Origin of the sequence: Ruminococcus flavefaciens ND2009 (assembly GCF_000621785.1) — a bacterium.
Taxonomy (GTDB): Bacteria; Bacillota; Clostridia; order Oscillospirales; family Ruminococcaceae; genus Ruminococcus; species Ruminococcus flavefaciens_C.
In genome coordinates, this window is sequence record NZ_JHXI01000007.1 from 57,672 (window position 1) to 288,357 (window position 230,686).

General features: G+C 47.4%; 214 protein-coding genes and 2 other annotated features (2 of these 216 only partly in view). Of the genes, 117 read left to right on the forward strand and 97 right to left on the reverse strand.

Annotated features, from left to right (window positions below; translation table 11 throughout):
* The 73 genes from T488_RS19475 to T488_RS0100635 all read left to right on the forward strand — a co-directional run.
* A protein-coding gene (locus T488_RS19475; protein ID WP_028519063.1) for a hypothetical protein crosses the window boundary here: on the forward strand, positions 1-388 show its 3' portion. The gene continues 116 nt to the left of window position 1, outside the view; the window shows 388 of its 504 coding nt (coding positions 117-504); its start codon lies beyond the left edge, outside the window; the stop codon is at positions 386-388.
* A 9-nt stretch (positions 389-397) separates the two neighbouring features.
* Complete coding sequence (locus tag T488_RS19115; RefSeq protein WP_082320379.1) at positions 398-949, forward strand: DUF4314 domain-containing protein; 552 nt, start codon at positions 398-400, stop codon at positions 947-949.
* Positions 950-1,002: 53 nt separating this feature from the next.
* The gene (locus T488_RS0100270) at positions 1,003-1,248 is read left to right on the forward strand and encodes a hypothetical protein (RefSeq protein WP_028519064.1); all 246 of its coding nucleotides are present in this window, start codon (positions 1,003-1,005) and stop codon (positions 1,246-1,248) included.
* Between the two features lie 207 nt (positions 1,249-1,455).
* Complete coding sequence (gene dcm, locus T488_RS0100275) at positions 1,456-2,733, forward strand: DNA (cytosine-5-)-methyltransferase (RefSeq protein ID WP_028519065.1); 1,278 nt, start codon at positions 1,456-1,458, stop codon at positions 2,731-2,733.
* Positions 2,726-3,505, forward strand: a complete 780-nt coding sequence (locus T488_RS0100280; protein WP_028519066.1) for a phage antirepressor KilAC domain-containing protein — start codon at positions 2,726-2,728, stop codon at positions 3,503-3,505. The genes dcm and T488_RS0100280 overlap by 8 nt, the downstream gene beginning before the upstream one ends.
* Entirely contained in the window at positions 3,498-4,613 is a 1,116-nt protein-coding gene (locus T488_RS18450) for an LPD28 domain-containing protein (protein WP_051536051.1), read from the forward strand. Before T488_RS0100280 ends, T488_RS18450 begins: the two co-directional genes overlap by 8 nt.
* Before the next feature lies 1 nt (position 4,614).
* The gene (locus T488_RS20275) at positions 4,615-5,610 is read left to right on the forward strand and encodes a pentapeptide repeat-containing protein (RefSeq protein WP_082320381.1); all 996 of its coding nucleotides are present in this window, start codon (positions 4,615-4,617) and stop codon (positions 5,608-5,610) included.
* 18 nt (positions 5,611-5,628) lie between these two features.
* A complete protein-coding gene (locus T488_RS0100295; RefSeq protein ID WP_037296617.1) occupies positions 5,629-6,672 on the forward strand; it encodes a DNA adenine methylase in 1,044 nt (347 codons plus the stop codon).
* A complete protein-coding gene (locus T488_RS0100300) occupies positions 6,669-6,935 on the forward strand; it encodes a hypothetical protein (RefSeq protein ID WP_028519069.1) in 267 nt (88 codons plus the stop codon). Before T488_RS0100295 ends, T488_RS0100300 begins: the two co-directional genes overlap by 4 nt.
* A gap of 1 nt (position 6,936) precedes the next feature.
* Positions 6,937-8,319 carry a DUF3849 domain-containing protein gene (locus tag T488_RS18455; protein ID WP_051536054.1) on the forward strand — a complete coding sequence of 461 codons (1,383 nt, stop codon included), beginning with the start codon at positions 6,937-6,939 and terminating at the stop codon, positions 8,317-8,319.
* A gap of 19 nt (positions 8,320-8,338) precedes the next feature.
* The gene (locus T488_RS16530; protein WP_051536058.1) at positions 8,339-8,704 is read left to right on the forward strand and encodes a SpoVG family protein; all 366 of its coding nucleotides are present in this window, start codon (positions 8,339-8,341) and stop codon (positions 8,702-8,704) included.
* A gap of 112 nt (positions 8,705-8,816) precedes the next feature.
* The gene (locus T488_RS0100315) at positions 8,817-9,794 is read left to right on the forward strand and encodes a hypothetical protein (RefSeq protein WP_028519070.1); all 978 of its coding nucleotides are present in this window, start codon (positions 8,817-8,819) and stop codon (positions 9,792-9,794) included.
* Positions 9,795-9,854: 60 nt separating this feature from the next.
* Entirely contained in the window at positions 9,855-14,243 is a 4,389-nt protein-coding gene (locus tag T488_RS18460; RefSeq protein ID WP_051536060.1) for a SpaA isopeptide-forming pilin-related protein, read from the forward strand.
* A complete protein-coding gene (gene srtB / locus T488_RS18465; protein ID WP_051536062.1) occupies positions 14,240-15,082 on the forward strand; it encodes a class B sortase in 843 nt (280 codons plus the stop codon). The genes T488_RS18460 and srtB overlap by 4 nt, the downstream gene beginning before the upstream one ends.
* A gap of 6 nt (positions 15,083-15,088) precedes the next feature.
* Positions 15,089-15,421 (forward strand): DUF3852 domain-containing protein, encoded by a 333-nt coding sequence (locus tag T488_RS0100330; protein WP_028519071.1) that lies wholly within the window; start codon positions 15,089-15,091, stop codon positions 15,419-15,421.
* A 24-nt stretch (positions 15,422-15,445) separates the two neighbouring features.
* Positions 15,446-15,874: a hypothetical protein gene (locus tag T488_RS16545; protein WP_051536064.1), complete on the forward strand. Its 429-nt coding sequence runs from the start codon at positions 15,446-15,448 to the stop codon at positions 15,872-15,874.
* Positions 15,875-15,887: 13 nt separating this feature from the next.
* The gene (locus T488_RS0100340; RefSeq protein ID WP_028519072.1) at positions 15,888-16,625 is read left to right on the forward strand and encodes a hypothetical protein; all 738 of its coding nucleotides are present in this window, start codon (positions 15,888-15,890) and stop codon (positions 16,623-16,625) included.
* Positions 16,625-16,888 (forward strand): anaerobic ribonucleoside-triphosphate reductase, encoded by a 264-nt coding sequence (nrdD, locus tag T488_RS0100345; protein ID WP_037296620.1) that lies wholly within the window; start codon positions 16,625-16,627, stop codon positions 16,886-16,888. Before T488_RS0100340 ends, nrdD begins: the two co-directional genes overlap by 1 nt.
* An 18-nt stretch (positions 16,889-16,906) precedes the next feature.
* A complete protein-coding gene (locus T488_RS0100350) occupies positions 16,907-18,313 on the forward strand; it encodes a DUF3991 and toprim domain-containing protein (protein WP_028519074.1) in 1,407 nt (468 codons plus the stop codon).
* A gap of 113 nt (positions 18,314-18,426) precedes the next feature.
* Positions 18,427-20,181 carry a type IV secretory system conjugative DNA transfer family protein gene (locus tag T488_RS16550; RefSeq protein ID WP_037296699.1) on the forward strand — a complete coding sequence of 585 codons (1,755 nt, stop codon included), beginning with the start codon at positions 18,427-18,429 and terminating at the stop codon, positions 20,179-20,181.
* Positions 20,182-20,185: 4 nt separating this feature from the next.
* Complete coding sequence (locus T488_RS0100360) at positions 20,186-20,470, forward strand: helix-turn-helix domain-containing protein (RefSeq protein WP_028519075.1); 285 nt, start codon at positions 20,186-20,188, stop codon at positions 20,468-20,470.
* Entirely contained in the window at positions 20,463-21,401 is a 939-nt protein-coding gene (locus T488_RS0100365) for a conjugal transfer protein TrbL family protein (RefSeq protein WP_051536068.1), read from the forward strand. Before T488_RS0100360 ends, T488_RS0100365 begins: the two co-directional genes overlap by 8 nt.
* Positions 21,402-21,413: 12 nt before the next feature.
* Positions 21,414-21,680, forward strand: a complete 267-nt coding sequence (locus T488_RS0100370; RefSeq protein WP_028519077.1) for a hypothetical protein — start codon at positions 21,414-21,416, stop codon at positions 21,678-21,680.
* Complete coding sequence (locus T488_RS16555; RefSeq protein ID WP_051536071.1) at positions 21,680-22,267, forward strand: hypothetical protein; 588 nt, start codon at positions 21,680-21,682, stop codon at positions 22,265-22,267. The genes T488_RS0100370 and T488_RS16555 overlap by 1 nt, the downstream gene beginning before the upstream one ends.
* Positions 22,251-24,077: a VirB4 family type IV secretion system protein gene (locus T488_RS0100380; protein WP_028519078.1), complete on the forward strand. Its 1,827-nt coding sequence runs from the start codon at positions 22,251-22,253 to the stop codon at positions 24,075-24,077. Before T488_RS16555 ends, T488_RS0100380 begins: the two co-directional genes overlap by 17 nt.
* 74 nt (positions 24,078-24,151) lie before the next feature.
* Positions 24,152-25,387 (forward strand): HipA domain-containing protein, encoded by a 1,236-nt coding sequence (locus tag T488_RS0100385; protein WP_028519079.1) that lies wholly within the window; start codon positions 24,152-24,154, stop codon positions 25,385-25,387.
* Positions 25,388-25,442: 55 nt separating this feature from the next.
* The gene (locus T488_RS0100390) at positions 25,443-25,796 is read left to right on the forward strand and encodes a hypothetical protein (protein ID WP_028519080.1); all 354 of its coding nucleotides are present in this window, start codon (positions 25,443-25,445) and stop codon (positions 25,794-25,796) included.
* Positions 25,797-25,807: 11 nt separating this feature from the next.
* Positions 25,808-26,794, forward strand: coding sequence for a hypothetical protein (locus T488_RS0100395; protein WP_028519081.1), 987 nt, complete (start codon positions 25,808-25,810; stop codon positions 26,792-26,794).
* A 5-nt stretch (positions 26,795-26,799) separates the two neighbouring features.
* Entirely contained in the window at positions 26,800-27,252 is a 453-nt protein-coding gene (locus T488_RS0100400; RefSeq protein ID WP_028519082.1) for a hypothetical protein, read from the forward strand.
* The gene (locus T488_RS0100405) at positions 27,253-28,449 is read left to right on the forward strand and encodes a hypothetical protein (protein WP_155267125.1); all 1,197 of its coding nucleotides are present in this window, start codon (positions 27,253-27,255) and stop codon (positions 28,447-28,449) included.
* Positions 28,446-28,673, forward strand: coding sequence for a DUF6103 family protein (locus tag T488_RS16560; RefSeq protein WP_037296628.1), 228 nt, complete (start codon positions 28,446-28,448; stop codon positions 28,671-28,673). Before T488_RS0100405 ends, T488_RS16560 begins: the two co-directional genes overlap by 4 nt.
* Before the next feature lie 383 nt (positions 28,674-29,056).
* A complete protein-coding gene (locus T488_RS0100415) occupies positions 29,057-29,422 on the forward strand; it encodes a hypothetical protein (RefSeq protein ID WP_051536135.1) in 366 nt (121 codons plus the stop codon).
* Positions 29,423-29,485: 63 nt separating this feature from the next.
* The gene (mobP3, locus tag T488_RS0100420; protein WP_242838282.1) at positions 29,486-31,597 is read left to right on the forward strand and encodes a MobP3 family relaxase; all 2,112 of its coding nucleotides are present in this window, start codon (positions 29,486-29,488) and stop codon (positions 31,595-31,597) included.
* 121 nt (positions 31,598-31,718) lie between these two features.
* Complete coding sequence (locus tag T488_RS0100425) at positions 31,719-32,546, forward strand: hypothetical protein (protein WP_028519086.1); 828 nt, start codon at positions 31,719-31,721, stop codon at positions 32,544-32,546.
* A 534-nt stretch (positions 32,547-33,080) separates the two neighbouring features.
* Positions 33,081-33,614: a hypothetical protein gene (locus T488_RS0100430; RefSeq protein ID WP_155267127.1), complete on the forward strand. Its 534-nt coding sequence runs from the start codon at positions 33,081-33,083 to the stop codon at positions 33,612-33,614.
* An 87-nt stretch (positions 33,615-33,701) separates the two neighbouring features.
* Entirely contained in the window at positions 33,702-36,818 is a 3,117-nt protein-coding gene (locus T488_RS19125; RefSeq protein ID WP_082320383.1) for an NEAT domain-containing protein, read from the forward strand.
* A gap of 338 nt (positions 36,819-37,156) precedes the next feature.
* On the forward strand, positions 37,157-38,719 hold the full coding sequence (locus tag T488_RS0100450; protein WP_028519089.1) for a hypothetical protein: 1,563 nt from the start codon (positions 37,157-37,159) through the stop codon (positions 38,717-38,719).
* A gap of 117 nt (positions 38,720-38,836) precedes the next feature.
* Entirely contained in the window at positions 38,837-39,310 is a 474-nt protein-coding gene (locus T488_RS0100455) for a hypothetical protein (RefSeq protein WP_028519090.1), read from the forward strand.
* 9 nt (positions 39,311-39,319) lie between these two features.
* A complete protein-coding gene (locus tag T488_RS0100460; RefSeq protein WP_028519091.1) occupies positions 39,320-40,063 on the forward strand; it encodes a hypothetical protein in 744 nt (247 codons plus the stop codon).
* Positions 40,064-40,184: 121 nt separating this feature from the next.
* Positions 40,185-40,442: a PqqD family protein gene (locus T488_RS0100470; RefSeq protein ID WP_028519092.1), complete on the forward strand. Its 258-nt coding sequence runs from the start codon at positions 40,185-40,187 to the stop codon at positions 40,440-40,442.
* A gap of 4 nt (positions 40,443-40,446) precedes the next feature.
* Positions 40,447-40,872: a S26 family signal peptidase gene (locus T488_RS16565; protein ID WP_196243245.1), complete on the forward strand. Its 426-nt coding sequence runs from the start codon at positions 40,447-40,449 to the stop codon at positions 40,870-40,872.
* Positions 40,862-42,538 carry an ABC transporter ATP-binding protein gene (locus T488_RS16570; RefSeq protein ID WP_051536079.1) on the forward strand — a complete coding sequence of 559 codons (1,677 nt, stop codon included), beginning with the start codon at positions 40,862-40,864 and terminating at the stop codon, positions 42,536-42,538. Before T488_RS16565 ends, T488_RS16570 begins: the two co-directional genes overlap by 11 nt.
* Positions 42,539-42,567: 29 nt before the next feature.
* The gene (locus tag T488_RS0100485; RefSeq protein WP_196243246.1) at positions 42,568-43,665 is read left to right on the forward strand and encodes a nucleotidyltransferase domain-containing protein; all 1,098 of its coding nucleotides are present in this window, start codon (positions 42,568-42,570) and stop codon (positions 43,663-43,665) included.
* A gap of 12 nt (positions 43,666-43,677) precedes the next feature.
* On the forward strand, positions 43,678-45,450 hold the full coding sequence (locus T488_RS18470) for an NEAT domain-containing protein (protein WP_028519094.1): 1,773 nt from the start codon (positions 43,678-43,680) through the stop codon (positions 45,448-45,450).
* Positions 45,450-46,394: a heme-binding Shp domain-containing protein gene (locus T488_RS18475; RefSeq protein WP_051536082.1), complete on the forward strand. Its 945-nt coding sequence runs from the start codon at positions 45,450-45,452 to the stop codon at positions 46,392-46,394. Before T488_RS18470 ends, T488_RS18475 begins: the two co-directional genes overlap by 1 nt.
* On the forward strand, positions 46,391-47,284 hold the full coding sequence (gene isdE / locus T488_RS0100500; protein ID WP_028519095.1) for a heme ABC transporter substrate-binding protein IsdE: 894 nt from the start codon (positions 46,391-46,393) through the stop codon (positions 47,282-47,284). The genes T488_RS18475 and isdE overlap by 4 nt, the downstream gene beginning before the upstream one ends.
* Positions 47,285-47,334: 50 nt before the next feature.
* A complete protein-coding gene (locus T488_RS0100505) occupies positions 47,335-48,276 on the forward strand; it encodes a FecCD family ABC transporter permease (protein ID WP_051536139.1) in 942 nt (313 codons plus the stop codon).
* Complete coding sequence (locus T488_RS0100510; protein WP_028519097.1) at positions 48,269-49,048, forward strand: ABC transporter ATP-binding protein; 780 nt, start codon at positions 48,269-48,271, stop codon at positions 49,046-49,048. Before T488_RS0100505 ends, T488_RS0100510 begins: the two co-directional genes overlap by 8 nt.
* 16 nt (positions 49,049-49,064) lie before the next feature.
* Positions 49,065-49,481 carry a metal-dependent transcriptional regulator gene (locus T488_RS16585; RefSeq protein ID WP_051536084.1) on the forward strand — a complete coding sequence of 139 codons (417 nt, stop codon included), beginning with the start codon at positions 49,065-49,067 and terminating at the stop codon, positions 49,479-49,481.
* Positions 49,482-49,660: 179 nt separating this feature from the next.
* On the forward strand, positions 49,661-51,403 hold the full coding sequence (locus T488_RS0100520) for an ABC transporter ATP-binding protein/permease (protein ID WP_028519098.1): 1,743 nt from the start codon (positions 49,661-49,663) through the stop codon (positions 51,401-51,403).
* The gene (locus T488_RS0100525) at positions 51,400-53,058 is read left to right on the forward strand and encodes an amino acid ABC transporter ATP-binding/permease protein (RefSeq protein ID WP_028519099.1); all 1,659 of its coding nucleotides are present in this window, start codon (positions 51,400-51,402) and stop codon (positions 53,056-53,058) included. Before T488_RS0100520 ends, T488_RS0100525 begins: the two co-directional genes overlap by 4 nt.
* The gene (locus tag T488_RS0100530; RefSeq protein WP_037296634.1) at positions 53,058-53,399 is read left to right on the forward strand and encodes a nitrous oxide-stimulated promoter family protein; all 342 of its coding nucleotides are present in this window, start codon (positions 53,058-53,060) and stop codon (positions 53,397-53,399) included. The genes T488_RS0100525 and T488_RS0100530 overlap by 1 nt, the downstream gene beginning before the upstream one ends.
* Entirely contained in the window at positions 53,389-53,787 is a 399-nt protein-coding gene (locus T488_RS0100535; protein WP_028519101.1) for a YbaN family protein, read from the forward strand. The genes T488_RS0100530 and T488_RS0100535 overlap by 11 nt, the downstream gene beginning before the upstream one ends.
* Before the next feature lie 130 nt (positions 53,788-53,917).
* Positions 53,918-54,562 carry an L-2-amino-thiazoline-4-carboxylic acid hydrolase gene (locus tag T488_RS0100540; protein WP_051536085.1) on the forward strand — a complete coding sequence of 215 codons (645 nt, stop codon included), beginning with the start codon at positions 53,918-53,920 and terminating at the stop codon, positions 54,560-54,562.
* A 23-nt stretch (positions 54,563-54,585) separates the two neighbouring features.
* Positions 54,586-55,215, forward strand: a complete 630-nt coding sequence (locus tag T488_RS0100545; protein WP_028519103.1) for a GNAT family N-acetyltransferase — start codon at positions 54,586-54,588, stop codon at positions 55,213-55,215.
* Between the two features lies 1 nt (position 55,216).
* Positions 55,217-55,717 carry a hypothetical protein gene (locus T488_RS0100550; protein ID WP_028519104.1) on the forward strand — a complete coding sequence of 167 codons (501 nt, stop codon included), beginning with the start codon at positions 55,217-55,219 and terminating at the stop codon, positions 55,715-55,717.
* 66 nt (positions 55,718-55,783) lie between these two features.
* A complete protein-coding gene (locus T488_RS0100555) occupies positions 55,784-56,239 on the forward strand; it encodes a hypothetical protein (RefSeq protein ID WP_242838272.1) in 456 nt (151 codons plus the stop codon).
* A 31-nt stretch (positions 56,240-56,270) separates the two neighbouring features.
* Positions 56,271-57,227, forward strand: coding sequence for a ketopantoate reductase family protein (locus T488_RS0100560; protein ID WP_037296636.1), 957 nt, complete (start codon positions 56,271-56,273; stop codon positions 57,225-57,227).
* A 134-nt stretch (positions 57,228-57,361) separates the two neighbouring features.
* Positions 57,362-58,075 (forward strand): DUF6796 family protein, encoded by a 714-nt coding sequence (locus T488_RS0100565; protein WP_028519107.1) that lies wholly within the window; start codon positions 57,362-57,364, stop codon positions 58,073-58,075.
* On the forward strand, positions 58,072-58,686 hold the full coding sequence (locus T488_RS0100570) for a hypothetical protein (RefSeq protein WP_155267129.1): 615 nt from the start codon (positions 58,072-58,074) through the stop codon (positions 58,684-58,686). The genes T488_RS0100565 and T488_RS0100570 overlap by 4 nt, the downstream gene beginning before the upstream one ends.
* Positions 58,687-58,697: 11 nt before the next feature.
* Positions 58,698-59,687 carry an alpha/beta hydrolase gene (locus T488_RS0100575; RefSeq protein WP_028519109.1) on the forward strand — a complete coding sequence of 330 codons (990 nt, stop codon included), beginning with the start codon at positions 58,698-58,700 and terminating at the stop codon, positions 59,685-59,687.
* On the forward strand, positions 59,684-60,280 hold the full coding sequence (locus tag T488_RS0100580; RefSeq protein ID WP_028519110.1) for a class I SAM-dependent methyltransferase: 597 nt from the start codon (positions 59,684-59,686) through the stop codon (positions 60,278-60,280). The genes T488_RS0100575 and T488_RS0100580 overlap by 4 nt, the downstream gene beginning before the upstream one ends.
* A 13-nt stretch (positions 60,281-60,293) precedes the next feature.
* Positions 60,294-61,079, forward strand: a complete 786-nt coding sequence (locus tag T488_RS0100585) for a class I SAM-dependent methyltransferase (protein WP_028519111.1) — start codon at positions 60,294-60,296, stop codon at positions 61,077-61,079.
* Positions 61,080-61,088: 9 nt separating this feature from the next.
* Complete coding sequence (locus T488_RS0100590) at positions 61,089-61,595, forward strand: hypothetical protein (protein WP_242838273.1); 507 nt, start codon at positions 61,089-61,091, stop codon at positions 61,593-61,595.
* A gap of 6 nt (positions 61,596-61,601) precedes the next feature.
* On the forward strand, positions 61,602-62,090 hold the full coding sequence (locus T488_RS0100595; protein WP_082320384.1) for a methyltransferase family protein: 489 nt from the start codon (positions 61,602-61,604) through the stop codon (positions 62,088-62,090).
* 3 nt (positions 62,091-62,093) lie between these two features.
* Positions 62,094-62,708, forward strand: a complete 615-nt coding sequence (locus T488_RS0100600; RefSeq protein ID WP_028519114.1) for a DUF6796 family protein — start codon at positions 62,094-62,096, stop codon at positions 62,706-62,708.
* Between the two features lie 14 nt (positions 62,709-62,722).
* Positions 62,723-63,364, forward strand: a complete 642-nt coding sequence (locus tag T488_RS0100605; RefSeq protein WP_028519115.1) for a DUF6796 family protein — start codon at positions 62,723-62,725, stop codon at positions 63,362-63,364.
* 16 nt (positions 63,365-63,380) lie between these two features.
* On the forward strand, positions 63,381-64,028 hold the full coding sequence (locus tag T488_RS0100610; RefSeq protein WP_028519116.1) for a class I SAM-dependent methyltransferase: 648 nt from the start codon (positions 63,381-63,383) through the stop codon (positions 64,026-64,028).
* Positions 64,029-64,045: 17 nt separating this feature from the next.
* Positions 64,046-64,546, forward strand: coding sequence for a hypothetical protein (locus T488_RS0100615; protein WP_028519117.1), 501 nt, complete (start codon positions 64,046-64,048; stop codon positions 64,544-64,546).
* Positions 64,547-64,570: 24 nt separating this feature from the next.
* Entirely contained in the window at positions 64,571-65,221 is a 651-nt protein-coding gene (locus T488_RS0100620) for a DUF6796 family protein (RefSeq protein WP_028519118.1), read from the forward strand.
* Between the two features lie 16 nt (positions 65,222-65,237).
* On the forward strand, positions 65,238-66,413 hold the full coding sequence (locus tag T488_RS0100625; protein WP_028519119.1) for an alpha/beta hydrolase: 1,176 nt from the start codon (positions 65,238-65,240) through the stop codon (positions 66,411-66,413).
* Positions 66,414-66,434: 21 nt separating this feature from the next.
* A complete protein-coding gene (locus T488_RS0100630) occupies positions 66,435-67,058 on the forward strand; it encodes a class I SAM-dependent DNA methyltransferase (RefSeq protein ID WP_028519120.1) in 624 nt (207 codons plus the stop codon).
* Between the two features lie 63 nt (positions 67,059-67,121).
* Positions 67,122-68,090, forward strand: coding sequence for a helix-turn-helix transcriptional regulator (locus T488_RS0100635; RefSeq protein WP_028519121.1), 969 nt, complete (start codon positions 67,122-67,124; stop codon positions 68,088-68,090).
* 62 nt (positions 68,091-68,152) lie between these two features.
* Here T488_RS0100635 and T488_RS0100640 read toward each other — a convergent pair whose 3' ends face one another.
* From T488_RS0100640 to T488_RS0100650, 3 genes are read right to left on the reverse strand one after another with little or no spacing between them, the layout of a single operon-like run.
* Complete coding sequence (locus T488_RS0100640; protein ID WP_028519122.1) at positions 68,153-69,886, reverse strand: ABC transporter ATP-binding protein; 1,734 nt, start codon at positions 69,884-69,886, stop codon at positions 68,153-68,155.
* Positions 69,886-71,649: an ABC transporter ATP-binding protein gene (locus T488_RS0100645; RefSeq protein WP_028519123.1), complete on the reverse strand. Its 1,764-nt coding sequence runs from the start codon at positions 71,647-71,649 to the stop codon at positions 69,886-69,888. The genes T488_RS0100640 and T488_RS0100645 overlap by 1 nt, the downstream gene beginning before the upstream one ends.
* A gap of 57 nt (positions 71,650-71,706) precedes the next feature.
* On the reverse strand, positions 71,707-72,324 hold the full coding sequence (locus T488_RS0100650) for a TetR/AcrR family transcriptional regulator (RefSeq protein WP_028519124.1): 618 nt from the start codon (positions 72,322-72,324) through the stop codon (positions 71,707-71,709).
* 266 nt (positions 72,325-72,590) lie between these two features.
* Here T488_RS0100650 and T488_RS0100655 point away from each other — a divergent pair, with 266 nt between their 5' ends.
* From T488_RS0100655 to T488_RS19130, 6 genes are all read left to right on the forward strand, one after another.
* Complete coding sequence (locus tag T488_RS0100655; protein ID WP_028519125.1) at positions 72,591-72,809, forward strand: hypothetical protein; 219 nt, start codon at positions 72,591-72,593, stop codon at positions 72,807-72,809.
* 538 nt (positions 72,810-73,347) lie between these two features.
* Complete coding sequence (locus T488_RS0100660) at positions 73,348-73,770, forward strand: sigma factor-like helix-turn-helix DNA-binding protein (protein ID WP_028519126.1); 423 nt, start codon at positions 73,348-73,350, stop codon at positions 73,768-73,770.
* A 503-nt stretch (positions 73,771-74,273) separates the two neighbouring features.
* A complete protein-coding gene (locus T488_RS0100665) occupies positions 74,274-74,633 on the forward strand; it encodes a type II toxin-antitoxin system PemK/MazF family toxin (protein WP_028519127.1) in 360 nt (119 codons plus the stop codon).
* 2 nt (positions 74,634-74,635) lie between these two features.
* Positions 74,636-76,537: an ATP-dependent DNA helicase gene (locus T488_RS0100670; RefSeq protein WP_028519128.1), complete on the forward strand. Its 1,902-nt coding sequence runs from the start codon at positions 74,636-74,638 to the stop codon at positions 76,535-76,537.
* Complete coding sequence (locus tag T488_RS0100675; RefSeq protein ID WP_028519129.1) at positions 76,530-76,709, forward strand: hypothetical protein; 180 nt, start codon at positions 76,530-76,532, stop codon at positions 76,707-76,709. The genes T488_RS0100670 and T488_RS0100675 overlap by 8 nt, the downstream gene beginning before the upstream one ends.
* The gene (locus T488_RS19130; protein WP_082320385.1) at positions 76,706-76,816 is read left to right on the forward strand and encodes a DUF3789 domain-containing protein; all 111 of its coding nucleotides are present in this window, start codon (positions 76,706-76,708) and stop codon (positions 76,814-76,816) included. Before T488_RS0100675 ends, T488_RS19130 begins: the two co-directional genes overlap by 4 nt.
* Positions 76,817-76,850: 34 nt before the next feature.
* On the opposite strand, the gene T488_RS0100685 is transcribed toward T488_RS19130, so the two are convergent.
* Positions 76,851-78,149, reverse strand: coding sequence for an RNA-binding domain-containing protein (locus tag T488_RS0100685; RefSeq protein ID WP_028519130.1), 1,299 nt, complete (start codon positions 78,147-78,149; stop codon positions 76,851-76,853).
* A gap of 275 nt (positions 78,150-78,424) precedes the next feature.
* On the opposite strand from T488_RS0100685, the gene T488_RS0100690 reads away from it, so the two are divergent.
* Together T488_RS0100690 and T488_RS19135 are read left to right on the forward strand one after the other, a co-directional pair.
* Entirely contained in the window at positions 78,425-78,604 is a 180-nt protein-coding gene (locus T488_RS0100690; protein WP_028519131.1) for a hypothetical protein, read from the forward strand.
* A complete protein-coding gene (locus T488_RS19135) occupies positions 78,601-78,711 on the forward strand; it encodes a DUF3789 domain-containing protein (RefSeq protein WP_082320386.1) in 111 nt (36 codons plus the stop codon). The genes T488_RS0100690 and T488_RS19135 overlap by 4 nt, the downstream gene beginning before the upstream one ends.
* 59 nt (positions 78,712-78,770) lie before the next feature.
* On the opposite strand, the gene T488_RS16590 is transcribed toward T488_RS19135, so the two are convergent.
* From T488_RS16590 to T488_RS0100715, 4 genes are all read right to left on the reverse strand, one after another.
* Positions 78,771-79,322: a hypothetical protein gene (locus T488_RS16590; RefSeq protein WP_051536087.1), complete on the reverse strand. Its 552-nt coding sequence runs from the start codon at positions 79,320-79,322 to the stop codon at positions 78,771-78,773.
* Positions 79,323-79,347: 25 nt separating this feature from the next.
* Positions 79,348-79,536 (reverse strand): hypothetical protein, encoded by a 189-nt coding sequence (locus T488_RS0100705; protein ID WP_028519132.1) that lies wholly within the window; start codon positions 79,534-79,536, stop codon positions 79,348-79,350.
* Positions 79,537-79,614: 78 nt separating this feature from the next.
* Positions 79,615-79,788, reverse strand: a complete 174-nt coding sequence (locus tag T488_RS19480; RefSeq protein ID WP_155267131.1) for a hypothetical protein — start codon at positions 79,786-79,788, stop codon at positions 79,615-79,617.
* A 94-nt stretch (positions 79,789-79,882) separates the two neighbouring features.
* A complete protein-coding gene (locus T488_RS0100715; RefSeq protein ID WP_037296644.1) occupies positions 79,883-80,182 on the reverse strand; it encodes a nucleotidyltransferase family protein in 300 nt (99 codons plus the stop codon).
* Between the two features lie 174 nt (positions 80,183-80,356).
* On the opposite strand from T488_RS0100715, the gene T488_RS0100720 reads away from it, so the two are divergent.
* The 5 genes from T488_RS0100720 to T488_RS0100740 all read left to right on the forward strand — a co-directional run bounded on the left by T488_RS0100720 (position 80,357) and on the right by T488_RS0100740 (position 85,184).
* A complete protein-coding gene (locus T488_RS0100720) occupies positions 80,357-81,898 on the forward strand; it encodes a recombinase family protein (RefSeq protein WP_028519134.1) in 1,542 nt (513 codons plus the stop codon).
* A 60-nt stretch (positions 81,899-81,958) separates the two neighbouring features.
* Positions 81,959-82,264, forward strand: a complete 306-nt coding sequence (locus tag T488_RS0100725) for a type II toxin-antitoxin system RelB/DinJ family antitoxin (RefSeq protein WP_028519135.1) — start codon at positions 81,959-81,961, stop codon at positions 82,262-82,264.
* A gap of 3 nt (positions 82,265-82,267) precedes the next feature.
* Positions 82,268-82,600 carry a type II toxin-antitoxin system RelE/ParE family toxin gene (locus T488_RS0100730; protein WP_028519136.1) on the forward strand — a complete coding sequence of 111 codons (333 nt, stop codon included), beginning with the start codon at positions 82,268-82,270 and terminating at the stop codon, positions 82,598-82,600.
* Positions 82,601-82,708: 108 nt separating this feature from the next.
* On the forward strand, positions 82,709-83,605 hold the full coding sequence (locus T488_RS18480; RefSeq protein ID WP_051536088.1) for a recombinase family protein: 897 nt from the start codon (positions 82,709-82,711) through the stop codon (positions 83,603-83,605).
* On the forward strand, positions 83,577-85,184 hold the full coding sequence (locus T488_RS0100740) for a recombinase family protein (protein ID WP_028519137.1): 1,608 nt from the start codon (positions 83,577-83,579) through the stop codon (positions 85,182-85,184). Before T488_RS18480 ends, T488_RS0100740 begins: the two co-directional genes overlap by 29 nt.
* 430 nt (positions 85,185-85,614) lie before the next feature.
* On the opposite strand, the gene T488_RS16600 is transcribed toward T488_RS0100740, so the two are convergent.
* The 3 genes from T488_RS16600 to T488_RS20315 are packed head-to-tail and all read right to left on the reverse strand — an operon-like array spanning position 85,615 to position 88,336.
* Positions 85,615-86,526 (reverse strand): tyrosine-type recombinase/integrase, encoded by a 912-nt coding sequence (locus T488_RS16600; protein ID WP_051536090.1) that lies wholly within the window; start codon positions 86,524-86,526, stop codon positions 85,615-85,617.
* 60 nt (positions 86,527-86,586) lie between these two features.
* Entirely contained in the window at positions 86,587-88,128 is a 1,542-nt protein-coding gene (locus tag T488_RS0100750; protein WP_028519138.1) for a DUF438 domain-containing protein, read from the reverse strand.
* Positions 88,129-88,165: 37 nt separating this feature from the next.
* Positions 88,166-88,336, reverse strand: a complete 171-nt coding sequence (locus T488_RS20315; protein ID WP_082320387.1) for a hypothetical protein — start codon at positions 88,334-88,336, stop codon at positions 88,166-88,168.
* 20 nt (positions 88,337-88,356) lie between these two features.
* Here T488_RS20315 and T488_RS0100760 point away from each other — a divergent pair, with 20 nt between their 5' ends.
* From T488_RS0100760 to T488_RS19145, 3 genes are all read left to right on the forward strand, one after another.
* Positions 88,357-90,576: a metallophosphoesterase gene (locus T488_RS0100760; RefSeq protein WP_028519139.1), complete on the forward strand. Its 2,220-nt coding sequence runs from the start codon at positions 88,357-88,359 to the stop codon at positions 90,574-90,576.
* Between the two features lie 263 nt (positions 90,577-90,839).
* The gene (locus tag T488_RS0100765) at positions 90,840-91,283 is read left to right on the forward strand and encodes an Hsp20/alpha crystallin family protein (RefSeq protein WP_002851770.1); all 444 of its coding nucleotides are present in this window, start codon (positions 90,840-90,842) and stop codon (positions 91,281-91,283) included.
* Positions 91,284-91,397: 114 nt separating this feature from the next.
* Entirely contained in the window at positions 91,398-91,631 is a 234-nt protein-coding gene (locus T488_RS19145; RefSeq protein WP_196243247.1) for a hypothetical protein, read from the forward strand.
* Between the two features lie 76 nt (positions 91,632-91,707).
* Here the strand turns inward: T488_RS19145 and T488_RS0100770 are convergent, their stop codons facing one another.
* From T488_RS0100770 to T488_RS0100835, 13 genes are all read right to left on the reverse strand, one after another.
* Entirely contained in the window at positions 91,708-92,136 is a 429-nt protein-coding gene (locus tag T488_RS0100770) for a S24/S26 family peptidase (RefSeq protein WP_028519140.1), read from the reverse strand.
* Positions 92,129-92,389 carry a PqqD family protein gene (locus tag T488_RS0100775; protein ID WP_028519141.1) on the reverse strand — a complete coding sequence of 87 codons (261 nt, stop codon included), beginning with the start codon at positions 92,387-92,389 and terminating at the stop codon, positions 92,129-92,131. The genes T488_RS0100770 and T488_RS0100775 overlap by 8 nt, the downstream gene beginning before the upstream one ends.
* A 5-nt stretch (positions 92,390-92,394) precedes the next feature.
* Positions 92,395-93,126 (reverse strand): hypothetical protein, encoded by a 732-nt coding sequence (locus T488_RS0100780; protein ID WP_028519142.1) that lies wholly within the window; start codon positions 93,124-93,126, stop codon positions 92,395-92,397.
* Positions 93,110-94,471: a radical SAM protein gene (locus T488_RS0100785; RefSeq protein ID WP_028519143.1), complete on the reverse strand. Its 1,362-nt coding sequence runs from the start codon at positions 94,469-94,471 to the stop codon at positions 93,110-93,112. The genes T488_RS0100780 and T488_RS0100785 overlap by 17 nt, the downstream gene beginning before the upstream one ends.
* Before the next feature lie 328 nt (positions 94,472-94,799).
* Positions 94,800-95,174, reverse strand: a complete 375-nt coding sequence (locus tag T488_RS0100795) for a hypothetical protein (protein WP_028519144.1) — start codon at positions 95,172-95,174, stop codon at positions 94,800-94,802.
* Positions 95,175-95,184: 10 nt separating this feature from the next.
* Complete coding sequence (locus T488_RS18485; protein ID WP_051536091.1) at positions 95,185-99,498, reverse strand: leucine-rich repeat protein; 4,314 nt, start codon at positions 99,496-99,498, stop codon at positions 95,185-95,187.
* 12 nt (positions 99,499-99,510) lie between these two features.
* Positions 99,511-100,074, reverse strand: a complete 564-nt coding sequence (locus T488_RS0100805; protein ID WP_028519145.1) for a DUF6935 domain-containing protein — start codon at positions 100,072-100,074, stop codon at positions 99,511-99,513.
* A 321-nt stretch (positions 100,075-100,395) separates the two neighbouring features.
* Entirely contained in the window at positions 100,396-103,959 is a 3,564-nt protein-coding gene (locus T488_RS0100810) for a BspA family leucine-rich repeat surface protein (protein ID WP_028519146.1), read from the reverse strand.
* Between the two features lie 78 nt (positions 103,960-104,037).
* The gene (locus tag T488_RS0100815; protein ID WP_082320389.1) at positions 104,038-108,465 is read right to left on the reverse strand and encodes a BspA family leucine-rich repeat surface protein; all 4,428 of its coding nucleotides are present in this window, start codon (positions 108,463-108,465) and stop codon (positions 104,038-104,040) included.
* A gap of 195 nt (positions 108,466-108,660) precedes the next feature.
* Positions 108,661-111,438 carry a BspA family leucine-rich repeat surface protein gene (locus T488_RS19150; RefSeq protein ID WP_082320390.1) on the reverse strand — a complete coding sequence of 926 codons (2,778 nt, stop codon included), beginning with the start codon at positions 111,436-111,438 and terminating at the stop codon, positions 108,661-108,663.
* A gap of 194 nt (positions 111,439-111,632) precedes the next feature.
* Entirely contained in the window at positions 111,633-112,262 is a 630-nt protein-coding gene (locus tag T488_RS0100825; RefSeq protein WP_028519149.1) for a response regulator transcription factor, read from the reverse strand.
* Entirely contained in the window at positions 112,252-113,478 is a 1,227-nt protein-coding gene (locus tag T488_RS0100830; RefSeq protein WP_028519150.1) for a hypothetical protein, read from the reverse strand. The genes T488_RS0100825 and T488_RS0100830 overlap by 11 nt, the downstream gene beginning before the upstream one ends.
* Positions 113,471-114,691 carry a hypothetical protein gene (locus tag T488_RS0100835; RefSeq protein ID WP_155267132.1) on the reverse strand — a complete coding sequence of 407 codons (1,221 nt, stop codon included), beginning with the start codon at positions 114,689-114,691 and terminating at the stop codon, positions 113,471-113,473. The genes T488_RS0100830 and T488_RS0100835 overlap by 8 nt, the downstream gene beginning before the upstream one ends.
* Positions 114,692-114,929: 238 nt before the next feature.
* Here T488_RS0100835 and T488_RS20220 point away from each other — a divergent pair, with 238 nt between their 5' ends.
* Positions 114,930-115,052: a hypothetical protein gene (locus T488_RS20220; protein ID WP_278245051.1), complete on the forward strand. Its 123-nt coding sequence runs from the start codon at positions 114,930-114,932 to the stop codon at positions 115,050-115,052.
* 6 nt (positions 115,053-115,058) lie between these two features.
* On the opposite strand, the gene T488_RS16615 is transcribed toward T488_RS20220, so the two are convergent.
* From T488_RS16615 to T488_RS0100855, 3 genes are all read right to left on the reverse strand, one after another.
* Positions 115,059-116,390 (reverse strand): type II toxin-antitoxin system HipA family toxin, encoded by a 1,332-nt coding sequence (locus tag T488_RS16615; RefSeq protein ID WP_051536096.1) that lies wholly within the window; start codon positions 116,388-116,390, stop codon positions 115,059-115,061.
* Entirely contained in the window at positions 116,387-116,725 is a 339-nt protein-coding gene (locus T488_RS16620) for a helix-turn-helix domain-containing protein (RefSeq protein ID WP_051536098.1), read from the reverse strand. Before T488_RS16620 ends, T488_RS16615 begins: the two co-directional genes overlap by 4 nt.
* Before the next feature lie 303 nt (positions 116,726-117,028).
* Positions 117,029-117,394 (reverse strand): helix-turn-helix domain-containing protein, encoded by a 366-nt coding sequence (locus tag T488_RS0100855; protein WP_051536101.1) that lies wholly within the window; start codon positions 117,392-117,394, stop codon positions 117,029-117,031.
* Positions 117,395-117,542: 148 nt separating this feature from the next.
* Between T488_RS0100855 and T488_RS0100860 the strand changes: the two genes are divergently transcribed.
* Both T488_RS0100860 and T488_RS0100865 read left to right on the forward strand, forming a co-directional pair.
* Positions 117,543-118,007, forward strand: a complete 465-nt coding sequence (locus T488_RS0100860) for an 8-oxo-dGTP diphosphatase (RefSeq protein WP_028519153.1) — start codon at positions 117,543-117,545, stop codon at positions 118,005-118,007.
* A 45-nt stretch (positions 118,008-118,052) separates the two neighbouring features.
* Positions 118,053-118,550, forward strand: a complete 498-nt coding sequence (locus tag T488_RS0100865) for a leucine-rich repeat domain-containing protein (RefSeq protein ID WP_028519154.1) — start codon at positions 118,053-118,055, stop codon at positions 118,548-118,550.
* 321 nt (positions 118,551-118,871) lie between these two features.
* Here the strand turns inward: T488_RS0100865 and T488_RS16625 are convergent, their stop codons facing one another.
* The 22 genes from T488_RS16625 to T488_RS0100975 form a co-directional block, all read right to left on the reverse strand.
* A complete protein-coding gene (locus T488_RS16625; RefSeq protein WP_051536104.1) occupies positions 118,872-119,315 on the reverse strand; it encodes a radical SAM protein in 444 nt (147 codons plus the stop codon).
* A gap of 28 nt (positions 119,316-119,343) precedes the next feature.
* The gene (locus T488_RS20035; protein ID WP_242838275.1) at positions 119,344-119,844 is read right to left on the reverse strand and encodes a hypothetical protein; all 501 of its coding nucleotides are present in this window, start codon (positions 119,842-119,844) and stop codon (positions 119,344-119,346) included.
* 18 nt (positions 119,845-119,862) lie between these two features.
* The gene (locus T488_RS0100880; RefSeq protein WP_028519155.1) at positions 119,863-120,735 is read right to left on the reverse strand and encodes a LysR family transcriptional regulator; all 873 of its coding nucleotides are present in this window, start codon (positions 120,733-120,735) and stop codon (positions 119,863-119,865) included.
* A gap of 13 nt (positions 120,736-120,748) precedes the next feature.
* On the reverse strand, positions 120,749-121,297 hold the full coding sequence (locus tag T488_RS0100885; RefSeq protein ID WP_037296647.1) for an acyltransferase: 549 nt from the start codon (positions 121,295-121,297) through the stop codon (positions 120,749-120,751).
* 9 nt (positions 121,298-121,306) lie between these two features.
* Complete coding sequence (locus tag T488_RS0100890; RefSeq protein WP_051536108.1) at positions 121,307-121,675, reverse strand: nuclear transport factor 2 family protein; 369 nt, start codon at positions 121,673-121,675, stop codon at positions 121,307-121,309.
* Positions 121,672-121,998 (reverse strand): flavodoxin, encoded by a 327-nt coding sequence (locus T488_RS16635; protein ID WP_347496273.1) that lies wholly within the window; start codon positions 121,996-121,998, stop codon positions 121,672-121,674. The genes T488_RS0100890 and T488_RS16635 overlap by 4 nt, the downstream gene beginning before the upstream one ends.
* A complete protein-coding gene (locus tag T488_RS20280; protein ID WP_347496271.1) occupies positions 121,959-122,174 on the reverse strand; it encodes a hypothetical protein in 216 nt (71 codons plus the stop codon). Before T488_RS20280 ends, T488_RS16635 begins: the two co-directional genes overlap by 40 nt.
* A gap of 490 nt (positions 122,175-122,664) precedes the next feature.
* The gene (locus T488_RS0100905; protein ID WP_028519159.1) at positions 122,665-123,804 is read right to left on the reverse strand and encodes a glycerate kinase family protein; all 1,140 of its coding nucleotides are present in this window, start codon (positions 123,802-123,804) and stop codon (positions 122,665-122,667) included.
* On the reverse strand, positions 123,801-124,286 hold the full coding sequence (locus T488_RS0100910) for a GNAT family N-acetyltransferase (RefSeq protein WP_028519160.1): 486 nt from the start codon (positions 124,284-124,286) through the stop codon (positions 123,801-123,803). Before T488_RS0100910 ends, T488_RS0100905 begins: the two co-directional genes overlap by 4 nt.
* Positions 124,287-124,398: 112 nt before the next feature.
* Positions 124,399-125,736 carry an aspartate kinase gene (locus T488_RS0100915; RefSeq protein ID WP_028519161.1) on the reverse strand — a complete coding sequence of 446 codons (1,338 nt, stop codon included), beginning with the start codon at positions 125,734-125,736 and terminating at the stop codon, positions 124,399-124,401.
* Between the two features lie 148 nt (positions 125,737-125,884).
* A complete protein-coding gene (locus T488_RS0100920) occupies positions 125,885-126,493 on the reverse strand; it encodes a phosphoribosylanthranilate isomerase (protein ID WP_028519162.1) in 609 nt (202 codons plus the stop codon).
* Positions 126,486-127,271: an indole-3-glycerol phosphate synthase TrpC gene (gene trpC / locus T488_RS0100925; protein WP_028519163.1), complete on the reverse strand. Its 786-nt coding sequence runs from the start codon at positions 127,269-127,271 to the stop codon at positions 126,486-126,488. Before trpC ends, T488_RS0100920 begins: the two co-directional genes overlap by 8 nt.
* 8 nt (positions 127,272-127,279) lie before the next feature.
* A complete protein-coding gene (trpD, locus tag T488_RS0100930) occupies positions 127,280-128,299 on the reverse strand; it encodes an anthranilate phosphoribosyltransferase (RefSeq protein ID WP_028519164.1) in 1,020 nt (339 codons plus the stop codon).
* Between the two features lie 258 nt (positions 128,300-128,557).
* Positions 128,558-129,334: a tryptophan synthase subunit alpha gene (gene trpA / locus T488_RS0100935; protein ID WP_028519165.1), complete on the reverse strand. Its 777-nt coding sequence runs from the start codon at positions 129,332-129,334 to the stop codon at positions 128,558-128,560.
* Positions 129,327-130,517, reverse strand: coding sequence for a tryptophan synthase subunit beta (gene trpB / locus T488_RS0100940; RefSeq protein WP_028519166.1), 1,191 nt, complete (start codon positions 130,515-130,517; stop codon positions 129,327-129,329). Before trpB ends, trpA begins: the two co-directional genes overlap by 8 nt.
* A gap of 21 nt (positions 130,518-130,538) precedes the next feature.
* Complete coding sequence (locus T488_RS0100945) at positions 130,539-131,321, reverse strand: class I SAM-dependent methyltransferase (RefSeq protein WP_051536141.1); 783 nt, start codon at positions 131,319-131,321, stop codon at positions 130,539-130,541.
* A gap of 37 nt (positions 131,322-131,358) precedes the next feature.
* Positions 131,359-131,925, reverse strand: a complete 567-nt coding sequence (locus tag T488_RS0100950; RefSeq protein ID WP_028519168.1) for an anthranilate synthase component II — start codon at positions 131,923-131,925, stop codon at positions 131,359-131,361.
* The gene (gene trpE, locus T488_RS0100955; protein ID WP_028519169.1) at positions 131,922-133,388 is read right to left on the reverse strand and encodes an anthranilate synthase component I; all 1,467 of its coding nucleotides are present in this window, start codon (positions 133,386-133,388) and stop codon (positions 131,922-131,924) included. The genes T488_RS0100950 and trpE overlap by 4 nt, the downstream gene beginning before the upstream one ends.
* A 62-nt stretch (positions 133,389-133,450) precedes the next feature.
* Positions 133,451-133,708 (reverse strand) — a binding site (T-box leader).
* 67 nt (positions 133,709-133,775) lie between these two features.
* Positions 133,776-134,636: a hypothetical protein gene (locus T488_RS0100960; protein WP_028519170.1), complete on the reverse strand. Its 861-nt coding sequence runs from the start codon at positions 134,634-134,636 to the stop codon at positions 133,776-133,778.
* A 95-nt stretch (positions 134,637-134,731) separates the two neighbouring features.
* Positions 134,732-135,145 carry a peptide deformylase gene (locus T488_RS0100965; protein WP_028519171.1) on the reverse strand — a complete coding sequence of 138 codons (414 nt, stop codon included), beginning with the start codon at positions 135,143-135,145 and terminating at the stop codon, positions 134,732-134,734.
* Between the two features lie 133 nt (positions 135,146-135,278).
* A complete protein-coding gene (locus T488_RS0100970; RefSeq protein WP_028519172.1) occupies positions 135,279-135,998 on the reverse strand; it encodes an AlkZ-related protein in 720 nt (239 codons plus the stop codon).
* A gap of 12 nt (positions 135,999-136,010) precedes the next feature.
* Positions 136,011-136,820, reverse strand: coding sequence for an amidohydrolase family protein (locus T488_RS0100975; protein ID WP_028519173.1), 810 nt, complete (start codon positions 136,818-136,820; stop codon positions 136,011-136,013).
* 185 nt (positions 136,821-137,005) lie between these two features.
* Here T488_RS0100975 and T488_RS0100980 point away from each other — a divergent pair, with 185 nt between their 5' ends.
* Together T488_RS0100980 and T488_RS0100985 are read left to right on the forward strand one after the other, a co-directional pair.
* Positions 137,006-137,248: a hypothetical protein gene (locus tag T488_RS0100980; RefSeq protein WP_028519174.1), complete on the forward strand. Its 243-nt coding sequence runs from the start codon at positions 137,006-137,008 to the stop codon at positions 137,246-137,248.
* 2 nt (positions 137,249-137,250) lie between these two features.
* Entirely contained in the window at positions 137,251-138,330 is a 1,080-nt protein-coding gene (locus T488_RS0100985) for a hypothetical protein (RefSeq protein ID WP_028519175.1), read from the forward strand.
* A gap of 71 nt (positions 138,331-138,401) precedes the next feature.
* Here the strand turns inward: T488_RS0100985 and T488_RS0100990 are convergent, their stop codons facing one another.
* The 16 genes from T488_RS0100990 to T488_RS0101065 form a co-directional block, all read right to left on the reverse strand.
* Complete coding sequence (locus T488_RS0100990; protein WP_028519176.1) at positions 138,402-139,202, reverse strand: N-acetyltransferase; 801 nt, start codon at positions 139,200-139,202, stop codon at positions 138,402-138,404.
* Positions 139,199-140,203 carry a M42 family metallopeptidase gene (locus tag T488_RS0100995; RefSeq protein WP_028519177.1) on the reverse strand — a complete coding sequence of 335 codons (1,005 nt, stop codon included), beginning with the start codon at positions 140,201-140,203 and terminating at the stop codon, positions 139,199-139,201. The genes T488_RS0100990 and T488_RS0100995 overlap by 4 nt, the downstream gene beginning before the upstream one ends.
* Before the next feature lie 2 nt (positions 140,204-140,205).
* On the reverse strand, positions 140,206-141,216 hold the full coding sequence (locus T488_RS0101000; protein ID WP_028519178.1) for a M42 family metallopeptidase: 1,011 nt from the start codon (positions 141,214-141,216) through the stop codon (positions 140,206-140,208).
* 192 nt (positions 141,217-141,408) lie between these two features.
* Positions 141,409-142,482: a radical SAM/SPASM domain-containing protein gene (locus T488_RS0101005; RefSeq protein ID WP_028519179.1), complete on the reverse strand. Its 1,074-nt coding sequence runs from the start codon at positions 142,480-142,482 to the stop codon at positions 141,409-141,411.
* A gap of 1 nt (position 142,483) precedes the next feature.
* Positions 142,484-143,341 (reverse strand): dockerin type I repeat-containing protein, encoded by an 858-nt coding sequence (locus T488_RS0101010; protein WP_028519180.1) that lies wholly within the window; start codon positions 143,339-143,341, stop codon positions 142,484-142,486.
* Positions 143,342-143,526: 185 nt separating this feature from the next.
* Positions 143,527-143,811 (reverse strand): hypothetical protein, encoded by a 285-nt coding sequence (locus T488_RS0101015; protein WP_028519181.1) that lies wholly within the window; start codon positions 143,809-143,811, stop codon positions 143,527-143,529.
* 19 nt (positions 143,812-143,830) lie between these two features.
* The gene (locus T488_RS0101020) at positions 143,831-144,109 is read right to left on the reverse strand and encodes a hypothetical protein (protein ID WP_028519182.1); all 279 of its coding nucleotides are present in this window, start codon (positions 144,107-144,109) and stop codon (positions 143,831-143,833) included.
* Positions 144,110-144,582: 473 nt separating this feature from the next.
* Positions 144,583-145,740, reverse strand: a complete 1,158-nt coding sequence (locus T488_RS0101025) for an FtsW/RodA/SpoVE family cell cycle protein (RefSeq protein WP_028519183.1) — start codon at positions 145,738-145,740, stop codon at positions 144,583-144,585.
* A gap of 118 nt (positions 145,741-145,858) precedes the next feature.
* Positions 145,859-147,385, reverse strand: coding sequence for a YifB family Mg chelatase-like AAA ATPase (locus T488_RS0101030; protein ID WP_028519184.1), 1,527 nt, complete (start codon positions 147,383-147,385; stop codon positions 145,859-145,861).
* A 13-nt stretch (positions 147,386-147,398) separates the two neighbouring features.
* Complete coding sequence (locus T488_RS0101035) at positions 147,399-148,199, reverse strand: hypothetical protein (protein ID WP_028519185.1); 801 nt, start codon at positions 148,197-148,199, stop codon at positions 147,399-147,401.
* A gap of 131 nt (positions 148,200-148,330) precedes the next feature.
* Positions 148,331-148,933 (reverse strand): S1 RNA-binding domain-containing protein, encoded by a 603-nt coding sequence (locus tag T488_RS20040; RefSeq protein WP_028519186.1) that lies wholly within the window; start codon positions 148,931-148,933, stop codon positions 148,331-148,333.
* 45 nt (positions 148,934-148,978) lie between these two features.
* Positions 148,979-149,281: a hypothetical protein gene (locus tag T488_RS0101045; protein WP_028519187.1), complete on the reverse strand. Its 303-nt coding sequence runs from the start codon at positions 149,279-149,281 to the stop codon at positions 148,979-148,981.
* Positions 149,271-149,804, reverse strand: coding sequence for a spore cortex biosynthesis protein YabQ (yabQ, locus tag T488_RS0101050; protein ID WP_028519188.1), 534 nt, complete (start codon positions 149,802-149,804; stop codon positions 149,271-149,273). Before yabQ ends, T488_RS0101045 begins: the two co-directional genes overlap by 11 nt.
* Entirely contained in the window at positions 149,801-150,079 is a 279-nt protein-coding gene (gene yabP / locus T488_RS0101055) for a sporulation protein YabP (RefSeq protein WP_037296650.1), read from the reverse strand. Before yabP ends, yabQ begins: the two co-directional genes overlap by 4 nt.
* 62 nt (positions 150,080-150,141) lie before the next feature.
* Positions 150,142-151,299, reverse strand: a complete 1,158-nt coding sequence (locus T488_RS0101060; RefSeq protein ID WP_028519190.1) for a hypothetical protein — start codon at positions 151,297-151,299, stop codon at positions 150,142-150,144.
* A gap of 17 nt (positions 151,300-151,316) precedes the next feature.
* Positions 151,317-152,411, reverse strand: a complete 1,095-nt coding sequence (locus tag T488_RS0101065) for a DUF3810 domain-containing protein (protein WP_028519191.1) — start codon at positions 152,409-152,411, stop codon at positions 151,317-151,319.
* Between the two features lie 151 nt (positions 152,412-152,562).
* On the opposite strand from T488_RS0101065, the gene T488_RS0101070 reads away from it, so the two are divergent.
* The 7 genes from T488_RS0101070 (at position 152,563) to T488_RS0101100 (ending at position 164,274) form a co-directional block, all read left to right on the forward strand.
* The gene (locus T488_RS0101070; RefSeq protein WP_155267133.1) at positions 152,563-152,820 is read left to right on the forward strand and encodes a putative Se/S carrier-like protein; all 258 of its coding nucleotides are present in this window, start codon (positions 152,563-152,565) and stop codon (positions 152,818-152,820) included.
* Entirely contained in the window at positions 152,807-153,943 is a 1,137-nt protein-coding gene (locus tag T488_RS0101075; protein WP_028519193.1) for an aminotransferase class V-fold PLP-dependent enzyme, read from the forward strand. Before T488_RS0101070 ends, T488_RS0101075 begins: the two co-directional genes overlap by 14 nt.
* A 145-nt stretch (positions 153,944-154,088) precedes the next feature.
* The gene (cdaA, locus tag T488_RS0101080) at positions 154,089-154,976 is read left to right on the forward strand and encodes a diadenylate cyclase CdaA (RefSeq protein ID WP_028519194.1); all 888 of its coding nucleotides are present in this window, start codon (positions 154,089-154,091) and stop codon (positions 154,974-154,976) included.
* On the forward strand, positions 154,973-156,319 hold the full coding sequence (locus tag T488_RS0101085; RefSeq protein ID WP_028519195.1) for a CdaR family protein: 1,347 nt from the start codon (positions 154,973-154,975) through the stop codon (positions 156,317-156,319). Before cdaA ends, T488_RS0101085 begins: the two co-directional genes overlap by 4 nt.
* Before the next feature lie 225 nt (positions 156,320-156,544).
* Positions 156,545-158,548 (forward strand): DUF5620 domain-containing protein, encoded by a 2,004-nt coding sequence (locus T488_RS0101090; protein ID WP_028519196.1) that lies wholly within the window; start codon positions 156,545-156,547, stop codon positions 158,546-158,548.
* A gap of 294 nt (positions 158,549-158,842) precedes the next feature.
* The gene (locus T488_RS18490) at positions 158,843-161,038 is read left to right on the forward strand and encodes a D-alanyl-D-alanine carboxypeptidase family protein (protein WP_051536112.1); all 2,196 of its coding nucleotides are present in this window, start codon (positions 158,843-158,845) and stop codon (positions 161,036-161,038) included.
* 827 nt (positions 161,039-161,865) lie between these two features.
* Positions 161,866-164,274: an ABC transporter substrate-binding protein gene (locus T488_RS0101100; RefSeq protein ID WP_028519197.1), complete on the forward strand. Its 2,409-nt coding sequence runs from the start codon at positions 161,866-161,868 to the stop codon at positions 164,272-164,274.
* A 131-nt stretch (positions 164,275-164,405) separates the two neighbouring features.
* On the opposite strand, the gene T488_RS0101105 is transcribed toward T488_RS0101100, so the two are convergent.
* The 9 genes from T488_RS0101105 to pyrR form a co-directional block, all read right to left on the reverse strand.
* Positions 164,406-166,649, reverse strand: coding sequence for a cellulase family glycosylhydrolase (locus T488_RS0101105; protein ID WP_028519198.1), 2,244 nt, complete (start codon positions 166,647-166,649; stop codon positions 164,406-164,408).
* A gap of 67 nt (positions 166,650-166,716) precedes the next feature.
* Positions 166,717-168,513, reverse strand: a complete 1,797-nt coding sequence (locus tag T488_RS0101110) for a cellulase family glycosylhydrolase (RefSeq protein ID WP_028519199.1) — start codon at positions 168,511-168,513, stop codon at positions 166,717-166,719.
* Positions 168,514-168,686: 173 nt separating this feature from the next.
* Positions 168,687-170,906 carry a dockerin type I repeat-containing protein gene (locus T488_RS0101115; RefSeq protein ID WP_028519200.1) on the reverse strand — a complete coding sequence of 740 codons (2,220 nt, stop codon included), beginning with the start codon at positions 170,904-170,906 and terminating at the stop codon, positions 168,687-168,689.
* 116 nt (positions 170,907-171,022) lie between these two features.
* Positions 171,023-172,984, reverse strand: coding sequence for an excinuclease ABC subunit UvrB (gene uvrB, locus T488_RS0101120; protein WP_028519201.1), 1,962 nt, complete (start codon positions 172,982-172,984; stop codon positions 171,023-171,025).
* Positions 172,985-173,220: 236 nt separating this feature from the next.
* Positions 173,221-176,412 carry a carbamoyl-phosphate synthase large subunit gene (gene carB / locus T488_RS0101125; protein WP_028519202.1) on the reverse strand — a complete coding sequence of 1,064 codons (3,192 nt, stop codon included), beginning with the start codon at positions 176,410-176,412 and terminating at the stop codon, positions 173,221-173,223.
* 123 nt (positions 176,413-176,535) lie between these two features.
* Positions 176,536-177,636, reverse strand: a complete 1,101-nt coding sequence (locus tag T488_RS0101130; protein WP_028519203.1) for a carbamoyl phosphate synthase small subunit — start codon at positions 177,634-177,636, stop codon at positions 176,536-176,538.
* A gap of 199 nt (positions 177,637-177,835) precedes the next feature.
* Positions 177,836-178,762 carry an orotidine-5'-phosphate decarboxylase gene (gene pyrF, locus T488_RS0101135; protein WP_028519204.1) on the reverse strand — a complete coding sequence of 309 codons (927 nt, stop codon included), beginning with the start codon at positions 178,760-178,762 and terminating at the stop codon, positions 177,836-177,838.
* 22 nt (positions 178,763-178,784) lie between these two features.
* Positions 178,785-180,059 (reverse strand): dihydroorotase, encoded by a 1,275-nt coding sequence (locus tag T488_RS0101140; protein WP_028519205.1) that lies wholly within the window; start codon positions 180,057-180,059, stop codon positions 178,785-178,787.
* 33 nt (positions 180,060-180,092) lie between these two features.
* On the reverse strand, positions 180,093-180,614 hold the full coding sequence (pyrR, locus tag T488_RS0101145; protein WP_028519206.1) for a bifunctional pyr operon transcriptional regulator/uracil phosphoribosyltransferase PyrR: 522 nt from the start codon (positions 180,612-180,614) through the stop codon (positions 180,093-180,095).
* A 405-nt stretch (positions 180,615-181,019) separates the two neighbouring features.
* Between pyrR and T488_RS19485 the strand changes: the two genes are divergently transcribed.
* From T488_RS19485 to T488_RS0101170, 5 genes are all read left to right on the forward strand, one after another.
* On the forward strand, positions 181,020-181,235 hold the full coding sequence (locus T488_RS19485; protein ID WP_155267135.1) for a DUF6897 domain-containing protein: 216 nt from the start codon (positions 181,020-181,022) through the stop codon (positions 181,233-181,235).
* A gap of 16 nt (positions 181,236-181,251) precedes the next feature.
* Positions 181,252-181,917 (forward strand): tRNA (guanosine(46)-N7)-methyltransferase TrmB, encoded by a 666-nt coding sequence (trmB, locus tag T488_RS0101155; protein WP_028519207.1) that lies wholly within the window; start codon positions 181,252-181,254, stop codon positions 181,915-181,917.
* Positions 181,917-182,126: a hypothetical protein gene (locus T488_RS0101160; RefSeq protein ID WP_028519208.1), complete on the forward strand. Its 210-nt coding sequence runs from the start codon at positions 181,917-181,919 to the stop codon at positions 182,124-182,126. Before trmB ends, T488_RS0101160 begins: the two co-directional genes overlap by 1 nt.
* A 267-nt stretch (positions 182,127-182,393) precedes the next feature.
* Positions 182,394-183,383, forward strand: coding sequence for a diaminopimelate dehydrogenase (locus T488_RS0101165; protein ID WP_028519209.1), 990 nt, complete (start codon positions 182,394-182,396; stop codon positions 183,381-183,383).
* A 185-nt stretch (positions 183,384-183,568) separates the two neighbouring features.
* Entirely contained in the window at positions 183,569-184,711 is a 1,143-nt protein-coding gene (locus tag T488_RS0101170) for a leucine-rich repeat domain-containing protein (protein ID WP_028519210.1), read from the forward strand.
* Between the two features lie 118 nt (positions 184,712-184,829).
* Here T488_RS0101170 and T488_RS0101175 read toward each other — a convergent pair whose 3' ends face one another.
* Positions 184,830-185,564, reverse strand: a complete 735-nt coding sequence (locus T488_RS0101175; protein ID WP_028519211.1) for a polysaccharide deacetylase family protein — start codon at positions 185,562-185,564, stop codon at positions 184,830-184,832.
* A gap of 130 nt (positions 185,565-185,694) precedes the next feature.
* Here T488_RS0101175 and T488_RS0101180 point away from each other — a divergent pair, with 130 nt between their 5' ends.
* Both T488_RS0101180 and T488_RS0101185 read left to right on the forward strand, forming a co-directional pair.
* Positions 185,695-185,967, forward strand: coding sequence for a hypothetical protein (locus T488_RS0101180; protein WP_028519212.1), 273 nt, complete (start codon positions 185,695-185,697; stop codon positions 185,965-185,967).
* The gene (locus T488_RS0101185) at positions 185,954-186,472 is read left to right on the forward strand and encodes a hypothetical protein (protein ID WP_028519213.1); all 519 of its coding nucleotides are present in this window, start codon (positions 185,954-185,956) and stop codon (positions 186,470-186,472) included. Before T488_RS0101180 ends, T488_RS0101185 begins: the two co-directional genes overlap by 14 nt.
* A 430-nt stretch (positions 186,473-186,902) precedes the next feature.
* On the opposite strand, the gene T488_RS0101190 is transcribed toward T488_RS0101185, so the two are convergent.
* From T488_RS0101190 to T488_RS0101205, 4 genes are read right to left on the reverse strand one after another with little or no spacing between them, the layout of a single operon-like run.
* A complete protein-coding gene (locus tag T488_RS0101190) occupies positions 186,903-187,253 on the reverse strand; it encodes a hypothetical protein (RefSeq protein ID WP_028519214.1) in 351 nt (116 codons plus the stop codon).
* 24 nt (positions 187,254-187,277) lie between these two features.
* Positions 187,278-187,856: a cyclase family protein gene (locus tag T488_RS0101195; RefSeq protein WP_028519215.1), complete on the reverse strand. Its 579-nt coding sequence runs from the start codon at positions 187,854-187,856 to the stop codon at positions 187,278-187,280.
* Positions 187,853-189,034: an iron-containing alcohol dehydrogenase gene (locus T488_RS0101200; protein ID WP_028519216.1), complete on the reverse strand. Its 1,182-nt coding sequence runs from the start codon at positions 189,032-189,034 to the stop codon at positions 187,853-187,855. The genes T488_RS0101195 and T488_RS0101200 overlap by 4 nt, the downstream gene beginning before the upstream one ends.
* Before the next feature lie 24 nt (positions 189,035-189,058).
* Positions 189,059-190,072, reverse strand: a complete 1,014-nt coding sequence (locus T488_RS0101205; protein ID WP_028519217.1) for an SDR family oxidoreductase — start codon at positions 190,070-190,072, stop codon at positions 189,059-189,061.
* 245 nt (positions 190,073-190,317) lie between these two features.
* On the opposite strand from T488_RS0101205, the gene T488_RS0101210 reads away from it, so the two are divergent.
* Both T488_RS0101210 and T488_RS0101215 read left to right on the forward strand, forming a co-directional pair.
* A complete protein-coding gene (locus T488_RS0101210) occupies positions 190,318-190,878 on the forward strand; it encodes an RNA polymerase sigma factor (protein ID WP_028519218.1) in 561 nt (186 codons plus the stop codon).
* 12 nt (positions 190,879-190,890) lie between these two features.
* Positions 190,891-192,099 carry a hypothetical protein gene (locus T488_RS0101215; RefSeq protein WP_028519219.1) on the forward strand — a complete coding sequence of 403 codons (1,209 nt, stop codon included), beginning with the start codon at positions 190,891-190,893 and terminating at the stop codon, positions 192,097-192,099.
* A 44-nt stretch (positions 192,100-192,143) separates the two neighbouring features.
* Here the strand turns inward: T488_RS0101215 and T488_RS0101220 are convergent, their stop codons facing one another.
* The 6 genes from T488_RS0101220 to T488_RS0101245 form a co-directional block, all read right to left on the reverse strand.
* A complete protein-coding gene (locus T488_RS0101220; protein WP_028519220.1) occupies positions 192,144-193,715 on the reverse strand; it encodes an SEL1-like repeat protein in 1,572 nt (523 codons plus the stop codon).
* Positions 193,716-193,733: 18 nt separating this feature from the next.
* Positions 193,734-194,762, reverse strand: coding sequence for a hypothetical protein (locus T488_RS0101225; protein WP_028519221.1), 1,029 nt, complete (start codon positions 194,760-194,762; stop codon positions 193,734-193,736).
* Between the two features lie 47 nt (positions 194,763-194,809).
* Positions 194,810-195,625: a hypothetical protein gene (locus T488_RS0101230; protein WP_028519222.1), complete on the reverse strand. Its 816-nt coding sequence runs from the start codon at positions 195,623-195,625 to the stop codon at positions 194,810-194,812.
* Between the two features lie 194 nt (positions 195,626-195,819).
* Positions 195,820-196,449 (reverse strand): hypothetical protein, encoded by a 630-nt coding sequence (locus T488_RS0101235; protein ID WP_028519223.1) that lies wholly within the window; start codon positions 196,447-196,449, stop codon positions 195,820-195,822.
* A gap of 51 nt (positions 196,450-196,500) precedes the next feature.
* On the reverse strand, positions 196,501-198,213 hold the full coding sequence (locus T488_RS0101240) for an NAD(P)H-hydrate dehydratase (protein WP_028519224.1): 1,713 nt from the start codon (positions 198,211-198,213) through the stop codon (positions 196,501-196,503).
* 56 nt (positions 198,214-198,269) lie between these two features.
* A complete protein-coding gene (locus tag T488_RS0101245) occupies positions 198,270-198,791 on the reverse strand; it encodes a hypothetical protein (RefSeq protein ID WP_028519225.1) in 522 nt (173 codons plus the stop codon).
* A gap of 553 nt (positions 198,792-199,344) precedes the next feature.
* On the opposite strand from T488_RS0101245, the gene pheS reads away from it, so the two are divergent.
* Genes pheS through pheT form a run of 3 tightly spaced genes read left to right on the forward strand, consistent with a single transcriptional unit; the run spans position 199,345 to position 203,386 of the window.
* Complete coding sequence (pheS, locus tag T488_RS0101250; protein WP_028519226.1) at positions 199,345-200,373, forward strand: phenylalanine--tRNA ligase subunit alpha; 1,029 nt, start codon at positions 199,345-199,347, stop codon at positions 200,371-200,373.
* A 1-nt stretch (position 200,374) separates the two neighbouring features.
* Positions 200,375-200,887 (forward strand): hypothetical protein, encoded by a 513-nt coding sequence (locus tag T488_RS0101255; protein WP_028519227.1) that lies wholly within the window; start codon positions 200,375-200,377, stop codon positions 200,885-200,887.
* A 42-nt stretch (positions 200,888-200,929) separates the two neighbouring features.
* Complete coding sequence (pheT, locus tag T488_RS0101260) at positions 200,930-203,386, forward strand: phenylalanine--tRNA ligase subunit beta (RefSeq protein WP_028519228.1); 2,457 nt, start codon at positions 200,930-200,932, stop codon at positions 203,384-203,386.
* A gap of 252 nt (positions 203,387-203,638) precedes the next feature.
* On the opposite strand, the gene asnA is transcribed toward pheT, so the two are convergent.
* Positions 203,639-204,649, reverse strand: coding sequence for an aspartate--ammonia ligase (gene asnA, locus T488_RS0101265; RefSeq protein ID WP_028519229.1), 1,011 nt, complete (start codon positions 204,647-204,649; stop codon positions 203,639-203,641).
* 139 nt (positions 204,650-204,788) lie between these two features.
* On the reverse strand, positions 204,789-206,159 hold the full coding sequence (gene asnS, locus T488_RS0101270; RefSeq protein ID WP_028519230.1) for an asparagine--tRNA ligase: 1,371 nt from the start codon (positions 206,157-206,159) through the stop codon (positions 204,789-204,791).
* Between the two features lie 69 nt (positions 206,160-206,228).
* Positions 206,229-206,633, reverse strand: a binding site (T-box leader).
* A 235-nt stretch (positions 206,634-206,868) separates the two neighbouring features.
* On the opposite strand from asnS, the gene T488_RS16650 reads away from it, so the two are divergent.
* Positions 206,869-208,338, forward strand: a complete 1,470-nt coding sequence (locus T488_RS16650; RefSeq protein ID WP_242838276.1) for a carbohydrate-binding domain-containing protein — start codon at positions 206,869-206,871, stop codon at positions 208,336-208,338.
* A gap of 76 nt (positions 208,339-208,414) precedes the next feature.
* On the opposite strand, the gene T488_RS18495 is transcribed toward T488_RS16650, so the two are convergent.
* The 7 genes from T488_RS18495 to T488_RS0101330 form a co-directional block, all read right to left on the reverse strand.
* On the reverse strand, positions 208,415-210,658 hold the full coding sequence (locus tag T488_RS18495; protein WP_051536114.1) for a leucine-rich repeat domain-containing protein: 2,244 nt from the start codon (positions 210,656-210,658) through the stop codon (positions 208,415-208,417).
* Positions 210,659-210,910: 252 nt separating this feature from the next.
* The gene (locus T488_RS0101300) at positions 210,911-214,204 is read right to left on the reverse strand and encodes an AAA family ATPase (protein ID WP_028519231.1); all 3,294 of its coding nucleotides are present in this window, start codon (positions 214,202-214,204) and stop codon (positions 210,911-210,913) included.
* Complete coding sequence (locus T488_RS0101305) at positions 214,201-215,337, reverse strand: exonuclease SbcCD subunit D (RefSeq protein WP_028519232.1); 1,137 nt, start codon at positions 215,335-215,337, stop codon at positions 214,201-214,203. Before T488_RS0101305 ends, T488_RS0101300 begins: the two co-directional genes overlap by 4 nt.
* Positions 215,338-215,807: 470 nt before the next feature.
* Positions 215,808-216,659, reverse strand: coding sequence for a hypothetical protein (locus T488_RS0101315; protein ID WP_028519233.1), 852 nt, complete (start codon positions 216,657-216,659; stop codon positions 215,808-215,810).
* Between the two features lie 10 nt (positions 216,660-216,669).
* Positions 216,670-217,722, reverse strand: coding sequence for a DUF4367 domain-containing protein (locus T488_RS0101320; protein ID WP_037296656.1), 1,053 nt, complete (start codon positions 217,720-217,722; stop codon positions 216,670-216,672).
* A 34-nt stretch (positions 217,723-217,756) separates the two neighbouring features.
* On the reverse strand, positions 217,757-218,242 hold the full coding sequence (locus T488_RS0101325) for an RNA polymerase sigma factor (RefSeq protein ID WP_196243248.1): 486 nt from the start codon (positions 218,240-218,242) through the stop codon (positions 217,757-217,759).
* 194 nt (positions 218,243-218,436) lie between these two features.
* On the reverse strand, positions 218,437-220,110 hold the full coding sequence (locus tag T488_RS0101330) for a dockerin type I domain-containing protein (protein WP_028519236.1): 1,674 nt from the start codon (positions 220,108-220,110) through the stop codon (positions 218,437-218,439).
* Positions 220,111-220,501: 391 nt separating this feature from the next.
* On the opposite strand from T488_RS0101330, the gene T488_RS16665 reads away from it, so the two are divergent.
* Together T488_RS16665 and T488_RS0101340 are read left to right on the forward strand one after the other, a co-directional pair.
* Positions 220,502-222,064 (forward strand): flotillin family protein, encoded by a 1,563-nt coding sequence (locus tag T488_RS16665; RefSeq protein WP_082320397.1) that lies wholly within the window; start codon positions 220,502-220,504, stop codon positions 222,062-222,064.
* A 300-nt stretch (positions 222,065-222,364) separates the two neighbouring features.
* A complete protein-coding gene (locus tag T488_RS0101340) occupies positions 222,365-223,225 on the forward strand; it encodes an AraC family transcriptional regulator (protein ID WP_028519237.1) in 861 nt (286 codons plus the stop codon).
* A gap of 67 nt (positions 223,226-223,292) precedes the next feature.
* On the opposite strand, the gene T488_RS0101345 is transcribed toward T488_RS0101340, so the two are convergent.
* The 3 genes from T488_RS0101345 to T488_RS0101355 form a co-directional block, all read right to left on the reverse strand.
* Positions 223,293-224,786, reverse strand: coding sequence for a hypothetical protein (locus tag T488_RS0101345; protein ID WP_028519238.1), 1,494 nt, complete (start codon positions 224,784-224,786; stop codon positions 223,293-223,295).
* A 1-nt stretch (position 224,787) separates the two neighbouring features.
* Positions 224,788-225,261, reverse strand: coding sequence for an RNA polymerase sigma factor (locus T488_RS0101350; protein WP_028519239.1), 474 nt, complete (start codon positions 225,259-225,261; stop codon positions 224,788-224,790).
* A 206-nt stretch (positions 225,262-225,467) separates the two neighbouring features.
* A complete protein-coding gene (locus T488_RS0101355; RefSeq protein WP_028519240.1) occupies positions 225,468-229,526 on the reverse strand; it encodes an endo-1,4-beta-xylanase in 4,059 nt (1,352 codons plus the stop codon).
* 575 nt (positions 229,527-230,101) lie between these two features.
* On the opposite strand from T488_RS0101355, the gene T488_RS0101360 reads away from it, so the two are divergent.
* On the forward strand, positions 230,102-230,686 hold the 5' end (the start) of the coding sequence (locus T488_RS0101360; protein WP_028519241.1) for a diguanylate cyclase. Its footprint extends 1,326 nt past the window's final position; the window shows 585 of its 1,911 coding nt (coding positions 1-585); the start codon lies at positions 230,102-230,104; the stop codon falls past the right edge of the window.

Below are 230,686 nucleotides of genomic sequence, written 5' to 3' on the forward strand. Positions count from 1 at the left end.
ACTTGATGACGAGCTCCACCCGAAGACAACTATCAAGGAGGAAAAATATATGGGAAATATGCGTACAATGGCGTTTCAGGTGCCGGAGGACTTGTTCCAGCAGATAAAGGATTATCTGGACAGGCATCACATGACACAGAAGCAGTTCGTACTCGGTCTTATCCAGGATGAGCTCGACCGTGACTATGAGGAACAGCAGGCAATGGCTGAAAAACAGCAGTCAGAGGATGAGCCTGACGAAGACGAGGATGAAGCCCTCGATGAGGACGAAGGCGAGGACCTGTCTGAGGAAGACGAAGAATCGGAGGATGAGGACGAAGATGAAGACCTCGACGAATCTGAAGATCCGGAAGAATCTGAGGACGAGGGAATGTCTATGGATATGTGAGGTGTTCAGGTGAAAGGATTTCCGTCAAGAGAACAGGTTGAGCGACTGAGACAGCAGTACCCGAAAGGAACGAAGATATGCTGTGACTATATGTCTGATGATCCACGACCTATCCCTCCCGGAACTATTGGAGAAGTTGTTGGAGTGGATGACGCCGGACAGGTCATGACGAGATGGAGCAACGGCAGTTCTCTTTCCGTTATCCCCGGCGTTGACAGTTTTCATGTGGTTCAGCCTGCTGTATCAGAAGCTAAAAAAGAACTGACAGAGAAACACAGCAGTCGATACGGTGACGTTTATGTCTCCACCTGTTACGATAATTCTATCCCAAGAGTTGATGATAATGGCAACGAGATGCTCTGCGAAGGATACTACTGTCAGGTGTTCAGTGACAGCGACTGCACGAATGAAATCGATAGTTTCTGTCTTGCAGAAGGTGTTGAGATCACAGACCTGTCGGATGAAGCTGTTGCGGCTGGTATCAAGAGCTACCTTGGCTTGAATAATGAGGATATAGCTCAGGATGAGGACGAATCTCAGGGAATGTCGATTGACTTATGACCGCAGGTATGGTATAATAGAGCTCGCAGTAAAAACAGAAAGAGGAAAATCAAATGGAAAAAGAACAGAATACTGTTGAGCTCACAAGAGCGATGTATAAGGAAATCAAGGCTATGAACCGAGACCAGATGCAGCAGGTGCTGACTAACATCTATAATCAAGGAGCCAAGAGCGTCGAGCATGGTGCTATCGAGTTCGAGAGCCTTCGTGAAGAGATCGGCAAGATCAACGGTATCGGCGAAAAACGTCTCGATGAGATAATGGCTGTAATAGAGAGTTTCATCTCTCCTGCCGAGTAATACAACCGAATACTATTATAAATATAATTAAAGGCCACTGGTGGTGAGTCCGTAACAGGACAACTACCAGTGGCCTTTTTTCGTTACATACAGCTGTCTGCAAAAATGCAGGCGGCTGTAATTTTTTGATGAAAGGTGTGAGTCTATTGAACTACGAAAGCTACCAGAGAAAAGGAATCGAAAGAAAGAGGAAGGTGAAGAAGAATTGTGATACGATATTTAGATATGTTCGCAGGTATCGGCGGTTTCCGCTCAGGCCTTGAACGAGTCGGCGGCTTTGAGTGTGTCGGTTACTGCGAGATAGACAAATTCGCAAAACAGGCGTATGAAGCGCTTTACGACACATCAAAGGAGGTTTACTACGATGACGCAACAAAAATCGTCCCGGAAGACTTGCCGGATATCGACCTTATTTGCGGAGGATTTCCTTGTCAGAGCTTTTCAATCGCAGGAAAACGGAGAGGCTTTGAAGACGCCCGAGGAACCATGTTCTTTGAAATTGCTCGGATCGCTGCCGTTAAAAGACCTCGCTATCTGCTGCTTGAAAACGTACCCGGACTGCTATCACATGACGAAGGCAGGACATTTGCGACCATCCTCTCTGCGCTGGATGAACTGGGGTACGATGTCGCATGGCAGGTGCTTAACAGCGCGAATTTTGGAGTCGCTCAAGCCAGAAAAAGAGTGTTCATTATCGGATTTCTTAGAACCAAGTGTGCCGGAAGAATACTGTCTTTCACAGAAGCAAATCCAAAAACTCTTATCCAGCGCATACCCGGAAAAGAAGGATGCAGAGTCTACTCTCCCGAAGGACTGAGCATAACGCTGACCGGAACTGCAGGCGGTTTCGGCGGTAAGTCTGGGCTGTATGAGATACTTGGTCTTCCGATAAAGTCCCTTACAAAGTCAGGTTATCAGATAGCCGTTCCCGGAGATAGTATCGACCTGGCATATGCGGACATGAACAGCCGCAGAGGACGTGTCGGACATGACATAGCCCATACGGTAACTCCGTCGGCAACACAGGGCTTCTATTCAGTAAAATGTATCGATATGAATCCCGAGCCTCAGATCACCGACCTTGCAAGGTGTATAACTGCAAGACAGGATAACGGCATCGGACATCATAAAGGCGAAAAATCAGCGGCTCTCTTCATGGACAAGCCGATACCTGTGCTCACTCCTGCCAAAGAGAAGGTACGGCAGCAAGGAAGACGTTTCAAAAATCCGGACGAGCCGATGTTCACTATAACCGTAACCGACAGGAACGGCGTTATGTATAACGGACTAATCAGAAAGCTGATGCCCCTTGAATGCTGGCGATTGCAGGGATTTACAGATGAGCAGTTCAATAAGGTCAAAGCGACAGGAATGTCAAATGCACAGCTATACAAGCAAGCCGGAAACGCTGTGACAGTAAACGTCATAGAAGCTCTGGCGAAATTCATAAAGGAAATTGATATGGAGGAATATGAGAATGAATGAAATGATGATTTTTAACAATCCCGAGTTCGGCTCGGTAAGAACAGTATGCATCGACGGCGAGCCTTGGCTTGTTGGAAAGGATGTAGCTGTAATACTTGGTTACAGTAATGACAGAGATGCACTTCAAGCGCACGTAGATGCCGAAGATAAGCGAATAATTCAAAAGTCGGATTTTCCGACTTTTAAAATTTCCAACAGAGGAATGACTGTTATCAACGAATCAGGCCTATATAGCCTTGTCCTTTCAAGCAAACTCCCCACAGCCAAGAAGTTCAAGCGTTGGGTAACAGCAGAGATACTCCCGACAATCAGAAAGACCGGCGGCTATGTTGCAAATGAGGATGTGTTCGTTGAGACATATCTCCCCTTTGCAGATGAACCTATAAAGCAGCTCTTCAGGATACAGTGCAGAGTCATCAATCAGCTCAATGAGCGTATCCGTAAGGACGAGCCGAAGGTGAAGTTCGCAGACCATGTTGGTGACAGCACTAATGTCATCGATGTTAATCGCATGGCTAAGCTCTGTGCTGATCACGGTATCCGCATCGGACGCAACAGGCTGTTTGCATGGATGAGGTCACATGGAATCCTCATGGGAGGAAACATTCCGTACCAGGAGTACATTGAAAACGGATACTTCCGTGTAAAGGAGTCTGTATACGAGACCAATGGTCAGAAAAGAACGTATCAGCAGACCTTTGTTACAGGCAAGGGTCAGCAGTACATCCTTTCAAGGCTGATGAGAGAGTATGGAGGTGTTATAAATGCCTAATCATGTAACAAGTGTAATCACCCTGTCAGGTGATGAGAGCCGTATAAAAGCTATGCTTGAACAGATCAAGAACGATGAGGTTGGCATAGGATCGGTGGATTTTAATAAGATACTGCCTATGCCCGAATCTCTGCATATGACAAGCGGATCCATCGAGGACAGTGCAATTGCGGTATACATTTCCGCTATAAATCCCATAAACGAAGAATTTGAAGGTGTCAAGAAGAAAGATGCCGCCGAATTCCGTAAAATGCTCAAGAAGCTGCCTGTCTTATCGCAGAAGATAGATATTCTCATGCCTGAGAACGAAGCAATAAACTTAGCTGAGAACAAGTATCGTGAGAGCGTTAAGTATCTTGTAGATAAAGGCGAGAAATACGTCTCCAACCTCATACAGTACGGAGCCTCAACGTGGTACGATTGGGCTGTCGGTAATTGGGGAACAAAATGGAATGCTTATGGCTACGACAACGGAGTCGAAATGGAAGACGGTAAGCTGAAATTCCTTACTGCATGGGCAGCTCCTCACCCCATAATGCAGAAGCTGTCAGAAATGTATCCAGATATAAAGTTCGAGCATGAATGGGCTGACGAGGATATCGGCAATAACTGCGGACGCTACGTCTATTACGACGGCAAACGCATAGAAGAATACTTCCCCGAGAGCCAGAAGGACTGCCTTGAATTTGCGGCAAAAGTAATGGATGCGAGCCTCGAGGAAGACTATTCTCTTTACCTTAATGCCACTGAAACTGAATATATCAACATCGAGTATGATGATGAGTATGAACTCATCGAGGTAGCTGGACATACGGCTCTCTTTACAAATGACCGCATAACCGATGCAAATATCCCGAAGGGAATGTACTGCTATCATCTGCGCCATAACGATGACGGAGAATTCTTTGCTATTGAAAAAAATGTTTCAGTAAATCATGCAGGTTCTATCGTTACGAAGGAACCCATTGATCTCAAGAATAAGGGATATATTGTGCTTGACGAGGACAGTAGTCCTAACTTCCTCGGTGAAACTATGTCCCTGTATATGTTCAGGGATTATGATCCCGGGCAGACCGAGGAACTGAGCATGGGAATGCAGGAGGTGTGATATGGACGAGAAAAGAAAAGTAACGCAGGAAGAGCTCGATAACATCTGCATACTGCATAATAAGTTCATCGAGGACGAGGACGGCGGTATACATGCCGTCTTCGAGAACTGCTCTTTTGAGAGATTATCATTTAAGGGGAAACAGTTCAACAGTGCTGCGTTCAGAAACTGCGAATTCAAGCTCTGTGATATGACAGATACAGGTATGTGCTTCGCCGAGCTTAATAATGTGAAGTTCAGCGGCTGTGACTGTAATATGTTCACAGCAGAGGAAGCAGCATTCAGGAATGTTGCATTCGACAAGTGCGACCTTAAATCTGCTGTTTTTACCCATAGTTCGCTGAGAAATATCGCATTCGATAAATGTGAGACTGACGGCATGAGTATGCAGAACTGCTATGAGCTCCCCGAAGCAGAGGTCATAAGGGTATCTCTGGAAGACCTGCGGAAGATGAAAGACAAGGAAGGAATTATCCTTCAGGGCTGCGGCGGAGATCTTCAGGAATGGGCTGACGGTATTAACTCAGCACTTATCGATACAGATATCCTGAGATCACCGTTCGACAGGCTCTATGTTTTTGAGAACGAAGGTCATACAAATATCATGTTCCCATTTGATGATGTTGAGCTTGACATCGGTAAGCTGGCAACGTGGCGTTTGCAGACTCATGAGCAGTTCGGCGGCACATGGCTCTCAGACTATGTCCCCAACAGGCTTGGCGGTTTTATTGAGGAACAGCCTGCACAGGAGCAGAAAAAGCCCGACTGTCCGCTTATCGGCGAAGATTCAAACATTTTTAACCTCATGGGAATAGCTTCAAAAACTCTCAAGAGGAACGGCATGGCTGACCAGGCAAAGGAAATGTGTGAACGCATCACATCATCGGGCGACTACAATAAGGCTCTCTGCATTATCGGAGAATATGTCAATATTACGTCAGTTGATGACGATATGGAAGAAAACGAGGACGAAGAAATGGAGGTAACTATGAACTGACCTCCGGAAAGGAGTATAATGCGAGGCATTTTGACCACAGGGTGCGAACCTCCGATACCGTGGATCGGCGGTAAAACGATTCTTCTTCCCGTAATTAAGCGGATAATACCTGAGAGAAAAAACAAATTTCTCGATGTTTTCGGCGGCGGAGGCTCGGTTTCGCTTTCAGGGAGGTACGCACCTTTACAGATATACAATGACTACAATCCGCACCTTGCAAACTTTATGAGGATCCTCAAATCACGATCCGAGGAACTCATAGACAAGCTGACAGGTGCATATAACTCAGACGGTACGCTCAATGAAAACTTTGAGCGTACCTTTTTTATAAATTCAAGAGACAGCTTCAACGCTTGCAGCAATGTTTTCCACAAGGGCGATACATGGGAAAAGCTGTTCGACGCTAACCTCAAAATACAGCTAAAAGCCGCAAGTCTTGCTGAAAAAGAACACGCATGGTCAATAGTATTGGATGCTTGGAGGTTGTATAAGGAACGTGAGAACGATCCCGAGCTTATAGACGCTGTACTTTTCTTCTACCTTATGAAATGCAGCTATTCCGCAACAGGAACAAGCTGGGCTTGTAAGGCAGTCAACCGAGAAAGTATGGTCAGACTTATCAATGAGGCAAGTCGAATGATGCAGGGAATAACTGTAGAAAACAAGGACTGCATTGAACTCATAAAGCTCCATGATGATCCAAGCACTTTCGTTTATTGCGATCCGCCGTACTACATGGCAGAAGCGTTATATAACGGAGTACCGCTCTTCGGAGATGCAAAGCATATAGAGCTCCATGATACATTGTTGGAATGTAAGAGTGATGTTTTGCTTTCGTATAACGAGTGTCCGTTTATTGACGAGCTGTACAGTGAGAGCAAATGGTACAAGATGAGGCTTTCACGTCCGCACAGCATGGTACTGCACAGAGGCAGCGGAGCTGTCTATAACGAGTTTCTCATAGCAAACTATGATATCTATAAACTTTACAACGGTGACGGACAGCTCACATTTTTAGAGCTGTTTGATGACCTTAATGAAGAAGGGAGAATAATCTTATGATAAGAGTAATATCAACACAGGCTATAATGGCTAACGGAAAAACAACGTATACAGGACTCTTCACAAGTGAAGGTATTCCTGCGGAAGTTGAGCTCGTCTGCGTAAACGGAAACGCCTGCTTATCGATAACTATACCCGAAGATGACGAAGAAGAATACGTGGGCAGACCGCTTACAGAGGACGAGATCGAGGCAATATGCAGGAACTACGGAAACTGCGATGATTGTCCGCTCTATAATTACTGCGATGAGGAGATGATGTGATATGGTGCCAATATATAAGTATTCGGCAGAAACTGCAAGATATGAAAATGAGCTTACGGACTACCGTGAGAGCAAGAGGTGCAACATCAAGTGCAAGGAGGCTATCGAGGAAGCGATAAGAACACATTTCGATGGAATGCATCTTGATACAAGCTGTGTGCAGGATATCTTTGACGAGTTCGGATATGACCGCACAATGTGTGTACTTGCGGCAACAGTTAAGAATAAGAGCTTCGACGGCAGGTTCTCGAGCATCAACAAGGGCTGGGCTCGCACAATTATCCCGTCACATCTTGATAAATACGAGTTCGATGAGTATGCGGTACAGTCACATCCGGCTGTACTTAACGGCTTTATCGACAGTGTAAGAGCTGAATATGAGGCTCTGGGACTTCTGTCTTCTGAGGAATGCCTCAAGGAAAGCTACAAAGAGGACTATACCAATAAGCTCCTTATTCTCCGTCCAGAGATACTCAACGATCAGTCCAGAAAGCCTGCATTCCAGTATTTCTATGCTGAGAACGGCTTCGGCTGTGATCCGAACAGTATAGGCAGAAAGGTATTCGGTACCTTCATTGCCGACGGAGAGAAGTCTCACTTCTCCAGAGGTGACTTCATTGGTATTGCAGACAAGGAAAAACTTCCTGAATGGGCATCAAAGCGCCTTGAAGCAATATCCGCTCCTAAAATGAAGATCCGTATCTATCAGATCAATGCCGAAAAGGATATGAAGGATCTTGAATTCAGGGACTTCGACTTTGCAATGAGCAAAGGTGGCATAGATCCGGGCATTTATCAGCAGGTCTACGGAGGCATTGCCTATGCTCATGATCTTGGAGAGCTATATATGCAGTGTAATACCGGTAACTCACCACTCGGTTTCTATGGCCATACAATGTCTGTCAGCGATGTTATCGAGATTTGTGAAGGTAAAGACAGTGGCTTCTACTATGTTGACAGCTTTGGATTCAAGAGACTTGATGACTTCGATGTATCTCAGACAGATCATGAAGACCTCATGAAGGTGGTCATTCTTGAAAATGACAGAGAGCCATACAAGGCTGAGATACGCAAGGATATCCATGCAATGCAGAGCATAGTCGGCGGTCTTATTGAGCCTGTATACTTCGAGGAAAACGGAGATGCACTTTGTTTCTGCAATGAAGAATTCCTGCTCAACGACTCTGCCCCAAACAGAGTTATAGGCAATACCCTTATTCACGGTACTTGCTTTATCTGCGGCGACGGTTACAATGACGAAGGAGAGCGTGACTCCTGCACTCTGACCGACGAGCAGGTAGATAAGTATATACAGATGTTTCCACAGTCGGTGGTAGAGATATCGCCCGAGGAAGACATCGGAATGACAATGATAAGCTTTTAATGCTGAAAGGAGAAGAATTATGAAAGTAAACGCAAAGATCACTAAGATCATTGACAAGCCTGATTCATCTATCAAGGCATTCGCCAGCGTAACGCTGGACGGTTACTTTGCTGTACACGGCGTTAAGGTGTGTGAAGGCGAAAAGGGACTCTTCGTCTCTATGCCTTCTACATCTTACACCAACAGCAGCGGCGAGACAAAGTATCGTGATACTTTTCACCCCATTACCAAGGGATCACGTGAGGCTCTGACTCAGGCTGTACTCGACAAGTACGACGAGGCACTTTCTCAGACTCAGGACGAAGGTATCGAGATACAGGATCTGCCCGAAGATGAAGACGAAGGTGAGGAACTTGACGAGCCTGAACCCGAAATGTCTATGTGAACATTGTCGGAAATCGGTCGGTGCGTATAGGTGAAAAAGTAGAAAAATCAACTTAGGTATGGATTTTTGAAATGTGGTGTGGTATAGTGGAAGCTGAAAGAAGGTGGAAACTGTGAAAAAGATCATCTCTATCATGCTCATATCCGCTATACTCACAGGCTGTGGTCGTATTTCGGAAGATAAGCCGTATGTCGCAGAGGAAACCACGACGGTTAGTCAGAATTCGGAAGACACAGCGGTAACAACAGCCTCAGATGCGACTATAATGACTACTTCGGCAGTAACAGTTACGAATGAGACCGCAATGAAGAATAGCTCACAGTCGGTAACTGATAAGACTGCCGCAGAGACAACCACAGCAGCCGCAAATACAGATATTCAGCCTAACAAGGGAAACAAACAATCCCAAAGCTCACAGGATAATAGTGCTTCAGAGGTTAAGAAGTCCGAAAGCAAAACTACAACAGCAGTTCAGACTTCGCCTCAGAAAGTAACGACAGCTCCTGTGGTTAAAGAGAATAAGACTACGACAACTACACGCACATCTCCTCCGGTGGTCACTACTGCTGTGCCAGTAGTGACTCAGCCGCCCAAGCAGACCGAACCGCCTGCACCAAAACAGCAGGTGCTTGACTATGACAGGCTCAATGACCAGATGCAGACCTTCATCGACGGCTATGACATAGATTATGACTGGCTGTACGAAAAGGGAAAAAATCTGAGCCATGACGGTACCGACTACGGCAAAGCTGTAGCGATATGTAATGAAGCCGAGAGCATGGGCGGTGTGAACTGCATAAATTATGCTATAAACGCATACTTCATGGCACAAGGTGCAGGACTGGAATGCTATATAGCCAGATCATCAAAATACGATTGGTATGGTCATGTAGCCAATATAATCAAACTTGACGGTAAATGGTACTATATGGAGCCTATGGGCGACATTGTGGGATCACCGAACACATTTGCAGAAGGAGGTATAGCTGACGATGGTTCAGTAATAACCTATCCTGACGGTCTGGATATAGTCACAGATATCTATGACAACAGGATAAATGTAACGATTGCAAACGAATGGTATCAATAAAAAACGCAGGGAGCTGATAACATCAGCTCCCATTTCTATTTATGAAAGGAAAATGAATATATGACAAAGAATAATACAAGAAACCATAAGGGTTTCATGAAGAAGCTGAGTGCAGGGCTTATGGCAAGTCTCTGCGCTCTTTCTGTTATCGGAAGCTCGGTAACAAATATCGGCATTACTGCAAGTGCAGCTATGACAACTGAGAATACAGCTTTCCCCTCTGCTGATGCGGTCATCGCTCAGGCAGCAACACTTCTCGGCTCCCCCTACGGCTGGGGATTCAAAGGATATACAGGTGTATATTATCAGGACAGCTATTCTCCGCTTTCCCTTGACTATGTCAGACAGCAGGGCGTTGACTGCTCAGGTCTTCTGTACTACACACTGACACATCTGGGCTACAGCACAAGCGGATTTTCATGGAACAATCCTGTTCCTGTGGATACTCCGCACTGGCTGTCAGTGAATGATAACTGCACGATTACCTATAACGGCGTTACTTCCAAAATCGATGTAGAAAAGGCAAACATCCCCTACACAGAGCGTCCCTATTGGGAGTGTGCAGACGGTTCAACTATCACTCCCGGTTCTATGGTCATTGCCGATAATCTCAACGGCGAGGACCACTCCTGGATCTACATGGGCGAATTCAATAACCGTAACGAGGTCATCAGCTACCTCAAATCCATCGGCGTAAATGAGAGCTACATCAACAGCAATACAGTTGGTGACGGCAGCGGTGACGGCGGTACTCACTGGCGTATTGAGTCAAACGGCTCCAACGGCTGTGTTATTAATAACCGCACTGACGGTAAGAAAGCCACTGCAATGAATATGTATGCCTTCCGTGTTACTCAGAACGAGGTGGAATTCTCGGTGACAAAGCTGGATAAGGATACTCAGATGGTTATTGGCAAGAGTCCTGTTGACAACTCCTCCGCAGTGTACGGAGTATACAAGGATAAGGAGTGTAAGACAAAGGTCGGTGAGATCACTATCGGCGATAAAGGAAAAGGAACTATCAAGCTTCCAAACGGAACCTATTATGCTAAAGAGATAAAGGCTCCGACTGGATATGACATTGATGCTACCGTATACACACTTGCATCGGGAAAGTCAGTCACAGTAAATGAAACACGTACTTCTGGTAAGATCGTTGTCAACAAGACTGCCGAAGACGGTATTGTCGGTGACAGAGAGTTTAAGGTTACAGGATCAAATGGCAAGACCGTAACTAAGAAAACAAATGGCAATGGTGTTGCTGAGTTTTCTGGACTTGATGTATATGATCTTACAAACGGAAAGCCTGTAACTTACAACGTATCTGAGATCAATGTAGACAACCGCTATGAGACTCCAAAGGCTCAGGACATTACCCTCACAAGCGGCAATGCTGATCTGACAGTAGCTGTTGATTTTGAAAATACGCTGAAAAAGGGCAATATCAAGATCAATAAGCAGTCCGAGGACAATCAGAACGGCGACAGGACATTCACTATCACAGGCGGCGGTGAGACTTATACTCTGACAACAGCCAATGACGGTACGGCTATCCTTGCAAGTATTCCCGTTTATGACAGCAGCAACCAGCCCATCACCTATACCATCAGCGAGAAGGATGTTCCCGTGAGATATGTAGTTCCTGCTGACCAGACCGTTACCCTTACAGCAGATGCTACAGTGGATGTTAAGTTCGAGAATAAGCTGAAAAAGTTCACAGCAGAGATTACAAAGAAGGACAGCGAGAACATCTCTGCACAGGGCGATGCTACTCTTGCAGGTGCAACTTACGGGCTTTATCATGACGGTAACCGTGTAGCAACTTACACCACCGATGAGAACGGACACTTCGTTACAGATGAGTTCGTATGCGGAAACTATACTCTTCAGGAGCTTACTCCGTCACAGGGATATCAGCTCAATGACGAGATCTACAAGGTAGGTGCCGAGCCTCAGAACTACAAGGTAGAAGTAAATCCTATCGCCCTTGATGTTACAGAGGACGTAGTAAAGGGCAAGGTATCTATCATCAAGCACAGCGATGACGGTACAACAGGAATCGAGACTCCCGAGGACGGTGCTGAGTTTGAGGTTTACCTCAAGAATGCAGGCAGCTATGAGGACGCAAAGGAAACTGAGCGTGACTATCTCATTACAGACGAAAACGGCTTTGCAGAGACAAAGGAACTCCCTTACGGAACATACACTGTTCACCAGACTACAGGCTGGAAGAACACAGAATTCGTTGAGGACTTCGACGTTATCGTCGACGAAAACGGTAAGACCTATCCATATATAATCAACGACGCTGTTATCACAGCAAATATCCGCATCGTGAAGAAGGATGCTGAGAGCGGCAAGGTTATCCCTGTATCAGGTATCGGCTTCAAGGTGTGGAGCGTTGACAATGAGAAGTACATTTCTCAGACAGTCAACTATCCTGTTGAAGAAACTATCGACACATTCTATACAAACGAAACAGGCACCCTTATGCTCCCCGGTGAGCTTGCATACGGTAATTATGAGCTTCACGAAGTAAAGGCTCCCACAGGATACTTCCTCAACGAAGAACCTGTACCTTTCACAGTTGACGGAACAGAAAAGACTGTTGAGGTCGAGAAGTTCGATACTGCTCAGAAAGGCAGGATCTCAGTAAGCAAGCGTGGCGAGATCTTCAAGACAGTACAGGCTATCGGTCCTGCTATCCATACAAATGAAGACGGCGAAATAGAAACAGCAGGCTTTACAACCTATACACCCGTTTTTGAGGAAAGTGGGCTTGGCGGAGCTGAGTTCGAAGTTATCGCAGCCGAGGACATTTACACAGCAGACGGAACACTCAGAGCATCTGCCGGTGAGGTAGTTGCTGACATTATCACAGACAAGGACGGAAATGCTTTAACTGAGCCTCTCTACCTCGGCAAGTATGTTGTCAAGGAGAAAACTGCTCCCTATGGCTATGTACTCAATAAAGAGGCAAAGGAAGTTGAGCTCACCTACGCAGGACAGGAGGTTTCTATCACAGACGCTGTTAATAACACATTCAACAACGATTATCAGAGAGTAAAGATCAGCCTTGCCAAGTTCATGGAACATGACGAGCTCTTCGATATCGGCGAAAACGATGAGTACAAGAATGTAATATTCGGACTCTATGCAGCAGAGGATATCACTGCAGCTGATGGAACAGTTATCCCCAAGGACGGCTTTATCGCACAGGTATCGCTTGACGAAGACATGACAGCCGACTTTACAGAAAAGCTTCCTTTCTCACGCTACTATGTTCAGGAGATAGCAACCGATGAGCACTATATGCTTAATGGTGAGAAGTATCTTGTGAACTTCCAGTACATGGGACAGGAAATGACAACAGTTGACATCGACTGCGGTACATTCATCAATGACATTAAGCGTGGAGCAGTAAGCGGTAAGAAGGTCAACGAAAATGGTGATCCCCTCGAAAACGCTCTCTTCGGTCTGTTCAGTGCAGACGAAACTGAGTTCACAGCTGAGAACGCATACTTTACAGACGAGTCCGACGAGGACGGAAACTTCGGTTTCACAGATATTCCTTTCGGTGAGTATATCGTCAAGGAGATCGCAGCACCTACCGGATATATCCTTTCAGACGAGCAGTATCCTGTTGTTATCGCTGAGAACGGCGATGTTGTGGAGATAACTGCGGAAAATATGGCGATCACAGTCTCTATCAGCAAGGAAGACCTCTACGGAAACGAACTGACAGGCGCATCTATGCAGCTCATCGACGAAAACGGTGATATCGTAGACGAATGGACATCTGACGGCGAGAATCACATCATCACAAACATTCCTGCAGGCGGTTATACACTCAAGGAAGTTGCAGCTCCTGACGGATATGTTATTGCAACTGATATCAGCTTCACAATCGACGAGTACGGAAACGTTACTGTTGACGGCGTTGAGGCTAATGCTTTTGATGATGACGGAAATCCCATTGTTACAATGATCGATGATGCAACACTTGTAAAGATCAGCAAGCAGGATATGACAACAGATACAGAGCTTGCAGGTGCGACACTTCAGGTCATCGACAAGGACGGCAACGTTATCGAGGAATGGGTATCTGGCACAGAGCCTCACTATATCGAGGCAAAACTCATCGCAGGCGAAACTTACACTCTCCGTGAGATCACAGCTCCTGACGGCTATAATACCGCTGAGGACATCGAGTTTACTGTCAATGCAGACGGAAGCGTCACTGAGGTGACTATGAAGGACGAAGCTATTATTGTAACAACACCTAATGTTGCCACAGGCGATACAGGCAAGAGTCCTCTCGGATATATCATGGTGATTGCAGGTCTCGTACTGCTCACAGTATCCATATTTGCAAGAAAGAAAAAGGAAGAGCCTGCTGACGATTACGCAGAGCTCTGTCCTGACTTTATTGAAGGAGAAAATGAATGAAAAAGAAGACTATACTTCGCATACTGGCGGCTGCTTCGGCAGTCGCCCTCCTTTTAGGAGGCGCATATCTGCTCACAAAGGATGACTTCCGTCAGAAACTTAAAGAAACGGAAATAAAGCCATATATGCCTACTCCGACAGTTTTGTCAGCACTTGACGAAGCATCCGAAACTGAGACAACAACCACAACTACTACAAGCATTACAGTCGAAACTGCTGAGCACACTACGGAAGCTGCGATAACAACAACATCTCCCGAGTTATCAGCAGAGGTCAGACAGAGCCTTATTGACTCAGCACAGTCGCTGAATTCAGCATACCCCGATGCACTCGGCTGGCTGTATATCCCTGATACGGTCATCAGCTATCCCGTAATGCAGAGCCGTGATAACGACTATTACCTTAGTCATGCGTATGACGGAACATACCTGAAAGCAGGCTCGGTATTCCTTGATTATCGTTGTGAGGGCAGATTTCAGAACCCGATAAACATCATTTATGCCCACAACATGAAGAACGGCTCCATGTTCGCACAGGTGACAAACTTCAAGAATGACAGCTATTTCGAAAGCCACAAGTACGGCTGGCTTGCTACTCCTGAGACAGTATACAGGATCGACTTTTTCTCCTGTGCTGTTGCAGACTGGCATGACAGCCTGTATGAGGGAGATACTCCCGTGGCTGAGTGGGTGCCGCATATCTGCGATAAATCGGTAGTCGGCAGAGAGATAACCTATTCAGATGATGACAGGTTCGTTTCATTATCGACCTGTTCATATGAATTCCAGAACGCACGAACTATCCTTACGGGAAAGCTCGTAGAGACAAAGGAGGTTTAAACTTATATGAGAAAACTGAAAACCAAGCTCATATGTGCTGTAACAGCATTTATGGCAATGCTGAACTTTACGGCAATGAATGCCTATGCCGCAGGAGATGTGGCGTCGGCAGTAGAGAGTACATGGACATCGGCGAAAGACCAGATACAGACTGTGGTAAATAACGTCGTTTTCCCCGTGATCGACGTAATACTCGGTGTACTGCTCTTCGTCAAGATCGCTACAGCGTATTTGGAGTATAGAAAACATGGTACGCTTGAATGGACTCCGATAGCTATAATCTTCGGCGGTCTGCTCTTTTCCCTTACAGCTCCGCTGTATGTATGGACGATACTCTGATTGAAAGGAATAAAGGTGATATATATGAATTTCTTTACAGAAGAGCTCAAGAAGATAACTGACAGGAGCGAATATATTCAGAATCCAAAGTTTGTCGGACAGTCCTGCGTTTTCAGGCTGTCCGATGATGTTACGGGTAAGTTGGGATTCGTTACACAGGGTTATGCCGATAACTATACTGCCCTTAAACTTACTCTGCTCAACAAGAGAGAGGGACCTATCGATGTTCAGGTAATGAATATAACTGATGTCATAGGCTTGAAAACGGTGCGCGGCGAGTCTTGTTCTCCGCATATCTGGAGGTACGGAAATGACATTGAATGGTATGGTTATCATCCCAACAGTAATGACTATTCTGCTTTGTCGGAAACTGTCGACGATTACCTGTCTTGTTTCGCAGAACAGGAGCTCACAGAGTCAGAAGACGAAGAACTGAACATTTCACTCAATTAATGGAGGTACGAAAATGAAGAATAACATAAGAGCGGCAATAGCCGCCATTTTAATTGCCGCAGCTTTAACAGGCTGCGGTACGATAAAACCGCCTGCTATAGATAACACGGTAACAACAGTCCCCGCAACCACTGAGACTACTACCGCAGAACCGACAACGGTATCTGCTACAACAGAGGCTCCCACCGAGCCTCCGATGACTGAGGAAGAAAGAAGACAGCTCGAGCAGAGTACCTTTATAGCTGAATTCCTCGGCTCTCAGATAAAGTTCGAGGATACCGCAGGCATTACCGATGAAGTAATCAAAAAGTCCGACTTCGAGTGTGAAAGTGCCAAGAACGGCACTGAGAAGATCACTGTCAAGGGCAAGAACGGCGGCGGAACTATTGAGGTATCAAGAATCGACATATCCGCAAGCAGTCTTAAGAATGATATTGAAAACGTCCTTGGAAGATACGGCGATTACAGTTACGATCAGATAAAAGGCGGTATGAAGGGAGTCAACAATGAAGACTTCACAACCAATTATCGTATGATAACCAGTGTTGTGAGTAAGGGCAAGTATCAGCGATATGGAGCTATCCAGAAGACGGACGGAATGTCTACACAGTTCGGATATGCTGAGGTTTACGCTGTACTCAGGGATAACAAGCTGACCGTAATATCTGGACAGCTCTTGTCAACGGACATGACCGAAAGACAAAACTTCTCGGAACTCATAAAGCAGCTTGCAGAGAAGGTGGAGTACTGATGATAGTAACTGTAAACGGCGGTGATATGTCACAGGCTGAAATCGACGAGTATGTCCGCAGAATACGGAAGAAACATCCCGACCGTATCATAAACGAACTGACACTTACGATAAACGGCAAATATGTGGATATTCAGTATAACTACGATACCGTTCCCTTTGAACGCATCCGCAGGATAACCGGCTACCTCGTGGGAACGCTTGACCGTTTCAATGATGCAAAGAAAGCCGAGGAAAGCCAGCGGATAAAGCATGAAATTTAGCAATATGGAGGTGAACATATGCCATATATACCATTCACGGATGAACAGAAGGTCATGGCAAACTCCGTGGATCTCGAATATTTTCTGCGAAGTCGTGGAGAAACACTTGAAAAGGTAGGGCGTGAGTACAAGCTCATATATACCGACGGCAGCGGCAGACACGACAGTATAACTATGTCCGGCAGTACATGGTTCGATCACAAGAACCAGACCGGCGGCGGTGCTATCAAGTTTATGCAGTATTTCTACGGTATGAGCTTTTCAGACGCTGTACAGAATCTGCTGGGATATACAGTCTCTCCCCTTGCAAGAAGTGTCCCTGAGACAGCACCGGAACCTAAAAAGGAATTCAATCTTCCGCCTAAGAACAAGACCATGAACAGAGTATACGCATATCTTATCAAACAGCGATATATCGCTCCCGAGGTGGTATCATTCTTCGCAAAGGAAGGAAAGATATATGAGGACTCGGAGCATCATAACGCTGTATTCGTGGGATACGACGAGAGCGGAGTCCCGAAACAGGCTCATAAACGCTCTACAAACAGCTATGGAAAGACCTTCCGTATTACCGTCGAGGGCTCTGATACCGATTACAGCTTTGCACACTACGGTACATCAGGCAGGCTCTATGTGTTTGAAGCACCGATAGATATGCTTTCATATATCACACTCCACCCTGAAAACTGGCAGGAACATTCATATATAGCCATGAACGGCGTATATGAGTCTGCTGTGCTGAAAGCATTGGAGCTGAATGATAACATAAAGCATATCATTATCTGCACGGATAATGACGAGGGCGGTATCGATGCATACGACAGGCTCAATGACTTGCTTCAGGAGCGAGGATATACCAATGTTACAAGGATATATCCTACCAACAAGGACTTCAACGAGGATCTGAAAGCACGAAACGGACAGCCTGCTTTGATTGCAGTGCCGCATGAGAGAAAGGGTGTTTATCATAACAACGTCAACGCCATCAATTACTACCCATGCCGTCCCGATAAGCTGACATCACAGCTCAGGGCAGCATTCAAGAATGGACAATACAGATATCTTGCCGAGTATGCATTAGCAGGCTCGGCTTTTTTCATGCGTGTAAAGAACGAATCCAAGGCTCATTCTGCCCTTAAAGCAAAGCTGAGAAAAGAGTACAGAGCATACAAGGATAAGGCAAGGATCGATGTTAAATGCAGAGATCTGAGCAATAAGCTGAAAGAGGTATTGTCAGATCTGAAGCAGCCTGCAAGGACCTATGAACAGTCCATAGCAACAGCCAAACGGCTCTATGAGCTTGCAGACTGCGCGGTAAAGGTGCAGACTCAGGAAGAACTCGACAATCAGCCAAGTGAAGAAATATCTGAAAATGAAGACCAGGACGAGGAAGCGGAGCTATCTCCTCTTCCTTCATTGTCATAGGGGGCGCGTCATTATGTCATAGGCATATATTAAGTATACAAGTAACTAATTATTAACATAGCAAAAGAGGAAGTGAGATATTGGATGATAAGAAAATATATCTGTTAGCATTAATGGCGGCGTGTCTGATAATTTTTGCAATAGTTGTGAGTATTCTTGACAGCCGCGGAATAAACAGTATTAAATCAAAGGCGGTCGGTGACGGACAGCATGGAACAGCAAGGTGGGCGACCAAGCCGGAGATAAGGCAGACTTTTGTCTCTCTGCCATTCGAGCCTGAACTGTGGAGGCAAGGAAAAGACCTGCCGAAAGTTCAGGGAACGGTCATAGGATGTCACGGAAAGCTGAATACAACAGCTCTTGTTGATACAGGAGATGTTCATAGCCTTATGATCGGTGCAGCCGGAGTCGGTAAAACGGCATACTTCCTATATCCGAATATCGAGTTCTGCCTTGCATCAGGAATGTCGTTCCTGTCAACGGATACGAAGGGAGACATAGCTCGAAACTATGGAAATATAGCCAAGAACTGCTATGGGTACAATGTATCAGTGCTTGATCTCAGAAATCCTACTCGAAGCGATGAAGATAATATCCTGCACCTTGTGAACAAGTATATGGATATCTATCTTTCTGACAGGATCAACCTTTCAGCTAAGGCAAAAGCCGAGAAATATGCAAAGATCACAGCGAAGACGATAATCAATATCGGCGGCGGTGACAGCTCAAACTACGGACAAAACGCATTCTTCTATGATGCGGCGGAGGGACTGTTATCATCGATAATACTGCTTCTAGCTGAGTTCGGTGAGAAGAATGAGAGGCATATAGTGTCGGTATTCAAGCTGATACAGGACCTCATAGCTAAGCCGCCTCCGAAGAATGCTAAGGATAAGCCTCCGATGTACTTCACAAAGCTGATGGAACTCCTGCCGAGTGATCACAAAGCAAAGTGGCTGGCAGGTGCGGCTCTGAATTCTGCGGATCAGGCGATGCTGTCGGTAATGAGTACAGCATTATCCCGACTAAATAGCTTCCTGGACTCCGAGATGGAGCAGATATTGTGCTTCGGTACAGCCATAGACGCTGAACGCTTCTGCAATGAGAAATCAGCTATATTCATAATACTTCCAGAGGAAGATCAGTCAAAGTATTTCATGGTCAGCCTGTTGATACAGCAGTTATACCGAGAGATACTTGTCATAGCCGATGAACACGGCGGCGCACTGCCGAACAGAGTAATGTTCTACTGCGATGAATTCGGCACCTTTCCCAAGATAGAGGGAGCCGAGGCGATGTTCTCCGCAGGTCGAAGCAGAAAGATATCCATAGTCGCTATTATCCAAAGCTTCGCTCAATTAGAGCAGAAATACGGCAAGGAAGGTTCGGAGATAATCACTGATAATACTCAGCTCACCATATTCGGTGGATTTGCTCCGCAGTCGCAGTCTGCGGAGGTGCTGTCAAAGGCTCTCGGCGAGCAGACAGTACAAAGCGGCTCGGTATCGCTTGGAAAGGAGCATTCACGCTCCATTCAGATGATGGGCAGACCGCTGATGACCGTTGACGAACTCAAAAGTATGCCGAAAGGTCAGTTCATAGTTATGAAAACCGGAACTCACCCGATGATAAGCAAATTAAAGCTGTACTTCAAATGGGGTATTAAATTCGGAAAGCCTTTCATGCTGGCAGATAAAGCCACTCGTTCCGTGACATATATGGAGCGAGATGAGCTGATGAGAGAGGTATCTGTGAAATATCCGCCTGCAAAGAAAAGCATTCCTATACCCGTGGATATGACGTTTGAGGAAGCGGATATTCATGAAGAACCCAAGAAAACCAATATTAAGACAGAAAAGAGGAGTTGATCATTTGAATGTTGAAAGACGAATATATGACTTAGGTCTGCCGCACCGAGCGGTAACAGTATACTGCTACCTGTGCGACAGATCAGACAAAAAGGGAGAATGTTTTCCGTCAGCCAAGACCATAGCTCAGGACCTGAGCCTTAGTCGCAGAACTGTATTCAGGGCTCTCCATGAGCTCCTTGAAAATGGACTCATAGAGAAGCAGCCGAGACTTCGCAACAACGGTGGTTCAAGCTCAAACCTCTACAGGCTGACGAATGTTCCCAAGGAGGTGAACGAGAATGTTTGATTGGATCGGCGATGCCATAGACTGGATCGGTGACGGAATATCGTCGCTGTGGGATAACACAGTCGGCGTTGTTACAAGCGAAGCAGCAAGAGCCATATTCGATGTAATGTTTGATTGGTTGTTCATGCTTGTATACGACGGTATAGCGGATATTTTTAACTTCATCAACGAGTCGACAACTGACCTGTTTCAGCTCGGCTGGATACAGGCATTTCTGACACTGTTCCATAATATCGGCTGGATACTGTTTATCACAGGCATGGTAGTTGCAGTGTTCGATACTGCAATAGCATACGAAAACGGTCATGCGAATATAAAGGACACATGTCTTAATGTGCTGAAAGGTTTCTTTGCTTGTAGTCTCCTGACTGTAGTACCGCAGCGGCTGTATTCATTCTGCGTATCTCTGCAGCACACCTTTGCCAATGACCTTGTGGGAGCTCTGATACAAAACAGAAGTGCAACTCTTACAAGTGCCGGAATGGAGGCGTTGGAAGCTCTAAGAGCTGACGTTTCTCTTTCAAGCCTGTTTTTTATTATACTATTTGGCTACTGTACGATAAAAGTCGTTTTTGCAAATATAAAGAGAGGCGGTATACTGCTGTGTCAGATAGCGGTAGGCAGCCTGTATATGTTCAGCGTACCGAGAGGATATACGGACGGATTCGTAAACTGGTGCAAGCAGGTCATAGCTACCTGCCTCACAGCTTTCCTGCAGACAACAATATTATTCCTCGGACTGCTGACCTGTCCCGATCACCCGATACTGGCGGCAGGTATATGCTTATCGGCTAACGAAGTACCTCGTATCGCACAGATGTACGGACTTGATACCTCAACAAGAGTTAACGTAATGGCGGTAGGTCATGCGGTCAATATGGGTTCAAGAGCTGTAGGTCTCATAAAGAGTGCATCCAAGGTTGCAACATAAGGAGGTGTCTGTATGAAAACATATATCTATCCCGAGAACCTCAGAGCTACAGTTAAACTGTGGTTCTGGTCGGTAAGAGACTTCATAATCATATGCGCAGGCATTATCATTTCAGTAGCGGTGTTCGCTAATTTCTGGAATGTGATACCTGCGGCGGTGACGGTCTGCTTTTCGCTTATAAGCCTGCGAGCAGACGATATGTCCGTGTTGGACTACATCATAAATGCGGTTAAATATTTCCTGCTAAGTCAACAGGAGTATCGCTGGAAGGAGAAGTAATGGCAAAAAATAAGAAAAACGGCGTTCAGGACCTCATTGGTCTTGAACGCTTTACTAATTACGGCATAAAAACAGATAAGGCGGAGATAGTATTCTTCTCCGTTGAGCCGACAAATATCTCGGTACTGTCTTCGGCAAACATCGAGATAAAGGTGCATGACCTGACAATAGTGTTGTCAATGATACCTGATCTTGAGATAATAGCTATGGACAGTGCGGAGCGTTTCGACGGCAATAAATGGTATGTCAAAGAGCGATTACAGAAAGAAGAAAATCCTGCAGTAAGAGAACTGCTTCAGGCGGATCATGACTTTCTTGACGAGATACAGCTTGAAATATCTTCAGCAAGACGTTTCATGTTCGCTGTGCGGTTCCGCAGGGAGAAGCCCGAGCAGATATTCGGTATCATATCGCAGGTGCAGAAGAATATCTCTGAACATGGCTTTTCCGTCAAGAGAATGGATAAGGCTGAGATCAAGAGAATGCTGGCACTGTATTTCGGGGCAAGCATTCTCGGAGATGAAATACCCGATATCGAAGGTGAAAACTACATCAAGGAGGCTGATACGAATGAAGAAAAGAAATAAGGAGCTTACCGCAGAGCAGAAGGAAGAAATGAGTGTCAAGATCTACTTCGACCGCATAGTACCGGGAGCAGTCAAATTCTACACTGACCACTATATCTGCGGTAATTATTATAAATCTGTATGGGTAATAACGGAGTATCCTCCTACAACAGAGCAACTCGCAATACTTGCACATCTTGCCGACAAGAACGGAGTGACGCTCCGTATCTACAACAGGCTGGTAGACAGCATTGAACAGGATAAGATAGTACAGCAGGCTATGCGCAAGAATCACATGATGACAACCGTAAATAACGTGAACGAGAGTATAAAGGCTCAGGACAACATCAACGATATCGTAGAGCTCGTAAGTGACATGAACCGCAACAAGGAGCCTCTCCTCCACTGCTCCGTTTTTATTGAGCTGAAAGCGGATAGTGATGATAAGCTGAAGGAGCTCCAGAACGATACAAGAATGGAGCTTACAAGAGCGAAGATATCAGTAGACAGACTTATCCTCCGACAGAAAGAAGGCTTCCTGTCAGTGCTTCCGAGCGGAATGAATATGTTTGGCGGTCAGTATGAGCGAATACTTCCTGCGAGTGCGGTGGCAAATTTATATCCATTAAACTATTCGGGTAAGACCGATGAACACGGCTTCTATCTCGGTCGAGACAAATATGGCAGTAATGTGCTTGTGGACTTCGACAGGCGTACCGAGGATAAGACCAACAGCAATATCCTTATCCTCGGTAACAGCGGTCAGGGTAAGTCATACCTGATGAAGCTCCTGCTTTGTAATCTCCGGGAATCAGGCAAGAATATCCTTGTGCTGGATCCCGAGCAGGAATACCATGATCTCTGCGACAACCTTGGCGGCACATATATCGATATGATGTCGGGAGAATATATGATAAATCCGCTTGAGCCTAAGTCATGGACTGACGGCGAAAAAGGAAATAAGGACGAGCCGGAGGCATTCAGGAAAATATCCAAGCTCAGTCAGCACATATCCTACCTCAAAGATTTCTTCCGTGCGTACAAGGACTTCACCGATGCGGAGATTGACACCATTGAGCTAATGCTCATAAGGCTTTATGCACGTTTCGGTATTGATGATACCACAGACCTTGATAAGCTGACCGGAGAAGATTATCCTCTCATGGATGACTTGTATGAACTCTGCGAGAAGGAGTTCAGGAGCTTCGACCCCGAGGTGAAGTACATCTATACCGAGGATACGCTCCAGAATATCTGTCTTGGCATCTACTCAATGTGCAAGGGAGCTGAATCTAAATACTTCAACGGGCACACAAATATCCGCAGCGGCGACTTCGTATGCTTTGGAGTTAAAGGCATTATGGACACCAACAAAAAGCTGAGAGATACTCTGCTCTTCAATATTCTGTCGTATATGAACGACCAGATACTTGGCAAGGGCAATTCGATAGCAGCGATAGATGAGGCGTACCTCTTTCTTTACAACAGAACAGCAATTGAGTACATCAGAAACGGTATGAAACGCTGCCGTAAGAAAGAATCGGCATTTATTCTTGCATCACAGAACCTTGAGGACTTCCTGCAGCCTGATATACGGGAGCTGACAAAACCGTTGTTCAGTATACCGACTCATCACTTCCTGTTCAACCCCGGCAACATAAAGGCTGAGGAATTCATAGATACGCTTCAGCTTGAGCCTGCGGAATATGAGCTGATCAGGTTTCCGGAGAGAGGTACCTGCCTCTATCGCTGCGGCAATGAGCGGTATCTGCTCATGGTCAAGGCACCGAAATACAAGGCGGTTCTCTTCGGTTCGGCTGGAGGAAGATAAGGCTTGATTCAAGAAAGAAAGTGTGGTATAATGTGGGATAAGAATTGTAGGTGAGAACGATGAGATATTCGCTTATGCATAAAAATATTATAGTCGCTGATATTGAGATCGACGATGCTATTTGTATGATCACAAAGGTAAACAGCGTCTACGCAAAGGAGCATATGCCGTTAGGTGTTGTTCGTAATGAGTATGGCAGAGAAACGATAGACAGGTATGCTCTGAACCAGTGGTGGGCAAATCGCTGTATTCCTTCAAGGCGTATGGGACTATCAGATGCAGCCTATATTCTCAGATCATCTCCACAACAGCTTGTGACTGAAAGTTGGGGCTTGAGTCTGTCAGACCATTACTGGCTGAGGCCTTGTGATAACGAGCTCAGTAATACCACTCTCTATGAAAATGTTAACTTCTTCGATAATGATTTCTCTGAGGACGTGGGAGATATACTGCTCGGGCTGAAGGAAGAAACCGATAATATCAACTTCTGGTCTCCTGATAATACTACAAACGGTAATCTGAAGAAGTGCTGGAGGATCATTGACGGTAAACGGGTCCTTCTCAAGTCGGGCTCTTATCCGTTTCAACAACAGTCATTCAATGAGGTCATCGCCTCAAGGATAATGGATAGGTTCGGAATAGATCATGTTCCGTACACAGTAACGTGGATAAACGATGAGCCATACAGCGTGTGCGAGGATTTTGTAACGAAGGATACTGAGCTAATAACAGCATGGCAGATAATGCAGCTAAGAACAAAAGCAAATCACGAAAACGAATATTTGCATTTTGTGGATATATGTAGTGAAATTGGTGTGGACATAGTTACTGCTCTTGACGGAATGATAGTCCTTGACTATATCATAGCAAACGAGGACAGGCACTTCAATAACTTCGGACTTCTGCGTGATGCTAATACCCTTGAATGGCTTGGTGCTGCTCCCATATTCGACAGCGGAACGTCACTGTGGTATAACCGGAATACAGCTCAAATAGCACGGAATAACATAATTTGTAAGCCGTTCAAGAAGACACACGGCGAGCAGTTAAAACTTGTCTCCTCCCTTGAATGGTTCGAGGCATCAAAGCTCGACGGTATCGAGGATGAGATACTTGAAGTGTTCAGCGACGATAAGGCAGCTCAGTATATTGATACTGAACGTGCGAAGACTATAGCTGCCGAAGTCAGAAACAGGATAGAGACTGTTGAAAGCATGGCGATGAGCCATACACAAAGCTATGATATCTCCTCCACTGAGGGCGATGTCGAAGAAGATGTAGCTGAAAGCTACGGAATGAAAATGGAATAAGCAATGCGGAGACTGCGAAAGCGGTCTCCTTTTTTGCTGAAAGGAGAAATGCTAAATGGAGAATATGATCAATAAACTCGAGTCTGTTATCAAAGAAGAATACAATAACAAATATGCCGAATGGCTGAACCTGAGTCACGAAGAACTCATAGAGAAAGCCGATGAAATATCTGCTGCCCGATTCGTAAAGGATAATATCCAAGACTCATTCACAGAGGAAGAAGCGGAATATCTGCTGCATTTCAAGTCTCCTCTGGAGATACTGATCGACAGAATAACTGTTCTTAACGATCCGAATAACATAGCTGTAAAGGAGCAGTTCAGCGATATGGTATCGGAGATGTATGACAAGAAGGATGAGTATTCTGACTATGAACTCAACGAGGACTCAGGAATGCAGATGCAGTAAGGAGGCGGCAAATGGAAAAAGTGTTGATATTGCTGGCGAAGATTCTTGCCGATAAAAAGACCAGAGATAAGGTGTTGATATTTATTGGCAGTATCGTTGTAGGCTTTCTGCTCCTGCTTGCAGCTCCTATAATTGCTCTGTATACGATTGGAAACGTTGACATCGAACCACCTGAGATAGACCGAAACACTTTCAATGAAAGTGCATTCATAGAGCAGTTATCTCCCGAGCAGCAGGAGCGGATGTCTGAGATACAGTCCGCAGGTGATGCGATAGAAGCAGAGCTGACAGCACTTGGCATACCAAATCAAACCATAAAGGCACAGCTCATATATATGTCATACTTCGATGAGGTAGAAGGTTTCTATGCGAACTTCTACGCTCATCTTTTTTATTCCGCACCCAATGACGAGATACTCATCGACAGCATCAATCAGAATTACGGACTGAGCATTGACTACAATGAGTTCATGAGGACGTATACTTTTGTGATGAATGCAACTATCGATCCTCATATGTTCACAGACATTGCAACAAAAAATACTGCCGACCTTGCAGCCTGGGCAGAGAATGCATATATGTCTGAATGGCAGTATGCAGATAACTGTTTCGGCGAAAGGACCGGAGAGAACAGACTTCGCTGTGCTGATAACGTCGGTCTCATAATGGGCTACGTCAGGTATGATGCGGAGAATAAGGTATTCACTTCGGATACGGTAGACCTCTACTATACCGAACAAGGCAGCATCGATACAATGCCTGATGTGAAAGGTGTGGGAGTCTTCAATGGCAGTGAGTTCGGTGTATATGTGGGCGGCGGTGAGGTTGTTTTCTCCTCTGCTATGGGCGGCGTTCAGCAGCAGAGCCTCACAGAGGGAGGCTGGACTTCATGGTGTACGTTCGATGCGGTGACATATCCGCAGGAGGTACAGGACAGGATAAATGAGCTTCAGGAGCCGACAACAGAAGCGACTACTGAAACAACTACAGGAGATTGAAAAATATGAAGATAACAATTACTGCGGCAGACAAGAGTGAAGAAAAGCTCTTCTATGCCTGCGACGAAGAAGAAATAAAGGCATCTAAGATCGGTCATATGCGGTTCGACTTTGGAACGGGAAGACAGTTCTATGGCTCATGGTTCGGAACTACAAGCGAGCTGAACGATGATGAATTCAGAACAGAGTTCAACGAGTTAACGAAGGAACTCCGACAGGGACTGCTCAAGGACAGGACAGCTATGGGTAAGTTTGTCCGAGAGCATCCGTCCTTGGATCTCGGCAGTCGTGGCAACGGTTACAAGGTACAGACGGACGAGCATACCTACTACCTGCGGTGTAAACCGCAGCCCGGCGACTACGACTGTTACTGCTTCTGCTATGAGCGTGAGCCACTGGAACAGGCAATGACCGAAGATATGGCAGAGGAAGAAAAAATAGGAATGGAGATGAACTGAATGACGATAAGACTTAGATACGGAGATAAGGAAATGAGCTGGGGAATGCCTGTCTCGGCTATAAACCTACAGGACATACTCGACAGAATGAATGTCCAGAGTGGCAGAGAAATAGAGTTCATGTTCTCAAAATACGATATGGTCGACCTGCCTGCCAACATTCTTGACAAGTGGTACAAGGCTGATATTTACAAGCTCAATGTATTCGCAGAACGCTTTCAGCGGCTCGAGGATCATCAGAAAGCAGGCTTCAAGAGTGTTCTCATGAGAAATCCTGACAGCAGCATTGATGATATGATAGCGATGACCTATGGCATCGACTGTGTTCCCGTATACCCGGCGGCGACATATGCTGAGATTGGTGAGATAGCTGTTGATAATGAAATGCTGCCTGAGATTGAGGAATGCTCCGATGCCGTCATAGGGCTACTGGATTATGAAAAAGTTGGAAAGCTTCTTGCTGAAAGAGATAATGGTATATTTGTTGACGGCTATTATTGTATGCCTGACAGCTACGAGGAACCTGACATATCCCTAACCATAGAGATGCCTGACAAAAGATTTTTCAGAGTGCTGGCATCACCGTATGCAGACGATACAGATCAGGGACAGTGGTTCAACCTGCCCGAAGATATGCAGCAGCTGCGTGAATATGCTGCCGAGTGGAGATCCTTGCCTGAGCAGATGTATTATCCGGTTGTCAAATGTATACTCCCAAATATATCTGAGGCATTCTACGATGAACCTGATTGGGAAGATGATATGATAGCACTCTCCGAGCAGATGACTTGTATGAGCAAGGCACAGATGGTGAAGCTGAAAGCAGTCATGGAGGCTGAGAATATTCAGACCTTCTCGGCGGCAAGAGATGCTATCAACTGCCTGAACGAATACGACTTCGATCCGATGGTTCAGGACGAGAGTCAGTACGGAAAGGTGTATGCCTGTCGAGTCTTCACGACGAACTTCGACTGGAGCATTCTGGAGAACTGTGATATGAATGACTTCGGAAAGCAGGTGCTCAGTCGTAAGCGTGGAGAGCTTACTGAGTACGGTGTAATCTCAGGCAGAGGTCAGAAGCTCTATACTACGTTGACTGCTGAGCCTGAGACAATAGAAGAAGCAGAGAAGTTAACCGAGGACGAGTCCGAGACGGAAGATGAGTCTGAGGAAATGAGTATGGGAGGAATATCATGAAGAGATCAATAACAGTACAGATACCCGAAGAAAAGCTGTCGGCGATAGAGATGTATCTCGAGCAAAAGAACACGACACTTGCGGCGGAGCTCGACAAGCAGGTCGAGCAGATATATACCAAGGTCGTGCCTCAGAATGTCAGAGAGTACATCGAGCTGACTGCAAAACAGCAGATACGCAGACCTCGCAGGTCTGTAGACAGCACACCGAAGCCCGAAGAGTAACTCGCCCCGTGTCGCGCGAGAATGCGCTGTGTGCGATTTTGTGCGACAGTGTCGGGAAAGGATACCACCTCGGGAGTGCCGAGCCGTTTTCGGGCAGTTTTGGCGGCGGTCCGAAACAGCGGTTTCGGAGAGCTTCCGAGGGTGGTTTCTGGGTTGCAGGTAAAAGGCTGGCGTCAAACCGCCAGCCATTCCACAGCGGACCGGCAAAGCCGACCGCATTTTCGAGCTTTTCAGAATTTAACGATTGGAGTCAAAATGAAAGTTGGTGAAAAATCTTGGAGTCAAATAATACAAAAGACAAGAAAAACAGCAGTGATTCGGAAAAATTTGATGGAGTCACTGCCTCTAAAATTAAGTTTCCGCTGTACATCTATCCGGAGACAATGAAAACGGTCAATAGTCTGTACAAGGCTGACTGCTGTCCTACCAAAACTGAATTCATGGAAAAAGCGATTCGTTTTTACTGTGCTCACCTTATGCAGAATAAGCCTGAACTTATTGAGTACCTTGCACCGCAGGTAGGTACGATAGTTGACGGAACTATAAAGGGAACAGAGCAGCGGTTGTCACGTGCTATATTCAAGTTAGCTGTCGAAGTAGGAGTGCAGACACATATGCTTGCAGCAATCAATGATATAGATGACACAACTCTTTTCAAACTTCGTGATATGGTCACAGACGAGATCAGACGCATAAACGGTATAATAAACTTTGAAAGTGCTGTGAGATATCAGCGGAGTGAGGAATAAATAAAAGCGCTGTATGATACAGCGCTATACATATATCATGGAGGTGAGAGTACGGCTCAATTAATTGTTTCAAGCCGCTATCTAAAAAGCGGCAAGCGTGGTAAAACAAAGCGCAGGAATTTTACAAAGTATATTGCTACCCGTGAGTCAGTGGAAAAGCGTCCGCAGAATACAGGTAAAACAACTGCAAATCAAAAGCAGCTCATAGCTGAACTGATTAAAGAGTTCCCAATGGCGAAGCAGTACCTTGAATATACAGATTACACTAAGAATCCTTCATCAGAAAATGCTTCGGAACTCATATCAACTATCATAGAACGTCATGCTGATATTATCGGTAACAGAAGGAACTTCGTAGGATACATGGCAAATAGACCAGGAGCAGAAAGACGTGGCGAACATGGATTATTCAATGGAAGTGATGAGCCTATTGACCTGAATGCGGTTGCAAATGAAGTCGCCGAGCATCCAGGATATGTGTGGACTCATGTAGTCTCACTCCGTCGTGAGGACGCAGTGCGGCTTGGATATACAAATTCTGATATGTGGCGTGAGCTTGTGAAGCGTCACATTGACGATATATCAAAGGCACAGAATATTCCGCTTGCAAATATGAAGTGGTATGCAGCATTCCATGACACAACACATCATCCGCATATACATCTCATTGTGTATTCGTCAGATCCGAGACAAGGATACCTTACAAAAGAAGGTATGGCTGCAATACGTTCAGCTTTTGCAAACGATATTTTCCATGAAGATATGAAAAGCATTTATCAGGAGCAAACTCTTACCCGTGATGAACTGAAAGCACTGTCCGAAGATCAGATGAGTGAAATATTATCTCAAATCGGAAGCGGAGTAGTTGATGAAAGGCTTGTTACAAAGGTCAGGGAATTAAATGCTCAACTGCAAAGCATCGGCGGAAAGAAGATGTATGGATATCTTCCTAAAGAGATCAAGCAGACAGTAGATGATATATTTTTTCTGTTATCACAGAATGAAGATATTCAAAAGCTGTATGATAAGTGGTGCGAATTTGAAAAGGCTAAGTATAAAATGTACACGCAAAAGGATAAGGAGCTTCCAAGGCTTGCTGAGAACAAGGAGTTCCGCTCGGTAAAAAATATGATCATAAGAAAAGTCGTAAATATGATTGAGATTCCTGACAGCGAGCCTGAAGATATTCACGATGATATTGAGGAAGATACTGATGTATCTTTCGCTGATGACTATGAGTATGTTGATACTGAAGAAAGCGGCAGCAATTATTATTTCAAATGGTCAGATGGATACAAGTCAGCGTCGAGGATACTCAAATCACAAAACTTGACAGATGATGAAAAAGCTGAGGCACTCGCAGTTATGAAGTCGGAGGCTGATAAAGGAAATGTACTTGCTATTTATGACATGGGTAGGTACAGTGTCGATGATGAAACAGCTAAGCGATATTTTGCAACGGCACTTGCAGGTTTTATTGATATAGCGCCTAAAGCAAAGAAAATTAGTTCGTACTTTCAATATCGTATCGGCAAGATGTATCTGTACGGATGCGGTACTGAGAAAGCATCTGACATAGCTTTCAAGTGGCTGGAAAAGTCTGCTGTGGCTGATAACAAATATGCACAATATATGCTGGGAAAGATGTATTTTAACGGTGAATACATTCCTGCTGATTATGACAAAGCTGAAAAATATCTTTCGGCAGCAGCATCGGCTAATAACCGTCATGCGATATATCAGCTTGCAAAACTATATCTTACACAAGAAAAATATGACGTTATCAAAGCGGTCAAGCTGTTTGAATCTATTGCTGATGATAATTCGTGGGCTTCATATTGGCTTGGAAAGATATATCTTTTCGGAAAAGACGGAATCGCTTCCGACAGGGAAAAAGCTTTGGAATGGCTTACGAAGTCTGCTTCCGATGGAAACGAGTACGCAGAAAAGCTGATTAATTATGATAACGGTCACAACTACATGATATCAAATACCATTGTCAGTTTACTTGTTGACTTCGGGCGGATAATAGAAGAAGACAATGCTCGAAGCCGTAGAAGAATATCACGCACTGATAAGAAACTTCGTCACCTTATCCAACAAAAAAAACAGGAACTTGGAATTAAAGAGGATGGTTCACAGCAGTACGAATATAATATTGATAATTCTATGTAAAAATAAAATACCGAAAAATTGAGATTTATAGTTGACATTTAAAAAAATATGTGATAAAATAACATTTGTTAGTGTTAGATAATATCTGCTATCCGTATATTAAAACGGATGGAGGATAAACATGACTGTTCAGTTAGATGAGCTTCAGCTTAAAGCTCTCATTGCTATGAGAGGAATGCCTGAAAAAGAGCGAAGCTACGTCGAAATTGCCAATAGACTTGATATCAAGCCCCACAAACTCCGCCGGTCAATGGAGCCTTTAATTGAGGAAGGAGTATACTTCATGACAGCGAGTGGTCGTCCTTCTTTTACAGATGAGGGGCAAAAATTGATCGACAAGCTTATAAAGTATAAGAAACGTGTTCGGGATTTTTTGCTGTACAAAGGTATGGAGAAGGAAGCTGCTGAAGCTCATGCGGATAGAATGGTGCTTTTTGCCGAATCAGATTTCTATGATAAGATCATAGATCAGCCTAATAAGGTTTCAATTATGAAAAGCAAATTCAATTCAGGGGCAGAGTTTACAGGTGCAGAGCTTACGGAGATAGTAAAAAACTTTAAATTCGAGCCTATGTTTGAACTGCTGAAATATGATCAGAGCAGATTCCAAGAGTATTCAATGGCTAACCGAGGCTTCTATAAACCGTGTACTGTAATCATAAAAAACGGAAAAGGTACAGTTATATTCAAAAGAAAGAGTATGTCGGCTCAGATCCCTTCCGACCATACGGATATCATGGGGTATGCAAATTCTTTTCAGTATTTTGACGGAAATGAGTTCGTCGAAGCTGATAGAAAAGACGATACATTCAGTATTCCACTTGATAAGTTTCACTTTTACACCATTGGCGAGAATGATGATACAAAGATACTCAAAGGCGTGATATATCTTCGTTTCAATTGTGCAACGTTTGATCACTCAAAAAAAAAAACTTGTTATTTATATTAATTGAATAATAGTTGTCGCAGGGTAACATTTTTCAGAGTGTTGCCCTGCGTTTGTTTTTTATGGAGAATAAAATATTCTCCAACAAAAATGCACAAAAAATGTTAGTTATCAACAGTTTGTGAACGAAAAATGTACGAACGGATTACAAATTTGTAATTCATCGAGCACTAAATTAGTGGATAAAAATATCTGGACTTAATAAAATTGCCAAAAGTATTGAACAAAAGCCATGATGAAATAATATTGTTTTACAAAACTAACATAATTTAGGATTACAAATTTGTAATTCGTCGAAGCCTTGACAAACGTCAGGAAGGGATATATAATTTATGCAGTTAGCAGATACTTACATCTCTAACACTAACAACCACCTATGGACCGTGGCAGCAGCCTCGGTTTAGCAGCTCAATGTGCACAGAGCGGTCATACATGAGACAAGCCGAATTGATCAGCGGCGAGTTTCGGGACAAACAAGATGTCAGTGCGGAAAGGCTCCGTAATGACGAACGACAATATTTTAAGGAGGATTTAACAATGTTAAAGAAGAGAATCACATCAGCAATTGCAGCCCTCGCTATGGCTGCAACAATGAGCGTTTCTGCTCTTAGTGCTTCTGCAGCAACTTATGACACACCAAACGATGACACTTCAATCGTAACACTGCAGCGTGATTATGCGAATTATACTAGTTCAGCTTTCTACTCTCTTTCAAGCGGAAATCCTGCACCGATGGGAATGAGTACAGCTTGTATTCAGAGCACTTCTACAGATTCTAATGGTAATGTAACTATCGTACTCAAGCAGGGTTCTCTGCAGGTTGGAATTTTCCCGCTTACAACGTGCACGATAATCGATTGCGTCAATAGTAATACCGATGCAAATTATTTCAATGCTGCTACATCTACTTACCCTTATGGCACCATTGTTATACCAGCATCAGATATTTCTTCAGACGGCACAAGCGGATATGTTGATGTTACAGTTACGTTTGGTGGTGGCCTTATTAACATAATCAGCGATATTACCCCTATGTCTAATCCTATGGACCTTAGACTTAGACTTTTCTAATAATATCACATTTTACTAAAATATCCTCTTACCACTCGCTTCACTTATTGAGTGTAGCGAGTGGTAAGAAAAATAGGAGTGTAATTAATGATAAATTTAAAGCTTTGCTCCAGCTTGATTGCATTATCTTTGGTGCTGTCAACAGGGGTTTATTTTATGCCTTCAGCTAATTGCGTCGCAAAGGCAGCAAGTGTATCAGATAATAGTGAATTCTCTGAAAAAGATCGTTACATATCTAAGCTGAATGAAGCACTTTCGATTTCATCTTCCGATTACTCTGCTGATTCTTACTCGCTTTTCTTGGATAGATTAGCGCCCTATAATAAATCGCTTATAATCGAAATGGATTCAGAATCTTATTCAGATATTGAATATAGAACACTATATGATGGTATAGAGTATGCAGAGTCTTTTCTTGTTGCTGATACTTCTCATAGCTATTTATCTGATTTAGAAAAACTGATTAACTATGGAAACAGCTTGGTAAAAGATGATTATACTGATGAAAGTTTCACCGCTTTCAAAACAAAGTTTGACTCTTTAGCTTCTGGTAATTATTCATTAGAAAAAGCCAAAGCAGCGGAAGAAGATGGATATGGTGGAAAAACAATTTATACTTCATATATTGAAAAACAGTATATACCGTGTTTTAATCTTCTCAAAAGTCGAGACTGTTGCAGTGTTACACTTGTTGATCCGAATACTGGTATTACAGTATCATCGGATTCCGATGTTATTCCGCAAGATGCAGAATTAGTTGTAACTGCTTATGATTCAACAGATTGGCCGTGGCTCACATTAAACTCTAATTCGTTTACGAATATACCAAGATTATGTTCACAATATGTGTACTATAATGTAGCAATATATGGTTCTGACGGAAAAAGAATCAATATTTCTTCTCCATATACAATTACTTATCCTATTTCTGATGATTTTGATATGTCTCAGCTTACATATCAATTATATACAAATGAAATTGGCTCAGGTAGTATTGCGAAAATAAAAAAAGATATTGACAACAAAACAATTTCTGTTACTTTTAGGCAGACATCTATGAGTAAGGCAAACGGAAGTGCGATGTTGTTTAAAAATGCCATTTCAAATGTAGATCCATTAACATTAGAAGATGGTATATATAATGTAAAAGCTAATTTAACAGCATCAGCAGATGCAACTCGTGCTTCGATGTCGAATGAAGCTATCATACATGATGCGTATTTAACTAAATTAGGAGATGACATTAACATTTACGTTAACTTTGTTCCTATTTATGTTATCGCGCCAGATCAGCCGTCATATTGTGGCGGTTTGTGGAGTGAAAAGGGAAAACAGAGAGATAGCCAGTATTACGAAGATAGTGAAGTTGTATACAGCTATTACACAAATGAAGATGGGACAATAAGAGATAATGACATTTACAATGGTGTAACTCAAATCCCTTGCCCTAAAACTATTAAACTGCATCTTGAAAGAGATAGTTTTAATGAATATGGTGGATATACACTTGCTGTTAGTTCTCCAGCAATGGCTGCTTTAAATAATCTTGATTTTTCTGAAATTGAGAAGTATTGGGATGAGTTAACTGCGATCATGATGATTTCCAATCCAACATATCTCGGTACACTCGATCAGGCATCTTCGTATCTGCCAACATATGACATCACAGCACTTCAAAGAGAGTATGAATATGCAAACATTCTCGCTGATGATAACATCTACACAGACGAGTCATGGGCAGATGTTCAGGCGCTTCTCGACACTGAAACAACAACAGAGGATAAGAAGTGCGTAACAGGATATTCCGACACAACAGAACTTACAGCCCGTATTGCAGAATATCAGTCGGCTACAGCGGCTCTTGTTGTTGATGAGAATAAGAAGATAGCTGACGGAAGATATCTTGTTCCTGCACACATGATTAAAACCGATAGAGCATCTGACTCAATGTCTGAAAATGCTATCAATCATAATGTAGTTGTTGATGTTAAGGACGGCAAGGCTACTGTTCAGGTGGAGTTCAAGGGAATGGCTATTGACGATAAGTTTGGCTACCTTGAAAAGCTGTCATACTTTAACGCAGGCTATGAGTATAATGGATTCGGTGCTCCTGTTGGTGAAGTTACCGAAGCAACCGTTATAAACAAGTATGATGTTATTGATGAATACAGTGGAAAAAATCCCCCTCATTATCTTGAATTTCCTCTTGTAGACGGAAAGGGTGCTGAATGGATACCATTACAGGTGTTTGTTCCTGTAATGGAAGCTGTATCAACAGGAAGCGGAACACAGAGCGTTCTGATGCACCTTGATTGGGAAAACAAAGTACCTGCTGGCAAGATCGCTGAGTACACAGGTAATACCCTTTCACTCAAGGATGATTTCGGACTTAACTTCTTCTTTAACTTTGGCGAACAGACTCTTAATGATGCAGGTGCTAAGGTTAAGTTCACTCTCCCTGACGGCTCTGTTAAGGAGTACGTTATCAGCGAAATTGCAGATGCTGACAAGACTGCAAACGGTTATAAGTTCTCTGCAAATGTTGCTGCTAAGGAAATGACAGCACCGGTTAAGGTACAGGTTATCCTTTCAAACGGCGAAACAAGCGAAGTATTCAGTTGCTCTGTTAAGGAGTACGCTGACAAGCTCCTTGCTTCTTCAACTAATGAGTCGGAGATCGCTCTTGTTAAGTCTATTCTTAACTACGGCGGATATGCTCAGGAGTTCTTCGGATATAACAAGACAGCCCTTGCAAATGCAGACCTCACAGACGCTGAAAAAACTCTTGGCGATGTAACAATCGCAAATACAAAGCGTGAAAGAGTTGAGGACGAGGATGACGGTATCAACTTCTACGGTTCATCTCTCTCACTGAATACAAAGATCGACCTAAAGGCATACTTCACTCTTGAAGATGGAGCAAAGATCAGCGATTATACATTCAAGATCGGCAGCACTGAACTTACTCCTGTTGAATCAGGCAATAAGTATTATGTTACTATTCCCGATATCACTTCCAGAGATATAGATGAGCGTTCAGCCATCGAAATTGCTAATAAGTCAGGCGAGGGAGAGCTGTCCGTTAAGACAGGTCCTTACGCATACATCTACAAAGCACTTTCAAAGTCATCTGACGAGAAGCTCCAGTCTCTCATGAAGGCATTGTACTTCTACAGTCAGGCTGCTGAAAAATATAACGCATAAGGAGGCATAAAAATGAAGGAAAAATATATCACTCCCGAGACTGAGATCATCGAGTTTGAGAATGAGGATGTTATCACTACAAGTGATCCTAATGAAACACCTATTCTCTGATTAAACTGAACTATTTGCAATCAGGAACAGATGGTGTTAAAAATACTGTCTGTTCCTTTCTGCATTTTTATATTGGACCTTAAAAAGACTTTGATGTTCGATATAAAAACAGATCTGAAGTGTATCGCACATATGCAAACTGCATTTTTGCTGAGTGCGAATAGGAAAATATCAAACGTCAAATTATATTGTTGTTTGATGTATTATAACAGAAAGGAATCTAAAAAATGAAGATCAAAAAGAACATTATTGCTGCTGTTATGGCTATGGGTGTTGCTGCAAGTATATCAGGAGGAACAGCCGCTCAGTATTTTTCTGCTCCCGTATTAACAGTATCCGCAGCATCAAGCGTTGCTGATTTTGAAGGCAGTTATACCGTGCCTGTTTCTCTCTACAATTATACTGAGAGCAAGGCGTCTATGGGTAATCCTGCAATGAAGCAGGTCGGTGAACTTGTAATTGATAAGAATGGAAACGCATCTGTTATCCTTGAATTCCAGAGAATGACATACGGCGACGGAGAAGGCTATCTCGGACATTTTTATAAGTGTAAGGAGATCACACAGACAGGATTCATGGGAGTTCCTGTAAAGGCAGATGTAGAAGAAGCGGCAGTTGTTGATGAGTATACAGGAATATATGATACATTCAATGATCCTACCAGCAAAAACGCAGACAGTAATGTTGCAGGAAAATGGTATCCTCAGAAGGTTTCTGTTCCTGTTGATGTAACGGTAGATGAAAGCGGTAACATCACAGGTGTTGACGGATATCTTGCAAGGTTCTATACAGGCAGCGAAAGCAACTATAATAACCTTTGCAAGCAGGTGCTTTGTCAGGTTTATGTTCCTATTATGGAATCGATTGGTACTACATCTGGCGGCGGTACAAAGTTTGTGGGCCTTCTTATTGATTGGGATAATGTCCGGAAGAAGGAGTCAGAGCTGACAGGAACAAGTGCAAGTATCAAGGGTGATATTACACTGAATAATTACATTGATCTCAGCAGCAATGTTACTTCCGACAGTGGAGCAAAGATCGTTTCTAAGATCGACGGCAAAACAGTATCCGAAGTAAAGGTAAAGGATCAGACTGCAACAGCAAACGGATATGAGATACCTGTTGAGGTAGCTGCAAAGGATATGACTTCTGAGATAACAGTTGAAGTTCAGCTCGGAAACGGCACAGTGGTCGATACATATTCTGTATCTGCTGTTGACTATGCAATGGAAATTGCATATGGCGAAGGCTATACCGATAAACAGAAGGCACTTGCAAAGGCTATGCTCAACTATGGCGGATACGCACAGGAGTTCTTTGGCGTTAATACAGATAAGCTGGCAAACGCAAACCTTGCTGATTCTGATAAGTCACTTTCATCTGTAACTGCAAGCACACTTTCAGGTTATAATTTCTCCAAGTCGGGAAGCGTAAGCGGTATTTCATATAAGGGATCATCACTTAGTCTCGCTTCAAAGACAGAGATCAAGCACTATTTTTCTCTTACAGGAACAAATGATATCAGCAAGTACAAATTCACAGTAAACGGAACAAATGTAACCCCAACCATGAGCAGCCAGGGCTATTATGTAACAGTTCCTAAGATCAATGCAGCAAATCTTGGAGATAGATATACAGTTACAGTTTCAAATGGCTCAAATACATTCACTCTGAAATATGGTGCAATGGATTATTGTAATATCGCACAGACTAAGAGTTCAAATGAAGCACTGCATAATGTGTCAAAGGCTTTATATCTCTTCTATAAGGCAGCAGAAGCTAATAAGTAAAACTTCTTCATTAAATGAGAAAATCTCTCACTTCGGGCTGATGCTCGGAGCGAGGCCGCAAGATCTCTTGCGGTCTTGCTCGAATCATCAGAAATAATAAAATATCGGAGGCCAAATATGGAAAAGAAATATATTGGGATCATAGCAATAGCAGTTCTGACAATTCTTTCAGGCTGCACAAATGGTTCCGGAAAAGACGAAAGCTCGTCACAGAAAGGAAGTATATCATCGTCTGTTATACAAACAGATGCAACTACTTCAGTTACAAGCTCTTATGAAACCACAACAACTACATCAGCATCAGATAACAAAAAAACTACCGCAAATAAAACAGAAACGGAAGATAATGGTACAGTTACTACAGCAGCTAAAGACAATAATCCTGATCATGAAAGTGATACATTAGAAAGCAATATCAATGATAATTCCGTTCCAGACGAGGAACAGGAGGAAATTTTTGTGTATGAAGAAGATGTACCCGAAGTGATCATACCAGATAATGGAACAAATAACAACGATGCAGATGAAAGCATTGAAATAGTTGAGGATGAAGTGGTGGAGCTGCCTTTTGTTCCTGCAAAAAAGAATTGAGGTAATGTCATGATAATACGATCATATCGTATAGCTGATACTGTATTTTCAGTGGATTCTATACATAATGAGGTGCATGAGCTGTGCAGGGATTATCAATGTAATGAGCCAGCAGAATTTACTATAACGATCAATCAGCAAGATATAGAATACGAACGTGAGCGTTCAATCAAAACAAATATTAAAGAAGGAAATCCCGTCAAAAACTATTCTGACAGCTATCTTGAGACACTGGCAGTCTACAGGAAACTGTGCGAAATACTGATAGATAGGGATATTCTGTTATTTCACGGTTCAGTCATTGCTGTTGACGGTATAGCCTTCCTTTTTACTGCTAAAAGCGGAACAGGAAAATCCACGCACACAAGGCTGTGGCGTGAGTATTTCGGTGAACGTGCTGTCATGATAAATGATGATAAGCCACTTTTGAAAATTACTGACAGCGACGTGACTGTCTATGGCACTCCATATGACGGAAAACACCGTATCAGTACCAATACTTCTGCTCCACTGAAAGCGATATGCTGGCTGAATCGGGGAGAAACAAACTCTATAAAGGAGATTTCCAAATCTGAGGCATACCCAATATTGATGCAGCAGACTCACAGACCTGTCGGAGTTTCAAAAATGGAGAAAATATTTGAACTGCTCGACAAAATGTGTACGTCAATAAAGCTGTATAAGCTTTATTGTAATATAACACCTGATGCTGTAGCAACAGCATTTAATGAAATGAATAGGGAGAATCTATAATGAAAGAAAAGTATATCAAACCTGAATCAGAAGTAATTATTTTTGAATGCGAAGATGTTATCACAACCAGTGATAATGTTATAGAATTACCCTTTATAAAAGCCGGCTCGGAGGAATAACAATGAAACTGAAAAAAGAATTTATTACCCATATGGACGGCGACCAGCAGATGATGGTCGATACTTCTGCAAAATTCAGCGGACTTCTTCGCAGCAATAAGACTGCGGCAGAGATCATCGAAATGCTGAAAACAGATACCACAGAGGAAAAGATCGTGGCAGCGATGCAGAAGAAGTACGATGTTCCGGAAGCGACTCTGAAAGCAGATGTTCATAAGATCATTGAAACTCTGAAAAGTGTCGGTGCGATCATTGGGTAATACAATGACCTATGAAGCATTTTTAGAGCTTTATGGCACACTGACTTATCGGAACACAGGAACCAGTATGCTTCCTATGCTCAAACAAGGACGTGATTCCTTTACTGTAAAAAAGAAAACCACTCAGCGGTGCAGGAAGTATGATGTGATACTTTATCGCCGCCCGCCGGACAGCTATGTCCTGCATCGAGTGATTGCTGTAAGAGAGCATGATTATGTCGTGCTTGGCGATAACTGCATCAATAAAGAGTATGTAAAGGACAGCGACATTATCGGTATCATGACTGAGTTTACCCATAATGGGAAGGAATACCGTGTAACAGATAAGCAGTATCAGAAATATGTGCGATTCTGGTGCAAAACCGCCAATTTACGCATTTTCTGCAAAAAAGTAAAGCTGCGGGCAAAGAGGATGATCCATGCAAAATAGTATACTGAAATGGCTATCCTCTGTAACAGGCAAATATAAGCTGCACATTATATTGCTTGCGATACTGCAAGGCATATTAGGCGGCAGCAGTGTCCTGTATGCGATGCTCCTGCGTAATACCATAGACAGTGCCGCTGTGAGGAACAAAGCCGGTTTCTGGCTGAATCTTTGGCTTGTGATCGGACTTGTTGCCGCACAGATCTTACTTCGTGCTGTTGTACGCTGGCTGGAAGAATCCTCCCGGTCTGCGATAGAAAACATCTATAAGTCCAGATTGTTTGAGGTGCTGCTGAAAAAGGACTATGCCGCTGTCACGGACACACATTCAGGTGAATGGCTCAACCGTCTGACCTCGGATACGCAGGTCACGGCAAACGGAATGATCGAAATACTGCCCGGTATTCTTGGTATGGCTGTGAAAATGATCGGCGCACTTGTCATGCTGCTTATCATTGAGCCGAAATTCCTGTATGTTCTTATTCCCGGCGGTGCAGCTCTGATCGTACTGACCTACGCATTCCGCAGAGTGCTGAAACGGCTGCACAAAGCCATTCAGGAGAATGACGGCAGTCTGCGTGTGTTTTTGCAGGAAAGGCTTGGAAGTCTGATGATCGTCCGAACCTTTTCGGCAGAAAAGCAAAGTGTAGTTCAGGCAAATGAAAAAATGGCAGATCACCGTAGAGCAAGACTAAAGCGGAATCATTTTTCAAATGTGTGCAATATCGGCTTTTCGGCGGCAATGAACGGAATGTATCTGCTCGGACTTGGCTATTGCGGTTTGGGCATCATAGGCGGAACAGTCAGCTATGGTACTCTGACAGCAGTATTACAGCTTATATCGCAGATACAATCCCCTTTTGCCAATATCACGGGTTATCTGCCAAAATTCTATGCAATGACCGCAAGTGCGGAGCGCTTGCGTGAAGCTGAACAATTTGCAGATGACTGCACCGCAGAGCCAAAGTCAAAAGATGAAATACAGCATTTTTATGATACTGATTTCGCAGGGATCTCCTTGAAAAATATTTGTTTCAGATACAAAAGCAATGACCGTGAAAGCGTATTGCATAACTTGGATCTGGATATTCAGAAAGGTCAGTATATCGCCTTTTCAGGACATTCAGGATGCGGTAAATCAACGGTACTGAAACTGATGATGTGTCTATATCACTCAGACAGCGGAGAGATGCTGCTGAAAAAAGCAGACGGCACAGCAATTCCGCTGACAAGTCAGTGGCACAGGCTGTTCGCCTATGTGCCGCAGGGAAATCAGCTCATGTCGGGAACGATCAGAGAAGTCATTGCGTTCGGTGATACAGAGCGAATGCACGACACAGACGGAATCAACCGGGCATTGCAGATCTCCTGTGCAGATGATTTTGTGCAGGAATTGGAGAGCGGTGTTGACACTGTTCTCGGTGAGCGTGGTACAGGTCTTTCAGAGGGACAGATGCAGCGTATTGCGATCGCAAGGGCTATATTCTCGGATAATCCGATCTTACTGCTTGACGAAGCAACAAGCTCTCTTGACGAAAACACCGAAAAGAGGCTGCTTGAAAATATACGGAAAATGACAGATAAAACTGTCGTTATCATCACGCACAGACCTGCTGCGCTTGAGATATGTGACAGTGTGATTAATTTTGAAAGAGATGATATGTATTGACAGATAGTTTCAAAAAAGCGGGATATGATATGTTCTATCTTTGCCGCTGTGTACTGCTTGGCGGTAAAGCAAAACCGTCAAAGATAGAAACTTTCGATCTCGACGCAATATATGAGATGTGTCAGCATAACAGTCTGACTGCTATGGTTTGTGAAGCATTACAGCAATCCGGCATTGAAGTCGATCAAAAATGGAAAGATGCATATGCTAAATCCTTGCGGAAGAATATGCTGCTTGATGCGGAACGAAGTAAGATCTTTGATATGCTTGATAAAAACAAGATATGGCATATTGCGTTGAAGGGTGTCCATATGAAGAATTTTTATCCTTCAATGGGAATGAGGCAAATGGCAGACAATGACATTCTATATGACAGCAGCCGTCAAAATGATGTTACCAGTATATTTACAGAACTTGGTTATAAAGCAGACAGCATTGGTAAGTCACATCATGATGTGTATTTTAAGGAACCAATATATAATTTTGAGATGCATACATCTCTTATGGGAAAATATTCCGAGATGTACGACTATTATAGGAATATAAAGGACAAGCTCCTTCCCGTTGACGGAAAAACGTATGAGTACCGTTTTAAAGACGAGGATTTCTATATCTACATGACCGCCCATGCTTTCAAGCATTACAGCGGCGGGGGAACAGGATTGCGTACACTGATAGATTATTATGTATATCTTAATAAAAAAGAAAGGGATCTCGATTGGGTATATGTACACAAGGAGTGTGAGAAACTGAAAATATCTGATTTTGAGAAGGATATGCGTACTCTGTCAGCTCATGCATTTAAACGTGATCTATGCCTTACAGATAATGAATGGGATCTGCTCAGATATTTGTTGTTTTCAGGTACTTATGGTACTTTGGAAAACAGCATTAAACATAAGGCTGAAACTATTGGTGCTGACAGTAAGTTAAAATATATGTTAGTGCGTATTTTCCCTAATAAAGCATGGCTTGAAAAATATGAACCGATAGTCGCTGAATATCCTGTATTATATCCTTTTTATCTTATTCGGAGAGTGTACAGGTTAATATTCATTACACGCAAAGCAAGGCTGAAAGAGTTCAGAGCGTGGAAAGAAATGAATAATAAAAGTTTTAATAACTGAAAGGATAAAGATATGAAAGTAAAAACAAGAAGAACAGTCGCCGCTGCAATTGCAGCATTTATGCTGACAGCAGGATACGCAGGCATAATTGATAAGCAGCCATATAATACTGCATCGATCATTGCATCTGCTGCCGAATCGGAAGCAGGAACATATTCGGTAAAAATGACACTTATGCAGTTCCATAGTGATGAAGTGTCCATGGGAAATGCGTCTATGGATCCAACTGCTCATATCGTAGTTAAAGAAGATGGAACAGCAGAATTACAGATAGATATGCATTCCATGACATATATGGATAAGCAGGGCTACCTTGGCTGGATGAAGAAAGTCACAGAGATCATAAAGGCAAATATGTTCCAGTATCCTCTGGAAGTGACTACTGTAGATGCTTCATCAATAGAAGAATACACGGATGTTTATGATGATTTCAACAATCCCGACAGTAAATATGCTGACAGCAATGTTGTAAATAAATGGTACCCGAAAAAGTTGTCACTTCCTATCGACTTTTCAAACCGTGAAGATGAGATACTTGTCCAGGTATATGTGCCTGTTATGGAAAGTATAATGGCAGGTGGCGGAACAAAGTTTGCTGTTATTGATCTGGATTGGGATACGTTAAAAAAGGAATCCTCTGAAAAAACACCACCAACAACTACTACCGCTACAACTGAAAATGTTACAACGACAACTACAGTCTCTGTATCTTCAACAACCACCACAACCACTACTACAACAGCAGCGGTAACAACTACAACTTCTGCACAGCCTGTCACACCTTCAAAATATGACAAGGACAACCTTGCTGACGGAAAGTATGAGCTGCAAGCTGAAATGATAAAGGTTGATCGTGCAGATTATTCAATGTCCAACAACGGCATCAACCACACAGTACAGCTTGAAGTAAAGGACGGCGAATACTTTGTGACAATGCAGTTCAAGGGACTTGCTATGTATAACCAGTTCGGATACCTCAAAGACCTGTACTACTATAACAAAGGATATACGTACAACCAGTTCGGAAAACCGATGGGAGATGTAACCAAGGCAGAAGTCGTATCGAGATACGATGTTGTAGATCAGTATAACGATGCAAATAATCTTTACCCTCAGCTTGTCAGATTTCCATTGGTAGACAAAGCGAGTGAGGAGTATGTGCCGCTTCAGGTTTTCGTACCGATCATGGAGGCTATCGCAGACGGCACAGGAACGCAGAGTGTTCTGATGAAGCTGGACTGGTCTACTCTTACGAAAACAGAAGAACCCTTCCAGATCGAGGAACAGGAGGAACAGTCCAAAGCATTCGACTATACTGATTCTGCAACAGGCGTAAAGCTCCATGCAGATCAGGGCGTTCTGCCAAACGATGCTTCTGCAACAGTATCCGCAGTTACAAGCGGCGCAGATTTCGATACCGCCAAATCAAATCTTTCCAATTTCAAAGTATACAGCGTTTCTGTATCATCTGACCTGAACGGAAAGATGCAGATATCACTGCCAATTCCAAGCAATGTAACAGATCCGCTTGTATACCGTATCGCAGACGGCAAAAAGACAAAGATCAACGGCACTGCTGAGAACGGAATGTTCGCATTCTCAGTAAAGGAAACAGGTACTTTTGCTATAGGCTCCAAGCCTGACGGAACTACAAGCAATAAAAACAGCGGAAATTCTTCCAAGACAAGCAGCCCTCAGACCGGAGATGCAGGTGTCGGAACAGTTGCAGCCGGACTGACAGTCGCAGCAGCGGCAGCTTTTACATCAAGGAGGAAGCGTAAGTGATGAAGAAACTGATCAGTACAGTAATGGGCTTGCTATGCAGCGGCATACTTGTCATTTCAGGTGATTTCAGTGCAAAAGCCCTTGATAACGGTATCTATACCGCAAAATGCACCCCCTACTACGTTCACCCCGTCACAGGCGTAGTCGAAGACAGAGGCGGAATCGAGTCTGAGGGAATAGGTCAGCCTATGACTGACAGTGCTACATATACGACAGCTCTGATCGAGGTCGATCCAAACGGAAACACCTATGCAACAGTCCGCCTTTCCCTTATGGATAATATCGAAAATGTATCGTTCAAGGTGCAGGCTGACGGAAATGCCCCGTTCAATGATGTGGATTATGACATCATGCAGGAAAATCTCGATGATAATACAACAGATTTCCGTATGCAGATTCCCAGTGAAAACAGCTACCTGAGAGCGACATTCTATGTTGCTCCCATGAGACGTGATGTCGTCTACTATATCGGATTCTCCGATTTACAGCCAGGAAGTGCTGATTTCGTTACCTCTGTTGAGGTAACCTCCCCTGCCGAAAAAACGTCAGAAGGAGGCTCAGAAGCTACAACAGCAGCATCAGATGAAGTAACAACAACTACAACTACTACAGCAAAAACGACTACAACTACTGCTGTATCGAAAACTGAAAATAAGACCACAACTGCTTCTGAATCTTATACCGTATCTGCTGATGAAGAAGGATATATGCCTTCTGTGGGAGGAAATTCCGATAACGACGGCCTCGGACTTATGATTTATGACGAGCGAGGCAATAAAATGGAGTTAAGTGATATTCTGAGCGGTTCAGCAGAAGGTGCTGATAAAGATAAGAGTAATAACGGCATAGTATTGGGAGTACTCGGCGGCTGCTGCGGTACGCTGGCGATAGTTGGAATAGTTTATGCAGTTATTCGTTCAAAGAGAAAGAAGGGCAGCAAATGAAAATAAGAAAAATAGCAGCTCTCGGACTTTCTTTAGTTATTTCGGGAGCAATGTCAGGCTGTGTGGATCAGCACCCGGACAGTGCAAAGGAAGTAAATACTGCTGAAAATGTCAGACTTGTAGCGACTTCGCCGGCAACAGCGGATATTATGGACAGACTCGACCTTGACCTCGTTGGCGTCAGTGACACAAGTCTCAGTACGATCCCTGAGAGGTATGACGATGTAGAGCGTATCGGTATTGCAATGTCACCTGATACCGAGAAAATAGCAACACTTGATGCGGACTGGATACTCGGTCCGGCAAGTCTGAAAAACGACTTGCAGCCGAAATATTCCGCAATAGGGGTAAAATCCATATTTGTGAATCTTGAAAGCGTCGAAGGAATGTATCAGAGTATAGATGAACTTGGAAAGATGTTTGACAGAGAAAAACAGGCCAAGGCTATGATAGATGAATACAATGAATTTATAGATGAATACCATAAGAAAAATGAAGGCAAGGAACAGCCGAAAGTACTTGTCCTTATGGGATTTCCGGGTTCATTCAGTGTGGCAACAGAAAACAGCTATACAGGCTCTCTTGTAAGGCTGGCAGGCGGTAAGAATGTATATGAGGGCGAGGATAAGGACTATATTGTTGCCAACACCGAGGACATAATAAAAAAGGATCCCGATGTTATTGTTTGTACCGCTCACGGCGGACTTGATGAGGTGGCATATAAGTACCTCAAGGACGATTTCAAAAACAACGATATTTGGCAGCATTTCAGAGCGGTTGAGGAAGATAATGTCTATTATCTTGACAGTAAGCTGTTCAGTATGAGTGCGAACTTCGATTATCCGGAAGCGCTCGATGTCCTCCAGCCTATATTATATGGGGAGGAATAAGCTTGCAGCGCACGACAAAAGTAGTATTTACATATATCATTACAGCAGTAATGCTGCTTGTACTTTTTGTGATCGCAGTAAGAACGGGAAGTATCAAGGTCTCGGTGACAGAATTGTATAATGGCTTGTTTGTTAAGTATGATCAGAAGATAGCCACTATTTATGACCTTCGTTTTCCGAGGATATTTATCGCAATGCTCGGCGGTGCAGCAATGGCTGTATCCGGTGTACTCTTACAAGCAGTTATGAAGAATCCACTGGCTGATCCCGGTATCATCGGTGTCAGCTCAGGAGCGAGCTTTGCAGCCGTTCTTGTAACAGCATTTTTCCCTCTTATGTATAATTTTACACCGCTTTTTGCTTGCATAGGCGGATGTACAGCCTGTGCGTTGGTATATATGCTTTCATGGAAATCAGGACTCAGCCCTTTGAGACTTATACTTGTAGGTGTTGCAATAAATACAATGTTTACAGGACTGATGAGCGCATTCAATTCCGGCACAGGCTCGACATACAGCGGTGTGGCAAGCATTGTCAATGCCAATATCACGCAGAAAACATGGGACGATTTCAGACTTCTGGTCTGCTATGCAGTGGTTGGACTGCTGCTCTCACTGTTTGTAACGAGATACTGCAACCTCCTCAGTCTGGAGGATAAAACAGTTCGGTCACTCGGCATCAATGTGACAGCGATCAGACTTATAATCTCATTTATTGCCTGTCTGCTTGCGTCCATTTCAACAGCAGTGATCGGTCCAATCAGTTTCCTCGGACTGATCGTTCCCCATATCGCAAGACTTCTGGTCGGCAGCAATCACAAGGTGCTGATGCCCTACACGATGATACTCGGAGCATTTACGTTCCTGCTTGCTGATACAATAGGCAGAACGATCTGCTATCCCTATGAGATCAACGCAACGGTCATCATGTCTGTTGTCGGCGGACCGTTCTTCGTATTCCTGTTAAGGAGGTCGGACAGAAAACATGGCTAATGTATTTGAGATCAAAGACCTTCATTTTTCATACGGAACAAACGAAGTCATCAAGGGACTTTCGGTGAATATTCAGGCTGGAAAGGTCACAACACTGATCGGAGCGAACGGCTGCGGTAAATCAACACTATTTAACCTGATAACCAAAAGCCTGAAACCGAACAGCGGCAGTATTATGCTCGGCAGTGAAAATGTTGCGGATATGCGCCTGAAAGACTTTGCAAAAAAGGTCGCTATCGTACATCAGTATAACACCGCTCCCGATGATATAACTGTAGAAAAACTGGTCGGCTACGGCAGAACTCCGCACCAGAGCTTCGGCATTTCCTCCGATACGAAAAAAGATGAAGAAATAATACAGCGTTCAATGGAAATAACGAACGTGGTAAAGCACAAGGACAAGCCTGTATCCAAGCTGTCCGGCGGACAAAGACAGCGTGTATGGATCGCAATGGCTCTTGCACAGGATACAAAAACGCTGTTCCTCGACGAGCCGACCACTTATCTGGATATTCGCTATCAGCTTCAAATATTAAAGCTGGTACGCACATTAAATGAGCAGTACGGAATGACGATCATCATGGTACTGCACGACATTAACCAATCATTATACTACAGCGACGAAATTATCGCCATGAAGGACGGAAAGATCTGTGCGCAGGGAGAGCCGCAAAAGGTCATCACATCTGAACTGATGAAGGAAGTCTACGGCGTAGACCTTCAAATCTCACAGCTTGACGGAAAACCGTTCATCATGCCGATCGGAAAATAGCAAAGGATGTGAAATTATGCTTGGAAAGGAGAAAACAGAAAACTATCTGAAAGTAATATACAGACTGCAGCGGATGCACGGCGATGTACGGGGCATTGAGATCGCACATGAGCTTGGTGTCACAAGAACGACCGTCAGCATTGCAGTCCATGAACTTGAAAAAGAAGGCTATGTCATCATCAAATATGACTGCGGTATCCAACTGACAGCAAAGGGTATGCAGAGGGCAAAGGTTGTAACGGAGAAGTATGATTTTTTCATGGATATGCTACGCTATCTCCGTGTCGATCCTGATACGGCAAAAGTTGATGCCTGCCGTATGGAGCATAGCCTGTCAGAAAAGAGCTTCAAGGCTTTGCAGGCATTCTTTCAAAATCACATGCGTGCAGCGATAAAAGCACATATTTTAGAATCAAACGAGGACAGGGGCTGAAAAAGCCCCTTCCCATTACAAAAAAGGAGGATATATGGGTAAGAAAAAAACTCTATTATCAATCATATTATTTCTGACACCGCTTTTGTATATACACCGCAGAGTTATTAAATCAATTTTAACAGGCTCACCGATGCCGGAAAGTCCGCATAAATGTCACGGAAGATCGGAGGACGGCGATGTTTGATAAACGACTGACACAGCTATGTCCCGAAAGCAAAAAATACATTGTGGGCAATATTATCCTGCAATGGCTGGAGCTTGCGCTGAATACCGTTATGATAATCACGGTCGCAAAAACGATCAGCAAGCTATATTACAAAGAATGGACGATGAGCGACCTGACTTTGCCGATCATCGTAATTCTGGCAACACTTGTCATACGCTTCTTTACAGCGCAGGGAGCAACGAGAATGAGCTATCTTGCGTCAAAAACTGTCAAGCAGAAGCTCCGTGAGCTGATATATGGCAAGCTGCTCAAACTCGGCAGCAAATACCGTGAACAGGTCACGACTGCGGAGCTTGTGCAGGAGTCCGTTGAGGGCGTTGACCAGCTTGAAAGCTATTTCGGACTTTACGTTCCACAGTTTTTCTACGCTTTCATTGCTCCAATCACGCTGTTCTTCCTGTTCGGATTCGGCGGAAGCTGGGCAACTGCGACTGTACTTCTGGTCTGTGTACCGCTTATCCCCGGTGCGATCATGATGGTGCAGAAAATAGCCAAAAAGCTGCTCTCGAAATATTGGGGACAATACGCACAGCTTGGCTCAACATTCCTCGAAAACTTGCAAGGCATGACCACACTGAAAACCTATCAGGCAGACGAGTTCAAGAACGAGCAGATGAACGAAGAATCCGAACATTTCCGTTTCGTGACAATGAAGGTACTGACTATGCAACTCAATTCCATTATCATCATGGACTTCTTTGCATACGGCGGTGCGGCGCTTGGCATTTTAATGGCAACAAGAGCCTTTGTCAAGGGCAATCTTGCACTTGCAAACTGCATTTTCATGATACTGCTCTCGGCTGAATTTTTCCTTCCCATGCGCCGTCTTGGAAGCTATTTCCATGTTGCCATGAACGGTATGGCGGCAAGCGACAAAATATTCAAATTCCTGAAGCTGGATGAGCCTGCCGACCGTATCGGAATTATTGAAGAAATCGGCGAAATATCGCTGAATAACGTGCATTTTTCTTATGATGAGAGCCGTGAGATCCTCCACGGTATCAGTATGAAAATTCCCGAAAACAGCTTTGTGGGTATTGTCGGTGAATCCGGCTGCGGTAAGTCAACCGTGGCTTCACTGCTCATGGAGAGAAATACGCCCACTGCCGGCACACTTACCTTGAACGGCAGGGACATGAGCGAGATCGCAGAAGATGATCTGATGGAGAATTTCACCTATATCAGCCATGCGCCTTATTTTTTCAAAGGTACAGTACGGGAAAACCTGCTTCTGGGCGTACCGTGCTTTGCGGCTGAGGACAGTGTTTTGTGGGAAGTGCTCGACCGCTGCAATCTTTCCGCATTTCTGAAAGCCGAAAAAGGTCTGGACACTGTTCTGCTTGAAAACGCAGGGAATCTCTCAGGCGGTCAGAAACAGAGACTCGCCCTTGCAAGAGCGATCCTGCACGATTCTCCCGTTTACATTTTCGACGAGGCGACCAGCAATATTGACGTTGAGAGCGAGGAAGTTATCCTCTCCGAAATTCGTAAACTTGCGAAAAACAAGACCATTATCATGATAAGCCACCGCCTTGCAAATGTGGCTGACGCAGACAATATTTACTGCCTTGAAAGCGGAACTATCGCTGAAAGCGGCACACATGAGGAACTGCTGAAAAAGGGCGGTACATACGCAAAACTCTGGCAAACACAGGCAGAGCTTGAAAACTACGGAAAGGAGGCGAAGGCATGAAAAAGCGTTCAAAAGCAGGTACACTTCTGAAAATGCTCGGACTGGTAAAGCCGCTGACAGGCTTCATGTGCCTTGCCGTCCTGACGGGAACACTCGGCTATCTTGCAGTGCAGTTTATCCCGATCTTAGGCGGATTTGCCGTACTTCATGGACTCGGACACGACACACCTATCAGTATTACGGCAATATGGGTATGTCTTGTGCTGTTTGCACTTTTGAGGGCAGTCCTCCGCTACACAGAACAGCGCACCAATCACTACATCGCCTTCACGCTTCTTGCAATTATCCGTGACAAGGTGTTTCAGGCACTCCGCAAGCTGTGTCCTGCGAAGCTGGAAGGACGTGACAAGGGCGATTTAATCAGCCTTATCACCTCCGATGTTGAGCTGCTGGAAGTGTTCTATGCCCACACAATTTCACCGATCTGCATTGCGTTTCTGGTGGAGCTTGTCATGGTGATCTTCATCGGCAGCTATCACTGGTCGCTTGGACTGCTTGCTCTCTGTGCTTTTGTCAGTGTAGGAGTGATACTTCCGCTTATCATATCCAAACGAAGCGGAAATACAGGCGATGAGATCAGAGCGCAGTCCGGCGAGCTTGCGGCTTACGTTCTCGAAAATATCCGTGGACTGGACGAAACGGTGCAGTACGGAAACGGTATGCAGCGAATGGACGGAATGAACCGCAAGACACAGCAGCTTACCGAAAATCAGGGCAAGCTGAATAAGCTGACAGGCTTCAATCTTGCGCTGGCGAACACTTTTATTCTTGTGTTTGACATTGCAATGCTTATGTTATCGGCACACCTTTACAGCAAGGGTATCACCGATTTTTCGGGATTTATCATTCCGCTGATTGCTCTGATGTCAAGCTACGGACCGGTGTCTGCGCTTGCAAATCTCGGTACGACACTCCAAAGCACGATTGCTTCGGGAGGTCGAGTTCTGGACATTATAGAGGAAACGCCTGAGACTGAGGAAATCACCGGAAAGCAGAATGTTTCATTCAGCGGTGCGGACTGTGAGAATGTCACATTCAGCTACGGCGGCGATGTTGTGCTGAAAGATTTCTCCATGAAATTCCCCGAAAACAAGATCGTCGGCGTGATCGGCAAATCGGGAAGCGGCAAGTCCACTCTGCTGAAACTGCTCATGCGTTTCTGGAAAACGACCAATGGTACTGTGAATATCTCAGGCACAAACATCGAAAACATCAACACCGCAAATCTGCGTGATATTGAAAGCTACATGACGCAGGATACGCAGCTTTTCAAGGACACGATCGCAAACAATATCCGAATCGGCAAGCTCAGTGCGACCGATGAAGAAGTAATTTCTGCCTGCAAGAAAGCCTCCATCCATGACTTTATCATGACATTGCCGAACGGCTATGATACGCAAGTCGGTGAGCTTGGCGAAACGCTTTCCGGCGGTGAAAGACAGCGTATCGGTCTTGCAAGAGCCTTCCTCCATGATGCACCGTTCATGCTCCTTGACGAGCCTACAAGCAACCTTGACAGCCTGAATGAAGCTGTTATCCTCCGTTCGCTGAAAGAGGAATCTGCCGGAAAGACCGTTGTTCTGGTGTCGCACAGAGCCTCTACCATGCGTATCGCTGACGTGACACATTCCGTAGAAAACGGACGTGTGAGCTGATGAATGTTCAGACAAAGCGTGAACGTGAAAAGGAGCTTGTATCGCTGATGATAAGGATATACTGCCGCAAAAAACACGGCGGCAGATCCTTATGTCAGCAGTGTGCGGAGCTTGAAAACTATGCAAGGCAGAGGTCAGATAAGTGTCCTTTCATGGAAAATAAGACCTTCTGCTCAAATTGCAGAGTGCATTGCTACAAGCCCGAAATGCGTGAAAAGATCAAAGAGGTCATGCGATTCAGCGGACCGAAGATGATCTTCTACAGACCTGTGACGGCGATACGTCACGTTATAGCCACGAAACGTGAGAAAAAACGATTGGAGGAAAGCGATGGCAATTAAAAGACTGATATTTCTGATACTCGGCTGCATCTGTCTCGGACTCGGCACTGTCGGTATTTTCCTTCCGATACTCCCTACCGTCCCCTTCTATATGGCAACAGTATTCTGCTTCAGTCAAAGTTCACAGAAGCTCCACGACTGGTTCATCGGAACGGAGCTGTATAAGAAGCACCTGAAATCTTTTGTTGAGAAGAAGGGTATGCTGATGAAAACAAAGATCAGCATACTGACTACAGTAACACTTCTGATGGGCTTTGGCGTATTCATGATGGCACGGAAAGGAATATGGATACCTTGTATCATCATCGGCGTGGTGTGGGTATGCCATATAATATATTTTGTGTTCGGTGTCAAGACGCTCAAAGAGGAAAAAACAATACAGAAATAGTTTTAGAAAGCCGTTCATTCTTGGACGGCTTTTCGTGTGGAAAAATCTTGAAAAAACAGTTAGCGTATGCTATAATAGAAATATAAGTTTGCATTTGCTAACTACTATTCGATTCATGAGGTGATAAAGTATGCTGAAGTATACTTGCAAATACTGGAACATTCTTGCACCGCTTGTCAAAAAGTCGTTGAAAAAGCATTACGGAAAGGCGTTTACAGAAAAGACGATGATAAAAGCTAAATCGGAGTATCGGGCAATGCTTGAACGTGTGGACGATATCGGCGCAGATAATCCAATGGCTTCAAATATCTATATGAGTTTTGTGTTTCTCGCAGCATATAAGGCTGCAAACGGAAAAATCACGATCAAGGCTCTGAGAATGATCGCACATGAAGCTATGGAATGGAAACCGCTGAGATTGATTGGAATATTCGTAAATGCCAATAAACCGAGTGGTATCCGGGCAATTCGCAAAATGATGCTGAAAAACGCTGAATGGCTCGAAAAGCACCCAAAGTACATGAAAGTTTCGTGGGACTTCAATTTTGATGAAAACAAGCATCGTGACGGATATTACTATCATTTTACGCAGTGTCCGCTGAACAACTTTGCAAGGCGTGAGGGACTGCTTGATGTACTTCCCGTGATGTGTGATATGGATTTTTTGACCGCCGGTTTGATGCACGCAAAGCTGCACCGTGAGAATACGCTTGCAGGCGGCGGAAAGATATGCGATTACTGGTATGTGGGAGATAAGGTGAAAAATCCGAAATAATATTAAAATTGAAAGGAGCAGCTATGAAAAAGATACGTTCTTTATCCAATGCAAAAATAGATGAAATATCTGCACTCATCGGTGCATCGTTCTGGGATTATCCCTATGAAGATGGAGAAGGCGGATTGAAGCAGTTCTTCCCATCAAAGCAGGCGATGACGGAGTATATGAAATCCTTTGTCATTGCCGGCATCGAAAGCGGAACATTCTACAGCACCGATAATGGTGAAGGATATATCCTTATCACCGATACCAAAGGAAATCACCCGAATTTTCGTAGTATCGTCAAAATGGCACGGCGTATGAAAAATGCACTTGGAGGCTGGGGGAAGCTGTTTTCATTTTTGAAACAGGCAAACAGTGGCTGCGATAAAAAGCCGCTTGAAATACAGATGAAAAAGCAGAAAAAGCCTTACGTTAAGGTTGAAATGCTGATTGTGACAGAGAAGTATCAGGGGCAGGGCTATATGCGCAAGCTCATGGAGTTTGCCTATAAAATGGCTGAAAAGAATGGCTGCCCCTGCATACTGGATACCGATGCAAAGGGAAAATGCGACCGTTATGTGCATCTCGGCATGAAGCTCGTTCAGACACGAACGGCGGCAGGCTGTATGATATATGATCTGATGTACAGCAAGGAAGGTGTGAACTGATATGAGTATCCCTGTTATTCTCGTTGAAATGGCTGTATTTTCCGTACTGTTCACGATCATGTGCTTCAAAACCACAGGCGGAAATAATACTGTGCAGGTCGAAAACTATCCGCCCGATATACAAGAGGAATACTTCAAAACGCATGAACGGATACCGACTGCGCCGCTCTCAAAAAGAGTGATCGTTACAAAGTCAATCGCACTTCTTTGTTTTGCTGTGATACTTGTTATCATGGCGCTGCTTGCCGGAGCAAAGTCTTTTACACAAGGCTTTCTGTTTGCATTCGGCATGATGGCGTGGATCGGGGCTTATGATACATTCTTTATTGACTGGGTGCTTTTCGCCAATATGAAGCGGTTTCGGCTTGAAGGAACGGAACACATGGACAAAGCGTATCATCAGAAATGGTTTCATCTGAAAGGGATGCTGTTTCCGGGATTGGTGTTTGCTCTGATTCCGGCTGCGATTGTCGGTTTGATCGTGATGCTGATGCAAAAATAATCTCTGACAGGATGAAGATTTATGATTTTTCTGCAATTATGCTTATACTGCCTGTTATTCACAGCAATGGTCAGATATTCTGTCAGAGGCGGAGCGATAAACGGACTGTATTTCTATCCGAAAGCGGTGCAGGAACGGGCATATGAGATCGGCCTGACTGACAGGGAGACTGTGAAAAAGCAGTGCAAACGCTTTATGACGCTGTTCTATATCGTAATGCTGTCTGCACTGGTTCTTATCATTGCCGTGTGGAATCGTGTCACTGATTTCAAGAATGCCTATTTACAGGCACTTCTGTTTCTGGAGGTCATGAATATCTATGATGGTGTTGTGATTGACAAGCTGTGGGTAGGACACAGCAAATTCTGGATTCTGAAAGGTACGGAGGATATTCCTTTCGTGCAGACATGGGCGCAGGTAGTGAAAAAGCGTTCCTTCCTTGCCCTGATTTGGGTAGTCGGCACGCTGATCGTTGCAGGACTTGCGGTGCTGGTTTCAACAATGATAAATTGGCAGCGGTGATTGGACTTGCTACCGGAAAGGATGATTTATTATGAAAATACTGGTTTACGGCTGCGGCGTGATTGGTTCACTTTTGGTTCATACGCTTTGCAGAGCAGGCAATGATGTAACGGTCGTTTCCAAAGGCGCATGGGGCGATGTATTGCAGAAAAACGGGCTGCGTATTCATCATCAGCTACAGCATAAGGATACTGTCGATCATCCCAACGTTGCAAAAGAATTGCCCGATGACTACTTTGACCTTGTATTCTCGGTCATGCAGGGCTGTCAGCAGAGAAATGTTCTCTTAGAGTTAGCGGAAGTTAATGCATCTGTTGTGATTCTGGTCGGCAACAATCCCGAAGCTGCTGATATGGAGGGTGAAATACTTGCACTGTCTGACACACCCAAAACCGTTTTGTTCGGCTTTCAGGGAACGGCAGGTGTCCGCAGTGCCGGAAGCGTAAATTGCCTTCACGTCGGCGCCGGCTCTATGACAATCGGCGGATTACATCGTGCATTGACTGCAAATGAACAGCAAACACTGCTTGAAGCATTCGGAGATACCGGCTATCGGCTGACCTTTGAAGATGATATGGAAGGCTGGCTGCACTGTCACGCTGCGTTCATCCTGCCGATCGTTTATCTCAGCTATCATTATGGTTGTGATCTGCGGAAAGCGAACGGAAAAGACATTGCATCTATGATGAAAGCCGCAGAAGAAGCATACGACCTGATTGCTGCCTGCGGAATTGAGATCCGTCCGAAGGGTGATGCGGATTATTTCAGAAGCAAGCCGAAACTGGCTGTTCTGACAGCAATCATGTATATCATGAGCAAAACAAAGCTCGGTGAGCTGGCTGCGACCGACCATTGCCGGAATGCAGTCACGGAAATGGAATGGCTCGATACAGCGTTTGAAATGCTGCGGCAGGCGCAGCCCGAACAAAGAATGCCGGAATGGGATAAGCTGCGGAATGCGATGCCGTCATGGGATGAAATTCATTGAATCTACGATCACGGAACAAAGATCACCGTATGTGATCCGTCAGCAAGGCGTAGAAAGATTGCAGCGGGATTGGCGCTTGCAGGCGGGTTATTCACTGCGGTCTGCATCTATAAAAAGCGAAAGAAGAATGATCTATGACATACAACAACATCGGAATCGACAATACCCTTGACTGGCCCCGTATCCGCAAGCTGTTTATCATCGGGCTGATCGGCGGCTGTATGACCTTCTGCGGGGACTGGCTCCTCGGATACGGTGTATATGATGAAAGTCTGTCAGGACTTGAAAAGAAGCTGTCACAATATCTTGTCTTATCGGATGGAACATTGTTCTGGTCAGCTTTTCTCGGACTGATCGGCATTTCACTGGAGGGGCTTTGCTATTTTGGTATATACAGACTGATTGCAAGCGGTAGTATGAAACACGCCCATATATTCCGCAGCGGCGTGTTCGGGTATATGCTGTTTGCAGCCTGCGGCGTTCATGTGCCATGCCTTTCGACTGTGTTTTTCTATAACCATATGATGCTTGAAGCGCCGGATACTGCGTATGATCTGACAGTGAAATTCGGCTTGTATTTTCTTCTGCCTGCGCTGATACTGTTCCTGGTATTCTTCTCTGTCATGAGCGCTGCACAGATCGATGCATTCGCCAAAAGAATGACGCCCTATCCGAAATGGTGCTGGATATTCTCAATGCCCGTCGGTATGGCGGCAGCGATGCTGTTGAAATTCGCCGGCAATCACGCTGTTGTAAACGGTCTGACCGCCGCATGGATCAGTATCGGAAATATCTGGATGTTCGGCGGCTTGCTGCTGACAATGAGATTTGCGCAGAGGAAAAAATGATGAAAGATAAAACAAGAAAATACGCAAAAATGTTCTCTAAGGCAATGAAAAAGCTCGGCAGGAGTGATTATAAAAGACTTGAGCACGTTTTTTATCAGCGTTACAATGCACACCTGAATTCAGAAATGTATCAGAAGTATCGAAAGAACTATCCTTCCATCGGAACGGATAAGGTCTACTTGGGAATTACATTTGCACAGATCATGCTGAAGCTCGGCTATTCAATGGACGAAGCAATAGAAGCGTGGGGAACGTATATCATGGCTGATAAGTTGCGTATGGTAGAAGGGATTATCCGGCTTACCGATTTTTTTGGAAAAGGATATCGTCTTTGCGGAAACTGGCTGGACAAGGACAAAAAGACGCGGGATCAGGACGGATCAGTCCTCTATGAATCCTATCACTATAATGACCGTGAGCTGGAATACAAGATACATACCTGTGCCTATGTCAAGCTGTTTGAGCATTATCATATCCGGAAATTCTGCAAGGCATTCTGCAATAATGACCTGTGTATGTGCGTGCTGCACAGGAGTGCAAAATTCATTCGATATTCCGACAAGGTTGACGGCGATTACTGTCACGACAAACTGATCAATCTGTCACGTTAGGGGGCTATTTTATGAAATTCGATCAACATGATAAGGTGGTAACAGCACCTGATGCGCTGAACAGTCCGCTGTACAGGCTGACAAAAGCAGCCGTGAAGGCTGCAAAGATACGGAACAGCCTTATCGGTACAAAGGAAGAAGTTCTTGCAAAAGCGGCGAAAATGAATGCGAAGAACCGTCATTTTATCATGCCGACAGACAACAAGGCTCACTATACCGATCATCTGATACAGGGACAGTATCACTGCATTGAAATTGACATAGAGAAGAAGCGGCGAGATAAAGCGATATTGTTCGTATTCGGTGGCGGCATGATACTTGGCTCGGATAAAGGCGATGTGGGGCTTTCAAGAAAGATCGCTGAAACAACAAATTCCGATGTATGGTTCCCGTATTATCCACTCTGCCACGAACACGATATGCTCGAAAATGTGCAGATGATATTTGAATGCTATGAGAAAATGCTGACATTCTATCAGCCCGAAAACATCGTATTTCTTGGGTTTTCTTCTGGCGGTGCGCTGATACTCGATCTGATAACCTATATCAACGAGCTGAATGACAGCGGCATCAATATCCCGATGCCGGGTTTGCTGATTCCCATATCGCCCGGAAGTGTTCCCGTAACAGATGCAGAAAAAACAGCAATCAAAGCACTTGACAAGCGAGATATCATGATTCCTGCGGAGTATATGTATACTGCCCGTGAGATCATGTGTCACGGCAGAGATATTCCCGAAAAATACCTTGCGACGGCACACGGCGACTTCCGCAATGCTCCCATGACGCATTTCTATTACGGCAGCGCAGAAACGCTGTACGCCTTTGCTCCCAGCTATGCAGAGAGCTACCGGAATGCAGGGGCAAAGTGTATTATTCATGTGGGGAAGGGAATGCATCACTGCTATGCGCTGCAATACTTTATACCCGGCTGTAAGCCTGCGTTTGACGAGATAATGAGGCTGATTTGCAGATACTTCAAGAAAGGAACTATATCATGAGTTTTACAGATAATTTCGGAAATCCCAAAGGACTTCTCGGACGTATGATGCTTACAACAATGGATAAAGAGCATTTGCCAATGGCACAATGGGCGTTAAAGCAGATAAAGATACCCGATAATGGAAAAGTTGCGGATATCGGCTGCGGCGGAGGCTATAACATAAGGCGTATGCTTGAAATGAGTTCAAAAGCTAAATTTATCGGACTTGATATATCCGATGAGAGTGTTAAAAAGGCTGAAAAGGTTAATAAAGCTGAGATCGGCAAACGAGTGAAGATCATCAAAGGCAATGCTGAAAAACTGCCGTTCAAAGAAAACAGTATCGATCTGATAACTGCATTCGAGACAGTTTTTTTCTGGAAAAAGCCGGAAAAAGGATTCAAGGAAGTACACCGTACTCTTGTAAAGGGCGGCTGCTTTGCGGTTATCAACAATTATGGTGATCCCAATGTGGATTGGGAAAAGAAAGTACCGTGTATGAAGAGATATACGGCAGAACAGATAGCCGAAATGCTTAAAAAAGTAGGATTTGCCGACATATCTGTTAATAAAAAGGATAATCTGTTTTTAGTCATGGGATACAAAAAATAAAGGAGTGTAGTCAATGAGTGCAAATTATAAAAACTGGGTACCTAACGGAATGATAACTGCGCTTACTGCCGGAACTGCGATACTCGGTGCAGGAACGGCAGCATTAATGTTTACAAAAATAGATCCGAAAATGAAAAAAGCTCTCGTCGCAACAGCAGGTGCAGGTACGCTTGTATGCGGTGCAATTACGGCTTGGAGCATCTATGCTCACAGCAAATTCTCTTATGACGGCAAACGTCAGCTTTCAAAAGAGATAGTTGAGGGCACTGCTGCATACATCACTCTTCCCGAAGGTGGAATAGGTCTTGATGTAGGCTGCGGAAGCGGTGCGCTGACTATCGCTTGTGCAAAGCGCAATCCACATGGGCGTATGATTGGTATTGACCGCTGGGGAATGGAGTATGCTTCATTCAGTCAGCAGCTCTGCGAGGATAACTCCGATGCAGAGGGCGTTAATAATACCGAGTTTCATCAAGGCGATGCCTGCAAGCTGGATTACCCCGATGAGTATTTCGACGCAGTTACAAGCAACTATGTTTATCATAACATTGCAGGTGTGAATAAACAGGAGCTTTTGCGAGAAACATTGCGTGTACTGAAAAAAGGCGGTACATTTGCTATCCATGATATTATGTCAAAGGGGCGGTACGGCGATATGCAGCAGTTTATCAGTGAGCTGTATGATGAAGGCTATGAGGTCGCAGAGCTTATCGACACAACAGACGGTATGTTTATGACAAAGGGCGAAGCTAAAGTTCTTGGTCTCAGCGGTTCGTCACTTCTGGTCGGAAAGAAATAAATTATGATAATGAATGCGTTGATATGCGGTCTGATATGGTCGGTCATGTGGAGCGTCTATGTATTTCTGATACTGAAATGCTATCCGTTTTCCATGCTTCATGATTATCCAAAGGATATTCAGGCTGCGGCAGCAATAGATAAACCTACAAAAGAACAGGAAAAAGCAGCCAAACGGTTCGGTGCAGTCGGCGGTCTTATTATACTTGGTACTCTGCTTGCATTCGGATCGCTGCACTTCCACAACGAACAGGTCTCTTTCCTACAGGTATTTGAATATCTGTTTATAGTCGCTATGACATGGAATGTTGTTGATCTGCTAGTTATGGACTGGCTTATCGTATGCACAATCACGCCGAAATGGGTAGTAATAAGAGGAACAGAAGACTGCAAGGGATATAAGGACTATCTCTTTCACTTCAAGGGATTTCTCATAGGCTGTGTATATACCACTATCATGGCTGTGCTGTTTTCGGGGATAGACTATGTGATACTTTGTTTTTTGATATGGAGATAATATGATATGATGAAGAAAAAAGAACATTTACCGTTATTCGGCGTCGGACCGATCTATGTATACATCGTTGCAATGTTGACACTTCTTGCTTTTTTATGCAGAAACCTGTCCGTATTTGAAGCAGGAAAAATTACGAGCATCAGATCCTTACTTATCATTTTAGGAAGCGTTCTTATCGTGCTCGGAGCAGTCATGTGGATCATGGCAGTGATCGTGTCAAAGGTTGATGATAATATCAAGAAGAATCAGCTTGTAACAACAGGGATATATGCTTGGGTACGCAACCCGATATACTCTGCTTGTATGTTTGCCTGCACAGGCTTTATTCTGATGATCGGAAATGCGTTCTTCTTTGTCCTGCCTTTTGTATACTGGCTTTTCATGACGGTTCTGATGAAGCAAACGGAAGAAAAATGGCTGCGTGAGCTTTACGGTCAGGAATATAAGGATTACTGCAAGCGTGTCAATCGCTGTATTCCGTTTAAGAGAGGATAAATAATGCTGAAACTATGTTTGCTGACCGCATTTATCGGTCATTTGATGTGCTGGTACTGCGACTGCCTTATCACATATACGCCTGACGGCAGGTTTTCAGCCAAAATGCTGAATGATAATGAACAGCTTTCTGAGTTATTCAAGGATATGTCGCTGAAAAGACCGATGCGTTCTATTATGCTTGGCGTTTTTGCACTTATCATGTCATTCTGCGGATTTCTTGCTCTGAGTGAGTGGATGCGGCAGTTTTCAAATGTTTATGCTGTTATTATGCTGATTGGCGCTGTCTTGTTTACGACTTGTGTGATACCGCATCATGTGATATGCGGTCTGGTGGAATGGCTTTATATTAAGCTCGGACGAACCGATGATGCAAGAAAAGCCGTACTTGATTTTTTCATGAAAACATCGGCAACAATGATCGTATGCTATACCGGACTGCTTATCTTTTCGGTCACATTCTTTACAGCCGTTATTACAGGAACTACGACTTTGCCAAAATGGGCGTGTATCTTTAATACATTGCCGCTGTTCATTCTTTTATCACCGTTCAAATTAGCAGGCAGCGGAAATATTGCAAATGCCCTGATGTTTCTTGCACTTGCGGTACTGATATAAAAGGAGATTTCAATATGGACAGAGTTATCGGAATTATCGGTATCATAAGCGGCTTCATGTGTGCGCTTGCAGATACACCGCTTGCCTATTTTTACGATGAAAATAATCAAAAGATCGGTCAGCGCAGGGATATTCAGACAGGCTGGCAGACCGCATCATCAAAGAGATTTTATCTGTCATTTCTGCTTTCTTTTCTTGGTCAGCCCGGCTGTTATCTTGTTATGTGGCGGCTTGCTGAAATGATCGGGAAGGAAAATGATACAATGTGCAGCATCCTGAAAATATGCACATTTCTCGGATGCTATACAGGTCTTATCACACACGCCGTTTTCTGTATCAAGCCGCTTGTATACAAGCATATTTATCAGGAGGCATCCTTAAAAACATCAGAAACCGCACTGCATGAAACAGACAGGCTCACCATTTTACCTGTACTTGTATGCAGCTTTACACTGATCATAATCCCTGCTTTTTTGATCTCTGCGGCAATATGGCAAGGTATCCTGCCTGTATCAAGGCTGTGGATCATATTCAATCCCATATTCCTGATGATAGCCATGCTTGCGGTCAAAAAAGCATTTCCGAAGCTGCCGCTGATCGGATTTATGGGAACAGGCTTTATCGTTTATTCAGCTTTACTGCTGACAATATCATGAACAAGGAGAGATCCAAATGACTGCAAAAGAATATAAAGACTTATCCGTTAAGGAGTTTACAAAAGCTGCCGAGATATACGAATCAGATCAGGCAGGCATATATAATATGTGTAAGAAAGATTATCCCGACATACTGGCTGAGCTTGAAAAAGAGCCTTTTACCGATCTGCTGGACTGCGGCTGCGGAACAGCTCCCATGCTGACACTTCTGCACGAAAAATATCCCGACAAGCACTACACAGGTATTGACCTGACACCGAAAATGATAGAGGTTGCCAAAAACAAGAGAATGACAAATGTTGAACTTGTGGTTGGTGACTGTGAAAATCTGCCGTTTGCTGAAAATTCTTTTGATGCAGTGATATGCTCTGAAAGCTTTCATCATTACCCGAATCCGCAGGATTTTTTCAATAGTGTTTACCGTGTTCTTCGACCTAATGGCAGATTTATTCTGCGTGATATTACAGTTGAGCCGTCAGTTAAACGCTGGCTGTTTAATCACATCGGTGTAAAGCTCGTGAACCTGACAGGCAAGGGCGATGTTCGGATATACGGCAGAGATGATATCAAAAAGCTGTGTGACAATGCAGGACTTCATTTGGAGTTATTTGAAAAGAGAACGTCTTATCGGCTGCACGCCGTTATCAGAAAAAGCAGGGCTTGAAAGCGAGGACATATACTATGCTTTTAACGATTTTTCTTGCGATCGTGTTCTGTGCTGCTATCACGATCATGCTTTTATCAGCTGTAGCATTTGTTCAGAAGAAAGAGTTTTTCTCGTCTGCACCAAAGGAAGCACAGGAAGCGCTTCTGCCGAGAGAACATGAATTATTCTACGGTGCGAGAGCAATAGGCTGGACGCTGATGATATTCAGCATACTGATGATAGCAGGCGTAGGCGTAATATCAATTTGGGACGGTTTCAGAAGTGACTTTACGTTTTTACAGTTCTTCCTGCGCTTTGTTTCCATATTCACCATTTACAAATTATACGACATGATCTGCTTTGATTATTATCTTCTGATGAAATTTCAGTTCTTTCAGTTTTATTATCCGGAAGTCAAAAGCGTATATTCGGGGAGAAAATATGGATATAACATCAAAAGCCAGCTTTTGAAACTGTTTGTCATTTTTCCTGCCGCATCTGCGCTTGCGGCGTGGATATGTACATTGTTTCAATAACACTTATAAAGAAGGGAACGAAATATGTATTTAGTTTTTTCGATATTAGGACTGCTCGGCGGTTTGCTCTGCTGTGTGGGAGATGTTCTGTTCGACCTGAAAGGCAAAGGAAATGAAAAACTTGGCACTTCTAAGAATATTGACAGTAACTGGCTGAAAATGGCTGATTGGAGGTTCGGACTGTCTATTGCACTTGCTCTGATTGGTGACGCCTTTGTCGGACTTGGTTTTTATTCTATCGGAATGCAGATCGCTGAAACACATTCTATACTCGGTTATCTGACACTCGGATGCGGATATTTCGGTTCAATCGCAGGCATTTTTATTCATTCCTTTGTCTGCATACAGGCACTTATCTACAAAGGAGCAATGATACACGGCGACCTGCAGATAGCAGATGATATACTTGAAAAACTGTACAAGCAGATCACGCCTACATTTTTCGCAGGATATATCACGCTGATGATACCGACAGTCACGGTCATAATAGCGATCCTCAACGGAGCACTTGATGTTCCGAAAATTTGTGTACTGCTGAATCCGATTGTTTTTCTGATCTTTGGAGTGACCTGCCGAAAAATTGATCCAGTGAAATTTCAGGATCTGCCCGGAATTATCATGCCGAGTTTTGGCCTTGCCATGTTCGGACTGATCGGAATTCTGAATCTAACATGATAAAGGAGTAAAACAAATGGAAAAATATGATATATCTCAGATAATTGAGTTCAAAACAGGTACATACCAACTGAACAGCGATGCGAATTTCAATTTTCAGCTCAACCGTGTTATTATGTGGGACGGCGGAGATGCTGACGAGGTTGCCGCTGTATCGCAAAACATAAAGACAAGCTCTGATTGGGTAAGTGCAATGGAACAGCTTGCCGAAAAAGCACACGCAGAGGGCAGAACTGCCAACGAGATCGCATATCTTCGTATGTCGGAGTTTTTCATATATGATACCGATCCGAAGAAAAAGCAGCGTTACACCGAAGCCTGTGAACTGTTTTATGATTATTACAGCGACTATTTCGACAAAGGTATCGTAGAGCAGCATAAAGTGCCGTACTGCGGCGGTCATCTGCCTGTTATGGTGACAAAAGCAAAGGGTGAAAGAAAAGGTGCACTGCTGCTTCACGGCGGAAACGACAGCTATTTTGAGGAACTTTTCTTTCCTATGCTGTATCTTGCAGAGAACGGTTTTGACGTGTATCTGTATGAAGGACCGGGACAGGGCGGCGTTCTACGCTTGCAGGAAATGAAGTTCACGCATAAATGGGAGAAGCCGACAAAAGCTGTGCTGAATTATTTCAAGCTGAATGATGTGACGATAGTCGGCGCCTCACTCGGCGGATACCTTGCTCCCCGTGCAGCAGCATTTGACAAGCGTATCAAGCGAGTTGTCGGCTGGTCGATATTCCCTGATTTCTTTGATGTTATAATATGCGATCACCCTAAGCCCATGCGGAAAACCATAGACTCTATGTTCCGTATGGGACTTGATGCACCGCTGAATAAACTGTATACGAAGATGATGGAAAAGGAAGAAATCATAAAGTGGAATCTTCTGCACGGAATGTACGCTTATGATGCAAAAACGCCTTGCGAGTATGTTAAGAAGATACGTAAATTCACGCTGAAAGACATCGCTGACAAAATAGATCAGGACGTACTTATCATCGGTGCGAACAAGGATCATTTTATCATGCCGTATCTGTTCCATGAGGAATATGATATGCTTCAAAATGCTCGTTCCTTAACATTAAGACTGCTGACGGACAAGCAGAATGCAGGCGCACACTGCAATGTCGGCAACTCAAAGCTGGTACTGGATTCTATCATCAAATGGGTAGAGTGCTGCACTGAATAATTTTTAAGGAGAATGATGAATATGGGACTCATGAAGAACTTTTTTAGTCAGACCAGAAAACCCGAAGGTACACTTGGTAAGATGATGCTTTCGGGTATGAATTCGGGACACGCAAAACTTGCCGATTGGGGATTTGAGCATCTGCCGAAGCTGTCACCGAAACAGGCTGCCGATCTCGGCTGCGGTGCAGGCAGAAATGCAGGTGAACTACTGAAAAAATATCCGCAGGCAGTTGTCACAGCAATGGATTACTCAGCACTTTCCATTCAGAAGGCAAAGGGATACAATCAGGCTATGATAGACGCAGGCAGGTGCAGGGTCATACAAGGCGATGTATCGAAACTGCTCCTTGAAGCTGACAGCTTCGAGCTTGTGACTGCTTTTGAAACGATCTATTTCTGGCCGGGGCTTGAAAAGTGCTTTTCGCAGGTAGCTAAAATTCTGAAAGACGGCGGATACTTTATGATATGCAATGAGTCCGACGGTACAGATAAAACGAGCAAGAAATTTGAATCAATCATTGACGGTATGCGATGCTATACGCCTGCTGAGATCACGGCTGCACTGAAAGCAGCAGGTTTTTCAGAGGTGACTTCTGACCATCACCCGTCAAAGCCGTGGATAACAGTTATTGCAAGAAAGTAAAACCGGTGTATATTAACAATGACATCATTTTTGACGCTTTTTTAAACATGGGGATGTGACATAATGCAGAATAATCGAATAATAAAGCTATTGGATATCTTATTGAAAGAAACAGACGATGAGCATAAGCTGACTACAAATCAGCTTATCAATAAACTCGCAGAAGAAGGCGTATCTGTTCACAGAAATACTATATCAAGCGATATAGAGATCCTAAAAGAAGCCGGATATGATATAATTTGCGAAAAGAGCACACAAAATCTTTATTATATCGGTAAACGTGACTTTGATAATGCAGAGATAAAAATGCTTTGCGACGCTGTAAATGCAGCACACTTTATAACCGAAAAGCAGACATCTCAGCTTATTAGTAAGCTTTTGAGAAATGTCAGTACATACACGGCTGATAAGATACGTTCTATGATACAAGCTCCTTCATGTGTGAAGGTTACTGAATCAAGTATTTATAATGTCGATTTGATAAATCAAGCTATATCTCAAAAGAAAGCAATAACCTTTCAATATTATGAATATAACGAGCAAAGGGAAAAAGTTCTCAAGCACAACGGACATATTTACACTGTCAGTCCTTATGCAGCGGTGTGGCATGAGGACAGGTACTATATGATCGGATATAGTGTAAAACACGAAGATATAGCCAATTTCAGGATCGACAGAATGACTAATGTATCAGTATCAGATAAAAGCAAATATGTCTGTCAAAGAGATTTTGATCTGAAAGAATACTTACAAGCTAAGATAAAAGTATTCAAAGGAGTACGAACTGAGGTGTGCCTGAAATGTAGAAGTAAGCACATGAAAGCACTCCTTGACTATTTCGGACATGGAATAAAAACAACAAATGCTGAAAAAGGATACTTTAATGCTGTAGTTGAGATAGAGCTAAGTCCGACATTTTATGCATGGGCCTTCCAGTTCGGCGGCGATATAATTATACAGTCTCCACGGAACGCAGTTGACGAATTTATAAAAATAGCGAATACACTGATTCAGATACATACCAATTTATGAAAAAATCCGCCTGCATGAATTGCAGGCGGATTCAGTTTATCCTGAAAAGTGCTGAATAGACTTTAAAGCTTCCAGCTCACAGCCTTTTTTCTGTCTTCGACAAATGTTCGGTAAATGCCTTTCTGCTGCATAAGCTGTTCGTGCCTGCCCTGCTGGACTATCCTGCCGTCATCAATAACTACGATCTGATCTGCGTGCTCGACGGTTTTTAGTCGGTGTGCGATCATTATTATCGTTTTTTCTCTGGTCAGCTCCTCGATAGCCTTTGTAAGCTCTGCTTCGTTTTCGGGATCAACATTGGCTGTTGCTTCGTCGAGGATAATGACAGGAGAGTCCTTCATTATGGCTCTTGCAATGGATATACGCTGCTTTTCACCGCCCGAAAGACTTGCTCCGCCCTCGCCGATAACGGTATCATAGCCGTCAGGGAGCTCCATTATAAAGTCGTGGCACCGAGCTTTTTTCGCAGCTTCAATGACCTTTTCCATAGGTGCGTCAGGCTCGCCGAAGCGGATATTGTTCGCAATTGTATCCTCGAACAGATACACCCTCTGGAACACGAAGCTGAAATTATTCATCAGACTGTCGAAGCTGTACTCCTTGACATTATGACCGCCGAGCAGCACCTCGCCGCTTTTTACGTCCCAGAAGCGTGCCATAAGATTGGTGAGAGTTGTCTTTCCGCCGCCTGACGGACCAACAATGGCGGTAGTAGTTCTTTCGGGTATATTCAGATCAACGCCGTTGATTATAGTTCTGTTTTCGTATGCAAATGTGATATTTTTCAGCTCTATATCGTGATTTGCAGGCGATATCTCCTCACCCTCGATATCCATTTCGGGAATTGAAAGTATCTCACTTGCCTGATCAACGCAAACTCCCACACTGCGGATAAGTGCGGAAAAACCTGCCATAACATCGAGGCTTTCATAGATCATAAAGGAGCTTATCATCATCATTATGCAGTAAAGGAGCGACATGCTGCCGTTTATGTAGAAATTCGCAGACACAGCGCACATAAGAATGCCTGTCAGCTTTGTTGTGATTTCCTGCAGGGTAATATATGGGATAACATCGAATTCAAGGTGAGTGTCTCCGTACTGCTTTGCCTTGATGGCTTTTTCCAGCTTCTTTGCACGGCTGCTTGTAAGGTTGTAATTCTTTACCTCTGCGATGCCCTGTATGAACTCAATTACCGCAGCTACAAGCTCTCTGTTGGCTTTCTGCTGTCTCGGAGCGCCCTTGCGTGTCTTTCTCTGCATGGCTGCATTTATAAAAGCGTATACGCCGATGCCTGCCGTGAGGAGCAGTCCGATGCGCCAGTCAAAGATAAAAACGAATGCAGTGATAACAAATGTGGTGAGTATGCCCTGAGTAGTCACCATAACAACTCTTGTGGCTATATCCGCAAGGGCTTCCATAGTGTTTGTTGTAACGCTTGTGATGTGACCGAGACTGTTGTCGTTGAAATATCCCATAGGCAGATAACGCATATGCTCGGCTATTTCAATACGCTTGTTGCAGCAGGAATGGTAGCCTGCTTCACATTGGAGCATGGTGGTTTTCAGATTGATTATAAACTGTCCGAGAAGTGATAATCCCAGAATAGCAAGGGCTCCAAATATATATTCATTCTTCATGTCATTGTCAATGATACCTTTGGTTACGACAGCAATAGCCGTTATCCTGAGCGCCGCAAATATAGCCTTTACAACTCCGAGACCGATAGCCTTGTACATTTTATCCCTGTCAGTTTTATTGCAGAAATCGAAAAATCTTTTCAGTGCTGTAAACATTATGCTCCCTCCTTTACTGCTATATGTGCATTCCACATCTGAGTATACAACGGCGAATTTTTGATAAGTTCCTGTTGTGTGCCAGAGGCTTCCACTCTGCCGTCATTTATCAGTATTATCTGATCTGCTGTTGCGATAGTTGACAGCCTGTGTGCGATAACGAGCAGTGTTTTTCCCTGCACCAACTTTGCAACCGACGACTGCACAAGAGCCTCGTTTTCGGGATCGGTGTAGGCAGTTGCTTCGTCAAGGATAATTACGGGAGCATTTTTCAGCATCGCCCTCGCAATGGAGATTCGCTGACGTTCACCGCCCGAGAGATGACCGCCCGCACCGCCTACAACTGTCTGATAGCCTTTTTCGAGCTGCATGATGAAGTCGTGGCAGCCGCACTGCTTTGCAGCATTCATCACATCTTCATCGCTCGCATTGGGATCACCCATACGGATATTATCCATTATGGTCTCGTCAAACAGGTAATTATCCTGTGAAACATAGGCAATATTGCGGTTATACTCATTAAGCGGCAGTTTTCGTATATCAACTCCGCCGAAGGTGATACTTCCGCTGTCAACATCCCAGAATGAGGCGATGAGCTTTGCGATAGTGGACTTTCCCGAGCCAGACGGGCCTACAAGAGCATTGACCGTTCCTTGTTTTATCGCAAGGTTTATGCCATGTAAGATCTCTTTGTCCTTGTAGCCGAAATGCACATCTTTAAGAACGATATCAGTACCGTTGGGCTTTTCCGTAAGAGTATCGGGACGGATAAGCTCCTCACGTTCAAGTATCTCCGTCGCTTCACCGATTATAGTTCCCATCTTCGATACATCGTCCATATATGAAGCGATTGTCGTGATAGGAGCGACCAGTCCTAAAGACAGGATAATGAGCATAAGGAAGTCCGCGCCGCTGATATTGCCGTGCATAAATGAGAGAGCACCGAAGGGCAGCAGTCCCAGCAGAAATGACGGCATAAGCAGCATTGCAAGGTTCTGATATACGTTGCACCGTCTCATCCATTCTACAAAGCAGTCCGCACCTTCCTTTGCAGCAATGACAAACTTGTCGTAAGAGGTCTTAGCCTTGCCGAAAGCCTTGATGACCTCGATTCCGTTGATATACTCAACGGCGGTATCATTCAGAGCCTTTGTCTTGACAACGGTATTTTCATAGCTCGCCTGACTTCCTCTCATCATAAGTGCAAAGAAAAACGCTCCCACAGGCACACACAGCAGCGAAAGCAGCGTAAGCTTTACGCTGATAGTCATCATATAGATTATGAGCACTATGGGAACAAAGGCGTTGGAGAGCACCTCGGGTATAATATGGGCAAGAGTCGTTTCTATGGAGTCAACTCGCTCGCAGATGATATTCTTGTACGTTCCGCTGGACTGAGACAGCACAGAACCCAGCGGTATCTTTGACAGTTTCTCTGTGAGCTGACGGCGTATATTGGCAAGAACTTCAAACGTAGCCGCATGAGAGAGTGTTGTTGAAAGTGCATGACATATACGGCACAGCAGCCAGAATACAGCCATTTTCACAATGCTCGCAGTAAGCAGTCCCATATCCTTTTCAATAACTCCCGAGTGCATTTTCAGCAGCTTATCCACGATATCAGCCATATACACATAGGGCATCAGACCGCAGATGACCTTCATCATCGCAAGCAGGACGCTGAGAATATAATTAGACCTCTTCTGCCCTGCAAATTCTACTACCCAGCTAAGAGCTGTGCGCTTTTTCTGTTGTTTTTCCATGAATTATCCTCCTTAAATATTAGCATTTGCTAACATATATCCAAAATATATTCGGCATTAAATGCCGAATAATCTTTTCCAGCCGGCTGAGAAAAATACATCGAGCGTATCAGCGTAATGCATTGCCTCAGCTTCTGAAAAATCGTGTATCACAGCCTCAAACACCGCAGAAACATTGGCGGTCACAAGCAAATGAAGCTCCATATCGGAAACTTCGTTGATCTTTATCCCCAGCTCCTTGCTCCGTTCAATAAACATTGAAGTCGATTTTTCTTCCATTATCGCAACATCATGGATAAAGCTCTCATACTTCGTTCCGTGTGAACAACATACTATCAGCCTGAACGCACTGAAGTGGGAATAGATGAACTGCATGAACAGAGCAGCATCGCCGCCGTAGTCCTTCCATATCTCGTTGATCCCGACCTTAGGGAGTTGTTCGAGTGATTCTGTCTGCATTTTGTCGAATAATTCCATCAATTCAGTTATTGTAGGCTCAACAAGTGCAGAAAACATATCCTCTTTGTTAACGAAATGTTTGTAGAGGGCTCCTGCTGTTATCCCCGAATTTTCTGCAATTCTTCGCATTGAAGCATTCTCGAAGCCGTGTTCGAGAAATTCGGCTGTTGCAGCTTTGATTATCCTTTGATGTGCGTTGGTTTTGTCTCTCGGCATTATATCACTCCTTCGGTAAACACTGTTTACTTACAATCAGTATTATATATCACATAAATGGATTTGTCAATACCTTTTTGAAAAAGGATCGATTTTTGCTTTTTACCGTTTATTCTTTGAATTAAAAAAACAAATGCTTGTTAAAAAACAAAAATAAATTATTGAGGTGCACAACTGATTGTGCACCTGCTTTTTTTACTATTGACACAGAACATACTTTCTGCTATAATAACTACAACATCAGAAATCTGATGGAGGGGATAAAAATGAATAAGGGGAAAAAATATGATCGTGACGACGATGTTCCCATCGGCGGCTGTTTTGATCACTCAAAATGGTATTGTCCCAACTGTGCAAATCTTAATGTTGGACTGCCTGATAATAAGGGAGCGTATAAGTCTGTATGTCAATGCTGCGGCATTATTATGCGTAGAAAGCGTATAAGCCGTACAAAAGAAGCGATAGAAATAATCATTTCCAATTGATAATAAAACTGAATAAAGCAGCAAGCGGTTTGCGGATAGCAAGGCCCGGCTGAAACAGCGCCTTGATAGTAAGTCCTTGTATTTCAAGCAAACCGAACCCGATAGTTAAAATCCCGACGTCTTACAGACGCTCGCATGGAGGGCATCGGCAGGAATGTTCTTTACCTTAGTGGTAGAGGGCATCCCTGTCGATGTCCTCTTTTTTTATATAATATATTGATTCTTTTCTGCTTAGTTACTCCTAAGAAGAAACCTTATATATTATAAATCAAATATTCAACGCCTGATATGCATTAAGGGCTGCGGATACAAATATGGACTTTTCGTTTTTGAAAAGCATATTTAGTACCCTTTCTTTAGTGCGCCCATTTATCAGGCAGCCTCGGAGTCTGTGTACTATGTATGCAGGCTCCGTTTTTTGTGTCCGCTGAAAGGACACAGAAATGAAAAACAACGTTAAATGGCTGTGCTATACGGCTAAATATCCATGATTTTCCGTGTTGAGTTACATATCAAAATCAACACGGAGGTCAAAATAATGGGATATAATCATGGACTTGAAAAGAAAAAGTTTGACAATGAATGGCAGAAAAATGAAAAGCTCTACCGTGAGCTTGGAATGACAGATGAGCAGATATCTGCTATCTGGGAGTTCGACTATGAGACATTTCTTTCGGACAGGGCTTACCTTGAAAAGAAGCATGATCTGTCTGACTACGAAGATACACTCCAAAGCAGTGATAGCATCATTGACGAGTGCAATATTGAAGAAAACTGGCATGAGTACATAACAGACATTGATAAGAGAAGACAGTTGTCAGAGCTGCGCCCGGAACAAAGACGTGCTTACTATTTATGTAAGGTTTTGGAAATGAAACAGGAAGACGCTTCGTCAATTTTACTGATACCAAGGCGTTCTGTTAGTCGCTGGATTGTTAAAATTGCTGAAATTTTAAAATAGTGGCCAAAAACATCCCTTCCCACCGGCTACTTAGTGAAGGGCAATAAAGCACTTCGCTAAACTTGACAATTGAATAGCAGCGCATAAGTGTGCAGCAAGATCGGTGTGGGCAACAAACCTGCGAGCCGCGGACATCCATACGCCACGACCCCGGAAACGGGCGAGCGATAAATATGAGCATGACGGTGGGAGCGGAGCCACTCCCATTATGGCAATGACAGCCGACTTGCGCGCCCGTCCGCACCAGCGGCTCTGACTCCGTAAGGGCAGAGAGACAAGGATCTGCGTGAACAGTGAGGACTCTGTTCGGCTTATGCGCTCCCCTCCCCGGAGGGCGTCAGAAATGGCGAGAGATTATCCGAGGCCTTTGATTAAGGAAAATGCCGTCGCACAGCGTGACGGTAAAGCACCCCTGCGGAGGTGCGTCTGCATATGAAACGATATATGCGGACAACAATACATGGGGCTGCTGCAAGGCAGTCCCACTTACATAAAGGAGAGATATGATGCTGATACCCAAACGTGGAGATATGTACGTTGCCGATCTGGGACAAGGTATTGGCTCAGAACAGGCAAACGAACGCCCTGTGGTGATAATTCAGAACAACAAGGGCAATCACTATGCCGATACGACGATAATTGTTCCTATCACATCTCAGATGAAAGCTCAGCTACCCAATCATGTGATAATACATTACGGTATTCTCACGAAGTATCAGGGCTGTGTTTTGACAGAGCAGATAAGGACTATATCAGTATTAAGACTGAAAAAGTATATCGGCAGACTAAGTGAAAAGGATATCCGAAGGATAGAGAAAGCACTAAGGATAAGCCTTGATATGGATAACAAGGGGTTGAAATAACTATGAAAATAATGGAATTACCGCTCGATACAGCGGTCAGCAGATTTTTTGATGAAGCAGAACGTAACGGTCTTGAACGCCGTCAGGGACAGGTCGAGATGTCTCAGGAGATAGCACAGGCGATCATGAATAAAAGCTCACTGATAGTTGAAGCTGAGGTCGGAATCGGAAAGTCGATCGCCTATCTTGTGCCGATAGTACAGCAGTTCTTTCGTGACCGCAGACAGGTAGTGATAGCAACGTCAACTATCGCATTGCAGGAGCAGCTCGAACGTGATGTACATAATGTCCTCAAAATGATAGGAGTAAAAGCGAAAGTCGAGGTGGCTAAAGGAATGAAGAATTACATATGTCTCAGGGAAGCGAGAAAGCATCGTAAGGAAAACGAAGAATTTGCCGCTCTCTTTGAACTGGCATTGCGTGGAGTCCAGCGTAAATCAGCACTGAGTGTTACCGACAGAGCATGGGATAAGGTGTGCATAAATTCAGTTGGTCAGAAGTGTGATGACTGTAAATACAGAGGAAGATGCGAGTACCTGCAAATGCGAGAGCGTATCCGCTGTAATGATTCAATTGTTATCTGTAATCAGAATATGCTGGTGTCGCACCTTCTTAACATGGAATCAGGCAGAGGGATATTCAAGGGAAATCTCAGCACTATAGTTGTTGATGAGGCACATAATCTCGAAAGCAAGTTCAGGGACGCTTTCACCAACTCTTTCAGTCAGAGAGAGATCAGCAGAGAGATAATGAAAGTCACAAGCAACAGAAAGAACACTATGTCACGTCTTATAATCGAGACTATAAAAATGGTCGATACTTTCTTCAATTTCCTTAAAAATGACATATCTCAGCAGCAGGCAGCAGCGGACGCTGATATGAAGACCTTTTATTATCGACCGAGTACGGAAATAAAGAAGCTGGTCCTCAAGCTGCGCTCAAATATGAAAGAGATAGAAATGAGGACAAACCGAAGGCTGCATAGCCTGCAAACACTGAGAGACTCAGAAAGCAATGCCAACCTTGTATGGCTGTCCAACGAGCACGGTGTTCGCATAAATGTGTGCAGGAAAGATATACGCAGAGATATAGGTAGACTGCTGTTTTCAAGTTCAAGGAGCACGATACTGACTTCGGCAACATTAACATCTCAGAATTCAGGAACACTCAAAGACAGATATGGTTACTTCATGGATAGTCTCGGCTGTCCTGATGATATATGTATTACCGAACCCAAGAAGTCACCTTACAACTACGATGAGCATTCTATGATGTATGTGTCCAATAAGCTGCCTTGTCCGAAAAGGTATAACCGCAATCGTTACCGCCAGGAAGCCATTGCCGAGATAGTCAGACTGCTGAAGATAACACATGGAAAAACGCTTATTCTCTTTACAGCAAAGGACGACAGAGACTATGTCTTTGGACAGCTGACAAGTGCAGGGTTGCCGTATAAGATAATGATACAGAGCAGCGACTCGTCTCAGGAACAAAGGCTTGAAAACTTCCGTAAAAATGTGGATTCGGTCATACTTGGCACCGGAACATATTGGGAAGGAATAAACGTCGAGGGCGAGAGTTTATCACAGGTGATAATATTCAAACTGCCGTTTCCCGTACCCGAGCCGATCATGGAGTATAAGATGTCAAAGGCAGAGTGTCCGCTTCTGGAAGTTGCAGTTCCCGAAATGGTGATAAAGCTGAAACAAGGTGCAGGGCGGCTCATCAGAAATGCCGGCGACAAGGGTATCGTTTCAATACTTGACCCAAGAGCAAGCAGCAGAATAAAAACAGCGTATAGGGAGGATGTGCTGTCGTCACTGCCTGAAAATAATACAACTGAAAACATAACGGAGCTTAAAAGGTTCTGGAGAAAGATAAGGGAGGAAAACAAAAATGAATAATAACAGACCCGGACTTGCAGATTATATGCTGGCAGTTATGGACCAGATCATAGGTAGTGCTGCCATAGAAAAGGAAATATCCGAGACTGAGAAGGTAAGGATCCGTGAGATCAACGAAGTTACTGTTACTGAAAGGTACATGACTATTCGTGAATGGGAGGTGAACGCATGATACAGTTTATCGCAGGCGCAATGTTCGGCGGAACTGTGGGAGTTCTTGCTATGTGCTTCTGCATAGCAGCGAGCAAAGCTGATAATGAAGAAGCTCCACTCAAATGAGTGGAGCTTATCATACATATTGTATGGAATAATATTAAGAAAGACTATATTTTGTAGCAGAAGCATTGCCGCTTTTAACGATATACCCTTTTTCTACTAATCGGGTAAGTGTGCTGATCGCAGTTGTTTGCGAGCATTTTGTAAGCTCTTGTACTACAGGTCGTGTGATATATGCATTATCTTTAAGATAATCAATAATGGCTTTCTCTCTTTCAGATAGGTTGGCAGACTCTTTTGAGGAACGAACAGTACAATAATTGAAGTTCGGCAAGGTTATCTTGAAAGCATTGTCTGTGATCTCTACAGTGGGCTTCACATCGGATTCAGAGTAGCATTCGTTAATCTTAGGCAGACCAGTTCCGTATGCTTCAATAAGATGAAGCCGATAAAAGACTTCTGCAAGATTTTTATTCCGAGGTACTGAAATACCAAGCATTATATCATTGGCTGAAATTCCCTTGGGAAGTCCTCCTATGGTCACAAATTCCATACGATCGTCAAAAATGCTTATTAGTGTACTTGCAGAGTAACTGTATTCCCTGTGAACTATTGAATTAAGCAATGCTTCTCTGATGGCTTCAATAGGATAGTCATATATATCTATTCTGCGAAGTCCTTCAAATTCTGAGCGAATATGATTGAATTGACCGATATAGCTATATGTTTCCTCAAGCTGCTTGAAAAGGGAGCCTGAGAATTCTCGGCGATCCTTGAAATTGGTCTTGACAGAACCTTCAAATACGGCGAATTTTATTGTATGTTCACATTGATCTGATAGCAGCAGTGCCAGATTAGAATAAGTTCCGTCTTCTGAAATAAGGTGAAGTGTTCTTTTTTGCTCAGTACCAAAAGGTAATGACCTTTCTGCAAAATACTTATCAGCAGTATTGAACGTCAGTTCTTGAGTAAGCGAACGCTCTGTCTCATAATTATCGCCGGCTGTTTCACGGATAAGATTTAAAATCCTTTCTTCAGATGCAGGAACATTTGCTGAACCTTGACGTATATATATGCCTTCAGGACGTACACCTTTGCCTGCAAGGTAATAAGGTCTTGCGGTACCGCGCTGTACACTTATCTTAACTATATTCTTTCCATCCATGACTACGACTTTTATATCAGTAAACATCGTAACATCTGGACGAATCGAATCATGGAGAGAGCTGCTGAGCTTTAATTGACAATCATCGGTATCTTCAACTCCGACTGGAGTGCCGTCGTTGTCAATGCCAATGAATATGCTTCCGCCGTTTGTGTTTGCAAAAGCAATGACGCTCTTTTTGATATCATCAACATATTCACGCTTGAACTCGGTAATTTCGTTTTCTATCATCTTATGCCTCCTATTCAACCGTTATCTAACGGTTATCCAACGGTTATCTAACAATCTAACGGTATATAACAAATTATAACTGATAGATATGGTTTTGTCAAGTAAAAGAAGTCGAAAAAAACAAATCAGCGGTTTGCACAAATGTGAACCGCCGCATTTGTTCCCTTTGATGATACCAATTCCGAGCGGAGTGTGGTATCCTTGTGTGTTGAAAGGAGGCTAAGTATGGCTAATGTTACATATTTTGCTCCGGTAAAAAAGGGAGGAAGATAAAAATGAATAACAACAAACCCGGACTTGCAGATTATATGCTGGCAGTAATGGACCAGATACTTGGTTCTGCTGCTGTCGAGAAGGAGGTGTCCGAAACCGAGAAGGTCAGAATTCGTGAGATCAACGAAGTTACTGTTACTGAAAGGTACATGACTATCCGTGAATGGGAGGTGAACGCATGATACACTTCATCGCAGGAGCAATGTTCGGCGTAACTGTGGGAGTTCTTGCTATGTGCTTCTGTATAGCGGCGAGCAGAGCTGATAATGAAGAAGCTCCACTCAAATGAGTGGAGCTTAATACATATATGTTGGATAACTTATTAAATTGTTTGAATTATTATAAGTATCAAAAGAATCTCAGAAGTTGTAGATACTTCTTGTCTTCTTTTTTAGATATTCGCTCACCATAAAGCTTGAAACGATTATTATCATTCTGATAGAAGCTCAATAGATTTTCGTTATCTTCACATTCAAGAAATACAGCACCGCCACCTATTAGGTGCTGAGCTTCAGCAAGTATGCTAAAAACATCGTCCATGAGATGATCACCAGATACTGTTGTTCCGTCTGCAACTGCGAAATTCTTTCCGAACTGAGCTATAAGGAAAGCTGATACATCAAAACAATTAATCGATTCGTCAAGTTTAGCGTGCATAGACAACTTCTTCTGGCTTGTTTTACTTAACATCTCTATGGGGATAAGCGATGATTTGTGAGTGAGCGTAAAATAGCCTACAAGCTGTAGGAATTCATCAAAAACGAGGTATGTAATGGACATTTTTCGTTTTGCGAATTCAATAGCGTTTTTCAGTAGAAAATCCTCAATTTCTTGATTTTTGAGACAGGAAAAATCGGAGAGAATGCTTTTAACTTCATCCTCTCCGACGGTGTCCAGCAAGTCTAATATATTAATATCAGAATGGTTATTTATTGTTTTTCTTCCTTTGTGCGAGAAGTTCTAAGATCTTATCTCTGTCCGTTATGTGTGACGGAGCAGGCGATGTAGGTACTCGCGTCGGCTCTTTTGCAGACTGGTCAAGTGCTTCTGCAAAAGCTTCGGCTGTTTTTCTGTCCTTGATATTGAAACTTGCGAAGATACTTGATGTTGCCATAGCAGCACCTCCTTAAAGAATTGGGATTCTTTCCCTATATATATTATATGCTATTTTAAAAAGAAATGCAAGAACTCTTCATTTAATTATCTCCAGTTTACGTCTTAGTTCTTCCATAACCTCAAGGTTTTTCTTTTGAATAGTAAGAGTATCCGGACGAGGAGCATGCATTATTTCGTTAATGATCTGTCGACCAAGTTCTGGCGGAAGATCAGTCATAGATGGTTTCCCATATCTTGTATTTTGTGCCATATAATAACCTCCTCAATAAGATCGGCAATGTTTTGCCTATACATTATTATACCATAAATAAACCAATAAAACAAGAGTTTGAGTGCCAAACGTTTTATTTCTCATAAATAACAATACCGGTTGCTTTTATCTCATTTTCTATATCTGAATCACTAATAACCTGTGAAATATCAAGAAGATCTACGTCTTTGCCAAGTGCATTGACAACATCTTCAAGCAGGCCAAAGAACGCAAGCCCCTTTAAGCCGCTGTCAACAAGGAGGTCGATATCACTTTTGTCTTTAGCTGATCCCTTGGCATATGAACCGAAAAGAATAGCTTTGCGAATATTGTACTCCCGAAAGACAGGTACAAGAATATCTTGTATCTGCGAAACAGTGTAAGTATTATTCATAATAACGCCTCCAATCTGTTTTTTCTAATAAAAGTATAGCATTGGAAGCGGTAAAAATCAAGAGGCTTGGAAGAATGGCGGTTTGCACAAATGTGAACCGCCGCATTTATTGACATTGGTGATACCATTTCCGAGCGGAGTGTGGTATTCTTGTGTGTTGAAAGGAGGCTCAGTATGGCTAATGTTACATATATTGCTCCGGTAAAAGCCGAGAGTACGATACACAAAATACGCTGTGCGGCTTATTGCCGAGTATCTTCAAGCAGCGAGGACCAACTGCACTCCTACGCAGCACAGGTCAGGTTTTATAGTGAGAAATTCAATGGTTCTGAAACTGAGGAGCTTGTAGATATATATGCAGATGAGGGGATCTCAGGAACAGGCACAGCTAAGCGAACAGAATTCCAAAGGCTGATCCGTGACTGCAAGCGAGGAAAGATAGACAGGATATATGCAAAGTCACTCAGCCGATTTGCCAGAAACACCAAGGACTGTCTTAATACTGTCAGACTCCTGAGAGAGCTTGGGATATCGATATACTTTGAAAAGGAAAACATCGATACCACCAAGACCAGTGATGAGTTGATGATAACAGTTATGGGCAGTCTGGCTCAGGAAGAGTCCACATCAATATCTCAAAACTTACGCTGGAGCGTAAGAAAACGCATGGAAAACGGTACATATAAGACTCCGAGTATTCCATATGGATATATTATGAAGAACGGTACACTGGAAATAGATCCTCCCAAGGCTGAGATAGTAAAAATGATATTTAATAATTACTTAAGTGGACTCGGGGCTCAAGGAATTGTGAATGAGTTGAATAAAGCTAAAATACCACCTATACATGGCGGCTCAAAATGGTATCTATACAATGTACAATACATATTAACCAATGAACGATATATAGGCAATATGCTGTTTCAAAAGACATATGGTACAGACACACTACCTGTAAAAAGGATTATAAATAAAGGTGAAAGAGATAAATTCTTGCTAACCGATTCCCATGAGGCGATTATATCGCCAGAAATGTTCTATAAGGTCCAGGAACTCCAGAAGATGAATGGTAAACAATACTATAAATCTAAAGGAGAGACAAATATATATACATCGAGAATACAATGTGGTAAGTGCGGAGCAGCTTGTAAGCATAAAAAGAACCGAGACAAATACTATTGGGTATGCCGTGAACATGATATCAGTGCAGAATTGTGTGATTCTGTGGTAATCCCGGATGATGCATTGAAATCATGTTTTATAAGAATGTGCAATAAGCTGATACAGCACTATCGAGAGATACTTCTCCCCTTACGTCGAAGCTTACAAGAACTTAATATGCGCCGTTTCAGCGGTAATACTAAAATAATAGATATACATAAGAATATCGCCGATATCAAGGAACAGCGTCATGTCCTATCCAGACTCAGAAAGAAAGGCTTCATGGATGAGAAGAAGTACAACGAAAAGCTCACTGAACTGGAAAGCCAACTTGCAAGACAGGAACGAGAACTAAAAAAAACAGCTAAAGCCGATAACGAGGATAACACTCTCGAGCAGCTCGATATACTTATAGACTGCATAGATAGTCAGTCAGGTATATTGACAGAATTCAATGAGGAGACGTTCAGAATGATAGTAGAAAGTATAACTGTACAGGATACCACCCTTGAATTTACACTCATATCAAATATAAAATTTAAAGAAAAAATATAGAAAAGGTATTGCAATACGATATACAAAGTGGTATAATAGAGTCAGAAAGGTGGTGCTGATATGGCAATCAAAAGTTCAAATGTTGCGGCACGAGTAGAGCCTGAGATCAAAGAAAAGGCAGAGTCTATTCTCTCAAGTCTTGGAATATCGGCTTCAAACGGAATCAATATGTTTTATAGACAGATCATTCTGTGGAACGGTCTGCCGTTCAGACCGTCTATTCCTCCGACAACGCTAAAATCGTTAGATGAAATGACAAAAGAAGAATTTGACGCTAAACTTGCCAGGGGTCTGGCACAGGCTAAAAACGGCGAGGGCGTTGAAGCTAATGAGTTTTTCGATTCATTGAAAGAGGAGCTCCTGTAACAAATGGTTGAAAAGTTTAAAGTAATAATCACTCCCGAAGCTCAGGAAGATATCAGAAACAGCGTAAGATATATTGCTCGTGAGCTTGCAAATCCTCAAGCAGCAATGACTTTACAGGAAGAACTACGTAAGGAGATCACATCTCTTGAAACTATGCCTTCGAGGTATAAGGTCGTGGATGAACAGCCTTGGGGAGCATTGGGAGTAAGAAAAATCATAGTTAAGAATTATTACGTTTATTATATAAACGATGACGAATCAAAAACAGTAAGTGTTATTGCTGTGATCTATGTTCGCATGGATCAGCAAAAGCAAGTGAACAAACGAAACAAATAGTCTAAAAACAGCGCTTTGTGAACAAAAACAAAGCGCTGTTTTTGTTGGATCTGGTGATAGATAAGAAAACGGATATGTGGTATCCTTGTGAAGGAAGGAGGTGCAGAAATGGCTAAAAATCGAAGGATCCCATTCGGGTATCAGATGATAAACGGAGAGATAACAACACACCCGAGAGAGGTATATGCCGTATCCAAAATATTTGCTGAATACCTTAAAGGGAGAAGTCTGCTTGACATATCCAAAGAACTGCAAGCAGAAGGTATACCATATCATCCTTGTGAGGACAGCACATGGAACAAGAATATGATAAAGCGTATTCTTGAAAATGAAAAGTACCTTGGGACTGAGATATATCCACAGATCATATCCCCCGACATCTTTCACAGAGCTAATAATAAAAAGCTGAAGAAAGCAACCAACATATGCATAGTCCCCGATGAACTGAAAGAAATACGGAACATGACAATATGTGCTGAATGTCGAAAAAGACTGTTCAGAAATCAGAACGGTACATGGACCTGCAAGACATATCGTTGCGGAGCATTTGAATTCAAAGCTACAGATCAGATGATATTATCGGCAGTACTTAATATGCTTAACTCAGCGATAGCAAATCCGAGTCTGCTGGATACAGACTCCGAGATGAGTGTTTATACACCTGACGGAGAAGTACTAAAGCAGAACAATGAGGTATCAAGGCTCATGGATAACCCTGAAATAGACTATGATCGAGTGAAATGTGCGATACTGCAGCTGGCACAAATGAAATATGATTGTTGTACATATAGCGACATTCCGCAGAAAACAGAGTTGCTGAAAAAGCAGCTTTTAGATAAAAAACAGCAAAACACCCTTGACATCGAGCTCTTGAAGAAATGCGCTGAATACATAACTGTCAGTCATAATGCTACAATAGGACTCGAACTTATAAACGGAGTAAAACTGAATAATATAACGGAGAGGAGCAAAGAAATTGGAAGTTACGATGATACCTGCGACTAAGAAAATAAGTGCTGATACCACAGATAAGTACCACCAGCTCAGAGTCGCAGCCTACTGCCGAGTTAGCACCGAGCAAGAGGAACAGCAGAACAGTTATCAAGTTCAGATTGATTACTACACTGACCTTATCAATAAGAATAAGGAATGGGAGCTTGCAGGCATATTCGCCGACGAAGGCATATCGGGAACTCAGACCAAGAAGCGTACCGAGTTCAATAAGATGATAAGGCTCTGCAAGAAGCGGAAAATTGACCTGGTCCTCTGTAAGTCCATAAGCCGATTCGCACGAAATACAGTTGATACCCTTGAATATGTCCGACAGCTCAAGGACCTCGGCATCGGCGTTATATTTGAGAAAGAAAACATAAACACCCTGACGATGACCTCAGAGTTCATGATAGCCCTGTACGGAAGTTTCGCACAAGCGGAGTCGGAATCAATAAGCAAAAACGTATCTTGGGGCGTAGAGAAAGCCTTCCGTGACGGAAAGGTCAGATATAGCTATAACAACCTATATGGTTACCGCAAAGGTGCAGACGGAAAACCGGAAATAATTCCTGAAGAAGCTGAAGTGGTAAGGCTGATATATAAGCTGTATCTTGACGGATTGACACTTAGACAAATTGCTCAGCATCTGAAAAACTTGAACATACCTAAGCGTGAATATGCTGAATGGACTATAAATGGCATTCATTCAATATTATCAAACGAAAAGTACGTCGGAGATGCCTTGCTTCAAAAAACATATACTGTTGACTGCATAACCCATAAATCCGTAAAGAATAATGGAGAGCGCGCAAAGTACCTTGTAACTGATGCACATGATGCGATAGTAGACAGAGATACATATAACCTCGTTCAACAAGAACTTACGCGCAGATCATCAATGCGAAAAAAGAGCGAAAAAACAGTATCACAGCAAGGCAGGTATTCAGGCAAATATGCTTTAAGTGAAATAATGGTATGTGCAGAATGTGGATCAGCATATAGGAGACAAGTATGGAATATCCACGGCAGAAAATGCCCGGTATGGCGATGTGTAAGTCGATTAGATTACGGTAAACGATACTGCAAGCAATCACCGTCACTTCATGAAGATAAGCTTCATAAAGCGATACTGTCAGCCATTAATGAGTACTATGACTGCAATAATAGTATAAAGGAACTACTGAAAAGCAATGTAGAACAAGCAATGGCAGGAGTAAGCCTGAAACAAACAAATGAGATTCAGAAAAGGCTTAGGGAGATCGATGATGCCCGAAATGATTACATCACCCTAATAGCAGCCGGAACTATGGATGAGGAAGCTCTGGACGAACAGTTCCAAAAGATGTATGCTGAGGAACAGAAACTTAACTCTCGACTGAAAGTTCTGGAAGAAAATAATAATATCGATAATAACAAAAGGTCGCGGATAGCTCAGGCACTTAAGAAAATAGACAACAGCACCTGCGAACTGACAGAATATAACGATATGCTGGTCAGAAAGCTTATAGAGTGTATAAAGGTCAACAGCAAGACAGAAATAACGATAGTCTTCAAAGGTGGGATAGAAACCACAGTTGAAGTGGAGAAATAAGAGAAAGCTCGTCTATGAATGTAATAGTTCATAAACGAGCTTTTATCGTTAGAGAGAAGAACATTTTAGAATTAGAAGGGCGGGCATCAAAACAAGGGCGTGACATGAACAGAAATTATTGCTATAATAATCATATATTAAGGAAATAGCTGTAAGGCTGCAATTTATATACAAGACTGTACGTTTAAATTCTCTTTGTGTATTGCATACAATTATTTTTTGAATATATTAATTTGACTAAAAGGCTTAAAATAACCATTTATCATATGTCATCTATAAAGTCATGGGGGCACAGCGCGGAGCCCGCGCAGCCAATTTCGCGTCTCAGTTTTTCTGGGGCGCGATTTTCATTCCGCGCATTAAACTAATTACGATTTCAAATATACTGTTTATGTTAGACCTCCGGACATAACGTCCGGAGGCTTTTATTTTACTCTGAGAGTGCTTTAGCTATCGCCTCCGCACTCAGCTTCTTGCTTTCGCTGTCCACATGGCTGTACACGTTGCTCGTTGTACCTATGTCGCTGTGACCAAGCCATTCCTGTATCAACTTCATCTGTACTCCGTTTGCAAGGAGCAGACTGGCACAACTATGCCGCAGGTCATGGAAACGTATCTTCCGCAGACCGTTCTTGCGGAGCACTATGGGGAAATGGTCTGACACATAGTTGGGACGTATCAGCTCTCCAACAGCGTCTACGCAGATGTAGTCCTCGTATTTCTTGCAGTAACCTCTGCCGAATGCCTTCTTCATCTCTGCCTGATGCTCACGCTCGGCGATGAGTGCCTGCTCGACTACGGGTATCAGCGGAAGGGTTCTGTATGACGATTTCGTTTTCATAACATCGTAGCCTGCCACTCCATCCTCGTCCTGCAGGACCTTGTGCTTGATGCTTATGGTCTTGCCTACGAAGTCCACCGCTGACCATTTAAGTCCGATGACCTCGCTGCGGCGGAGTCCGTAATAGGCAGCTATAATGATGACGATGTGCAGCGGATCGTCCTTTGTGCAGTCGATGAGCTGCTTTATCTCCTCAGCGTTATAGTAGTTCCCGATGAACTGCACCGACTTCGGGCGGTCAGCCTGATCGACAGGATTTGTCGGAATGATACGACGCTTCATTGCAGACTTGAATGCAAGGTGCAGGAGCGAATGGTGCCGTTGACAGCTTGTGCCTTTCAGACCTTTGGCTCTGAGGTAAGCGTAATACTCGTTTATCTCGTCGCCTGTTATCTCCTTGACCTTTATCTTCATCTTTTTGAAAAATGGTATCATGTGTACGTCCATGTACCGCTTGTAGCTTGTGTATGTGGACTTTGTGATGTTGCCCTTCTGTTCCATAATAATACCTCCTGTTATATTGAATGGCGATACATGAAACGATCTGTATCGCCCTTATCCTTATTCCTGTGAATTAAAATGCTCTTTCACAAACTCCATATCCTGCACAAGCTCCACTGTTCCGAGATACTTGCCGTCCCTGTCACGAACTGCCATATATCTTACAAGCATCGTTCTGCCGCCCTTGTCCATCCATACGGGAACACAGTCACGGCGGTTATTGCGGAAATCGTCAATGATACCTCTTACCATCTGTTCGATCTTTGGCGGGTGGCAGGAGAACACCTCTCGGTCTATCGCCATTCCCGGACGTTTGAATACCTTTTCTCCCTCGTTGAAAAAACGGTTGATGTTGTCCGCATCGACAAAGGTGATCTCCATAGGTATCGTGTTGAACAATGCGGTTATCTGCTCTACTGTCATATGACCGCCGGGCATTACGATTTCATCATTGTCCACATTTTGCTTTTCGGCAGGAGCAACATTTTCGGCTTCTTCCCATATCTCATTCGACACGTTGAAGCAGTCTGCATAGTCCTTGGAATCCCGGTAAATGCCATACCATTCCTCCAGCGTGAAATTCACCGCACATATCGGAAACAGGATATTCTGCTCCTTATAGATCATTTCCTCCGCACGTTTCAGGACAGCCTTCAGGCGCTCCGTCCGATCGGCAGTATGCTCTGTATCTTTTGCAAGAGAAGAAATTTCGTCCCTGATCTCATCATCGACTGTCCACATGACATCAGAGGGTCCGATAATGTCATATTTCACTTTCAGATGCGGATACAGCAGATCGCCTTTCTTCGCATAGTGTATCGAGATATCACGCAGTGCGGTCAGCTCGGCGGAAACAACATCACCGCTGTCGAGCTTATCTTTCAGCACGTTTATCAGCTTTGCAAGAGCATTGTTTTCCTGTGTGAACGTGTATAGCGGGTGTCCCTTGACCTTTGCAAGCTGATCGGCACGCTCCTGCTTATCGGTATATGCCTCCTTCGGCTTACCCTTTGCCCTGACCTCCTGCCACGAGGGCTGCTGTTCTCTTTTCAAGGATTCCTCCACAGCACGTTCTGCATTAGCGATCTGTTCCTCACGGGTAGCACCGTGAAACAGCGCCGAATGAACATCGCAGAGCCGCTGCACCTCGGAGACAGGCGTACCCTCCTTGATAAGAGCCTGCTCCGCTTTCATGATCTCGCTTGCTTCAACATCGCTGAAATTCTCCACAAATGCAGCACGGACGGTTTCCAGATCCTCGCCGCGTCCCAAACGTACAAGATAGCTTTTCAGCAGAGCAATGCGTATATTCTCATCAGCAACAGGGCTTGTTACAGGCTCATCGCTTTCCGCTTTTTCTGCCGATACCTCATCAGCACCGATGACCTCAAAGCCCTTTTCTGCAAAAGCCTTAATGACAGTCTCCATAGGAATTTTCATCATTCCTGCACCCTTTGGAATAGTCATGACTCTGCCGAGCGTTTGCAGCTTTGCTGGCTTTGTGATCTCCGTAAAGCCGAGTTCAAGCATGATATCCTTGACTTCCGGATATTCCTTAACAAGATCGTGTACTGTTTTCTTTAAGTTGATGATCTTTGCCATAATGTGACACCGCTTTCCGTTTTCTTGGTTTCGCCCCTCAAATATACCTCAATAATTTGTCCGCACCTTTGCGTTTCGGGCTATCAGGTGTATCCGCTGCATAACCCGGCGCGATGATAGCAGTCAAGACCTGATCCTCCGGCAATCCAATAAAAGTCGGCAGCTTGTCCTCATCATAGATACCCATTATAACCGTAGCCAGTCCCATCTCATGAGCTGCAAGGCAAAATGTTTGACAAGCAAAACCGCAAGATCAAAGCGGTCGTTGATATGATGTTTGATGACATTCCCTATTCCGAGGAGGTCACGCAGGCACAGGATAAAATAACACAGGCACTTAACACAGAGTTTGACAAGATAAAGGCTGACCGCCACGAGGACGAGGCTTTGGAGGAATTGCTGGGCAGGTACGGCAAGCTCTCGCAAATGGCAGAGCTTGCAGGCTATCCTGCGGAAAGTGCCGAAAAATGGCGCGGCGATACGGAAGCTGTTGATATTCGTCCGCTGAAAAAGGAGATATGGAAACAGCGTCTGAGGATATATTTTACATCGGCATTTGCGGTGTTTGCACTATTGCAGTTGTTCTGGCTTATCTACAACATCACAGCTAAACCCGTTGCAGTTATCGGAAATGTGTTTGTTATATCAGTAGATCTATTTATCGCATCATTTCCGTTCCGCAAATATCTGAAAACCGAGAAAGCCACCGAGGGAAGCAAATACGACACCGATTCCTACAAATATCTCCGTACCCGAAGCGATAAGTACGCAAAACGTCTGCTCAACGGAATTGCTCTGCTGTTTGCGGTGGTGTTCGTGTTTGTGGCATCGGAGCTGAGCTTTTACTTCTTCGGCAATTCAAAGTCGGCTGAATTTGCGGAAAACTTCTTCAATAACAGCATTGTGATAGAGATACCCGTATTTCTGCTGATAAAGAATATCCTCTCCCTCAGAATGATAAGGCGGAGGATAAATATTCCCGATAAGGACAAGTACAAAAAGCACATCATAGGCATTACGATTTTTTCGGCTGTCTACTGGCTTGCCGTGACCGCATTTACAGTCATAAAGAGCAAGGATATAGCATACCCCGGAAATGTCTTTATGATAGCAGGGATAATTTTCGGACTGCTCGTCATAGTCTATGATCTCACATTAAGACGCAAGGTCACATTCAGAAATATCGTCATCAACAAACCGAGAATAGCTGTTTATACGGCTGTTGCAGTTGCGGCATCGGGCTTTATGATCTTACAGCAGGACACATGGTACACGCAAAGCTACATCAATTCCGTTCCAGTTGTCGCGCATAACACTCACAAGATAGAGTACAATGACGAAACGGGAGTTTACACCATAACCAAAACCACAGATGATTTCAAGATACTGCATCTTACCGACATTCACATCGGCGGAAGTCTGTACTCCTACCGCAAGGATATAAAGGCGCTGAGGGCTTGCTATGCGGAGATAGAGCATACCCACCCTGACCTTGTTGTGGTCACGGGCGACCTTAGCTTTCCGCTGGGTATTATGTCCATGTCGCTGAACAACACCGCACCTGTGGGGCAGTTTGCGGCATTTATGCGAAATACCGGCATTCCGTGGGCATTCACCTACGGCAACCACGATACCGAGTCGCTTGCATCTGCAAACAAACAGGAGCTGAACGAGGTCTACAAGTCGCTGTCTTTCAAGACCTCGGGCAATCTGCTTTACCCCTACACCCAGCCCGATGTTATGGGCAGGAACAATCAGCTGATCGAGATAAGAAATGCTGACGGCTCGCTGAACACGGGGCTTTTTATGATAGACTCAAACGCCTACACGGGCGAGGGCATCAACGTTTATGACTATATCCACGACGATCAGGTGGACTGGTATGCCGATGAAGTCCAGCGAATGAACGCTGAGGCAGGTCACACGGTAAATTCAATGGTGTTCTTCCATATCCCCTTGCAGGAGTACAAGACCGCCACTGAACTTTTTCTTGACGGCAGCGACGAGGTGAAATACTTCTACGGCGAAAACCCCGGTGACCACGGCGGTATCACCAACGATCTTGTGTGCTGCTCGGACTATCCGAGCAAGATGTTCGATACCGCCCTTGAGCTTGGCAGCACGACGGGATTCTTCTGTGGTCACGACCACTACAATAATGCGTCTATCGAGTACAAGGGTATCCGCCTGACCTACGGCATGAGCATCGACTACCTCGCAATGCCCGGCATTGAAAAAGAGACAAAACAGCGTGGTGCTGAACTGATTACCATTCACGCCGACAGCACATGGGAGTCAGAACAGATACCGCTTGATTCTATAACACAACAAAAAGCAGATGCTTTCTACCGTGAAAGCATCTGCTTCTTTAAGAGGACAGCTTTGAGTAAGCTATACCTTTGTCTGTCCGTTAGTATGCTTTTAAAAGCTGTACTAATTTTAGCATAATCTGCATAATAGTCAATCAGCACAGGACGCATTTCTCCATTCTCACTGAGAGATTTTTTCAGTTGGCTAATGTGACATTCCTGTCAAAAATATGAAACCTGTGTGAAAATTAGCACTCTCACCTTGACAGTGCTAATTCGGAGTGCTATAATATAATCAGAACAAAGGAACAGAGAAGCACCAAAGGATCCGGGTGCTGAACCCTCCGTCCCCTTGCTCGAAGCAATGGAAACAATGTGACGAGTAAAAAGGAGGACTGACCTATGTTGTATCCAAGCATTTTCGGTGAAAATTTATTCGATGATTTCTTCAGATTCCCTGATTTTGGCAGAGATGTGGAGAAGAAGCTGTACGGCAAACACGCTGCACAGGTAATGAAGACCGATGTTCATGAGCATGACGACCACTATGAGATCGTGATCGACCTGCCGGGCTTCAAGAAAGACCAGATCAATCTTGAGCTTCAGAACGGTTATCTGACTGTCAGCGCCGCAAAGGGACTTGACAAAGACGAAAAGTCAAAGAAGGGCAAGCTGATCCGTCAGGAGCGTTATGCAGGCGCAATGCAGAGGAGCTTCTACATCGGTGATACTGTTACCGAAGCCGATGTAAAGGCTAAATTTGAGGACGGTGTTCTTAACATCTGCGTTCCGAAGGCAGAGCCAAAGAAGCTGGAAAATCACAAGTATATTGCCATTGAGGGATAATACCTCGCTAAGTTCATATCCCAAAATAATACTCCCCGGAGCTGTTCATATGAGCAGTTCCGGGGAGTTTTTTACACTTTAGTGCAGTTTTTGTGCTTATCGACCTTCTTCACGATGTTATATCTGTCACCGCAGTATGAGGTTACGGAAACTGTTATCGCTTACTGCATCGCCAACAAACCCGACGATTCAGACTATGTTATCCTGCCTGTTTCCAACTTCGATGCTTACTTCGGAAATACCAGCTTCAGCCACAAGTGGCTCAATTTGTTCCCTGATACGCTGCTTGAACGTGATAAGCAGAGCTTTGGGGTGTGTAGGTTAAAATTACAGATTAATATCATCTGATTATAACGTCAGAGATCTTGCAGTGAAAGCTGTTTGAATTGCTTCTCAGCGATCCTTGCCAATGCTGTGACTATTCTTACAGCATTATTCTTCTGATCTTGCTTATAACGTGTACAATAAACGCCCTAACCGGGAAAAGATCACACCACAGATGAACATATAATCTGTACTTGGTATCGGTAACCTTTATCTCTTTTCCATTTCGGATAACGGCAGTAAGAACGCCGATAATGTGTCTGTCCTGTATGCCGTACTCCTTCGCCCAACGATTATCCCCACACATGACATAGTCATCTCTGCGGACCTTGAGTACCCGGTGCAGGATGTGTTTCCCGTTATCACGCTTATACAACGGTACATCATATTTTTTCAGTCTGTCATGAACGGGCTCAATGACAACCAGATCCCTGTCCTGCTTGATAAGCGGCATCATGCTGTCGCCCTTGTTCGTATATATAAGCCTTCCGTTTTTTTCGAGCTGTTCCTCGAAAGACGACTTATTCATCTATCGCACCGATCTTCCTGAGCTGGTCAATGATATTCTTAACATCACGCTCTATGACATCTTTGGGTGCGTCATACCTTGCCGCCATTTTCTCAGTGATCTCGGAAAGAGTGGTCTCCTGTTCAAGACAGCCGATAATAAACCCGGCTGGCTCATTGCTGCGGACCAATCCTGCAAATTTGCTTGCTCCTGTAGAAACAATGAGCTTCTGACCATTGTCATCGTGTGTTAAAAATGCACTGTTAAGTTTCATAATATCTATCCTTTCATTGAGTTATATGCGACTTCTGCCGCAGAAATATCCATATTGCAGGCAAGCTTGTACAGCAGAACTTTTTCTGTCAGCTTGTCCACAAGATTTAGAGTCTTGATCATTTGCAGAGGATCCTTAGGACGGTACACCTGCTGTAAGATCATAGCATAAGCATCAGATTTACCAATTCTGGCAATACTGTTCTTATCACCTCGGGTAAGTATACATATGGCTCTCAGAGGAGCTGCTGTATTCGTGCCAAGCCTGTGCTTTCCGTTATAAGGAGTGCCATATGCTGTAACGCCGCTGTCAGTGATCCTGAGCATTGGCTTGTCATCATTTACCATAACAGCCCTGTCACCAAGATACTCTCTCCACAAGCGTGTATGAGTTGACTTTCCTGTGCCTGATCTTGCCGTAAAGAGGTAAGCCTGTCCGTCAACAGCAATTACAGAGCCGTGAAATACAACTGTGTCGCAGTCGGGCATTTTTTCAGCTATTTTTCGGTATACTGCCGTTTCCTCAAGCAGTCCCTCCGAAAAGTTTGGCATTGGCAGGCCCTCATAAGCATACTCTGAATCCGACTTCTGCTTTTCATATTTTATATCATCAGGTGTGATCTCTATTGAAAAATCTGCTTTTTCATCAGTCAGATAATCCTTGCAGTATTCATGGACTCCGTTATATATTGAGGTAACCTCAATGACTTTATCCGCTATCTTATAATTCTTCTTCATAGTCTGTTTCCGTATTTCCCCCTTTAAGGAGATCGTGCATCATTCTTTCTGTTGTCATTATTTTATAGTCAAAGCATTCATCCATATACAGAGGACATCTTTGTTTATAAAACGGCGTACATTGCGGCAGGAAGCAGCATTTTCCGCACGCTTCATCTATTTCTGCCTGACTGTAAAGCTCATCAAATTTTGTTTTATCGGTCACGCCGTCAAAGATATTCCCCCATACATTTTGTTCCAGAAGAGAATCACAGTTATTTAGTTCTCCGTCAGGACCGATACCTATTGTGGTATCCATAGAATCTGCTATACAGTAATTGACCTTGAACTTTGAATCAGCATTATGTTTTTTCTTAACTAATCCGATAGATGCAAAATACTCAGTAAGTGCAGCCATCTTTCCAAATAGTTCTTTTGTGGGTCTGCACTCATCAACGCCAAACAACGGAGAAAGATAAAGATTAATATTATGTATATCTCCTATATCGGCTTTTAACTGATCTGCAAATGCGGCAAGTCCGTCGATATTATTGCTGTCGACATTGCATCTGATATTGATCTTGAGTCCTTCTGCTGCAAGATAGCGTATTCCTTTTATTACAGTATCATAGTTGTACTTATCAGGAGCGCAGTATCTTTTTCTTCTTTCGTAGTCAGTTCTGTCACCGTCCAATGAGATCTGCACTCTCTTCATATTCCAGAGGCTGCTTATTTCTTTTGCGAGTTTCTCTGTAACAAGACTGCAATTGGTTATCATTGTTGATACAAAAGAAATATTATTTTCTTTCAGCTTTCGGCAAATATATGAGATCATTTCGTGACCTAACAGTGGTTCTCCGCCAAACCATTTTATCTCGATCTCGCCGTCCTGCCTGGTATCATTTATGAATCCAACCACTCTGTCCGCAGTCTCAGCTGTCATGGTTCTGCTTTTGAAGCTCTCTTCAAAGCAATAGATACACCTTGCATTACAGCCTGTTGTAGGCCAGATGGTATATGTACTGTAGCCCTTCTTTTTCCCGGCAACTGTTTTCATGATAAACACTACATTCTTGTACTGTCCAACCTCATCATATTCCGCTTCAACAATATATCTTGATACAACAAGCTGTTCAAGTCCGATTTCAGCAACAAACTTAAAGTTTACCGTTTCAGATCTGATCTGCTGAAGTGCCTTCCATTCTGCTTCAGTAAGCTCAATGACCTCTCTTGTCAGCGTATTGGTGATAAGATACCTGCCGTTTTCTGAATACAGATATGTGAACAGCGAGATCCGGAATCCGGCATCTTCGCTGATTTTTTTCCTGTTTATGATCCTTGTGACTCGGCTGTCACCTTGTCTCAAAATCCTGATATGATCACCGCCTTTATTTTCAGCAAAAGGCTGCACAGCAATAAACCAGCCGTACAGCCCTTGCCTTCGAGTTTTATCAGCTGATTGATAAGCTGACATTCAGCCGGCACACTCTAAAAAGGTGCTATGCTGCTGAATGAATTGGGATTGATCAAGCCCACTCATTTTCATCAATGTTTATGCATGATGTTGAGATAACATCCTCAGCCTCGAAAGCAATAACATCGATCTCAGGTGTAGTATACTTCATTTTGTTTCACTTCCTTCCCCGGTATATTTATTTATACAACAGTTTATACTGGTGTACACTGATAAATAATTATGCCCATTCATTTTCATCAAGATTCAGATTATCCGGTAATCCGTTGTTATCTTCTGTTTCGGGCACATCTGTTATTATGTTTTCGCTGTCAGTTACTCCCGTGACTTTCTCGTCAGCAGTCTCAGTCTCTTCCGGAGCGGAAGTTGTCTCACTGACCGCCGGAGTAGTTGTCGTCTGCGGAACTGTCGTTTCCTCAGCGGCAAGCGCAGTTGTAGTTATCACAGAGGAAGTTGTAGCTTCAGTATTCGTAACACTTGTAGTGACTACAGCCGAATCAGAGTGATTTTGTTCAGACGAGTTATCCTCGCCTTTGCATCCGCTTAGGCACACAGTTAATATCATGCCGGATATGAGAATAATTTTGTTTGTCATTTAAATCTCCTTATGAGAAATGCTCCTCAGCAGAGATGCCGAACTTCATCATCTCGGTGACTAGGTTCTTGAAGGTCTCGCTGGCGGAATTTTGCAGTCTGTTGTAGACATAGGACTCGATGCTGTACTGGAATGTGTTGCTTATCTGCTTTGAACCGTCGTATATCTTAGCGGTTATTACGCTTCTTACATCAGTGATAGCTATAGTATCAATGCTTGCGATGTAATAACTTCCGCTCTTTGTGAACTGTGAAGCAGGGATCGTCTTTGTGACCGTTGCACCGCTGCTGGTCTTGTATGAGATATTCAGCTTAACGTTGGACATATTCTGATTTACTGCGAATTTCAGTCTGTACATGAGCACTGTCTTGTTCTCGAAGGATACGTTCTTCTTGTCGAAGGTCGCTGTTGCTCCGGAGACTGCTGTTGACTTTTCTGCATTTTTCAGCGTTGGAAGTGTCTGTGTCCCCATCGCCTTCTGTGCTGCTGTAAAATCCTTGTTTACGAGGTTTGATGTGTTCTTGTCGAAGTGTACCTGAGCTGCTGCGCCATAATTCAGCATATCCACCAGCATCTTCTTGAAGGTAGCGTTATTTGAGTTCCGGAGACGGTCCATTGCGTAATCCTTGATGCTGTACTTATCCGTCTTTGAGGAATAAGTCACGCCGTTTTTGTCGGCACGGAGGACTGCGGTGAGGGTACTTCCCATATCCGTCGAGGTTATGCCGTCGAAGGTGAACATATAGTAAACTACGCCGCCGATAGTCTGCTCTTTGTAGTTTGTGAGCGTTTTCTTCACAAGAGTAGGCTCTGTTGCACCTGCTGCATACTCCTCCTTGGAGACGTCAAGGCGGATATTGCTGGATCCGGCGAGGCTTGACTTGGGAACAGCGTAGTACATGGACAGGTCGTTCTGGAACGAGCAGTTGTGCTTGAAAGCTACGTTATAGAGCGTATTCTCTGTCAGATAGCCGGGATTACCTGCTTTGTCGATACGAGCGTATGTGGCGCCTACTATACCTTCGTCGAATACTGTTCCGTTTCCGCCAACCAATTTATCACAGTAAGCGAACATTGCTTCAGATAATTCAACTTTGCCGGTGTTCCACTTATCTGATACCAGAATCGTTTTGAGTTCTGTGGTATAAATGAACATCTCGCTCATATTGGTGACATTTCTTGTGTCAAAGCTGCTCAGATCAAGTGTGCTGAGTTTGCTGCATCCATTGAACATCGCTCCCATATCAGTGACCATACTTGTGTCAAAGCTGCTGAGATCAATTGATGTAAGTGAAGAACAATTATAGAACATGTTATTCATATTCGTGACTTTATTTGTATCAAAGCTGCTAAGATCAATTGATGTAAGTGAAGAACAACCATAGAACATCTCAGACATATTAATGACATTACTTGTGTCAAAGCTGCTGAGATCAATTGATGTAAGTGAAGAACAACCATAGAACATCCAAGTCATATCCGTGACATTACTTGTGTCAAAGCTGCCAAGATCAATTGATGTAAGTGAAGAACAGCCACCGAACATACATGACATATTAGTGACATTACTTGTGTCAGCATTTTTAATGTCAATTGTTGTAACGTTACAAAAACTGAAAATGCTGCTGGAATCGGCAGGAAGGATAGCACCCTTTTCCGCAACTATCTTTTTTACGCTGATGTTACTTTTGTAATCATTAACATCACTTTTACTGATATTTCCTGCTTTAAATGTGAGAACGCCGGTACTCTTGTCAAATGAAACGGTGCTTACCATCTCGCTCTTGCCGCATACCGAACAGTCATGGTAATACCTATCGTTTTTAGCCAGATATCTCTCTCCCCACTGATGTCCCTTCATAGGTACGGTAGTACCGCTGATCTTCTTGCGATCACCGCAGAAAATGCACTCGTAGTAGTCATAGCCGTCCTCCGTGCAGGGAGGTACAGTCTTTACGATACCTGTATTATATTCATGAGAATAGCTGTTTCCGGGCTGGCAGGTGTACCATTTCGGATCAGAAGTGAAGTATACCCTCTTGCTGCCGTATCCCTTTGTCCTGTCAGCATATTTCACATCGCACCATCTGATCTCATCACTCTCGCCGTCATATCTGCAACTGAGAGCAGAAGATGTGCTGCTGTAGCTCTTTGAGCCATTAGTGAGAGTAAACGTCGGAGGTGGATAAACGGTGTCGGAGATATAGTAGGTTATGCCGTCATGACTATACGTCACAGGTGTTTCGCCCTCTACCTTTGTTACATAGTAATTATTCAGATCTTCCATAGACTTGAATGTAACATTGGAGTGCTCTTTTGCGTACTGCTCGGCTCCTGAGCCTTTTACGCCGTACAGCGTTACGGGATAGGTCTGATTATCGAAGCTATAATTATTGAACACTTCGTAATCTCCGAATTCCATATCCTTCAGCTCGTTATAGGACAGCGTAGGCGGGATGTAGAGCGTCCTGAGCTGTGGTGTGAAAGGCTCCGTGCGATAAAATTCCGAATTGGTCGTTTTGAAGTTGTAGCTTGCACCATTTGAAGAAGTAAGAGATCTTACACCATAGGGAATGTAAAGGCTTTCAAGTCCTGTGTTCTGAAAAGCACAAGCTCCGATCTTTTCAACTGTTTCGGGTAGCTCAAGTTCTTTGAGGTCGTAGGTATTGAAAAAAGCATTGGAAGGTATTTCCTTGAGATTTGCCGGAAGCTTTACTGATTCAAGGCCGGGCGAACTGGAAAACATGAATTCGGCAATTTCACAATCCGGATCAGTGAATACAACGTGCTTTACGCCCTCGAATTTATGTTCACCAAACTGATACCAATACTCATCGCTGAGCCTGAAATCCCATTCGCCTTGTATCTCAACAGTATCAACGCTGTTGCCGTAATACGTTTTGAAATCTTCATAAGTATAATTATCACTGAAAGAATAATAACCTTCAGAATCACCGGTCGATACTCCGAAAAACTGGAATTTCCAATAATACGCCATATTCCCGACCTCAGGACTGAATGTAAATCCGGGGCCGAATACTACCTTGTTCAGATCACAATTCATGAACCAGTATGCTGATTCTGAGTCCGCCCACCTTGCATTGCCATTGATAGCAAGGGTGCCTGTAATAGCAGAATTATAGAATGCTCTGTCGTAGATCACAGGTGCACCGTTGACTGTCACGTTTTTGAGTGTGCTTTCATTGAACGCATAATTACCGACAATGCTGACATTGGAGGGTATAGTTACACTGAGGCTATCATTATTTAACTTGTAGAAAGCGTTCCCAGCAATGCCGCTCACATCGCCGGGAACAGTATAGCTGTCTGCCTGCTTTGCATTGGGATAGCGCATAAGGTAATTACCTGGATAATTCCCGGTAGTATAATTCCTGTACAACACCCCGTCTTCTGCATAATATCCTGCGGTATTATCCTGTGCTACGACATACTCCTCCAGCGTGTAGGTATTCTCGTAAGGGTTTGTCGTCATGTTTTTAGTGATATAGCCTGTAGTCAGGTTTGTGCCTTCAAATACGTTAGTCTCGACAGTATTGAAGCTGGCATTATCGATATCGATGATCAGATCGGTAAGTCCGCTGTCCTTGAAAGCCTCACTTTCTATAGTCTCGACCTGATCCGGCACTGTGAATTCAGTAAGGGATGTACAGCCCTCGAATGCCTTTCTTCCTATTCTTTTGAACTCATCAAATCTTCCGTCATTGCTGAGACCGATCTTTCTAAGAGCAGTACAGCCTGTAAAAGCACAGGTAGATATCTCCTTAAGATCACATCTGTCAACGTATGCGGATATACCGTAATTTGAATACTTAAAGTCTGAAAAGACTATCTCTTTCAGTGAAGCTGCATTGTACAATGACCATGCACCGATGAGTTCAACAGAATATGGGATAGTGAGCTTTTCAACATAATTACGGTTACTGAGTTGATATGAGTAGTCTCTTCCTATCTCAGTAATACTGTAGAGCCAGCCTGATGCTTCATCATAATACGGAGCAGGTATCTCGATCTGTTTATCATTCGTTTTGAATCCTTTTATCCTGATAGAACGAACACTGGTTGTGCTATCGTAAGCAATGTTCTCGTAATCAAAATATGTGTTCATATACCCGTAAAAAGTGTTCAGATCTGTGCTATAAGGGTAGCCTAACGAGTCGAACTTCTTTGCAAATTTATCTTTGATACCAGCATCTGCGGTGATAGTGTTTGCAGGCTTTATGAGTCCTGCGGGGAAATAACCTGCGCTGTAGCCAAATACGGTCACAGCAGCAAGAACTGCCGCTATAAATCTTTTTGATCTCATAGTTTTACCTCCTTACGCCCATGGATCTGAACTTTCAGGTACTCTTATATCTGCAAGAAGAAACTGCTCCCAGAGATACCACTTGCCGTCCTTTGCCTTTCTCAGCTGAACTGGTCTTGGTGAATCAGCACCGCCTGACTGTATAAACAGCTTTGCATAGCCCTGTTCCTGATATGAGTATGGATTTTCACTTATATTTATCGTATATGGTTCTGCTGGAGTATAGTCATTCTGCGGAACTGCTCCCACAAAATAAGAACGCGGAACATAGTCTTTATCTCTGAATCTGTCCGCAATAAACTGCTTGTCATAGGCGGAAAGCGGCTGAGGTCCTTTTAAGTATCCCAGCATTTGCAGTGAGAGTTCTGAATTCTGCGGATAGAAGCACATTGCAAGTACCGTCAATGCTGCTGTATCAAAAGGATCAACAAGCTGAGCCTGAGTAAGTGCCTTGAATTCATCAAGTGAGTCGGGCAGTTTTGAGAAACTGATCTGTACAGTTTTGTTTGACGGCTGCTTGTCTGCGTCATTTGCGGAACTGTTAGCTGCTTGTTTCGGTTTGTCGAATAATCCCATAGTATTCCTCCTGTCTATATTAAATTAATAATAAAAACAAAAAAGCGTACCTAACAGAACATGACTATCCCGTTTGATACGCAAAAATCCACAAGGAGCGGCTTTGAAGCATGAATATCTATTTCCAGATATCTTAGTCACAGCCCTTCACCCCCGTAATGACAAATATACTATAATTAATTATACCATGAGCATTTATTCTTGAACAGTGTACGAAAGGGAACCCTGCGCATAGAAAAAACTACAGGATATTCACTGTTCTGTCTCCGTTTTGCACAAAAAACGGCACAGTATGAAACTGTGCCGCTGTTGATGATGTTTTTATGAGAAATGCTCCTCAGCAGAGATACCAAACTTCATCATTTCGGTGACTAAGTTCTTGAAGGTCTCACTGTCTGAGTTTTGCAGTCTGTTATTGACGTATGACTCAATGCTGTACTGGAAGGTATTGCTTATCTGCTTTGAACCGTCGTAGATCTTTGCAGTTATCACACTTCTTACATCGGTTATTGCTATTGAATCAATGCTTACAATGTAATAGCTGCCGCTCTTTGCGAACTGCGAAGCAGGGATAGTCTTTGTAACCGTTGCACCGCTGCTGGTCTTGTATGAGATATTCAGCTTAACGTTGTTCATATTCTGATTTGCTGCGAATTTCAGTCTGTACATGAGCACTGTCTTGTTCTCGAAGGATACATTCTTCTTGTCGAAGGTCGCTGTTGCTCCGGAGACTGCTGTTGACTTTTCCGCATTTTTCAGCGTGGGAAGTGTCTGTGTACCCATCGCCTTCTGTGCGGCTGTAAGATCCTTGCTTACGAGGTTTGAGGTGTTCTTGTCGAAGTGTACCTGAGCTGCTGCACCGTAATTCAGCATATCCACCAGCATCTTCCTGAAGCTTGAGTTATTGGAGTTCTGAAGACGATCCATTGCGTAATCCTTTATGCTGTACTTATCCGGCTTTGAGGAATATGACACGCCGTTCTTGTCGGCACGGAGGACTGCACTGAGAGTGCTTCCCATATCTGTGGAAGTGATGCCGTCGAAGGTGAACATATAGTAAACTACTCCGCCAATGGTCTGCTCGGTATAGTTTGTGATTGTTCTCTTCACGATAGTGGGCTCTGATGCACCTGCTGTATACTCCTCCTTGGTTACTTCAAGGCGGATATTACTGTAGCCGCTGAGGCTTTCCTTTGGAACAGCGTAGTACATGGACAGGTCGTTCTGGAATGAGCAGTTGTGCAAGAATGTAATGTCAGGTGAAAGCTTAGCAGTCAGTAAGCCGGGATGGGCTTTAGTGTCAATAACTGCATAATTTACATTGGTATAATACAAATCGTATTCTGTCCCATTTCCTCCAACGAGGCTCTCACAACCATAGAATATATCAGGCGCTTGAAAGCTATATTCATTGCTCCAGTCATCTGATACCAGTATTGTCCTTAGTGCTTCATCATAAAAGAATATTTTTTCGGCATATTCTACATACGACATATCAAAGCTGCTAATGTCGAGCGAAGTAACTGACGGACAATAATCGAACATTCTGTTCATATCGAGTACTCTGACCGTGTTGAAACTGCTCAGATCAATTGAAGTCATGGACTGGCAATTATTAAACATAAAGGACATAGCTGCAACCTTGTTTGTAACAGCCTTTGAAAGATCGATAGTTTCAACGCTCTTGAAATCCTTAAACATTTCTCTGGAATCCGCAGGGAAGTCAGCTCCCTCTTCAGCTATGACCTTCTTGACGCGCACGTCGTTCGCATATTGACGGACATTCTCCTTTTTGACAGCACCTTTGCTGAGCCAGAGGGTGCCGGTAGCCTCATCAAAGCAGACACCATATTCGCCTGTCAGATAACCAGGAGCTGCTGTTCCTCTGTCAACACGGGCGTATGCTGAGTCTATGGCACTGCTGTCAAATGCAGTACCGTTGCAGCCGACCAGGGAATTACAGCCTTTGAACATATTATCTGATTCATATACAGCGGAAGTGTCCCAATGGTCGCCGACGCTGATGGTTTGCAGAGAATTGCAGCCTTCAAACATCGACTCCATAGTCTTTACTTTTCTTGTATCAAAAGTCGCCAGGTCAAGAGCAGTCAGGGAGGTGTTGAAATAGAACATCTCCATCATATTTGTGGTATTGCTCGTATCAAAACCGCTCAGATCAACAGAAGTCATCTTCTGCAATCCGCCGAACAAATGATACATGTTAGTCACTCTGCTTGAATCCGCCTCTGAAAGGTCAATAGACTCAGCTTTAGTGAACCTCATGAACATACGGTCACAGTCCTTTGGAAGTACAGTGCCTTCCTCTGCAATAATATGCTTGATATTCTTTTTATTGGGATAATTCCAGATCGTACTGCGCTGTACATTGCCATAAAGATAGAGTGTGCCACTGGCTTCGTCCAGTCTTGTACAAGGAGCGAGCGTCAGGTATCCGGGAGCAGTATCTCCGCCGTCAATACGGGCATAAGTTGAATCGACACGATCCCCGTTATATGTTGTGCCTTGTTCACCTGAAAGATATCCGCAGCCATCGAACATACTCTCAATAACACTAAGTTTAGCGGCGCTCCATAGATCACCGACATAAATTGTTTCAAGTCTGGTACAATTACCGAACATCGACTCCATCGCTATGACAGAACTTGTATCAAAGCTGCTAAGGTCAATATAAGGTAAATAATTACAATTATAGAACATCAGGTTCATTGATGCGACTTTGCTTGTATCAAAGCCTCTTATGTTTAGATTTTCAAGATCGTCGCAGTATGCGAACATATAATCCATATCTACTACATTGCTGGTGTCAAAGCTGGTGAGATCCAATGATTTCAGCGCACTGCATCTGAAAAACATACCACTCATAACAGTGACTCTGCTTGTGTCTGCTTCTGAGAGGTCAAAAGACAATGCCCAACGGAAATCCTGGAACAGATTGTTGCAATCATCAGGGAAAATCGTACCTCTTTCAGCAGTGATATAACGTACCCTCGAATCATTAGCGTAAGCAAAAACATCATTTCTGTTTACAAAGCCGCTGAGCGTAAGGGTTCCGGTGCCTTCATCAAACGAACAGCAATTGTTATCACCATTATCAGGTTCTACGATGAAACTACCTTCGTCAGGCTCGATCACGATATGCGCCGGATGCCAATCTGTAATGTATTCCGAGTCTACAATGCTGTATTCTTGCGGCTCTGTGATCCTGCAGCCGTTATATGTGTATGTGCAGAAACCGCCAAGAGAAGTATATTCCGAGCTGTTCTGGTCAATAACGATCCTGGAGTTTTCTGCATAGAACTTACACTTCTTTTTCTGATCAGACTGTACATAGGCACAACCGCCGATAATACCACTGCCTTTCCCATCACCGAATCCTGCTCTGATATCAATATCAGCATCGATAATTGAAAGTGCTCCTGTGGTATGATTATCATATACACTCTCACAGTTGAGTACAAGGCTGCCGGGACCTTCGATTGTCACATCAGCACTGGAGTATATAAATGTTCCATTTGGAATGGTAACGACCGAATCCTCAGCAATCACTACAGTACAGTTCACTGTAGCACGGATAAGGGATTCGCCGGTGTAATAGTCATATTCAAGTTCTTTATTCGTGTAATCACCGGCAATAGAAATGGTCTCTTGAAGTGGATCGTAGCTGAAAACGCCGTCTCCGAGGATATCATCAGCATTTTCAGAAGTGATCTCTACTCCCGCTACTTCGATGCCTGAATATACTTCTGCATTTGCAGTTACAGCGGTAATAAGTGAAGTTGATACACCTGAAACGGCAGGCAGTCCACCGCATAAAACAGTCATTGTCAAAGCTGCCACCATAGTTTTTTTTAATACTTCCTTCATATTATCAGCTCCTTACTGAAAACGTTCTTCAGAATAAATTGCCTGATATGTGCTTTTACAAAGTCTTAACAAATCTGCTTATGAGAAATGCTCCTCAGCAGAGATACCAAACTTCATCATTTCGGTGACCAGGTTCTTGAAGGTCTCACTGTCGGAATTCTGCAGTCTGTTATAGACGTAAGACTCTATGCTGTACTGGAAGGTATTGCTTATCTGCTTTGAACCGTCATAGATCTTAGCTGTTATTACGCTTCTTACATCAGTGATAGCTATGGAATCAATGCTTGCGATGTAGTAGCTGCCGCTCTTTACGAACTGTGAAGCAGGTATTGTCTTTGTGACCGTTGCGCCGCTGCTGGTCTTGTATGAGATATTCAGCTTGACGTTGTTCATATTCTGATTTGCTGCAAATTTCAGCCTGTACATGAGCACTGTCTTGTTCTCGAAGGATACGTTCTTCTTGTCGAAGGAAGCTGTTGCGCCGGAGACTGCTGTTGACTTTTCCGCATTTTTCAGCGTGGGAAGGGTCTGTGTTCCCATTTTCTTCTGTGCGGCTGTGAGGTCACTATTGGCGAGATGAGCCGCATTCTTGTTGAAGTGCACCTGTGCGGCTGCACCGTAATTCAGCATATCAACCAGCATTTTCTTGAAGGTGGCGCTGCTTGAGTTCTGGAGACGATCCATTGCGTAATCCTTGATGCTGTACTTATCGGGCTTTGAGGAATATGTCACACCGTTCTTGTCGGCACGGAGTACAGCGCTGAGAGTGCTGCCCATATCCGTTGAGGTAATGCCGTCGAAGGTGAACATATAGTAAACAACTCCGTTGATGGTCTGCTCTTTGTAGCTTGTGAGTGTTTTCTTCGCAAAAGTTGGCTTTGTAGCGCCTGCTGCATACTCCTCCTTGGAGACGTCAAGGCGGATATTTTCAAAACCGCTGAGGGTTTCCTTGGGAACAGCGTAGTACATGGACAGGTCGTTCTGGAATGAGCAGTTGTGATTGAATGCAATGTTGTAGAGCGTATTCTCGGTCATATAACCGCCGATGCGAGCATACATGACATCTCTTTCAGGCTCATATTGATAATAATAGTACTTAGCTCCGTTTTCGCCCTTCAGGTTCCAACAGAACATGAATACCTCACCAGAAGCTGTTAAAGCATAATGATTCCACTTATCACTTACAAGTATAGTTTCAAGGTCGTCACAATAATTGAACATCTCATCTATTTCTACATTCTGACTTGTATCAAAGCTGCTCAGATCAATTGAGACAAGTGATTTACACGCTAAGAACATAGCCTTCATGTTTTTGACCTTACTTGTATCAAACGTGATCAGATCAAGTGAAGTCATATTATTACAGAAAGCAAACATATTGTTCATGTCAGTGACATTACTTGTGTCAAAATTACTCAGATCAAGGGTTTTCAGATACCAGCACTCCCCAAACATGAAAGCCATATTTGTGACCTTGCTTGTATCAAAATTGCTCACATCGAGTTCTGTGAGAGAGGCACAGCATTCGAACATATTATTCATATCAATGACATTGCTCGTATCAAAATTACTCAGATCAAGTGTAGTTAATTCTCTGCATAATTCGAACATTGAGTTCATCTTAGTTACGTTGCTTGTATCAAAATCGGATACGTCTATGCTTTCCAGTTTTTCACAATCTTTGAACATTCCGCTCAGATCGGTCACCTTGTTTGTTACAAGGTTGTCGGGAAGCTGGATATCCTCAGCACCAGATCCTTCAAACATACATCTGACTACCTTGACATTGCTGGGATCAGCCTTGCTCAGGTCGATATGCCTGGTATAACGTAAATCGCTGAACAAATTCGTGCAGTTTTCGGGAAGTATAGCCGTTTCATCAGCCACTATGTATACCGCATGTGCATTGTGTACGTTCTCCGTAGTGTATTCATAGAGCTCCTGCCTGTCGATAAGTCCGCTGAGAGTAAGAGTATTGGTCTCAGGGTCATAGTAGCAGCATTTCTTGCGGAAATATCCGGGAGTGCCGGGCATATCAATGCGTGCGTAGCTGCTGTTTGTTATGCTTGGATCAAATGCAGTACCGTTTCCGCCCACAAGGGAAGTACAGCCTGTGAACATTCCCCCGTCGGACAGGAATCTGTCGTTGTTGACCCATTTGTCACTGACAGTTATCCTTTCAAGTGCAGAGCAGTTCCTGAACATATATCGTGTATCGGTCAGACTGCTTGTATCGAAGCTGCTGAGGTTTATTATTTTGAGCTTTGAGCAGCCGTCGAACATCTGTGAAAATGACACAATGTTGCTTGTATCAAAATTATTCAGATTCAGCCATACGCTTTCAAGACTGGAGCAGTTTCTGAACATAGCGTAGGTAGAGTCTATACCACTCGTATCAAGAGCCTCAATATGGGGGAATTCCAATGAAGTACAGCCGTTGAACAGATTCTGCATATTCTCAACATTGCCAGTCTCAGCATGGTCTCCCCAATTTACAGAGTACAGATTTGTCAGGCCTCTGAACCAACCTCTCATATAGGTAACATGGCTGAAATCTGCGCCGGAAAGGTCTATTTCCTCAACGTTGGGGAACTGAGAAAACAGTTCGCCGCTGTACTCGGGAAGGGCATTTCCTCTGACGATGACTTTCTTTGCATTTGCGTATTCGGTATCCTTAAATGTGTTTTTATCGAATACATTTGTGATAGTCAGAACGCCGTTTTGATACTTTACGCCGTCAATATAAACTGAAAAATAGCCGGGATTGCTTGCTCCTTCGTCAACACGGGCGCGGGATTTTCCTACATAATTTGAGTCGTATACAGTTCCTGCGTATCCTTTAAGTGATGTACAGCCCTCAAACATTTTGGTATCTTCACCGTCTTCTATGTAGCTCATGATTCCGCCACTGTAAACGTAAATAGTTTCAAGTTTAGGATTCCAGTAAAAAGCATAGTTTGCGTGTTCAATAGAACTGAGATCAATACCGCCCAGGTCTACAGTCTTAAGATTCTGACAGTAGCTTATCATATTGTAGATATCCTTAACGTTATCGCAATCAACGACGGAAAGGTCTATATCCTCAGCCATCATACCCGTGAAGAAATTCTTGCAGCTATCGGGCAGAGTAACCGTACTGTCTGCAACGATATGCTTGACTTTCGGATCGGCTCTGTATTCATCCAGCTGTGCTTTTGTGACGTTGCCGGTGAGAGTAAGGGTTCCGGTTGCTTCGTCAAAGGAGCAGCGGGAATAATCTGTGAAATAGCCCGGATCGGATTCGCCGCCATCTATACGGGCGTATGTAGCATCTAGTTTTCCTTCCTTAGTAAAAGTACCATTGCCACCAACAAGTTTATTACACCATTTAAACATATTGTCGGAAAAGCTTACTTTTTCAGTTGACCAAAGGCTTGAAACATATATAGTTTCAATATTAATACAATCTGAAAACATAGAAGTCATATTAAAAACACTACTAGTATCAAAACTGGAAATATCAAGCGATGTTAAAGAACGACAGTTAAAAAACATCGAATCCATATTACTAATACGACTTGTATCAAAGTTAGAAATATCAAGCGATGTTAAATAACAACAACTATAAAACATTTTCATCATAATCGAAACATTACTTGTATTAAAGCTTGACAGATCAAGTGATTTTAATTTAAAACATCTATAAAACATACTATCCATATTAGCAACATTACTTGTATCGAAGTTAGAAACATCAAGTGATTCTAACTCATTACATTCATAAAACATATACGCCATATCTGTAACATTACTTGTATCAAAATTAGAAAGATCAAGCGATGTCAACATTCGACACTCAGCAAACATGTGATTCATATTTTTAACATTACTTGTGACAAAGCTAGAAATATCAAGTGATTGCATATTCTTACATCCAGAAAACATTTCAACCATATAAACAACATTACTTGTGTCAAAATTATGAATATCAAGTGATTTCAAACATGTACATCCGGAAAACATATAAGACATATAGTAAACATTACTTGTATCAAAGTTAGAAAGGTCAAGACTTTCTAAGGACATACATCCCTTAAACATGTGTGTCATAATCCAAACATTTCTTGTGTCAAATCCGGAAATATCGAGCGTTGTAAGACTCCTGCACCCAGCGAACATAGAATCCATGTTGGTAACGTAGCTTGAGTCTGCATTACTCAGATCAATCTGCATTGCACCTCTGAAATCGGAAAACATGGACGCACAATCCCCCGGCAGAACAGTGCCGGGTTCGGCATAAACCTTTATAACCTTCAGATCAAGCGTATATTCCTGAACCTGTTCTTTAGTAACAGCACCGCTGAGTGTGAGAGTGCCTGTATACTTATTAAAAGTTACTGAGCCAGCCTCAGCCGCACTTGCCGTAACAGGCTTTAAAGCCGTGAAGCCGCCGGGGATAATGGGTGCCGCTCCCCCCACTATTACCAGCGCCATGAGCGCTGCGATCGTTCTTTTTAATGCTTTCATAAAACCACTCCTTTTAATTATTTTTAACAAAACGCCTGTGTAACGGTATACTTACCTATTTTAATTATAACATTATTACAAGTGGGTGAACAGTGTACGAAAGGGAACCCTGCGTGTAGAAAAAAACTACCGCATATTCACTGTTTTGCACAAAAAGCGGCACAGTATGAAACTGTGCCGCTGTAGATGATGTTTTTATGAGAAATGCTCCTCAGCAGAGATGCCGAACTTCATCATTTCGGTGACTAGGTTCTTGAAGGTCTCACTGTCGGAATTCTGCAGTCTGTTATTGACGTATGACTCAATGCTGTACTGGAAGGTATTGCTTATCTGCTTTGAACCGTCGTATATCTTAGCGGTTATTACACTTCTTACATCAGTGATAGCTATAGTATCAATGCTTACGATGTAATAGCTTCCGCTCTTTGTGAACTGTGAAGCAGGTATTGTCTTTGTGACCGTTGCACCGCTGCTGGTCTTGTATGAGATATTCAGCTTGACGTTGGACATATTCTGATTTGCTGCAAATTTCAGCCTGTACATGAGCACTGTCTTGTTCTCGAAGGAGACGTTCTTCTTATCGAAGGTCGCTGTTGCTCCGGAGACTGCTGTTGACTTTTCCGCATTTTTCAGCGTGGGAAGGTTCTGTGTACCCATTTTCTTCTGTGCGGCTGTGAGGTCACTATTGGCGAGATGAGCCGCATTCTTGTTGAAGTGCACCTGTGCGGCTGCACCGTAATTCAGCATATCAACCAGCATTTTCTTGAAGGTTGCGCTGCTTGAGTTCTGGAGGCGATCCATTGCGTAATCCTTTATGCTGTACTTATCCGGCTTTGTGGAATAAGTCACACCGTTCTTGTCGGCAAGGAGAGAAGCAGTGAGAGTGCTGCCCATATCCGTGGAAGTAATGCCGTCGAAGGTGAACATATAGTAAACTACTCCGCCGATGGTCTGCTCTTTGTAGTTTGTGATAGTCCTGTTTACGAGAGTGGGCTTGGATGCACCTGCTGCATACTCCTCCTTGGAAACATCAAGGCGGATATTACTGTAGCCGCTGAGGCTTTCCTTTGGAACAGCGTAGTACATGGACAGGTCGTTCTGGAATGAGCAGTTGTGCTTGAATTCAATGTTGCTGAGGGTGCTGTCGGTGATATATCCGTCAGTGTCATCGCTGTCTGCTGTGCGGAAGGTCTCAGTGTAGAAGGGTTCGCTGGCGCCTTTGAGCCGGATATTCATAACGTAGTTTTTGGAAGGCTTCAGACCTGTGAAGGGACGTCCGTCGTGATCCCTCAGATCCACATAGCTTCCGCCGCCGAAGCTGACCTCATAGCCCCCCTCAGCCACCACATTATACAAGTAGGTATTGGTGAGGGTATTGCCGGCGAGAGAGTTCAGCTGTATCGAATCCGGCATCACAGTGATGCTTTCGTATACACCGGGCAGACTGCGGACAGGTACGCCGTACTCACGATACGCAGACCTCACGCAGACAGTGAATGAGGGTACATGATAATATGTGCCCACCTTGGGTGCAAGCAGTATCTCGTCTGAATTGTACACAGCGTTCTTCCTGGGCACTGCATAGATGTCCAGCGAACCGTCATCATTGAGACATGCGCCGGCTGTGTCCAAAAACGACATATTTATATTATAACCGTAAGCGATCTGCAGCTTCTCCAACTCGTCGATGTTGGGTTCAGTGAAATAGTAAAAAGGATCCGGCGTAAGTCTCACTCTGTAGATATATGAGCCGTTATACTGCATGATCTCGCCTTCTTCGAGGAAGCGCTCGTTTTCGGCGTCATACCAGCCGGTATTGTCAAGGTCGATATTGCAGTTATTATGGTGATATTCTCCGACAGCCTTGACGGTGCTTCCCGGGTATGGCAGCTCGCCGGTAAATACGATGGGGTCGCCTCTGAAAGATGAATAATCTATGGGATTGTACTTGAACATAGTTAAATATCCCGGTGTTTCAGGGGTATCTATACGGGCGTATTCAACATCTACGTGTTTAGGATCATAGACTGTCCCGTTCCCTCCGACTAATTTGGAACTACCTTCAAACATAGCTGTACTGCTTGTCACATTGTCTGTGTTCCATTTTTCGGAAACAATGATTTTTATCAGTTCACTGTCTAATCCAAACATTCTAGACATAGCTTCCACATTTGAAGTATCAAAGTTTGAGAGATCCAGTGATGTCAATGCCGGGCAGTTGTCAAACATACTAATCATATTTGTCACGTTTGAAGTATTAAAACTGCTTAGATCCAACGATGTCAGTGCTTTGCATCCAGAAAACATAGATTTCATGGTAGTCACATTCGTAGTATTAAAATTACTGAGATCCAGTGATTTCAATTCTTGGCAGCAGTAAAACATATACTCCATGTTAGTCACATTTGAGGTATTAAAACTGCTGAGATCCAGTGATTTCAATCCATAGCAGGTGTAAAACATATCGTCCATACCAGTCACATTTGAGGTATTAAAACTGCTGAGATCCAGTGATGATAGTGACTTACATTGCCCAAACATAAGGCTCATGTCAGTCACATTTGAGGTATTAAAACTGCTGAGATTCAGTGATGATAGTGAACTACATCCTCTAAACATACTGCTCATGTCAGTTACATTTGATGTATCCGCTTTGCTAAGATCAATGGTCATCACTGATTTGAATTGATAAAATAAACAGTAACAATTGGCAGGCAGTACAGTGCCGGGCGCTGCAACAACAGAAGTCACTCGTTCATCTTCTTTGAATGCCCTCACATCATCTCTCACAACATTTCCACTGAGGGTCAGCACGCCCGTTGTCTCATCGAGGGTGGCGGTGCTGCCTGCATCTTCCGCCTGTGCCGTCAGTGAAATGCCGGACAGGTCGAAGGAGCCTGCCTCAAAGGGGGCTGCCCCTCCTATCAGTGTCAGCGCAAGAAACGCTGCCAGCATTTTTCTGATACCTTTCATAAAACCATCTCCTTTTAATTTTTTAACAAAACGCCTATGTAACGGTATACTTACCTATTTTAATTATAACATTATTACAAGTGGGTGAACAGTGTACGAAAGGGAACCCTGCGTGTAGAAAAAAACTACCGCATATTCACTGTTTTGCACAAAAAAGCGGCACAGCCTTTTTGCTGCACCGCCGCTTTTTATTATTACGGATTGTCGTTAATGACAAGTCCGCCGCCCCGAGCCATTACAGCAAGCTGCAAACGGCTCCTGAAGCCTGTTTTCTCCAGCATTACGGAAATATGCTTTTTCACGGCACGCTCGGATATACCGAGCTTCTCACCTATCTCATTGTTTGTAAAGCCGCCAACAAGTCCTCTCAGCACATCAAGCTCACGCTCTGTGAGATTTGTGCTGATGACCTTGCCGAACCATACCTCGGGCATCTGCGAGGGATAGATCGATTCGCCGTTCATAGTCCTGTCCATAACGTCAAGAAGAGGTTTTTCCTGCACTTCCTTGTGCCAGAAGCTCTCAACGCCTATTTCCTTTGCTCTGTCGATATAGGTGACCTCCGGCATAGATGTAACAAGCAGTATCTTAACCTCGGGACGCTCCTGTTTGATCTGCTTTGCAGCATCAAGACCGTCCCTGCCAACCCCCAGAACAACGTCCATCAGCACAAGGTCGATTTCCTGTTCACAGCATATCTGAACAGCTTCATCTGCTGTCTGTGCCATTCCTGCGATCTCATAATCCGGCGAACTCTTCACAGCCGTTTCAAACATCTGCCGCACCATTTTCTGGTCATCGACAATAAGTACCCTATATGCCAATTTCGTATTCCTCCTGTGCTTTCTCCGGCAGTTGCAGTATCATTTCAAACTGCGGAGAACTGTTTATTTTCATCGTACCGCCGATACTTTCTGTCATGCGCCTGAGATTTGCAAGTCCGCCGGTTTCTTTCACAGGCGCACATGGAGGTGTGCCGTTGTTGGTAAAGTGCATCACATAGCCCTCCGGCGTTTTTTCGATAGAAATATACGCGATATTCCCCTCAGCATGGCGCAGAACATTGGTGACGTGGACTGTTATCGCCGAGTCCACTACCGATATCAGCGTTTCCTCCTCGGGGAGTTCGCCGTTCAGCTCGATACGGATACCGAGACTGTCTGCGTGTGTCAGACTGAAAAAGCAGGGTTTCTGCCAGCTTTCCCGTTCCTCATTTTTCAGCAGGGCGGTATTCCTCCGCCACAGTGAGAGCATTTCATTTGTGTCTGTATGTTCGGGATCGGCGAGGAAATGCCTTGTCATCAGCAGCATTTCACCAAAGCTGTCATGAATGTGTATTTTGATCTGCAATGTTTCCTTGTCCATGATGATGAACTGTATCGAGGAGTTGAGTGCCTTTAGCCGTCGGTTGATCTTCTGCACCTTTTTCTGCTTTTCTCGCAGTTCCTCCGTCAGGCGGTATTCCTGCGTGACATCAAAGGCGAGCAGTTCGTGGATCGTCCTGCCGTCCAGCGTATCCTCACGATGAACAAAGTTATATGCCGAACCGTCCTCCGAGCAGACAATGGGTGCTTCTTCGCCGGAAAAAATCGTTCTCTGAAAGCCCTCTGCGTCCATAATGCCGCTGCCTGTCAGCTTGCAGGCAATGCTGTTCATACGGCGGTTTGTCAGTTTTGTCAGTCCGCCGTCCCAATAAAAGCATATTCCGACCGGAAGCTCGTCCATGCATTCCTTGACGGACATCAGCGTCAGACTGCGTTTTCTTGCCCTGATACAGCTCAGGAGTTCCAGAATGGCAATGCCCGTAAGAACGAGAGCTGCCAGCAAAAGGGCAACAGGCTTTTCGAGATACGCTCTGTTATGATATTTCAGATGATCCATCAATATCTGTGACAGCACCAGTGGAACGAGCATTTCTGCTGTGGAGATCACGATACGGCTTGCTTTTCCGTCCCACAGTAAATGTATGATCATCATAAGGAAGAAAGTCAGACAGCAAAGCAGCAGCCACAAAGTCAGTCCGCCAAGTATGCTATCCATTGACTTCACCTCCTGCTGAAAGTGCGATATGCTGAATATCGTCCTCGCTGTGGGACATCAGCTTCAGCCCGGTATTCTGAATACGAATGCTGTCGGTGTTTACTTCGCCGTCTGTTTCTATAGAGAGCAGAACCGTTTCATCAGGGCTTATTCTTACAGAAAGAGTGCTTGCGGTATCTATCACAGACTCAATGACAGCTTCAAAAACATCGTAAGCTGTAATGAGCTTTCCTGATGATATTTCCCTTGCATCGCCGTTTATCAGCTCACAGACGATACCGAGCGCCTGTATCTGCTCCAAGCTTTCCCTGACCGAAAGATACAGCTCCTTAGTTGACATTGTGTGGCAGTTATCAGCGGCAAGCATTAGGTTTGAACATCTCTTGACGTATGTTCCGAACAACAGGCTGAGCTTCATTTTCTGCTCAAGTTCGCCGCTTCCGTTCATGATATTGTCTATCCGCACAAGCTGTGGATGGGTATGTCGGGCAATTTTGTCATAGAGCCTGTTCTGAGTTTCATATTTTGATTTTTCGGCGAGAAATCGGTTTTCTGCTTCTATAAGGTCATTTTCTCCATCTATCTGTTCGGTAGCGTCCTCAATGTCATGGTTGAGCCGATTTATGGCTGATATGTCTTCGCTCCATGTGACGCTTCCGCCTTTTATTGCATAGGTCTTGCGATTATAGTCCTCATTTCCTTCGGTATCAGAATAATCGACTGAATAGTACGCTGTCTTTCCGTCAGCGCTTTTCATCTCAGCATTGATATGTGTGATCTCAAACAGTCTGTTGTACCCAGTGTTTGAGGGGATAAGCCCGATCCTGATACAGCCTTCCCACAGTCCCATGTACAAAAAGAGGTATATCTCCTGTATGTTGTAAAGACTGATACCAAGTATGTGCGGCGAGCTTCCGCCGCAGATATAGTAAACGACGATCAGCACAAAAACAGCAGCTGCCGGAATGATCGGGATATACCATTTTCTGCGGCACTGCGAAAGCTTACACTTTTTGATGAGCATTATAAAGGAACCAAGCGTGACGACGAAAGACCATACAAATATGACATAATAGAGCCAGTGATAACTGATATGGTCGCTGGTGTCAGATGTTTTGGTGACTGAAAGCACAAAGTGGTGTATGTCGTTTGTAATGACGCTTAGCATTAAAAGGCCTGTAACGCCCCAGAACACCTTTATCAATGCAGGCATATCCGCACTTTCATCACGGCTGACATATGATGCTGCGCTGAAAGAAAGCATAGGCAATGAAATAAAAGAAATATAGAACAAGTAATACAAATAGCGATTAGCAATAGCAGAATGTGTAAACAGCATCCATCGGCATATACGGACAATAAACAGCATCAGCAGAAATACAGCGATCATGACGATATGCCGTCGGATCCGCTTATGAACAGTTCTCTGTGCAACAGCTGCACCCCATGCAATGATGATGAAGCTGTACAAGAAAGATGCCGGAGTGTGGATACACGGCGGAACCCATGAAAACTGCGATAGTATATTTACAATGAACGAGATAAAAATGGCTATGATAAAAGCGACAAAGTAATCCCGTTCAGATCTTGCTTTGAGAAGCAATTTCAGACCTCCCGTCGTTTCTGTTATCTGACAATTTAATACCTTTCTGTATCTCCACGGCTCGCTCCTCGGTGATACCGCATTTTACGGCGTAGCTGAGCCAGTCAGACACAACAGATTCTGTTTCTGATATAGCATTACGGCAGAACTCTGCTGTCAGTCCCATGGACTTTCCGCTGGCTATAAGGTCATCTGATGTTATGCCCGATGTTTTACCGTTTATGGACATCTGGTGCTTTGATATCCACCTATTGTCAGGATTATATGCAAATGTCAGGTCGTATGCAGGAGACAGCTTCCATTCTCCTTTTCGGTTCATCAGGAATGAGAAATTCTTTACATGGTCGTCGCAGTTGCCTCCCAGCACTGCAAACGCCATACGCCTGAATATCTGCTCTACGCCGCTTTTTCCTATACCAAGTCTCTTTGCATAATCGGTATACAATTCATAACTGCAAACATTCGGAGTGTTATAATCGAAATGCCCGAGTGCAGCAAGAGTCTGCATATGTACTTTATCGCCGTTTACACGGTCAAATCGCTTCGTCATAAAATGATGAAGTCCGTCTTTTTCATATATACGGCATTCGCTCATCTCGATGCCGAGGTCAACAGCCATAAGATAGTAAGCGTACTCAATAAGCGAATACTGCTTTTTATCAGCTAAATTGTGGTCGCCATTACCTGATACTCCGTCAAATTTTATGAGCCAGTAATCAAAGCCTTTTCCTGCGTCCACTTGTCCTGACTTTACTTCGCCAGTCTTTTCATTCCATGCAACGATAGCTTTTGCTCTTGCGCCGCCTGCTGAAGAGCCTATCTCCAACAGCTGCATTATACTTGCTTCCTTATCGGAAAACACTGCGCTCTCTTTGCCTGACAACACCTCAGATGCAAGCTTTGTCATTTCTGTCACATCGATCTCGCTGTTTATAAACTCAGGACTTGTAGCAGGAACATATTCAAGAGCTCCCATACCGCGTTTACCCGTGTAGCACAGCCTTTCTATCGCTGTAAATGTCTCGGATGAACGTCCCTGACCTGCAAGCCACTTATCTATAACAGCATTACCGAACTTATCAGGCAGAGAATCTGCAAATAGTCCCGGAATACCGTGAAATGCTTCAACACGGCTAAGCTCGGGGAATGAATATATCCTGTCGGATAAAGGCATCTTGAATGGGGAAAGCTCTATTCCACTCCTGAGAAACTTTTTGTCATATTCAAAGCTTGACGCTACGTCATCGTCACCCTGATGAATATATCCTATACGAGTACCCCAGAGGTACACTTCTGCTGTATTTATCATTCTTCATCGCCCCATTTCCAATCATTATCGTTTTTCTTGCGTTTTCTGACCCTCTGCTTAGGAGTATAGTTGTCTATATATCGAGAAGGACGCTCCTGCGGATCAGGTATCAGCAGATCAAGTTTTTCTTCAAGGTCAACCGCTTTGAGAAGCTTTATAAGATTGAGCATACCTATATCACTGCCATTCTCAAAACGTGCTATTGTGCCGACTGAAACCATTGACTTCTCAGCAAGCTCTGTTCTTGTCATTGAAGCGGCTATGCGGTACTGCTTGAATCTCGACGAAAGCTCCTTAGCAATAGCCTTATCCTGTAAATCTCTGTTTATCTTCATCACGGACGCTCCTTTCATCAGCTTTGCTGTTTTTATTATACCACAGCAAATAATAAAATGCAATATATTATTTATTAAAGTAAGAAATAGTATCTAAGATAGAATATATTATATTTTATTTTGGATTGATCCCGAAAAACGAACACATATGTTCATTTTTCGGGATTTTCTTATGCTTCTTTTTTCGATATACTTGTATTTAAAGCTTGTTCTTAAAATTGAACAGAAAAATCAAAACTATTCAAATTCAGACAAGAAATACAGTATGTTACATTATTCGAACAGAAGTGTTCATTTACACAATCATTGATCATCTAGATGATTTGCGAAATATTGTGCCTCTTTTTGGTCAGGTGTACAATTTATATTTGCCGAGTGAGGTCTGTCGTGATTATAGAATCTGATATAGTCGTTTACGGATTTTCTGAAATGCTTTTCGGAAGTATAGTCCTTTCGGTAGAGCTCCTCAGTTTTCATATTCTTGAAGAATGATTCGCAGACGGAATTATCATAAGGTACTCCTGCTTTTGAAAAAGGCTGAACAATCTTCAATTCGCTATATATCGAGCCTCTGGATATTCCATATTCGTTAGCAAGTACAGTAATGCCTTCTCCGGACAAACAGCGTTTTACTATGTTTTCTTTTTCAGTTTTTGAGAGATTTTTCATAATTACATCTCCTGTATTGATTATTCCGCATATAAGTATAGAGTGGTGATTATTATATAAGCGATTTGCAGAAATGTCAATAGTATTGATTTTATCCTGTTTATGCGTTATAATTAGTAATAATGAAATGATGAATGGAGTTATGGAAATGGATAGATCATCAAAAATAGAACTCACTAACATGTGTCTTATATATGATGACAAGCGTGTGCTTGTACAGGAGAAGCAAGGATTGAAGGAAAAATACAAAGGCGGTCTCGTCTTTCCCGGAGGTCATGTTGAACCCGATGAGTCACTCTTTGATTCTGTCGTCCGTGAAATGAAAGAAGAAACTGGACTTACAATACATAATCCGCAGCCGTGTGGATTCAAGGACTGGATACTGGAGGACGGTACACGTTATATAGTTCTTCTGTATAAAACAGACCGGTTTGAAGGGAAGCTTAAAAGCTCCGAAGAAGGCAGAGTTTTCTGGCTTGATAGATCAGAAATAGAAAGTGCAAATCTTATATGGAATATGCGTGAGCTAATGCAGATATTTGAGACTGACAGCTTCAGCGAATTCTTCTTCAAGATACAGAATGGTTCATATAAAGGACAGTTATTAGGATAATTTACATCAGACATAGTATCATTAAAAATGTTTCGGGAGGTTACAATGCAAAAGTTTTTGTTTAGTCCTATAGAGGATCACACATACAGCATAGTCGGATATGAGGGAGATGAGTCGGATGTTGTTATCCCTGAAAACTATGGCGGAATAAAAGTGACCGTCATTTGCGATAAAGTATTTACAGGACATAGTGAAATAGTATCAGTAACAATTCCTGATACAGTAACTGATATGGGAGAGTTTGTATTTGAAGGCTGTTATAACCTGAAACATATAAAGCTGTCCTCAGAGTTGCGGTATTTATGGGGATACACATTCTGCCGCTGCGGTATTGAAGAAATAGTAATTCCGGATCGATTAAGGTCAATTCCGCCTTTTGCATTCAAGGATTGTAAACATCTTAAACGAGTCGTTTGCGGCACCGATATGAAAAAAATCTACTCATGGGCGTTTGCCGGCTGTGATAGCCTTAAAGAGGTTACTTATAATGATGACGTCGTGGTAAGTCCTGATGCTTTCAAGGATAAGGAATTGAATACATAATATCGACAAAAAGGCTGAAAATAACCATTTAGCGTATGTCAATATTTTTATTTGCCTTAGACAGCGCGGAGCCCGCGCAGCCAATTTCGCGTCTCAGTTTTTCTGGGGCGCGATTTTCATTCCGCGCATTATACAAATTACAATTTCAAATATACTGTTTATGTTAGACCTCCGGACATAAAGTCCGGAGGCTTATATTTTACTCTGAGAGCGCTTTAGCTATCGCCTCCGCACTCAGCTTCTTGCTTTCGGTATCCAACCTTTTGATAAGAGTAAAGGCAGAGGAAAAACAGTAAAATATAACGAATGGGAACACAGGAATCAGGGTACTTCATGGAAGCAAAAGCTACAGCTTGATATCGACAGTCTAGCACGATACAGCGGAGTTCCGGGAACTACCGTCATCATGGAGGTATTCACCATCGTCATGTGCAGTCCGTCATAAAGCTGTGCGGTGCGGTGTGCGTTTTCGATCCCGTAACCGTGACCTCCTGCACCGTTCAGAAAGTTCACGATATAGGGCAGCCCCGATGCATCTATCTTTTCAAGCACTTCACGAGCCTGCGCCGCCGTGTAGCCCTTATTGATACGCTTCAAGACCACATCATCGCCCGACTCCACACCGATATACAGGTCACTCACGCCCGCCTCTTTCAGCTGTTTCAAGTCCTCGTCGCTCTTGTGGGCGATGTTGTCCGTCCTTGCATACATTGTGATGACAGCCACGTTCGGCAGATGCTTTTTTATCAGCGAAATGCGCTCCAACAGCTTTTCCGCCTATAGTGCAAATGGGTCAGCTCCCACAAGATAGAAAAGGAAACAAAGCAGCGCGGTGCAGAGCTGATAACCATACACGCTGAAAGCTCGTGGGAGTCTGAGCAGATACCGCTTGATTCTCTAACATGACAAAAAGCAGATGCTTTCGATTTGGAAGCATCTGCTTTTTTATAGCCTGCTGTAAAGGTTTTGTATATAGCTGTTTGGGAAAATCAATACCGCCCGACGCCGAAAGAATAGCCGAATGATTGATAAATACGCCTTTACCGAATGTCACACGGTTTCCGAAATCACAGGTAAACGGAGTGAGTATCCTTACATTGTCGAGCTTACGCCCGAAAAGCTCCTCAAGGAAGCCGACATAAGACGGATCATCGGGAAGGACTGCATTTGCCTTTGCACACAGCGTTCTTGCTCTCATCATTTCATCAACTGCTTCTTTGAAATAAGGTTCGGTCACTCTCGTCGGACCGCCTTTATCCATAAGCTCATACACATAGCCCTTATCGTATTCCATATCTTATCCTCCCGGGTTTCAGAATTGATTTTTCAGAATTCCGATGAATTCATTTGTATGTTTCTTTGGATTATCGGCTTTCATAAATGCACAATACCGCCTGATGATCGGCTTGCCGTTTCGCAGAAGGCGCACAGCCTTTGTAGTGGTCTGCACTGCATCGCCGCTGCCCTCAATGGGCATAAAGCCCTTGCCCTGAATGACCTGCATCAGCGCATCATCAATATATTCCGTGAAGTAGATCTCACTTGTAAAGCCCAAGTCATTAGCATAAAAGCTGCGCTCCGTTTCCTGCTGATCGGGGGAGGAGAGCAGGATCAGCGGCGTGTTTTTCAGGTCTGAGATTTCCGCCTCGTCAAGCTGTGCAAGGGGAGAATTTGCCGATATTTCCGCATAATATTCCCGAATATCAAGCACAATGTTCACATACTCATCCGAGAAGGCTCTGCGCTGGTCGTTGAGGACAATATCAAGCTCGCCGTTCCGCAGGAGAGCATAGAGCGCATCGTGGTTGCCGTGTGTGACCTCTACCGTCACATCAGGGTACTGAACCGTAAACTCCGACACGGCACTGTTGAACTCCTTGCCGCTGTATCCCTTGAGCAGCCCGACCTTCAGAAGCTCGCCGTTATTGCCCGAAACTCTTTGCAGCTCACGGACCATATTATCATAATCCGCCACAAGCACAAGGCTTTTCTTGTAGAAAAACTCCCCTGCGGAAGTCAGCGTGAAGCTGCGTTTTTTTCGTTCAAGCAGTGTCACACCCAGTTCCTCTTCAAGGGTCTTTATCTGCTGAGAGATAGCCGACTGTGAAATAAAATGCTCCTCTGCGGCGGCGGTAAAGCTGCCAAGCCGTACCACCGACTGAAAATAACGTATCTGTTTCAGCATCTTATCACCGCTTTCAGTCGAACTTTTCAGGATCCAGCATTTTTACGACCTTTGCAGGATTGCCGACAACAACAGCGTAGTCGGGCACATCCTTTGTCACGACTGAGCCTGCACCGACGATAGCGTGTTTTCCTACGGATATACCGCGCAGGATCACCACATTTGCGCCTATCCAGGCTCCCTTCTTTATCAGAATTGGTTTGCAGGGCAGTATCATTCTGTCATAGGGATCATGATTGTTGGTCAGCAGAGAAACATTTCCTGCGATCTGCACATCGTCCTCAATGGTGATGCCACCCCTTGCCATTGCAAGCATATTTGCATTGATAAACACATTGTTACCGATCTTCATCTTATCAAGTGCCGCACCGTTCAGCGGAGCAGCAACGTATGAACCCGTACCAATGTTTTCGCCGAAAAGCTCTTTCAGCACAGCCTGATACTCATCAGTCATAGGCATGGTGTGGCTAAGCTTGAACTGAAGCTCCGTTATTCTTCTGCCTTTTTCCTTATCTTCCGGGGAAAAGCCTCTCATATCCACGATCATCTCATTACAATCCATTATTTCTCCTCAATATGTCGAAGCGCTCGCCATTGCAAAGCGCCATTCGTTGTTTTTCTTCACAAGCTGAAACCGAAGCTGTAACCGCCAGGTGTGCTTTCCGCCTCCGAAAACCGCGGCTGTGACACGGCTTTTGCCGATGAGTACAGCCATATCGCCCTTGACTTCCACCTGCATATCCTCATGTTCGGCAGAATAATAATTCAGCGTACCGTCCATGATCGAGCTGATGTAAACCTCTTTCGGCTGCCGCATACCCGTCATGTGGACAAGCACGAAGCTGTCGTCATGGACACGTTCAAGCTCGGCTCTGTCCTTGTTCACCATAGCGGCATACATCTCATGGTAGAGCTGTATGATCTGTTCCTTGTCAGTCATACGCTTTTCTTTGCCCAGGCAGCCACCTTGCTCTCGGAATTCTCAGCCTCAGCGCCGTGAACAGAAAGTCCCGCCTTGACAGTTGCACCCTTGCAGATGTTTTTCAGGTCACGCTCGCTTGAGCCCATACCGCTGCCCTCATTTGTGCAGAAGGGAATGATAGTTTTGCCGGTCAGGTCGTACTTTTCGAGAAGCGTAAACATACACATGGGCATGGTTCCCCACCAGTTGGGATAGCCCACGAAAATGGTGTCATAGTCCTCGAAATTGTCGGGATAAGCCTTTATCTCGGGGCGAGATTTAGCGCGCAGCTCCTGATACAGGTCATGTAGCTCTCGGAATAGGGCTTGACGGTGTCAACCTCAAAGAGATCACCGCCAACTGCCTTCTGAATGAACTCTGCAACTCTCTCGGTATTGCCCTTTGCGATAGTTTTGAGACCGCCGTTCCAGTAGTTTTCGCCCTTGCGTGAATAGTAAACGATAAGTATGTTAGCCATAGTGATCATCCTCCGTGATTTATTCGGTAATTATAGTCTAACACAGTTTTTCAGATAAATCAATCTGCATTTCGCAGATTTATGATAAGTTTTTCTTATAGATCAAAGAAGATACGATCTTTTCGAAAAGCAGGGCAAGGGTAAGTTCAATAAGGCATGATAGCCGCCTTCGTTTCTGCTTTTCTGTAAAGAGACCATGAAACGCAATATCGGAAAATGAAAAAAGCTGTACCCCACGGTACAGCTTTTTCTGATTTGTCCCTTACAACAAATTTCTTTATTATGTGGGAGTGCAGTTCCCTCATAAACCGAAATGATACGGAAAACGCTGCCTTACACGTTTTCACCCAATTCCCTCCTACCTACATTATATTATCGGCTTTTGCATATTGCAAGCTGAATATTGCTGAATGTGCAACATCACTGTTCAAAAAGTGCGGTTCCCGGGAATAATTTCAACATAAATCTACTATAAATCAGTGAGTTTACTTCATGAACCTACTATTTTTATAGTGCTGAAGACCTGCTCTGCGGTTTTCGACAGGTTTTCCGCAGCATTCTCCCTGACCATAGCCTCAGCAAGACTACAGGACCGTGTCTGAATGCAGAAACAGGCGTCGATCCCCTTATCACGGAGCAGCTCCGCTCCCCTGCCAACGGCTCCGCCAAAAGCGATGACGGGCTTGCCGTGCTTTTTCGCCAGTGCAGCCATTACCGCAGGAGCCTTTCCCATGGCGGTCTGCCCGTCGAGGCAGCCCTCTCCCGTCACCACAATGTCCGCCTGTATCACAGCCTGCTCCATGGCAGTCGCCTCCATGACCAGCTCTGCTCCCGACCGTAGCTGACCGCCAAGTGCAAACATCAGTGCAAAGCCCATGCCCCCTGCGGCACCTGCTCCCTCGCAGTTCGGGTCAGCCTGTGGAAAAGTGCCCTTCATCAGCTCCCCATAGTGCCTGAGCCAGCCGTCCATGAGGGGAATATCCCCCTCAGCCGCCCCCTTCTGAGGAGCAAACACCCTGCTGCACCCGTTTTCGCCGCAGAGAGGATTTTTCACATCGCAGGCGACTCTGAAACGGCAGTCCCTGAGCTCAGGGAGCAGATTATCCGCAGTTATCTCCGCAAGGTCGGCAAGTCCCCCTGCACCGCGGTTTATGGGCTCTCCCTTACTGTCGAAAAGACCGAAGCCCAGTGCCTGAAGGCAGCCTGCTCCCCCGTCGTTGGTGGCGCTGCCGCCTATGCCGATGATGAATTCGCGGCAGCCGCGTCTGACAGCATCGGCGATCATCTCTCCCACACCGTAGGTGGAAGCCGCCATTATATCCCGCTCATTTTCACCAATGAGCGTAAGTCCCGCCGCCGCAGCCATCTCCATGACCGCAGTACCGTCGGGAAGTATACCGTATTCCGCAGTTATCTCCCTGCCCAGAGGGTCATGGACCGCCACAGACTGAGCCCTTCCGCCCATGCCTGTGATAAGAGCCTCCGCAGTCCCCTCACCGCCGTCGGCAAGGGTCTTTACCACCGTAACAGCGTCGGGAACAGCCCGGAGTATTCCCCGCTCCGCAGCCCTTCCTGCCTCAAGTGAAGAAAGGCTGCCCTTGAATGAATCTATTGCAATAAGAACCTTCATATGTCCTCCGTCAGTTTCTTTATCATTATGAACTCCTCTGTGTTCTCGCTGACTGTTTCAAAGCCGAGAGAGCGGTAAAGCTTCACGGCGTAATTTTCCTTCTGCACCGCCAGTGACACCTGTCTGTAGCCGCGACTGCGCAGCTCATTGAGGATAGCCCTCATGAGAGCAGCCCCCAGTCCCTTTCCGCGGAACTCCCTATACAGCGAAATGGCAAGAGAAGGCGTCAGGTCGTCCACATGACCGTAGTCCTTCATTATCCTGCACCAGACCGCACCAACTATAGATCTGCCCCGGAAGGCTCCGAAGGCGATATCATGTGGCGATGAGCCGAAGTCCTCGGTATACAGCCTCAGCTCGGGCTTTTCGATAATACCGCGGGGAGGGGGCTCCACGCCCTCGGGTATAAAGATGGCTTCATACAGGAAGTCCCCGAGAAATAGGTACTCCTCCTCATTCAGTTGTCTGATGATAGTCTCCATGTCCGCACCTCCTGATACATATATTATATCTGTCCGAGCAGCAACTGTCAACCGAAGCAGATCTGAAAAAAACACCTCTGCCAATGACAGGCAGAGGTGTCTGATAATACTTTTACTGCTTTTCGGAGTTGATAAACATATCGTAGATCCTGCGGATAGCCTCGGGGAGGTCATTCTCGCTGACGCCGATGATAACGTTCAGCTCGCTGGAGCCCTGGTCAATAAGCTTTACATTTATGCGTGCATGAGCCATTGAAGCGAAGATACGTGCAACAGTACCTCTTGTGTTCTTCATTCTGCGTCCGACTACTGCAAGGATAGCGATACCGTCCTCGATGTCGATGTGGTCGGGCTCAACAGCCTTGCGGAGCTCAGCGACTACCTTGTCACGAACGGGAGCAAGCTTTTCCGTGCTGAGAGTGATGCTCATGGTGTCGATACCTGAGGGCATATGCTCGAAGGAAAGACCGTTGTCATAGAGAACCTTCAGTACCTTCATACCGAAGCCTGTCTCGTTGTTCATCATAGCCTTTTCGATATTGATAGTGCTGAAGCCCTTCTTGCCAGCGATACCTGTGATTGTATGGCTGAGGCTCTCTCTGCTGAAGTCGTAGTCATTGCCCACGATCATTGTACCTGCGTCCTCGGGAGCATTGGTGTTCCTGATATTGATGGGGATACCTGCTGAGCGTACAGGGAAGATAGCGTCCTCGTGGAGAACGGAAGCGCCCATGTAAGCCAGCTCGCGGAGCTCACGGTAAGTGATGACCTCGATAACATCGGGGTTGTCAACTATTCTGGGATCGGCTACCAGGAAGCCTGAAACGTCTGTCCAGTTCTCGTATATCTCAGCCTTTACCGCATTAGCGATAATTGAGCCTGTAACGTCGGAGCCGCCTCTTGAGAAGGTCTTTATGTAGCCCTCGGTAGTTCTTCCGTAGAAGCCGGGGATAACAGCGTTGTCCAGACCCTTGAGTCTCTCGCGTACAGCCTTTACTGTCTCGTCAAGGAGAAGAACTCCGTTTGTATCGAAAATGATAACGTCAGCAGCGTCAACGAAATTGAAGCCCAGGTAGTTTGCCAGCACCTTGCCGTTAAGGAACTCACCGCGGCTTGCAGCAAAATCCTTTGCGGGACGTGCTTTCAGCTCCTTAACGATGGAGTCGAACTCCTCATCAAGTGACATATCTATTCCCAGCTCGGAAATGATACCGTTATAGCGGTCCTTTATGATCTGGAAGTCCTTTGAGAAGTCCACACCGCTGCCAGCCAGCTCACAGCACTTGTAAAGCATATCTGTGACCTTTATATCGTCGGAGAAGCGCTTTCCGGGAGCAGAGGGCACAACGTATCTGCGCTTGTCATCGCTCTTTATGATAGCGGCTACCTTTCTGAACTGATTGGCGTCAGCAAGGGAGCTTCCGCCGAACTTAACGACTTTATTACTCATATATATCATCCTTTTAACATTGATAATTTTATAGCAATATATATTATATGCCTTTTTGCCGTTAAAATCAATTGACAGAAAGCCAAAAATAGGCACCCACGCAACTGTATTTTTGGTGAATACGCTTGTACGCCACTGACGGACAGTTTTAAGCCTGCTCCTCTGCCTCTCTGACCGCCTGTGCAAAGGCAGTCATTTTAGCAAAGTCCTTGAAACCGTCGGTCTCAAGGCATGAACTTGCGTCCACTCCGTATGGGCGGAGCTGCCTTATTGCCTGAGCAGCATTCTCCGCAGTTATCCCCCCTGCAAGAAGGTAGGGACGTCTGATACTTCCGATGAGAGACCAGTCAAAGGTCCGACCCGAGCCCTTTCCCGAGTCCAGCAGCACCATATCCGCGCAGGAGCTCTCTGCGGCGGCAATATCCTCTGCGGAGATCACCTGAAACGCCTTTATTACGGGGATACCGAGGCTTTTCAGCTCAGATACGAAGTCCTCGCTCTCGCTGCCGTGGAGCTGAACCATTTTCACGGCTCCCATTTTCACGGCGGCGATAACGTTTTCCATGGTCTCGTCCACGAAAACTCCCACAGGAACTATATCTGCGTCCAGCAGCTTTGTAAGCTCCGCCGCCTTTTCGGGAGTTATGTACCGTTTGCTTTTTTTCGCGAACACATAGCCGATATAATCGGGCTTCAACCTGTTTGCGAATTCTATATCCTCAGTACGGCGAAGTCCGCACATCTTTATCTTAGTCATTTTTCCCTTTCAGCTCTCTGAGCTTTGCCTTTTTGTCCGCAGCCCTCATAAGAGTCTCGCCGATGAGCACAGCGTTCACCCCTGCCTCGCGGAGCAGCCTTATATCCTCAGCCGTGCGGACGCCGCTTTCCGAGACGAAGCTCACCTCCTCGGGAGCCAGCTCCCTGAGACGGCGGCTGTTGCCCGTGTCCACGGAAAAGTCCTTGAGATTGCGGTTGTTTACGCCTATTATACGGGCTCCGCAGTCCACAGCCCTGAGAAGCTCCTCCTCATCGTGAGCTTCGACGAGAGCGGACAGTCCCAGCTCATCGCAGACGCCGATATACTCCTTTATCTGCTGCGCCGAAAGAATGGAGCAGATGAGCAGCACCGCCTTTGCTCCCAGGAGCTTTGCCTCGTATATCATATACTCGTCCACGGTGAAGTCCTTGCGGATGCAGGGTATCTTCACGTTTTCGGCTATTTCACGGAGGTATTCATCGCTTCCCAGGAACCACTTCGGCTCAGTCAGCACGGAAATGCAGTCCGCACCTGCTGCCTCGTACTCCCTTGCGATGTCCAGATAGGGAAAGTCCTCGGCGATAATGCCCTTTGAGGGGGAAGCCTTCTTGCACTCGCATATGAATGCAATGTCATCTTTTTTCAGCGCCCTTTCAAACTCAAACTCCCCCTTTGGAAGCTCCAGAGCAAGGCGCCTTGCATCTTCGGGAGACAGCCTTTTTTTGGCTGCCTCCACACGTTCTGCCGCATGAACGGCAAGCTTATCCAGAATAGTCATAGCACACCTCAGTTGTTGGACTCGGCAATAAATCTGTCCATAGCAGCCAGGGCAGCACCGCTGTCGATGAGCTCCGCAGCCTTTTTAACGCCTGCCTCCATGGACTCAGCCTTTCCGCCAATATAAATAGCAGCGCCTGCGTTGAGCAGTACAGCGTTCCTCTTGTGTCCCTTTATGTCGCTTGCAAGGATACCGCGTGTTATAGCCGCATTCTCCTCGGGAGTACCGCCCTTGAGGTCATCCTTGGTGCAGCGCTCAAAGCCGAACTGCTCGGGAGTTATCTCGTAATTCTTCAGCCAGCCGTCCCTGTACTCACATACAGCCGTGGGAGCGCTGAGTGAGATCTCGTCCAGCTTGTCGGTGCCGTAGACTACCATGCCGTTCTTTGAGCCCAGCTTCATGAGCACCTCTGCCACAGGTCCCAGGAGGACGCTGTCATATACGCCCAGGAGGTGGTGACTGGGGCAGGCAGGATTGGTCAGGGGTCCCAGGATATTGAACACCGTGCGGAAGCCCAGCTCCTTGCGGATAGGTCCCACGTACTTCATGGAGGTGTGGTACTTCTGCGCGAAGAAGAAGCAGAAGCCGCTGTCCTCAAGAAGCTGTCTGCACTTGTCGGGGTCAAGGCTTATATTTGCGCCCAGAGCCTCAAGACAGTCCGCAGTACCCGAAAGTGACGAAGCAGCGCGGTTGCCGTGCTTCGATACCTTTATGCCCGAAGCCGCAGTAACGAATGCGGAGGTAGTGGAGATGTTGAAGCTGTGAGCGTTGTCACCGCCTGTGCCGACTATTTCGAGAAGATCCATGTCATTCTCGAACTTTATAGCTGCATCACGCATAGCGGCAGCACAGCCCGTTATCTCGTCGATAGTCTCCGCCTTGGTGCTTTTTGTGGAAAGAGCGGATAGGAAGGCAGCATTCTGTGTGGGAGTAGTCTCCCCTGCCATGATTTCTGATATTACCTTGTATGCCTCATCGAATGTCAGATCCTGCTTGTCAACGATCTTAGCTATTGCTTCCTTGATCATAGTTAAAACTCCTTTATAAATCAGAATTTGCCGCTGAGCGAGCGGCGGCGCTAAGACGTCCGTGTATCAGCGAAAGAGCAGTTGCTCCTCGACACGGGGAGTGCTTTTGCAGCTGATATAAATCATAATTTAGCTCCGCTAAATTATGATTTGAGCCCTTAGCCGTTAGCTAATGTAGGGGACGCCGCCCTCGGCGTCCCGTTGGGCGTGTAATATATCTCGCGGGACGCCGAGGGCGGCGTCCCCTACAAATGTAAATTATGATTTATCGACTGCTTCTTTCATTTCCTTTACATATTCGCCCACATAGGGAGCGGCGTCCTTACCGTACTTTTCAAGTATACGGATTATAGCGGAGCCCACGATGGCTCCGTCCGAGAGAGCAGCCATTTTCTGAGCCTGCTCGGGCTTGGAGATACCAAATCCAACTGCACAAGGCACCTTGGTGTTCTCCCTGATGACCTTTACGATGTCGCCGATATTAGTAGTTATCTCGCTTCTCACACCTGTAACTCCCAGACTTGAAACGATGTAGATAAAGCCCTCAGCCTCCTTTGCTATCATGGCTATGCGGTTCTCCGAGGTGGGAGCTATCAGCGATATAAGGTCAACTCCGTACTGCCTTGCCACTGCCGAGAACTCCTCCTTCTCCTCAAAGGGAAGGTCGGGGAGTATTATTCCGTCAACTCCGCATTCACAGCATCTTGCCATAAATCTTTCAGCATCGTATGAGAACACCACATTGGCGTATGTCATGAACACAAAGGGTATCTTCACATCTCTGCGGAGCTCCTTCACCAGCTCGAAAACCTTGTCCGTAGTCACTCCCCCTGCCAGTGCGCGGATATTCGCTCCCTGAATAACGGGACCCTCAGCGGTGGGGTCTGAGAAAGGTATGCCCAGCTCGATGAGGTCGGCACCATTCTCCGCAGCCGCCCTTACCACCTTTGCAGTGGTCTCAAGGTCGGGGTCTCCGCAGGTTATGAACGGTATGAATGCCTTTCCGTTTTCAAATGCAGCTCTGATATTACTCATATATATCCTCCCCTCTGTAACGCGCGATAGCAGCGCAGTCCTTGTCGCCGCGTCCCGAAACTGTTACGATGATAATTTTGTCCTTGTCCATAGTGGGAGCCAGCTTCATAGCGTAGGCAATTGCGTGTGCCGACTCGATAGCGGGAATGATACCCTCGGTGCGCGAAAGGTACTCAAAGGCGTTTACCGCCTCGTCATCTGTAACGGGAACGTACTCAGCCCTGCCGATATCGTGGAGATGAGCGTGCTCGGGACCTACGCCGGGGTAGTCCAGACCTGCGGAAATGGAGTAAACAGGAGCTATCTGACCGTACTCGTCCTGACAGAAGTAGGACTTCATGCCGTGGAAAATACCTATCCTGCCCGTATTGACGGTAGCGGCAGTCTCGAATGTGTCGATACCCCTGCCTGCCGCCTCGCAGCCGATAAGACGGACACCCTCATCGGGAATGAAGTGATAGAAGCTGCCGATGGCGTTGGAGCCGCCGCCTACACAGGCAATAACAGCGTCGGGAAGTCTGCCCTCAGCCTCCAGTATCTGGGCTCTTGCCTCGCGTGAGATAACAGCCTGAAAATCGCGTACTATTGTGGGGAATGGGTGGGGACCCATTACCGAGCCGAGACAGTAGTGTGTATCGGTGATACGGGAAGTCCACTCGCGCATCGCCTCGGAAACAGCGTCCTTGAGGGTAGCTGTACCGCTCTTTACGGGGATAACGTCAGCGCCCAGAAGCTTCATGCGGTAAACGTTGAGAGCCTGACGCTTGGTGTCCTCCTCGCCCATGAACACCACGCACTCCATATCCAGGAGAGCGGCGGCGGTAGCAGTTGCAACGCCGTGCTGACCTGCACCTGTCTCGGCGATAAGTCTGGTCTTGCCCATTTTCTTTGCAAGGAGAGCCTGACCGAGAACGTTGTTTATCTTGTGGGAGCCCGTGTGGTTCAGGTCCTCGCGCTTGAGGTATATCTTAGCGCCTCCCAGTTCCCTTGTGAGCTTATCTGCGCGGTAAAGCAGAGAAGGTCTGCCTGCGTAGTTGTTGAGGAGCTCTGTGAGCTCGCGGTTGAAATCCGGGTCATTCTTATAGTGGTCGTAAGCCTGTTCAAGCTCTATGACCGCATTCATCAGCGTTTCGGGTATGTACTGACCGCCGTGAACGCCGAATCGTCCTTTTGACTGTGACATAATATCTTTCCTTTCTATCATTTATATTTTTCTAAGTATATCAAGTGTATGGTTTGAAGCGCCCATAAGGTCGGCTCTTTCGCAAGTAGCGAAGTGGTATTCCATGAACTTGTCAAAGGTGAAGCTGTCCATGCTGTCGATACATTCGCTCATGTAGTTAGCCGCTCCGTCCGTTGCTATGAGCTTTATTCTCTCAACGGGGAGTTCCGCATTCAGCGCCGCTATCTCCTCCGTCCTCACCAGTGAGAAGAGCTCCTTTGGTTCGCTCTTGCAGTGCCACTCCTCTGCCAGCATATCATTTTCCAGTACCCTTCTCAGGTTCCCGTGAAGAAAGGCGTGCTGGAGCACAGCCGCTTCGTTCATGCAGTATGCCGCCAGTATGTATCCGCCCTTTCGGGTGACCCTTACCGCCTCTGAGAGCGCCCTGAGCATATCCTCACGGGTGAACAGGTGGTACATAGGTCCCAGCAGCAGAGTGACATCGAAGCTGTTATCCGAAAGCTCCGAAAGGTCAAGGGCGTTTCCCTGCAAAGTCCTTATGGGCTCTGTACCGTCCAGCTTTGCGCGGAGCTTTTCCAGATTATGCTCCACCAGCTCCACCGCCGTTACATCAAAGCCCTCTTTTGCAAGGGTTACGCTGTAACGTCCCGTGCCTGCGCCCACTTCAAGGAGCCTTGCGTCCCTGCGGTCACCGATACAGTCGCGGATATACTTCATGGTGGTCAGGTACTCCACCTGACCCGACTGTGAGAGGAGCCTGCCCTCCTCGTCGTAATTTCTGTAGAATTCATCAAGATAGTCCATAGCTGTCACCTCGTTTTTTATTGCGGCAATGAATAATTCAAAGCTCAATAAAGTTTTTCAGCATTATCCTTCCGTCGGGAGTCATGATGGACTCGGGGTGGAACTGAACGCCGTATATGGGGTATTCCCTGTGCTGGACCGCCATGACCTCGCCGTCATCGGCAAGAGCTGTGACCTCCAGACAATCGGGCAGTGTAGCCGCGTCTGCCGCAAGGGAATGGTATCTCGCCACGGGAGCGCCCTCGTCTATTCCCCTGAACAGAGGGCAGTCGTTCATGAAGCTGATAACGGACTGCTTGCCGTGCATGAGCTCCTTGGCGTAGGTAACTGTTGCACCGTAGGCGGCGCATATAGCCTGATGACCGAGGCAAACGCCAAGGGTAGGTATCTTTTGGCACACCGTCTTAGCGGCTTCGATTATAATGCCTGCGTCCTCGGGACGTCCGGGTCCCGGGGAGAGTATTATCTTGTCGGGAGCAAGCTCCTCTATCTCCGCAACAGTCATCTCGTCGTTGCGTATCACCTTTATATCGGGACATATCTCACCGATGAGCTGATAGAGATTATATGAAAAGCTGTCGTAATTATCAATGAGAAGAATCATTCGTCCGCCTCCTCTGCCATTTTAAGGGCGTTGACCACAGCCGCCGCCTTGTTTATGCACTCCTGATACTCCTTTTCGGGAACAGAGTCCGCAACTATGCCTGCTCCGCTTCTCACGAAGACCTTGCCGTTCTTCTTGTAGGCGATACGGATAGCGATACAGGTATCAAGATTGCCTGTGAAGTCGATGTAGCCGATAGCGCCGCCGTAGATGCCGCGCTTGTTGTTTTCAAGCTCAGCGATGAGCTGACAGGCGCGAATCTTGGGAGCTCCCGAGAGAGTTCCTGCGGGGAGCACAGCGCTTACGGCATCAAAGCCGTCGAACTCCTCCCTTATCTCGCCCCGTACCGTAGAGCCGATGTGCATAACGTGGGAATAGCGCTCTATGCTGTGGAGCTTTTCCACCTGAACGGAGCCGAATCTGCTTATCTTGCCAAGGTCATTTCTGCCCAGGTCAACAAGCATATTATGCTCCGCAAGCTCCTTCCCGTCCGCCAGCAGGTCAGCCTCAAGAGCCTTGTCCTCCTTGTCGGTCTTGCCTCTGGGACGGGTGCCTGCCAGTGGGAAGGTGTGGAGAACGCCGTCCTCCAGCTTTACCAGGGTCTCGGGAGAAGCGCCTGCTATCTCCACATCGGTCCCCGAGAAATAGAACATATAGGGCGAAGGATTGATAGTTCTCAGCACTCTGTATGTATTGAGGAGACTTCCCTCAAAGCCTGCGCTGAGGCGGTTTGAGAGGACTATCTGGAAGATGTCGCCCTCGCGGATATGTCCCTTAGCCTTTTCCACCATATCGCAGTACTGCTCCTTGCTGAACAGGGCTGTGACCTCGCTTGTGAGCCTGCCTGCAGGCTCCTTTACTCGCTCCCCGCGTCTGAGGAGGTCAGCCATGTGGCGGAGCTCCAGCTTAGCCTTGTTGTAGCCTGCCTCTCCCTCTTCCAGTCTCATGTTGGCGATGAGGATAAGCTTCTGGCGGAAGTTGTCGAAGGCGATGACCTTGTCGAAAAGCATGAGATCAACGTCCTTGAAGTTCTCCGTATCGCTTACATCGGTGCGGAGGGTCTTTTCCGAATAGGCGAGGAAATCGTAGGAGAAATATCCTGCCAGACCGCCTGTGAAGGGAGGAAGGTAGTCGAATTTAGGGCTCCTGTATTTTGAAAGTATCTGTCTTATCTGAACTGACGGATCATCTGAAGTCATTTTTACGTCGCCGATAGTGAGGTCATTGCCTGCGGCTGTTATCTGGAGCTTGGGGTCGAAGCCGAGGAATGTATATCTTCCCCACTTCTCCTTCTCCGCAACGGATTCCAGCATATAGCAGTGGTTCGAGACGTTTTTCAGTATCATTATCGCCTCGATGGGAGTACAGATGTCCGAGAGTATCTCGCAGCTTACGGGAACAATGTCATATTTTCCGCAGTCTGCCAGCTCTCTGACCTTGCTGAGCTCGGGTAAAAACTTCATAAAAAGCACCTCCGTGACCTGTCAGGGCAAATAAAAAAGTCCCTGACAGACCAATATGATCTGTCAAGGACGAATAATTCTATCCGCGGTACCACCTTGATTCACGGCATAGCCGTGCACTTTACAGGATACTATCATATCCCTGATGATTAACGCACATCATAACGTTGCAGAATACTCTGAGCGGCGAAATATCGCGCTTCACTCATTTGACTGCACCCTCGGCGGTCCATTTGCTAATCTGTGTTTCGCCTGACTCTCAGCACCGCAGGCTCTCTGTGGAATCATAATTAACTTTATCTCCGCGTCATCGGTTTGATTTTTTCCTATTATAGCACCACAACACACACTTGTCAAGTAGGTTTAGAAATTTTTTTCATTTAACTTTCAGGACAGCCTGCCTCTGATGATGAGGGTGCTGATACCTGCCTGAGTGCTCCACTCGCCTGTGGTCTCGTCCTGAATGAACTGAGCCGCAGGAACGGTTATCACGCCGTCAAGGCTGGTAAATACGCCGTTATCGGGATCGTAGGCGTAGTCAGTACCCGAGGTCCATGCCGCTCCGTTGAACTCCGCAGTAATGCCTCTGAGAGCGGGAGTGAAGGTGTCACTGAAGATGACATTGTCAGCTGCCTCTGCGGGAACGGAGCCGAAGTTCTGGATAATGAAGGTATAGGTCACCTCGCCGTTCTCCTCAACAGCCGCAGGGCTGAGTGACTTGCTGATAGCAAGGTCAATGCCCTCGCCGTAGGCTATATCGGCAGAAGCCGTCACAGCCTCAAAGCCTGTTCCGCTGACTGTTGCGGTATTAGTTATTACCGCATCTGCGCCCATGGGAGCAAATTCGTTGGTCTCGACGGCGTAAACAAGTGTGGCATTACCTCCTGCGGGCACATTTATGCCTGTGACCGTAAGGGGCGACATGAAGGTCACCGCAGGTGAAGGCTGCTGAACGCCGTTCACATAGTAAACAAGGCTGCCCTCCCTGTAGGTCAGGGGCACAGCAGTGCCGCCCTCCTCGCCGAAGCTGTACTCGCCCAGGTCGTCGGTTACCGTAAGACCGCTATAGCAGGAAGAGCCTGTGTTGACGATACTGATGATGAACACGTTGTCGCTCCCCTGTGAATAGGTGTCGGGCACCGCAGTCTTGGAGACCGAGAGCACCTCAAGTATCTCGCCTGCGGTTATATTTGAGCTTGCCACAGTGCCGTTATAGGACAGTGTAGCCTGATTATAGAAAGTTGCCATAGTAATTCCTCCATATGGCGGAAGACCGCCGTACTAAGGGAGGGAGACTTCCCTCCCTCGCTGCATTATATGAAGGAACGGCACTTTTTGTGAATTCAGATTATCTTCCCCTCAAAGTGGTCCATTTCGTGCTGGATTATCTCCGCCTCATAGTCGCGGAAGATACCGCGGCGGCGCTTGAACTTCTTATCCAGGTACTCCACGGCTATAGTGCGGAAACGTGTGACGGGGCGCACACCGCTCAGGGAAAGGCAACCCTCCTCGGTGTCATAGGTCTCCTTTGACTTGTCCACGATACGGGGATTTATCATAGCGATATACTCCTCGCCGATGAGCGCCACAAGGATAGTCTTGTGGACTCCTATCATATTTGCAGCCATGCCCACGCACCTTTCGGAGTTAGCCTGCACCGTGTCCAGAAGGTCCCTGACAGTCTGCATATCCGCCCTTGTGGCAGGCTCAGACTTTATTCCGAGGACCTTTTCATCTCTTACAATATCCTTTACCATAGTGTTTTCCTTTCTATAAATACAAAAAGCGGAAGGGAGCCCCACCTGCTGCATCGCCGAACAAAATTACCGAGCCATTATTTCAGACTCGGTATCTTTTTCATAAATTTAAGCTCACTGCCGCAAGTTCCGCTCAGATGAGCTTGTTTATATTTTTCTCAGAGGCATGGGGATAGAGCTCCATGAGCCTTTTTACTATCCTCTCACGGGAAGCCGCAGGCTCCTCGGAATAAGCGGCGCTGACCGTATCATAGCCGAATATTCTCTCCGGAGGAGTATACACCGCCACGCTCATGCCGTACTCCTCGCCCCGCTTGTTGCGCCTGTAGCGGAAGTCCCTGACAACGAGATAGGTCTTCATCTGAAGCTGTGTCATAATTCCCTGGAAGTTCTTTTCTCCGCGCTTTCCGAAGCCTCCCAGCTCCTTTGCCTCAAAAGAGAAAAGCTCCTCATGGCTGTCAAACAGCTCCATTATCTTAGTCTCACGGCGTCCTGCCAGCCCCTCGTCCGAGAGACTGTCGAAGTCATAGCCGTCCCTGCGGTAGTTGGCGAAACAGGGCAGCCATTCCGCTGAGATGAACCCCGCCTTGCCGCCGAAAAACTTGCCGTAAGCCACTCTGCCTCCTGCCGCCGCAGCGGCTCTCCACTCCCAGGGATCTGTGGCAGCATTGCCCGTCCACCAGGACTTTGATGCGCAGTGCTCCTCCACGGAGAAGTCCTCGATATTGTTGCTGAAAAGGGGCACAAAGCCCACTTTTTCCACGAAGCTGACAAGGTCATCAACATTTCTGAGCCTGTTGGGGTCACGCAGGGAGGTCCCCAGCATTACCCACTCGCCGTTATCGGTTATCATTCAGAGCCCTCCTCAGAGTCCGAGAAACTCCTTGAAATTAGTTGCAAGTATCTTCTGATTTTCCTCCTCGGTGAAGCCCAGCTGCAGGAAGCGCATGAGCTCGTCCTCGTGGCTCCACATGGGGAAATCCGAGCCGAAGAAGCAGTTCTCGATACCGTACTTTCTGACGATACGGGCAGCCTTTTCGGGAGTTATGAATGCCAGGGAGCTGCTTACATCGAACCTGACATTCTCCAGACCTGCTAAGGTCTTTTCAGCCTCGTCCCACTGCTGATAGCCGCCGAGATGGGCAGCCAGAAGCTGAAGCCTGGGGAAATTCTCGTTTATCTTCTTGATGCGGTGGGGCGCAGAGTAATCGTATCTTGCATCGCCGCAGTGTATGAGCAGGGGCAGTCTGCCCTCGATAAGCTCATATATCCTGAAAGCCTCGGGAGAATCCGCATTGAACTTCTGGAAATCGGGGTGGAGCTTCACGCCGTGAAGTCCCAGTGAGATTATCTGCTCGATATCCCCCTCAAGGTCTGAGGAATCGGGGTGAGTGGTGCCGAAGCCGTAGAAGCATGAGTGCTTTTCGCATTCCTGAGCGATGAAGTGATTTATATTATTTGTCTGCTTCGGTGTGGTGGCAGTAGAGCAGACCAGATATTTTGTTACCCCTATCTTACTTCCTGCCTCAATGAGCTTCTCGCTGAAGCCGTGATTATTCATTGGTATGTCATAGAAATGTCCGATACTGACAGTAGCTGTCTCCGCTATCTTTTCGGGGAAAATATGCGAATGAGCGTCGATTATCTCATATTTTCCGTATACCTCTGGATTCATTCTTACATCTCCTAATTACAGATTCACAGAATATTATACTCCATATCACAAAGTTTGTCAAACGGGGAGGAGCAAAAAATATTTTGTAAACTTTCTGTGATATACAACGGTTTCCCGTTTAAAACACCCCCTTTACGGACTACTTATGAAAGCGCTTTCAAAAAATATAAAAAGGAGGAACCATAATGGTAACTATTTTAAAGGAGAGATTCCGCAGCTTTGAAAACGAGAGGTCGGTAGTTGTGGCAGAGCTTGCCGTGGACGAAAAGACTGACCTCCCCCTCCCCGGCGGTATCAGCGGCAGGGTGCTCTCACAGGGCACTCTCGCCTGGGAGATAACCACGGGAGACCTTTACGGTCTGACCTCTGAGGGCACATGGATAAACCAGACCACAGGCGACGAATACGATCCCTCCGAGGAGGAATGACCATGCTCTATGAGAGACTGAAAGCCCGTAAGACGGGCTTGGCGGAGGACCTTTTCACACGGCTTTTCGTCAGTCCTATCGGAGAGCGTGAGCGCACGGGAGCACTTCCCCTGCGCTTTGTCTCCGACGGCACATCGCTTCTGGACTGGCGCATTAAAGGTGCCCCGGGAGGAGTGGGCAAAACAGGCGTGAACCTGCTTCCACAGAGAGAATATGCTCAGAGCGACGGGCTCAGCAACGGCTCCCTTGACCCCAATTATCTCGGTAACATCACTGTCGAATTCTTCCCGCAAAGTTTGTATGACAACGCTCCGTCCATACCTCCCGGGACACCGCACACGGGAGCATATCAGCAGTGGATAGGCATGGAACCGGGAGGAACAGTCAATGACTGGGCAATTGATGAGCGGACAAATCATCTTTATCCGCCGCAGTTTAACAACGCCCAGTGGAAAACGACGTTGTCCGCCGGTTCTTATAAATTACATTGTGAACTTGTCATGATTAATGGAGAAAACGGGGATTTTCGGGACGTATATAATCGTCGGACAAACTATGATAGTTACGCAACAGTAGATTTATTAACCTCAACCGGCACCATTTTGATACATCGTAATGTTAAGACCAGGTACAACACTCCCGGAGAAGATGTACTGTTCGCAAATTACGATGCTAATTATGGTCCTGCATTCTTCCATGAGGAGATACCCTTTACTCTTGCCGAAGAGACGGAGATCGGCATGATAACCAAGCTTTATTGGTATTATTCAGACCGACACGATTTCTATTTCCGCTTCTATATCACAGATGCTTCCGTTGTTGCTCAGCCCTTTGACGACGGCACCTATTCGGGAGTGACTGCCTGGGAGCCCTACAAGGTGACACTGCCGCTGACTATAAGCTGCGGAGGACAGTCCACAGCCATATCGATAGACCTTGGCACAGAGCCTCTGGGCGAAAATGATACTGTAAGCTTCACCACCACACATACCACTATCCCCACCTACAGCGGCGCCAATATCATCACCGCCGACACCGATATACAGCCCTCGGAGATGTATATAAAGTACATCGGAACATAAGAAAAAAGCCCGTGACAGCTCACGGGCTTTTCCGGAATAATTTTCAGAAAGTTTCTGCGAAGCTGCTTGATTCAGCTTCTGTCCTCAAGGCGTCCCTTTGCAGCGCTGTCCTTTTCGATGTCGATACGCTCAAGAACTATCTCTCTTCCTGCAACGCGGAAGCCTATCTCCTTATAGAAGCTGACTCTGACGTCCAGTGCCAGCAGATAGGCTCTCTTGCCCAGCCCGTTGAAGAACTTCGCCAGCCACTTGAGGAACTCCCTTGCGTAGCCTCTGCCCCGGGCAGCCTTATTTGTAGCCACCTGACCGATGAGGACGGTGCTTCCGATGTCGAAAACTGCCGAAGCCGTTGTGGAGTTGCGATAGGTAAAAACTCTGCTTATACCGTGGCGGCAGCGGTGTGAGGTATCGGTGTACCACAGTGAGAAATCCGCGATATTTGGAAATCCCTCGCTGAGTATCTTGTACACATCGGGGAGATTGGGGTTGAACTCAACGTGCTCCTCGATAGCCTCAAGGGGCGTATCATCGGGGATAAGCTCAAAGATAGTACGGTTCAGCACCTGATACCTCTCGGGGATAGTAATGCCCTCAAGTATCTTCTGGTCGCCCTCTATACGGAAGGGCACATTCATGCTTACGAACAGGTCTATCTCCTGATTGGGCTCAAGGTTGCCGTCGCCGCAGATTATCAGTGTAGAATTTATGATGAACATGAAGCCCACGCCTGTTTCGTCAGTTATCTTGTAAAAACGGCAGAATTCATAATTCGGACCGTAGGCTCTCATATAGGCGAGCATTTTCTTGCCGGACAGCGTTTTGTTCAGCAGTACGCGGTCAAGCTCGTATTCATGTTCGATAAGTGTTATCATAGTAAAGGTATCCTTTTTGAAAGATTTTTCACAAGCTTATAGGAGCTTATGAGGTCTGACATATCAATGACAGATGAGGGAGAATGGAGGTATCTGCAAGGCACAGACACGGATATGGTGCGGACTCCCTTTCCGCTTATATGTATAGCGCCTGCGTCATTGCCGCCTGCTATCATGGTCTTGGTCTGACAGGTCGCGAGGTCGAAGGCAAGCTTATAAAGCTCCTTGTCGTAGATGGTTCGCCTGTCCATGAAGGACACAACGGGACCTCTGCCCAGCTCGCAGACTCTCTTTTCGCCTGTGACGCCGTCAATATCCGCAGCAGTGGTAGCTTCCAGCACTATGGCAAAGTCTGGAGCCACGGAGAATGAGGACACCGCCGAGCCGCGGAGACCTATCTCCTCCTGGACGTTGAATACGAAATATGTATCATAGTCGGGCTTTTCCTGCATGAGCTTTATCATTATAGCGCAGCCCGCACGGTCGTCGATAGCCTTTGACTTGACGCAGTGCTCGCCCAGGTCGGTAAACTCCGAGTCATAGTAAACGCAGTCCCCGAGGAAGACGTGCTTTTCAGCCTCCTCCTTGCTTGCGGCGCCGATGTCGATGTAGAGGCTGTCCACTGAGGGAGCCTTTTCGCGCTGCTCCCTGCTCAGGTTATGTACGGCAGTAGAGCCGATAACGCCGCTGATACGGTCCTTTCCCACGCGGACACGTCTGCCGATGATGACAGAGGGGTCAATGCCGCCCACGCAGTCAAAGCGGAGAGTGCCGTCTGAGCGGATATATGTTACCATGAAGCCCACCTCGTCCATGTGGGCGCATATCATCAGTTTTTTCTTGGGGGACTTTCTTCCCTTGCGGAAGCAGATAAGGTTGCCGAGGTCATCCACGCTGTACTGGCAATAGTCCTTGACCCTGCTGATTATGTAGTCGCGGACAGCTCCCTCATCGCCCGATATACCGTCGATAAGGCATAATTCTTTCAGAAGCTCCTTCATGTTCAGCCCTCCTTGATGAATTCCGCAAGCAGCTTTGCGGTAAGCTCCACATCGGTAAGGTCTATGACCTCAACGGGAGTGTGCATATTGCGGAGAGGAATGGAGACAGTGCACGCCTTTGCACCGCCGCGGCTGACTGCATAGCGGTCGGCGTTGGTGGAGGTAAGTCCGCACATGACCTCGGTCTGATAGGGTATTTCCGCAGCCTCGGCAGCTGCCATAAGGCTGTCGCTTATCTCACGGGACAGCGAAGGCGAAACTCCTATCATGGGACCGCCTCCCAGATAGCCGCACTTGCTCTCGTCCTCGCCTATGGCATAGGCAAAGCTCACGTCCACAGCCAGTGCAATATCGGGGTCTATAGTGAAGGCTCCTGTCTTGGCACCGCGCTCCCCCACCTCCTCCTGAACGGAGAAGATAACGGTGACATTGTAGGCAGTCTCCTGCCCTTTCAGCAGCTCAAGGGTATAGAGCAGGCAGGCAACTCCGCAGCGGTCGTCCAGGGCACCGCCTGTGATACGGCTTCCAAGGAGGTCGCGGCAGGCAGCGTCGAAGGTGATGCTGTCGCCCAGTGAGACAGTCTGCTCCAGCTCATTCTTTGACATTCCCGTGTCGATGGCAATATCGCTTATCTCGGGAACGGGAGCACTTCCGCTGGTAAGATGGGGCGGAACAGAGCATATAACTCCCTTTATGTCGCTTTTTCCGTGAATGACAACGGGCTGTGCGGGGAGAAGTCTGCGGTCCAGACCTCCGATGTTCCCCACCTTGATGAAGCCCTCATCGGTGATGGCGGTAACGGCAAATCCCACCTGGTCAATATGGGCATCGAGGACCAGTTTAGGTCTGCCTTCCCTGTGGACGCCTAAGCTTCCGATGACATTTCCGCCGGATACAGCTGCGTCGGGGCAGTATTCACGGAGCATTGCCAGAGCAAGCTCTGCGGCGTCATCCTCGCTTCCCGAAGCTCCCGCTGCTTCGGCAAGCTGAATGATGGTGTTTTTCAGATCCATTGCATAAACTCCTTTCGTTTCAGAATATAACAGGTCACTATATATTATAGCAGAAAGGTACAGGTTTTTCAATAGCCTTTAGGTATAATTTATGCGGTTTTATCCTTTGGGACGAAATAACGGGCAGCAAAAAAGCAAGGGAGCCCACAGGCTCCCTTACCTTTATCTGAAAGAAAAGAATTATTATCGCTGTCAGAAAAGAATGTCCTTGAAACAGACCTGGGGACGGTTGTTGTCGAAGTCCCAGCTGTGATATGCGTCGCCGTGGCAGAAATCCTTCTGGTCGCACTTTGAACAGACCTCGTTATCGTCCGAAAGGTCACGTCTGAACACCCGGAACTTATTCTCCCAGACCTCGCTGAAGCGGTCGCGGAGAACATTTCCCTGAACGAATTCGGGTCTGCGCTCAATGTCAAGACAGGCAACTATATCGCCGTTTGCGCAGATACTTGCTGTGTAGAGACCTGCTGTGCAGAGGTAATACCAGTCTCTTACCTCGCGCTCATACTCCATGCCCAGGTAGTGGCTGCAGCCGTATGTGACAGGCTCGCCCTGCATCCTCTTGTTCCTGATGAACTCGAACATGGTCTGATAGTCCTCCTTGGTGAGGATGAGCTCGGGGTGCTCCTTGGCACGTCCCATGGGCTCCATATTGATAACTCTCCAGGAGTCGATGTCCATATCGTTGAATATCTTGAAGAGCTCGTCCAGCTCGCCGATATTCTTATGTGTTACAACGGTAGTCACCTGAACGTGCTCAAGACCGCCGTAACGGATAAGTGACTCGATACCGTTCATAGCCTTTCTGTAGCCTCCGGGAGTCCTTCTGAACTCATCGTGAGTCTGCTCAAGACCGTCTATACTTACGGAGATAGTACCGATACCCACCTTTTTCAGGTCCTTTGCAACGCTGTCATCGATGAGTGTAGCATTGCTGGTCATGCCCCAGCTGAAGCCCAGCTCATGAGCGGCGCCCATGATGTCGAAGAATTCCTTCCTGAGAAGGGGCTCTCCGCCTGTGATGTCCAGCATTTTGCCCTTGGTGGACATATCCTCCTTGACCTGCTGTAAGAAGGTGCGGTACTGTTCAACGGTGAGCTCATCGGAGAAGACCTCGCCGCAGTGGCTTCCGCAGTGCATACATCTCTCGTTGCAGCGCAGAGTCAGCTCCAGAAAGAGGTTGCGGAGCTGAGGCTTTACCATAAGTCTTTTTCTGTAGTCCCTCATCTGCTCAAGATGAGAGCGCTTCATTGCAACATCAAGCATATTACTTCTCCTGACCCGTAGTATCCTGAGGCAGTGTCTCGGTGGTGTCGCTGCCGTTTCTGTCAAATCTGATGTCGCCCTTTATACTATCAACAGGAGCAATGCCGTAAAGAGTAACAACGATGTCCTGACGGGGATCATATGTAGTTGTTGTGGTGACAACAGGATCGTCCTCAGGCTCTGTTACGGGAACAGGGGGCTCTATCTTCTCGATCTCCACATTATGGCTTCCATACCAGTAGTGGAACTGATCCTGGAGCTCCTGCTTTGTTACCTTGCCCAGAACGTACTTCTGGAGCAGGAGAAGATCGGCGATAGTGAGCTTGCCGTCATTGTTCAAGTCGCCGTAGTAAGCCTCTTTATACTCCTCGCCGTAATTCTCGGTGCCCTTTACCAGCATCTTTCTTACCGAGAGAACGTCAAAGCTGTCAACTGAGCCGTCAAGGTTCACATCGCCCACCCAGTCCTGGATAGGAGGTCCGTAAACGGGCTGAGGCGCAGTTGTGGTAGTCATGAAGAACTCCTCAAGGTCTGAGGTAGTAGTTGTAGTATAGAAGGGGTCATCCTCATGATCTATTGTAGTTGTGGTAGTTCTCGGAGCGGTAGTTCCGTAAACAGGAACAGGATAATCAGTGGTAGTCGTAGTTGTAAAGAACTCCTCAAGATCAGTAGTTGTGGTAGTTATTGGATATGTAGGACCGGGTCCGTACACAGGTGCAAAATTTCTGTAAGCCTCTCTCTCAACGTCGTTTCTGAGGTCGGGGACAGCCGGGCTCTCACCTGCTGCTGCAGGGATAGCTGACATATTTGCTGCTGCGAACATTGCAGCGGTAACGACAGTACGTAAAGTTTTTTTCATAGTAAAAACACTCCCTTCGATGTATCTATGGCGTGACAGCCGATTTAGCAAGTGATCTTTATATAAGGTCGGCTGTCACAGTTCCACAGTGCTATTAAATAAATGTCGTAAATGAGCGTAGTTTTTTCGCTTTCTCATCAACTTTGTATACCTGCACAAAGCCGCAAAGCCATATTTGTGCAGTATTACTCCACGAACGGTTCGGGCGTATCATAAACAGACGATCCTTCGCTGTTTTCGCCGCTGTTATCAGCCTCGCCGTACTTGTCCGCTATCATGTCGCGGAAGCCCTTTATCGCCCGTCCGCGCTGATCGTCGGTATCGGACTCATGGGAAGGCTCAGCTTCCTCTGCCGCGAGAGGATCATATACATCATCAATGCTGCCATCGCGTCTTGGAAGCTCACAGCCGCAAAGACAGACCGTTCCCGCAAGCAGAGCCGCAATAAAAGCGGCTTTCAGCTTCTTCATGGCTGTTCCCTCCTTTGTGTCAGTTATTGAATGACTCAGGCGGACCGTATACCAGCTGAACGCTGTCATGTTCGGGGGCATATCCTGTGATGTCGGGCTGAGCGATGGGGTCTGTAGCGAATTCATCAGTGGGCGGCGGTCCGTATACGGCAGGGACCGTGTAGGCGGCGGAAGAATTTTCCGTAACAGGCGGACCGTAAACGTCCTGTACATCATCGCTTCCGGGATCGCAGCCCGTGAGCATTACCGCACCTGTGAGCACAGCTGCCATAAGAGCAGTTTTTCTGTTCTTTTTCATACAAACACCTCCACTATATGGTATACCTTTATTGTACTACCTATACGGGAATTTGTCAACCGAAAATAGTTAGCAGAGGTTAGTGATCAGTGCATAGTGTTATATTGGGTACTAATGTAAATCAAAATTTAGCATTATGTAGGGGACGGCGTCCTCGACGTCCCACAAAATTCGTATTATAGTGGCGACTATCATCGCTCAACTAGGGGACGCCTTCTCTTACAAGGCGTCCCCTCTCCAAAAACAGTCCACCGGACTGTTTTTGGATTCACCCCTTGCGAGGCGCCTGACGTAATAAGGGGCTCTGCCCCTTGACCCCCGCCAGAGGCGCTGCCTCTGAACTCTGCCAAAGGAACACAGTCCCTTTGGAATCCCATTCATAGTTGCCGCAAAGTATTACGATAAATTATGATTTACCTTACTAAAAAAATGCCCCCGGGTGCTTTTCAGCGCTCAGGGGCAGAACTTCCGTATTATTCGTCCTCGTCCTCATCGTAAAAGACGTTGTAGTTCACGGCGCGGTGACTGTATGTGCTGAGCACAAGTCCTATGATACCGTACATACTTATCATAGCCGTACCGCCCGCACTGAGGAAGGGCAGCGGAACACCGATAACAGGAGCTACCTTCAGTACCATGCCTATATTCATGATACAGTGGGAGAAGATAAGTCCGAAGGCACCCATGCAGATGAACTTGCCCAGATGGTCGCGGCAGACGCGGCTGTCGCCGAATATCTTCAGGCACACATAGGCAAGGATTATTATGAGTCCGATAGAGCCCACAAAGCCGAAGACCTGTCCTGCATAAGTGAAGATGAAGTCGTTGTGTATCTCGGGAACGGTGATGTAGTCATCGGGCTTGCCGAAGAGTCCCTTTCCGAAGACTCCGCCCGATTTCAGCGCCGCAAGTCCCAGATCCTGCTGGTACTCGATGTACTCGGGGTCTGTGCCGGGGTGGAAAAGTATGAGGATACGCTTCTTGTGGAACTCGCTCAGTGCAAAAAACCACATTGCCGCCGCTCCCGCAGCAATGATGAAGGGGGCTGCCACAAGATACTTCCAGGAGATCTTTGCGGAGCATATCATGAATGCGAATATAGCCGCGAATACGATAGCCGTTCCGTAGTCGCCCTGCAATCCGACGATACCGAGAGGTATCATGCCGTGAATGATTATCAGCAGCATATGGAGGGGCTTGTTCATCTCCTCCTCGTCCCTTGAAAGGTGGTGGGCGAAGGTGAGTATGAACGCCATTTTCAGCACCTCAGAGGGCTGGAACTGTATAAAGCCCAGATTCAGCCATGCCTGGTCATCGGCACCCTCTCGCCGATAGCCCAGGGATGTAAATGTCAGCGCCATAAGTCCCAGGGACAAGGGCACGAAGATGACCCATAGCTTTACCAGCTTGCGGTAGTCGATGAACGAGATTATCACTGCCGCCACAACTCCCGCGACCATTGAGAAAGCCTGGGTCTTCCAGTAGCTGGAGCCCACGGTCTCAAGCACCTTGTTGTGGGTGATGGAATATATCAGCAGTGTACTTATTGCAGCGCAGAGTGTGACCGCGAAAAGCAGTCCTGCGTCTATGCTGTGCTTGCCCGAGGGCAGTTTTTTGAATGCCGATTTCATTGTTTCTCCTTTGTTTTATCTTTCTTTCGTTTTGGTTGTCTCAGGCTGTATTTTGTCATGTAAGTCCGGAACGCCGCCTATACTAAGCACTAATCACTAAAAACTTATCACTGATCTCTCATTCAGTCCAGTATTTGCGGTCAAGACTGCGGAACTGTGCGGCAGCTGCCACATGGTTCTTCCTTATTACCTCGGAGCCGTCTATGTCTGCGATAGTTCTTGATACTTTCAGTATGCGGTCGTAAGCTCGGGCACTGAGTCCCAGCCTGTCGAAAACATTCTTCATCAGAGTCTCAGCAGCGTCGTCCATGGGACAGAGCTCCTGGAGCTTATCGGGAGTGATAAGGGCGTTGCAGGTTATGCCCGTGCCCTTGAAGCGCTCCTCCTGAATGGCTCTCGCCGCGACGACTCGCTTTCTTATCTCTGCGGAGCTCTCCTCCTTGGTCTTTGAGGAAAGGTCGCCGAACTCTACGGGAGCCACCTCGATATGAAGGTCAAAGCGGTCCAGCAGAGGTCCCGAGATCTTTGAGAGATAGCCCGTTACCTTGTTTTTCGGGCATATACACTTCCGCTTGGGGTGACCGTAGTAGCCGCAGGGACATGGGTTCATGGCGCCTATGAGCATAATGGTGCAGGGATAGGTCACCGTGCCCGAGGCTCTTGCGATAGTCACCTTTCTGTCCTCAAGGGGCTGGCGGAGTATCTCAAGGGTCTTGCGGTCAAACTCCGCAAGCTCGTCCAGGAACAGCAGTCCATTGTGAGCCAGGGACACCTCTCCCGGGTGGGGAACTGTTCCGCCGCCTGCAAGTCCTGCCGATGAGATGGTGTGGTGGGGCGAGCGGAAGGGTCTTTTGGTTATTATGGGCATTTCGGGAGTAAGTAATCCCGAGATGGAATGTATTTTTGTGGTCTCAAGAGCTTCCTCGAAGGTCAGGGGCGGAAGTATGGAGGGCATACGCTTGGCAAGCATACTCTTTCCGCTTCCGGGAGAACCTATGAGCAGGGCATTGTGACCGCCTGCCGCAGCTATCTCCAGAGCCTTTTTCGCGAACTGCTGTCCTCTTACGTCGGAAAAGTCCAGGGGCTCGTTGTAGGCAGCCTCGGGAGGGATATACCTCGGACAGGGCGAGAGCTTCTCCTCCCCTCTGAAATGGCGGATAAGCTCCTCTGCGCTGCTGACTGCATAGACCTCAACACCCTCGATAACGGAGGCTTCCCGGGCGTTCTCCGCAGGCACGAACACAGACTTTATGCCTGTCTCCCTTGCCAGCATGACCATGGGAAGGACGCCGTTTATACGGCGTATATCGCCGTTGAGGGATATTTCTCCTATGAATGAGCAGCCGTCGGTGTCCTCGCTTATCATGCGCATTGCGCGGAGTATCGCCATAAATATTGCCATATCATGGACGGAGCCGCTCTTTTTGGTGTCTGCGGGGGCAAGGTTTATCATCACCGACGCCACGGGAAAGCTTATGCTGCATGAGCGCAGTGCAGCGCGGATACGCTCGCGGCTCTCCTTCACGACGGTATCGGGAAGTCCCACTATCTCAAAAACGGGATTTCCGCGGCTGATGTCTATCTCAACGTCAACGGGAAAGGCATTGAGCCCGAAAAGTCCAAGACTTGATACCTTTGCAAACATAATTCATCCCCCTTTATTTCAGCTTCATGCCGCTGAACAGAACTGTGCTCTCCTTGCCTGTCTTTGTGACAAATCTGCCGGGAGCAGCTTTGATGGCCTCTTTCTTCTGTATATCCAGCTCCGGCATATCGCCCAGTCCTCCCGCAGCATCTGACTGAGGCTGTGAAAAAGCCATGATGCCGCCGCTTTTATTCATATCGGCAGGCTGAGAGCCCTGACGCTGCTGCATGAGCCTCTGGCGCACCAGCTCGTCGTAGTGGTCGCGGTAATAGCCGTCGGGACTGTTTTTCTTCCTGTCGTCATACTCTGCAAGGGTAATGCTGAATATGGGATAGCCCTCGGTCTTTCTCAGCTGCTGGAAATCGGCATAGCCCTTGAGTATGCGGAAGCTTCTCAGCACTCCCACAAGTCCCACAAGGAACGACACCGCATCGAACAGGGTAAGGTGTATTATCACCGAGAATATCAGCATGAGCGCATAGTACAGGAACAGCAGAACATCGAATATCTTGCGCTCGGTACAGCCGAAAGCCGCAAAGGCTATGGGTATCAGACAGATGACAGTCTGAAGGATAGCGAAGCCGCCGTTCATACCGATGTGCATTTCTTCCATGGTGAACATCATGGGTATCCAGCCCACAACATGGAAGGGTATGCCCACGAGGGACAGCACCGCAAGCACAACGCTTGTGACAACAGTTACCTTTAATATATCCGCACTGATCTGTCTTATGGCTTCAAGCCTTCCGCGGCATATAGGATAATGGAGGTGATCGGGCTTTTCAATCAGATCCTTGTTTTTCTTGAATTCCATAATGTTCTCCGCAAATAAATGATAATCTATATTATTATACCACTTTTTTCTCCTGATGTAAAGAGGTTTGCAGAGGGTGACGAGGCTTACAGCAGGGCAGCAGAAAAGCCGCCCTTGCGGACGGCTCTTTATTACTTTCTTCTGGTACCGTTCTTTCTGTCGGTACTGCGCTTGAGGTCGCACATACGCTCCTCACTGGTCTGCTTGAAGCGTGACATCATGTCCTCGAAGGTCATTTCAGACTGAGGGATCTGCTTCTTGGGCTCCCAGATATTGGGCTTGCTGCGGCGCTCACCGCGGTCTCCGCCCTTATCTGAGCGGTCACCTCTGTCGGCATTCCTGTCGCCTCTGTCTGCACCCCTGTCGGCACCCCTGTCGTAGCCTCTGTCTGCACCTCTGTCTGCACCCCTGTCTGCACCCCTGTCGCCTTTGTCAAAGCCGCGGTCGGGTCTGCCCTGACCCTTGTCAAAGCGTCTCTGACGGGGCTGAGAGTCGCCGTTGTCCGACACCTTCTTTATGGAAAGGCTCACCTTTCCCTGCTCGTTGATGCCGATCACCTTGACCTGGACCTCCTGCTCCTCGGTGAGGTGCTCGCGGATGTCGCTTACGTATGTATTGGCGATCTCGGAAATATGCACCATTCCCGTACCTCCGCCGTCAATATCGACGAAAGCTCCGTACTGTGTTATACCCTTGACCTTGCCATTGTAGATCTTACCTATTTCCAGCTGCATACTTATTTATAACTCCTTTTTTGTATCCGTCTCCGCGGAACAAGATTAATCCCTCGTAGTGTCGTAGAATCTGCGCTCGTCGGGATAGGCATAGCCTCTCTCCTCCAGTGCTACCTTCTCCATGTAGGCATTGAGGTCGTCACTGTCAAGGACACGCTGCAGCTCGGCATTTTCGGTCTCGTATGAGTCTATTTTAGTCTGTATGAGCTCCATCTGCTCCTCTTTGTCGGCGCAGTCCCTGAGCGTAGTCGCGATAAGGACCCCACAGCCGATGACAACTGCCACAGCCGCCAGCCTTACAAGACCGCGATTGAACAGACCCTTTTTCTTTTGCTTTTCATGTCTCATTTTTTTCGACAACGCTTTTCACGTTCTTTCTCTTTTTATTTTCCATTTTATTATACAACAGAAGCCGCCTGTTTAGCAATACTATTTTGGATTTTTTAAATGGTTTGACAATAATTTGGAAGAAACCAACAAAAATGAACTTTAGTTTTGCACGAAGAAGTGAATAAAAACCTCTCAGCGGTCGGAACAAAAATCCCAGGACGGCAAGCAGCCTGCGGAGCGTCCCCGTGACGACGCTCCCCACCGATGCCATATAGATGCAGAAGCCCAGAAGGTTCCCCAGGGCGTAGCAGAGTCTTGTCTCGCCTCCTGCGAAAACTGCGGAGAAGACCGCGAACACAAGGGCGTAAAGTCCGAGAAAGGCTATGTCCTCGGCGGCAGTCAGGAAGCTGTTATGCGTAAACAGCAGCCTCAGGGCGCGGAACAGGTCAAAGACCACTCCCAGAGCTGCTCCCACAAGGCAGGAAATGCCGAAAAGCCGCAGCTCCTCGCTGACAGAGAGAAAGTTTTCAAGTCCTCTCATCGGAACAGCCTGCCCAGGGCGGAGAGAGGACCCTTTTTGTCGCCGTCGCCGTAGACTATCGCCCATATCTCGCCGGTTATGGTCATATCTCCCGTCTCGACGCTCATGGAGTCGATGTGGAGCTCCCTGCCCTGAACGGACAGCTCTCCCAGCTGAGTATAAAGGCTTATCTCCTTCTCGTCGAAGCTGTCAACGTCGGTTATCCCCGATATAGACAGGCTCCTGCGGTTCTCGAGTATGATGTTCTGGTTCTTGCCAGCGGTCTTGTCCTGCATGGTCTTACCTCCGAAATACTTGATAGTCAAGTATATTCACAGGCTTTGCCGTATATGCGGGATCAGCCGCCTATGTCCTCACAGACTTTATCGTATATCTCGTCGTAGGTCATGCCCTCGTATGCGAAGTCAACGTAGTCAGACGGCGGACAAGTGCCCACATTGTGCGACTTTTCGGAGTCATATACTGCTGTCTCCATCGCACAGCCGTCCTTTATCACCACGAACCAGTCTCCGGCAAAACGTTCATGGTCGAAGTAGTTGGACAGGACCCTGCGGAATTCCGCAGCGTCAAAGTCCTCGGGAATTCCTGCGTTCCTGCTGTCATCCGAAGCCACGATAAAGGTGTTATCCATAGCGGGAAGCTCTCCTCTTTCGTCAAGCTCGACGAGGGCGGTATTTGCAGCCTTGTATAAGCTGTCAGCCGCGGTATCGAGCCTTTTGTCTTTGCCCCTTGAAAGTGTGCCGATAAAGTCATCTGCGAAGATCTTCCAGCCGCCGCCCCTGACACGGTAAACTATGGCGTTGCCGTCACCGCTCCAGTCCCACTTTTCGTTCTCCAGACCAAAGGTGATGTAATATGCCTCATCCAGCTCCACCTCTGCTGCCGCAGCTTCGAGATCATAATCCATTATTTCATTCAACATAGCCTCGGTGTCAACGCCCTCAGCTCCGCCGTGGCTGTCTATATAGTCCAGACACATGGTCATCATTGCAATGCCGGACCTGAGATCGAGGGTCTCCTCTTCGGTAAGGGGCTCGGTCTTCTTTATTTCACCCGGCACAAGGGTGCCGTCCTTCTTGCCGAGGAACAGCGTCTCCTGTGACTCCTTTATCATCTCCTCCTCGGAGATACCGCCGTACTCGCTCTGCATGGTCTCCGATGAAGCCAGAATCTTCATTACTTTCTCTGCACCGTCGGGCATGGTGAGCTCAAAGGTCTTTTTGTAGTCCTCATTGTTGTAGGCGTCTATGAACTCCCTGAGCACCTTCTCATATTCCTCTGCGGAAGCTGAGGGCTTGTCCGGTGAGGCTGTGGTCTTCTCCGCAGCAGTAGTATCCTGAGCAGTCGTCTTTTCCACGGCCGTATCCTGCTGAGCAGCTGTGGTCACTGCCTCAGAAGAAGCCCCTGTGCTCTTGTCGTTTTTCTTGTCCGTGCAGCCTGTGAATGCACTAAGTGCAATGGTAAGTGCTGCAATTCCTGCAATAGTCTTTTTCATATTTTTACCTCCGTTTTTCAACTGAAATAATAGTCCAGCAGAAGCTCCACCACCATATCGTAGGCTCTGATGCCGTCGTCTCTGCCGTTCATTTTTATGTTAGTGTCTATGGCTGCCGTGGAAGCCTCGCTGACTGTCTCCGTGGAGATGACCTCCTTGGCGGCGTTGTCCTCCCAGTAATTCTCGGGCATGAACCTGAACCAGTCCCGGAGCACCTCGTCGGAGATAGTGTCCGACAGCGGCAGCGCCTGCTCCACCTCGTTGTCCCAGACTGCGTTGTGGACGTACTCAAGGGCGTCCAGATAGCCCGCATACCGGAACTCCACATTGTCGCTGCCTGTTGCTGCCACAAAGGCAAGGAAGTTCGCCTCGTCCTCCTGTATGAAGCCCTTCAGGTGTGAGAGCTCGTGGCAGACCGTGGCAGGCAGGTTTGCGCGTACCATGTCATCATTGTAGTTAGCCTCAATGGTGTAGGGCAGATATATGCCCGTCAGGTGGGACTGGCTCATGAAATAGGAAAACTGTATGGGCTTGGGGTCGGGATAGAAGCCGCGGAGCTGAGGATATTCCTCCCCTGCTTTTTTCATCGCCTTTTTCGCTTCCTCCTTGAAGTCGCAGGTGATGTCGAAGCAGCCATTCTCGTCGCGGGGCACCTGCGATGCCAGCTCATTGCACTTGTCTATGAGCATGGCGTAGAGCTCCGTTATCTCCTCGTCTGTGTGGTCATGAGCGTCGGGGAAGTACTTCTCGGAAAGGGGCGTACACTGGTACATGATGAAGCAGTTCATGGTCTCGGTGGTGGTTATGTAGCAGAGTATCCACAGAGCAAGTGTGCCTGCAAATGCAGCTGTGGCACGGCGTTTGCCCTTTCTGAATATGAGCAGTATCAGGAAAAGGGGTATGCCGAATATCACCAGTATGACAGCTCCCACTGTCAGCATCTCTCCCAGAGAGAAGGGCAGAAGTCCCGTAAGGAAGGACACTGCCGTGGATATTACGGGGAAGATGTGGGCGACGTAGAAGTCCGCAAAGGGGCGGCAGAAACGTGCGATGACGTTCAGCAGCACCATGGCGGCTATTATTATGAGAGGTATGCTGTATCTCTTTTTCATGGCTTTCCTCCTGTTTGCTTTATATTTTACATTATATCACAGCCGCCGTAATAATGCAATATGGTAATTATGGCAGGACTTCCCTGAGACTAACCACTGACAGCTCCCATACATATAATATAGAGTACCGCAGAGAGGGCGGCTGCGCAGTATGCAGACACAAGGGGTGATTCTTCTGAAAACTTGCATTCTTGATATGCCCTCCTACACCTATGCGGTAAAGGCTCAGCGCCTTCTGAGGGCAAGGGGCTTCCCGTGCAGGATAAGACGCCGCGAAAAGACATCTGCGGAGGGCTGCGGCTTCTCTGTCCATGTCAGCGGCAGCTGCCGCAGCGCAGAGGCTGTGCTCTCGGGCTACGCTGTCCCTTATACCGTCAGGGGCGGAGGTGGTGAAGATGATAAACTTTGACAACGCCGCCACGACTTTTCCCAAGCCCATAGCTGTGCGGCGGGCTGCTGCGGAGGCAATAAAGTCCTTCGGCGGCAATGCAGGCAGGGGCGGTCATGAGCTGGCGATGAGGACCTCCGAGGCGCTTTACTCCGCACGGGAGACTGCCGCGGAATTCTTCGGGGCAGCTCCGGAAAATACAGTGTTCACGCTGAACTGCACCCACGCTCTCAACATGGCGATACAGGGAGTCATGTCACAGGGCGGTCATCTCATTATCAGCAGCATGGAACACAACTCCGCTGCCCGTCCTGCGGCGGCTCTTGCCATGAAAAAGCAGGTCTCACTGTCCGTGGCGGAGGTCTTCCCCGACAGCGGGCGCACTATAGACAGCTTCCGCAGGCTCATTCGCAGCGACACAAAAGCGGTGGTCTGCACCCTTGCAAGCAACGTCACGGGACAGCTCCTCCCATACAGGGAGATAGGGCAGCTCTGCCGTGAGAAGGGTATCTGCTTCATCGCCGACGGCGCCCAGGCCTGCGGCATTTATGATATAAAGCTCTCACAAGGCATAAATATACTCTGCACCGCGGGGCATAAGGGGCTCTACGGCATTACGGGCACGGGACTGCTGCTCACCGACGGGGAATTTCCCATTACACCGATAATTCAGGGCGGCACTGGCAGCAGCTCACTGAGCCTTTTCCAGCCCGAGATGCTCCCCGACAGCCTTGAGAGCGGCACCCCCAACATCATCGGCGCTGTCACCGTGGGGGCAGGCATAGGCTTCATCAGCTCCTACGGCATGGGCAGGCTCCGCAGCCATGAGGAGCGGCTATGCAGGCTGTTTATCGAGGGGCTTGAGGGCACCGAGGGTATAACCATATACCGTGACCCTGCCGCGGAGTATGCTCCCATAGTCTCATTCAACATCGAAGGCTTCAACTCGGAGCAGGCGGCGGAGCTGCTGGCGGGGCGGGGCTTCTGTCTCCGCGCAGGCTTTCACTGTGCTGCCCTTGCACACGCCACCCTTGGCACAAAGGGCGGCACTGTACGCTTTGCACCCTCGGTCTTCAATACGGAGGAAGAGGTGCGAAAGCTTGTATACAATGTTAAAACATTGAAAAATTTACCAAATTCGTAAAAAACTATTGAAATTATCTGAATTTGTGGTACAATATTAGTATGCAGTATTGCGCAGTCTGCTATGAGGACGGCTGTCCTCATACATATCATAGATAAATGTTTAAAGTAAATGTGTGTAATTTTTCCCCGAGGGGGTGCAGTATATGTTCCATTCTTCACCACAGCAGGTGCTGGACGCTTTTCTCAGCGTCATATCTACGTTCAAGCCCATTGACGTCCTTGACGTTCTTATCCTCACCTATGTTATCTACCTGCTGCTGAAGCTTATACGGGAGACCCGCGCAGGTCAGCTCGTAAAAGGTATTATTTTCCTGGTGGCAGGCTATTTCGTCAGCAAAGCCATCGGTCTCAAGGTAGTCAGCTACCTGCTCCAGAATGCCCTGAGCATGGGAGTTCTTGCAATGATAATTCTCTTCCAGCCCGAGCTGAGACGTGCTCTCGAAAAGGCAGGACGAAGCAAATTCGGCATCCGCCTCTTCGGTCTCGGTCAGAACAGCGACGAGCTGAAGCAGAAATGGGTGCCCGCTATAGACGCTATCTGCGACTCCTGTGTGGAGCTTTCCGCTACCTGCACAGGCGCTCTCATTGTCGTTGAGAGACAGGTCCGTCTCGGAGAACAGATAGAAACAGGCACTATCCTCAACGCCACACCCAGCAAGGAAGTCTTCGGCAATATCTTCTACCCAAAGACTCCCCTTCACGACGGCGCTGTCATAATGCGCGACGGTCTGATCCTCGCTGCCGCCTGCTTCCTTCCCAAGCCCGCAAAGGACGCCCTCATCAACAAGAAGCTGGGCTCACGCCACAGAGCCGCTATCGGCATGAGCGAGAACTCAGACGCTATCGTCATCGTTGTCTCAGAGGAGACGGGGCAGATCTCCGTAGCCATAAACGGCGAGCTCACCAGAGACTATACCCACGACAAGCTCAAGGCTCTCCTGGAGGATCAGATATATAATGACAAGACCGAGATCTCTATCGGCAAAAAGAAGCTGTTTTCTTCACGCTCCGAAAGGAGGAAGAAAAAATGAGCATACTCAAAAACATAACCAAGCGTAATATCAAGGAGGCGCGGAGCAATGCAATGCTCCTGCTCATAGCCTTTGTGTGCGCCATCGCAAGCTGGTTCATCATCGCTATGACCAAGTACCCCTCCGACTCAAAGCACGTATCAAATATCCCGCTTTCAAGGGATATAAGCGGTACCGCCGCAGCTGACAGCGGTCTCTCCATAATAGAATGCAGCGTCGGCAGCGTCAGCGTAAGCCTGGATTGCAGCCGTACCGACTACAACCGTATCAGCGCAGATTCACTGAAGGCTACCATAGACTTCAAGAATATCACCGTTCCCGGTACCTACACCCTTAATGTCAAGGTGGAATCCACCAACGATGCGGAGATCTCAAATCTGACCATAAGCCCTGCCACAGTCAAGGTGGAGCTGGATCAGTACGAGACCAAGGCATTCGTGCTCAAGGCGAAGGTGCCCAATATCTCCGGCGGCGAGAACAAAGCCATCAACAGTGCTGATATTACCTGCGAGCCCGGCGAGGTCAACATCAAGGGTCCCGCCTCAAAGCTTGCAAGCATCGCGGAGTGCTATGCGGTATCAAATCAGGAAAAGACACTGGAAAGCTCCTACAGCCTCAACAGTGACGTATATCAGCTCTTCTCGGAGGACGGCACCGAGATAAGCAATGATAAGCTGACCTTTGATCCGCCTATCGTGAATATGAACATCCCCGTACTCACCCAGAAGACCGTAAGATTCGTGCCTCTCATAGTGGATCCGCCGTCCGGCTTCGATACGGACTGTCTCAACTTCAACATTACTCCCGAGACTATCATTATCGCCACCAACAACGCCGAGACCAAGCTTCCCGACAAGCTTGATCTGAAGGTGACCCCCAAAGAGCTGGACATCGGCTTCTCAAAGGATGTGCTCATATCCAACCTGCTCATCGGAACCAATATCATCAATATGTCCGACACGGATACCGTAAACATCTCGCTCAACAGCGACGGTCTCGCATCGCGGAACCTGACTGTTACCAACAATAATATCCATACCACCAACGCTCCCAACAACAACTATGATTACACTGTTCTTACGCAGCAGCTTCTTGTTAAGCTCGTCGGTCCTGCGGATATAATCAACGAAGTCACCGCCGCCGACCTTGACGTAGAGGTAAATCTGCTGGGTGCAGATGACACCATGAACCAGTTCCCATATGAGGTAACGGTATCATGCAGCAAGTACAACAACGTGTGGTCGGTCACCAATGACCGTGTCAACATCAAAAAGACACTGAAAGAGGGCGTGACCACTCAGGCTGCGGCAAACAGCTACACAACGACCACAAAAACAGGTTAGCCCAAAGCTCCGCTGTATAAGAATACGGCGGAGCTTTTTTTGTATATGCAAATCATATGTTGTTAATATCCACAAATAATTAACAACATATTTATTGTTTATACCGATTTTGACCATATTTTAACAGTTTATTAACATTTAGCACTACCAAACGTGCTATAATGACCCTGTACAATTATTTGCACACCCTTATTATTTTATTTTTATCTGAAAGGATGATAAGCAATGAAAAACAACCTCTCAAGAAGGATCAGAGCTTCTGTCGTAAGCCTCGCTATGGCAGCTGCTATGGTCCCTGCATACGCGGCTCCCGTCAATGCAGTATCTCCCTCTCCCGTTATCCCACTCTCAGAGAATGTGGGCGTTTCTCAGACCATGAAGGTGGACTCCGTCTATGAGGGCACTATCCCGGAGAGCGGCGCAAAGTCCGTTACCTTCACCCTGGATACAAGCTATGCAGGTCAGAGCTTCTCCTACGGCTTCGGCGTATCAACTGCCGAGTCTCCCTACTGGCTGGAGCTCGACAAGAGCGGCAAGTGGGTAGACGGCTCTGAGGCTGAGGGCTCAGCCTGCAAGCTGGACAAGGCTTCCAGCACCATCACCATTGACCTTTCAAAGGCAGGCGCAAAGCCCGGCGGAAAGTTTGAGTTCAGATGCTATTACTCCGCTCACTGGGACAACTCAAAGGGCGATATGGTGGACAACTCCGTTAAGCTCACAGGCGTTGACTTCGGCGGAGGAAGCTCCTCATCAGGCAGCTCATCATCAACTCCTTCCTCTCAGAATAAGAAGAGCGGTTCATGGAGCTTCAAAGACAATAAGGACGGCACTGCTACCATCAGCTCAACTGTCACAAAGCAGCTGGACGACCTGGACTATGAGCTGACTATCGGCTACGATGAGGACTACTACGAGAAGAAGGGCGTTACCGCTGAGGAAGGCGATCCCATCAACAGCCACAAGTTCAAGTACTCAGACTTCGGTGTTCCCGAGGGCGACGATGTCACCATCGAGTCACTCTACGTCGTTGTTGAGGCAGACTTCGACGTTGACAAGTTCATGTACGGCTGCGGCACAAACGTTAAAATGGGCTCTCCCTCCGATACCGAGTACGCTAAGAGAGACATTATAGAAGGCAAGGAAGATGCCGGATACTGGTACAACGAAATGGGCGCCGACTCCAAGGAGGAGTTCGAGGATGCAGGCGTTGAGTTCGGTCTCAAGGAGATCGGCGAGGGCACTACTCTCGAGGGCGCAGGCAAGTATATAGAGTGTATCTGGGACGTTCCCGCTGAGGTACAGAAGGATCAGACCCACAACTCCTATGACTCTATCGGCTTCCAGTTCTGGTACGGCACCAAGGACGCTTCAAAGTACACCGAGATCACTTCTTCCGATCCCGTTACTATCACAAGCGCCGCTCTTACATATACAGTTACAAGAACCGTTCCCTACACAGGCTCTGTAAAGAAGTCACAGTCCGCTACTCTTGACTGCACAGCTTCCTCTGACTCAAAGAAGAACTTTGAGGTAGCTTACGAGGATCTGGGCATTGAGCCTGATATGAAGGTTTACGCTGTACGCTTCGACGTTTCTGCAAGCAAGGACGTCAAGAAGCTGGTATTCGGCACAGGTACGGGCACTACCGACGCCTCCGACAAGTACTGGTATCAGGAGCCCGTTAACTCCGTTATCCTTGACGCAGCCAAGAAGTCGGAGATCATGTGGATCATGCCCGATGCGGTAGTTGGCAAGACTCCTGCCGACAACATCGTAAATCCCGACGGAAACGTTGTATTCGGCTATTACTACGGCGAATCTGACACTATCAGCGTTGACAACGTTGAGGTATATTACTATCTCCCCGAGACCACCACGACCACAACTACTACCACAACGACCACTACAACTACCACCACAACTACTACTGCTCCCGTTCAGGACATCAATTACGGTGACACAAACTGCGACGGCAAGGTTGAGCTGGCTGACGCTATCCTCATCATGCAGGCTCTGGCTAACCCCGACAAGTACGGCGAGACAGGCACATACGAGAAGCACCTGACAAAGAACGGCAAGGCAAACGGCGACGTTGACAAGGAGACAGCCGGTCTCACAGCCAATGACGCTCTGTTCATCCAGGAGTTCCTCCTCAAGAAGAGAACTACCCTCAAGCCTGTCAGCAAGATACAAGGATTTCAGGAAGTTGGCGGCAGCACTATTTCATAATGGTACTTAAAATATAATAATACACCAGAATGCCCGACAGCAGGTGGATATTCTGCTGTCGGGCTTAAATTTCAATATAGCCGCCCTCTTCCGGGCGGCTCTTTTTTATGGAAAACACCGAAAAAACGCCAAATGTTAGTATTTTTTTGCGAAAATCCTTTCATTTATTGCGGTGATGTGTTATAATTATTAAGCGTATTTGCACAATCATGCAAATGATAGTGCGCATTACATAATGTATTATTGCGAAGGGGTAAAAGGTTCGCAATACAAATAAAATAGAAGGAGAATAAAATGAGAGCAAAAAGACTGATCGCGTCTGTGCTGTCATGCGCCCTCTGTGCAGGTGTTATGCCTGTGCTCCCCGTTTGCGGAGCTGAGAGCGGTACAGCTGCTGTCACTGTGGGGGTGAACAGCAATATTACAGACGCAAGCAACAACGTGGGTGCTGCCGCAGTAACTACTACTACTGCCAAGGCTGCTCCCGCAGTCACGACTACCGCCGCTACGGGCAGCATCTCGGTAGTCACCATCAGACTGGGCGACATAAACAGCGACAATAAGATCGACGCTGTGGACGCCTCTGCTATCCTTGCCGCTTATGCAAAGATGGCAAGCAATAACGGTGCCTCGGGATTTACTCCCGCCCAGACAGTAGCCGCAGACGTCAACATGGACAGTAAACTGGACGCACTTGACGCCTCATGCGTACTTGCCTATTACGCATACACCGCTACACAGGGGACCTCGTCTATCGAGGACTTCATTGCAAACAAAATGAATAAGCCCCCTGTGACTACTACCACCACAAAACCACCCGTGACCACCACAACTACCACAAAGGCACCTGTGCCCACAACTACAACAACTCAGGCGCCTGTTACTACTACCGCAGCACCCGTTTCAACTACAACTGCATCTGTGCCTGCTTCATCAACTACAACGGCACCTGTGACAACAACTACTACATCGGCTCCTGTAACAACTACCACCACATCTGAGCCCACCACCACTACAACTACAACACTGCTGACCACTACCACTACTACTCAGCCTGTGTCAACAACTACCACAGATCCCTACAAGGTGTCATCTATAAAGCTCAGCAAGACTGAGATAGAGCTCAATGTAGGCAACGGAGACCTCTCATATGTGACTATGCTCCCTGCAACTGCTGACAAGCGCGAGATCTGGAGCTGCTCAGACGAAAATGTGGCAGTAGTCGACAACGAGGGCTGGATCGTGGGCAAGTCGGAGGGTCAGTGCACCGTCACCGTCACAAGCTTCAACAACCCTGAGGTAAAGGCGGAAATAAAGGTAACAGTCAAGGATCCTCACAAGGTATCCAGCATCAGACTTACCAAGACCGATATAAGACTCCCCATAGGCGGCGGAGATATATCGTATGTTACTATGCTCCCTGCCGATGCTTCCAACAAGGCGGAGATCTGGGTAAGCTCAGACAATACCGTAGCTACAGTTTCCGACGAGGGCTGGATCTCAGGCATAAAGGAAGGCACCTGCGTCGTAACTGTATACAGCAAGGCTAATCCAAGCGTAAGCGCTAATATCAATGTAACTGTCACCGATCCCTCAAAAGTGTCAGAGATAAAGCTCAGCAAGTACGAAATGGACCTCGTTATCGGTACTCACGATATTTCCTACGTAACTATGCTCCCCATGACAGCTACCAACATCGACGAGGTGTGGACAAGCTCAAATCCCGCTATCGCCAGCGTTGACAGCTGGGGCAATGTTTACGCCCTGTCAGAGGGAAGCTGCACAGTCTCCGTCATCAGCAAGGCTAACCCCGCCGTAAAGGCTGATATAAAGGTAACTGTCCGCAGCAAGCCTGTTGTGACCTCTGCAACAACAACTACTACCACAACAACAACTACCTCAACAAACACAACCACCACAACCACTACAACTACTGCTCCCGTTACATCTACTCACCTTATCCAGAACATTAACGGAGCTACCTTCGTGGATGGTATTCTGGTGGTAAACAAGACCTACGGTCTCCCCGCCGATTACGGCACACCTTCACTCAATGCCAACGCCCTTGCTCAGTTCAACAAGCTGACACAGGAGGCTGCAAAGCTGGGTCTCAGCATAAAGTGCTCATCGGGCTACCGCTCATACAGCGACCAGGAGAGGATCTACAATAACTACGTTGCCATAGACGGTATCGTAAAGACTGATACATACTCCGCACGCCCCGGACACTCAGAACACCAGACAGGTCTGGCGATAGATGTAAACTCTATCGACTATTCCTTCCTGGACACTCCCGAGTGCGAATGGCTGGCTAAGAACGCCCATAAGTTCGGCTTCATTATCCGCTATCCCAAGGGCAAGGAGGCTGTCACAGGCTACAGCTATGAGCCATGGCATATAAGATTCCTTGGCGTTGACACTGCAACTGCTGTCTACAACAGCGGTCTCTGCCTTGAGGAGTACCTGGGTATCACTTCGGCATATAAATAACATACAGCAAAAGCTGCCTGAGACTTACTCAGGCAGCTCTTTTTATATCAAAGCAGCCGTCAGATACACACCACTCCCAGGAAGCTATCCGCGGGAGCTATGCTCCACCTCCTGACGGCGTGCCCTTATTGCCGCTTACATTATATTATGCAGAAATCACGAAAAGGTACAATGAAAATTCTTACAGATATGCTCCTGCTCCCCGTCAATATTGTTGTCACCTTTGTCAGCATTATGTAACCGCTGTGATACATTCCGTAAGCAATTCATTTCCGAACTGTATTCAAACCGATAACGCTCTGTTATTGCATATTCTGCCCTCATAAGGTATAATATAGACAGTAAAGGAAAAGAAAAAAACACAACCTTCATTGTTCCTCGTTTCTGCGCCGATCATACCTCCCGGCGCAAAACAAATATGACGGTGCCGCACACCACCGTCCTCTGAACACACCTTTCGGAAAGAGAAATCAGCCGTCGGCGCAATAGCGTCGGCGGCTCTCTTTTTGTTCCTCATTGTATGTCCTTATATCCCGCACCGCAATAGGCTCAAAAAATTTTCCGAAAAAAATTATTTTTATTTGTCACAAAAACAGGTTTGCGGACGTTTCTTTATATGGGGGACAAAATAATATTCCTTTCATTAAGAAGTGATTTCGAACGGTACAAAAAGACGAAACCGCGAGGATTTTCAGCGGACTGCACAACATCTCCGGCGTATTCTTAGGCAATAATACTATACTGAGATGAACTCGTCTTTTTGTGCCCTGTTAATCACGCCCCTCAACAAAAGAAATGATACATATATAGGGAAAGGACGATACAAAATGAAAAACAGTATTCTTCGCGCATTAGCTTTCTCCGCAGCAGTATGCGTTTCCATGACATCCTGTGCCGAGAAGAAAAAGACAAGCTCCGACAACAGCACATCTATCGCATCCGCTATCAGTGATATACCCGCTATGGCGTCCGAGCTCCTTGAAGGCTCATATAAGCTGGTAAACTACAAGACCATAGACGAATTCGATTATATCGACAGGATCTTTCCGCTGAATGAGGGAGGTTACATCGTTTCAAACTTTAACGGTTCCTCCGAAACGGATTTTATGTTTAAGATCAACAGCGATTTCTCGGAGATAAATGAGTTCAAGCTCAGCGCTCCCGATGAGGTCGAAGCTGCGGACGAGTTCTACAGCGATCTGTCAGTAACTCCAGGAGGCGAGATCTCTGTCTTATATACTCTGTTCGACCACCACGGGATCGAACTCCCCGAGGAATACGATGAAAACTTTGACTATGACAACTTCTACGCCAACACCACCGAGTCAAAGCTGCTGTGCTTCTTTAACAGCGACGGCACTCTTATCAGCAGCCATGAATTCGATGACAGCGAGTTTTCAAGCAATGATGATATGATCTATATGACCGGCTATATCAACATCGGCGGCGGCAGGATAATGGCTGCCTATTATGACGGCACTGTCATTCTCACCGACGGCAGCACTACCGAGAAGTTCCCTGTAATTGAGGAGGACGCCGAAAAGGATTACATAAACCTTGTCTACACAGGTGACGGCTCTGTTGCTGTTTCCTATTCATACTACTATAACGGCGACTACAGCAGCCGTAAGCAGACCATAAAGTACATCGACATCGAGAATAAGACCTACGGTGACACCATATACAGCTCTGACTCTTCAGAAATCAACGATATTGATATGGTTATCCCCGGCTACGATGACTATGTGCTCATCGGCTCAAACTACACCGACCTCATTGGCATAAAGGCTGACGGCACCACAGAGACCATTCTCAACTGGAGCGACGCTGATACCCAGCCTTTATCTGTACTGTACGCAGGCAATGACGAATTCTACTGCTGGGACTACATGAGCAATGACAGCCTTCAGATAATGAAGCTGGTGCCCCGCGATCCCGCTGAGGCTGCCAATACTCAGGTCATAACCCTGGGCACCATGTATGATTCACACTCGCTGGACGTGAACAGGTTCAACCGCAGCCAGGATAAGTACAGGATAAAGGTAGTCAACTACTCCGAGAGATACGCCGCCGAGCACGGCGAGCTCGATCCTGAGGCTGATAAGGATGACTGGGAGAACCGCGACGCCGAGATGCTCAAATATATGCAGATGGACATTATCTCGGGCAATGCTCCCGATATGATAATCTCATACGATATTAATTCCGTAAGGCTCCTGGGAGAAAAAGGCGTTCTTACCGACCTTTACACATTTATGGAGAACGATCCCGACATCAACCGCGATACCGTTCTCCCCAATCTGCTCTCAGCTCTTGAAAGCAGTGACGGCAAACTCTACTGTCTCTCACCCAATTTTGAACTCAGGACTCTCGCTGTAAAGAGGAAGTTCTTCGACCGTGAAAACTGGACTGTAGACGATATGATCGAGGTCTATGACCACTCCAACGCCGAGCACCTCTATGACGGCGATACAAAAGCAGAAATGCTCAGGACCTTCATTGAGGGTCAGTCCGAGCTCATAGATGTGGAAAAGGGCACCTGCAATTTTGACACTCCCGACTTCATTAATATCCTCAAGTTCTGTGACCGATTCGTCTTAGAGGAGGAAATGCCTGACAAGTCCACTGAAACCAAGGATTTCATGGAATACTACACCGACAAGGCTAACTGGATCGCCGACGAAAAGGCTCTCCTCACGCCTGTATACCCATATGGCGACAGCGGACTTTGCTATATTAAGTCCGATACCTTCGGCGGCGATGACTACACTATGGTGGGCTATCCCTCATCAAACGGCAAGGGCGGAAAGCTCAGCGTGTTGACACAGTTCTCCATCTGTGAGAAAAGCAAGGTCAAGGAGGGTGCCTGGGAATTCATCAAGTCTCTCATGGACCCCGAGGACAACTACAGCTTCTCCGCTCTGAAAAAGAATCTTCCCGATACGATAGATGCTTCCTCAAAGGTCTATTCATATAAAGAAAACGGCGAAAAAGTGGAGCTACCCAGCAGCGGCAGCAAGGTAGGAAGGACCATCTATCCTGTTTCCAAAGCCGAGCGCGATGACTTCGAGCGCTATCTGCTCAGCTGCGATACACTTTCAGGGGAAATGGACTACGAGGTGCGTTCCATTGTCATGGAGGAGGCTGACGCCTTCTTCCACGGCGAAAAGTCCGCTGAGGACGCCGCAAAAATGATACAGAACCGCGCTTCCATACTCGTCAGCGAAAGAAGCTGACTTTACATATAGCTTTCCATAATAATCTCTATATATTTCAGCAGAAACGGCAGCCCTTCTCCATAGGCTGCCGTTTTTGTATCACTATAAGAGAAGCACCACCGTTTTTCGGTGGTGCTTCTGGTTTAAGCTTATCTTGTAGGGTCAAGAGTTGCTCTCTTTTTCAGAAGGAACTCCTGAATGAAGAGTGCGTCGTTTGAGGTGAGACCCTCAGTAGCCTTGTCAACGTCGCCGTTGAGCTTGCCCTGAGCTGTCAGGTGCTTCTCGTATGAGCCGTTTTCACCGTACTTGTCAGGGTTTGCAAGTGCCTGCATGATAAGGATAGCATCAGCCAGCTCTACCTTGCCATCACCATTCGTATCGCCCCATACTACTACAGGTTTGTCTGTACCGGGATCAGAAGTTCCGGGTACCTTGGAGGATACAGTTATCTCAAAGGAAACGTCAACGCCCTTTATCAGATCGTTTGTATAGTAAGAACCGATCTGCTCTGAAAGCTTTACGGTATACTTGCCTGCACCCAGCTTGGACAGGTCATTTGCATTGTTTGAAACTCCTGTGCTGTCAATGATCGTGCAGTCATTCAGATCAGTCTTTGTGATCTTCTTGGTTTCTGTGCCGGAATTGTTTGAAACATTGTATACAAGTCCGCTGAGGTCAAGGGATTCACCCTCTGTGTAGACTGTCTTTGTGGGATAGCTTGCAACATCCTTGAATATGTAATACTCCTGAGTAGAAATAACGGGAGCTGTGGTCGTAGTTGTTGTTGTAACGGGAGCAGTGGTCGTAGTGGTCGTTGTGGTCGTTGTGGTGGTAGTTGTTGTAGCCTTGGGGGGCTGTGTTGTTACAGAGTGACCGGGTGTTGTGCCAGCGCCGCCGTCAAGGTTGCTCTTTGCGCCTGATGAATAGAACTCACCAAGTGAGATACCGTTCTTGCCCAGTGCTGTCTGGTGATCAAGGCCGATGAACTTGCCGCTGGTAGTCTGCCAGAGTGTCTCCTTGAGGATACCGTAGCGTCCGGGATCCCATGTGAGGAAGTCGTGGCTGAGAAGTCCGCCTGTATCGCCTGAGTTAGGATTGAGGCACCAGTAGGTGTGGTTGATGTGGTTCTTGAGCATATAGTCTGCAAGAAGCTCCATCCACTTCTGGTTTTTGGTTCCGTCAACGAAACCGCCCCACTCACCAATGAGCAGAGGTGCGATATCCTTATCGTTGATGTATGCCCATGTATCATACCAGTAGTCGTCAAGGAGAGTCTGTGTGGTAAAGTTCTTGTCGAACCATGTCTGTGCGTATACTGACGGGCCGTAGTCATGAGGTGAGTAAACGATCTTGGACTGCTTGGCAGGTGTGGACATCTTTATGGGGTAGTCCTTTACGCCGCGGAGGTTTCCGCCCCACCATGCGCCGTACCATCTCTTTTCGTCCTCAGACTTGGGCTCCCATACATCGGGGGTATCGAAGTCATAGCCCTTTTCTGTCATAGGATACTGCTCAATACCCTCGATGAAGATAAGAGCATTGGGGTTTACGTCCAGGATAGCCTCTGCACAGTTTGTTGCAGCGTATGCCCAGTTGTTCTCGTCCTTTGAGCCGTCCCACTTGGCAATAGTGCTGGGGCAGCCGCCGTCCTTGTATGCACGCTTGCCGTGAGGCTCGTTCTTCAGGTCATAGCCGATGAGAGTATCATCGTTCTTGTACTTGTCTGCCAGCCATACCAGAGTATCCTGCCAGTCCTTTGTTGTGATGCCAGCCTTGCCGTACCAGAGCTCATAGTCATGACCTGAGTTGTTCTCGTCGGGGCTGTGGATATCGATAAACACCTTCAGGCCGTACTTCTTGCACTTCTGTACGAGGATATCGAATATCTCCATACTGTTCTTCACAGTCTTTCCGTCAGATTCAACGAAGTCCTTGTTGATGTTTGTGTAGGTACCTGCGGGTGTTACCTTACCGTCCTCACCTACAACGTCCTGGGGAGGAGTGTAGGAAGCCTGTACTGAGCTTACAGCGTGAGGCTTTCCGTCCATCCATGACTTGAGCAGAGTGGTGGAGATAGGCAGACGGAGCACGTTGATACCGTGGTCTGCGATGCTCTGGAGCATATCATCGGCATCTGCTGCATAGAGACCATGTGCACAGTTCTCAGAGCAGTTGAAGCCGAACCAGTTAGCTCCGGTGAGCCATACCTGGTTGCCGTTCATGTCGTAGAGACGGCTTCCCTCTGCGTGGAGCCAGTCGTCATTGTTGTCGTCGGCAGCTGCTACGTTTGCGATAGTGTCGGGGGCAGCTGTAGGTGCATAGTAGGCAGCGCCCGACACCGTCACAGCTGCTGCAGCGGCTACAGCAGCCACTGAGCGTAAAAACTTCTTCATAATAATTTCCCTCTCATTAAAATTTATTTTCTCCGCACAGACCCCTGAAGCCGTGCGGCGATAGGCATTAAGCTATTGGTAATTTGTTATATAAGCCAAGGAGCTTCATCTGTATGGTAAGTGCATCGTTTGCGGTAAGGCCTTCCTCTCCGTCAACGTCTCCGTTGAGAGCCCCCTCCTTGGTGAGGTGCTTGCTGTCGCTGCCTGTCTTTCCGTACTTGTCGGGGTTAGCCAGCGACTGCATTATGAGAATAGCATCTGAAAGCTCGACCTTGCCGTCGAGGTTAGTGTCTCCGTAAAGGCGATTACTGACGCCCTCGATGGAAGTAGTCGATGTGGTCGTCACCGTTGTGGTTGTAGTTGTAGATGTTGATGTGGTCGTCTTGGGGTCATCTGCGGGAACGGTGGAGCCGCTTGAGGTCTTGCCGCCGTCCAGGTTGCTTCCCTCTGAGGAAGCAAAGCTGGCGTAGAAATCGTTCAGCGAGATACCGTCCTTGCCCAGTGCTACCTGATGATCCAGACCGATGAACTTCTTGGTCTTTGAGGTCTTCCAGATAGCGGGATAATAGTAGGTATCATACTTTACCTGATCCCAGTCCACAGTGGTCTTGCCCACTATCTTGCCGTCAGCGCCCTGTGATGTTCCGAACTGGACGCTCTTCCAGAGTCCGCCGGTGTCGCCGGAGTCATCGTTGAGGCACCAGAATGTATGATTGATGTGATTCTTTATCATGTAATCGCGGAGAAGTCCCAGCCACTTTTCGTTGTCGCCTCCGTCAAGACGTCCGCCCCACTCGCCTATGAGCAGAGGATACATATCCTTCTCAACAAGGTAAGCCCAGGTGTCTCTCCAGTAATCGTTAAGGAGAGTCTCCTCTGTGAAGTCCTTGTGGAACCAGGTCTGGTCGCTTACGATAGGACCGTAGTCATGGGGTGAGTAAACTATCTGTGAGGTGCCTGACTTGGGCATAACGGGATACTTTGCAACGCCGCGGAGGTTTCCGCCCCACCATGCGCCGTGACCCTCAAAGCCTTCAACGCCCTCGATGAGAATGAGTGCATTGGGGTTCTTTTCAAGGATAGCGTCTGCACAGTCCTGAGCAGCCTTCTTCCAGTTGTTGGGAGCGTTTGAGTCGTCCCAGATAGCGTCGATGGGAGCTCCGCCGTACTTGCTGTGGGGCTCGTTCTTCAGGTCGAAGCCGATAAGGGTATCGTCGCCCTTATAGTGGTCTGCGCACCATGCAAGAGTCTCTATCCACACATCTGTGGTGACCTCAACGGTCTTGCCGTCATTTGCCTCAAAGCTCTTGCCGTACCAGAGTCCGTAGTTATGTCCCGAATTGTTCGACTCGGGGCTGTGGATGTCGATAAAGCACTTTACGCCGTACTTCTTGCACTTTGCAAGGAGTATGTCGAAAAGCTCCTGACTGTTGACCACGCTGCCGTCTTCCTTGATAAGATCAACGTTGAAGGGGTAGCTGGGGTCATTGTTGGGATTGATGCTCTCTACCTCATCGGGGTCACCGATCATCCAGTTGTAGAGAAGCTCGGTTGAAACGGGAAGCCTGAGCACATTTATGCCATGGTCGGCGATCTCTCTCACCATATCGTCGATGTCTCCGCTCCAGAGATAGTGGGGCGAATTCTCGGTACAGTTGAAGCCGAACCAGTTGGCGCCGGTGAGCCATACCTCATTCCCGTTCATGTCGTAAAGACGGCTGCCCTTTGCGTGGAGCCAGTCGTCACCGTTTGTGTCAACGGCGTTTGCCGCCATCATTGTCTGACCGAAACAGGGTGCTGCTCCCGTAACAGCCAGCGCAGCTGCTGACACAAGTGCAGCCGCAGTGCGTGCTATTTTTTTCATCTTTATATTTCCCCTCTCATAGTACACTTTTCCAATGTACCATTATTAACTATATTGTAGCATTTCAAGGGCGAAATGTCAATAGTTTCTGCGGTTTTCACAAAACCAACACGGAAGCCCTCAGGGCGCAAAAAACCGCACCTGCATGGCGCAGGTGCGGAAGCTTTTGTTTATTACATTGTCTCTATCAGATACTTCTTTGCCGCAGTCAGATCAAAGACGTCCAGCAGCTCGTCGCCGTTGAGATCGGCAGCCTTCCAGCTTCGGAAATTCTCGGGCTTCTGTCCCAGCAGCCATCTCTGGAGCAGCACTATATCCGCCACGTTGAAGTTATTATCGCCGCTGACGTCGCCCTGCTTCCAGGTACGCATCTTCAGAGTTGTGTGCATGAGGACGCCGTCGGTCTCGTTCAGCTCATAGGAGGTGATCTTGCCGCCGTCCACCCTGGTTATCTGTATCTTTTCGGTAACGGGCACGGTGATGATGAGATCGTCGCCTGGCTGCACAGAGCCTGCCACAGTAAATCTCTTTATTCCTGCCTCATCGTCCTTGTAAGTTGAAAGCTCCTCTCTTGTCACAGGTGCTCCGTCCTTGCCGTTCCTCGTGACGAAAAGCCTTCCCTCTGATGAAGCATTGATGTGAAGGCTGTTGTAATATCCGTTGCTGTCGCCGCGGACTCTTATGCACCGGAAGATGTGGTCGCCGCCTGCAAGCTTCATTGCATCGGAGAGTATGCCCTCCTTCTTTGCAACAGATGCCTGCGTCTCCTCATCAGTCTCAGGATAGGGGAAGTCATAGTTCTCCCCGGGAGTCACGGTTATGTTATCGCCGCTGCGCTCCACAACATAGCTCTTCATAGTGCAGTCCACACCGGGCATATCGGGCTGTTTGATAAGCTCCTTCATGTCCACATTGTAGTCAAGAATGAGCAATGTATACTTTCCGCCGTCAGCGGGACAGAACTTGTAGCCCTCACCTGCTATGCTGTCGTCGAAGCTGTCATTGGTAAGCACCCACACAGCGTCCGAAGTCCCGTTGAACTGGACCTGGCTGCCGTCTATGATATAGCTGCCGTCTTCAGGAGAAACTGCTCCCGTACCGCCGATGTGCTCTTCACGGATAAATGCAAAATCCGGGTTAAGCTGAGCGTAATTCAGTGCGGCGCTGAGAAGGTCTGCACGCTTCACAGAATCTGTCTCCTTGCAGCTTATGCTGCACTGACAGTAAAGTCCGTATGTGTATTCGCCCGAGTGCTCCATGCGTCCCAGCATGGGCGAGGTGCTTATATCTACGCTGAATATGTCCTCGGGAAGTCCTAATGACGCCAGCACTCTTGCCTCTTTCCAGGTGAAGTCTGCCTTTTGGGCAAGATAGCGGCCTTCCTTTATGGAAGAAACCTTTGTGGTGAGCTCTTTGCCTGTGAGGTTTATCATATAGCTCTCAGGCTCCAGCATGACGGAGTAACTTACAGAGCCGCTGTCTGCGGAGATAATGTCCTGACTGTAAACCTGATAGAAGTCCTTGTCGGTGAGTCCCTTTTCGGTGAAGACCGCCTCCACCTCCTCGGTGGTCATCGCCTTTATATCGTCGAAGGTAAAGCCGATATCGGGAAGCTCCCCTACGCTGTTCTTTTCGATAAAGAGCTCAACATCACCTGTGGAAATATTGACGCTGTTCTTCCTGTCCTTGAAGTAAAGCTCTGCTGTCTCGGGCTTTCCAAAGGAGTCGCCTCCCACAAACAGCTCAAAGCCGTCCTCAAGAACGAATGTGTATACTCTGGGATAATCGCTGCTTGTGCCTATCCGTTGCCACTTGAAGGCTGCAAAGTCAGACCATGTGAGGGCTTCCTTCTTTTCGGCAAGTGCCCTGACATCATCAAGTGTCATCGGCTCTGTGCCCGAAAGCACAGGCTCCTTCACGGTGGAAGTCACAATGGTAGTGGCAGAGGTCTTTGATGTGGTGGTCGCTGCGGAAGTTGTCACTCTGGTCTGTGTTGTTGCCTCCTTGATAAAGGCTTCAACGTCATCTGTGCGTATGTCAGCTCTCGGGTACACAGGGTCATAGGCAAAGCGGTAAAGCTCCGCACTCTCAATAGCTCCCTCAGGCGCACCCTTTACGTAGAGGAAGTAGCTGTTTTCCATTGGGTAGCGACAGGTAACTTCTTTTTTTGTGGTACCCATTTTGTCATACCAGAACGCTTCAAGATCCGCCCAGGAGAGCTCCATGCCCTTTTTTGCAAGCTCCCTGACATCATCAAGGGTCATTTTTTCAGTTTTGGCAGTCTCGCTTTCCGCGGCTGCAGCAGCAGAGGGCACCTTCACAACGCCCGCGGAATAACCGCATACGGGACTGAGAGCCGCTGCTGTCACTATAGCTAATACTCTTTTTAACATAATTATCTTCCTTTCATTTCTTGGATTAATGGTGTGATGAGTTCTGCAACTATAATATACACTAAAGCGCCCGATTTGTCAATATATCGTTAAAAAGTAACTGTACAAAAATTGTCTCACTTACCCTGGAGCTCCCTTATCTTGTCGCGGAGATATGCTGCGTGTTCAAACTCAAGCAGCTTTGCGGCGTTCTTCATCTCCACCGTCAGCTTGTCTATGAGCTGCTGCTTCTCGGAGGCGGAGAGCTTCTTCTTTTTCGTCTTCTCCTCCACCTTGTTCTTTGAGGTTATTTCCAGAACGTCCCTGACCTCCTTGATGATGGTCTTGGGAACTATACCGTGCTCCTCGTTGAATGCCATCTGGAGAGAACGGCGGCGCTCGGTCTCGGTGATAGCTCTCTCCATTGAGCCCGTAACAGCGTCGGCGTACATTATTACCTGTCCCTTGGCGTTTCGGGCAGCTCTGCCTATGGTCTGGATAAGGGAGGTCTCGCTTCTCAGGAAGCCCTCCTTGTCGGCGTCAAGAATGGCGATAAGGCTCACCTCGGGTATATCAAGTCCCTCACGGAGGAGGTTTATTCCCACCAGCACATCGAAAACGCCCTCACGGAGATCCTTGATTATCTCCATACGCTCGATAGTGTCGATGTCGTGGTGGAGGTAGCGCACCTTTACGCCCAGCTTCTCATAGTATGCGGTGAGGTCCTCAGCCATTTTCTTTGTGAGAGTCGTTACCAGCACTCGCTCATTCCTTGCAGCCCTCTCGTTTATCTCAGAGAGCAGGTCGTCCACCTGTCCGTGAGTGGGCTTTACGATTATCTCGGGGTCAACAAGTCCCGTGGGACGTATCACCTGCTCCACTATGGTGTCGGTCTTTTCACGCTCTATCTGTCCGGGAGTTGCGCTGACGTAGATAGCCTGATGTATATGTGCGTTGAACTCATCAAAGTTCAGCGGACGGTTGTCCATAGCACTTGGCAGACGGAAGCCGTAGTCCACAAGGGTGGTCTTTCTGGCGCGGTCTCCTGCGTACATTGCTCTTACCTGCGGCAGTGTCACATGGCTCTCGTCCACGATGAGCAGGAAGTCCTCGGGGAAGTGGTCAAGGAGAGTCTGGGGCGTGCTTCCCGCAGGTCTGCCTGCAAGGACACGGGAGTAGTTCTCAACGCCGCTGCAATAGCCCACCTCACGGAGCATCTCCATGTCGTAGTGAGTCCTCTGCTCTATACGCTGAGCCTCGATGAGCTTGTTGTTCTGCCGGAAGTAGTCTATGCGCTCCGCAAGCTCGCGGTCAAGCTCCTGAAGGGCGGACTCCAGCTTGTCGTCGCCCACAACATAGTGAGAAGCAGGAAAAATAGCCGCGTGGGACACGACTGCCTTCACCTCACCTGTGACCACGTTTATCTCGGAGATACGGTCTATCTCGTCGCCGAAGTATTCAACGCGGACTGCCGTATCCGATGACATTGCGGGGAATATCTCCACAACGTCGCCGCGGACTCTGAACCTGTTTCGCTCAAAGGCGATATCGTTTCGCTCATAGCGTATCTTGACTAGCTCCTCGATGAGCTGGTCACGGGGCTTTTCGGCGCCCTGACGTATGGAAACACACATGGAGCGGTACTCCTCGGGGCTTCCGAGGGAGTAGATGCAGGAAACGCTGGCAACGATGATAACATCGCGGCGCTCCGCAAGAGCAGTGGTGGCGGAGTGGCGGAGCTTGTCTATCTCGTCGTTTATGGAGGAGTCCTTTTCGATGTAGCTGTCGGTGCTCGGCACGTAGGCTTCAGGCTGATAGTAGTCGTAATATGATACGAAGTATTCCACAGCATTTTCGGGGAAGAATTCGCGGAACTCCGAACATAACTGCGCCGCAAGTATCTTATTGTGAGCGAGTACGAGAGTGGGCTTGTTCACACGGGCTATGACATTAGCCATAGTGAAGGTCTTTCCCGAGCCTGTGACGCCGAGGAGTATCTGCTCCTTTTTGCCCGACTGCAAGCCCCTTACGAGCTTGTCGATAGCCTGCGGCTGATCGCCTGCGGGAGCATAGTTTGAACATAGCTTGAAGTGATCCATAAAGTTCCCCCTTTGGAAGTTGAGAGTTTAGAGTTGAAAGTTGAGAGTGTATGGGACGGTGTCCCACAAAATAGAAAATGTATGGGGCGATGACTGCATCGCCCCGTAAGTTTCAAGTATTCTTTTGTGTTGTAATACCCCTTGCCGCAATCTCATATATCTTACTGCATATCTGAAACTGCGGGCGCGGAACGCCGCCCCTACAAGCTAACGGCTAAGGGCTAAAGGCTGACGGCTTATATCTTCGTAATATCAACTAATTCAACATCGTTGATAGTTCTGCCCGATTCAAGCACCTTTACCAGTGATTTCGCCGTATCTACGGCTGTAAGACTGCATATTGAGCGCTCGATGGACTTTCTTCTCATCTTAACGCTGTCACGCTCGGGAAGTCGTCCCTTTGCGGAGGTGGAGATAACATAGTGTATCTTGCCGCTGTCAAGGAGAGTCTCCACGTTGGGCTCGCCGTCGGATATCTTGCGGACAAGGTTTGCCGCAATCATGTTCCTGTGGAGAACGCTCTGTGTGCCCGATGTGGCGTAGAGCTCAAAGCCCATCTGCTCGAACTTGTCCGCAATGGGAAGTATCTCTCTCTTGTCGCTGTCGCGGACTGAGATGAGAACTCCGCCCTCGCGCTTGAGGTCAAAGCCTGCGGCGATAAGTCCCTTGAGGAGAGCATCCTCAAGATTTCTGCCGATACCGAGACACTCGCCTGTGGACTTCATCTCGGGTCCCAGCATAGTGTCAACGTCGGTGAGCTTCTCAAAGGAGAATACGGGCACCTTTACGGCAACGTAGTCGCCTGCTGGATAGAGACCGCTCTCATAGCCCATGTCCTTTAATTTAGCGCCGAACATTATCTTTGTGGCGATGTCCACCATGGGTATGCCCGTTACCTTGCTGATGTAGGGAACGGTTCTCGATGAACGGGGATTTACCTCGATAACGAATACCTCGTGATTGTAAACAACATACTGTATATTCACAAGTCCGATAACATTGAGCTCCTTGGCGAGAAGCCTTGTGTACTCAACGATTATGCGCTTGATACGGTCTGAAAGGTGCTGTGCGGGATAGATGGAGATAGAGTCGCCGGAGTGAACGCCTGCACGCTCGATATGCTCCATGATACCGGGGATAAGGAAGTCCTCGCCGTCGCAGATAGCGTCTACCTCTACCTCGGTGCCCATCATATACTTGTCTATAAGGACAGGGTTCTCGATGTTGTGGCTCATGATGATGCCCATGTACTCCTTTACGTCAGCGTCGGAGTGGGCGATTATCATGTTCTGACCGCCGAGAACATATGAGGGACGGAGCAGCACGGGATAGCCAAGGTCATTGGCAGCCACAAGAGCCTCCTCTGTGTTCATTACTGTGTGTCCCGCAGGTCTGGGGATACCGCACTTTTCAAGCACCTCGTCGAAGCGCTCTCTGTCCTCTGCGGCGTCTATCATATCCGCGGAGGTTCCCAGTATGCGCACGCCCATATCGGAGAGATAACGTGTAAGCTTGATAGCGGTCTGTCCGCCGAACTGTACCACAACGCCGTAGGGCTGCTCGGTCTCGATGATGGACTGAACGTCCTCCTTGGTGAGGGGGTCGAAGTACAGACGGTCGCCTGTATCAAAGTCGGTGGAGACGGTCTCGGGGTTGTTGTTGCAGATAACAGCTTCGTAGCCCAGCTCCTTCAGCGTCCATACGCAGTGTACGGAGCAGTAGTCGAACTCGATGCCCTGTCCGATACGGATAGGACCGCTTCCGAATACGATGACCTTTTTCTTGCCCTTGTCTGTGCGCTCGATGAACTGCTTTGCCTCGTTCTCCTCGTCGAAAGTGGAGTAGAAGTAGGGAGTCTCAGCCTTGAACTCGCCTGCGCAGGTATCTACCATCTTGTAGACAGCGCTCTTGTGCTTGGGGCACTTCTGTCCCGAGATGCGCTCGATAGTGCTGTCAAGGTAGCCGTACTGCTTTGCGATGTCGTACTTCTCCTCGGTGAGCTCGCCCTCAGCCAGCCATTTCTCCAGCTCCACAAGATTCAGGAGCTTGTAGAGGAACCAGTTGTCTATCATGGTTATCTCGTGTATCTCCTCGGGAGTTATGCCGCGCTTGAGAGCCTCAAATACGCAGAATGAGCGCTCGTCGTCGATGACGTGGAGCTGCTCCCTTATCTCCTCTGTGGACAGCTTTGCCAGCTTTTTCAGGTTCATGGTGTCAAGACCCAGCTCTATTGAGCGGACAGCCTTCATCATAGCCTGCTCGAAGCTTGTGCCGATAGCCATTACCTCGCCTGTAGCCTTCATCTGAGTGCCGAGGGTACGCTTTGCATATACGAATTTATCGAATGCCCACTTGGGGAACTTGATGACAACATAGTCCAGAGCAGGCTCAAAGCAGGCATAGGTCTTGCCTGTTACCTGATTGATAATCTCGTCGAGAGTATAGCCGATAGCTATCTTTGCTGCGGTCTTTGCGATAGGATAGCCCGTAGCCTTGGAAGCCAGTGCGGAAGAACGGGAAACTCTGGGGTTTACCTCGATGACTGCATACTTGAAGCTTGTGGGATGAAGTGCAAACTGGCAGTTGCAGCCGCCCTCTACCTTCAGCTCCTTGATGATGTTGATAGCCGCTGTACGGAGCATCTGGTACTCCCTGTCGCTGAGAGTTACCGCAGGAGCGATAACGATACTGTCGCCTGTGTGGACGCCAACGGGGTCGAAGTTCTCCATAGAGCAGACTGTGATAACATTGCCCTTTGCGTCACGGATGACCTCGAACTCTATTTCCTTCCAGCCGCTTATGCACTTTTCAACAAGTATCTGTGTGATAGGTGAAAGACGAAGTCCGTTTGTAGCTATGTCGCGGAGCTCCTCCTCGTTCTGTGCGATACCGCCGCCTGTTCCGCCGAGAGTGAAAGCAGGGCGGACGATAACGGGATAGTGTATCACCTGAGCGAAGTCCACAGCGTCCTCAACGGTCTCGACAACCTTTGAGGGGATAACGGGCTCGCCGATCTTTTCCATGGTATCCTTGAAAGCCTGTCTGTCCTCAGCCTTGTGGATAGTCTCCGGGTCTGCGCCCAGGAGCTTTACATTGTGGCTCTCCAGGAAGCCCTCCTCTGCCAGCTGCATGGACAGTGTCAGACCTGTCTGACCGCCGAGAGTGGACAGCAGGCTGTCGGGCTTTTCCATTTCTATTATACGCTTTACAACGTCAAGTGTAAGGGGTTCGATGTAGACCTTGTCAGCCATAGCCTTATCGGTCATGATGGTAGCAGGGTTGGAGTTTACCAGGACTACTTCAAGTCCCTCCTGCTTGAGAGCGCGGCACGCCTGTGTGCCTGCATAGTCAAATTCGGCAGCCTGTCCGATAACGATAGGACCAGAGCCGATAACAAGTACCTTTTTTATATCACTTCTGAGTGGCATACTAATTTCCTCCGATTATTTAATTCATAATTCGTAATTCATAATGCATAATTGCGGTGTCCGCTCCGCGGACTATCTAAATACCATATCAGCGAAGCTGATACAATAATTATGAATTATGCATTATGCATTCTGCATTGATTTAACGAAGTCGTCAAACAAATAGGATGTATCCAGCGGACCGCCGTGTGCTTCGGGGTGGAACTGGACCGTTCTTGCGTTGACTGAGGTATAGTGTATGCCCTCGCAGGTCTTGTCGTTTGCATTCACATGGGAAACGTGTCCTATGGAGGGGTCGATGCTGTCCCCTACTACCGCATAGCCGTGATTCTGGCTGGTAACGTAGGTAAGACCGCTCTCAAGGTCGATAACAGGCTGGTTTGCACCTCTGTGGCCGTACTTCAGCTTCTCGGTCTTTCCGCCGTTGGCAAGCGCCATGAGCTGGTGACCGAGGCATATGCCGAATATGGGTATGCCAAGCTTCTGTATCTCCTTGATATTCTCGATTATCTCAACATTTTCGGCAGGGTCTCCGGGGCCGTTGGAGAACATTATGCCGTCGGGAGCAAGCTTCCGTATCTCATCGGCTGTGGTATAGGCAGGTACTACTACCACCTCGCAGCCGCGCTTCAGGAGCTCCTGTCTGATATTGCGCTTGTAGCCGAAATCGAACAGCGCCACACGGAGCTTCTTCTCCTCGGGCTCATAGGTGAGGGTCTCGCTGTTGGTGACAGCCTTTACCGCGTCCTTGACGGAGAAGGCTCTTACTTTTTCAAGGAGCTCGTCCTTCTTTGCGTAGACATCCTCGGTGGTGATAACGCCGTTCATAACGCCAACCTCACGGATAGTACGGGTAAGGCGTCTGGTGTCGATGTTATTGATACCGACGATGTTGTGGTCTTTGAGAAAGTCGTTGATATTTCCCTCGCTGCGGAAGTTTGAGGGGGCATTGCACCACTCCCTTACGATATAGCCCGAAACGTAGGACTTTGCGGACTCATTGTCCTCTGAGTTCACACCGTAGTTTCCGATGAGGGGAAAGGTCTGTGTGACTATCTGTCCGTAGTAGCTGGGGTCGGTGAGAGTTTCCTGATATCCCGTAACTCCCGTGGTGAAAACGACTTCACCGATGACCGTGCCCTTTGCGCCGAAGCTCCTGCCCTCAAACACCTGCCCGTCGGCAAGCATGAGGTAAGCTTTTTCTCCCATGTTGAATAATGACATTGTAAATTCCTCCTTGGTTTTTTATAGAGGTCGTATACTTGGTGTTTATTATCTTTTGCTGAACGCCATTGTACAGCAAAAACGGTAACAATGATTTATTTTTTCGGAACGCCGGGGGCGGCGTTCCCTACATACGCTTTATTCTTATCGTGAACTGCGGGCGGCGGAACGCCGCCACACACTAAGCACTAAAAACTGATCACTTCAGATTGATATACTGACAGATGTCGTCTCTCATGCGGATAACTTCTCTTCTTGCTGCCTTTGCGAAGTCGCGCTCGTCGCAGCCCTCCTTCTTATATGCACACATAACTGCCCGTGAGGAGTTTACGATAGCTCCGAGACCGTTCTCGTCGAAGCCGCCCTTTAAGCCTTCTGCTCCGCCGCCCTGTGCGCCGTAGCCGGGTACAAGGAACATGGTGTGGGGAAGTCTCTTTCTCAGCTCTGTCAGCATCTCGGGGTAGGTAGCTCCCACAACTGCGCCCACTGCGGAGTAGCCGTACTTTCCGCGGGTATCCTCGCCCCACTTCTCGCACATATCGCCCATGCACTCATAGATGGTGCGTCCGTCAGCCAGCTTCATATCCTGAAGCTCGCCCGATGAGGGGTTGGAGGTCTTTACCAGAACGTAGATGCCCTTGTCACGCTCGCGGCAGACTTTAAGGAGGGGCTCGATACCGTCTGTGCCCAGATAGCCGTTGACTGTGAGAGCGTCGGCGCCGAAGGCTTCCAGAGCGTTCTCGCCCACAGATGTAACGCCGAGATGAGCATTGGAGTAAGCCTCCATGGTAGCGCCGATGTCGTTGCGCTTGCCGTCTGTCATAACGAACATACCGTTGAGCTTTGCATAGCGGATAGTCTTTTCGAGAGTCCTTATGCCGTAGTGTCCGTACATCTCATAGTAAGCAGCCTGAGGCTTGATGGCAGGCACAAGGTCGTGTATCTCATCGATGATAGCCTGATTGAAGTCGAAGATAGCCTTTGCAGCTGCCTTCAGTGTCCAGCCGTCGCTGTCAAGATAGCGGCGCTGAATGAACTCGGGAACGTACTCCAGCTTGGGGTCCAGACCTACCACCGTAGGATTTTTCAGTTCGATTATTTTTTCGATAAGTCTGTCAAATGACATTTCATTTCCTCCTTAAATAATATCAGTCGTTTCTTCCGTCGTACCTTATGACGCCCTTTGATATGGTCACAAGGGGCTTTCCTGTGAGCTCCATGCCCTTGAACACTGTGTTATGGGACTTTGAATGGAGCTTTCCGGGGTCTACTGTCCATTTTCTGCCGATGTCGGCAATTACGAGGTCTGCGGTGCTTCCCTCTTTTATCTCGGGCACACTGAGACCCAGTATCCTTCTGGGATTCACGCACATGAGCTCCACTACCCTGTGCAGGTCTATCTCGCCTGTGTGGTAGAGGGCTGTGAGAGTAGCCGCAAGTGAGGTCTCAAGACCCACAACGCCGTTGGGAGCCTTCTCGAAGTCAGCCTTCTCCTCCGCAGCATGGGGAGCGTGGTCGGTGATTATGCAGTCGATAGTGCCGTCCTTGACAGCATCTATGATAGCCCTTACGTCCGCAGGAGTCCTGAGGGGCGGATTCATGCGGTAGTCCGCGTCGCGCTTCTCCAGCAGCTTATCCGTCAGCATGAAGTAATGAGGAGCGGTCTCGCAGGTGACATTCACACCTCTTGACTTTGCAAAGCGTATCATTGCAGCGCTTCCCTCCGTGGAAACATGGCAGATGTGGATATGTGCTCCTACCGACGAGGCAAGTATCATCTCACGGGCGGTGATATAGTCCTCAGAGGCGCGGTCCATGCCCTTTACGCCAAGCTTTTCGGAGGTCTCGCCCTTGTTTATGATACCGCCGTTGATAATGCTCAGGTCCTCGCAGTGTGAAGCCACAAGAAGCCCGTTTTCCTTTGAGAGCTCCAGAGCCTTTCTCATCATCTCCGCATTCTCAACGGGACGTCCGTCATCGGAGATACATATACAGCCTGCTGCCTTGAGGGCTTCGTAGTCGCAGAGACCGTCGCCGCTCATGCCGTTTGTGATGCAGCCCACGGGATAGACCTCAACGCCTGTTCCCTCAGCCTTGTCGATGATATAGCGGATAGTCTCGGGACTGTCGCAGGGGGGCTTGGTATTGGGCATTGCAAGGACTCCCGTAACGCCGCCTGCCAGTGCAGCGGCACAGCCCGTGAGGATATCCTCCTTATGAGTCTGTCCCGGGTCGCGGAAGTGAACGTGCATATCGAACAATGAGGGCATAAGTACAAGTCCCGTACCGTCGATGACCTGTTCTGCGCTTTCGGTGATACCGCTTCCGAGCTTTGCGATAACGCCGTCCCTGATGAGTACGTCTGTTACGGTGTCCAGTGCAGTATCAACTGCGCGGATATTCCTTATAAGGATAGATGACATAAATACCTCGCTTTCGGTAGGTGGAATGGTAATTCAGTAAATGGCAACTCCGTCTGTGCCGTCTATCTCCACAGTGGATACCTTTACGACCTCACTGTGAGAGGTAGGAAGATTTTTGCCCACATAGTCGGGGCGGATAGGAAGCTCCCTGTGTCCGCGGTCCACAAGCACCGCCAGCTGTATGGAACGGGGCCTCCCTCTTTTTATAAGGGCGTCGATGGCTGCGCGGGAGCTTCTTCCTGTGAATATTACGTCATCGACGATGACAACGTTCCTGTCGGTTATGTCGAAGGATATATCCGTTTTGTCGGTCTCTGTGGAGGAGCGGCTGTCGTCACGGTAGGGAGTTATATCCAGAGCACCGAAGGGTACCTCATTCTTCTCCAGCTCAGAGAGCTTTGCGGCTATCCTTCTGCCCAGGGGCACTCCCCTTGAGAATATGCCCACGATACAGAGCTCCTCAGTGCCCTTGTTGCGCTCGATTATCTCATATGAGATACGGGCGATGGCTCTTGCAACAGCCTTATCGTCCATTATGACGCGCTTTGTCTCCATACAGTTCACCTTCCAACAAAAAATGCTCCCCGCGCGGCAGGGAGCATACTTACAGTTATAGCTATAGCTACAGTTATAGTTATAGAGTATCAAATAACGCACCTTGCCGACCTCACGGGATCGGATTAAAGGGGAGTTTCCAAACAACACATCTATTATAACACATAGCCCATCACTTGTCCAGTGATTTCAGCATTATTATTATCAATTGACAAAATATAAATAAGCTGTTATAATATATGGTGATCCCAAGACTTTCTGAAAAGGATGACTTTTATGCAATTCTGGTATCTTTATTTTATCATCATTTTATGTATCCTGCTGCCTGCTGCAAGGGCAAGAAAGCTCCGTCAGGTCAGGAATGCACGCAGGAACCGCTTAAAACGAAACAAAGGAGAACGCATCATGAATGAACTTATTAAAAAATATATCGGCAAGGAAGTCGTAATATACACTTCTTCTGCATCAGGCGTTACAGGCACTGTAACAGCCATTGAGGACAACTGGGTAGAGATAGAGGACAAGAACGGTCAGAAGCAGATCGTCAATGCCGATTATGTCTCACGCATACAGGAATATCCCCGCAATAAAAAGGGCAAGAAAAAGATGGTAATAGCCTGAAATAGGGAGGCAGCTTATGAGAATACGTCACAAACCCTGGGCAAAGCCCGAGCTGGAGGCCTGTCCCTTTTACATACATGAGCCCCAGAAGCAGATAGGTCACTGGAGAGAGCTCTTCGCCGAACCTGACAAGCCCCTCTATGTGGAGCTGGGCTGCGGAAAGGGCGGCTTCATATCACAGGCGGCTCCCGCCCATCCCGAGGCTAACTTCATAGCCATGGACATCAAGAACGAGATGCTGGTGCTGGCAAAGCGCAAGCTGGAGGCTGCCTATGAGGAAAAGGGCGTGGCTCCCGACAATGTGCGCATAGCCATACAGAACATCGAGCGCCTTGAGCTGGCATGGGACGAGAACGACCGCGCAGACCGCATATATATCAACTTCTGCAACCCCTGGCCCAAGAAAAAGCACAAGAAGCGCCGCCTCACCCACACCCGTCAGCTGGTGAACTATAAGAAGTTCCTCCGCGGCGAGCTGTGGTTCAAGACCGATGATGACGAGCTTTTTGAGGAGTCCTTCGAGTACTTCGAGGAGGCAGGCTTCAGGATAAAGTACAAGACATGGGACCTCCACGCAGAGAGTCCCTATGAGAACTTCGTAACCGAGCATGAGAAGATGTTCACCGATGAGGGCAAGAAGATAAAGTTCCTCATCGCAGAGCCAATAACGGAGGAGAAATAATGGAATTCAGCAAGGATTTCGGCGTCCTGCACGTTGAGGGCGGCTCCATGAAGACCGCAGGCAAGGGCACTCTGGACACCGCACAGGACGTTCCCCAGAACATACGCACAAAGATAGACCCGAAAAAGGTGGCTGTCACCGCTGCAAAGGCAGCAGCCCTGACAGGACTGGTGCTGCTCAGACACAAGGCAAAAAAGAAGCGCAGATAATATTTTTGCTTTGCAAAATTATTATCTGTCAGCCTTTAGCTTTCAGCCAATAGGAAGCGGCTTCGCCGCTTTATTATGGGGCGGATAATATCCGCCCCTGCTTTATTGCTTATGGCTAACAGCTGACGGCTGACGGCTAATGGCTCAAATCAGAATTTTGCAGAGCAAAATTCTGATTTAATGCTTTACAACTCTGAAAAAAGGTGCTATAATGTATGTAAGCTGTGTTCAATGGCGAGCACAGTATTTCAAAGGAGGTATTTCCATATGGAAAAAATCAGAATAGGTATCTCAGGATACGGCAATCTCGGCAAGGGCGTTGAGCTGGCTATCCGTCAGAACGACGATATGGAGCTGGCAGGCATCTTCACACGCCGCGACCCTTCCACAGTAAAGCCCCTTACAGAGGGTGTAAAGGTCTACAGCATTGCAGATGCTGAAAAAATGACAAATGACATCGACGTTATGATAATCTGCGGCGGAAGCGCTACCGACCTTCCCAAGCAGACTCCCGAAATGGCTAAGCTGTTCAATGTTATCGACAGCTTCGACACTCACGCAAGGATCCCCGAGCACTTTGCAAACGTTGACAAGGCTGCAAAGGAAAACGGTCACCTTGCATTCATCTCTCTGGGCTGGGATCCCGGTCTCTTCTCACTGAACAGACTCTACGCAGAGTCTATCCTTCCCAACGGCAAGAGCTACACATTCTGGGGCAAGGGCGTAAGCCAGGGTCACTCAGACGCTATCCGCCGCGTTGAGGGCGTAAAGAGAGGCATCCAGTACACAGTTCCCGTTGAGTCCGCTATGGAAGCTGTCCGCAGCGGCAGCCAGCCTGAGCTGACAACTCGTCAGAAGCACCTGAGAGAGTGCTGGGTAGTTCCCGAGGAAGGCGCTGACCTTGCTAAGATCGAGAACGACATCAAGACCATGAAGAACTACTTCGATCAGTACGATACAACTGTAAACTTCATCACCGAGGAGGAGTTCGACGCAAAGCACAACAAGATGCCTCACGGCGGCTTCGTAATGAGAAGCGGTCTCACAGGCGACGGCGAGAAGACTCACCAGATGATCGAGTATTCACTGAAGCTGGAGTCCAACCCCGAGTTCACAGCAAGCGTGCTCATCTGCTTCGCAAGAGCTCTTGCAAGAATGAAGGCTGAGGGCGCAACAGGCTGCAAGACAGCTTTCGACGTTCCCCCTGCATACCTTTCAAGACTCAGCGGCGAGGAGCTCAGAGCCTCCATGCTTTGATCAGAAATTGTACCACAAAAGGGCTGCTTTATGCAGCTCTTTTTTTGTCCCGCGATATACATTCAGCACAAATTGCCGTAACATCTTATGTTTATTTTGTCGGAATTGCGGTAAATTCGTTGACATCTCCCTGCCGAAGTGGTACAATTATAATATAAAGTTATGACATAATAAGGGGGATCTGTATGCAATTAGTAAATGCTATCTGCACAAGCTGCAATAAGACCGTTGAAGTCGACAGCACAAAGGACGCTTGGGTGTGTCCTCATTGCAGTACACCGTTTGTAGTTGACAAAGCAATAAGAAAATACCGCTCTCAGCACAGAGATGTGGCAAAAAAGGTCAAAGCCGTAAAGAAAAACAGCAATGACTTTGAAGTAAACGAGGGTGTCCTCACCGCCTACAAGGGCAGCTCCGAAGAGGTGACTATCCCCGGGAATGTCCATAAAATAGGCGATAACGTCTTTGAGAACAACACCACACTGAAAAAGGTCATCATTCACGACAAGGTGGAGGAGATAGGCGGCTACGCCTTCCGCGGCTGTACGGCTCTGGAGGAGATAAAGTTCCCCGACAGCATAAAGAAGCTGGGCACCTGGGCTTTCCGCGGCTGTACCTCCCTTACGGAGCTGGTGCTCCCTCCTCAGCTGAGACATATAACCGACTGCCTCTTTGCAGACTGCTCGGCGCTCACCTCCGTTGAGATCCCCGACCTTCTCACCGAAATAGGTGCATTTGCCTTCTCTGGCTGCAAGAGCCTGAAGGCTATAGATATACCCAAATATGTAACACAGATAGGCAAGTACGCTTTCTCGGGCTGTGAGCAGATAGAGCGTGTTATCATTCCCGAAGGCGTATCACTTATCGAGGAGTGTACCTTCGCAAACTGCTCCGCTCTCGCCGCTGTGGGGCTTCCCAGGACCATAAAGTCCCTGGGTGCATCATCATTCCAGAACTGCACTGCTCTGCGCAGTATAGAGATACCGGGCGGAGTCCTCAGCGTGGACGGCTTCCGCGGCTGTACAGGTCTCAGAGCTCTGGATATTCCCGCAGGCGTCACCGCCATAGGCGATTTCAGCGGCTGTGTCAACCTTGAGAGCATAAGGCTCCCCGCTTCTCTGAAAAAGGTGAGCGGCGGCTTTACGGACTGCCCCAAGCTCACCACCATATCATGGGCTAACCTTGCCGACAATGCCGTGAACTTCCCTGCTTACTACGAGACCGTAGTCGCCAGCCGAAAGGCAGCAGGAAAGTGCATATACTGCGGCGGAGACTTCAAGCTCCTGTCCAAGGTCTGCAAGGTCTGCGGCAAGAAAAAGGACTATTGATGCTGAATTGAAAGCTTGGTATATCGCGTTAAACACATAAATCTTGTACATAATTTTAAGGGAAGCCCTTTTGAAAAAGTGCTTCCCTTAATTTTTTTATGAGGGCTCTGTTTTGTTTTTATACAGTATATCCCATTGCTCTGAAGCTGTCTATCAGGCCGCCCAGTATCTCCGCATTCGTTGAGGATACGGAGTGGAGGAGCAGTATCTCGCCGCCGTGGGCAGACTCAGTCAGCTTCTGAAGTCCCTCCTGTGGAGAGGGCTGCTGATCGGTCTTCCAGTCCACATAGGCACTGCTCCAGAAAAGGGTCTTGTAACCGCAGTTTTGAGCAGTCTCAAGCGCCTTTTCGGAGTACTCGCCGCAGGGACAGCGGAAGTACTGCATCTGATAGCCGTAGTTGTTCATGACGTAGTTGTGGAGGGACATTATCTCTTCCTTTGCGTTCTCATCAGAGAGGGTAGGCAGACTTGCATGGGTCATGCCGTGATTTCCGAGGATATGCCCCTCGTCTATCATTCTCTGCACCAGTGCGCTCTCCGTTTTTGCATAAGGACCTGTCAGGAAGAATATAGCCTGAACGTCCTTCTCCTTCAGTGTGTCAAGTATCTTTGCGGTATAGCCGTTTTCATAGCCCTGATCAAAGGTGATGATTATCCGCTTTTCATCCTCCGACAGGGCGAAGGCATCAAGGTCGCCGTATCGGCTGTTGAACTGCACTGCGTCAACGGGACGGTTCTTATCGTCCGTTGCCGTTCCCTGACCGTAGCCTATTTTTGTGCTGTCGGCAGCATATACCGCCGAACATGACATCACAGCCGCAGTCAGCAGTGCAGCGTATGGTTTTATCTTCATAAGCATTTACCTCTGATTTTGTTGGTGCGGATCGCTCCGCAAAGCTATTATGAGCATTCACAGCTGCAAAAAACATGGATAATTCTGCATTTTCCGCAAATTTTCGCATAGTATTTACAGAGGTGATATTATGGAAGAAACTGAGGATATGACTGCGGAGGAGGACACTGTGGAGGCACTGACGGCAGAGACAGCACGGAAGAAAAAAGGAAAAGCTGACGATATTATCGCCTTTCAGGCGGTGGTGTGTATTCTGCTTGCGGCAGCGTTTTTCGCGGGGAATATGCTTTACCCCCAGGTGACGGGAGCACTGTTCGGCAGGCTCCGCTCCCTTGCTTCCGACAGCAGGGATATAATGCCCAACCCGATCGACCTGGGAGCTGCTCTCCTTGATAAGCTTTAAGCTCAGGGGCGTCACCCTCAGGGTTGAGTTCTCATTCCTGGTGTTCAACGCCCTTGTGTTCCTTTTCCGCGACAGCACGCTTATACTGGCATTCTATACCACCTGCGCCCTCCATGAATCCGGGCATATACTTGCTCTCGGACTGACAGGGGGAAGGCTCTCGTCGGTAAGCTTCGGTGCCGCAGGTATCCGCATGGAAACTGTCCGCACAGGCGCGGAGCCCGTGATGCGAAGCCTTTTTGTGCTTTTAGCAGGTCCTGCCGTCAATATACTGGTGTTTGCAGCCATGAAGCTTATCGGCTGCGGCGGTATCTTTCCCGTGCTGAACCTGTGTGCGGCGGCGTACAATATGCTGCCCTTCCGCAACCTTGACGGCGGAGCAGTGATAGCCCTGTTCACGGTAGGAACGCCCCACGAGCGCACCGCAGAGCTGGTGCTGAAGGTTATACGGCTGATTATCATCGTTTTTGCAGCATTGGCATTTTTTGAGTTGAGGCTGATATAAATCATAATTTATCGTAATACCTTGCGGCAACTATGAATGGGATTCCAAAGGGACTGTGTTCCTTTGGCAGAGTCCAGAGGCAGCGCCTCTGGCGGGGGTCAAGGGGCAGAGCCCCTTATTACGTCAGGCGCCTCGCAAGGGGTGAATCCAAAAACAGTCCGGTGGACTGTTTTTGGAGAGGGGACGCCTTGTAAGAGAAGGCGTCCCCTGGTTGAGCGGATGATAGTCGCCACTATAATACGAATTTTGTGGGACGTCGAGTGACTCCCTACGGTGTAGGGAGATGTCAGCGAAGCTGACAGAGGGTACGTGCAGCTGTTAGCTGCGCCGTCCCCTACATAATGCTAAATTATGATTTATATTATCAAATAAAAAGCCCCTGAGCGCTTTGCAATGCTCAGGGGCAAATTTTATATGTGTATCCGCTTTGTCAGCCGTCTATACTCAGGTACATGAAGCCTTTCAGCTCCTTGTCATCGTATTCAAAGCTGATGATGTGCTCCTCGTCAAGAGTGTGGTCAAGGTAAGTCACGGTCTGGTTCCCGATGTCAATGGTGGGAACTCCCAGAGCGTCCTTTATCTCGTCGGCTGTGAGCTCACCGTAAATATCGCTTATACCCTCTTTTATAAGGAAGTCTGCAATATCGTCCAGACGGGCAGCGTATATGTCAGCCATGCGCTGGGCAAGCTCCTCAAAGCCCTCCATTATCTCATCGCAGGTGACGATGACATTGCCGAGATCCTGGGTGTAAAGCTCTGTGCTCTCATCGTATTCAAACATGATAGTCACTCCTTTGGTGCGGAGTCACGGCAGGTCCGTCAGCACCGCGCGGACGGGAGAGCCGTCCAGCTCCGCCATCTTTAGCGGCAGCGCCGACAGGAAGTATTCTCCTGCCGCTGCTCCCGAAAGGTCGAGATTTTCTATGATGTACACCTCTGCGCCCAGAAGTGTACGGTGTATCTGTACTATGGTGCCCTCAGCACCTACCGTCATGCCCTCAACTCCCAGAGCAAGGAGACCTGCTCTCACCATTTCCTCCGCGCTTTCGGGAGTTACGGTGATGTCCCCTTTTATGAGCAGCCTTTCGGTTCCGCCCGCTGTCATTCTGCGGACGTCCTCGGCGGTGAGCTCGCCCCTGTGCTCACATACTCTGCATCTGCCAATACAGTGTGAGAGGTCAACATGGGCTGCGTCCTTTCCCCCGGGGAGAAAGTGTCGGGGAGCGTCGGCGTGGGTGCCCGTATGTCCCGTTATCTTCATGACCGTCACCTGATAAAGGTCGGGCTCGGGCTTGTCGAAGCTTGTATGCGCCCATGTTTCGGGAACGGGGTCACCCGGAAAGGTTGGCGTTGAGAACATCTCACGGGAGATGTCGTATATCATAAGCCTGCGTTGGCAGCTATGCGGTAGATAGTAGCAACGTCCTGAGAGGTCAGGTGTACGAAGCCGCCTGTCTTGCCGTCGCCCAAGCCGAACTTTTCAACGAGGACGGGTATATCCTCCTCCCTGGCGCCCAGCTGCTCGAAGTTGATGGGCATACCTATGCTGTGGAGGAAGCTGCGGAAGCAGGCTATTCCCTCCAGAGCGGTCTCGTCGGGGAACTCAAAGTTCATCTGACAGCCCCAGATGCGGACAGCCATCTGTGCAAAGCGCATAACGTCGTGCTTGTAGACGAATTCCATCCATGCGGGCATGATAACTGCCAGACCTGCACCGTGAGCGCAGTCATAGAGAGCGGAGAGCTCGTGCTCGATGCCGTGGCTGTTCCAGTCCTGGCTCCTTCCGACGCCGACGATGTCATTGTGAGCAACGGTTCCTGCCCACATGATGTTGGCTCTTGCCTCGTAGTTGTCGGGCTGTGCGATAACACGGGGAGTCTCCTTTATCATTGTAAGGAGAACAGCCTCGCAGAGACGGTCTGTTATCTCAACTTCGCGGGTATTGGTGAAGTATCTCTCGAAAACGTGAGCCATGATGTCGGTAGCTCCGCAGGCTGTCTGGTATGCGGGCAGCGAGCAGGTCAGCTCGGGGTTGAGGATAGAAAAGCGGGGACGAAGCAGGTCTGAGCCCACATCGCGCTTGAGGCTGCCCTCCTCCTTGGTGACTACGGAAGCTCCCGAGCCTTCGCTTCCTGCGGCTGCGATAGTGAGTACGGTTCCGATGGGGAGAGCCTTCTCAACTACCTTGCCTGTGCCGTAGAAGTCCCAGAAATCGCCGTTATATGGAACTCCCAGAGCGATAGCCTTTGAGGAGTCGATACATGAGCCGCCGCCCACCGAGAGAATGAAGTCAACGCCCTCGCTGCGGCAGAGCTCTATGCCCTTGTAAATGAGAGTGTCGCGGGGATTGGGCTGAACGCCGCCCAGCTCCGTGTAGGCGATGCCGCTCTCGTCAAGAGAAGCCTTTACGCGGTCAAGAAGTCCTGACTTTACTGCCGAGCCCGAGCCGTAGTGTATCAGCACCTTGGTTCCGCCGTACTTCTTTACCATTTCGCCTGCTTTTGATTCTGTATCCCTGCCGAAGATGAACTCGGTAGGGCTGTAAAACTGAAAATTATCCATAATAATGTTCCTCCGTTTGTATTTTTACTGCATTGCCTTTTTTGCCTGTTCCATTGCGGATACCACCTTGTCGCACCAGCGGTCGAAGTCCTCGTCGCCTGTCTGGCACTCCTTATGGGCAAGTATGTAGCGGACGGTGTCCCTTATGCCCTGATCCGCTCTCACCTTTGCGGTGAACCAGGGTACTGCGCGCTTAATCTTTGAGTTGTCGAATATGACCGTGCTGGACTTGTCGCCGATAAGGGTGCCCTCAAAATCGTAGGGACCCACTGCATTGAGCCAATCCGAGGACACATGGCAGGCTTTAAGCTCCACTCCCAGCTCGTCGGCTATTATGGAGTATATCTGGTTCCAGGTAACGCTCTCGTCTGAGGTTATGTGGAACGCCTGTCCGATAGCGTGGATATTGCCGATAAGTCCTGCATAAGCCACTGCGAAGTCGCTGTTATGGGTGATGGTCCACAGGGAGGTGCCGTCGCCGTGGATGATAACGGGCTTGCCCTCCATGATACGCTTCACCACCTGCCAGCTGCCCTTGTCGCCGTGGACTCCCAGAGGCACCGACCTCTCGTCGTAGGTGTGGCTGGGACGGACTATTGTCACGGGGAAGCCGTTTTCGCGGTACTGCTTCATCAGGTACTCCTCACAGGCTATCTTGTCACGGGAATACTGCCAGTGGGGATTGGAAAGCGGAGTGCTCTCGGTTATGACGCAGTCGGAAAGGGGCTTCTGATAAGCAGATGCGGAGCTTATGTATATGTACTGCTTCGTCCTGCCGCTGAACAGACGGAAGTCACGCTCCACCTGTGCAGGGACAAAGCCGATGAACTCGCCCACACAGTCAAAGCTCATACCCTTGAGCTTTTCGGCAGCATCAGCCTCGTCGGAGATGTCGCACTTTATGACCTTAACGCTGTCGGGGAGCTCAGAGCTCCTGCCGCCGCGGTTCAGCAGTATGACCTCGTGCCCCTGCTGAGCCAGGAGCTTAGTTATAGCCATACTGATAGTGCCTGTGCCTCCGATAAATAGTATCTTCATGTTTTTCTTCACCTCATTTGCGATTTTTTGTCAAATACGCATAACTGTTGTGTCAATTATACCATATTAATATTAATAATGCAACCATTATAATTCAGATTTATATCAAAAATATTGTTTATGATATAAATTCTTGCAGTTAAAAATAAAAAATGCTAAAATAGTGTTACACATTGTTTTGACGTTGCGTTATTATGAGTGAAGGACAGATCTGATCCCGATAATTACGAATACGGAGGTAAACTATGACCGATAATGACATATTGCGCCTTATGCGTGACGATCCCCCGCGGGGACAGCGGGCGCTGTTTGATAAATACTACAGCTATGTCTATGCAATTGTCAGCAGGCTCATCAGCGGCTTCGGCAGCAGCAGCGACATGGAGGAATGTGCTGCGGACGTCTTTGCCGCTGTTATGATGAAGCTGATGCCCCGTGATGACACGGCTCTGAAGTCATATATCGGTACCGCTGCGAGAAATGCCGCTATAAGTATGCGCAGGAGGCTGGCTGCAAAGACAGGGCTGGACTGCCGCGAGGGCGACGAGGAGCTGTCGGCACTGGCAGATACCGAGGACATCGCCGATAATGCGGAAAAATCAGAGCGGTCGGAGCTCCTCCTCCGTATGATAGAAGAACTGGGGACGCCCGATTCCGTAATACTTATACAGAAGTATTACTACGATAGAAGTTCCAAGGAGATAGCCGAAATGGTGGGAATGAATGCAGCAGCAGTGAGAGTCCGCTGCGCACGCGCCATGAAAAGGCTGAAAAAGCTCCTTGACGAAAACGATATAACTCTGTAAAGGAGGATAGGTATGAACAGCAAAAAGAAGATAATAGAGACCCTGAAAAAAGCAGACAAGGCTTCCGTTGAAAGGCTCCTGGAGGAGCAGGCAAGGAAGGAAGCGGTCTATGCAAGGGTACAGAAAAAAGAAACAGCTGACCATAACGATTATACTGACGTTGCAGAGGGCGTTGAAAAGTATGAAAGGAAGATAAACATGACAAGAATAATAAGTATGGCTGCGGCAATAATGGTAATGCTGGGCGCTATAGGCGGCGGAGCATACCTCAGAAGAAACAAGGGACCCAAAACTCCCGATGATGTACTGACAGCTACTACCACCACATCTGTTCCAACCACCGAGGCAGTAGCAACAGCTCCCGTGACTACGGTCACAGGAAAGAACGGCAGCGTTGTCACCGTTACATCTGCGGCTGCAAGCGGCTCGGCAGCGACAGCTCCCGACAGCTCGACAACGACTACCACAACTGCCGCAGTCACCGAGAAAGAAAACGAAAAGCCCGCCGTTACCACAGCTCCTCAGAGCTCATATACAAAGACCGAGGAGAAGGTGCTGGCTGAGATAAGGCAGTATTCGCAGTTCGGCGAGGAGGCAGAGAAGGTATACAGGGAGTATGCAAGGATAATCGACGAGTGCTGCACCATGATAAAGGGCGGAGATATGACAGATGCCAAGTACGATTCTGACCTGTCAAGAGAGTTCATTTCAGCTTCTCATGAAGATCCTGCACATATCGGATACGCATTCTATGATATCGATGAGGACGGTGTTAATGAGCTCCTCCTCGGAGTGAATTATGACTATGGCGAAGAGAACAAATACTTTGACAGTGTTATCTACAATATCTTTGGAGCAGACAGCAATGGTGAGGTAAAATGCATAGTTTCCGGCGCCCTCAGGGACAGATACTATATCTGCACAAATCCAACTGCTGACAGACCCATGAACGGAATGCAGCACGGCTCATTTATCATGAATGCCGGCTCAGGCGGAGCTTCCCACAGCGTAAATTACTTCTACAGGTTAGCATATGACAAGCTCAGATATGTTGAGGGCGTGGTAACAGACGGTCTCGACGATAACAATGAACCGCTCACATACTATTCTGCCACAAAGGAGTACGATACGAGCAATGAGGCAAGAATATCCAATGATGAGGCAAACAAGATAATTGACAGTTATAATATCGTTGATTTCCGGTTCACAGCTTTGGATTGACAGGTCGGACAAACGAAAAGGCTTCCCATAAGGGAAGCCTTTTTTCATATCTCATCGTAGTCCAGACCGTACTGGTCGGCGTAGTAATGGGCTCTTGCATCGTTGGGAGCAAGATACTCGCCGCCATATTTATAGCAGGCAGCAAGGAGCTCCGCAGCCTCTTTGTCTCCGCCTGCCGCTGCCTTCTGGAAGCAGTCCGCGGCGTTTGCGAAGTTCTTAGCGGTGCCTGTGCCGTTTGCATAGCAGCAGCCCAGTGCCTTCTGTGCCGCAGGGTGACGCTGTGCAGCCGCAAGCTCATACATCTCCTTGGCGGCTATGGGGTCTTTGGAAGTACCCTCGCCGTGTTCAAGACACCAGCCGCAGGAGTACTGACCGTCTGCATTGCCCTGTGAGGCGGCTTCACGGTACCACCTGAGCGCCTCGGCGGCGTTTCTGGGAACGCCCGTGCCCTTGTAGCAGCAGTCGCCGTAGTTGTACTGAGCCTTTGCGTGACCAAGCTCCGCAGCCTTACGGAAGTTTTCCGCAGCCTCTCTTGGGTCGCGGTCAGTGCCCTCTCCCTGAAGGCAGCAGCTTCCCAGGTTATTGAGTGCGTCAAGGTCGCCCTTTTCGGCAGCCTTGCGGAACATCAGCACCGCCGTCACCTTGTCCTCGGGAACACCGTTCCCCGAGTAGTAACAGCAGCCCAGGTCGAAAAGTGCGGCGGCATGACCGTTGTCGGCAGCCTGCTTGAGCCAGTATATTCCCTTTGGCGGGTCATGCTCCGCGCCTGTTCCGCTCAGGAGCATACAGCCCAGTCTGAACTGTGCATTGGGGTCACCCAGCTGCGCACGCTTGGTTATGCCCTCGACAGTATCGTCGTCGGCGTAAACGCCGTAGCGCTTTGAGTAGTACTCCGCCCTTCTGCTGTCGGGCGGAAATCCGCTTCCGCCCTGGAGATAGCAGCGTATCAGTGCCTTCTGCGAGTCATAGTCGCCCTGCTCGGCAGCCTGCTCGTAGCGGTAAGCCGCCTTGGCTATGTTGCGCTCTGCGCCCTGTCCCAGGTAGTAGCAGTCCGCCAGCTTTTTCTGAGAGCTGCAATCGCCGCGGTCCGCCGCAATGGTGTACCACTTGACAGCCTTGGCGTAGTCCTGCTTTACGCCCTTTCCGTAGAAGAAGCGCTCGCCCAGGTTGAAGCCTGCATCGTTATCGCCGTTCTGAGCGCGGCGGAAAAGGTCCTCGATAAGGGACGAGGACGCCATAAACACCTGCTGCGGCGACTGAACGGTCTCAAGAGGCTGTGCGGAGGTCATCTGCCAGCCCAGGGCACCGGCGATACTGCGCACCACCAGCTCCGCCTTTTCGTCGTTGAGGTATTCGGTTATATCCGACATTGCTCTCGTCACTATGGGCTCGGGCGGCTTTCCGCCCCCTGTGACGGCGCTGTTTTCCTTTATGAATATAGTTCCCACGTTTTCGCTGAGTGCCACGAAGAACGCCTTGTTCTCCTTGCTCAGTCTGGGAGCAAAGTCCGAAAATGCCGAGCAGAACCTCTTGTGGTCCGCAAGAATATCGATGCCGAAGCGGTCGATGACCTGCTTTACGGCGTCTGTGGTCTCGGCAAGGAGCTTGTTGTCCATATATCCCTCCGTATGAGTTTACATTATTCTGTTATCATAGTTCATGGCAGGCTGCGGCTGAGGAGCTGCTTTTGCCTGTGCAATGCGGTCGCTGAGTATGTCAAGGAGCTTCTTTTCCAGCTCTGCCTCAGAGGCGAGAATGCCCGTCCACTTGCCCAGAGCGGCATAGGCCTCGCTGAGGAAGCGCTCTGCTCCTGCAATATCATTATAGATATTGAAGGCATAATACGCCATGACTCTTTTTCCGTTTGGGTCGGTATCGTTGATGATAGTGCCCTTTATCCTGTTGAAGAGCATATCCGCGAACTGCCTGTTTGGTTCTATCTCGGAGAAGAAGAACAGGAGGCAGTAATATGTGAGAGTCTCCTGGCTGATGAACTGTCTGCCGATGATGAGGTTCATTATCTCATGTGAAGGAGCCCGCAGACCGTCATAATCACCGATGAACGTGAGGTACTCAGAATAGAGCCCGTAATAAAAGATCCTCTCAGCGTCGGTCACCTTCTTGAAGCCCAGCTGCTCCACGGGTCTGAGGTCCAGTGAACCAAGGCTCTCGCCGTTTCTTATGCGCTTCATGTTAGCGCTCATGTAGCCGCCAAGGCGGTTCATTATACTCATCATAGTGTAGATGAATATCACAATACTCTGTAGCGACATGAATACCATTCCGAAGCCGATACCGTACATGAGCCATTTCAGCGGTCCGTCATAGCTGTGGAACTTCAGCATTATCAGAACAGCCGCTGCCGCTGATATGACAAGAACTGTGATGTGAACTGCCATGGTCATGATATTGCTTTTTTTCTCGCTGCACTTCTCCGCAGGGAGATCTCTTCTGTAAGTGACCAGGGACTGTATGATGGGTGTGAACTCGGTTGAGGTAAAGCCCCATCTGCCGTCCTGTTTAGACAGTGAGAATGCGAGGAAGGAGACCCTGCTGACTGTCATTCCCGCAAAGGGAGCAAATATAATGAAAAATATAAGCTTTAAAAGAGATGTGAGCTGGATAGCTATCATGCAGCCTGTGAGAAAAAGGAACACTTTCATATCGCTTCCTCCTTTAGAAGAAAAGGGCGGAAGACCGCCCCTGTGTATCAGAATATATCAAGATATGTAATGAGCTCTGCGTTCATTATGGTGGTATACGAGAGATACCAGCGTCCGTCCAGCTCCACGAAGGCGCAGCCGTTCCCGATGAAGGAGTGATCGTCGTTGCCGTCCTTATAGTAAACATATCCGCAGTCGGCAGCGGAATCAAACTCTGTATTCAGCGTCTTGTTGAAGTCGGCAAGCTCGTTCTCGCCTGTTGTCCTCAGAAGGTCCTCCGTAAGGGAAACGGTCCACTTCTCGGGGGGGACGTCGGATTTTTCCTTCATTATATCGTGGATAGCCTGTATGGACTTATCTATGGCACTTATAACATTAGAGCGCTTGAAAACCACCTGAGGGTTCTTGCCCTCCAGCAGGTCTGTTGATCGGAGATATGAGTGATAGGCTTCTATCTCCTCCTCGCAGAGCATATCGTATACAGCGTCGGCATTTTTGGTAAGATAGGCGTTATAGTAAGCCTTTGCTGCCTCAAAGCTGCTGTCGAAGCCTTTTTTCACTGCCTTTGTGGGAGCCTGTGTCGTTTCCGCAGTGGCAGGAGCAGTGGTCTCCGCGGCTGTAGTGGTAGTCCCGGCAGCTGTGGTGGTTGACTCAGCCGTGGTCTCTGCCGATGCAGCTGTAGTGGTGCCTGCTTTCGTTTCCTCCCGAGAGGTGGTGACAGCTTCCGAAGTTGTCTCTGTTATTGCAGAGGTGCTTGCCTCTGATGCTCCGCTTTGTGAGCTTTTCTTGTTTTCGCAGCTCCATAACGCGGAGGAGAGCACGGCAGCAAGAATAACTGCCCATGCGCGTTTTGTGAGTTTCATATTTATCTCCTTACAGTAAAGATATTAATATTATAGCTCCAAAACCCGTTCCCGTCAATACAAAACTTGTCCTTTTGTCAAAAAAGCCGAAAAACAGAGCCGGAGAACAAGGACGACATCCGATCAACAATAAAAAGATCCCGATACAAATGTACCGGGATCCGTATCCGATTTGGTTTTGCTGTTCTGCGTTATTATTCCTGTACAGCTGTTTCCGTCGCTTCTGCTGCGGCGGCTTCTGTGGTCACGGCTTCGGAGGAAGCTTCCGGTACAGTCTCCGTGCTCCCCTGCTCAAGGGAGATCTCCGCAGTCTTTACCTCTGTGAACCTGATCGTAAGCTTGTTGTTGGGCATCTCAAAGCTGCTGAGCATTCCGTCCTTATCCACGGTGAGGGTGTAGTCCCCGCCGTCAAGACTGCCGCTGATAGCGAGATCGCCGTCCTTTTCCTCGCCGCTGAGCTCTTCGGCGGCTGCACTGCTGTCCACGGCGGACATAAGATTCAGCATCATCGCCTTTACGGGCACGGCAGACTGAGGCACAGAAAAGCTGAGCCCCTTATATGACGCCATGACATTCCCCTCGCTGAATTCCAACTTTACACCGCTGAGGGTGTTGGGCTCGGAGAACTCTATCTCCCACACGCCCTCTCCGTAGCGGACCAGCTGTCCCTCCGCTTCAAGGCGGTCTATGGTGATGCTGACCTGTGCGGAGAACGGGAGTCCGAGGCAGTTCTTCCGCGAGATACTGCCCCCCTTTGTGACAGCGCAGGCTGTAAGACAAACAGCGGCTGCAAAAGTGATAATGAATGTGAAGATCCTTTTCATGTTACCAGCTCCGATCATAGTAATGAAAGTAAATTTTCACATCCGACCTGCTCATACGGTCATATTCTGCTTCTTTTCCTTTAACAGCCTGAAGGCTTCGGGCAGGGCAGAGATTATATCTCTCGGCAGCATTGCCTCCATGCCCAGCTTCCTTGCAGCCATATCGCCTGCAAGACCGTGCATATACACACCTGCGCAGGCTCCGTCGAAGATACCGCAGCCCTGAGCCACAGCAGCTCCTATCATACCTGCGAGTACGTCGCCGCTTCCCCCCACGCTCATGCCTGCGTTGCCTGTATGGTTCACGGCAGTGGACCTGCCTGAGGCTATGACAGTGCCTGCGCCCTTGAGTACCACGGTAATGTCGTACTTCTCAGCGTACTTCTCGGCGGCGATAAGCCTGTTTTCGGCTATCATGCTCACATCGCAGCGTAGTAGCCGCGCCATTTCACCCATATGGGGAGTGATGATGATGTCCGAATTCTTCTTCATTAAAATATCTATGTCCTTTGATATGCAGTTTATACCATCTGCGTCGATAATAACGGGGCATTTTGCAGTTTCGGCGACGAACTTGGTGAGCTCAATGGTGTCGGGAGTAACTCCCATTCCGCAGCCTATGACCACCGCGTCAGCCTTTTCCATGGCAGCTGCAATGGGCTCGCGGCTGCTGTCGTAGAGCATATAGCCGTAATCGTCGCTGTCAAGCTCTATGAAGGTAGCCTCGGGAGCGTGGATAGCAACAGTATCTATGCTCTTTTCCACCGAGGCAAGGCGGACAAGTCCCGCGCCGCTGCGGAGAGCGCCCAGAGCAGCGAATGCAGCTGCACCTCTCATGGAAGAGCTGCCTGCGATGACCAGGACTGTACCGAAGTCGCCCTTGTGGGAGTCCCTCTCGCGCTTGGGGGGATAAGCCGCAAGGAAATTGCGCTCTATGCGGTGGTAATCCCGCTCGCCGTCTTCAAGAAGCTGCTTCAGAGCTGCCTTTGGTATTCCTATATCTGCGACGGTTATCTTTCCGCAGTATTTCTTCAGAGGGAACTGCGACATACCTGTCTTTAAATAGCCGAAGGTGAGAGTCTCATCAGCCTTGAATATGCCTGCGGAGACCGTTCCCGAGGAGCTGTTTCCGCCGCTGGGTATATCAACTGCGATACGGTAAGCTCCCGAGCCTATGCTGAATATGCCCATGGTGTCCTTGTCCAGCTCGCCGTGGAAGCCCGTTCCGAAAACGCCGTCCACCAGCACCTGTGCGCCTACAACAGCGCCCTTTATGAGACCCATGCGCTTCTTCTCTGCGTGGAGCAGGTCATCAAGGGGATTTCTGCCGTGCTCCTCGTCGGCAGCGTCTGTGCTTCTGGGCTGTATGGTCATGTAATCCAGCTCCGCAGCCTCGATAGCCGCTTCAACATTGCCGCTGCGGAAGCCCTCGATGAAGGTTATCCTGTCACGGGGAAGAATGCTGAGCATCTCCTGTGCAAGGAGAGTTTTGGGGAGTCCGCCTATGTGGATAACGGTTATCCTGTAACCCTTATAGAGCAGTATATCCGCCGCCGCATAGCAGTCGCCGCCGTTGTTGCCCGTACCTGCAAGAAAGACCACCGAGGAGTCCTCGGGGCGGAGCTTCGCTTCATTGCGGCAGTAGCCGTCTATAAGCTCCGCAAGCTTCCTGCCTGCGTTTTCCATGAGCTGCCTCTTTGATACTCCCAGCTTCTCGGAAATATCCTCCAGCTTTCCCATCTGCTTTGGTGTAACTATCTGCATATATATACCTCCTTACGGTTTGATACGTGGCAAAGTCCTCCCGCTGACAGGGCTGTTTACGACTTGTGTCTCAGCTTTGCGGGAAGGAATTTCTGTATATTCTCAAGCATACGCTCATCGGGAGCGAAGATAAGTCTTGCGCTTCCCATGGTCTCGTGGTTGAAGTCTGCGTAGTATTCATGTGAAGCTATATTGTCGGTGGCAAGGATAACGGTCATATCCTCGGTCTCCTCCATGCCGTCCTCGTACTTTCCGAAGGCGGTGAACTCCCTGGCGTTGGTGGATACCATCTCGCGGCGCTTCTTCTTGGCGATTATCTTGTCCACGTCCAGGTCGCCGTTGGTGAAGGTGTATTCGTACTCCACAAAGGTGTTCTGGACAATGTGGAAGGTACCGTAGCCTGCGGCGACTGCAAGTGCAAAGCCGAGAAGCGCGATAAGGGGCGTCCTGAGCTGGAGCACTGCCAGAGCTGCAAGGGCAAGGGCAAAGAGTATGCCCACTATGACCATGAGGACCCTTCTGGTCTTGTCACCCGAGGTCTCGTTCTTCTTTACAAGCTGTTCTGCAAAATTATCCATTGTATTTTCTCCGTTTCTTTAATCAGATACATATATAATAACACAATTTTCGTCAGATTGCAATAAATCACGGCAAAAAATTAATTTCTGTAGTATTATTTCACAACAGAGCGAAGGACTTGAAAATTTTTTCCGAAAAAGGCTTGATTTTTTCGTTTTTGGCGTATATAATAGGTTTATAACCCGATGACTGAGAGAGTAAGGATGCGGAGTTTCTTCAGAGAGGGGCGGATAGGTGCAAGCGCCCTGTAATGATACATCCCGAAGTTCACTCACGAGGGGCGGAGCGGAAGCGCCTGTACTTTGCATGGCGTTGTAGGCTGACGACGTAGGTCTGCGTTAAAGGCAAGAGAGTGTCGGCTCTCCTGACAATGGGTGGTATAAAAGCAAGAGCAGTCTTGTCCTGTTGGACAGGGCTTTTTTATTTAGTCACGACACATAAATCATTTGTAGGGGCTGGCGTCCTCGACAGCCCATTGCCCAAGGGCAAAAAAACATAATACAGTCGGGACGTCGAGGACGCCGTCCCCTACACTATTTTGAGGTGAAAAGAATGAAAGAACAGCTTGAAAAGATCGAAGCGCTGGCTAAGCAGGAACTCGCTTCCTGTACAGAGATCAAGGCGCTGGACGACCTGAGGATCAAATTCCTCGGAAAGAAGGGCGAGCTCACCGCTATCCTTAAGCAGATGGGTAAGCTCTCGGCAGAAGAAAGACCCGTTATCGGTCAGCTTGCCAATAAGGTAAGAGCCGATATTGAAGAAGCCCTCGGCAGCAAGCTCGCTTCACTGAAAGCAGACGCACAGGCTGCAAAGCTGGCTGAGGAGAAGATCGACATCACTCTCCCCGGCAAGCAGGCTCCCTTCGGAAAGCTCCACCCCCTTACAAAGGTGGAGAACGAGATCAGAGAGATCTTCATCGGAATGGGCTTCAATATCGCTGACGGTCCCGAGATCGACGACGATTATCACGTTTTCGAGGCTCTGAACCTGCCCCCCGATCACCCTGCAAGAGATACTCAGGATACCTTCTACATCGAGGGCACAGACGAGTCTGTACTCCTCCGTACCCAGACATCTTCCGTTCAGGTACACGTTATGGAGAACCAGAAGCCCCCTATCCGTATCATCTCTCCCGGACGAGTTTTTCGTTCCGACGCCGTTGACGCTACTCACTCACCCCTGTTCCACCAGATCGAGGGCCTCGTAGTTGACAAGGGCATCACAATGAGCGATCTGAAGGGCACTCTTGAAATGCTCATGAAGAAGCTCTACGGCAATGACTGCAAGCTTCGTTTCCGCCCCCACCACTTCCCCTTCACCGAGCCCAGCTGTGAGGTAGACATCAGTTGCTTCAACTGCGGTGGAAAGGGCTGCTCCATGTGTAAGGACGAGGGCTATATCGAGCTCCTCGGCGCAGGCATGGTACACCCCAAGGTGCTGGAGAACTGCGGCATAGACCCCGAGGAGTATTCGGGCTTTGCCTTCGGTCTCGGTCTTGAGAGAATGGTAATGGGACGCTATGACATCAACGATCTCCGTCTCCTCTACGAGAACGACGTGAGGTTCCTCAGCCAGTTCTGATATGGACAAGAAGCAGATAGGTCAGTATTCCATATTGATCCTCCTGACAGTCGGCGGTGTGATAAAAATGATGTGGCATAATGAAAACATAGAAAAGCCTGCCGCATTTATCATCATATTATGTATATTCGCCGCAGCCGTTGCAGCATTCTATGCTGTAAAGCTGGTGACAGGAAGCTCCTCCATGTGCAAAAAGCTGGGACTTAAAAATAAAAGCGAGCTCACTGCATGGAAGAACAGCTGCCCTATAAGATACGAGGGCGCCGTTTATGCCAATGAGGAATACACGCTGTTCATGAATAACGGCGCTGTGTGGAGAACCAACGATATAATGTCCATGAGGGACTACACAGGTCAGAGAAGAACAGCAGGCTTCAACTATAATATAGACTTTACCCATGTAAACGGCAATCACGCCTATGTGATAATGTCTGATAAATTTGAGCGCGACAGTCTCCACATCGAAATGGAGCAGTTCCTTTCAGAAGTAAAGGAGCGCTACAGAGGACGCTGATACTGCGTCACGGAGTAAAATATACGAAAGGAAATCGATGATATGAATTTATCAATGAAATGGCTCGGCGATTATGTTAAAGCCGATATGCCTATAAAGGATTTCTGCCATGCCCTCACAATGAGCGGCTCAAAGGTAGAATGCTATGAAAAAGAGGGAAGCAATATCTCCAATGTGGTAGTTGGAAAGATACTCTCAAAGGGACCTCACGAGAATGCTGACGCCCTGTTCGTTTGTCAGGTGGACATCGGCGCAGAGGCTCCCATACAGATTGTTACCAACGCCAAGAACGTCAAGGAGGGCGACCTGGTCCCCGTTGCTCTTGACGGAGCTGTGCTCCCCGAGGGCAAGATAAAGAAGTGCAAGATGCGCGGAGTTGAAAGCTTCGGTATGTTCTGCGGCCTTGATACTCTCGGTCTCACCGCTCATGACTTCCCCTATGCAGACCCCGAGGGCGTTTTCGTCATCGAGGAGGACTGCAAGCCGGGCGAGGATATCCACACAGCTATCGGTCTGGACGATACCTCGGTTGAGTTCGAGATAACCTCAAACCGCCCCGACTGTCTCAGCGTTATCGGTCTTGCAAGAGAGACTGCCGCTACCTACGGCACAGAGCTCAATGTAAAGGCTCCCCAGTTCAAGGGCGTTGACGGCGACATCAACTCCATGCTGAAGGTGGATATACACAACACAGAAAAGTGCCAGAGATACTGCGCAGGTATCGTAAAGAACGTCAAGATAGGTCCCTCACCCAGATGGATGAGAGAGCGTCTCCGTGCAAGCGGCGTTCGTCCCATCAACAACTTCGTTGACATCACAAACTACGTTATGCTTGAATACGGTCAGCCTATGCACGCATTCGACCTCCGCTACGTTGAGGGCTCACACATCAACGTCCGCAACGCCAAGAACGGCGAGAAGATAATGACTCTCGACGGCGTTGAGCGCGAACTCACAGAGGATATGCTGGTAATCGCTGACGAGAAGAAGCCCGTTGCCGTTGCAGGTATCATGGGCGGCGAATACAGCGGTATCATGGACGATACTACAACTGTTGTATTCGAGTCAGCTTACTTCGAGCCCACTCAGGTAAGACGTACCTCAAAGGCTCTCAAGCTGAAGTCAGACGCTTCCTCACGCTATGAAAAGGGCGTTGACAGGCTCATCTCCATGACCTGCTTAAAGCGCGCCTTTGAGCTGGTAGAGGAGCTGGGCGCAGGCGAGGTCCTCAACACCGTTATCGACTGCGACTACACAGACAAGACTCCCGCATCAGTTGAGTTCAGCGCAGACTGGATAAACAATTTCCTGGGCACTGATATATCCGAGGCTGACATGATAAAGTACCTTGAGCGCCTTGAATTCAAGGTGGAGAACGGCAAGGTCATAGCTCCTTCATTCCGTATAGACATCGGCTGCAAGGCTGACATCGCAGAGGAAGTTGCACGTATCTACGGCTACAACAACATTCCCTCAACAGACTTCCGCGGCGTTGCAAGAGCAGAGTTCACCGAGGAGCAGAAATTCGTGCGCACACTGAGAAATGCAGTCTCAGCACTGGGCGGCTACGAGATAGCTACCTACTCCTTCGTATCACCTAAGTACTTCGACAAGATACGCCTTCCCGAGGACAGCAGGCTCCGCAAGGTAGTAAGGATTGTAAATCCTCTCGGCGAGGACACCAGCGTTATGAGAACATCTACTATCCCCTCAATGCTGGACGTTCTTTCCTTCAACTACAACAACCGCAACGACAAGGCTTGTCTCTATGAGATAGCTAAGGAGTACCTGCCCGCACAGGAGGAGAAGCCCTTCATCAACGGCGATACCCTTGCAAACAGCGGCAAGCAGAAGCATATGTACAAGTACTCTCTCCCCGATGAGCCCCAGAGACTTACTATCGGTATGTACGGCGGCGACGCTGACTTCTACACCCTCAAGGGCATGGTTGAGCAGATACTTGCAGAGCTGAAAATAGAGGACGTTGAGTACCTCCGCGCAGGCGACTGCGATGTATTCGACGAGAAGTACGCTCTCCACCCCGGCAGAAGCGCTGTCATCATCAAGGACGGCAAGCACCTGGGAATCATGGGCGAGGTACACCCCGAGGTACAGGAGACATATGAGATAGGCGTAAAGACCTATGTTGCAAAGCTCAATATCCCCGAGCTCATGGAAGCTGCCGCAGACAAGATAACCTATCAGCCTCTGCCCAAGTTCCCTGCAACTACCCGTGACCTCAGCCTCCTTGTGGACGAGGATATGCCTGTTGCAGAGCTTGAAAAGGCTATCAAGGGTGCTGTGGGCAAGATACTCGAAAAGGTATCGCTCTTCGATGTTTACCGCAGCGACGACATGAAGAAGAACGGCAAGAAGAGCATCGCTTACTCGATCTCCATGCGCTCACATGAGGGTACTCTCACAGACGAGCAGGCAGACGGCGCTATGAAGCGCGTCCTGAAGGCTCTCAGTGCTATCGGAGCAGAATTAAGAGGCTAAGCTTCCTGATAAGTGAATATAACAAACAAGCCCGAAAGAGTAATTCTTTCGGGCTTTCTGTTTATGTAAATCAAAATTTAGCGCGTATGCGCTAAGTTGATAGTTGAAAGTTGAGAGTTGAGAGTTAATGTGTTCGCTGCGCTCACAATATTTAAATATTGTCGCCGCAGGCGACTCCACAACTTTCAACTCTAAACTCTCAACTCTAAACTCAAATCATAATTTTGCTCCGCAAAATTATGATTTATACTATCAGAGCAGTGTTATGCCGTTTGCGGCGCACTTCTCTATCATCTCGTCAGACCAGATGGAGGACTGTACCTCGCCGATATGCGCCTTTTCAAGAAGGAGCATACACAGTCTGGACTGTCCGATACCGCCACCGATAGTCAGGGGAAGTGTTCCGTCAGCTATCATCTGGTGATACTTGTACTGCATCCTGTCCTCTGCTCCGCACTCGGCAAGCTGCTTTTTCAGCGCCTCTGCGTCAACGCGGATACCCATGGAGGAGATCTCCAGAGAATCGTTCAGTACCTCGTCCCAGAACAATATATCGCCGTTAAGCGACCAGTCATCGTAGTCGGGAGCTCTGCCGTCGTGCTTCTCGCCGCTGGACAGCTTTCCGCCGATACCCATGAGGAAAACAGTGCCGTGCTCCTTGGTGATAAGGCGCTCACGCTCATGGCCTGTCTTGTCGGGGTATCTGTCCTCAAGCTCCTGGGTGGTGATGAAGTAGGGCTCCTCGCAGATCTTTCCTGCTATCTGGGGATAGCGGAGGCTCACCTTGCGCTTGGTGTAGGCTATTGCCTTTACAACGGACTTTACAGTGTCCTTGAGGAACTGTATGTTTCTCTGGTCGGCAGTTATTACCTTTTCCCAGTCCCACTGGTCAACGAAAATTGAGTGGGTATTGTCTGTATCATCGTCGCGGCGGATAGCGTTCATATCGGTGTAGATGCCTTCGCCTGCATTGTATCCGTAGCGGTAGAGAGCCATTCGCTTCCACTTGGCAAGAGACTGAACTACCTCTGCCTCTGCGTCGATCTCCTTGATGTCAAAGTCCACCTTGCGCTCAACGCCGTTTAAGTCGTCGTTGATACCGCTTCCCTTTTTAACAATAAGGGGAGCCGATACTCTGTCCAGAGTCAGGGCAAATGCAAGCGCCTGCTGGAAGATGTCCTTGATGTACTTGATTGCGTGCTGAGTTTCTCTCAGCGTAAGGGCTGATTTATAGCCCTTGGGAATATACAGCGATCTTGACATAGTAATCACTTTCCTTTACTTGATATTTTAACGGCAATCGGCGCCATTGACGACTGCCGTGCTGTACTTGTAAAGCCATTAGCCATAAGCTGTTAGCCAAAGGCTAAAGGCTTGGTAATTTAACAGCGAAGCCGCTTGATTATCTTATAGAGCCTACTGTTCTGGGGAAGAGGATAACGTCGCGGATATTTGCCATGCCTGTTGTGTACATGATGAGTCTCTCGAAGCCCAGACCGAAGCCGCCGTGAGGAACTGTACCAAACTTGCGGAGGTCGAGATAGTCGCTGTACAGGTCAAGGTTCATGTTTCTCTTGTTCATTGCCTCGATGAGCTTGTCGTAGTCAGCCTCACGCTCGCTGCCGCCGATGATCTCGCCCACACCGGGTACAAGAAGGTCTACCGCAGCAACTGTCTTGCCGTCGGGATTGAGCTTCATGTAGAAGGACTTTATCTCCTTGGGATAGTCTGTTACGAATACAGCCTTCTTGAACACCTTCTCGGAGAGGTATCTCTCATGCTCGGTCTGGAGGTCGCAGCCCCACTCTACGGGGTATACGAAGTTCTCGCCCGAATTCTTCAGAAGCTCGATAGCCTCTGTGTAGGTAACTCTGCCGAAGTCGTGGGAGATGAGCTCCTCAAGTCTTGCGCGGAGTCCCTTTTCAAAATGAGCGTCGAAGAATGCGATCTCGTCGGGGCACTTGTCAAGGAGAGTGCGGATAACGTGCTTGAGCATATCCTCAGCGATCTCGATAACGTCATCAAGCTCTGCAAAAGCTATCTCGGGCTCAACGTGCCAGAACTCGGCAAGGTGCTTGGGAGTGTTTGAGTTCTCTGCACGGAACGAGGGACCGAATGTGTAGATCTTGCCCATTGCTGTTGCAGCCATTTCGCCCTCAAGCTGTCCGGATACGGAGAGACCTGCGCGCTTGCCGAAGAAATCGTTTGCGTAGTATTCTTCCTCGCTCTTGTAATCGTTGCTGTAGCCGATAGTTGTTACCTGGAACATCTCGCCTGCGCCCTCACAGTCGCTGCCTGTGATAAGGGGAGTGTTTACATATATATAGTTGTTGCTCTGAAAGTATTCGTGGATAGCAGCTGCAAGTACGGAACGTACACGCCATACAGCGTTGAAGGTGTTCGTTCTGCCTCTGAGGTGAGGGATAGTACGGAGGAACTCAAGAGTGTGTCCCTTCTTCTGGAGAGGATAGTCTGTGGGAGCGTCGCCCAGAACGGTTATGCCCTCGGGAACTGCGTTTATCTCAACTGTGTTGTTTCTGCCCTCTACGACTGTACCTGTTACCTTGAGAGCCATGCCGACTCTGGGCTCCTTGTAGTCGCCCTCGCCCTTTTCAACGACTACCTGTACATTTTTCAGTGATGTACCGTCGTTGAGCTCTACGAATGCTACGCTCTTTGAATTGCGTGAGGTACGTACCCAGCCGCATACTGTTACCTGCTTGCCTACATATTCCTTTGCGGAGATTATCTCCTTGACGTCGATGTGTTTCATAATGACCATACCTTTCATAATAATGTATCATGCAGGACGAGCAAAAATACAAAAAGCCCCGTCCTGAAACTACAGGACGGGGCATAATACCCGTGGTGCCACCTGAATTACCGCAAAAGCGATCACTTTTGAGCCGCTGTAACGTGCGGAATACGTCGCCCCTACTCGAAGTGCATTGAAAAACAGGAACTCACAGCGCTTATCACAAACGCGCCGCCCCGTCAGGAACCTGCCGTCCCTGTCACAGCCACGCTGTCCGCCTGAACTGCGCTGTCCTCCTGAACTGCGCTGTCCTCCTGAACTGTTTTCACAAACAGCCCCTGACGCCGCCTTCCGGCAAGCCGCTGAACTCAGCACCCTTTGGGTTTGATGCTCGGGAGTGTTATTCACACAGACTCTGATATGCGGCTCTCACCTTGCCCGCACTCTCTGGGAACGATATTCTGCGCTACTTGTCTCCGTCCTCGCATTTAGTTGTCTGTATTATAACACTTTTGTGGGGGAATGTCAAGTGGTTGGGTGAGGAAAATTTCACGTTTTTTCACAGGGCTTTCATTTATCATGCCGAACTGTCCACATTTCTGTGTCCGCCAACACAATTCTTTCCAAACAATTTCACATCCCAATACGCTGTTTTACAAAAAAGGGGTGTATATTATAACCATAGAAACAAAACACTCCCAAAACAAAAACGAAAGGGTGCGTAATTATGATGAAAAACACTTGGAAAAGAACAATAGCAGGTCTGGCAGTGCTCACAATGGCACTCAGCGCTTTCACAAGCTGTGCAGATAATAACAAGAGCGTCAGCTCCGACTCGGAGAGCAGCTTCAAGGTAACAAGGGAAGCCGAGGAGATGTCCTCAAAGACTGAGGAGAAAACTACTGAAAAGAGCTCCGAAAAGGCTTCTAAGACCTCATACAGTGCAAACTCAGACGGCGTCATTGATACAACAGATATGTTCACAGACCGCGATCTTGAACAGACAGCCGACCTGTCAGAGGCTAAGTCCCTGACAGCTGCCGACGGCAAGACCCTGGACATCACCGAGGAGGGCGTTTACCTCATCAGCGGCAGCGCTAAGAACTGCACCATAAAGGTAGACACCGACAATACAGCTAAGGTACAGTTGGTGCTGGACGGCGTGAAGATCGAGAACGAGGACTTCCCCGCTATCTATGTTGTATCAGCGGACAAGGTCTTCGTGACTACTACCGACAGCGAGAATATCCTGTCAGTCAGCGAGGAATTCACAGCTGACGGCGATACCAACACCGATGCTGTTATCTACTCAAAGGACGACCTTGTGTTCAACGGCACAGGTACTCTGTCGGTATACTCTGCTTACGAAAACGGTATCTCCTGCAAGGACGATCTGAAGTTCACAGGCGGCACCTACAATATCACTGCTTCGGCTGACGCTGCCACCGCAAATGACTCCATCGCCATCTGCGGCGGCAGCTTCACCATCAACACCAACAAGGACGGCTTCCACTGCGAGAACGATGAGGACGATACCCTCGGCAGTATCTACATCGCTGACGGCAGCTTCGATATAACCTCCGTAAGCGACGGCATACAGGGAACCACCTATGTGCAGATAGACGGCGGCACCTTCAATATCTCCTCAGCCGAGGGCATTGAGGCTACCTACGTTCAGATAAACGGCGGCGACATCACCATTGACGCCTCCGATGACGGCATAAATGCCACAAGCAAGAGCACAGCCTGCGACATCGTTGTGGAGTTCAACGGCGGCAATACCACTATCACTATGGGGCAGGGCGACACCGACGCTGTTGACGCTAACGGCAGCATCTATGTGAACGGCGGCACTATCGACATCACCGCTCAGATGTCCTCCTTCGACTATGACCGTACAGCCGAGTTCAACGGCGGAACTATCATCATCAACGGCACAGAGGTCTCCGAGACACCCCAGTCCATGATGGGCGGTCACGGCGGCGGATTCGGCGGAGGCTTCGGCGGCGGACGCGGAGACTTCGGCGGCGAGGGCGGACTTACTCCTCCCGACGGCGACTTCACTCCTCCCGAGGGCGACTTCACTCCTCCCGAGGGCGGCTTTACTCCTCCCGACGGCGACTTCACTCCTCCCGAGGGCGGCTTCGGCGGTCACGGCGGACGCGGCGGACGCAGCTTCAGCGACAGCGGAATGTAAAAAAGTTCATTTCATATCCTTCTTTAATATATAGAAAACGGGAGCATAAAAGCTCCCGTTTTTTGTTGCTATACAGTTATATGAACAGTGTGCTGAAGCCGTGCTCCCTTGCATAGCGCTCAGCCTTTTTGCGGTTTACCTGCTTGAGTATCCTTATGGTCTGCTTATGCCCCTTCTTTATGCTGTCAAGAGAGATATTCTCGTCCTCAAACTCGCTTATGCTGATATTGTAGAGCATTTCGCAGCCGCAGAACGCGTCCTCCTTGATGTCCTTGGTGTTCATGCTTATGCGCAGATCCGTAAGGTTCTGGCAGCCGTAGAACGCCCAGTTGCCGATACTCTTTACAGTATTGGGTATAGTTATCTTCTCCAGGGATCTGCACCATGAGAAGGCGCTCTCACCGATGACAGCCACAGAGTTGGAGATGATTATCTTTTTAAGGCTGTAGCACTCGGAAAAGGCTGCATTGCCAATAGCCTCAACAGAGCCCGAGATGACTATCCTTCTCAGCTTCTTGCAGGAGAAGAACATCAGGTCGCTTATCCTCTGGAGGTATGCAGGCAGGACCACGTTCTCAAGGCTGTTGCAGCGTCCGAAGGCACCCTTTCCTATCCTCCTTATGGACTCGGGGAAGTTTACCTCCTTCAGGCGCAGGCACTTCAGAAATGCGTTCTCGCCGATAGCCTCAAGATTCTTGGAGAAAACTACCTCCTCAAGGTTGAAGCAGTGGCAGAAGGCAAACTTGTCGATAATGCGCACGCTGTCGGAAATGACCACCTTTTTCACGGTCTCGTTGCCGCGGAATGCGTACTTGCCTATTACCTTGACCTTTTCGGGAATGACTATGGACTCTGTGGTACCCACGTACTTCACGAGGGTGCCGTTCTTGTCGATAGCCATGTTATTCACATCGTCGATCTCGATGTTCTCATCGTTTACCAGATCGCCGTACTTATCGTAATTATCGGGAACATCAGACTTAGGAGCCTCAGACTTCGTTGCCACGTTCTTTTCGGTCTTTTCAGCCTTGGCAGTCTCAGACTTTTTCTCCACCGCCTTTTCAGCCTTGGCAGTCTCAGACTTTTTCTCCACCGCCTTTTCAGTCTTTGGAGCCTCGGACTTCTTCTCCACCGCCTTTTCAGCCTTGGCAGTCTCAGACTTTTTCTCCTCCGCCTTTTCAGCCTTGGCAGCCTCGGACTTCTTCTCCTCCGCCTTCTTGGCATCCTTGACGACTATCTCCTCTTCAAGGCGCACCTTTTCGGACTTTGCCTTTTCAGCAGCCTTCTTGTCCCCGCCGTCCTTTTTACTCTCGTCCTTCTTATCAATAGGCTTGTCGAGCTTTACGGGAGTGGGAGTGGTGTCGATCTTCTTTTTGCTGCTGAGAATATCCTCCTTAATATCGTCCTTGAACTTTGCCTTCTCGGACTCGGGGATAGACTCCATGATCTCTATTGCAAGCTCGGCACCGTCGTCTGTGCGCACGGGCTTTTTGTCCTTTTTATCGAAAGGCTTCTTCTCCTCAGTCTTGGGAGCTGCCTTTGCCTCTACAGGCTTCTTCTCCTCAGTCTTGGGAGCTGCCTTCGCCTCTACAGGCTTTTTCTCCTCGACCTTGGGAGCTGCCTTTGCCTCAGCAGGCATCTTCTCCTCGACCTTGGGAGCTGCCTTCGCCTCAACGGGCTTCTTCTCCTCAGTCTTGGGAGCTGCCTTTGCCTCAACGGGCTTTTTCTCCTCAGCCTTGGGAGCTGCCTTTGCCTCTACAGGCTTCTTCTCCTCAGTCTTGGGAGCTGCCTTTGCCTCAACGGGCTTCTTCTCCTCAGTCTTGGGAGCTGCCTTTGTCTCAACGGGCTTTTTCTCCTCAGCCTTGGGAGCTGCCTTTGCCTCAACGGGCTTTTTCTCCTCAGTCTTGGGAGCTGCCTGCGCCTCTACAGGCTTCTTCTCCTCAGTCTTGGGAGCCGCCTTTGCCTCTACAGGCTTCTTCTCCTCAGTCTTGGGAGCTGCCTTTGCCTCAACGGGCTTCTTCTCCTCAGTCTTGGGAGCTGCCTGCGCCTCTACAGGCTTTTTCTCCTCGACCTTGGGAGCTGCCTGCGCCTCTACAGGCTTCTTCTCCTCAGTCTTGGGAGCTGCCTGCGCCTCTACAGACTTTTTCTCCTCAACATCGGAGCTGCGTCGAGCCTTCACGGCTCTGACCTTTACGACCTTGCCCTTTTTCGGCGCCTTGCCCTGCTCCGAGCCCGCCTTGAGCTCCCCCGAGCAGTAAGGACAAGTCTTATATTCGTCCGCATCATACAGATGCTTCTCGGGACACCTTGTCATTTTCATTTTGTTATCACTCCAACAGTATTTATCTGGATATTGTTTTTTACAGAAAAATGAATTCAACAATATAATTATAGCATTTCATCGACGAAAAATCAATAAACAGAGCCGTTTGGCAGGGAAATTTGTGAAAATTAACAGGATAACTGATTTATATGGTCTGCAAATGCGGATTTTGCGCTTGCCGAATGGGCTCAGTTTATACAAAATGCACAAAGCAAAAAATCCGCAGTTCTTGCTGAACTGCGGATAATTTCACACTATGAGCTGAGCGCTGCTGCCGCCGTTTTTGTCCTTGGTGACCACTATCTGCTTGTCGATACGCTGCTTCAGCGCCTGTACATGGGAGATTATGCCCACCAGACGGCTGCCCTCGGAAAGTCCCGAAAGCGCTTTTATCGCCTGCTCTATGGAGTTTTCGTCAAGAGAGCCGAAGCCCTCGTCCACGAACATGGTGTCAAGCTGTATACCTCCAGCGGAGCACTGTATCTCATCGGAAAGTCCCAGTGCCAGCGCCAGTGACGCCTTGAAGGACTCGCCGCCCGACAGGGTCTTTACGCTTCTGTCGGAGCCGTTATAGTGGTCGGTGACGTCAAGGTCAAGTCCCACCTGAGACTTCTTGTCCGCGTACTCCGTGCGGCGTTTCAGTGTGTACTGCCCGTCGGACATGACCCTCAGCCGCTGATTTGCGCGGGCGATTATCCTGTCAAAATAGGCAGTCTGGATATAGGTCTCCAGCATGAATTTGCTCTGGTCGGACAGCTTTCCGTTGGCGGTGTCAGACAGGTTTTTCAGCCATTTATAGCGCTGCTCCAGCCCTTCCAGCTCCGCCGAGCTGTCTTTTATATTGCCAAGGGCGGTCTCATTGACCGTTATTCGGGTATGAAGGCTTCGGAGCTGCTGTGCAATACGAGCCTTTTCCGCTGTGAGGCGGGTTCTCTCCGCAGTCTCCGCAGCAATATCAAGGTCACCGAGAGCACTTACCTGCTCCGCAAGCTGTCTCAGCTTGCCCTCCTTCTCGGCGCACACCTTTACGGCATCACTAACCGCCTTGACTGCCGTTTCATATGCAGTCCTTATCTCCGCACTTTCCTTTTCGGCAGCTTCGCACCGGAGCTGCGCCTTTTCGCCGCTCTCAAACCTGAGCTTTCCGCGGAGCTCCTCAAGCCTGGCAGACAAAGCCTTTTCCCCTGTAACAGCCGCAGTCCGCTCCTCAGAGAGCTTTGCGACCTTATCGGAGATGTCCTTCAGCTTCTTCTCGGTCTCGGGAACCGACTTTTCAAGCTCAGCCCTGCGCAGAGACCTCTGCTCCTCGCGGCGGAGATTTTCGGCATTGGCGGAAAGGCGGGCTTTCAGATTGAGATTTTCCTTTACTATCCTGCCCCGTATCTCCTCAAAGGGACACCCACCTATGATCTCGGCGGCTGATCTTTCCGCAGTACTGCGGAGCTGAATGCTGCTTCCCTCTGCGGTATCTCTTGCAGTGCGAAGCTCCGCCATATTTCTGTCAGCCTCGGCAACTGCCTCCATTATGCCGCCGAGCTGCTTCTCCTTGGAGGAAAGCTCCGCGGAAACTCTGCTGTGATCCGCAATGCGCTCCCCCGCCTCGGTGATCTGCTTTTCGATGTCACCTCTCTGTACTGCCAGCTCCTCGAGCTCCTTGCCGCAGCGCGCCGCACCCTCGGCTGCATTGCAGCCGAAGAGCTCTGAAAGCCTGCCGCCGATATTCTTTTCCAGCTCCTCCGCAGCGGCTTTCAGGGCTGAAGCCTCGGCGCTGAGCGACGAGGCTGCGGCGCGCGCACTGTCAGCTTCCTCTTTCATGACATCCAGCTGCGCCTCGGAGGGAGCTTCGCCCCCTCTTACCGCGGGAGAAGGATGCTCCCGGGAACCGCATACGGGACAGGGACTTCCCTCCGTAAGACCTGCCGCCAGCACTCCTGCCTGATCGTCCAGGAAAAGCCTGTAGCTGTGCTCGTACCTGTCAGCCGCAGCTGCGGCTGTACCGGCGGCTTCGCTGTAGCGCTCCGCCGCCTTCCTGTGGGCACTGCGCCGCTTTTCAAGCTGAGAAAAGTCTGCCGACAGCTTTTTCAGCTCAGCCATGCGCTTGTCTGCCGCTTCTGCCTGACGGAGCAGCTTTTCACGTTCCGCCTCAGCACCGCTGAGCTCCTCACGGCGAAGCTTCAGCGCCTTGATATCCTCGGCAGTCTTCTCCGACTTCTTGACAAGACTGTCATGTTCGGTCTGCTCGTCCCTGAGCTCCGCAGCAGCCGCCTTTAAAGCCTCCTCGCTCTTCTCCCAGTCGGTGAGCTGCTGTGACAGCTTTTCCAGCTCCGTCCTTCTGCGCTCCAGCTCCCTGCGCTCAGCCTCCAGCTTCGCGGCGCTTCCGCTGCATTCCGCAAGCTGTGACAGCTCCGCCTTCATATCGGCAAGACTTTTCTCGCAGTCAGCTTTGTCCGCAGCACACTTTTCAAGGGCAGCCGCTATCTCAAATGCCGTCTTTTTCTCCCTCAGGAGGGCGTCATTGAGTCTTGAAATATTGGCATATTCGGGCATTTCCGCCTTTATGAGAGCTATCTCGTCGCTGAGCTCCCTTAGCCGCGGCTGACGGGCTTTTTCGGCTTCAAGGGCAACCTCCAGCTCCTGTCGGTTCAGTCTTGTGCGCTCCAGCTCCTTTGCAGTCTTTTCCTTTTCCGCAGCAGCCTTCGCCTTCTCCTCAGCCCTGGTCAGTCTGCCGCTGACCTCCTCCAGCTTTCTGTCAGTCTCCTCGGACTCTCTTGTGCATATCTCCGCCCTGGCGCGGTCACGGCTAAGCAGCTTGTTTATCAGCTCCTCAACGTACTCCACGGGAGGGAGCTCTGCTTTTATGCGCTCTGCCTCCTCTGCGTATTCGTCCTCATCGCCGCAGACGATGCCGCCCACGTACTGCCTGATGCCCTCGCGGCGGCTGTCGCACAGGGACCTGAGACTGCTGCACTCCGACTTCAGTCTCTCCTGGAGTATACGGTAGTTGTCCGTTCTGAATATATGGCGGAGTATCTCACGGCGCTGCGCTGTGTCCTCGGTGATGAGCTTCATGAAGTCGCCCTGGGCTATCATGGCTATCTGCTTGAACTGCTTCTCCGTCAGACCTATGATGTCCGCAACGGCAGGGTCTACGTCCTTTTTTCCCGAGAGCTGCCGCCCGTCGGGATAGGTAAACTCCGCGTTTGCAGGCTCTGTAGCCACTCCGCTGCCGCGCTTTGCCTGTCTGGTGTAGGAGGGATTTCTTCTGATGATATAGCGCTTTCCGCCGTATTCAAAGGTCAGCTCCACATATGTGGGAGTATCAAGGGAGGCATACTTTGAGCGGAGAAGGCTGTCATCGGCGCGGTTGTCGCCGCTGGCACTGCCGTAGAGAGCGTAGGTTATGGCGTCGAAAATAGTGGTCTTGCCTGCACCCGTGTCTCCCGTAATGAGGTACAGACCGCTTTCTCCAAGGGAAGCAAGGTCCAGCACGGTCTTTCCCGAATAGGGACCGAAGCCCGACATTTCAAGTTTTATGGGTCTCATTCTTCTCCCTCCCATATGTTTTCTATGAGCGACTGCACGAACTCATGCTGCTCTGCGGACATCTCTCCGCCGTTGCTCATGGTGTAGAACTCCTCAAAAAGCTCGATAGGACGCTTGCTCTCCGCCTCGGCAGCCGCCATGACACTGTGGTCGCTCCTTGTGCGGCGGTTGTCGTATTCAAGGCTCATGATGTTGGGATAGACGCTGCGGAGCCTTCCCATAGCCTCGGGGACTTCCTCCTCGTCGGTGAGCACCGCATGGATATAATCGCTCCTGTCCCCCGCACCGCTGCACTCTGCCGAGGTGAGATAGTCAAATTCACCGCGGATAATACGCATATCGCGCCGCGGAATTATGGGAACCGTCCTGATGTCAAGAGTTCCCTTTTCCCTTATCTCCGCAACAGTGACGGACTTCTCCTGTGAAGCCTCGGAAAAGGAGTATTTCAGCGGAGTTCCGCAGTAGCGTATCCGCGGACTTCCCACATTCTGTGGACTGTGGATATGTCCCAGCGCCACATAATCGAAGCCGTCAAAGGCAGAGCTTTCCACGTTGTCGCTGCCCCCCACGGATATTTCCTCTGAGTCGCTTTTCATAGCTCCCGTAACGAACTGGTGAGTGATGATGATGTTTCTCTTGTCGAAATCCGCGTTCATGGCGTCCACCGCCGCATTTACCGCATCGGTGTAGGACTCCACGGCTGTATCGGGGAAAAATCTCCTGACCGTCACGGGCTTTATGAAGGGCAGCATATACACACAGAACTCCCCATAACTGTCGGTGAGCACAGTGGGAGCTATCTTCCCGTCGTATACAGGCGACATATGTATGCCGCTCTTTTCCATTATATGGGAGCCGAAGGCTATGCGCTCCGCAGAATCGTGGTTTCCGCTAATGACAAAAACATGGTCTGTTCGCTCCGAAACCTTTGTGAGAAAACCGTCAAAGAGTCTCACCGCCTCCGCCGAGGGCACCGCCTTGTCATAGACGTCACCTGCGATGATGACGAAATCGGGCTTCTCCTCGGATATTATGCTGTATATCTCCTGCAATACGAATTCCTGATCCTCAATAAGCGAAAACTCGTTGAGACGCTTTCCCAGATGAAGATCGGAGAGATGTATGAATTTCATAGCTGACCTCCTTATTACACACTACTGCCGTCAGTATAACTTAATTATATCCCCTTTCCGCGGCAATGTCAACGAGACAAAAAAAGTCCCTGCCCGAGTGCTGCGGACAGGGAAATTATGGAGAAAAAACTTATTGTCCAAAGACACAGAACGGCTTTGGTCAGACCGTCTGCGCGCGATGATGTCTTATGTATTTATGCCGCTTCGATAATGCCTGACGGCTGCCGCCCTCATGACGGCACTGAGGCAAATTCCCCTGAAAGACTATGTGCTTTCGCTTTGATAATGCTCTGAAACGGCATTTACCCAGCCGGCGGAGCTGCTTCCTGACCCGTTCTCTGCGCTGCCCGTGCAGATAGGCTTTGCGGAGCCGCAGTCATTTTAACAGCCGCAGCATTGTTGTTCTGCTTACTGCCTTGTGTTCTGATCTGTCCCCCTTGGTGATCCATAAGTGCATTTATAAAACGGAATCAGCTCCGCTTGGGTCTTTTGCTGTGAAGGAAGAGTGCCACTGCACCTGCGCTGCAAAGAGCTGTGAACTCCATTACAGGGGAGCTGCTGCCCGTCTTTGGTGAGCTGCTCTCCTTTGCTGCGGTGGTAGTTGTTGTGGTCTGCGAAGGCTTTGTTGTGGTCTTTGCAGCCGTTCCCGAACCGCCGTTTGCAGCTGCGGTCCTTGTGCTGCCCGATGAATCAACGGAAGAATTTGCCGCAGCCTTCGTGGTGGAGCTTGTTCTCCTCTGCGGAGTTGTGGCAGCAGTTGTTGAGCTGTTCTTTCTTCCCGTAGTCGTGACGGTAGTGGTGATCCTCTTTGTAGTTGAGGTGGTTGTCGTAGTTGTGGTGGTAGTCGTTGATGTGGTGGTCACGGGCTTTGCAGTTACCCATACAGAAGGCGAAACCTGTACCGCTGTCTGTATCCTGCCGGAGGAACCTCCCTCATCGGCGTAGTGGACCACGGATACTCTGTAGAAGCCGTCGCCCTTTACCTGGACCCTGCGCCCGTCAAGGCTGTAATACCTTGCGTTGTTCTTTGTAAGGTCTCCCAGATCTACCTCGTCGCTCCAGTTGTTTCCGTCGCTGCTGTACTGTATAACTACATTTCTGAAGCCGACCTCGCTGAGTTTACCCGAGACCTGTGTTTTTGCTGTTATCTCAATTGCTCCTCTCTCAGGAGATGTACACCTAAGTGAGCACTTTTCTATAAGTCCTATTGCTCTTTCGTACTGTTCATAAGAACTGTTATCCACTGCATTGACAGTCATCTGTGCAGGTGAATTCAGAAGAAGTATTCCAAGAAAGGCAGCTGTGATGTATTTTATTTTCATGCCGCTGCCCTCACTTCTCTGATGATCCCGAGGGATAAGCCACAAAGCTCTCGGCTATCGCCATAAGCTCGTCAGGATCAATATCGCTGCTGTGGAGGGTGTAGACGATGTTTCCGCTTACGAACAGTGCCGTACTGCCGCTGTCCTCACGTATAAGGAAGCCCTTTGCATAGCCGCTGTTGATGACATCGTATTCAAAATTTTCGCTGGGCACCATTACCTCGGGCATATCGTCCTGTGATCTGTATTCCTCAACGATGATGTCCAGACTGCTGCTGCCGTCGGAGAAGGTCAGGTAGAGATCGGCGGAGTCCTTCATGTGCTCCGAGCTGCTCTCCGTAAGCTTCAGTCCCGACAGATAATCGGGGAGATACTGAGGATAGCCTGTATTTATACCGCTCTGCTCTGCCTTTTCAAGAAGCTGAACGGCAACAGGTCCTGCTGCTGCATTACAGCCCTCAGGGAAATTGCCTGCGGGCGTATTTGATGTGGTAGTAGCGGGCTGATGCATTCCTGCTGTTGTGGTGGTAGTAGCGAACATAGGCACTGAAGTGCTTTCCACAGGTCCTGTCACCAGAGCTCCGGCTGAAGTAGTGGATGCGGGATGATACGGATCTGTAGTTGTTGTGGTGGTAGTAGTATCAGCTGCTCCGGGAACGGCAGGGGGCTGCTCCATATCATCTATATCCTTCAGGTCGATGCTGAAGCCTGACTTTGCTGCCCTGATCACTGTTTCGACGACGTTTGAGCCGTAGGTCCTGATGGTGTAGAAGTTGAGTGCGATGCAGACTGCGAAGCAGGCGCTGAGGACTGCTGCCCATTTGCGGAGCTGCACGATGCGGCTGCGTCTCTTTCTTGCTCTGACTTCCGCCAGAACTGCATCTGCCTGAACCGGCTTCGGAATTTCTTCGTCATTAATACCGACCATAGCGTCGGTGATCTCCTTAACGGCATCAAGATCACGCTCCTCCAGAGGCTTTGCGAGCTCCTCACTGAGAAGCCGCTGCAGATCATATAGCATATTCTTATCCGAAAGCTTATCGGTGATAGAAATATCCTTCAAATTAAACCACTCCTTGTTCATGATAACGTCCGCCTCACTTTTCAGCGGCACGAAGCTTCTTTTTCAGCTTGTGTATTTTTCTGTAAAGTGCGGGCAGGGATAGTCCCAGCCGCTTAGCAGCTTCGTTTCGTTGTCCGTAATCGCTGTTATAGTACAGTTCGAGGAGCTGTCTCTCCTCGGGTGACAGCAGGTCCAGCGGACTGTCTCCGCTCTCCGTAAAACCGCCGCTGTCGGCGATATTCATAGCCTCTGGGCTCTCCTCAAGGCTTACGGCAGGGGGCGGAGCCTTTCGCAGGAACGCCTTTATGACGTTGTCTGCCGCACGGTACAGCCACAGTCTTATGTTATCGGTCTCGTCAAGCTTCTCATGCTTTGAGAAGAACACCACGAAGACCTCCTGTGTGCAGTCCTCTGCGGAGTGATGACTGTAGCCGAGCTTAGCGTAGCAGTAGCTGAATATCTCACTATAGTACTTTTCGATTATCAGCGTGCAATGTTCGGGCTCTATCAACAGTCTCACATCCTTCCGTCGATAAGCTTCTGTAATATAAATGTCGCAAAAGCGCCTACTTTTTCTCAAGAAGCCTGATCTTTGTACGCCTGCACAAAAACTGCGGCACTAATTTGGGTATTATTGCCGCAGTTTCCAAGCATATTTTATTTTATCACCTTGAGGGATATTTGTCAATTATAAAAGAACAATGCCCCTTAATGTCAGCTGACGGAGTTATCGGCATAGGCTGCAAGTATCTGTGAGGCGTCCACCGCGTTTACGTAGCCGTCACCGTTATAGTCGGCAAGCTTCCTGTTCAGGAAAGCCTCCCTGCCCACCGCTGTTTCGGCGTAATCAGCCAGCACATATGAAGCGTCCGAGGCATTGAGCCTTTCGTCGCAGTTCACGTCACCTGCTTCAACAGGAAGGGCGTAGTCTTCGCCTGTCAGAAAGCGGATCTCTCCCGTCTTGTCATCGCAGACTGCCATAACGCTTTTTGCCGCAAAAACATTGACCTTTGAAGCGCTCTCCTTATCCTTGAACTTGTCATCGAAGACCGAGTCATACACTGAAAGGGTGCATTTTACACCGCTGTCTCCGCCGAGGATCATCCCCTTCTCTCCCTGAGTGACCTGTATCCTCTCCTTTGCCTCGCCTCTGATATTCCAGCGGTAATGGGGCGCGAAGGTGTAGCTTCCCTCATTAAGCAGCAGCATCATATCATAGCCGAAATCCTCTCCGTCTATTTCCGTTCCGCCGGGTCTGTTGGTGATACTGCTGACACTGCCGCTTGTCTCGGAAATAACGGTCTTTCTCAGGTCAGCGTATCTCACATACAGCTCTCCGCTCTCCTCTGTATCCACACGGAACCGCTCACCGTCAAGGTAATATGCAGTTCCCTTTGCAGCCGCAAAGGTGGGATAGTCCGCCTTATCAGCGGTATAGCTGCTGCCGTCTGCTCTCAGCGCATTTATGGAACAGGCACTGCTGCTGTCAATATCTATCTCGCACAGCTCATCTGAAAGGCTGCCTGTATCGGTATCCGCGGGGAAAAGGCTTTTGCTGTAAAGCAAGGCTTCATCATCGCTGCTGAACACCTCAAACTCTCCGCCGAGGTACTCGGAATAGGAGGGAGAATATATCTCAAGGGTATCGGTGTTCACATATAAGGAAGAGTGCTTGTTGAAGCCCCAGCAGACCATTTTCTCGGGGATATACTGCTGCTTCACCACGTTGGAATCAAATGTGGGTATACATTTATCATAATGCTTTCCCTCAAATTCCCAGTCGCCCTCCAGAACTCCGATACCTGCCACTGCGTGCATGAAATTGCCCGATCTTATCATAATGAGGAAATACTTTTTATCCTCCGCCGCCTTTTCCGCAGTTTCAAGCAGCTTTTCCACTCTTTCGGCTCTGCCGTAGCGGCTCATATACCATTTAAAATAAAGGTCAAAGTCCCTGTGGAGCTGTACCGACTGATAATAATCCGTATAATACCTGGCTGTATCGTCAAGCTCAATATCCGTCATATTCACAGCTCCCTCCTGTATGTCCGAGGGACGTATCAAGCCGTTATGCGCCATTATCTCCAAAAGAGATATGCCCAGGCACCTGCCCGCGAACATGGTATCGGTATACTTTTTGGCAGGCTCCTCAAAAAGCTCCGAATCCGAGCAGCGGTCAAGGAAATCCGCATATGCTTTGTTTGAATCTTTTTCCGCCTTGACAAGGCTGCTGTAATTGACATAGGTAAGATAGTCCGTCTCTGAGCCGAACTGCTTTACCGCTTCATAGATAGGGTCGGGCCCGCCGTCACCCTCCGCATAGGCAGTTGAAAACGGGAAAAGAGAAAGACAGACCGCCGACAGTAATGATATATACCTTTTTTTCATAAAGATACCCCCTTATACTTAGAAACTTCTCTATATTATCAGAAGCTCTGCTATAATAACGGAGGAGGCATTTTGTATGTGCGGAGAAGATTGTAAATTTTCTGTGAACAAAGCCGCAGTTGAAACCGTCCCGGAGCTATGATAAATACACAGGGGAGCGGCTTAGGTTCTTAGAGCTGTACAAAAGGTTCATATGAACTTATTTTTGCAATAAATTCTTCTGTATATTCTGCACAATTTCATATTTTGTGATATACGCTCCGTAATTATTTTGTCGCATATTGACAAAGAGCGGAAATTGATGTATAATACTGTCATACGGCAGAAACAGGTCTGCCGTAAAACTATTGGCGCTCCGCATAAGCGCCGCTTATATGATATGGAGGTTTATATGCTTGACAACATCAACTGGGGTCTCGTTATCCCGATCGCAATAGGAGTTATCTTACTTCTCCTTATAATCATCACAGGCTATATCAAGGCTCCCCCGGACACCGCGTACATCATCTCGGGTCTCAGGAGAAAAATAATCATCGGTAAGGCAAGTATCCGCATTCCCTTCTTTGAGCGTGTGGATAAGCTGAAGCTCCAGCTCATCGCTGTAGACGTAAAGACTTCAAGCGCTGTTCCTACCGCAGACTACATCAATATCAATGTTGACGCCAACGTTAACGTTAAGGTCAGCAGTGATCCCCAGCTCATAAAGCTGGGCGCCGAGAACTTCCTCAACAAGGACACAGCTTATGTGGCTAAGGTCGCAAGAGAGGTCCTCGAAGGTAATATGCGTGAGATCGTTGGTCAGATGTCACTTGAGGCTATGGTCAATGACCGTAAGGCATTCGCTGAGAAGGTACAGGAAAACGCTGCTCCCGACCTGAACAGAATGGGTCTTGAGATCGTTTCCTTCAACGTTCAGAACTTCACCGACGATCAGAACCTGATCGAAAATCTCGGTATCGACAACACAACCAAGATCCAGAAAAAGGCTGCTATCGCAAGGGCTGAGTCCGAAAAGGAGATCGAGATCGCCAAGGCTCAGGCTAAGAAAGAAGCCAACGACGCTAAGATCCTGGCTGAGACCGAGATCGCTCAGAAAAACAACGAGCTGGCTATCCGTCAGGCTGAACTCAAAAAGGAAGCCGACACACAGCTGGCTATCGCAGACGCTGCTTACGAGATCCAGCGCGAAAATCAGCGTAAGACCATTGAGGTATCAAAGGCTAACGCTAACATCGCCGCTTCCGAAAAGGACGTTGAGCTGAAGGCTCGTGAGGCAGAGGTTACAGAAAAGGCTCTCGAAGCTCAGATCAAGAAAAAGGCTGAGGCTGACCGCTATAAGGCTCAGCAGGAAGCCGACGCTAAGCTCTATCAGCTCAAGAAAGAGGCTGAAGCCGATCGTTTCCAGCGTGAGCAGGAGGCTGAGGCTCAGAAGGCTGAGGCTGAAGCTCAGAAGTTCGCTAAGATGCAGGAGGCTGAGGGTATCGCTGCTGTAGGTAAGGCTGAGGCGGACGCTATCCGCGCTAAGGGCCTTGCTGAGGCTGAGGGTATCAACGCTAAGGCTGAGGCTATGAAGAAGTACGGCGAGGCTGCTGTTCTCGAAATGTACTTCAAGGCTCTCCCCGAGGTCGTAAAGAACGCCGCTACTCCTCTTGCTCAGGTAGACAAGATCACTATGTACGGCGAAGGCAACTCCAGCAAGCTTGTTGGTGACATCATCGGCTCGACCACAAAGATCACCGACGGTCTCACCGAGGCTACAGGCGTTGACATCAGATCGCTTCTTGCAGGCTTCTTAGGCGGCAAGATGGCAGCTCCCAGAGCTGCTGCCCCTGCTGTTGAGGCTGCCCCTGCTGTTGAGGCTGCTCCTGCTGAGGAAGCTGAGACTTTAAAGGAGTCAACTCTTCCCGATGACAACGGAAGCTTCTTCTACGACAGCGACAACATTCCCGACTAATATTTTTACCACAGGCTCCCCTGACGATATGCGGTCGTCAGGGGAGCTTTTTGTCACTTCCCTGTTGCACCGCTGTAATAAGTCTGTAAAGAATGCCTGTTTTTTGCGATTGACCGCAATTCATTTTGCGCAAAAATTGGTCAGTCCATTTGTATAGTTTTCACAAAGTTGTGCAAAAACCATTTACAAAATACATCATATAGATTATAATGATATTAGTAATTAAGTTGAAACAGAACCAAATGACAGCAATATTTGGTCACGACCTCTGTTAGTGCAGATCAGAGGGGGGGTATTAAAATGATAAAACATCTCTCGGGCGACTTCGAGACCGTTGAGTATGACACCCAAAAATATGCCATGCTCTACGACAACAACGAGAATGAGGCTTATCCTGTTCACTGGCATAACGCCGTTGAACTCCTTATGCCGCTGAAAAATGAATATACGGTCACTGTGAACGGCATCGACTATATTATTCCCGAAAACGATGTTCTCATCGTTCCCCCGGGCGAGCTTCACAGTATGCCTGCTATTCCCGGAAGACGTATAATCTTCCAGTGCGATAACAGTATCCTTGGCGAGATCTCTGCCCTCGAACCTGTTATGCGTTCACTGAATTCGGCTGTCCTCATCAATGCGGATATGGATAAGGAGCTCCACGTTCTGGCGAAAAAGACCATGCTGGATATTCTTTCTCTCTATAACTCAAAGTCGGAGCTTGCCGACGTAAAGATCTACGTCAAGGTCATCGAGCTGTTCATGGCTCTCCGCGAGTATCAGCTGGAGCAGCAGAAGATCGTTATGGACTGTGATGACGAGAAGATAGACGAGTACAGCGAAAAGTTCGGTACCGTTCTCAAGTATATCGACAATAACTATATGTACGATATTACTCTTGAGCAGCTTGCCGACGTTGCAGGCTACAGCAAGTACCATTTCTCCCGTATATTCAAGCAGTATAACGCTATGTCCTATCTCCAGTACATAAACGCAAGACGTACCAAGGCGGCGGAGCTTCTCCTCCTTGACCCAAGCATTCCCATTACGGAAGTGGCAATGCGCTCGGGCTTCAAGAGCCTTACCACATTCAACCGTATCTTCAAGGAAATCAAGCACTGCACTCCAACAGACTTCAAGAAGCTGTATTCACTGAGATAAAATCAGACCGCACATCTTATGATGTGCGGTCTTTTTATTTTATCTTTCGTTTGTTCTTTTTTATGTCTTAATTCTCAATATTTACGCCGAATTTTCCAAGGCAAAGCTCAAAATCATTGAAGTCCACAGAGTAGCTTGCGGTTGTTATCGGCTCCTCACCCGCAGGAGTCACTTCATATTCGTACAGCACTACACAGCCGTTTTCGTGAACATAGTATGTCCTTCTGATGGTCTTGTCATTATCCTTGTACATCAGGACAACGGAATATCTCAGATCCTCCTGGCTCTCAGGGATAATATTATCCTTCAGCATACCAATGAACATACTGGGAAGGAATTCCTCAACATATTCCTTGTCTCCCTCTGAAGTGGGCGTAATGTTTTCGTTTTTGTCTTCGCTTATATCATACAACTCCGCAGAAATGAGTTCACCGCTCTTGAGGTCATCTATTTCTTCCGGTGTAATATATTCAGCCTCGGAAATACATTCAAAGATACCTTCATCAAATGAATGTATATCTATATTATAGTACTTTCTGCATATCTCCTCGGAATTCAGATAATCCTCATCGTATCTGTCGCCCGAATAGATGACATATCCGTCTTCCGCGATCTTGAGCCAGTATATTTCGTGGTCTATCTCCCATGAGATCTCGTATTCCGAGTCAGTTACTGCAAAGGGATCCTCTCTGCCGGGCTGTGGTTCTGTTTCCTCGCCCCAATCCCATCTGTTGAGCATATCGGCTACCAGATCGTATGCCCTTTCGTTGTTCTTATTAACCATCACGGTGCCGTTCTGAAGTTCAAAGTCAAAGGCTGTAAAATCGCCGAAGGGTGATACTTCAGCTTCCTTCTCTGCTTCAATCTCCTCTTCCTGAGCGAGTATCTCCTGTACGCTCTTATCAAAGGCTTCAATGTCTATCATATAGTACTTGCTTTCAGCCGGTTCCAATGGTTCCGATAGTGGCGGTTCGGAAACATCAGGCAGAACATATTTTACATAGTTGACAAAGCCGTCATTTGATATCCATACAGAACAATTGGCATCGTCTGTGAACCAGTACAGAGTGCAGTATTTATCCGGTGAATCCTGTACGATCTTTCTTCCTTCGGTATTCTCATATTCTTCTCCCCAGCTGAATCCATTCAGAAATTCTGACAATTTAGCGTAGGTTTCGTCTGAGTAGTAACCGTATTCCCCATCATTTGCGTCAAATGTGTAATCCAGCGATTTAAAGTCTCCGAAGGGACTGATCACCTGCTCATTCACATCAACGTCTTCACTCCCCGCCAACTGGCTTCTGTGATTCTTATGGAGAAGAACTCCAGTAGTTCCTATACCCGCGGCAAGCACGGCACAGGCTGCAGCGGCGCTTACTATGCGGATAATGTTGTTCTTTCTGCTTATACGCTCGGTACCGCTTGCGACTTCGGTATAGCCGTCGTTGTCGGTATGCTCTATGTTCGTTTTGTCTATGTTTTCGCAGGCTTTTATGATACGCTCTTTCATATCCTCGGGCATTGTTATCTTTTCAGCCGCATTTCTGAGCTTTTTATCCATACTACATATACTCCTTTCTGTATTTTTCCTCCAGCAGTTTCCTGCCCCTTGACAGGCGCATTTTGACTGCCGAAACGCTTACTCCTGTTATATCCGCGATCTCGTCGATCTTATACTGCTCAACGTAAAAAAGCACCATTATTATCCTGTATTTGTCAGAGAGCTCCATTAGAGCCTCAAGTATACCGCTGTCACTTTTCTCCACGGCATAGGTATTGAGAAGCTCCTCGCTCTCGGTCTCGTGTCTGGTACGGTATCTGATCATATCACGGCATTTGTTGGTGGCAACAGTGATGAGCCATGCCTTTTCGTGCTCGCCGTCTGCGAACTCAGGTGCCTTCGTGAAGTATTTTATGAAGGTCTCCTGCACAGCGTCCTCGGCATCGGCAGTATTTTTCAGTATAAGCAAGCTTATCCTGTACAGCATATCGCCGTATTTCTCGACCGCCTCGCGAGCGCAGCCGCATTTCTGCATTGTTCATCAGCTCCTTTCACTATATACACGTTTGGGGAAATACAAAAAGTCACATAATATTATAGCATTTTTCTGAAAAAATGAAAAGACAGCCGATTTGCACCGACTGCCTTTCAGGGGATATTAAAATTTGGAGAAATCTTAATTAGTGTGCCGACCACCGAAATGATCGGCACTTTGAAAACTCTGATAAGAATTATTACTTATCAAACGCGCTTGTAAACTACGCCGCCCTGGAGGGTCTTGCCCTTTGCAGCTGCCATATCAGAGATGTTTACATTCTGATAGCCGTTCTGAGCGAGCCAAGGAAGAACTTCTTCCATAGCTGCAGCTGTTGTAGCGTAATTCTCGTGGCAAAGAACGATAGCACCCTCGAGTGAACCATTATTTGCAGCGTTCTTGATTGTCTGAACGATCTGATCCTTAGAAGCGTTGTTCCAGTCAGCTGTATCGATGTCGCAGCTGATAAGGGGAACGTCCTTAAGACCAGCTCTTACGTTTGCGCTATCCTCAAGGAAAGGAAGTCTCATGAGGTGAGAAGGCTCTGTGCCGATGATTCCCTTGAGCTTAGCATTACACTGTGACCACTCTGAGTAGCACTGATCTGCTGAGAGCTGTCCGATGTGAGGATGTGTCTGAGTGTGGTTAGCAACTTCCATGCCCTTCTGATACTCATACTTGATCTGCTGCTCTGTCTTGATCCAGCTGCCTACATTGAAGAATGTAGCTGTCATGCCGTTCTGAGCAAGAGCATTGATGATTCTGTAACCAGGATCAGATGTGCTTGTAGCTGATGCACCGTCATCGAATGAGATAGCGCAGAGCTTCTTGCCAGCCTGTACGCCTGTACCCTGACCGGGTGTTACTGTCTGCTGCTTAGCCTCGGGTACCTTACCCTGGCCGCCTGTTGTTACAGAAGACTTTGTGCCTTCCTTAGCAACGAGTACGTTGTCGATGTAGAAATCCATTGTATCACCGGAATCCTGAACTGTCTCAACGTAAAGGATCATTGAGCCTGAGTTAGAAGGAATGGTGAATGAAGTATTCTCGATCTTTGTCCAAACGCCCTTCTTGCATTCTGCCTTAGCGATAGATGTGTATGAAGCACTGTCGCCTTCGCCCTGCTGGAGAGAGATCTGGATTGTAGCTGAGTCCTTAGCTACCTGAAGAGCAGCCAGGCTGATGCTGTAAGTATCGCCAACCTTGAATTCTGATCCAAGGTCGATAGCTGCACCGTTCCACTCCTGTGATCTGCCTGATACTTCAAGAGCCTTACCGGATGAACCGTAGTAAGCGTCAGATGTGGGAGCAGCTGTTGCACTTCTTCCAGCCCAGTTGCCTGCGCCTGAATCGAAGTTATCGTTTATAGAACCATTTCCGCTTGAGCTTGAAGCAGGAGGATTAGTTACTGTTGTTACAACAGAGGGCTGCTGAACAGGAGCCTGTGTAACGATCTGTGTAGTTGTCTTGAGCTTGCTTGAGTAGCTCTCGGGAAGTGTAGAGATAAGTCCGAGGAGCTTCTTCTGGATAGCAAGAGCATCGTTAGTTGTGATACCCTCACCGGCATCGTAAACGTCACCGTTGAGTCTGCCCTGTGAGCTGAGCTTATACTTATCGGGGTTAGCGAGAGCCTGCATGATGAAGATAGCATCTGAAAGATCTACGCCCTTATCCTCGTTAGCGTCGCCCCACTTGGAAACCTTCTTGTCCAGCTCTGCCTTCTCATCGATTGTGATGATGGAAGTTGTTGTTGTAGGCGGAACATAAGGTGCTGTTGTTGTAGTTGTAGTTGTGGGAGGAGTTGTCTGACCGGGATTATCGCCCTTTGAACCGGGTGTGTTATCCAGAACAGAAATTATATCATTGTAGAATGACTTAGGCTGATAGTTGCTGAACGGAAGCGGTGAACCACCGTTTTCATTCTTTCTCCAGCTTCTCTCATCTGTTGTACCCCAGAGGGTTACGCATGAGATGTTCTTGGAGTGGTTAGCAAGTATCTGGAAGATCTCCTTATAGAGCTTACCATTGTTGCCTGTCTTGTTTGTGATATCGAGCTCAGTTACCTGAACGTCGAGACCGAGGCTCTCAAACTTCTTGAGTGCTGTCTCGTACTGGCTTGCAGTAGGATAGTTATCAGCAAGGTGTGACTGCATACCGATACCGTCGATATAGTCGCCCTCTGCCATAACCTTCTTAGCCATGTTGTAAAGATCAGTTGTCTTAGGCTCAATGTACTCATTGAAGTCGTTCAGATAGAGCTTACAATCCTTAGGAGCATACTGTCTTGCATACTTGAATGCGTTGATAACGAACTCAGAATTGTTATCGCCGTAAACTCTTGTCCAGCCTGAGTTGCTTCCGGGTCTCATCGAACCGCCGTCCTGAACGAAGAGCTCGTTACAAACGTCGTAAGAATGGAGCTTAAGGTTAGGATACTGGCTCTTGATAGCACTGAATGTATTCTTGATCATGCTCTCAAGACGCTTGTTCATTCTGTCCTTGGAAACGTCTCTGCCGTTCTCCTGGAACAGTGAGTTAGGAGTCTGGCTGTACCATACGAAGGTATGGCCGCGAACGCCGATGCCGTTCTTCTCAGCGAAGCTAAGAATGCGGCTTGCCTTCGAGAGGCTGATGTTTACGTTATCGCCACTAACACCCGTAACGATCTCGCTGGGCTTCATCTCGTTCTCACAAGTAACTGAGTTGAAGTTCTTGAGAATGAAGCTCTGACCCTGTGATGTACCGATCTCGCTGTCACTTACGGAAGTACCGAGTCTGAAGTGCTTACCAGCGTGATCCTTGAAGCCGTCGCCGCCCTTTGTATATGTGTAGTTGAGGTTCTGGTGACCTGAACCGCCGCTAACAGTTGTTGAACCGGTGGAACCTGTTGAGCCGGTAGAACCTGTAGAGCCTGTGGAACCAGTTGAACCGGTAGAACCTGTTGAACCAACTGTGCCCTGACCTGTAACTACTGTTGACTTTGTTCCTGACTTAGAGCCCTGAGCAACGTCAATATAGAAATCTGTGAGCTCGCCGGAATCCTGGGGAGTCTCAACATAAAGTATCATTGTACCGGAATTTGAGGGGATCTTGAATGAGGTATTCTCAAGCTTTGTCCACTCGCCGCTCTTAACATCTTCTGTAGCGATAGCTGTGTATGAAGCGCTGTCGCCGTCACCCTGCTGGAGTGAAAGCTGCATAGGAACTGTCTTACCGGACTTCTGGAGTACGCCTACGCTGAAGCTGTATGTCTCACCGGGAACGAATGCTGCTGAATCGAGCTCGATAGCTGCGCCGTTCCACTCCTGTGATCTGTTTGTAACTGCGAGAGCCTTTGAACCGCTGTAGCTTACCTCGGAAGTTGCAGCAACCTTAGCGTCGCCTCTTCCTGTCCAGCTGTCTACGCCGCTCTCGAATGTGCTCTGGAAGTAATTTCCGTTAGCATCGGGCTGTACTGTAGGTGTAGTGGGTGTTGTGGTTCCTGTTGAACCGCCGCCGCCACCGCCGTTGCCGAATGTGATGGTGTTCTTGTTAACTGTAGCCCTACCGCTGCTCTCCCAACCTTCTACGTTGAAAGCAACCTCGTACATATTACCCATCTGGAGACCCTTGTTCTCCCAAGCCTCGAAGTGCTTGGAAACACTGATGGTACCCTTTGTTCTTCCGCTGCTGCGGACACTGAAGTACTGTACGAAGGGCTTGTTACCCTCGATAGTATAGGAGTTACGGTTCTCCTTATAGATGTAGTAGTTAGCTCCGTCGAGGCTTACTGTGCCTAAGGGGCTGCCTGCTCCGGGTGATCCGTTAGGAGGACACCAGTTCTTCCAGTCCTCAACGATGTAGTACTCTACGAGAGGATTCTGAGTCCAGCCGTAGATACAGATACGTGAGTTACCTGAAGAACCTGCTGACCAGCTTACGTCGAAGTCACAAGTGATTCCGTTGTATGACTGGAACTTCTTTGTGCTTCCCATATCCTTACCGCGACGAGCCAGGAAGTTTCCGTTAGGTCCTGCGCAGTTCCACTCTGTTGAGAATGTACCCTCGCCGCTGCCGAGTGTCATTGATGAAGGCTGACTTGTATCTGCAGCCCAGATCTCATAGCTGTAGCCGTCGGGGCCTGTGCCCTTGTGCTGTCCTGCACCGTTAAGTCTGTAGGTCTCACCGGCTGCGCTGGTTGTCAGACCTGCAAAAGGTACAGATGAAACGCATACGATGCTGGCTACTAATCCGAGTGCAGCTCTTTTAACACCTCTGAATTTCATGTTTAATCATTCCTCACTTTCATTTCGTGATATATGTTTTCTTCGTGACACTAAGAAAAAGCGCAAAAGCACAAGATCTGCTTCTGTGTCCCTCCTTTTCCTCAGCTTCTGTCTTAATTTTATTACATTTCTGTGAACTATTCAAGTCAAATGTTGCTAACAATTTTTGGGCTTGCTCATTTTTTGCTCTTTTTGTACATTTTAGCTCTCATTTGTTGCGTTTTTTTATACAAATCACGGTGATGCGTTGATTTCCCGTTATTTCAGCAGCACAAAATGATGGGTGAGCTTGCACTTTCGTGCAGTTCCTGACAGCCCGATTTTTGCGGTGAAAGGACGCTTTTACCATTATATTATTATGAACTTGCTAAATGTTCAACTCAAATAAGCGGCAACAGTGATCCCGTTTAAATATTCCTCAAAAACAACTATAGGTATATTTTTTCCGTATTTTTGCACAAAGCCCTGCGAATTATAATGTTACTTTCTACAAATTTTCTCTGAATCCTTTATTTTTCACGCAAAAGTGGTATAATATTATCAGGTATATAACTCCATTCACAAGAGGGGATAATATGGATTCCGAAAGAATTATCAACATCGCTGTCGTAGTCTCGGGACTCGACGAAGAGTATCAGTACAACACAATACGCGGGATCAACAGTTTCGCACTGGAGCACAGCATAAATGTGTCTTATTTTGCTGCCTTCGGCGGAATGGTCGGAAGCAGGACCTTTGACATCGGCGAAGTAAGCATCTACAATTTAATAGACTATTCGCGCTTTGACGGCGTCCTTCTTATGACCAATACCTTCGGTGACAAGGAGATACGCGCCCGCATACTCGAAAGAGTAAGGGACGCCCATATCCCCACTGTCATTTTCGAGAGCCATGAATACCCCGAATTCTATGACATAAGCATCGACAACTTTACCGTCATGAAGAAGCTCGTGAACCATATCATACAGTTTCACGGCGCAAAGGTGATAAACTTCGTTTCCGGTCCTCTCGCGAACCCCGAGGGCAAGGCAAGATATGACGCCTTCAGGAGCGCTATGGAGGATAACGGGCTCACTATCGACGAGGAGCGTATCTATTACGGCGACTTCAAAAGCTATGACGGCAAGCTGGCTGTGGACGATTTTGCCTCTTCGGGAAAG

Excerpts from the sequence above, each read along its gene's own strand:
- T488_RS0100270 (WP_028519064.1), top strand. The coding sequence starts at position 1,003 with ATGGAAAAAGAACAGAATACTGTTGAGCTCACAAGAGCGATGTATAAG.
- T488_RS0100280 (WP_028519066.1), top strand. The coding sequence starts at position 2,726 with ATGAATGAAATGATGATTTTTAACAATCCCGAGTTCGGCTCGGTAAGA.
- T488_RS18450 (WP_051536051.1), top strand. The coding sequence starts at position 3,498 with ATGCCTAATCATGTAACAAGTGTAATCACCCTGTCAGGTGATGAGAGC.
- T488_RS20275 (WP_082320381.1), top strand. The coding sequence starts at position 4,615 with ATGGACGAGAAAAGAAAAGTAACGCAGGAAGAGCTCGATAACATCTGC.
- T488_RS0100295 (WP_037296617.1), top strand. The coding sequence starts at position 5,629 with ATGCGAGGCATTTTGACCACAGGGTGCGAACCTCCGATACCGTGGATC.
- T488_RS0100300 (WP_028519069.1), top strand. The coding sequence starts at position 6,669 with ATGATAAGAGTAATATCAACACAGGCTATAATGGCTAACGGAAAAACA.
- T488_RS18455 (WP_051536054.1), top strand. The coding sequence starts at position 6,937 with ATGGTGCCAATATATAAGTATTCGGCAGAAACTGCAAGATATGAAAAT.
- T488_RS16530 (WP_051536058.1), top strand. The coding sequence starts at position 8,339 with ATGAAAGTAAACGCAAAGATCACTAAGATCATTGACAAGCCTGATTCA.
- T488_RS18460 (WP_051536060.1), top strand. The coding sequence starts at position 9,855 with ATGACAAAGAATAATACAAGAAACCATAAGGGTTTCATGAAGAAGCTG.
- srtB (WP_051536062.1), top strand. The coding sequence starts at position 14,240 with ATGAAAAAGAAGACTATACTTCGCATACTGGCGGCTGCTTCGGCAGTC.
- T488_RS0100330 (WP_028519071.1), top strand. The coding sequence starts at position 15,089 with ATGAGAAAACTGAAAACCAAGCTCATATGTGCTGTAACAGCATTTATG.
- T488_RS16545 (WP_051536064.1), top strand. The coding sequence starts at position 15,446 with ATGAATTTCTTTACAGAAGAGCTCAAGAAGATAACTGACAGGAGCGAA.
- T488_RS0100340 (WP_028519072.1), top strand. The coding sequence starts at position 15,888 with ATGAAGAATAACATAAGAGCGGCAATAGCCGCCATTTTAATTGCCGCA.
- nrdD (WP_037296620.1), top strand. The coding sequence starts at position 16,625 with ATGATAGTAACTGTAAACGGCGGTGATATGTCACAGGCTGAAATCGAC.
- T488_RS0100350 (WP_028519074.1), top strand. The coding sequence starts at position 16,907 with ATGCCATATATACCATTCACGGATGAACAGAAGGTCATGGCAAACTCC.
- T488_RS16550 (WP_037296699.1), top strand. The coding sequence starts at position 18,427 with ATGGCGGCGTGTCTGATAATTTTTGCAATAGTTGTGAGTATTCTTGAC.
- T488_RS0100365 (WP_051536068.1), top strand. The coding sequence starts at position 20,463 with ATGTTTGATTGGATCGGCGATGCCATAGACTGGATCGGTGACGGAATA.
- T488_RS0100370 (WP_028519077.1), top strand. The coding sequence starts at position 21,414 with ATGAAAACATATATCTATCCCGAGAACCTCAGAGCTACAGTTAAACTG.
- T488_RS16555 (WP_051536071.1), top strand. The coding sequence starts at position 21,680 with ATGGCAAAAAATAAGAAAAACGGCGTTCAGGACCTCATTGGTCTTGAA.
- T488_RS0100380 (WP_028519078.1), top strand. The coding sequence starts at position 22,251 with ATGAAGAAAAGAAATAAGGAGCTTACCGCAGAGCAGAAGGAAGAAATG.
- T488_RS0100385 (WP_028519079.1), top strand. The coding sequence starts at position 24,152 with ATGCATAAAAATATTATAGTCGCTGATATTGAGATCGACGATGCTATT.
- T488_RS0100390 (WP_028519080.1), top strand. The coding sequence starts at position 25,443 with ATGGAGAATATGATCAATAAACTCGAGTCTGTTATCAAAGAAGAATAC.
- T488_RS0100395 (WP_028519081.1), top strand. The coding sequence starts at position 25,808 with ATGGAAAAAGTGTTGATATTGCTGGCGAAGATTCTTGCCGATAAAAAG.
- T488_RS0100400 (WP_028519082.1), top strand. The coding sequence starts at position 26,800 with ATGAAGATAACAATTACTGCGGCAGACAAGAGTGAAGAAAAGCTCTTC.
- T488_RS0100405 (WP_155267125.1), top strand. The coding sequence starts at position 27,253 with ATGACGATAAGACTTAGATACGGAGATAAGGAAATGAGCTGGGGAATG.
- T488_RS16560 (WP_037296628.1), top strand. The coding sequence starts at position 28,446 with ATGAAGAGATCAATAACAGTACAGATACCCGAAGAAAAGCTGTCGGCG.
- T488_RS0100415 (WP_051536135.1), top strand. The coding sequence starts at position 29,057 with ATGAAAACGGTCAATAGTCTGTACAAGGCTGACTGCTGTCCTACCAAA.
- T488_RS0100425 (WP_028519086.1), top strand. The coding sequence starts at position 31,719 with ATGACTGTTCAGTTAGATGAGCTTCAGCTTAAAGCTCTCATTGCTATG.
- T488_RS0100430 (WP_155267127.1), top strand. The coding sequence starts at position 33,081 with ATGTTAAAGAAGAGAATCACATCAGCAATTGCAGCCCTCGCTATGGCT.
- T488_RS19125 (WP_082320383.1), top strand. The coding sequence starts at position 33,702 with ATGATAAATTTAAAGCTTTGCTCCAGCTTGATTGCATTATCTTTGGTG.
- T488_RS0100450 (WP_028519089.1), top strand. The coding sequence starts at position 37,157 with ATGAAGATCAAAAAGAACATTATTGCTGCTGTTATGGCTATGGGTGTT.
- T488_RS0100455 (WP_028519090.1), top strand. The coding sequence starts at position 38,837 with ATGGAAAAGAAATATATTGGGATCATAGCAATAGCAGTTCTGACAATT.
- T488_RS0100460 (WP_028519091.1), top strand. The coding sequence starts at position 39,320 with ATGATAATACGATCATATCGTATAGCTGATACTGTATTTTCAGTGGAT.
- T488_RS0100470 (WP_028519092.1), top strand. The coding sequence starts at position 40,185 with ATGAAACTGAAAAAAGAATTTATTACCCATATGGACGGCGACCAGCAG.
- T488_RS16565 (WP_196243245.1), top strand. The coding sequence starts at position 40,447 with ATGACCTATGAAGCATTTTTAGAGCTTTATGGCACACTGACTTATCGG.
- T488_RS16570 (WP_051536079.1), top strand. The coding sequence starts at position 40,862 with ATGCAAAATAGTATACTGAAATGGCTATCCTCTGTAACAGGCAAATAT.
- T488_RS0100485 (WP_196243246.1), top strand. The coding sequence starts at position 42,568 with ATGTTCTATCTTTGCCGCTGTGTACTGCTTGGCGGTAAAGCAAAACCG.
- T488_RS18470 (WP_028519094.1), top strand. The coding sequence starts at position 43,678 with ATGAAAGTAAAAACAAGAAGAACAGTCGCCGCTGCAATTGCAGCATTT.
- T488_RS18475 (WP_051536082.1), top strand. The coding sequence starts at position 45,450 with ATGAAGAAACTGATCAGTACAGTAATGGGCTTGCTATGCAGCGGCATA.
- isdE (WP_028519095.1), top strand. The coding sequence starts at position 46,391 with ATGAAAATAAGAAAAATAGCAGCTCTCGGACTTTCTTTAGTTATTTCG.
- T488_RS0100505 (WP_051536139.1), top strand. The coding sequence starts at position 47,335 with ATGCTGCTTGTACTTTTTGTGATCGCAGTAAGAACGGGAAGTATCAAG.
- T488_RS0100510 (WP_028519097.1), top strand. The coding sequence starts at position 48,269 with ATGGCTAATGTATTTGAGATCAAAGACCTTCATTTTTCATACGGAACA.
- T488_RS16585 (WP_051536084.1), top strand. The coding sequence starts at position 49,065 with ATGCTTGGAAAGGAGAAAACAGAAAACTATCTGAAAGTAATATACAGA.
- T488_RS0100520 (WP_028519098.1), top strand. The coding sequence starts at position 49,661 with ATGTTTGATAAACGACTGACACAGCTATGTCCCGAAAGCAAAAAATAC.
- T488_RS0100525 (WP_028519099.1), top strand. The coding sequence starts at position 51,400 with ATGAAAAAGCGTTCAAAAGCAGGTACACTTCTGAAAATGCTCGGACTG.
- T488_RS0100530 (WP_037296634.1), top strand. The coding sequence starts at position 53,058 with ATGAATGTTCAGACAAAGCGTGAACGTGAAAAGGAGCTTGTATCGCTG.
- T488_RS0100535 (WP_028519101.1), top strand. The coding sequence starts at position 53,389 with ATGGCAATTAAAAGACTGATATTTCTGATACTCGGCTGCATCTGTCTC.
- T488_RS0100540 (WP_051536085.1), top strand. The coding sequence starts at position 53,918 with ATGCTGAAGTATACTTGCAAATACTGGAACATTCTTGCACCGCTTGTC.
- T488_RS0100545 (WP_028519103.1), top strand. The coding sequence starts at position 54,586 with ATGAAAAAGATACGTTCTTTATCCAATGCAAAAATAGATGAAATATCT.
- T488_RS0100550 (WP_028519104.1), top strand. The coding sequence starts at position 55,217 with ATGAGTATCCCTGTTATTCTCGTTGAAATGGCTGTATTTTCCGTACTG.
- T488_RS0100555 (WP_242838272.1), top strand. The coding sequence starts at position 55,784 with ATGGTCAGATATTCTGTCAGAGGCGGAGCGATAAACGGACTGTATTTC.
- T488_RS0100560 (WP_037296636.1), top strand. The coding sequence starts at position 56,271 with ATGAAAATACTGGTTTACGGCTGCGGCGTGATTGGTTCACTTTTGGTT.
- T488_RS0100565 (WP_028519107.1), top strand. The coding sequence starts at position 57,362 with ATGACATACAACAACATCGGAATCGACAATACCCTTGACTGGCCCCGT.
- T488_RS0100570 (WP_155267129.1), top strand. The coding sequence starts at position 58,072 with ATGATGAAAGATAAAACAAGAAAATACGCAAAAATGTTCTCTAAGGCA.
- T488_RS0100575 (WP_028519109.1), top strand. The coding sequence starts at position 58,698 with ATGAAATTCGATCAACATGATAAGGTGGTAACAGCACCTGATGCGCTG.
- T488_RS0100580 (WP_028519110.1), top strand. The coding sequence starts at position 59,684 with ATGAGTTTTACAGATAATTTCGGAAATCCCAAAGGACTTCTCGGACGT.
- T488_RS0100585 (WP_028519111.1), top strand. The coding sequence starts at position 60,294 with ATGAGTGCAAATTATAAAAACTGGGTACCTAACGGAATGATAACTGCG.
- T488_RS0100590 (WP_242838273.1), top strand. The coding sequence starts at position 61,089 with ATGAATGCGTTGATATGCGGTCTGATATGGTCGGTCATGTGGAGCGTC.
- T488_RS0100595 (WP_082320384.1), top strand. The coding sequence starts at position 61,602 with ATGATGAAGAAAAAAGAACATTTACCGTTATTCGGCGTCGGACCGATC.
- T488_RS0100600 (WP_028519114.1), top strand. The coding sequence starts at position 62,094 with ATGCTGAAACTATGTTTGCTGACCGCATTTATCGGTCATTTGATGTGC.
- T488_RS0100605 (WP_028519115.1), top strand. The coding sequence starts at position 62,723 with ATGGACAGAGTTATCGGAATTATCGGTATCATAAGCGGCTTCATGTGT.
- T488_RS0100610 (WP_028519116.1), top strand. The coding sequence starts at position 63,381 with ATGACTGCAAAAGAATATAAAGACTTATCCGTTAAGGAGTTTACAAAA.
- T488_RS0100615 (WP_028519117.1), top strand. The coding sequence starts at position 64,046 with ATGCTTTTAACGATTTTTCTTGCGATCGTGTTCTGTGCTGCTATCACG.
- T488_RS0100620 (WP_028519118.1), top strand. The coding sequence starts at position 64,571 with ATGTATTTAGTTTTTTCGATATTAGGACTGCTCGGCGGTTTGCTCTGC.
- T488_RS0100625 (WP_028519119.1), top strand. The coding sequence starts at position 65,238 with ATGGAAAAATATGATATATCTCAGATAATTGAGTTCAAAACAGGTACA.
- T488_RS0100630 (WP_028519120.1), top strand. The coding sequence starts at position 66,435 with ATGGGACTCATGAAGAACTTTTTTAGTCAGACCAGAAAACCCGAAGGT.
- T488_RS0100635 (WP_028519121.1), top strand. The coding sequence starts at position 67,122 with ATGCAGAATAATCGAATAATAAAGCTATTGGATATCTTATTGAAAGAA.
- T488_RS0100640 (WP_028519122.1), bottom strand. The coding sequence starts at position 69,886 with ATGTTTACAGCACTGAAAAGATTTTTCGATTTCTGCAATAAAACTGAC.
- T488_RS0100645 (WP_028519123.1), bottom strand. The coding sequence starts at position 71,649 with ATGGAAAAACAACAGAAAAAGCGCACAGCTCTTAGCTGGGTAGTAGAA.
- T488_RS0100650 (WP_028519124.1), bottom strand. The coding sequence starts at position 72,324 with ATGCCGAGAGACAAAACCAACGCACATCAAAGGATAATCAAAGCTGCA.
- T488_RS0100655 (WP_028519125.1), top strand. The coding sequence starts at position 72,591 with ATGAATAAGGGGAAAAAATATGATCGTGACGACGATGTTCCCATCGGC.
- T488_RS0100660 (WP_028519126.1), top strand. The coding sequence starts at position 73,348 with ATGGGATATAATCATGGACTTGAAAAGAAAAAGTTTGACAATGAATGG.
- T488_RS0100665 (WP_028519127.1), top strand. The coding sequence starts at position 74,274 with ATGATGCTGATACCCAAACGTGGAGATATGTACGTTGCCGATCTGGGA.
- T488_RS0100670 (WP_028519128.1), top strand. The coding sequence starts at position 74,636 with ATGAAAATAATGGAATTACCGCTCGATACAGCGGTCAGCAGATTTTTT.
- T488_RS0100675 (WP_028519129.1), top strand. The coding sequence starts at position 76,530 with ATGAATAATAACAGACCCGGACTTGCAGATTATATGCTGGCAGTTATG.
- T488_RS19130 (WP_082320385.1), top strand. The coding sequence starts at position 76,706 with ATGATACAGTTTATCGCAGGCGCAATGTTCGGCGGAACTGTGGGAGTT.
- T488_RS0100685 (WP_028519130.1), bottom strand. The coding sequence starts at position 78,149 with ATGATAGAAAACGAAATTACCGAGTTCAAGCGTGAATATGTTGATGAT.
- T488_RS0100690 (WP_028519131.1), top strand. The coding sequence starts at position 78,425 with ATGAATAACAACAAACCCGGACTTGCAGATTATATGCTGGCAGTAATG.
- T488_RS19135 (WP_082320386.1), top strand. The coding sequence starts at position 78,601 with ATGATACACTTCATCGCAGGAGCAATGTTCGGCGTAACTGTGGGAGTT.
- T488_RS0100705 (WP_028519132.1), bottom strand. The coding sequence starts at position 79,536 with ATGGCAACATCAAGTATCTTCGCAAGTTTCAATATCAAGGACAGAAAA.
- T488_RS19480 (WP_155267131.1), bottom strand. The coding sequence starts at position 79,788 with ATGGCACAAAATACAAGATATGGGAAACCATCTATGACTGATCTTCCG.
- T488_RS0100715 (WP_037296644.1), bottom strand. The coding sequence starts at position 80,182 with ATGAATAATACTTACACTGTTTCGCAGATACAAGATATTCTTGTACCT.
- T488_RS0100720 (WP_028519134.1), top strand. The coding sequence starts at position 80,357 with ATGGCTAATGTTACATATATTGCTCCGGTAAAAGCCGAGAGTACGATA.
- T488_RS0100725 (WP_028519135.1), top strand. The coding sequence starts at position 81,959 with ATGGCAATCAAAAGTTCAAATGTTGCGGCACGAGTAGAGCCTGAGATC.
- T488_RS0100730 (WP_028519136.1), top strand. The coding sequence starts at position 82,268 with ATGGTTGAAAAGTTTAAAGTAATAATCACTCCCGAAGCTCAGGAAGAT.
- T488_RS18480 (WP_051536088.1), top strand. The coding sequence starts at position 82,709 with ATGGCTAAAAATCGAAGGATCCCATTCGGGTATCAGATGATAAACGGA.
- T488_RS16600 (WP_051536090.1), bottom strand. The coding sequence starts at position 86,526 with ATGGAACAGAAGGGCAACATCACAAAGTCCACATACACAAGCTACAAG.
- T488_RS0100750 (WP_028519138.1), bottom strand. The coding sequence starts at position 88,128 with ATGGCAAAGATCATCAACTTAAAGAAAACAGTACACGATCTTGTTAAG.
- T488_RS20315 (WP_082320387.1), bottom strand. The coding sequence starts at position 88,336 with ATGGGACTGGCTACGGTTATAATGGGTATCTATGATGAGGACAAGCTG.
- T488_RS0100760 (WP_028519139.1), top strand. The coding sequence starts at position 88,357 with ATGTTTGACAAGCAAAACCGCAAGATCAAAGCGGTCGTTGATATGATG.
- T488_RS0100765 (WP_002851770.1), top strand. The coding sequence starts at position 90,840 with ATGTTGTATCCAAGCATTTTCGGTGAAAATTTATTCGATGATTTCTTC.
- T488_RS19145 (WP_196243247.1), top strand. The coding sequence starts at position 91,398 with ATGTTATATCTGTCACCGCAGTATGAGGTTACGGAAACTGTTATCGCT.
- T488_RS0100770 (WP_028519140.1), bottom strand. The coding sequence starts at position 92,136 with ATGAATAAGTCGTCTTTCGAGGAACAGCTCGAAAAAAACGGAAGGCTT.
- T488_RS0100775 (WP_028519141.1), bottom strand. The coding sequence starts at position 92,389 with ATGAAACTTAACAGTGCATTTTTAACACACGATGACAATGGTCAGAAG.
- T488_RS0100780 (WP_028519142.1), bottom strand. The coding sequence starts at position 93,126 with ATGAAGAAGAATTATAAGATAGCGGATAAAGTCATTGAGGTTACCTCA.
- T488_RS0100795 (WP_028519144.1), bottom strand. The coding sequence starts at position 95,174 with ATGACAAACAAAATTATTCTCATATCCGGCATGATATTAACTGTGTGC.
- T488_RS18485 (WP_051536091.1), bottom strand. The coding sequence starts at position 99,498 with ATGAGATCAAAAAGATTTATAGCGGCAGTTCTTGCTGCTGTGACCGTA.
- T488_RS0100805 (WP_028519145.1), bottom strand. The coding sequence starts at position 100,074 with ATGGGATTATTCGACAAACCGAAACAAGCAGCTAACAGTTCCGCAAAT.
- T488_RS0100810 (WP_028519146.1), bottom strand. The coding sequence starts at position 103,959 with ATGAAGGAAGTATTAAAAAAAACTATGGTGGCAGCTTTGACAATGACT.
- T488_RS0100815 (WP_082320389.1), bottom strand. The coding sequence starts at position 108,465 with ATGAAAGCATTAAAAAGAACGATCGCAGCGCTCATGGCGCTGGTAATA.
- T488_RS19150 (WP_082320390.1), bottom strand. The coding sequence starts at position 111,438 with ATGAAAGGTATCAGAAAAATGCTGGCAGCGTTTCTTGCGCTGACACTG.
- T488_RS0100830 (WP_028519150.1), bottom strand. The coding sequence starts at position 113,478 with ATGGATAGCATACTTGGCGGACTGACTTTGTGGCTGCTGCTTTGCTGT.
- T488_RS0100835 (WP_155267132.1), bottom strand. The coding sequence starts at position 114,691 with ATGCCTGCATTGATAAAGGTGTTCTGGGGCGTTACAGGCCTTTTAATG.
- T488_RS20220 (WP_278245051.1), top strand. The coding sequence starts at position 114,930 with ATGATGATGAAGCTGTACAAGAAAGATGCCGGAGTGTGGATACACGGC.
- T488_RS16615 (WP_051536096.1), bottom strand. The coding sequence starts at position 116,390 with ATGATAAATACAGCAGAAGTGTACCTCTGGGGTACTCGTATAGGATAT.
- T488_RS16620 (WP_051536098.1), bottom strand. The coding sequence starts at position 116,725 with ATGAAGATAAACAGAGATTTACAGGATAAGGCTATTGCTAAGGAGCTT.
- T488_RS0100855 (WP_051536101.1), bottom strand. The coding sequence starts at position 117,394 with ATGAAAAATCTCTCAAAAACTGAAAAAGAAAACATAGTAAAACGCTGT.
- T488_RS0100860 (WP_028519153.1), top strand. The coding sequence starts at position 117,543 with ATGGATAGATCATCAAAAATAGAACTCACTAACATGTGTCTTATATAT.
- T488_RS0100865 (WP_028519154.1), top strand. The coding sequence starts at position 118,053 with ATGCAAAAGTTTTTGTTTAGTCCTATAGAGGATCACACATACAGCATA.
- T488_RS20035 (WP_242838275.1), bottom strand. The coding sequence starts at position 119,844 with ATGGAATACGATAAGGGCTATGTGTATGAGCTTATGGATAAAGGCGGT.
- T488_RS0100880 (WP_028519155.1), bottom strand. The coding sequence starts at position 120,735 with ATGCTGAAACAGATACGTTATTTTCAGTCGGTGGTACGGCTTGGCAGC.
- T488_RS0100885 (WP_037296647.1), bottom strand. The coding sequence starts at position 121,297 with ATGGATTGTAATGAGATGATCGTGGATATGAGAGGCTTTTCCCCGGAA.
- T488_RS0100890 (WP_051536108.1), bottom strand. The coding sequence starts at position 121,675 with ATGACTGACAAGGAACAGATCATACAGCTCTACCATGAGATGTATGCC.
- T488_RS20280 (WP_347496271.1), bottom strand. The coding sequence starts at position 122,174 with ATGGCTAACATACTTATCGTTTACTATTCACGCAAGGGCGAAAACTAC.
- T488_RS0100905 (WP_028519159.1), bottom strand. The coding sequence starts at position 123,804 with ATGAAGGTTCTTATTGCAATAGATTCATTCAAGGGCAGCCTTTCTTCA.
- T488_RS0100910 (WP_028519160.1), bottom strand. The coding sequence starts at position 124,286 with ATGGAGACTATCATCAGACAACTGAATGAGGAGGAGTACCTATTTCTC.
- T488_RS0100915 (WP_028519161.1), bottom strand. The coding sequence starts at position 125,736 with ATGAGTAATAAAGTCGTTAAGTTCGGCGGAAGCTCCCTTGCTGACGCC.
- T488_RS0100920 (WP_028519162.1), bottom strand. The coding sequence starts at position 126,493 with ATGACTAAGATAAAGATGTGCGGACTTCGCCGTACTGAGGATATAGAA.
- trpC (WP_028519163.1), bottom strand. The coding sequence starts at position 127,271 with ATGACTATTCTGGATAAGCTTGCCGTTCATGCGGCAGAACGTGTGGAG.
- trpD (WP_028519164.1), bottom strand. The coding sequence starts at position 128,299 with ATGATCAAGGAAGCAATAGCTAAGATCGTTGACAAGCAGGATCTGACA.
- trpA (WP_028519165.1), bottom strand. The coding sequence starts at position 129,334 with ATGAGTAATATCAGAGCTGCATTTGAAAACGGAAAGGCATTCATACCG.
- trpB (WP_028519166.1), bottom strand. The coding sequence starts at position 130,517 with ATGTCACAGTCAAAAGGACGATTCGGCGTTCACGGCGGTCAGTACATA.
- T488_RS0100945 (WP_051536141.1), bottom strand. The coding sequence starts at position 131,321 with ATGGACTATCTTGATGAATTCTACAGAAATTACGACGAGGAGGGCAGG.
- T488_RS0100950 (WP_028519168.1), bottom strand. The coding sequence starts at position 131,925 with ATGATTCTTCTCATTGATAATTACGACAGCTTTTCATATAATCTCTAT.
- trpE (WP_028519169.1), bottom strand. The coding sequence starts at position 133,388 with ATGAAGTTTTTACCCGAGCTCAGCAAGGTCAGAGAGCTGGCAGACTGC.
- T488_RS0100960 (WP_028519170.1), bottom strand. The coding sequence starts at position 134,636 with ATGGCAACTTTCTATAATCAGGCTACACTGTCCTATAACGGCACTGTG.
- T488_RS0100965 (WP_028519171.1), bottom strand. The coding sequence starts at position 135,145 with ATGGTAAAGGATATTGTAAGAGATGAAAAGGTCCTCGGAATAAAGTCT.
- T488_RS0100970 (WP_028519172.1), bottom strand. The coding sequence starts at position 135,998 with ATGATAACCGATAACGGCGAGTGGGTAATGCTGGGGACCTCCCTGCGT.
- T488_RS0100975 (WP_028519173.1), bottom strand. The coding sequence starts at position 136,820 with ATGAATCCAGAGGTATACGGAAAATATGAGATAATCGACGCTCATTCG.
- T488_RS0100980 (WP_028519174.1), top strand. The coding sequence starts at position 137,006 with ATGGTAACTATTTTAAAGGAGAGATTCCGCAGCTTTGAAAACGAGAGG.
- T488_RS0100985 (WP_028519175.1), top strand. The coding sequence starts at position 137,251 with ATGCTCTATGAGAGACTGAAAGCCCGTAAGACGGGCTTGGCGGAGGAC.
- T488_RS0100990 (WP_028519176.1), bottom strand. The coding sequence starts at position 139,202 with ATGATAACACTTATCGAACATGAATACGAGCTTGACCGCGTACTGCTG.
- T488_RS0100995 (WP_028519177.1), bottom strand. The coding sequence starts at position 140,203 with ATGAAGGAGCTTCTGAAAGAATTATGCCTTATCGACGGTATATCGGGC.
- T488_RS0101000 (WP_028519178.1), bottom strand. The coding sequence starts at position 141,216 with ATGGATCTGAAAAACACCATCATTCAGCTTGCCGAAGCAGCGGGAGCT.
- T488_RS0101005 (WP_028519179.1), bottom strand. The coding sequence starts at position 142,482 with ATGCTTGATGTTGCAATGAAGCGCTCTCATCTTGAGCAGATGAGGGAC.
- T488_RS0101010 (WP_028519180.1), bottom strand. The coding sequence starts at position 143,341 with ATGAAAAAAACTTTACGTACTGTCGTTACCGCTGCAATGTTCGCAGCA.
- T488_RS0101015 (WP_028519181.1), bottom strand. The coding sequence starts at position 143,811 with ATGAAGAAGCTGAAAGCCGCTTTTATTGCGGCTCTGCTTGCGGGAACG.
- T488_RS0101020 (WP_028519182.1), bottom strand. The coding sequence starts at position 144,109 with ATGAAAAAGAACAGAAAAACTGCTCTTATGGCAGCTGTGCTCACAGGT.
- T488_RS0101025 (WP_028519183.1), bottom strand. The coding sequence starts at position 145,740 with ATGAAATCGGCATTCAAAAAACTGCCCTCGGGCAAGCACAGCATAGAC.
- T488_RS0101030 (WP_028519184.1), bottom strand. The coding sequence starts at position 147,385 with ATGTTTGCAAAGGTATCAAGTCTTGGACTTTTCGGGCTCAATGCCTTT.
- T488_RS0101035 (WP_028519185.1), bottom strand. The coding sequence starts at position 148,199 with ATGGAATTCAAGAAAAACAAGGATCTGATTGAAAAGCCCGATCACCTC.
- T488_RS20040 (WP_028519186.1), bottom strand. The coding sequence starts at position 148,933 with ATGCAGCTGGAAATAGGTAAGATCTACAATGGCAAGGTCAAGGGTATA.
- T488_RS0101045 (WP_028519187.1), bottom strand. The coding sequence starts at position 149,281 with ATGAGACATGAAAAGCAAAAGAAAAAGGGTCTGTTCAATCGCGGTCTT.
- yabQ (WP_028519188.1), bottom strand. The coding sequence starts at position 149,804 with ATGAGAGGACTTGAAAACTTTCTCTCTGTCAGCGAGGAGCTGCGGCTT.
- yabP (WP_037296650.1), bottom strand. The coding sequence starts at position 150,079 with ATGCAGGACAAGACCGCTGGCAAGAACCAGAACATCATACTCGAGAAC.
- T488_RS0101060 (WP_028519190.1), bottom strand. The coding sequence starts at position 151,299 with ATGAAAAAGACTATTGCAGGAATTGCAGCACTTACCATTGCACTTAGT.
- T488_RS0101065 (WP_028519191.1), bottom strand. The coding sequence starts at position 152,411 with ATGAAAAAGAGATACAGCATACCTCTCATAATAATAGCCGCCATGGTG.
- T488_RS0101070 (WP_155267133.1), top strand. The coding sequence starts at position 152,563 with ATGCAGACACAAGGGGTGATTCTTCTGAAAACTTGCATTCTTGATATG.
- T488_RS0101075 (WP_028519193.1), top strand. The coding sequence starts at position 152,807 with ATGATAAACTTTGACAACGCCGCCACGACTTTTCCCAAGCCCATAGCT.
- cdaA (WP_028519194.1), top strand. The coding sequence starts at position 154,089 with ATGTTCCATTCTTCACCACAGCAGGTGCTGGACGCTTTTCTCAGCGTC.
- T488_RS0101085 (WP_028519195.1), top strand. The coding sequence starts at position 154,973 with ATGAGCATACTCAAAAACATAACCAAGCGTAATATCAAGGAGGCGCGG.
- T488_RS0101090 (WP_028519196.1), top strand. The coding sequence starts at position 156,545 with ATGAAAAACAACCTCTCAAGAAGGATCAGAGCTTCTGTCGTAAGCCTC.
- T488_RS18490 (WP_051536112.1), top strand. The coding sequence starts at position 158,843 with ATGAGAGCAAAAAGACTGATCGCGTCTGTGCTGTCATGCGCCCTCTGT.
- T488_RS0101100 (WP_028519197.1), top strand. The coding sequence starts at position 161,866 with ATGAAAAACAGTATTCTTCGCGCATTAGCTTTCTCCGCAGCAGTATGC.
- T488_RS0101105 (WP_028519198.1), bottom strand. The coding sequence starts at position 166,649 with ATGAAGAAGTTTTTACGCTCAGTGGCTGCTGTAGCCGCTGCAGCAGCT.
- T488_RS0101110 (WP_028519199.1), bottom strand. The coding sequence starts at position 168,513 with ATGAAAAAAATAGCACGCACTGCGGCTGCACTTGTGTCAGCAGCTGCG.
- T488_RS0101115 (WP_028519200.1), bottom strand. The coding sequence starts at position 170,906 with ATGTTAAAAAGAGTATTAGCTATAGTGACAGCAGCGGCTCTCAGTCCC.
- uvrB (WP_028519201.1), bottom strand. The coding sequence starts at position 172,984 with ATGGATCACTTCAAGCTATGTTCAAACTATGCTCCCGCAGGCGATCAG.
- carB (WP_028519202.1), bottom strand. The coding sequence starts at position 176,412 with ATGCCACTCAGAAGTGATATAAAAAAGGTACTTGTTATCGGCTCTGGT.
- T488_RS0101130 (WP_028519203.1), bottom strand. The coding sequence starts at position 177,636 with ATGTCATTATTCAACATGGGAGAAAAAGCTTACCTCATGCTTGCCGAC.
- pyrF (WP_028519204.1), bottom strand. The coding sequence starts at position 178,762 with ATGTCATTTGACAGACTTATCGAAAAAATAATCGAACTGAAAAATCCT.
- T488_RS0101140 (WP_028519205.1), bottom strand. The coding sequence starts at position 180,059 with ATGTCATCTATCCTTATAAGGAATATCCGCGCAGTTGATACTGCACTG.
- pyrR (WP_028519206.1), bottom strand. The coding sequence starts at position 180,614 with ATGGAGACAAAGCGCGTCATAATGGACGATAAGGCTGTTGCAAGAGCC.
- T488_RS19485 (WP_155267135.1), top strand. The coding sequence starts at position 181,020 with ATGAATGAACTTATTAAAAAATATATCGGCAAGGAAGTCGTAATATAC.
- trmB (WP_028519207.1), top strand. The coding sequence starts at position 181,252 with ATGAGAATACGTCACAAACCCTGGGCAAAGCCCGAGCTGGAGGCCTGT.
- T488_RS0101160 (WP_028519208.1), top strand. The coding sequence starts at position 181,917 with ATGGAATTCAGCAAGGATTTCGGCGTCCTGCACGTTGAGGGCGGCTCC.
- T488_RS0101165 (WP_028519209.1), top strand. The coding sequence starts at position 182,394 with ATGGAAAAAATCAGAATAGGTATCTCAGGATACGGCAATCTCGGCAAG.
- T488_RS0101170 (WP_028519210.1), top strand. The coding sequence starts at position 183,569 with ATGCAATTAGTAAATGCTATCTGCACAAGCTGCAATAAGACCGTTGAA.
- T488_RS0101175 (WP_028519211.1), bottom strand. The coding sequence starts at position 185,564 with ATGAAGATAAAACCATACGCTGCACTGCTGACTGCGGCTGTGATGTCA.
- T488_RS0101180 (WP_028519212.1), top strand. The coding sequence starts at position 185,695 with ATGGAAGAAACTGAGGATATGACTGCGGAGGAGGACACTGTGGAGGCA.
- T488_RS0101190 (WP_028519214.1), bottom strand. The coding sequence starts at position 187,253 with ATGTTTGAATACGATGAGAGCACAGAGCTTTACACCCAGGATCTCGGC.
- T488_RS0101195 (WP_028519215.1), bottom strand. The coding sequence starts at position 187,856 with ATGATATACGACATCTCCCGTGAGATGTTCTCAACGCCAACCTTTCCG.
- T488_RS0101200 (WP_028519216.1), bottom strand. The coding sequence starts at position 189,034 with ATGGATAATTTTCAGTTTTACAGCCCTACCGAGTTCATCTTCGGCAGG.
- T488_RS0101205 (WP_028519217.1), bottom strand. The coding sequence starts at position 190,072 with ATGAAGATACTATTTATCGGAGGCACAGGCACTATCAGTATGGCTATA.
- T488_RS0101210 (WP_028519218.1), top strand. The coding sequence starts at position 190,318 with ATGACCGATAATGACATATTGCGCCTTATGCGTGACGATCCCCCGCGG.
- T488_RS0101215 (WP_028519219.1), top strand. The coding sequence starts at position 190,891 with ATGAACAGCAAAAAGAAGATAATAGAGACCCTGAAAAAAGCAGACAAG.
- T488_RS0101220 (WP_028519220.1), bottom strand. The coding sequence starts at position 193,715 with ATGGACAACAAGCTCCTTGCCGAGACCACAGACGCCGTAAAGCAGGTC.
- T488_RS0101225 (WP_028519221.1), bottom strand. The coding sequence starts at position 194,762 with ATGAAAGTGTTCCTTTTTCTCACAGGCTGCATGATAGCTATCCAGCTC.
- T488_RS0101230 (WP_028519222.1), bottom strand. The coding sequence starts at position 195,625 with ATGAAACTCACAAAACGCGCATGGGCAGTTATTCTTGCTGCCGTGCTC.
- T488_RS0101235 (WP_028519223.1), bottom strand. The coding sequence starts at position 196,449 with ATGAAAAGGATCTTCACATTCATTATCACTTTTGCAGCCGCTGTTTGT.
- T488_RS0101240 (WP_028519224.1), bottom strand. The coding sequence starts at position 198,213 with ATGCAGATAGTTACACCAAAGCAGATGGGAAAGCTGGAGGATATTTCC.
- T488_RS0101245 (WP_028519225.1), bottom strand. The coding sequence starts at position 198,791 with ATGGATAATTTTGCAGAACAGCTTGTAAAGAAGAACGAGACCTCGGGT.
- pheS (WP_028519226.1), top strand. The coding sequence starts at position 199,345 with ATGAAAGAACAGCTTGAAAAGATCGAAGCGCTGGCTAAGCAGGAACTC.
- T488_RS0101255 (WP_028519227.1), top strand. The coding sequence starts at position 200,375 with ATGGACAAGAAGCAGATAGGTCAGTATTCCATATTGATCCTCCTGACA.
- pheT (WP_028519228.1), top strand. The coding sequence starts at position 200,930 with ATGAATTTATCAATGAAATGGCTCGGCGATTATGTTAAAGCCGATATG.
- asnA (WP_028519229.1), bottom strand. The coding sequence starts at position 204,649 with ATGTCAAGATCGCTGTATATTCCCAAGGGCTATAAATCAGCCCTTACG.
- asnS (WP_028519230.1), bottom strand. The coding sequence starts at position 206,159 with ATGAAACACATCGACGTCAAGGAGATAATCTCCGCAAAGGAATATGTA.
- T488_RS16650 (WP_242838276.1), top strand. The coding sequence starts at position 206,869 with ATGATGAAAAACACTTGGAAAAGAACAATAGCAGGTCTGGCAGTGCTC.
- T488_RS18495 (WP_051536114.1), bottom strand. The coding sequence starts at position 210,658 with ATGAAAATGACAAGGTGTCCCGAGAAGCATCTGTATGATGCGGACGAA.
- T488_RS0101300 (WP_028519231.1), bottom strand. The coding sequence starts at position 214,204 with ATGAGACCCATAAAACTTGAAATGTCGGGCTTCGGTCCCTATTCGGGA.
- T488_RS0101305 (WP_028519232.1), bottom strand. The coding sequence starts at position 215,337 with ATGAAATTCATACATCTCTCCGATCTTCATCTGGGAAAGCGTCTCAAC.
- T488_RS0101315 (WP_028519233.1), bottom strand. The coding sequence starts at position 216,659 with ATGAAAATAAAATACATCACAGCTGCCTTTCTTGGAATACTTCTTCTG.
- T488_RS0101330 (WP_028519236.1), bottom strand. The coding sequence starts at position 220,110 with ATGAAAAAAAGGTATATATCATTACTGTCGGCGGTCTGTCTTTCTCTT.
- T488_RS16665 (WP_082320397.1), top strand. The coding sequence starts at position 220,502 with ATGCTTGACAACATCAACTGGGGTCTCGTTATCCCGATCGCAATAGGA.
- T488_RS0101340 (WP_028519237.1), top strand. The coding sequence starts at position 222,365 with ATGATAAAACATCTCTCGGGCGACTTCGAGACCGTTGAGTATGACACC.
- T488_RS0101345 (WP_028519238.1), bottom strand. The coding sequence starts at position 224,786 with ATGGATAAAAAGCTCAGAAATGCGGCTGAAAAGATAACAATGCCCGAG.
- T488_RS0101350 (WP_028519239.1), bottom strand. The coding sequence starts at position 225,261 with ATGCAGAAATGCGGCTGCGCTCGCGAGGCGGTCGAGAAATACGGCGAT.
- T488_RS0101355 (WP_028519240.1), bottom strand. The coding sequence starts at position 229,526 with ATGAAATTCAGAGGTGTTAAAAGAGCTGCACTCGGATTAGTAGCCAGC.